Annotated in this window: 189 protein-coding genes and 6 tRNA genes (1 of these 195 only partly in view); 119 read left to right on the forward strand and 76 right to left on the reverse strand. The window is 65.3% G+C overall.

The window, feature by feature from the left end; translation table 11 throughout:
• The 3 genes from AB7F10_RS08465 to AB7F10_RS08475 form a co-directional block, all read right to left on the reverse strand.
• On the reverse strand, positions 1-299 hold the 5' portion of the coding sequence (locus AB7F10_RS08465; protein WP_428558633.1) for a cryptochrome/photolyase family protein. It extends 1,171 nt beyond the left edge of the window; the window shows 299 of its 1,470 coding nt (coding positions 1-299); it begins with the start codon at positions 297-299; the stop codon falls past the left edge of the window.
• 24 nt (positions 300-323) lie between these two features.
• Positions 324-725 carry a PaaI family thioesterase gene (locus AB7F10_RS08470; protein ID WP_428558630.1) on the reverse strand — a complete coding sequence of 134 codons (402 nt, stop codon included), beginning with the start codon at positions 723-725 and terminating at the stop codon, positions 324-326.
• Between the two features lie 242 nt (positions 726-967).
• The gene (locus tag AB7F10_RS08475) at positions 968-1,627 is read right to left on the reverse strand and encodes a peroxiredoxin (RefSeq protein WP_428558628.1); all 660 of its coding nucleotides are present in this window, start codon (positions 1,625-1,627) and stop codon (positions 968-970) included.
• 310 nt (positions 1,628-1,937) lie between these two features.
• On the opposite strand from AB7F10_RS08475, the gene AB7F10_RS08480 reads away from it, so the two are divergent.
• From AB7F10_RS08480 to AB7F10_RS08505, 6 genes are all read left to right on the forward strand, one after another.
• Complete coding sequence (locus AB7F10_RS08480) at positions 1,938-3,221, forward strand: MgtC/SapB family protein (protein ID WP_428558626.1); 1,284 nt, start codon at positions 1,938-1,940, stop codon at positions 3,219-3,221.
• A gap of 60 nt (positions 3,222-3,281) precedes the next feature.
• A complete protein-coding gene (locus tag AB7F10_RS08485) occupies positions 3,282-5,285 on the forward strand; it encodes an acetyl-CoA carboxylase biotin carboxylase subunit (RefSeq protein ID WP_428558624.1) in 2,004 nt (667 codons plus the stop codon).
• A gap of 128 nt (positions 5,286-5,413) precedes the next feature.
• On the forward strand, positions 5,414-6,343 hold the full coding sequence (locus tag AB7F10_RS08490) for an SDR family oxidoreductase (RefSeq protein WP_428558622.1): 930 nt from the start codon (positions 5,414-5,416) through the stop codon (positions 6,341-6,343).
• Positions 6,344-6,374: 31 nt separating this feature from the next.
• Entirely contained in the window at positions 6,375-6,701 is a 327-nt protein-coding gene (locus AB7F10_RS08495) for a hypothetical protein (protein WP_428558620.1), read from the forward strand.
• 32 nt (positions 6,702-6,733) lie between these two features.
• Positions 6,734-7,222, forward strand: a complete 489-nt coding sequence (locus tag AB7F10_RS08500; protein WP_428558618.1) for a gamma-glutamylcyclotransferase family protein — start codon at positions 6,734-6,736, stop codon at positions 7,220-7,222.
• Entirely contained in the window at positions 7,222-7,497 is a 276-nt protein-coding gene (locus AB7F10_RS08505) for an acylphosphatase (RefSeq protein WP_428559988.1), read from the forward strand. Before AB7F10_RS08500 ends, AB7F10_RS08505 begins: the two co-directional genes overlap by 1 nt.
• Positions 7,498-7,505: 8 nt before the next feature.
• Here AB7F10_RS08505 and AB7F10_RS08510 read toward each other — a convergent pair whose 3' ends face one another.
• Positions 7,506-8,360: a LysR family transcriptional regulator gene (locus tag AB7F10_RS08510; protein ID WP_428558615.1), complete on the reverse strand. Its 855-nt coding sequence runs from the start codon at positions 8,358-8,360 to the stop codon at positions 7,506-7,508.
• A gap of 106 nt (positions 8,361-8,466) precedes the next feature.
• Between AB7F10_RS08510 and AB7F10_RS08515 the strand changes: the two genes are divergently transcribed.
• Positions 8,467-8,880 (forward strand): tautomerase family protein, encoded by a 414-nt coding sequence (locus tag AB7F10_RS08515; protein WP_428558613.1) that lies wholly within the window; start codon positions 8,467-8,469, stop codon positions 8,878-8,880.
• Positions 8,881-8,884: 4 nt separating this feature from the next.
• On the opposite strand, the gene lipB is transcribed toward AB7F10_RS08515, so the two are convergent.
• A complete protein-coding gene (gene lipB / locus AB7F10_RS08520) occupies positions 8,885-9,589 on the reverse strand; it encodes a lipoyl(octanoyl) transferase LipB (RefSeq protein WP_428558611.1) in 705 nt (234 codons plus the stop codon).
• Positions 9,590-9,663: 74 nt separating this feature from the next.
• On the opposite strand from lipB, the gene AB7F10_RS08525 reads away from it, so the two are divergent.
• Positions 9,664-9,906 (forward strand): FliM/FliN family flagellar motor switch protein, encoded by a 243-nt coding sequence (locus AB7F10_RS08525; RefSeq protein ID WP_428558608.1) that lies wholly within the window; start codon positions 9,664-9,666, stop codon positions 9,904-9,906.
• A gap of 152 nt (positions 9,907-10,058) precedes the next feature.
• Positions 10,059-10,143: transfer RNA gene (locus tag AB7F10_RS08530), tRNA-Leu, on the forward strand.
• A 23-nt stretch (positions 10,144-10,166) separates the two neighbouring features.
• Here the strand turns inward: AB7F10_RS08530 and AB7F10_RS08535 are convergent.
• Together AB7F10_RS08535 and AB7F10_RS08540 are read right to left on the reverse strand one after the other, a co-directional pair.
• The gene (locus AB7F10_RS08535) at positions 10,167-11,165 is read right to left on the reverse strand and encodes a polysaccharide deacetylase family protein (protein ID WP_428558606.1); all 999 of its coding nucleotides are present in this window, start codon (positions 11,163-11,165) and stop codon (positions 10,167-10,169) included.
• A gap of 134 nt (positions 11,166-11,299) precedes the next feature.
• Positions 11,300-12,103, reverse strand: a complete 804-nt coding sequence (locus tag AB7F10_RS08540) for a polysaccharide deacetylase family protein (protein ID WP_428558603.1) — start codon at positions 12,101-12,103, stop codon at positions 11,300-11,302.
• Between the two features lie 192 nt (positions 12,104-12,295).
• On the opposite strand from AB7F10_RS08540, the gene AB7F10_RS08545 reads away from it, so the two are divergent.
• From AB7F10_RS08545 to AB7F10_RS08555, 3 genes are all read left to right on the forward strand, one after another.
• A complete protein-coding gene (locus AB7F10_RS08545) occupies positions 12,296-14,206 on the forward strand; it encodes a putative bifunctional diguanylate cyclase/phosphodiesterase (RefSeq protein WP_428558601.1) in 1,911 nt (636 codons plus the stop codon).
• A 157-nt stretch (positions 14,207-14,363) separates the two neighbouring features.
• On the forward strand, positions 14,364-15,536 hold the full coding sequence (locus tag AB7F10_RS08550) for an isovaleryl-CoA dehydrogenase (protein ID WP_428558599.1): 1,173 nt from the start codon (positions 14,364-14,366) through the stop codon (positions 15,534-15,536).
• A 100-nt stretch (positions 15,537-15,636) separates the two neighbouring features.
• Positions 15,637-15,924, forward strand: a complete 288-nt coding sequence (locus AB7F10_RS08555; protein WP_428558597.1) for a helix-turn-helix domain-containing protein — start codon at positions 15,637-15,639, stop codon at positions 15,922-15,924.
• Between the two features lie 129 nt (positions 15,925-16,053).
• Here AB7F10_RS08555 and AB7F10_RS08560 read toward each other — a convergent pair whose 3' ends face one another.
• The gene (locus AB7F10_RS08560; RefSeq protein WP_428558595.1) at positions 16,054-16,878 is read right to left on the reverse strand and encodes an FTR1 family iron permease; all 825 of its coding nucleotides are present in this window, start codon (positions 16,876-16,878) and stop codon (positions 16,054-16,056) included.
• A 28-nt stretch (positions 16,879-16,906) separates the two neighbouring features.
• Complete coding sequence (locus AB7F10_RS08565; RefSeq protein WP_428558593.1) at positions 16,907-17,245, reverse strand: cupredoxin domain-containing protein; 339 nt, start codon at positions 17,243-17,245, stop codon at positions 16,907-16,909.
• Between the two features lie 324 nt (positions 17,246-17,569).
• Here AB7F10_RS08565 and AB7F10_RS08570 point away from each other — a divergent pair, with 324 nt between their 5' ends.
• The 7 genes from AB7F10_RS08570 (at position 17,570) to AB7F10_RS08600 (ending at position 22,435) form a co-directional block, all read left to right on the forward strand.
• Entirely contained in the window at positions 17,570-18,394 is an 825-nt protein-coding gene (locus tag AB7F10_RS08570; protein WP_428558591.1) for an aldo/keto reductase, read from the forward strand.
• A 21-nt stretch (positions 18,395-18,415) separates the two neighbouring features.
• Positions 18,416-19,237, forward strand: coding sequence for an aldo/keto reductase (locus tag AB7F10_RS08575; protein ID WP_428558589.1), 822 nt, complete (start codon positions 18,416-18,418; stop codon positions 19,235-19,237).
• A 124-nt stretch (positions 19,238-19,361) separates the two neighbouring features.
• Positions 19,362-19,940: a VUT family protein gene (locus tag AB7F10_RS08580; protein WP_428558587.1), complete on the forward strand. Its 579-nt coding sequence runs from the start codon at positions 19,362-19,364 to the stop codon at positions 19,938-19,940.
• Between the two features lie 15 nt (positions 19,941-19,955).
• Entirely contained in the window at positions 19,956-20,654 is a 699-nt protein-coding gene (locus AB7F10_RS08585; RefSeq protein WP_428558585.1) for a ribonuclease activity regulator RraA, read from the forward strand.
• Between the two features lie 119 nt (positions 20,655-20,773).
• The gene (locus AB7F10_RS08590) at positions 20,774-21,577 is read left to right on the forward strand and encodes a YdcF family protein (RefSeq protein WP_428558582.1); all 804 of its coding nucleotides are present in this window, start codon (positions 20,774-20,776) and stop codon (positions 21,575-21,577) included.
• Between the two features lie 146 nt (positions 21,578-21,723).
• The gene (locus tag AB7F10_RS08595) at positions 21,724-21,933 is read left to right on the forward strand and encodes a hypothetical protein (RefSeq protein ID WP_428558580.1); all 210 of its coding nucleotides are present in this window, start codon (positions 21,724-21,726) and stop codon (positions 21,931-21,933) included.
• Between the two features lie 79 nt (positions 21,934-22,012).
• Positions 22,013-22,435: a rhodanese-like domain-containing protein gene (locus AB7F10_RS08600; protein WP_428558578.1), complete on the forward strand. Its 423-nt coding sequence runs from the start codon at positions 22,013-22,015 to the stop codon at positions 22,433-22,435.
• Between the two features lie 102 nt (positions 22,436-22,537).
• Here AB7F10_RS08600 and AB7F10_RS08605 read toward each other — a convergent pair whose 3' ends face one another.
• The gene (locus tag AB7F10_RS08605; RefSeq protein WP_428558576.1) at positions 22,538-22,888 is read right to left on the reverse strand and encodes a DUF3551 domain-containing protein; all 351 of its coding nucleotides are present in this window, start codon (positions 22,886-22,888) and stop codon (positions 22,538-22,540) included.
• A gap of 257 nt (positions 22,889-23,145) precedes the next feature.
• Here AB7F10_RS08605 and AB7F10_RS08610 point away from each other — a divergent pair, with 257 nt between their 5' ends.
• The 4 genes from AB7F10_RS08610 to AB7F10_RS08625 all read left to right on the forward strand — a co-directional run bounded on the left by AB7F10_RS08610 (position 23,146) and on the right by AB7F10_RS08625 (position 27,095).
• Entirely contained in the window at positions 23,146-23,832 is a 687-nt protein-coding gene (locus tag AB7F10_RS08610; protein WP_428558574.1) for a glutathione S-transferase family protein, read from the forward strand.
• A gap of 186 nt (positions 23,833-24,018) precedes the next feature.
• Positions 24,019-25,200, forward strand: coding sequence for an NEW3 domain-containing protein (locus AB7F10_RS08615; RefSeq protein WP_428558572.1), 1,182 nt, complete (start codon positions 24,019-24,021; stop codon positions 25,198-25,200).
• Between the two features lie 4 nt (positions 25,201-25,204).
• Complete coding sequence (locus AB7F10_RS08620; RefSeq protein WP_428558570.1) at positions 25,205-26,167, forward strand: ABC transporter ATP-binding protein; 963 nt, start codon at positions 25,205-25,207, stop codon at positions 26,165-26,167.
• On the forward strand, positions 26,157-27,095 hold the full coding sequence (locus AB7F10_RS08625) for an ABC transporter permease (protein WP_428558568.1): 939 nt from the start codon (positions 26,157-26,159) through the stop codon (positions 27,093-27,095). The genes AB7F10_RS08620 and AB7F10_RS08625 overlap by 11 nt, the downstream gene beginning before the upstream one ends.
• A 126-nt stretch (positions 27,096-27,221) precedes the next feature.
• Here AB7F10_RS08625 and AB7F10_RS08630 read toward each other — a convergent pair whose 3' ends face one another.
• From AB7F10_RS08630 to AB7F10_RS08640, 3 genes are read right to left on the reverse strand one after another with little or no spacing between them, the layout of a single operon-like run.
• Positions 27,222-27,692, reverse strand: coding sequence for a MaoC family dehydratase (locus AB7F10_RS08630; RefSeq protein ID WP_428558566.1), 471 nt, complete (start codon positions 27,690-27,692; stop codon positions 27,222-27,224).
• Between the two features lie 37 nt (positions 27,693-27,729).
• Complete coding sequence (locus AB7F10_RS08635; protein ID WP_428558564.1) at positions 27,730-28,158, reverse strand: cupin domain-containing protein; 429 nt, start codon at positions 28,156-28,158, stop codon at positions 27,730-27,732.
• A gap of 11 nt (positions 28,159-28,169) precedes the next feature.
• Positions 28,170-28,517 carry a RidA family protein gene (locus tag AB7F10_RS08640; protein ID WP_428558562.1) on the reverse strand — a complete coding sequence of 116 codons (348 nt, stop codon included), beginning with the start codon at positions 28,515-28,517 and terminating at the stop codon, positions 28,170-28,172.
• Between the two features lie 148 nt (positions 28,518-28,665).
• Here AB7F10_RS08640 and AB7F10_RS08645 point away from each other — a divergent pair, with 148 nt between their 5' ends.
• Positions 28,666-30,273 (forward strand): carboxyl transferase domain-containing protein, encoded by a 1,608-nt coding sequence (locus AB7F10_RS08645; RefSeq protein WP_428558560.1) that lies wholly within the window; start codon positions 28,666-28,668, stop codon positions 30,271-30,273.
• Here the strand turns inward: AB7F10_RS08645 and AB7F10_RS08650 are convergent.
• Positions 30,263-31,366 carry a tellurite resistance/C4-dicarboxylate transporter family protein gene (locus AB7F10_RS08650; protein WP_428558558.1) on the reverse strand — a complete coding sequence of 368 codons (1,104 nt, stop codon included), beginning with the start codon at positions 31,364-31,366 and terminating at the stop codon, positions 30,263-30,265. The two genes, AB7F10_RS08645 and AB7F10_RS08650, sit on opposite strands and share 11 nt — an antisense overlap.
• Before the next feature lie 167 nt (positions 31,367-31,533).
• Here AB7F10_RS08650 and AB7F10_RS08655 point away from each other — a divergent pair, with 167 nt between their 5' ends.
• Positions 31,534-32,007 carry a DUF3617 domain-containing protein gene (locus tag AB7F10_RS08655; RefSeq protein WP_428558556.1) on the forward strand — a complete coding sequence of 158 codons (474 nt, stop codon included), beginning with the start codon at positions 31,534-31,536 and terminating at the stop codon, positions 32,005-32,007.
• Positions 32,008-32,169: 162 nt separating this feature from the next.
• Positions 32,170-32,862, forward strand: a complete 693-nt coding sequence (locus AB7F10_RS08660; protein ID WP_428558554.1) for an SDR family NAD(P)-dependent oxidoreductase — start codon at positions 32,170-32,172, stop codon at positions 32,860-32,862.
• A gap of 579 nt (positions 32,863-33,441) precedes the next feature.
• Here AB7F10_RS08660 and AB7F10_RS08665 read toward each other — a convergent pair.
• Together AB7F10_RS08665 and AB7F10_RS08670 are read right to left on the reverse strand one after the other, a co-directional pair.
• Positions 33,442-33,579, reverse strand: coding sequence for a hypothetical protein (locus tag AB7F10_RS08665; RefSeq protein WP_428558552.1), 138 nt, complete (start codon positions 33,577-33,579; stop codon positions 33,442-33,444).
• 37 nt (positions 33,580-33,616) lie between these two features.
• Positions 33,617-33,805 carry a hypothetical protein gene (locus AB7F10_RS08670; RefSeq protein WP_428558550.1) on the reverse strand — a complete coding sequence of 63 codons (189 nt, stop codon included), beginning with the start codon at positions 33,803-33,805 and terminating at the stop codon, positions 33,617-33,619.
• A 237-nt stretch (positions 33,806-34,042) separates the two neighbouring features.
• Here AB7F10_RS08670 and AB7F10_RS08675 point away from each other — a divergent pair, with 237 nt between their 5' ends.
• Entirely contained in the window at positions 34,043-34,762 is a 720-nt protein-coding gene (locus tag AB7F10_RS08675) for a transporter substrate-binding domain-containing protein (protein ID WP_428558547.1), read from the forward strand.
• 39 nt (positions 34,763-34,801) lie between these two features.
• Here AB7F10_RS08675 and AB7F10_RS08680 read toward each other — a convergent pair whose 3' ends face one another.
• Positions 34,802-35,998 carry an MFS transporter gene (locus AB7F10_RS08680; RefSeq protein ID WP_428558544.1) on the reverse strand — a complete coding sequence of 399 codons (1,197 nt, stop codon included), beginning with the start codon at positions 35,996-35,998 and terminating at the stop codon, positions 34,802-34,804.
• 18 nt (positions 35,999-36,016) lie between these two features.
• A complete protein-coding gene (locus tag AB7F10_RS08685; protein ID WP_428558541.1) occupies positions 36,017-37,000 on the reverse strand; it encodes an NADPH:quinone reductase in 984 nt (327 codons plus the stop codon).
• A gap of 419 nt (positions 37,001-37,419) precedes the next feature.
• Here AB7F10_RS08685 and AB7F10_RS08690 point away from each other — a divergent pair, with 419 nt between their 5' ends.
• From AB7F10_RS08690 to AB7F10_RS08710, 5 genes are all read left to right on the forward strand, one after another.
• Positions 37,420-37,620, forward strand: a complete 201-nt coding sequence (locus AB7F10_RS08690) for a hypothetical protein (protein WP_428559985.1) — start codon at positions 37,420-37,422, stop codon at positions 37,618-37,620.
• Positions 37,621-37,892: 272 nt separating this feature from the next.
• Entirely contained in the window at positions 37,893-38,864 is a 972-nt protein-coding gene (locus AB7F10_RS08695) for a Bug family tripartite tricarboxylate transporter substrate binding protein (protein WP_428558539.1), read from the forward strand.
• An 18-nt stretch (positions 38,865-38,882) separates the two neighbouring features.
• Positions 38,883-39,821: a hypothetical protein gene (locus tag AB7F10_RS08700; RefSeq protein WP_428558537.1), complete on the forward strand. Its 939-nt coding sequence runs from the start codon at positions 38,883-38,885 to the stop codon at positions 39,819-39,821.
• An 18-nt stretch (positions 39,822-39,839) separates the two neighbouring features.
• On the forward strand, positions 39,840-41,795 hold the full coding sequence (locus AB7F10_RS08705) for an acetyl/propionyl/methylcrotonyl-CoA carboxylase subunit alpha (protein ID WP_428558535.1): 1,956 nt from the start codon (positions 39,840-39,842) through the stop codon (positions 41,793-41,795).
• 22 nt (positions 41,796-41,817) lie between these two features.
• The gene (locus AB7F10_RS08710; RefSeq protein ID WP_428558532.1) at positions 41,818-42,255 is read left to right on the forward strand and encodes a DUF1489 family protein; all 438 of its coding nucleotides are present in this window, start codon (positions 41,818-41,820) and stop codon (positions 42,253-42,255) included.
• Here the strand turns inward: AB7F10_RS08710 and panC are convergent.
• Positions 42,252-43,100 carry a pantoate--beta-alanine ligase gene (panC, locus tag AB7F10_RS08715; RefSeq protein WP_428558530.1) on the reverse strand — a complete coding sequence of 283 codons (849 nt, stop codon included), beginning with the start codon at positions 43,098-43,100 and terminating at the stop codon, positions 42,252-42,254. The genes AB7F10_RS08710 and panC overlap by 4 nt on opposite strands.
• 153 nt (positions 43,101-43,253) lie before the next feature.
• On the opposite strand from panC, the gene AB7F10_RS08720 reads away from it, so the two are divergent.
• The 3 genes from AB7F10_RS08720 to AB7F10_RS08730 all read left to right on the forward strand — a co-directional run bounded on the left by AB7F10_RS08720 (position 43,254) and on the right by AB7F10_RS08730 (position 45,701).
• Positions 43,254-44,174 (forward strand): division plane positioning ATPase MipZ, encoded by a 921-nt coding sequence (locus AB7F10_RS08720; RefSeq protein WP_428558528.1) that lies wholly within the window; start codon positions 43,254-43,256, stop codon positions 44,172-44,174.
• A gap of 91 nt (positions 44,175-44,265) precedes the next feature.
• Positions 44,266-44,997 carry a VWA domain-containing protein gene (locus AB7F10_RS08725; RefSeq protein ID WP_428558526.1) on the forward strand — a complete coding sequence of 244 codons (732 nt, stop codon included), beginning with the start codon at positions 44,266-44,268 and terminating at the stop codon, positions 44,995-44,997.
• 2 nt (positions 44,998-44,999) lie between these two features.
• A complete protein-coding gene (locus AB7F10_RS08730) occupies positions 45,000-45,701 on the forward strand; it encodes a DnaJ domain-containing protein (protein ID WP_428558523.1) in 702 nt (233 codons plus the stop codon).
• 58 nt (positions 45,702-45,759) lie between these two features.
• Here AB7F10_RS08730 and AB7F10_RS08735 read toward each other — a convergent pair whose 3' ends face one another.
• Positions 45,760-47,310 (reverse strand): serine hydrolase, encoded by a 1,551-nt coding sequence (locus AB7F10_RS08735; RefSeq protein WP_428558521.1) that lies wholly within the window; start codon positions 47,308-47,310, stop codon positions 45,760-45,762.
• A gap of 271 nt (positions 47,311-47,581) precedes the next feature.
• On the opposite strand from AB7F10_RS08735, the gene AB7F10_RS08740 reads away from it, so the two are divergent.
• Positions 47,582-47,911: a phasin family protein gene (locus AB7F10_RS08740; RefSeq protein WP_428558519.1), complete on the forward strand. Its 330-nt coding sequence runs from the start codon at positions 47,582-47,584 to the stop codon at positions 47,909-47,911.
• Between the two features lie 118 nt (positions 47,912-48,029).
• On the opposite strand, the gene AB7F10_RS08745 is transcribed toward AB7F10_RS08740, so the two are convergent.
• The 3 genes from AB7F10_RS08745 to AB7F10_RS08755 all read right to left on the reverse strand — a co-directional run bounded on the left by AB7F10_RS08745 (position 48,030) and on the right by AB7F10_RS08755 (position 52,552).
• Positions 48,030-49,400: a pilus assembly protein TadG-related protein gene (locus AB7F10_RS08745; protein WP_428558517.1), complete on the reverse strand. Its 1,371-nt coding sequence runs from the start codon at positions 49,398-49,400 to the stop codon at positions 48,030-48,032.
• Positions 49,401-49,651: 251 nt separating this feature from the next.
• Positions 49,652-50,998 (reverse strand): pilus assembly protein TadG-related protein, encoded by a 1,347-nt coding sequence (locus AB7F10_RS08750; RefSeq protein ID WP_428558515.1) that lies wholly within the window; start codon positions 50,996-50,998, stop codon positions 49,652-49,654.
• A 255-nt stretch (positions 50,999-51,253) separates the two neighbouring features.
• Positions 51,254-52,552: a VWA domain-containing protein gene (locus tag AB7F10_RS08755; RefSeq protein ID WP_428558513.1), complete on the reverse strand. Its 1,299-nt coding sequence runs from the start codon at positions 52,550-52,552 to the stop codon at positions 51,254-51,256.
• 357 nt (positions 52,553-52,909) lie between these two features.
• Between AB7F10_RS08755 and clpS the strand changes: the two genes are divergently transcribed.
• The 4 genes from clpS (at position 52,910) to AB7F10_RS08775 (ending at position 57,010) form a co-directional block, all read left to right on the forward strand.
• Complete coding sequence (gene clpS / locus AB7F10_RS08760; protein ID WP_428558511.1) at positions 52,910-53,293, forward strand: ATP-dependent Clp protease adapter ClpS; 384 nt, start codon at positions 52,910-52,912, stop codon at positions 53,291-53,293.
• Positions 53,294-53,332: 39 nt separating this feature from the next.
• Positions 53,333-55,804 carry an ATP-dependent Clp protease ATP-binding subunit ClpA gene (gene clpA, locus AB7F10_RS08765; RefSeq protein WP_428558509.1) on the forward strand — a complete coding sequence of 824 codons (2,472 nt, stop codon included), beginning with the start codon at positions 53,333-53,335 and terminating at the stop codon, positions 55,802-55,804.
• A gap of 133 nt (positions 55,805-55,937) precedes the next feature.
• Positions 55,938-56,666: an AzlC family ABC transporter permease gene (locus AB7F10_RS08770; protein WP_428558506.1), complete on the forward strand. Its 729-nt coding sequence runs from the start codon at positions 55,938-55,940 to the stop codon at positions 56,664-56,666.
• The gene (locus AB7F10_RS08775; protein WP_428558504.1) at positions 56,663-57,010 is read left to right on the forward strand and encodes an AzlD domain-containing protein; all 348 of its coding nucleotides are present in this window, start codon (positions 56,663-56,665) and stop codon (positions 57,008-57,010) included. The genes AB7F10_RS08770 and AB7F10_RS08775 overlap by 4 nt, the downstream gene beginning before the upstream one ends.
• A 4-nt stretch (positions 57,011-57,014) precedes the next feature.
• On the opposite strand, the gene AB7F10_RS08780 is transcribed toward AB7F10_RS08775, so the two are convergent.
• From AB7F10_RS08780 to AB7F10_RS08795, 4 genes are read right to left on the reverse strand one after another with little or no spacing between them, the layout of a single operon-like run.
• Positions 57,015-57,443, reverse strand: coding sequence for an HIT domain-containing protein (locus AB7F10_RS08780; protein ID WP_428559982.1), 429 nt, complete (start codon positions 57,441-57,443; stop codon positions 57,015-57,017).
• 38 nt (positions 57,444-57,481) lie between these two features.
• Positions 57,482-58,741: a GNAT family N-acetyltransferase gene (locus AB7F10_RS08785; protein WP_428558502.1), complete on the reverse strand. Its 1,260-nt coding sequence runs from the start codon at positions 58,739-58,741 to the stop codon at positions 57,482-57,484.
• A 23-nt stretch (positions 58,742-58,764) separates the two neighbouring features.
• The gene (locus tag AB7F10_RS08790; RefSeq protein ID WP_428558500.1) at positions 58,765-59,511 is read right to left on the reverse strand and encodes a glycerophosphodiester phosphodiesterase family protein; all 747 of its coding nucleotides are present in this window, start codon (positions 59,509-59,511) and stop codon (positions 58,765-58,767) included.
• 5 nt (positions 59,512-59,516) lie between these two features.
• On the reverse strand, positions 59,517-59,981 hold the full coding sequence (locus tag AB7F10_RS08795) for a RidA family protein (protein WP_428558497.1): 465 nt from the start codon (positions 59,979-59,981) through the stop codon (positions 59,517-59,519).
• A 194-nt stretch (positions 59,982-60,175) separates the two neighbouring features.
• Between AB7F10_RS08795 and AB7F10_RS08800 the strand changes: the two genes are divergently transcribed.
• The gene (locus AB7F10_RS08800; RefSeq protein WP_428558495.1) at positions 60,176-61,057 is read left to right on the forward strand and encodes a cell envelope integrity EipB family protein; all 882 of its coding nucleotides are present in this window, start codon (positions 60,176-60,178) and stop codon (positions 61,055-61,057) included.
• 22 nt (positions 61,058-61,079) lie between these two features.
• On the opposite strand, the gene AB7F10_RS08805 is transcribed toward AB7F10_RS08800, so the two are convergent.
• Positions 61,080-62,357, reverse strand: a complete 1,278-nt coding sequence (locus tag AB7F10_RS08805; protein ID WP_428558493.1) for a DNA polymerase IV — start codon at positions 62,355-62,357, stop codon at positions 61,080-61,082.
• Positions 62,357-62,662, reverse strand: coding sequence for a DUF3572 domain-containing protein (locus AB7F10_RS08810; protein WP_428558491.1), 306 nt, complete (start codon positions 62,660-62,662; stop codon positions 62,357-62,359). The genes AB7F10_RS08805 and AB7F10_RS08810 overlap by 1 nt, the downstream gene beginning before the upstream one ends.
• A 126-nt stretch (positions 62,663-62,788) precedes the next feature.
• On the opposite strand from AB7F10_RS08810, the gene AB7F10_RS08815 reads away from it, so the two are divergent.
• Positions 62,789-63,160 carry a response regulator gene (locus AB7F10_RS08815; protein ID WP_428559979.1) on the forward strand — a complete coding sequence of 124 codons (372 nt, stop codon included), beginning with the start codon at positions 62,789-62,791 and terminating at the stop codon, positions 63,158-63,160.
• A gap of 6 nt (positions 63,161-63,166) precedes the next feature.
• Positions 63,167-64,540, forward strand: coding sequence for a PleD family two-component system response regulator (locus AB7F10_RS08820; RefSeq protein ID WP_428558489.1), 1,374 nt, complete (start codon positions 63,167-63,169; stop codon positions 64,538-64,540).
• 329 nt (positions 64,541-64,869) lie between these two features.
• Here AB7F10_RS08820 and AB7F10_RS08825 read toward each other — a convergent pair whose 3' ends face one another.
• The 5 genes from AB7F10_RS08825 to topA all read right to left on the reverse strand — a co-directional run bounded on the left by AB7F10_RS08825 (position 64,870) and on the right by topA (position 71,567).
• Positions 64,870-65,316, reverse strand: coding sequence for a hypothetical protein (locus tag AB7F10_RS08825; RefSeq protein ID WP_428558488.1), 447 nt, complete (start codon positions 65,314-65,316; stop codon positions 64,870-64,872).
• 116 nt (positions 65,317-65,432) lie between these two features.
• Positions 65,433-65,600: a 50S ribosomal protein L33 gene (gene rpmG, locus AB7F10_RS08830; RefSeq protein WP_428558485.1), complete on the reverse strand. Its 168-nt coding sequence runs from the start codon at positions 65,598-65,600 to the stop codon at positions 65,433-65,435.
• 84 nt (positions 65,601-65,684) lie between these two features.
• Positions 65,685-66,434 carry an NUDIX hydrolase gene (locus AB7F10_RS08835; RefSeq protein ID WP_428558483.1) on the reverse strand — a complete coding sequence of 250 codons (750 nt, stop codon included), beginning with the start codon at positions 66,432-66,434 and terminating at the stop codon, positions 65,685-65,687.
• The gene (gene rnr, locus AB7F10_RS08840; protein ID WP_428558479.1) at positions 66,431-68,776 is read right to left on the reverse strand and encodes a ribonuclease R; all 2,346 of its coding nucleotides are present in this window, start codon (positions 68,774-68,776) and stop codon (positions 66,431-66,433) included. The genes AB7F10_RS08835 and rnr overlap by 4 nt, the downstream gene beginning before the upstream one ends.
• A gap of 97 nt (positions 68,777-68,873) precedes the next feature.
• Entirely contained in the window at positions 68,874-71,567 is a 2,694-nt protein-coding gene (gene topA, locus AB7F10_RS08845) for a type I DNA topoisomerase (protein WP_428558476.1), read from the reverse strand.
• Positions 71,568-71,852: 285 nt separating this feature from the next.
• Between topA and AB7F10_RS08850 the strand changes: the two genes are divergently transcribed.
• The gene (locus AB7F10_RS08850; protein WP_428558474.1) at positions 71,853-72,056 is read left to right on the forward strand and encodes a hypothetical protein; all 204 of its coding nucleotides are present in this window, start codon (positions 71,853-71,855) and stop codon (positions 72,054-72,056) included.
• A 58-nt stretch (positions 72,057-72,114) separates the two neighbouring features.
• Here the strand turns inward: AB7F10_RS08850 and AB7F10_RS08855 are convergent, their stop codons facing one another.
• The 5 genes from AB7F10_RS08855 to AB7F10_RS08875 all read right to left on the reverse strand — a co-directional run bounded on the left by AB7F10_RS08855 (position 72,115) and on the right by AB7F10_RS08875 (position 77,404).
• Complete coding sequence (locus tag AB7F10_RS08855) at positions 72,115-73,317, reverse strand: lytic murein transglycosylase (protein WP_428558472.1); 1,203 nt, start codon at positions 73,315-73,317, stop codon at positions 72,115-72,117.
• A 24-nt stretch (positions 73,318-73,341) separates the two neighbouring features.
• On the reverse strand, positions 73,342-74,457 hold the full coding sequence (gene dprA, locus AB7F10_RS08860) for a DNA-processing protein DprA (protein ID WP_428558470.1): 1,116 nt from the start codon (positions 74,455-74,457) through the stop codon (positions 73,342-73,344).
• Positions 74,458-74,535: 78 nt separating this feature from the next.
• The gene (gene plsY / locus AB7F10_RS08865) at positions 74,536-75,132 is read right to left on the reverse strand and encodes a glycerol-3-phosphate 1-O-acyltransferase PlsY (protein ID WP_428558468.1); all 597 of its coding nucleotides are present in this window, start codon (positions 75,130-75,132) and stop codon (positions 74,536-74,538) included.
• 14 nt (positions 75,133-75,146) lie between these two features.
• Positions 75,147-76,448 carry a dihydroorotase gene (locus tag AB7F10_RS08870; protein WP_428559977.1) on the reverse strand — a complete coding sequence of 434 codons (1,302 nt, stop codon included), beginning with the start codon at positions 76,446-76,448 and terminating at the stop codon, positions 75,147-75,149.
• A 2-nt stretch (positions 76,449-76,450) separates the two neighbouring features.
• Positions 76,451-77,404: an aspartate carbamoyltransferase catalytic subunit gene (locus AB7F10_RS08875; RefSeq protein WP_428558466.1), complete on the reverse strand. Its 954-nt coding sequence runs from the start codon at positions 77,402-77,404 to the stop codon at positions 76,451-76,453.
• Between the two features lie 139 nt (positions 77,405-77,543).
• On the opposite strand from AB7F10_RS08875, the gene AB7F10_RS08880 reads away from it, so the two are divergent.
• From AB7F10_RS08880 to AB7F10_RS08890, 3 genes are all read left to right on the forward strand, one after another.
• Positions 77,544-79,187, forward strand: a complete 1,644-nt coding sequence (locus AB7F10_RS08880; RefSeq protein ID WP_428558464.1) for an acyl-CoA dehydrogenase family protein — start codon at positions 77,544-77,546, stop codon at positions 79,185-79,187.
• A 139-nt stretch (positions 79,188-79,326) separates the two neighbouring features.
• Positions 79,327-79,749 carry a hypothetical protein gene (locus AB7F10_RS08885; protein WP_428558462.1) on the forward strand — a complete coding sequence of 141 codons (423 nt, stop codon included), beginning with the start codon at positions 79,327-79,329 and terminating at the stop codon, positions 79,747-79,749.
• Between the two features lie 228 nt (positions 79,750-79,977).
• Positions 79,978-80,322, forward strand: a complete 345-nt coding sequence (locus AB7F10_RS08890) for a hypothetical protein (protein ID WP_428558460.1) — start codon at positions 79,978-79,980, stop codon at positions 80,320-80,322.
• 59 nt (positions 80,323-80,381) lie between these two features.
• On the opposite strand, the gene ruvX is transcribed toward AB7F10_RS08890, so the two are convergent.
• Together ruvX and AB7F10_RS08900 are read right to left on the reverse strand one after the other, a co-directional pair.
• Positions 80,382-80,828 carry a Holliday junction resolvase RuvX gene (gene ruvX, locus AB7F10_RS08895; RefSeq protein ID WP_428559975.1) on the reverse strand — a complete coding sequence of 149 codons (447 nt, stop codon included), beginning with the start codon at positions 80,826-80,828 and terminating at the stop codon, positions 80,382-80,384.
• A 20-nt stretch (positions 80,829-80,848) separates the two neighbouring features.
• Complete coding sequence (locus AB7F10_RS08900; RefSeq protein ID WP_428558458.1) at positions 80,849-81,730, reverse strand: polysaccharide deacetylase family protein; 882 nt, start codon at positions 81,728-81,730, stop codon at positions 80,849-80,851.
• Positions 81,731-81,924: 194 nt separating this feature from the next.
• Between AB7F10_RS08900 and AB7F10_RS08905 the strand changes: the two genes are divergently transcribed.
• The 6 genes from AB7F10_RS08905 to gatB all read left to right on the forward strand — a co-directional run bounded on the left by AB7F10_RS08905 (position 81,925) and on the right by gatB (position 87,696).
• On the forward strand, positions 81,925-83,178 hold the full coding sequence (locus tag AB7F10_RS08905; protein ID WP_428558456.1) for a hypothetical protein: 1,254 nt from the start codon (positions 81,925-81,927) through the stop codon (positions 83,176-83,178).
• Positions 83,179-83,666: 488 nt separating this feature from the next.
• Positions 83,667-83,954, forward strand: a complete 288-nt coding sequence (gatC, locus tag AB7F10_RS08910) for an Asp-tRNA(Asn)/Glu-tRNA(Gln) amidotransferase subunit GatC (RefSeq protein ID WP_428558454.1) — start codon at positions 83,667-83,669, stop codon at positions 83,952-83,954.
• Positions 83,955-83,979: 25 nt separating this feature from the next.
• Entirely contained in the window at positions 83,980-84,162 is a 183-nt protein-coding gene (locus AB7F10_RS08915; protein ID WP_428558451.1) for a hypothetical protein, read from the forward strand.
• Positions 84,159-85,631, forward strand: coding sequence for an Asp-tRNA(Asn)/Glu-tRNA(Gln) amidotransferase subunit GatA (gatA, locus tag AB7F10_RS08920; RefSeq protein WP_428558449.1), 1,473 nt, complete (start codon positions 84,159-84,161; stop codon positions 85,629-85,631). Before AB7F10_RS08915 ends, gatA begins: the two co-directional genes overlap by 4 nt.
• A 110-nt stretch (positions 85,632-85,741) precedes the next feature.
• Positions 85,742-86,161, forward strand: a complete 420-nt coding sequence (locus AB7F10_RS08925; RefSeq protein WP_428558446.1) for a nuclear transport factor 2 family protein — start codon at positions 85,742-85,744, stop codon at positions 86,159-86,161.
• Between the two features lie 53 nt (positions 86,162-86,214).
• Entirely contained in the window at positions 86,215-87,696 is a 1,482-nt protein-coding gene (gatB, locus tag AB7F10_RS08930) for an Asp-tRNA(Asn)/Glu-tRNA(Gln) amidotransferase subunit GatB (RefSeq protein WP_428558444.1), read from the forward strand.
• 830 nt (positions 87,697-88,526) lie between these two features.
• Here the strand turns inward: gatB and AB7F10_RS08935 are convergent.
• Positions 88,527-88,802 (reverse strand): PsiF family protein, encoded by a 276-nt coding sequence (locus AB7F10_RS08935; RefSeq protein WP_428558441.1) that lies wholly within the window; start codon positions 88,800-88,802, stop codon positions 88,527-88,529.
• Between the two features lie 318 nt (positions 88,803-89,120).
• Between AB7F10_RS08935 and AB7F10_RS08940 the strand changes: the two genes are divergently transcribed.
• Positions 89,121-89,798: a glutathione S-transferase N-terminal domain-containing protein gene (locus AB7F10_RS08940; protein WP_428558439.1), complete on the forward strand. Its 678-nt coding sequence runs from the start codon at positions 89,121-89,123 to the stop codon at positions 89,796-89,798.
• An 11-nt stretch (positions 89,799-89,809) separates the two neighbouring features.
• Here the strand turns inward: AB7F10_RS08940 and AB7F10_RS08945 are convergent, their stop codons facing one another.
• Positions 89,810-90,256 carry a DUF2147 domain-containing protein gene (locus AB7F10_RS08945; protein WP_428558436.1) on the reverse strand — a complete coding sequence of 149 codons (447 nt, stop codon included), beginning with the start codon at positions 90,254-90,256 and terminating at the stop codon, positions 89,810-89,812.
• A gap of 320 nt (positions 90,257-90,576) precedes the next feature.
• On the opposite strand from AB7F10_RS08945, the gene AB7F10_RS08950 reads away from it, so the two are divergent.
• Complete coding sequence (locus tag AB7F10_RS08950) at positions 90,577-90,861, forward strand: hypothetical protein (protein WP_428558434.1); 285 nt, start codon at positions 90,577-90,579, stop codon at positions 90,859-90,861.
• A gap of 42 nt (positions 90,862-90,903) precedes the next feature.
• Here AB7F10_RS08950 and AB7F10_RS08955 read toward each other — a convergent pair whose 3' ends face one another.
• A complete protein-coding gene (locus AB7F10_RS08955) occupies positions 90,904-92,637 on the reverse strand; it encodes a methyltransferase domain-containing protein (protein WP_428558432.1) in 1,734 nt (577 codons plus the stop codon).
• Between the two features lie 136 nt (positions 92,638-92,773).
• Here AB7F10_RS08955 and AB7F10_RS08960 point away from each other — a divergent pair.
• The 3 genes from AB7F10_RS08960 (at position 92,774) to AB7F10_RS08970 (ending at position 95,569) form a co-directional block, all read left to right on the forward strand.
• A tRNA-Ser gene (locus AB7F10_RS08960) sits at positions 92,774-92,867 on the forward strand.
• 631 nt (positions 92,868-93,498) lie between these two features.
• Positions 93,499-95,049 carry a porin gene (locus tag AB7F10_RS08965; RefSeq protein ID WP_428564284.1) on the forward strand — a complete coding sequence of 517 codons (1,551 nt, stop codon included), beginning with the start codon at positions 93,499-93,501 and terminating at the stop codon, positions 95,047-95,049.
• Positions 95,050-95,188: 139 nt separating this feature from the next.
• Entirely contained in the window at positions 95,189-95,569 is a 381-nt protein-coding gene (locus tag AB7F10_RS08970; RefSeq protein WP_428564287.1) for a helix-turn-helix transcriptional regulator, read from the forward strand.
• Positions 95,570-95,637: 68 nt separating this feature from the next.
• Here AB7F10_RS08970 and AB7F10_RS08975 read toward each other — a convergent pair whose 3' ends face one another.
• A complete protein-coding gene (locus tag AB7F10_RS08975) occupies positions 95,638-96,525 on the reverse strand; it encodes an alpha/beta fold hydrolase (protein WP_428564290.1) in 888 nt (295 codons plus the stop codon).
• 16 nt (positions 96,526-96,541) lie between these two features.
• Positions 96,542-98,728: a transglycosylase SLT domain-containing protein gene (locus AB7F10_RS08980; RefSeq protein WP_428564293.1), complete on the reverse strand. Its 2,187-nt coding sequence runs from the start codon at positions 98,726-98,728 to the stop codon at positions 96,542-96,544.
• Positions 98,729-99,098: 370 nt separating this feature from the next.
• Here AB7F10_RS08980 and dapA point away from each other — a divergent pair, with 370 nt between their 5' ends.
• From dapA to smpB, 3 genes are all read left to right on the forward strand, one after another.
• The gene (dapA, locus tag AB7F10_RS08985) at positions 99,099-99,989 is read left to right on the forward strand and encodes a 4-hydroxy-tetrahydrodipicolinate synthase (RefSeq protein WP_428564296.1); all 891 of its coding nucleotides are present in this window, start codon (positions 99,099-99,101) and stop codon (positions 99,987-99,989) included.
• Positions 99,990-100,158: 169 nt separating this feature from the next.
• Positions 100,159-100,578 carry a large conductance mechanosensitive channel protein MscL gene (gene mscL, locus AB7F10_RS08990; protein ID WP_428564299.1) on the forward strand — a complete coding sequence of 140 codons (420 nt, stop codon included), beginning with the start codon at positions 100,159-100,161 and terminating at the stop codon, positions 100,576-100,578.
• Positions 100,579-100,601: 23 nt separating this feature from the next.
• A complete protein-coding gene (gene smpB, locus AB7F10_RS08995) occupies positions 100,602-101,075 on the forward strand; it encodes an SsrA-binding protein SmpB (RefSeq protein WP_428564302.1) in 474 nt (157 codons plus the stop codon).
• A gap of 55 nt (positions 101,076-101,130) precedes the next feature.
• On the opposite strand, the gene AB7F10_RS09000 is transcribed toward smpB, so the two are convergent.
• Complete coding sequence (locus tag AB7F10_RS09000; RefSeq protein WP_428564305.1) at positions 101,131-101,652, reverse strand: superoxide dismutase family protein; 522 nt, start codon at positions 101,650-101,652, stop codon at positions 101,131-101,133.
• A gap of 147 nt (positions 101,653-101,799) precedes the next feature.
• Between AB7F10_RS09000 and AB7F10_RS09005 the strand changes: the two genes are divergently transcribed.
• Positions 101,800-102,186 carry a VOC family protein gene (locus AB7F10_RS09005; protein ID WP_428564308.1) on the forward strand — a complete coding sequence of 129 codons (387 nt, stop codon included), beginning with the start codon at positions 101,800-101,802 and terminating at the stop codon, positions 102,184-102,186.
• Positions 102,187-102,198: 12 nt separating this feature from the next.
• Here AB7F10_RS09005 and AB7F10_RS09010 read toward each other — a convergent pair whose 3' ends face one another.
• Together AB7F10_RS09010 and AB7F10_RS09015 are read right to left on the reverse strand one after the other, a co-directional pair.
• Positions 102,199-102,840 (reverse strand): uracil-DNA glycosylase, encoded by a 642-nt coding sequence (locus tag AB7F10_RS09010; RefSeq protein WP_428564311.1) that lies wholly within the window; start codon positions 102,838-102,840, stop codon positions 102,199-102,201.
• A gap of 24 nt (positions 102,841-102,864) precedes the next feature.
• The gene (locus tag AB7F10_RS09015) at positions 102,865-103,539 is read right to left on the reverse strand and encodes an NYN domain-containing protein (protein ID WP_428564314.1); all 675 of its coding nucleotides are present in this window, start codon (positions 103,537-103,539) and stop codon (positions 102,865-102,867) included.
• 365 nt (positions 103,540-103,904) lie between these two features.
• On the opposite strand from AB7F10_RS09015, the gene rpoZ reads away from it, so the two are divergent.
• The 8 genes from rpoZ to recO all read left to right on the forward strand — a co-directional run bounded on the left by rpoZ (position 103,905) and on the right by recO (position 111,280).
• Positions 103,905-104,297 (forward strand): DNA-directed RNA polymerase subunit omega, encoded by a 393-nt coding sequence (gene rpoZ, locus AB7F10_RS09020; protein ID WP_428564317.1) that lies wholly within the window; start codon positions 103,905-103,907, stop codon positions 104,295-104,297.
• 302 nt (positions 104,298-104,599) lie between these two features.
• Positions 104,600-106,804, forward strand: coding sequence for a RelA/SpoT family protein (locus tag AB7F10_RS09025; protein ID WP_428564319.1), 2,205 nt, complete (start codon positions 104,600-104,602; stop codon positions 106,802-106,804).
• 13 nt (positions 106,805-106,817) lie between these two features.
• Positions 106,818-107,576 carry a pyridoxine 5'-phosphate synthase gene (locus AB7F10_RS09030; RefSeq protein WP_428564321.1) on the forward strand — a complete coding sequence of 253 codons (759 nt, stop codon included), beginning with the start codon at positions 106,818-106,820 and terminating at the stop codon, positions 107,574-107,576.
• Entirely contained in the window at positions 107,573-107,992 is a 420-nt protein-coding gene (gene acpS / locus AB7F10_RS09035; protein ID WP_428564324.1) for a holo-ACP synthase, read from the forward strand. The genes AB7F10_RS09030 and acpS overlap by 4 nt, the downstream gene beginning before the upstream one ends.
• Positions 107,993-108,121: 129 nt before the next feature.
• A complete protein-coding gene (gene lepB, locus AB7F10_RS09040) occupies positions 108,122-108,874 on the forward strand; it encodes a signal peptidase I (protein WP_428564327.1) in 753 nt (250 codons plus the stop codon).
• The gene (rnc, locus tag AB7F10_RS09045; protein ID WP_428564539.1) at positions 108,811-109,587 is read left to right on the forward strand and encodes a ribonuclease III; all 777 of its coding nucleotides are present in this window, start codon (positions 108,811-108,813) and stop codon (positions 109,585-109,587) included. The genes lepB and rnc overlap by 64 nt, the downstream gene beginning before the upstream one ends.
• On the forward strand, positions 109,580-110,497 hold the full coding sequence (gene era / locus AB7F10_RS09050) for a GTPase Era (RefSeq protein WP_428564330.1): 918 nt from the start codon (positions 109,580-109,582) through the stop codon (positions 110,495-110,497). Before rnc ends, era begins: the two co-directional genes overlap by 8 nt.
• 48 nt (positions 110,498-110,545) lie before the next feature.
• Entirely contained in the window at positions 110,546-111,280 is a 735-nt protein-coding gene (gene recO / locus AB7F10_RS09055) for a DNA repair protein RecO (RefSeq protein WP_428564333.1), read from the forward strand.
• Between the two features lie 119 nt (positions 111,281-111,399).
• Here recO and AB7F10_RS09060 read toward each other — a convergent pair whose 3' ends face one another.
• Both AB7F10_RS09060 and AB7F10_RS09065 read right to left on the reverse strand, forming a co-directional pair.
• Positions 111,400-111,636 (reverse strand): hypothetical protein, encoded by a 237-nt coding sequence (locus tag AB7F10_RS09060; RefSeq protein WP_428564336.1) that lies wholly within the window; start codon positions 111,634-111,636, stop codon positions 111,400-111,402.
• Between the two features lie 97 nt (positions 111,637-111,733).
• A complete protein-coding gene (locus AB7F10_RS09065) occupies positions 111,734-112,030 on the reverse strand; it encodes a hypothetical protein (protein WP_428564339.1) in 297 nt (98 codons plus the stop codon).
• Positions 112,031-112,167: 137 nt separating this feature from the next.
• Here AB7F10_RS09065 and parC point away from each other — a divergent pair, with 137 nt between their 5' ends.
• On the forward strand, positions 112,168-114,504 hold the full coding sequence (gene parC / locus AB7F10_RS09070; protein ID WP_428564342.1) for a DNA topoisomerase IV subunit A: 2,337 nt from the start codon (positions 112,168-112,170) through the stop codon (positions 114,502-114,504).
• A gap of 15 nt (positions 114,505-114,519) precedes the next feature.
• Here parC and AB7F10_RS09075 read toward each other — a convergent pair whose 3' ends face one another.
• From AB7F10_RS09075 to AB7F10_RS09090, 4 genes are all read right to left on the reverse strand, one after another.
• On the reverse strand, positions 114,520-116,982 hold the full coding sequence (locus tag AB7F10_RS09075) for a cation:proton antiporter (RefSeq protein WP_428564345.1): 2,463 nt from the start codon (positions 116,980-116,982) through the stop codon (positions 114,520-114,522).
• A 181-nt stretch (positions 116,983-117,163) separates the two neighbouring features.
• Complete coding sequence (locus AB7F10_RS09080) at positions 117,164-117,838, reverse strand: response regulator (RefSeq protein ID WP_428564348.1); 675 nt, start codon at positions 117,836-117,838, stop codon at positions 117,164-117,166.
• Positions 117,839-117,946: 108 nt separating this feature from the next.
• Positions 117,947-118,693 (reverse strand): arginyltransferase, encoded by a 747-nt coding sequence (locus tag AB7F10_RS09085; protein ID WP_428564351.1) that lies wholly within the window; start codon positions 118,691-118,693, stop codon positions 117,947-117,949.
• A 36-nt stretch (positions 118,694-118,729) separates the two neighbouring features.
• The gene (locus AB7F10_RS09090; protein WP_428564354.1) at positions 118,730-119,239 is read right to left on the reverse strand and encodes an RDD family protein; all 510 of its coding nucleotides are present in this window, start codon (positions 119,237-119,239) and stop codon (positions 118,730-118,732) included.
• Positions 119,240-119,392: 153 nt separating this feature from the next.
• On the opposite strand from AB7F10_RS09090, the gene AB7F10_RS09095 reads away from it, so the two are divergent.
• On the forward strand, positions 119,393-120,628 hold the full coding sequence (locus AB7F10_RS09095; RefSeq protein ID WP_428564357.1) for a threonine ammonia-lyase: 1,236 nt from the start codon (positions 119,393-119,395) through the stop codon (positions 120,626-120,628).
• A 169-nt stretch (positions 120,629-120,797) separates the two neighbouring features.
• On the opposite strand, the gene AB7F10_RS09100 is transcribed toward AB7F10_RS09095, so the two are convergent.
• The 3 genes from AB7F10_RS09100 to AB7F10_RS09110 all read right to left on the reverse strand — a co-directional run bounded on the left by AB7F10_RS09100 (position 120,798) and on the right by AB7F10_RS09110 (position 125,834).
• The gene (locus AB7F10_RS09100; protein WP_428564360.1) at positions 120,798-123,116 is read right to left on the reverse strand and encodes a xanthine dehydrogenase family protein molybdopterin-binding subunit; all 2,319 of its coding nucleotides are present in this window, start codon (positions 123,114-123,116) and stop codon (positions 120,798-120,800) included.
• Positions 123,117-123,142: 26 nt separating this feature from the next.
• Complete coding sequence (gene hemB, locus AB7F10_RS09105; RefSeq protein ID WP_428564363.1) at positions 123,143-124,219, reverse strand: porphobilinogen synthase; 1,077 nt, start codon at positions 124,217-124,219, stop codon at positions 123,143-123,145.
• A gap of 82 nt (positions 124,220-124,301) precedes the next feature.
• The gene (locus AB7F10_RS09110; RefSeq protein ID WP_428564366.1) at positions 124,302-125,834 is read right to left on the reverse strand and encodes an FAD-dependent oxidoreductase; all 1,533 of its coding nucleotides are present in this window, start codon (positions 125,832-125,834) and stop codon (positions 124,302-124,304) included.
• Positions 125,835-126,000: 166 nt separating this feature from the next.
• Between AB7F10_RS09110 and AB7F10_RS09115 the strand changes: the two genes are divergently transcribed.
• From AB7F10_RS09115 to AB7F10_RS09210, 20 genes are all read left to right on the forward strand, one after another.
• Entirely contained in the window at positions 126,001-127,140 is a 1,140-nt protein-coding gene (locus tag AB7F10_RS09115; protein WP_428564369.1) for an acyl-CoA dehydrogenase family protein, read from the forward strand.
• Positions 127,141-127,183: 43 nt separating this feature from the next.
• Positions 127,184-127,744 carry a hypothetical protein gene (locus AB7F10_RS09120; protein WP_428564372.1) on the forward strand — a complete coding sequence of 187 codons (561 nt, stop codon included), beginning with the start codon at positions 127,184-127,186 and terminating at the stop codon, positions 127,742-127,744.
• Positions 127,745-127,751: 7 nt separating this feature from the next.
• Complete coding sequence (locus tag AB7F10_RS09125; RefSeq protein WP_428564375.1) at positions 127,752-128,810, forward strand: enoyl-CoA hydratase/isomerase family protein; 1,059 nt, start codon at positions 127,752-127,754, stop codon at positions 128,808-128,810.
• On the forward strand, positions 128,807-129,262 hold the full coding sequence (locus AB7F10_RS09130) for a DUF6163 family protein (protein WP_428564378.1): 456 nt from the start codon (positions 128,807-128,809) through the stop codon (positions 129,260-129,262). The genes AB7F10_RS09125 and AB7F10_RS09130 overlap by 4 nt, the downstream gene beginning before the upstream one ends.
• 52 nt (positions 129,263-129,314) lie before the next feature.
• Entirely contained in the window at positions 129,315-130,208 is an 894-nt protein-coding gene (mmsB, locus tag AB7F10_RS09135) for a 3-hydroxyisobutyrate dehydrogenase (RefSeq protein ID WP_428564381.1), read from the forward strand.
• Positions 130,209-130,403: 195 nt separating this feature from the next.
• The gene (gene ldtR, locus AB7F10_RS09140) at positions 130,404-130,916 is read left to right on the forward strand and encodes a transcriptional regulator LdtR (protein WP_428564384.1); all 513 of its coding nucleotides are present in this window, start codon (positions 130,404-130,406) and stop codon (positions 130,914-130,916) included.
• Between the two features lie 242 nt (positions 130,917-131,158).
• Positions 131,159-132,013, forward strand: coding sequence for a helix-turn-helix domain-containing protein (locus tag AB7F10_RS09145; RefSeq protein ID WP_428564387.1), 855 nt, complete (start codon positions 131,159-131,161; stop codon positions 132,011-132,013).
• Positions 132,014-132,104: 91 nt separating this feature from the next.
• A complete protein-coding gene (locus tag AB7F10_RS09150) occupies positions 132,105-132,419 on the forward strand; it encodes a recombinase-like helix-turn-helix domain-containing protein (protein WP_428564390.1) in 315 nt (104 codons plus the stop codon).
• Between the two features lie 3 nt (positions 132,420-132,422).
• Positions 132,423-133,457 (forward strand): Rieske 2Fe-2S domain-containing protein, encoded by a 1,035-nt coding sequence (locus AB7F10_RS09155; protein WP_428564393.1) that lies wholly within the window; start codon positions 132,423-132,425, stop codon positions 133,455-133,457.
• Positions 133,458-133,469: 12 nt separating this feature from the next.
• Positions 133,470-134,459 (forward strand): ABC transporter substrate-binding protein, encoded by a 990-nt coding sequence (locus AB7F10_RS09160; protein WP_428564396.1) that lies wholly within the window; start codon positions 133,470-133,472, stop codon positions 134,457-134,459.
• Positions 134,460-134,756: 297 nt separating this feature from the next.
• Positions 134,757-136,064 (forward strand): serine hydroxymethyltransferase, encoded by a 1,308-nt coding sequence (gene glyA / locus AB7F10_RS09165; RefSeq protein ID WP_428564399.1) that lies wholly within the window; start codon positions 134,757-134,759, stop codon positions 136,062-136,064.
• 18 nt (positions 136,065-136,082) lie between these two features.
• Entirely contained in the window at positions 136,083-136,568 is a 486-nt protein-coding gene (nrdR, locus tag AB7F10_RS09170; RefSeq protein ID WP_428564402.1) for a transcriptional regulator NrdR, read from the forward strand.
• An 83-nt stretch (positions 136,569-136,651) separates the two neighbouring features.
• Positions 136,652-137,752: a bifunctional diaminohydroxyphosphoribosylaminopyrimidine deaminase/5-amino-6-(5-phosphoribosylamino)uracil reductase RibD gene (ribD, locus tag AB7F10_RS09175; RefSeq protein ID WP_428564542.1), complete on the forward strand. Its 1,101-nt coding sequence runs from the start codon at positions 136,652-136,654 to the stop codon at positions 137,750-137,752.
• A complete protein-coding gene (locus AB7F10_RS09180) occupies positions 137,752-138,357 on the forward strand; it encodes a riboflavin synthase (protein WP_428564405.1) in 606 nt (201 codons plus the stop codon). The genes ribD and AB7F10_RS09180 overlap by 1 nt, the downstream gene beginning before the upstream one ends.
• Positions 138,358-138,397: 40 nt before the next feature.
• Positions 138,398-138,895 (forward strand): 6,7-dimethyl-8-ribityllumazine synthase, encoded by a 498-nt coding sequence (gene ribH, locus AB7F10_RS09185; RefSeq protein WP_428564408.1) that lies wholly within the window; start codon positions 138,398-138,400, stop codon positions 138,893-138,895.
• Positions 138,892-139,389, forward strand: coding sequence for a transcription antitermination factor NusB (nusB, locus tag AB7F10_RS09190; protein ID WP_428564411.1), 498 nt, complete (start codon positions 138,892-138,894; stop codon positions 139,387-139,389). Before ribH ends, nusB begins: the two co-directional genes overlap by 4 nt.
• A gap of 4 nt (positions 139,390-139,393) precedes the next feature.
• Positions 139,394-140,386, forward strand: coding sequence for a thiamine-phosphate kinase (thiL, locus tag AB7F10_RS09195; RefSeq protein WP_428564414.1), 993 nt, complete (start codon positions 139,394-139,396; stop codon positions 140,384-140,386).
• A gap of 45 nt (positions 140,387-140,431) precedes the next feature.
• Positions 140,432-141,727: an alpha-hydroxy acid oxidase gene (locus AB7F10_RS09200; protein ID WP_428564417.1), complete on the forward strand. Its 1,296-nt coding sequence runs from the start codon at positions 140,432-140,434 to the stop codon at positions 141,725-141,727.
• 116 nt (positions 141,728-141,843) lie between these two features.
• Positions 141,844-143,064, forward strand: coding sequence for an MFS transporter (locus tag AB7F10_RS09205; protein ID WP_428564420.1), 1,221 nt, complete (start codon positions 141,844-141,846; stop codon positions 143,062-143,064).
• Between the two features lie 178 nt (positions 143,065-143,242).
• The gene (locus AB7F10_RS09210; protein WP_428564423.1) at positions 143,243-145,372 is read left to right on the forward strand and encodes a sodium-translocating pyrophosphatase; all 2,130 of its coding nucleotides are present in this window, start codon (positions 143,243-143,245) and stop codon (positions 145,370-145,372) included.
• A 161-nt stretch (positions 145,373-145,533) separates the two neighbouring features.
• Here the strand turns inward: AB7F10_RS09210 and AB7F10_RS09215 are convergent, their stop codons facing one another.
• On the reverse strand, positions 145,534-146,010 hold the full coding sequence (locus AB7F10_RS09215) for an outer membrane protein assembly factor BamE (RefSeq protein ID WP_428564426.1): 477 nt from the start codon (positions 146,008-146,010) through the stop codon (positions 145,534-145,536).
• Between AB7F10_RS09215 and AB7F10_RS09220 the strand changes: the two genes are divergently transcribed.
• From AB7F10_RS09220 to AB7F10_RS09260, 9 genes are all read left to right on the forward strand, one after another.
• Positions 145,943-146,716, forward strand: a complete 774-nt coding sequence (locus AB7F10_RS09220; protein ID WP_428564429.1) for a ubiquinol-cytochrome C chaperone family protein — start codon at positions 145,943-145,945, stop codon at positions 146,714-146,716. The two genes, AB7F10_RS09215 and AB7F10_RS09220, sit on opposite strands and share 68 nt — an antisense overlap.
• A complete protein-coding gene (locus tag AB7F10_RS09225) occupies positions 146,716-147,249 on the forward strand; it encodes a YceD family protein (RefSeq protein ID WP_428564432.1) in 534 nt (177 codons plus the stop codon). Before AB7F10_RS09220 ends, AB7F10_RS09225 begins: the two co-directional genes overlap by 1 nt.
• 165 nt (positions 147,250-147,414) lie before the next feature.
• Entirely contained in the window at positions 147,415-148,476 is a 1,062-nt protein-coding gene (gene plsX, locus AB7F10_RS09230; RefSeq protein WP_428564435.1) for a phosphate acyltransferase PlsX, read from the forward strand.
• A complete protein-coding gene (locus tag AB7F10_RS09235; RefSeq protein ID WP_428564438.1) occupies positions 148,473-149,450 on the forward strand; it encodes a beta-ketoacyl-ACP synthase III in 978 nt (325 codons plus the stop codon). The genes plsX and AB7F10_RS09235 overlap by 4 nt, the downstream gene beginning before the upstream one ends.
• 58 nt (positions 149,451-149,508) lie before the next feature.
• The gene (locus tag AB7F10_RS09240) at positions 149,509-149,880 is read left to right on the forward strand and encodes an integration host factor subunit alpha (RefSeq protein WP_428564545.1); all 372 of its coding nucleotides are present in this window, start codon (positions 149,509-149,511) and stop codon (positions 149,878-149,880) included.
• Between the two features lie 55 nt (positions 149,881-149,935).
• Complete coding sequence (locus tag AB7F10_RS09245) at positions 149,936-150,589, forward strand: MerR family transcriptional regulator (RefSeq protein ID WP_428564441.1); 654 nt, start codon at positions 149,936-149,938, stop codon at positions 150,587-150,589.
• Between the two features lie 39 nt (positions 150,590-150,628).
• Positions 150,629-152,161: a S8 family serine peptidase gene (locus tag AB7F10_RS09250; RefSeq protein WP_428587148.1), complete on the forward strand. Its 1,533-nt coding sequence runs from the start codon at positions 150,629-150,631 to the stop codon at positions 152,159-152,161.
• A gap of 116 nt (positions 152,162-152,277) precedes the next feature.
• Positions 152,278-153,048 (forward strand): TRAP transporter large permease subunit, encoded by a 771-nt coding sequence (locus tag AB7F10_RS09255; RefSeq protein ID WP_428564447.1) that lies wholly within the window; start codon positions 152,278-152,280, stop codon positions 153,046-153,048.
• A gap of 197 nt (positions 153,049-153,245) precedes the next feature.
• Entirely contained in the window at positions 153,246-154,073 is an 828-nt protein-coding gene (locus AB7F10_RS09260) for a hypothetical protein (protein WP_428564450.1), read from the forward strand.
• Between the two features lie 96 nt (positions 154,074-154,169).
• Here the strand turns inward: AB7F10_RS09260 and AB7F10_RS09265 are convergent.
• From AB7F10_RS09265 to AB7F10_RS09280, 4 genes are all read right to left on the reverse strand, one after another.
• Positions 154,170-154,247: transfer RNA gene (locus AB7F10_RS09265), tRNA-Pro, on the reverse strand.
• A gap of 25 nt (positions 154,248-154,272) precedes the next feature.
• Entirely contained in the window at positions 154,273-155,562 is a 1,290-nt protein-coding gene (locus AB7F10_RS09270) for an O-antigen ligase family protein (RefSeq protein ID WP_428564453.1), read from the reverse strand.
• The gene (locus AB7F10_RS09275; protein ID WP_428564456.1) at positions 155,559-157,109 is read right to left on the reverse strand and encodes an undecaprenyl-phosphate glucose phosphotransferase; all 1,551 of its coding nucleotides are present in this window, start codon (positions 157,107-157,109) and stop codon (positions 155,559-155,561) included. The genes AB7F10_RS09270 and AB7F10_RS09275 overlap by 4 nt, the downstream gene beginning before the upstream one ends.
• Positions 157,110-157,238: 129 nt before the next feature.
• The gene (locus AB7F10_RS09280) at positions 157,239-158,366 is read right to left on the reverse strand and encodes a glycosyltransferase family 4 protein (RefSeq protein WP_428564459.1); all 1,128 of its coding nucleotides are present in this window, start codon (positions 158,364-158,366) and stop codon (positions 157,239-157,241) included.
• A gap of 243 nt (positions 158,367-158,609) precedes the next feature.
• On the opposite strand from AB7F10_RS09280, the gene AB7F10_RS09285 reads away from it, so the two are divergent.
• Positions 158,610-160,682, forward strand: coding sequence for a GumC family protein (locus tag AB7F10_RS09285; RefSeq protein ID WP_428564462.1), 2,073 nt, complete (start codon positions 158,610-158,612; stop codon positions 160,680-160,682).
• Between the two features lie 124 nt (positions 160,683-160,806).
• On the opposite strand, the gene AB7F10_RS09290 is transcribed toward AB7F10_RS09285, so the two are convergent.
• Positions 160,807-162,018, reverse strand: a complete 1,212-nt coding sequence (locus tag AB7F10_RS09290) for a GNAT family N-acetyltransferase (RefSeq protein ID WP_428564465.1) — start codon at positions 162,016-162,018, stop codon at positions 160,807-160,809.
• Between the two features lie 121 nt (positions 162,019-162,139).
• Between AB7F10_RS09290 and AB7F10_RS09295 the strand changes: the two genes are divergently transcribed.
• The gene (locus tag AB7F10_RS09295; RefSeq protein WP_428564468.1) at positions 162,140-163,192 is read left to right on the forward strand and encodes a polysaccharide deacetylase family protein; all 1,053 of its coding nucleotides are present in this window, start codon (positions 162,140-162,142) and stop codon (positions 163,190-163,192) included.
• Positions 163,193-163,198: 6 nt separating this feature from the next.
• Here AB7F10_RS09295 and AB7F10_RS09300 read toward each other — a convergent pair whose 3' ends face one another.
• Complete coding sequence (locus AB7F10_RS09300; protein ID WP_428564471.1) at positions 163,199-163,399, reverse strand: DUF2842 domain-containing protein; 201 nt, start codon at positions 163,397-163,399, stop codon at positions 163,199-163,201.
• 120 nt (positions 163,400-163,519) lie between these two features.
• On the opposite strand from AB7F10_RS09300, the gene AB7F10_RS09305 reads away from it, so the two are divergent.
• Together AB7F10_RS09305 and AB7F10_RS09310 are read left to right on the forward strand one after the other, a co-directional pair.
• Positions 163,520-164,605, forward strand: coding sequence for a COX15/CtaA family protein (locus AB7F10_RS09305; RefSeq protein ID WP_428564474.1), 1,086 nt, complete (start codon positions 163,520-163,522; stop codon positions 164,603-164,605).
• A 20-nt stretch (positions 164,606-164,625) separates the two neighbouring features.
• Positions 164,626-165,381: an enoyl-CoA hydratase/isomerase family protein gene (locus AB7F10_RS09310; protein ID WP_428564477.1), complete on the forward strand. Its 756-nt coding sequence runs from the start codon at positions 164,626-164,628 to the stop codon at positions 165,379-165,381.
• A gap of 3 nt (positions 165,382-165,384) precedes the next feature.
• Here AB7F10_RS09310 and AB7F10_RS09315 read toward each other — a convergent pair whose 3' ends face one another.
• From AB7F10_RS09315 to AB7F10_RS09340, 6 genes are all read right to left on the reverse strand, one after another.
• Positions 165,385-166,146 carry a M15 family metallopeptidase gene (locus AB7F10_RS09315; protein ID WP_428564480.1) on the reverse strand — a complete coding sequence of 254 codons (762 nt, stop codon included), beginning with the start codon at positions 166,144-166,146 and terminating at the stop codon, positions 165,385-165,387.
• Positions 166,147-166,152: 6 nt separating this feature from the next.
• Positions 166,153-167,430 (reverse strand): O-acetylhomoserine aminocarboxypropyltransferase, encoded by a 1,278-nt coding sequence (locus AB7F10_RS09320; protein WP_428564483.1) that lies wholly within the window; start codon positions 167,428-167,430, stop codon positions 166,153-166,155.
• Positions 167,431-167,588: 158 nt separating this feature from the next.
• Entirely contained in the window at positions 167,589-168,155 is a 567-nt protein-coding gene (locus AB7F10_RS09325) for a CoA-binding protein (protein WP_428564486.1), read from the reverse strand.
• A 93-nt stretch (positions 168,156-168,248) separates the two neighbouring features.
• Entirely contained in the window at positions 168,249-168,473 is a 225-nt protein-coding gene (locus AB7F10_RS09330; protein WP_428564489.1) for a hypothetical protein, read from the reverse strand.
• 137 nt (positions 168,474-168,610) lie between these two features.
• Positions 168,611-169,246, reverse strand: coding sequence for a pyridoxamine 5'-phosphate oxidase family protein (locus AB7F10_RS09335; RefSeq protein WP_428564492.1), 636 nt, complete (start codon positions 169,244-169,246; stop codon positions 168,611-168,613).
• 99 nt (positions 169,247-169,345) lie between these two features.
• Positions 169,346-170,170: an enoyl-CoA hydratase gene (locus AB7F10_RS09340; RefSeq protein WP_428564495.1), complete on the reverse strand. Its 825-nt coding sequence runs from the start codon at positions 170,168-170,170 to the stop codon at positions 169,346-169,348.
• A gap of 46 nt (positions 170,171-170,216) precedes the next feature.
• Between AB7F10_RS09340 and AB7F10_RS09345 the strand changes: the two genes are divergently transcribed.
• From AB7F10_RS09345 to rpsI, 4 genes are all read left to right on the forward strand, one after another.
• Complete coding sequence (locus AB7F10_RS09345) at positions 170,217-170,570, forward strand: DUF3175 domain-containing protein (protein WP_428564498.1); 354 nt, start codon at positions 170,217-170,219, stop codon at positions 170,568-170,570.
• A gap of 49 nt (positions 170,571-170,619) precedes the next feature.
• Positions 170,620-171,048 carry a PaaI family thioesterase gene (locus tag AB7F10_RS09350; RefSeq protein ID WP_428564500.1) on the forward strand — a complete coding sequence of 143 codons (429 nt, stop codon included), beginning with the start codon at positions 170,620-170,622 and terminating at the stop codon, positions 171,046-171,048.
• Between the two features lie 153 nt (positions 171,049-171,201).
• The gene (rplM, locus tag AB7F10_RS09355; protein WP_428564503.1) at positions 171,202-171,666 is read left to right on the forward strand and encodes a 50S ribosomal protein L13; all 465 of its coding nucleotides are present in this window, start codon (positions 171,202-171,204) and stop codon (positions 171,664-171,666) included.
• 2 nt (positions 171,667-171,668) lie between these two features.
• Positions 171,669-172,145, forward strand: a complete 477-nt coding sequence (gene rpsI, locus AB7F10_RS09360) for a 30S ribosomal protein S9 (protein WP_428564506.1) — start codon at positions 171,669-171,671, stop codon at positions 172,143-172,145.
• A 90-nt stretch (positions 172,146-172,235) separates the two neighbouring features.
• Here the strand turns inward: rpsI and AB7F10_RS09365 are convergent, their stop codons facing one another.
• Positions 172,236-173,180 (reverse strand): DMT family transporter, encoded by a 945-nt coding sequence (locus AB7F10_RS09365; protein ID WP_428564509.1) that lies wholly within the window; start codon positions 173,178-173,180, stop codon positions 172,236-172,238.
• A 257-nt stretch (positions 173,181-173,437) separates the two neighbouring features.
• Between AB7F10_RS09365 and AB7F10_RS09370 the strand changes: the two genes are divergently transcribed.
• A complete protein-coding gene (locus AB7F10_RS09370; protein ID WP_428564512.1) occupies positions 173,438-174,688 on the forward strand; it encodes a diguanylate cyclase in 1,251 nt (416 codons plus the stop codon).
• Positions 174,689-174,732: 44 nt separating this feature from the next.
• Positions 174,733-174,966, forward strand: a complete 234-nt coding sequence (locus tag AB7F10_RS09375; protein WP_428564515.1) for a hypothetical protein — start codon at positions 174,733-174,735, stop codon at positions 174,964-174,966.
• 133 nt (positions 174,967-175,099) lie between these two features.
• On the opposite strand, the gene glnA is transcribed toward AB7F10_RS09375, so the two are convergent.
• Together glnA and AB7F10_RS09385 are read right to left on the reverse strand one after the other, a co-directional pair.
• Entirely contained in the window at positions 175,100-176,509 is a 1,410-nt protein-coding gene (glnA, locus tag AB7F10_RS09380; RefSeq protein WP_428564518.1) for a type I glutamate--ammonia ligase, read from the reverse strand.
• Between the two features lie 53 nt (positions 176,510-176,562).
• On the reverse strand, positions 176,563-176,901 hold the full coding sequence (locus tag AB7F10_RS09385) for a P-II family nitrogen regulator (protein ID WP_428564521.1): 339 nt from the start codon (positions 176,899-176,901) through the stop codon (positions 176,563-176,565).
• Between the two features lie 280 nt (positions 176,902-177,181).
• Here AB7F10_RS09385 and AB7F10_RS09390 point away from each other — a divergent pair, with 280 nt between their 5' ends.
• Positions 177,182-178,690 (forward strand): NAD(P)H-hydrate dehydratase, encoded by a 1,509-nt coding sequence (locus AB7F10_RS09390; protein WP_428564548.1) that lies wholly within the window; start codon positions 177,182-177,184, stop codon positions 178,688-178,690.
• Here AB7F10_RS09390 and AB7F10_RS09395 read toward each other — a convergent pair.
• Positions 178,683-180,149 (reverse strand): multicopper oxidase family protein, encoded by a 1,467-nt coding sequence (locus AB7F10_RS09395; RefSeq protein WP_428564524.1) that lies wholly within the window; start codon positions 180,147-180,149, stop codon positions 178,683-178,685. The two genes, AB7F10_RS09390 and AB7F10_RS09395, sit on opposite strands and share 8 nt — an antisense overlap.
• Before the next feature lie 238 nt (positions 180,150-180,387).
• Here AB7F10_RS09395 and AB7F10_RS09400 point away from each other — a divergent pair.
• The 6 genes from AB7F10_RS09400 (at position 180,388) to AB7F10_RS09425 (ending at position 187,363) form a co-directional block, all read left to right on the forward strand.
• Positions 180,388-180,472 (forward strand) — tRNA-Leu (locus tag AB7F10_RS09400).
• Between the two features lie 103 nt (positions 180,473-180,575).
• Positions 180,576-181,922, forward strand: coding sequence for a trigger factor (gene tig / locus AB7F10_RS09405; protein ID WP_428564527.1), 1,347 nt, complete (start codon positions 180,576-180,578; stop codon positions 181,920-181,922).
• Between the two features lie 219 nt (positions 181,923-182,141).
• On the forward strand, positions 182,142-182,777 hold the full coding sequence (gene clpP / locus AB7F10_RS09410; RefSeq protein WP_428564551.1) for an ATP-dependent Clp endopeptidase proteolytic subunit ClpP: 636 nt from the start codon (positions 182,142-182,144) through the stop codon (positions 182,775-182,777).
• A 302-nt stretch (positions 182,778-183,079) separates the two neighbouring features.
• Positions 183,080-184,360, forward strand: a complete 1,281-nt coding sequence (gene clpX, locus AB7F10_RS09415; RefSeq protein ID WP_428564530.1) for an ATP-dependent Clp protease ATP-binding subunit ClpX — start codon at positions 183,080-183,082, stop codon at positions 184,358-184,360.
• Positions 184,361-184,693: 333 nt separating this feature from the next.
• A complete protein-coding gene (gene lon, locus AB7F10_RS09420) occupies positions 184,694-187,126 on the forward strand; it encodes an endopeptidase La (RefSeq protein WP_428564533.1) in 2,433 nt (810 codons plus the stop codon).
• Between the two features lie 161 nt (positions 187,127-187,287).
• Positions 187,288-187,363, forward strand: a tRNA-Val gene (locus AB7F10_RS09425).
• A gap of 185 nt (positions 187,364-187,548) precedes the next feature.
• On the opposite strand, the gene AB7F10_RS09430 is transcribed toward AB7F10_RS09425, so the two are convergent.
• A complete protein-coding gene (locus AB7F10_RS09430; RefSeq protein ID WP_428564536.1) occupies positions 187,549-187,854 on the reverse strand; it encodes an HU family DNA-binding protein in 306 nt (101 codons plus the stop codon).
• Between the two features lie 187 nt (positions 187,855-188,041).
• On the opposite strand from AB7F10_RS09430, the gene AB7F10_RS09435 reads away from it, so the two are divergent.
• Positions 188,042-188,118 (forward strand) — tRNA-Asp (locus AB7F10_RS09435).
• The last annotated feature ends 23 nt before the right edge of the window (positions 188,119-188,141 follow it).

The raw sequence follows: 188,141 nt of genomic DNA on the forward strand, positions 1-188,141 counted from the left end.
TCGCGCGCGGTTGCGACGATGGTGGCGACGGGCTCGCCGCTGCGCAGCACGAGCCGCTGGCGATGCTCGCCGAGCGCGGCATCGAGCGCCCGCAACGACTGCGCCAGCCACCAGCGCGATGCGCTGCCAAGCGGCCGGCTATGCGGGCGGCCCGCCGGGCTTACGGCCGGGCCGGTCTCGCCGCGGACATAGAGGCAGACCAGCGGCGCGGCGCCGCGGACGGCGGCGGACAGCGCGGGATTGTCGTGAAGCCGCAAGTCGTCGCGGAACCAGTGCAGCACGGAGACACGTTCAGCCATTGCCCCGGTGCTACGTCCGGCCCGCTATTTTGGATCACGGGTCAGGACGATTTGCGTCTGCGTGACGATGGCGCAGAGCTTGCCGTCGCCGCGGGTGATCCTGGTCTGCCAGACCATCGTGGTGCGGCCGCGGTGCAGCGGCGTGCATTCCGCCTTTGCCACGTCGCCGATCGGGATCGCGGCGAAGAAATTGGTCTTGCTCTCGATCGTGGTGGTGCTCTGCCCCGGCTTGAGGTTGGCGGTGGTGGCGGTGCCGCCGAGATTGTCGGCCAGCGCCATGATGGCGCCGCCGTGCATGATGCCGAAGCGGTTGTTGAGTTCCTCGCGCACCGGCAGTTCCGCGGTCACCTTGTCCGGCGCGATGGAGATGATCCTGAGGCCCAGAAACTTGGCGAAAGCTGGCTGGTCGTGAGCGCGGTCGTCCATCGCGTCGGTCCGTATGCGGGGCGGGGAACCCAGCAATAGAGTGTTTTCGAGCGAAGTGGAAACCGGTTCGCGTGAAGAAAACGCGACAACACAAAAAGCTAGAGCCCGGCTTTGATCCAATCAAAGCCGGGCTCTAGCGCAACGGCAAAACCGGTCAACAAAGCCGGTCGTTTTCGCCAAAAGCGAAGGGCGCGGGGGAGGAAGCCCGCGCCCAACTCACACTTGCAAAGATTCGCGGCCGGTTACTTCGGCTGCGGGACGATCCGGATATACGGCTTCGGCGATTTCCAGCCCTGCGGCCAGATCTTCTTGGCGTCCTCGTCGGACAGGCCGCCGCCGATAATGACGTCGTCGCCCTGCTTCCACTGCGCCGGCGTCGAGACCTTGTGCTTGGCGGTGAGCTGCAGCGAGTCGATGACGCGCAGCACCTCATCGAAGTTGCGCCCCGTGGACATCGGGTAGACGAGGATCAGCTTGATCTTCTTGTCCGGGCCGATGACGAACACGTTGCGCACGGTCTGGTTGTCGTTGGCGGTGCGCTGCGAGGGATCGCCGGAGGCGGAGGCCGGCAGCATGCCGTAGGCCTTCGCGACTTTCAGCTCAGGGTCGCCGATCATCGGATAGTTCGGCGCGAAGCCCTGCGTCTCCTTGATGTCTTCTGCCCATTTGGCGTGACGGTCGACCGGATCGGCGGAGAGGCCGATGATCTTGACGCCGCGCTTGTCGAATTCCGGCTTGATGCGGGCCATGTAGCCAAGCTCGGTCGTGCAGACCGGGGTGAAATCCTTCGGGTGCGAAAACAGCACCGCCCATTTGTCGCCGATCCAGTCGTGGAAGCGGATCTTGCCTTCGGTGGTTTCCGTCTCGAAATCCGGCGCGATGTCGCCGATTGCCAGAGCCATGATGCAATACTCCTCGTCAGTCTGGGTGCGGTAGGCGACCGGCCTTCCGCATCCCGCGGCCTATCCATTGTCGTGAACGCATCGGCGGGATGATAGGTCGGCTCCGCGACGGCGTCATTCTGCAAGAATGCGGAGAATATAAAGACCGGCATTTCGCGCCGGAAGGCCCCGCGAGTTCCAAAGATGCCGGAAGCGTAAAAGATTTATACTGGCAATATTGCGGCAATTAGAATGAAGCGGTTTTCCGCAAGGTTCGGCTGCGGCATTCTGGCAACCGGAACGTGCCGCACCCGATGATAGAGCTTTTTCCGTGGACCTGACGGACATCGCCTCGCGCTTCGCGGTTGCACTCGGCATCGGCCTTCTGGTCGGCGTCGAGCGCGGCTGGCGTCAGCGCGAGGAGGGGGCGGGTTCGCGCACCGCCGGCGTCCGTACTTTCTCGCTGACCGGCATCCTCGGCGGCGCCTGCGGCACGCTGGCGCTCGGCCTCGGCGGCGGCGCGGCCGGCGCCATCGTCGTCTCGGCCGGCCTTGCCGTCTACGCGGCGGCGCTGGTCGCCTTCGCGCGCATCGAGGCGCAGGCGAAAAAGAACTTCTCCGCGACCACGGTGGTCGCCGGCATCGCGACCTTTGTGCTGGCCGCCTGCGCCATGCTCGGCGATCTGCGGATCGCCGCCGCGGCGGCCGTCGCCATGACGGGGCTGCTCGCGCTGCGCGAGCCGCTGCACGGCCTCGTGGCGGAGATCGCCTGGCCGGAACTGCGCTCGATGCTGGTGCTGCTCGCGATGACCTTCATCGTGCTGCCGCTGATGCCCGACCGGTCGTTGTCGGCCGCGCTCGACATCAACCCGCGCGAGGTGTGGCTGATCGCCATCGTACTCGCGGCGGTGTCGTTCGCGGGCTACGTTGCGGTCAAGTATTTCGGCGCGCGCCATGGCATCCTGCTCGCGGCGGCGGCGGGCGGCCTCGTCTCGTCGACGGCGGTGACGCTCGCCAATGCGCGCCACGCGGCGCAGAGCAAGGGGCCGCCGAACATTCTCGTCGCCGGCGTTGCGCTCGCGGCGGCGATTTCCTTCGTACGCGTGATTGCGATCGCCGCGGCGCTGAAGCCCGACATCCTGTGGCACGCCGGTCCGCCGCTCGTCGCCGCGACGCTCGCGGCGGTCGGCGTCGCCGGGCTGCTCGCTTTTCGCGGGCGGCGCGGCAAGGATACGCAGATCGTGCTGCGCAACCCGTTCCAGTTCTGGCCGGTTGTCGGCTTCGCGGTGTTTCTTGCCGCCATCGTGTTGCTTGGCCAGTTCATCAATCAGTGGTTCGGCGCGACCGGCGCCTTCGTCGGCGCGGCGGCGCTCGGCCTTGCCGATGTCGATGCCGTCACGGTGTCGCTGGCGCGGTTGGTGCCGGGCTCGCTCGGCGCGCGGGAGGCCGCCCTGGGGGTTCTCGCGGCGGTGGCGACCAACACCCTGAGCAAGCTCGTGATCGGCGCAGGGATCGGCGGTGCGGCCTTCGCGCGGCAAGTCGGCCTGCTGGCATTCGTCTGCTACGCCGCGGCCGGCATCATTCTTTGGTTGACCCTCGCTGCGCTGGGCCAATGAGGCCCGGACATTGACAATTTGCCTCCCACGCCGCAAAGCCATGCGGTCGGAGCATTGTCGATGTTCAAGCGCATCCTGATCGCCAATCGCGGCGAAATTGCCTGCCGAGTCATCAAGACCGCGCGTCGCATGGGGATCGAGACCGTCGCGGTCTATTCCGACGCCGACAAGGACGCGCTGCATGTCGCGATGGCCGACCAGGCCGTTCCGATCGGCGCAGCCCCGGCGGCGGAAAGCTATCTCGTCATCGAGAAGATCGTCGCCGCCTGCAAGCAAACCGGCGCGGAGGCGGTGCATCCCGGTTACGGCTTCCTGTCCGAGCGCGAGGCATTCCCGAAGGCATTGGCGGAGGCCGGCATCGTCTTCATCGGTCCGAACCCCAAGGCCATCGCGGCGATGGGCGACAAGATCGAGTCGAAGAAGGCGGCTGCCGCCGCGAAGGTTTCCACCGTGCCCGGCCATCTCGGCGTCATCGCCGACGAAAAGGAGGCGGTGAAGATCGCCGACGAGATCGGCTATCCGGTGATGATCAAGGCGTCGGCCGGCGGCGGCGGCAAGGGCATGCGCATCGCCTACAGCAGATCGGAAGTCGCGGAGGGCTACACGCGCGCGAAGTCGGAAGCGAAATCCTCGTTCGGCGACGACCGCGTCTTCATTGAGAAATTCATCGTCGATCCGCGCCACATCGAAATCCAGGTGCTCGGCGACAAGCACGGTAACGTCATCTATCTCGGCGAGCGTGAATGCTCGATCCAGCGCCGCAACCAGAAAGTCGTCGAGGAGGCCCCGAGCCCGCTGCTCGACGAGGCGACCCGCCGGAAGATGGGCGAGCAGGCCGTCGCGCTGGCGAAGGCGGTCGGCTACGACAGCGCGGGCACCGTCGAATTCGTCGCGGGGCAGGACAGGAGCTTCTACTTCCTCGAGATGAATACCCGCCTGCAGGTCGAGCATCCGGTGACCGAACTCGTCACCGGGATCGATCTCGTCGAGCAGATGATCCGCGTCGCGGCGGGCGAAAAACTCGCCCTCAAGCAGAGCGATGTGAAACTTACCGGCTGGTCGGTCGAAAGCCGCATCTATGCCGAGGACCCGTACCGCAACTTCCTGCCGTCGATCGGACGGCTGGTGAAGTACCGCCCGCCGGCGGAAAAGTCCGAGCACGGCGTCACCGTGCGCAACGACACCGGCGTCTATGAGGGCGGCGAGATTTCGCTCTACTACGATCCGATGATCGCCAAGCTGGTCACCCATGCGCCGACCCGCGAGCAGGCGATCGACGCGCAGGCCGGCGCGCTCGACGCCTTCGGCATCGACGGTATTCGCCACAACATTCCGTTTCTGGCGGCGCTGATGGCGCATCCGCGCTGGCGCTCCGGCAAGCTCTCGACCGGTTTCATCGCCGAGGAATTTCCCGAGGGCTTCCACGCCATCGCGCCGCAGGGCAACGTCGCGCGCGTGCTCGCCGCCGTCGCCGCGGCGATCGATCATGTGCTCGGCGAGCGCAAGCGGCAGATTTCCGGGCAGATGACCGGCCGCAGCGTCACTCGCGACAGCCAGCGCGCGGTCTGGCTCGGCGACGAGGAGCATCGCCTCGAGGTCATGCGCAACAACGGGTCGATCTCGGTGCGCTTTGCCGGCGACGAGCCGTGGATCCAACTGCGCTCGGACTGGAAGCCCGGCGAGACGATCTGGACCGGCGAGGTCGACGGCGAGGCGGTCGCGGTGCAGGTGCGCCCGCATCCGAACAGTTTCGCGCTGGCGTTCCGCGGCGCCGAGACGCGCGCCTATGTCTACACCGCGCGCGAGGCCGACTACGCGAAACTGATGCCGGTCAAGACCAGCGCGGACTCGGGCAAACAGGTGAGGTGCCCGATGCCGGGCCTCGTCGTTTCCATCGCGGTCAGCGAGGGGCAGGAGGTCAAGGCCGGCGAGCCGGTCGCCGTGGTCGAGGCGATGAAAATGGAAAACGTGCTGCGCGCCGAGATCGACGGCACGGTGAAGAAGGTCCACGCCAAAAAAGGCGACAGCCTTGCGGTGGACGCGGTGATCCTCGAATTCGCCTGAGTTTGCGCGCGCACCGAACGCGAAATCGCCGGATTGTTCGCTGATCCTTGAGACGGGCATGGGTGCGGCCGGACGGCTCGCGGCAGCGGGCGTCGTGGCCGATGCTCAGGGGGCATTGGAGAACGCCAATGACCCAGGCTCTTTCGAAGAAAGCCATTGCAAAAAAGGCGATTGCAAAACACGCGGCGTCGAAGACGGCGGCCAAAAAGTCCGGCGGCACGATGCCAGCGCAGGAGCAGGATCGTCAGCCCGGCCGCGAGCGCGAAATGCGGCCGCAACCCGATTACGAACCCAAGGTCGCCGGTTCCGGCCGGTTGCGCGGCAAGGTCGCGCTGATTACCGGCGGCGATAGCGGCATTGGCCGCGCCATTGCCGTCGCGATGGCGCGCGAGGGAGCGGACGTCGCCATCCTCTATCTTGAGGAAGAGAAGGACGCGGCGGACACCGCGAAGGCCGTGGAAGACGAAGGCCGCACGGTCCTGAAAGTCGCAGGCGATGTCGGCGACGAGACATTCTGCCGTGAGGCGGTTGAGAAAACGGTCGCGCGTTTCGGCAGGATCGACATCCTCGTCAACAATGCGGCCGAGCAGCACGAGACCGACGATATCCGCGAGATCGACGCGAAACAGATCGAGCGCACGTTCCGCACCAATATCTTCAGCTTCTTCTACATGACCAAGCATGCGCTGCGGCACATGAGCGCCGGGGGCGCGATCATCAACACCGCGTCGATCACCGCCTATCGCGGCCACAAGACGCTGCTCGACTATTCCGCGACCAAGGGCGCGATCGTCGCCTTCACGCGCTCGCTGTCTCAGGCGCTGATCGAGGACGGCATCCGCGTCAACGCGGTGGCGCCGGGTCCGATCTGGACGCCGCTCATTCCCGCCTCGTTCGACGCGGAGCACGTCGCCAACCACGGCAAGTCTGCGCCGATGCATCGGCCCGGCCAGCCCAACGAGGTCGCGCCCTGTTACGTTTTCCTCGCCAGCGAGGAGGCCTCCTACATCAGCGGCCAGGTGCTGCATCCCAACGGCGGCAGCATGGTCGCGTCGTGATCGCCTGAGAGAACGAGAAGGAGACAACGCGATGGCAACCACATCCGCCCGCAAGCATCGCCCGCAGACATCCGAACGGCGCAAGGAAACCGCCGCAGCCGCTGACGTGCCGGACCGGTTGCGCCGCCGCGATCAACCGCGCACGCCGCCGGACTCGCTGCCCCGCTCGGCGGGCGAGGAAACGCCGGTGTCCGGTCACAGCCCGGCGCCGGACGGCGGCGTCGAGCAGCATCCGATTCACGACGAGCCGGTCGAGGATTATGCGCCGGACGACTATGAGCGGCAGATCGAGGACGTCGCGCGCGATCGCCGGCGGACGCAATCCGGCGAGACGCCGGTGAAGGACCGCCGCGGCTGACGCAAACGGCGTGTCCTGCTATGGCGAGAGCCATGCTGTATTTCGCCTACGGTTCGAACATGGACCGCGCCGCGATGGCGGGGCGCTGCCGGGAGGCCCGGGCGGCGGGCACCGCGGCCCTGCCGGGCTGGCGTTTCTTCATCGGCGTCGATGGCTGGGGCTCGGTCGACCCCGCACCCGGCCATGTCGTGCACGGAGTGCTGTGGCGGCTCACCGCACGGGATTGTGCTGCACTGCACACTTACGAACTGCTGCACAAGGGCCTGTATGACGTGCGTACGCTGCCGGTGCGGTTCGGCAGCCGGCGGGTTGCCGCCATGACCTATGTGCTACGCCGTCGCATCCCCGGAACCCCGAAGCCGGGTTATATCGAACTGATTGTGCGTGCCGCGCGCGACTGGGACTTGCCGGAGCGTTACGTCGCTTCGGTCGCCCGGCGTGCGACATCCGGCTTCGCCGGCAAGCGCGGCGCGAAAACAGGGGGCGGCGCGTGGGAAGTGCGGGCATTGTCCGCCACGTGATGCTGCATGGGCGCGTGCAGGGCGTCGGCTTTCGCGCGTTCGTGGCCGAGTCCGCTTACCATCACGGCGCCGACGGCTGGGTGCGCAACCGTCGTGACGGCACCGTCGAAGCCGTCTTCGCCGCGACGCCGGCGATCGTCAACATGCTGATCGCGGCCTGCAAGGTCGGGCCGGCCGGCGCGCGCGTCGATGCCGTGCATCTGCGCGACGTGGATTTTTCCCTGCTCGACGAGCGCCGTGGCGGCGAAAGTTTCTCGGTGCTGCCGACCGCGTAAATCCCAGTTCATCGTGTTCGGCCGCGGAACGCCGCGGCGAGGGTGCGCAGCGCGGCGTGTTCGGCCGGATTGGATGCGCGGCCATACATCACGACACGGGATCGCCCGAGCGGGGGTAGTCCGAGCGCTGCGCCGACGTCGATCGTGCCGGACGGTGCGACGCGCTCCGCCATCGGCGCGACCGCGATGCCGGCGAGCGCGGCCGCCGCGATTGCGGTGACGCCGCCGCCGGTAAAGGCCTCGGTCCATTCGACGCGCGCCTTGTCGAGCGTTCGGATCGCGTGAGCGCGCACGCCGCACGGCGCGGTCAGCATGGCAAGCCGCAGCTTCGCGCCCGCCGCGTGCCGGAACGACGGCGTCGCGTACCAGCGCAGCGTGTCCTCGAACAGCATTTCGCCGCCGCGCTGATGCGGCTCGCGCCGCACCACCACGGCGTCGTAGCGGCCGGCGTCCGCCGCCTCGATCAGCCGGCTCGAGAAGTCGATCCGCACTTCGAGACGAAGCTGCGGGTCGCTCGCCGCGACCTGCGCCAGCAGCGCCGGCAGGTTCGGTCCGGCGACGTGATCGCCGATACCGAGCTTGAGACGCCGCTCGGCCTTGCCTTCGCCGCCGAGCGCGCGGTCATGCGCCTCGATCAGCGCACGGGCGCGGTCGAGAAAGCCGGCGCCGTCGGCGGTCAGCTGCACCATGCGCGGCGTGCGCGAGACGAGCTGGCGGCCAAGCCGCGCCTCGAGCCGTTTCAGTTGCAGGCTCACCGCCGATTGCGTGAGGCCGAGCGCCTGGGCGGCGCGGGTGAAGTTCTTCAGGTCGGCGACCAGCGTGAAGGCGCGGACTGCGTCGATGTCGAGGCTGTGGGCCTGCATGATTTGAAACCGTTATCTCAGCTATCATCAGTCATTGCATTTACTCATCAATATGGCGGTCCTAGATTGCGCTTGTCAATGAAGGACATTTGGAAGGAGATTTGTCATGCCGCTCATCACCGCCGCCGTCGCCACGCCGCATCTGAAGGTGCTGCCGCGCGCCGAGATCGCCGCCGAAATCAGCCGCCTGACCGCGACGATTCTCGGCAAGGATCCCAACGTCACCGCCGTGATCGTCGAGCGCGTCAACCCGGACAGCTGGTTCGTCGCTGGCCGCTCGCTGACCGACGCCTGGCTCGCGAGCTTCTGGATCGACGTTCACGTCACCGACGGCACCAATACCCGCGAGGAGAAGGCGGCCTTCGTCGCCGCGGTATTCGCCGCGATGGAAAAGCTGCTCGGGCCGCTGCACGAGGAAAGCTACGTCCATGTCGACGAGGTGCGCGGTGACGCTTACGGCTATGGCGGGCTGACGCAGGCCGCTCGGCACAGCGCCCGCAAGCTGGCGCTGGCGGGGTAACCGGTCAGGCGTTGGACGTCGCGCCGAACAGGTCCTCGAAGCTCTGCCGCAGCGCGACGTCGACGTCCGCCATCGTCGCGGTGATGCCGAGATCGGCGAGGCTGGTCACGCCGTAGCGCTGTTCCTTGACGCCGCACGGTACGATACCGGCGAAGTGGGACAGGTCGGGTTCGACATTGATGGCGATGCCGTGCAGCGTCACCCATTGCCGGATCCGGATGCCGAGCGCGGCGATCTTGTCCTCGTAGCCGTCGCCTTTCTCGGGGCGGCGGACCCAGACGCCGATGCGGTCCTCGCGCCGTTCGCCGCGCACGTTGAAGGCGGCGAGCGTCCGGATGATCCATTCCTCCAGCGTCGTCACGTAGCGGCGCAAATCCGGACCCCGCTGCCGCAGGTCCAGCATCGCATAGGCCACCCGCTGGCCGGGGCCGTGATAGGTGAACTGGCCGCCGCGCCCGGTCTCGTGGACCGGAAAGCGCGCCTCGATCAGGTCGGCCGCCTTGGCGCTGGTACCGGCGGTGTAGAGGGGCGGGTGCTCGACCAGCCAGACCAGCTCTGGGGCCTGCCCGGCCGCGATCGCTTCGGCGCGCGAATCCATCGCCGCGACCGCCTCGTCGTAATCGGTCAGGCCGTCCCCGATGCGCCAGGCGACCGGCGGAAAACCCGCCTGTGGCGGCGCAAAAGTGAGGGCGTCCCGGACGTTAACCATTGGCTAACCATACCATGATGACCTGACGGCTGCCGCGCCCCGCTGTCGCGGGCGGGCTGGGGGAGCTTTCGCAGGTGCCTAAACTCGACAGTGTTTCGCTGGATATCACGGTGGTGCTCGGGACGACCGACATGCCGGTCCATCAGGTGTTGCGGCTCGGCCGCGGCGCCATCATCGAACTGGATGCCGCCGAGGACGACGAGGTGAGCGTCCTCGCCAACGGGCTCGCGGTCGCCAAGGGCAATGTGGTCGTCAATGGCAGCCGCATCGCCGTCGAGGTCACGCAGCTCCTGCCGCGCCCGCCAGATATGCGCTGAGGCGCGATTCTGCGAGGGCGGCGGCCTTTTCGCGCCCGATCGCATGCCAAATCAAGGACAAATGGGGTTTTGCGGGCTTGTGGCTGCGGACCCTATTTGTTACATCGACGCCGCCGTGGGGCACGGGATTTCCTCCGCGGCGCATCCCCAATGCGGCCGTGGCGGAATTGGTAGACGCACTAGCTTGAGGTGCTAGCGGGTAACACCGTGGAGGTTCGAGTCCTCTCGGCCGCACCATTGGGGGTATTGCAGGCGGGCCGTCAGCGACGGTACGGGTCCCAGCGCCGGTCCGCATAGCGCGCCCGGCGGTTCATCTCGTCCCATTCCCGTTTGGTCAGATAGCGGACCCTGGGTGCGCGCCGGCCGCGCGCATCGTCGGCCCGGCGCGCCTGCTGCACGCGCGGCGAGGCCGTGCGCGGCCACGAGGTTGCGGCCGCGGTGCGTGCGGCGGGGGCCTTGCGGTGCTTGTCGTGGTGTTTGGCGACCGCGGGCCGGTGCGGCTGCGGCGGCACGGCATGGACGACGCGCCAGCCGCGCGCCTTCAACTCCTTGAGCAACGCGGGCAGCGCCAGCGCGGTCGCCGGCTGCACGTCGTGCAGCAGCAGAATGCCGCGTTTCTTTGCCTCGAGCCGCTGGATCGCCTTTGCCACGATGTCCTCGGGCGTCGCCGTCTTGTACCAGTCGTCGGCGTCGGCGTCGGTGCCCCACAGCACGATGTTGCGCGCAGCGAGTTGCTGCTCGACCTCGCGCGACCGCAGGAAGCCCGGAATGCGGAAGAACGGCGGCGGCGCTTCGCCGAGCGCGGCGGTCACCGAAGCGATGCCGTCGTCGATCTCGGCGCGCGCGCGTTCGAGCGGCATCTGGTCGAAGGTGAGCGGATGGTTCTGGCTGTGCGTGCCGATGCTGTGGCCGGCGGCGACGATCGCGCGCACGAGTTCAGGGTGTGCCTGCGCCTGCCGCCCGACCAGAAAGAACGTCGCTTTCACGCATTCGTCCGCGAGCGTCTTCAGCACGGACTCGGTGAACGGGCTGATCGGGCCGTCGTCGAAGGTCAGCACCACTTCGCGGTCGTCGAGCGGCAAGGTCTGCGAATATTGCGTCGTGCCGATGCGCTGGAAATCCCTGGCGTCGACCGCGATGGTCCGCGCCGTTCCCAAGGCGCCGCGCGCGCAGCCGGTCGCCGCCTGCGCGGCGGACAACGACACCGCGCCGGCAATCGCGCCGGCGACAAACGCACGCATGAAGACGACGCCACGCATCCGCTGCTCCGCCGCGCCGGACAATGAACGGGAAGGCGCGGGCTTTCGAGCGCAGACAAGCACGGCGGCAGGATTTTGTTAACCAAGAACGTTGCGCTGGCGCTGTCCCAAATTGAAACGCGCGCGCTTCGGAATCAGCGGATGGCGCCGCGGCTTCCCGCCGGCACGACATGAACGACGCGATAGCCGCGCCGTTTCATCTCGCGCAGGAAGTCCGGCAGCATGGCCGCAGTCTGCGCCTTGGTGTCGTGAAACAGCACGATGCCGCCGCGGTTTTTCTCGATCCGCCCGACGATGAGTTTCAGTTCGTCCTGCGGCGACATCGGATTCCAGTCGCTTGCCCAGACGTCGGCGCCGAACACCACGATGCCGCGGCGGTTCAGCAGGTCGAGCAACGCCGGCGTGCCGGCAAAGCCGGGGAAGCGGAAGAACGGCGTCGCCGGGTCTTTGCGGCGCTGGCCGTAGACCGCGTAGTCGTCTTCCTCGATGCCGCGGTTGATTTCGGCCTCCGCCACCGCGATCGGCAGCCTTGTCAGAATCTTGTGCGAATAGGTGTGGTGCGCGACCGTGTGGCCTTCCGCGAAAATGCGCCGCGCCAGCGCCGGGGTCTCCTCCGCATGCTGGCCGAGCAGGAAGAAGGTCGCGCGCACGCATTCGCGTTTCAGCGCGTCCAGCACCCGTGGCGTCGTCGTCGGCCAGGGGCCGTCGTCGAAGGTGAGCACGATCTCCTGCGGCGCGAGCGGCAGCGTGCCGGGGAAATGCTTGCGGCCGACGCGCGGCGTCGATTGCGCCTCGACCTCGATCACGCGCGCGGTGCCGAGCGCGTTTGGATTGCCGGCACAGGACGCGGCGGTAGGGGCACGCGTCTGGGCGCGCGTCTCGGCGACGGCCGGCAGGCCGGCAACGACGGCGAGAGCGAAGGCGAGGGGGCGGAACATGGTTTCGAAGCGATGCCGGCGAAACAGGGTGCCGCCACATGACGGCAGGCGGCAGCGCCCGGCAAGTGCGTGTTGGACCTATGCTTTATGCGGCGATTAACGGCCGGTTTACCGTGTTTCCGCACCCCGCATTAACTCTGGAAATTTAGCATGATGGGATCGTAACGCGCGCCCGAGCGCCGGAGTTTTGTTGTGACAGGCGACGCTGACCGCGCGGAGGACCACTCCGAGCAAATGCAGCAGGCGCGGCTCTCGCCGTTTGCCGAGGCGCAGCCTGGCGCGGCCTCGTCCGCGGATTCTGCGTCGGGCCGCGCGCCGCCGGTGGCGCGGCTCATCACCGTCATCGCGGTGGCCGGTGCGCTGGTGCTGCTCACCTTTGCAGTTCTGGGCTATGTCGCGGCCCGTCATCACGACAAGCATGACAGCGAGCGCATGCGCGCGGCGCTGCGCGCCGGCGTCGAGGACGTTCGTCCGCTGCTCAAGGGCGACGAGCAGGTCGACAGCCGGCTGATCGAGCTGCTCGAACGGTCGTCGGGCATTCCCGATCTCAAATTTGAATCCGATCCGGGCGCGCGCGCGGCGAACGCCCAGCCGGTGCTGAATGCCGACGGGCGGATCATCGGGTTTCTGACCTGGAATAAGGAACACGGGCTGTTCGATCTGGTGCGGCCGGTCGCGTTCGCCGCGATCGGTCTTGCGCTGGCGTTGCTGATCGGCGCGGGCGTTGCGGTGCGGCGGCTCCGTCGTCACGTCGCCGCGCTGCGCGAGCAGGAGCGGCGGGCGCGCGCCATTGCCGACACCGATCCCGTCACCGGCCTGCCGGCGGAACAGGCGATGCTGCATCGTCTCGGCGTCGCGCTGGCGAACCGGGAGATTCAGGAGGTCGTCACCTATGCGGTGATCGAGTTCGACGGCATCCACGAGACGCATCACGGCGACGGCGTCGCCAGCGCCGACGAAATCCTGGTCGCGATCTCGCATGAGCTGGCGCAGGCGCTGCCGGACAACGCGGTGCTTGGCCGCGGCCACGGCGACCAGTTCCGCATCATCATCACCGAGACCGCTGCCGTCGCGCCGATCCTGCGCCGCGCGCTGGAGGTGCTGTCGCGGCCGCAGTGGCTTGGCGGTCTCGTGCGCATCGGCGGCCACGCCGGCTACGCGCAGGCGCCGCGCGATGCGGTCGGCCGCGACGACATGGTGCGCGTCGCCGGTCGTGCGTTGAGCGCCGCCGCGCGCAAGGGGTCCGGCACCGTGCTCGGCTACGATCACGCGGTCGAGATGTCGTCGCAGGAGCTTCAGTTCATCCGCCGCGAACTGCCGCGTGCGCTTGCGGCCGGCGACCTCGATCTGCACTACCAGCCGATCGTCACGCCCGACGGCGCGCAGATCACCGGCGTCGAGGCGCTGTGCCGCTGGACGCATCCGGTGCGCGGCAACATTCCGCCGGGCAATTTCATCCCCGTCGCCGAGCAGATGGGCATCATGGACGCGCTCGGCGCATTCGTGCTGCGCCGCGCCCTGAGCGACGCCAAGCGCTGGCCGGACTTCTATGTCGGCGTCAATCTGTCGCCCGTGCAGGTCAAGGGACCGCAGATCGTCGAACTGGTGCGCGATCTGCTGGAGGAAACCCGGCTCGAGCCGTCGCGGCTGATGCTGGAAATCACCGAAGGCGTGCTGGTCGAGAACCCCGACGAGATGATCCGCCGCATCAACGATCTGCGCGCGCTCGGGGTGCGCATCGCGCTCGACGATTTCGGCTCCGGCTACTCCAATCTCGGCTACCTGCAGCGCTTCCCGATCGACAAGCTGAAGATCGACCGCGCCTTCGTGACGCCGCTCGGCCGCACCGCCAATGCCGGCGTCATCATCCAGGCGATCGTCGCGCTCGGCCGCGCGCTCGGCCTTAAAGTTCTCGTCGAGGGCGTCGAGACCGAGGAGCAGCGCGTGCTGCTGCGCATGGCCGGCTGCGACGAGATGCAGGGCTTCCTGTTCGCGCGTCCGGTTCCCGCCAAGGCGATCGACCGGCTGGCCGGCCAGCAATATGCCGCGCAGAACGGCCAGGCCGCCCCGCCGGCCGACACCGAGACCGTGCTGACAGCCTGAGGCATAGCGTTTTCAAGCGAAGTGGATACCGGTTCGCGTCAAGAAAACGCGTCAATTAACAAATGGATTTTTGGCTTTGATTTCATCAAAGCCGAAAACCCCTGTAATCTCGCCCCGTACCGCCATGCGAGAGCGCGGGTTTTACGGGAGCGGGTGGATGATCCCCAACAGCTGGAGCGGTTTCGATTTCGGTCTCGGCGAGGACGCCGACATGCTGCGGCAGTCGGTCAGCGCCTTCGCGGCCGACCGCATCGCGCCGCGCGCCGACGAGATCGACCGCACCAATACCTTTCCGCGCGAGCTGTGGCCGGAGATGGGCCAGCTCGGCCTGCACGGCATTACGGTGGAGGAAGACTACGGCGGCTCGGGTCTCGGCTATCTCGACCACTGCATCGCGATGGAGGAAGTCTCGCGCGCCTCGGCCTCGGTCGGCCTGTCCTATGGCGCGCATTCCAACCTCTGCGTCAACCAGATCCGCCGCAACGGCACCGAAGCGCAGAAACGCAAATATCTCGGCAAGCTGATTTCCGGCGAGCATCTCGGCGCGCTGGCGATGTCGGAGCCGGGCTCCGGCTCCGATGTCGTCTCGATGCGCACGCGCGCCGAGAAGAAGGGCGACCGTTACGTCCTCAACGGCTCGAAGATGTGGATCACCAACGGCCCCGGCGCGGATACGCTCGTCGTCTATGCCAAGACCGATCCGGACGCCGGCCCGCGCGGCATCACCGCGTTCCTGATCGAGAAGGGGATGAAGGGCTTCTCCACCGCGCAGAAGCTCGACAAGCTCGGCATGCGCGGCTCCGACACCTGCGAACTGGTGTTTCAGGATTGCGAGGTGCCGGCCGAGAACGTGCTCGGCAAGGTCGGCGGCGGCGTCAACGTGCTGATGTCGGGCCTCGACTACGAGCGGGTCGTGCTGGCCGCCGGTCCGCTCGGCATCATGCAGGCCTGCCTCGACGTGGTGCTGCCTTATGTCCACGACCGCAAGCAGTTCGGCCAGCCGATCGGCTCGTTCCAGATTATGCAGGCCAAGGTGGCCGACATGTATGTGACGATGAACGCCGCCAAGGCCTACGTCTATGCGGTGGCGCGCGCCTGCGACGCCGGGCGCACCACGCGCGAGGACGCCGCCGGCGCGATCCTCTATGCCGCCGAGGGCGCGACGAAGCTCGCGCTCGACGCCATCCAGTGCCTCGGCGGCAACGGTTACATCAACGAATTTCCCACCGGCCGCCTGCTGCGGGACGCCAAGCTGTATGAAATCGGCGCCGGCACCTCGGAAATCCGCCGCATGCTGATCGGCCGCGAGGTGTTCGAGAAGACGAAGTAGCCGCTCGGCCATTGGCCGATTAACCGCGCCTTAACCATGACTCGGCCAGTGTCTTCGCCCATTGGGCCATGCTGGCCAGACTTCATTTTGGGGGCGGGCGATGATGCGGGTGCGATTGAAGGCGGACGGGCGGATCGTCGAAATCCTGGCTGACGGCAGCGAGCAGGTGATCGACCACAGCGATCCGGCAGCCTTCGTGCGCCATGTGCGCGCGCGCACCGGCATGACGCAGAACGCTTTCGCCGAGCAGATCGAGGTGCCGGTCGAGACGCTGCGCAACTGGGAGCAGGGCAAGCGCAGCCCGCGCGGCCCGGCTCGCGCGCTGCTGAAACTGATCGATCAGGTGCCGTCGGTCGCCTTCGCGACGCTGGGCAAGAAGGCGGGCTAAAAACTTTCCTTTGTCGTTCCGGACGCCACGACAGTGGCGATCCGGAATCCAGAAACACGAAGGCGGTCAATGGTTCTGGATTCCGGGTTCACGCCTTTGGCGTGTCCCGGAATGACGGCTTTTAGTTGGTCACGCCGCCGCGCGTTCCTCGCGCGGCGCGGGCCGCGCGACCCGCATCAGGATCGCCATCGCCGCGAGCGTGGCGAGATAGACCACGATCTGCAATTGCGTCGGCTGTTCCATATAGCCGATCAGCGTGTGCAGCAGCCGGCCGACGAGGCTCTGCTCGGACAACAGCCACGACGTGTCCCAGGCCGTGTCGCCGAGGATCAGCAGATAGCCCGCGGCGTTGACGTATTGCACCGCCTGCGCCGCCATGCCGGCGGCCAGGAGCGCGATCAGCCAGCTCGTCGCGGTGAAGATGTGACGGGCCGGGATCGCGAGCAGGCCGAAATAGGTGAGGGCGGAGAACGCCGCGCCCGCCGCGATGCCGAGCACCGAGCCGGTGAAGGTCGACATGACGGAGGTGCCCGCCATCAGGATGCCGTAGAGGAACAGCACGACTTCCGATCCCTCGCGCAGCACCGCGAGGCCGACGACGATCGCGAGGGCGGCGAGCGAGCGGCTGCCGACGGCGACGTCGTGGCCGAGGCGGCGCATGTCGGCGGCGATCTCACGGCCGTGCCGCGCCATCCAGGCGTTGTGCCACATCAGCATCACGACGGCGATGCCGAGCACCGCGGCGTTGAACAGTTCCTGCCCCGAGCCTTCGAAGGCGCGCGAGATGGTGCCGGCGAAGGCCGCGACCACGCAGGCGCCGAGGACGCCGGCGATTACGCCATAGGCGACGAAACGGCCGCGCCCGGCGACGCCGCGCGTCGCGGCGAGCACGATGCCGACGATCAGGCCGGCTTCGATGACCTCGCGGAAGACGATGATGAGCGCGCCGAGCATGGCGTATCCTTTTGATCTGGGGGGCCGGTTACTCGGCGATCACCGCGCCCTGCGCGGTGGCTTCGTGGAATTCGCCGAAGAAGCCGTAGCGGCCTGGCTTCAGCGGGCCGATGCGTACTGCGCCCTGCGACTTGCCGGCGATGATCTTTTCCACCCGCAGCGACTTGCTTTCGAATTCTTCCGGCGTCGGATCGTCGTTGACGACGGTGACGATGAGCCGCTTGTTGGCGGGCACCTTCACCTCGGCGGGACTGAATTTGTGGTCCTTGATGGTGATGATGATCGCATCATCGTCGTCCGCGGCCACGGCGGGCGCGGCAAGCGTCAATCCTGCCGCGAGCGCCAGCAAAAGGAGCGATGTGCGCATGCGGATTTCTCCCTGTGAACGTCGGAGCGGGCCGCCCCCGGAACGTCGGCTTCCGGAATGTGAATGTGTGGGTCTGATAGAACGTTCGTGGGCAGGATGCAGCAATTTTAGTTTTGAATTGTTCCAGCCTATGCGCGATAGTTCCCAGTCTCGCCTCGAGGTTTCTTGCGATGAGCCAACGGTTATCGGCTCATTCAAACCGGATTGCGTCTTCGGCTGCGGTGCATGAATGGGCGGGCATCGCTGCGGTCATAGCTCACCGATTGGCATGGCTCAGGTGTGCGGGCATCCTTCCGCCGCCTCGTCCGAATTCAGGAGTTCCCGATGCAGAACGTAGACGTTTTTGGCGCAAGCATTCCGATGATCGGCCTCGGCACCATGACGCTCAAGGAAGACGTCTGCGTGCAGGCCGTGAAGAACGCGCTGCAGATGGGCTATCGCCATATCGATACCGCATGGTTCTACGGCAACGAGAAAGAGGTCGGGGAGGGCATCCGCCAGTCGGGCGTCAAGCGCGATGAGATCTTTCTCACCACCAAGGTGCGCGAGACGCATCTGATGGGCGACAAGTTCCGCCAGTCGCTCGACGAGAGCCTCGCCAATCTGAAAGTGCCGCAGGTCGATCTGCTGCTCATTCACTGGAATAACAAGGACGTGCCGTTGAAGGAGTCGATCGGCTCGCTCTGCAAGGCGAAGAAGGACGGCCTCGCCAAGCACGTCGGCGTCGCCAACTTCACCACCGCGCTCCTGAAGGAAGCCTGGGACGTCACCAGCGAGCCGCTGGTCTGCAACCAGATCGAGATGCATCCGCTGATCAATCAGGACAAGGTGATCGCCGCCTGCAAGGCGAAGGGCATGGCGTTGGTCGCCTATTGCCCTGCGGTGCGCGGCAAGGGCACCGGCAACGAGGTGCTGGAGCGGATCGGCAAGGCGCACGGCAAGAGCTGGGTGCAGGTCGCGCTGCGCTTCCTGGTGCAGCAGGGCTTCATCGCCATTCCGCGCACCGCGACGCCGGCGCACATGAAGGAGAACATGGAAGTGTTCGACTTCAAGCTCAGCGACGCCGAGATGACGGAATTGAAGGCGCTCAAGTCCAACCACATGCGTGTCGTCAATCCGCCGCATGCGCCGGTCTGGGACACGCCGTAACGCGGGAGGTTCTGACCCGACATGGCCACCCCCGTCGTCGAAGCCAATGGTGCCCGCATCCCGCTGGTCGGGCTCGGAACATGGACGCTGCGCGGTCGCGATTGCTCGCGCCTCGTCGAGCAGGCGATCCGCATCGGCTATCGTCACATCGACACCGCGCAGATGTACGACAATGAGCGCGAGGTTGGCGAGGGCGTGCGTGCCTCGGGCAAGCGCAGCGAGGTCTTCGTCACCACCAAGATCATTCCGCAAAATCTCGCGCCGGCCGATCTGATCCGCACTACCAAGGAAAGCCTCGCGCGGTTGCGGCTCACCGAGGTCGATCTGCTGCTGATCCACTGGCCGAACCCGCGCATTCCGCTCGCCGAAACCATCGGCGCGCTGTGCAAGATGAAAACCGACGGCTATGCCCGCCACATCGGCGTCTCGAACTTCACCGTCGCGCTGATGGACGAGGCGGTGGCGCTGTCGAGCGAGCCGCTGGTCTGCAACCAGATCGAATGCCACCCGTATCTCGATCAGTCCGTCGTCATCGCGGCCGCGAGCGGGCACGGCATGGCGGTGACCGCCTACAGCCCGATCGCCCGCGGCGACGCCAAGGGCGACGCGCTGCTCACCCGGATCGGCGGCAAATACAACAAGAGCGCGCCGCAGGTCTGCCTGCGCTGGCTGGTGCAGCAGGGCATCGTCGTCATCCCGCGCACCAGCAAGGTCGAGCGGCTCGAGGAAAACCTCGCCATCTTCGATTTCGCGTTGACCGAAGCCGAGATGAACGAGATCGCGGCGCTGGGCGGCCGCAAGCGCCGGCTGGTCGACTGGGCATTTTCGCCCAAATGGGACTGATCTGTCGTCTCATCCCGCGTCTCGTGGGGTTTGCCGCTCGCCGCCATCTGCCCGCTTGCAATCTGCCCGCGTGAGGCTATGCACAGGACCGCGCAAGGCAGGCCCGGGGATCATTGGGGGATTGATGACGCTCGAACGACAGCGGCTGATCGAAGGCTGGATTTTTCTCGTCCTGTTCTGCCTCACCATTCCGGCGGCGAACTGGATGATCGGCCATGTCGGGACCGTCTGCGTCGGCGGCGGCCCGTGCCTGATCCCGGTGCTGCCCAATCCGTTCGGCCCGACGCTGATGGCGCCGTCCGCGGTGGTGATGGTCGGCGTTGCGCTGGTGCTGCGCGACCTCGTGCAGCGCCGGCTCGGCGCCGCGATGGGCGCGCTTGCGATCCTCGCCGGCGCGGCGATCTCGGTCGCGCTCGCGCCGCTGTCGCTGGTGGTGGCGTCGGCCACCGCCTTCATCCTGTCGGAATTCGCCGACTTCGCCGTCTATACGCCGCTCGCGCGCCGGCGGCTGGTGCTCGCGGTCGTCGCGTCGAGCCTGGTCGGCCTTGTGGTCGACTCCATCGTCTTCCTGTCGCTGGCGTTCGGCTCGCTCGATTTTCTCGCCGGGCAGGTTGTCGGCAAGGCCTGGATGGTCCTGCTGTCGATCCCCTTCGTCGTCTGTCTTCGCCGCCGCGATGAGCGCATCGGCCTCACCGCGGCCTGACCGGGAGTTTCACGCATGACCGCCACCATCGAGGCGCTGCGCCATATCACGACGGGCACCATCACCACGATGCTGCTCAAGAAGGGCATCCGCCGCTGCTGGATCGCCGGCGCCATGCCGTTCGGCTTCTCCGGCAAGCGGATCGCCGGGCCGGCCTTCACGTTGCGCTTCGTGCCGGTGCGCGAGGATCTCGCGACGCCGGAAAGCTGGTCGAAGCCGATCTCGACGCGCGGCGCGATCGAAGAAATGCCGGAGGGCTGCGTCGCCATCGCCGACGCGATGGGCGTTTCGACCGCCGGCATCTTCGGCGACATCCTGTGCATGCGCATGGTCAAGCGCGGCGTCGCGGCGCTCGTCACCGACGGCGTGATGCGCGACAAGGAAGGCATCCTGAAAACCGGCATCCCGGTGTGGTGCAACGGCGTTGCGGCGCCGGCCTCCGTCAACCAACTCACCTTCGTCGGCTGGAACGAGCCGATCGCCTGCGGCGACTGCGCGATCTTCCCCGGCGACATCATCGTCGCCGACGACGACGGCGCGGTGGTGGTGCCGCAGGCGCTGGCCGACTTCGTCGCCTCGGAAGGCGCCGAGCACGAGCGGCTGGAGACCTGGCTGGTCGAGGAGGTCGAGAAGGGCGCGAAGCTCCCCGGCCTTTATCCGCCGAACGACGAGAACAAGAAGCGTTACGAGGACTGGAAGAAGCGGCAGGGCTAAGCATACTCCGCTCACCCCCGCGAAAGCGGGGGTCCAGTTTCAATCAATATGGATTCCCGCTTCCGCGGGAATGAGCGGGTTTCATCGACGCTGCAAACCGATCAACGAGCCGGTGCCCGATGTTCTTCATCCTTTCCAAGACCGTCGGCTTCTTCGCGTCGCCGTCCAATCTGCTGATCGTCGCGGCGCTCGCCGGCCTTGTGCTGCTGATGACGCGCTGGCGGCGGACCGGCATCTGGCTCGCCTTTACCGCGATCATGCTGCTCGCGGTCGCGGGCTTTTCCCCGGTCGGCAATCTCCTGATGTCGGCGCTGGAGGAGCGCTTTCCGGCCAACGATCCAGCCTGGGACGCCGCGCGCGGCGAACCGGTCGGCATTGTCGTGCTCGGCGGCGGCATCGCGCCCGAGGTCTCGGCGGCGCGCGGCACCGCGGAACTCACCGAAGCCGGCGAGCGGATGACGGCGGCGGTCGCGCTGGCGCGGCAATATCCGCGGGCGCGCATCGTCTTTTCCGGCGGCAATGGCGGCCTGACCGGCGGCGCGAAGGAGGCGGTGGCCGCGGAGCGGCTGTTCGTCTCGCTCGGTCTGCCGCGCGAACGGTTCGTTCTGGAAGACCGCTCGCGCAACACCGCCGAAAACGCCGCGTTCACGCAGGCGCTGGTGCAGCCCAAGGCCGGCGAGCGCTGGCTGCTCGTCACCTCGGCGAACCACATGCCGCGCTCGATCGGCTGCTTCCGCAAGGTCGGCTTTCCGGTCGAAGCCTATCCGGTCGACTGGCGCACCCGCGGTCCGCAGGACGGCGCCGTTCCGTTCAACCGGCTGTCGGCCGGACTTGCGCGGACCGATACTGCGGTGCGCGAGTGGGTCGGGCTCGTCGCCTACTGGATGACGGGCCGCAGCTCGGCGCTGCTGCCGTCGCCGTAACAAACGCGACCCCGAATCGCAGCGGCCGTCGCCGGCCGAGTCAATCCTGAGCGCGGCTGTGGCGCTCTGCTATCCTCTGGTTATTGAGTCGTGGCGGGTTCGCGTTTCCCGGCGTTTTCCAAATGCCGACGCATGGAGAAATTGCGATGGCCCTTCTGTCCTTGCGGCGCGTTGCCGCCTTCCTGCCCGCGCCTGACACCGGCGCGGACACACCCGACGTGATCCCGGCGCCTGCCAATTCCAACGCTGCGACCGACGCGCGCGCGGAACTCACCGAGCAGGTGACCACCGCGCTCGCCGTGGTGGTCGCGGTCGCGATCGTGCTCAGCATTGCGATGCTGCTCGGCATGACGTGAGCGAATAACCGCCACAATCGTGCGGACATCTGGCGCGCTTCTCCCCCTTCTGTCACGATAGGGAGCAAGGAGACACGCGATGCCGCAAAAGATTACCACCGGGTTCCGCGCGATGGTCGATGAGGCCGAGCGCGAGATCGAGACCATCCCGACCGCGCAGGCCGTCGAGCTTGCCGGCAACGACAATGTCGTGCTCGTGGACATTCGCGATATCCGCGAGCTGTCGCGCGACGGCCGTATCCCCGGCGCGTTTCATTGCCCGCGCGGGATGCTGGAATTCTGGATCGATCCGGCGAGCCCCTATCACAAGGCTGTCTTCGCGCAGGACAAGAAGTTCGTGTTTTTCTGCGCCGGCGGCTTGCGGTCGGCGCTTGCCGCTCACACCGCGCACAAGATGGGCCTGAAGCCGGTCGCTCACATCGCGGGCGGCTTCGGCGCCTGGAAGAAGGCCGGCGGCATCGTGCAGGCGCCTGACGCCATGCCGGGCGAGAACCGCGGCTAATAGCTGTAACGCGCGACACATGAAACGGGCCCGTACCGGATGCCGGCACGGGCCCGAATGATTGTCAAAGGGCCGCTCGGTGCGGCCGCAGGCTTAAGAGCCTTACTGCTTCTTGACCGAGTCCGACTCCTGCTTGATCGGGCTCGACTTCTTCATGTCGTTCTTCATGCCGCCGGATTTCGGCTCCATGGCGTTCGACTTCATGCCGTTGCTCTTGGCGGCGAAGTTCGGGTTCTTGTCGCACTTGCCGCCGCTGCCGCCGACGTCCTTCTGGCAGGCCGCGAGCGTCGGATACTTACAGTTCTTGGAGCCGTCGCGGTCCAGGCAATACTGCCCGTTGGTGGCGCTGGCGCCGCTCTTGGTCATCGTGCCGCTCTTGGTCGTCTGCGCACTGGCAATCGAAACACCGGCCATCAGGGCCGCGGCAGCGGCAAAGGTCACAATATGCTTCATGGGATATCCTCCACTGGGTCAATCGGCCCTCATCAATGACTGGGGCCTTGGCGGCAGAACGCCGTCAGACGTCAACGCATGTGACGCACTCGCGTTCCGTCGTTCGTGAAGAATGGAACCGGTTTGGCGGGGCGATTTGATAGCCCTGAGATGCCCCTGAGGGGATTTATTTGTGGCGGTGATGCCTTCATTCCCATAATTCGCTTGTCGCCGCCGCCGCGCCCCGGCAAATCTGGCGCCAACAGGGAGATGGGGCAGTGGGGCTGACACTCGTCATCGGCAACAAGAATTACTCGTCGTGGTCGCTGCGGCCGTGGATCGCGATGAAGGTCGCGGGCCTCGCCTTCGACGAGATCGTGATCCCGCTCTACGAGCCGGGCAGCGCCGAGAAAATCTTGCAGCATTCGCCGGCCGGCAAGGTTCCCGTGCTGCTCGATAACGGCGTCGCGGTGTGGGAATCGCTCGCGATCCTCGAACATCTCGCCGACCGGTTCCCCGACGCCGGGCTGTGGCCGAAGGATCGCGCCGCGCGCAGCCACGCCCGCGTCGTTTCCTCGGAAATGCATGCGGGCTTCCAGCCGCTGCGCAAGAACTGCCCGATGAATATGTGGCTGCCGCCGCGCCCGCGCGAATTTCCGCCCGAGGTCCATGACAACGTGGCGCGCATCGAGGCAATCTGGCGCGATTGCCGCAAACGGTTCGGCGAGCAGGCCGGCGGTCCCTTTTTGTTCGGCCCGTTCTGCGCGGCGGACGCGATGTATGCGCCGGTGGTCGCGCGCTTCTATAACTTCGCGCTGCCGGTCGCCGACGACACCAAAGCCTATATGGACGCCGTGCGCGCGCTGCCGGCGTGGCGCGAATGGCGTTCCGCCGCGCTCAAGGAGCCCTGGGTCATGTCCAACAATGAGCCGGACTGGCCGACGGTGAACAAGGCGAGCGAGTAGCGCAGGCACGCCCCGCGTCATCGCGCCGCCGCTGCGCGGTCACAGAGTCCCCATTTTCGTCAAATTGTTTCCGCATAGCCTGTCGTGCTCGTTCGCGCCTCGGTTTAAGAGGGGCTGGCGCGTTTCGGCATTCCATTGGGGGCGACATCACGCGGGCCATTTCCGGCCCGCATGGAGTTGCTCGCCATGCTGAACCGATTGATTGCATCCCTCGCTGTCCTTTCCGTCGTCTCCGCCACCGCGATTGCCGCGCACGCGGCCGACAGTCCGCCCGGCGTCAAAGGCATCTATCTCGTTACCGATTATCCGGCCGTCAGCGTGCAGGCGGGAACCACCGCCACCGTCGCGCTGCAACTGCGCAATTTCGACCATGCGCCCGAACGCTTTGCGCTCAGCGTCGACGGCGTGCCGAAAGGCTGGACCGCGACGCTGCTCGGTGGCGGCCAGCCGGTCGCGGCCGCGATGCCGTCGCCGGATTCGTCGGTGTCGTTCAGCCTCCGCCTCGATATTCCGAAGGACGCCACCGCGCCGTCCGCGCCGCTGACGGTGCGGGCGCAGGGGGCGGGTGGTACGGGTGAGACGATCGCGTTGCCGATCAATGTCACGCTCGCCAAGCAGCTGCCGGCCAAGCTCTCGCTCAATGCGCAATTGCCCGAGCTGCGCGGCACGGCGCGCTCGAGCTTCGACTATACGCTGAGCGTCAAGAACGACAGCGGCAAGAAGCTGCTGGTCGGTCTGGCCGCCGACGCGCCGCGCAACTTCGACGTCCAGTTCACCGAAGCCTACGGCACCCAGCAACTGACGGCGGTGCCGGTCGACGCCGGCCAGTCGAAAGACATCAAGCTGAAGGTCACGCCGCCGGATGACGCCAATGCCGGCAGCTACGCCATCACCGCCCATGTCGCCGCGGGCGACGCCAAGGCGCAGGCCGCGATGAAACTCGACCTGACCGGCGAGCCAAACCTCAGCCTTGCCGGCCGCAACGGCATCCTGAGCGCCCGCGCGGTCGCCGGGCGCGAAACCTCGATCCCGATCATCGTCAGCAACGGCGGCACCGCGCCGGCCGAGCATGTGAAACTGTCCGGCACCGCGCCGTCCGGCTGGAAGATCACCTTCGAGCCCGCGATGGTCGACCGCATCGCGCCGAACCAGCATCAGGAGGTACAGGCGTTGCTGACGCCGACCATCAAGACCATCGCCGGCGACTATGTGACGGCGATGCGCGCCGACGCGCGCGGCAATTCCGGCTCGGCCAATTTCCGCGTCACCGTCTCGACCTCGACGGTGTGGGGCGCGGTCGGCGCCGGCATCGTCGGCATCGCGCTGCTGTTGATGGTCGGCGCGGTCGCTCGCTTCGGCCGGCGGTGATGCGATGGAAGACATCGTCATTGCGGCGGAGAGCCTGACCAAGCGGTATGGCTCCGCCACCGTCGTCGACGGGGTGTCGTTCGACATCCGGCGCGGCGAAATCTTCGGCGTGCTCGGTCCCAACGGCGCAGGAAAGACCACCACCATCCTGATGCTGCTGGGCCTGAGCGAGATCACTGGGGGGAAGGCTCGCGTGCTGGGGAGGGATCCGGCACGCGAGCCGCTCTCGGTCAAGCGGCAGGTCGGCTATCTGCCCGACAATGTCGGCTTCTACGACAACCTCTCCGGCGTCGATAACCTGCATTACACCGCGCGGCTGATCGGCATCCCGCACGATCAGCGCTCGCGGCGGATCGCGCAGGCGCTCGAGCGGGTCGGGCTGTCGGACGCCGGGGCGAAGAAGGTCGGCGCCTATTCGCACGGCATGCGCCAGCGTCTCGGCCTCGCCGAGATCGTCATGAAGGACGCGCGCATTGCGATCCTCGACGAGCCGACCAACGGCCTCGATCCGCAGGCGAGCGTCGAGCTGCTGGCGCTGATCCGGTCGCTGAAGGAGAGCGGCGTCACGGTGATGCTCAGTTCCCATCTGCTCGACCGGGTACAGAGCGTGTGCGACCGCGTTGCCTTGTTCAATGCCGGCCGGATTGCGCTGATGGGTTCGGTCGCGCAACTCGGCCAGCAGGTGCTCGGCGGCGGCTTCGCCGTCGAGGTCGAAGCGGCCGGCGGTATCGACCTCAACCGCCGGCTCGCTTCGATCCCGGGCGTGCAGAATCTGACGGTGCGCGACGGCCGGTTCTACCGGCTGTTGTGCAACCGCGACCTGCGGCCGGAAGCGGCGACCGAAGTGCTGGCCGCCGGCGGCAGCCTGTTGCGGCTCGCGCTCGACAAACCGAGCCTCGAGCAGATCTACACCCGCTATTTCGAACAGGCCGCGAGAGAAACAGGGGAGGTGCGTCATGCCGCGTGAGGGAACGCCGTGGCAGGGCCTCGGCATCGTCTGGCTCAAGGAAATGGCGGACCACCTGTCGAGCGCGCGCATGCGCGTGCTCGAATGGCTGGTGGTGCTGACCGCGCTGGCCGCGCTTTACGGCGCGATCCAGAGCGTGCGCGCCACCACGGCGGAGGACCCGTTCGTCTTCCTCAAGCTGTTCACCACCGCGCAGGAACCGCTGCCGTCTTTCGTCGCCTTTCTCGGCTTTCTGGTGCCGCTGATGGCGATCGGGCTCGGCTTCGACGCCGTCAACGGCGAGCATAACCGCCGCACGCTGTCGCGCATCCTGTCGCAGCCGATCTATCGCGACGCGCTGCTGTTCGGCAAATTCCTCGCCGCGCTGGCGACGCTCGCCATCAGTCTCGTGACGCTGTGGCTGCTGGTGATCGGCATCGGCCTGTTCCTGCTCGGCGTGCCGCCGGGCGGAGAGGAGACGCTGCGCATCGTCGCCTTCCTCGGCGTCACCGTCGTCTATGCCGCGGTGTGGCTCGCCTTCGCCATGCTCGCCTCGATCCTGTTCCGCTCGGCGGCGACCGCCGCGCTGGTGACGCTCGGGTTCTGGCTGTTCATGACCGCGATCTGGCCGGCGCTCGCGCCGGCGGTAGCGCAGGCGGCGATGCCCTCCGGCGATCCGGCGGGCGTGCTGGTCGCCGGGCAGATGCTCGGGCGATTGTCTCCCGCCACGCTGTTCGGCGAGACGGTGCTCGCCATCCTGCATCCGGCGACGCGGACGCTCGGTCCCGTCTATATCAGCCAGTTGCAGGGCGCGGTGATGGGCGCGCCGCTGCCGCTCGGCGACAGCCTGCTGCTGGCCTGGCCGCAGATCGTCGGCCTGATCGCGGCGACGATCCTGCTGTTCGCCGCTGGCTACGTGGTGTTCCAGCGGCAGGAGGTGAGGGCGTAGCCCGCACCGTCTTCTAAATTGAGGTGAGAGCCTAAGCGCATCAATCGCGCCAAATTCCGCTCATTCCCGCGAAAGCGGGAATCCAGCTTGGACCCCCGCTTTCGCGGGGGTGAGCGGCTCATTAATTCACTTCGCCGGCCGCCGCCCGACGATGTTGACGGCCGTCATCGACATCACGACCTCGCCGTTCTGGTTGAGCACTTCCATGAAGGTCGTCACCGCGCCGCGGTCGGGCTTCGATTTCGACGGTGTCGCCTTCGTGATCGTCGCGCGGACCGACAGCACGTCGCCCGGCCGCACCGGCTTCAGCCAGCGCAACTCGTCGACGCCGGGCGAGGCCATGCTGGCGTTATGGGTGAGGTAGTGATCGACCAGCATCCGCATCATCAGGCTGCCGGTGTACCAGCCGCTGGCGATGATGCCGCCGAACGGGCCCTTGTCGGCCGCCGCCGGGTCGATGTGGATGCTCTGCGGGTCGTAGCGTTTGGAAAACGCCATCTGCTCGTCGGCATCGACCACGGCGGAGCCGAAGGTGTGGACGTCGCCCTCGACGTAATCCTCGAAATAGCGGGCGTTGATCGGGCTCTTGAACGTCATCCAGAATCCTTTGCGGTGCGTGTCGTAAGGCCGCCGGTCACTTCCACGGACAGGTCAGCGAATTGGTGACGTGCTCGCGGTCCGGCGGCGTGATGGCGATGCCGATGGTGTGATAGGCCAGTTCCGGGTGCGGATTGTGCCCGCGATGGAACTTGGCGATCGGCTCGGAATAACAGTCGCCCGCCTTGCCGCGGATCAGGATGCCTTCCTCGAAATGCGCTTCGAACTCGCCCTGCAGCACGACGAAGAAGGTCGCGCCGTTATGGCAGTGCCAGTTGGTGTAGCCGCCCGGCAGGATCTCGGCGTTGTAGATCTGCACCTTGGCCTGCGGGTCGCGCGGCAGCGAGGCGTAGAGATTGTCGAACAGCATGTTGCGGAAGAACTCCTTGCCGGGCGGCACGATGCCGCCGAGCTTGAGCTTCAGGTCCTTGTAGTTGTCGAGCGTGCCTTGCATGCGTTCCTGCATCGTTGTGTCCCTCACTGCTTTGTCGTCGCCGTCACCACGATCTCGACCATGTGCGGAGGTTCGAGATCGACGCCGAGGCAGGCCCGCATCGGCGGATGGGCGCGATCGACCCATTCGTCCCAGGCCTTGTTGAATTCCTCTTTGCACTTGATATCGCAGATATAGACGATCGCCTGGAGAATCCTGCTCTTGTCGGTGCCGGCCATCGCGAGGCTCTCGTCGATGCGCTGCAGCGCCTTGACCGCCTGCGCGTAGACGGTGGGGTCGGGGTCCGGCGACACCGCGACCGTAAACACCAGCCCGTCATGGACGACGGCGCGGCTGCGGGTCGGGGTCAGTCCCTCGAAACGGGCGATCATCGTGTCTCCTTGCGCGGCTCCGGCGGGCGCAGGATAGCCGATCCCGCGCCGGCGAATCCCGCATTCGGGCCATGTTCCATTGCCTTCCCCGGTGCTCCAAGGCACCCTCCGGACCAGAATCGAGAAGGGTTTCCGGGGGAGGTTTCAGGTGGCGCAAATCGGCACTCCGCTCGACGCCAACGCGGCCGACATCCGCGCCAATGCGGAGCGGATGGCGGCGCTCATCGCGGAGTTGAACGGCCGGCGCGGCGAGGCGGCGCAGGGTGGCCCGCCGCGCGCGCGGGAGCGTCACCTGTCGCGCGGCAAGCTGCTGCCCCGCGATCGCGTCATGACGCTCATCGATCCCGGCGCGCCGTTCCTCGAGCTGTCGCCGCTCGCCGCCGGCGGCCTATATGGCGAGGCGATCCACGGCGCGGGACTGATCACCGGCATCGGTCGCGTCGAGGGCCGTGAATGCGTGATCGTCTGCAACGACTCGACGATCAAGGGCGGCACCTATTTCCCGATGACGGTGAAGAAGCACCTGCGCGCGCAGGAGATCGCGCGCGAGAACAACATGCCGTGCCTTTACCTCGTCGACAGTGGCGGCGCGAACCTGCCGCACCAGACCGAAGTGTTCCCGGACCGCGAGCATTTCGGCCGCATCTTCTACAACCAGGCCACCATGTCGGCCGCCGGCATCCCGCAGATCGCCGTCGTCATGGGCTCCTGCACCGCGGGCGGCGCTTACGTCCCGGCGATGAGCGACGAGACCGTCATCGTCAAGGGGCAGGGCACTATCTTCCTTGGCGGCCCGCCGCTGGTGAAGGCCGCGACCGGCGAGGTCGTCAGCGCCGAAGACCTGGGCGGTGCCGACGTTCACACCCGCAAATCCGGCGTCGCCGATCATCTGGCGCAGGACGACCACCACGCGCTGCAGATCGCGCGCCGCATCGTCGCCAACCTTAATCGCCGCAAGCAGCCGGACATTCCGATGCATCCGGCGCGCGATCCGCTGTTCGACACTGCCGAGCTTGACGGCCTCGTGCCGGTCGATCTCAAGAAACAGTACGACATCCGCGAGGTGATCGCGCGGCTTGTCGACGGCTCGGAGTTCGACGAGTTCAAGGCGCTGTACGGCACCACGCTGGTCACGGGCTTTGCCCGCATCCACGGCATGCCGGTCGCGATCCTCGGCAACAACGGCATTCTCTTCTCGGAGAGCGCGCTCAAGGGCGCGCATTTCATCGAGCTGGCCTGCCAGCGCCGTATTCCGCTGTTGTTCCTGCAGAACATCGTCGGCTTCATGGTCGGCCGCGACTACGAGGCCGGCGGCATCGCCAAGGACGGCGCCAAGCTCGTCACCGCGGTCGCCTGCGCGCAGGTGCCGAAGATCACCGTTATCGTCGGCGGCAGCTACGGCGCGGGAAACTACGGCATGTGCGGGCGCGGTTACTCGCCGCGCTTCCTGTTCACCTGGCCGAATTCGCGCATCTCGGTGATGGGCGGCGAGCAGGCGGCCTCGGTGCTCGCGACCGTCCAGCGCGACAATCACGAGGCGGCGGGCCGCGAGTGGAGCGCCGAAGCTGAGGAAGCCTTCAAGGCGCCGATCCGCGAGCAGTATGAGGAAGAGGGCAATCCCTATTACGCCACCGCGCGGTTGTGGGATGACGGCATCATCGCGCCGTCGGAAACCCGCCGCGTTCTGGCGCTGGCCTTCTCCGCCGCGCTCAATGCGCCGGTGCCGGAGACGAAGTTCGGCGTGTTCAGGATGTGACGCGCGCGCTGGCGCGGAGGCTCTGCGCCACCGACCACGCCAATCCCATCGCCGTCGCGATCCACGCCGCGAGCGCGATCCACACCATGCCTTGCGACAGCACACGCAGCAGCGGCACGCCGGCGGCGAGTGAGAGCCGCAGGCTCGCCAGCGCGAACATGCCGAGCGGAAACACGAGGCTCCACAGCATCGGCGTGTAGCGCAGCGGCACCCGGCAGGCGCCGTGCTTCCACAGGCCGAACAGCACCAGCAGCGGAATCCAGAACGTCGCCCAAGCCCAGGCGATCAGCGTCACGCCGTCGATGAAGGGGCGCATCGCGTGGAGATAGGGCAGCCGGCTGTCGGTCAGGATCAGCATCGCGCCCGCATTGGTCGTGATCGCGGCCGCGCCCATCACCACCCACAACAGCGGCGTGATGTCGTCCGGCGCGACGTCGATGAAGAACACGCGCTGCGCGAACAGCACGATGAAAATGCCGTAGAGCGCAAGCCCGACGCCCCACAGCATGTGGATCAGCACGAAGATCGTCGGCGCCGCGCTGCCCGCGGCCGGCGCGACCTGCGTGCCGAGCACGACGAGGGACTGGGTGCCGACGATGGCGATCAGCCAGCCGCCATGCACGACATTGGCGCCGTGCGCGGTGTTGAGGAAGATCAGCACGCCGAAGCTGAGATAGATCAGCACGACCCACAGGCCGAGCGCGGCCGCCCACATTGACAGCGCAAGCCCCTCGTGCCCCCGCACCAGAATGCCGAAGCCGAGCACGTCGGTCGCCGCGACCAGCGTGAAGAAGGCAAAGGTCAGTTGCGGGCTGGTGAGGTCGGCCCACAGCGCTCGCGGCGCGCGCACCAGCCGCGCCGCGGTGGCGGCGATGAGCCAGGCATAGGCGGCGACGTTGATATCGAACAGCACCTCGGAGATGCCGTGCATGCCTTCGAAGTAAAAGGCGTTGGAGATGATGCCGGTCGCCATCACCAGCGCGAAGGAGCCCGGATAGAGCGTGTCGATCTGGCGGCCGAGCCAGCCATGATGCCGTCCTGCCGGCGCGGGCGGGCGAGGGTCTCCGGGAGGTCTGGCGGCAGATTGGCGCATGGCGGCGGCGAGACAGGCTGTCGAATCGGCCTTACCCTAACACCCGGAACGGGAGCCGCCTCCGCGATTGTGCGCGCGGACCCGTCCACTGACGTCGGGTACACCCGATGTCAGCCTTTTTAAATGCGCAAGTCGGCTGAGCCCGGCTTGCGATCGGGGGGCATCCGATGAACACGTTTTATCTTGCGGCGGCCGTCGCGGCCGCGATTTTTGCCGTGGCCTTGCCGGCGCGCGCGGCGATCGAGCTTTCGCCCGGCGAGTGGCAGGTGACGGAAACCGGCACCGAGAACGGCCAGCCGGTTGCACCGCAGGTCGAGAAGGAGTGCATGACGGCCGACGAGGCGCGGGATGCGGTCAACGTCGTCAACGAAATGAAGAAGCAGATCGCGGAGCAGGGCGGCGCCCAGTGCCAGAACGTTGACGCCAAGCAGACCGGCAACACCGTGACGTTCGTCATGAAGTGCGGCGACCCGAAGCAGTTCTCGTTCGACATCACCGGCGTATACACCTTCGTCTCCGCGACGCGCTACACCGGCACGCTGAAGTCCGATGTGCGCGTCATGGGCCAGCGCACCACCTCGGACAAAAAGATCGAGGCGGTGCGGGTGGGCGAATGTCCGGCGGGCAAGGGGAAGAAGTAACGCCAGCGTGACGCCCCTTTGTCATGCCCGCCCTTTGGCGGGCATCCACGTCTTGCTTTGATGCGGGGGAAGTAAGACGTGGATGGCCGGCACATAAGGGCGTTCACGCCCGTCTTCGACGTGCTATGGCCGGCCATGACGGTTGATGATTGTGGTGTCTCAATGAATTACAAAAATGCCCTCATCGTCGGCGCGGGAGCGGGGCTGTCGGCTTCGCTGGCGCGACTGTTCCTCAAAGAAGGCATGAGCGTCGCGCTGGCCGCGCGCTCGGCCGAGAAACTCGCGGAGTTCGTCGCAGCCACCGGCGCGAAGGCTTACAACTGCGACGTGGCGAAACGTGATGAGGTCGAGGCGCTGTTTGCCGCGCTCGACAAGGCCGGCGAAGCGCCGGACGTCGTCGTCTACAATCCGAGCTTTCGCGTGCGCGGCCCGCTCGTCGATCTCGATCCCGCCGAGGTCGAGAAGACGCTCGCCATCACGGCGTTCGGTGCCTTCCTCGTCGCGCAGCAGGCGGTCCGCCGCATGCTCAAGAAAGGGCAGGGCGTCATCGTTTTCACCGGCGCGTCGGCCGGCGTGAAGGGCTATGCGCAGTCCGCGCCCTTCGCGATGGGCAAGTTCGCACTGCGCGGCCTCGCGCAGAGCATGGCGCGTGAGCTGCACCCGCAGGGCATCCATGTCGGCCATGTCGTGATCGACGGCGGCATCCGCAACGCGCGCCGTCCGGCGGAGCCGGACAAGCCCGATGCGCTGCTCGATCCCGATGCCATCGCGCAGGATTATCTGCATCTCATCCGCCAGCCGCGCTCGTCGTGGTCCTGGGAGATCGAGGTGCGGCCCTGGGTGGAGAGGTTTTGATCCTCAGGGTCGTCCCCGCGAAGGCGGGGACCCATATCCGCAAGCGCATGGTGTGAAGTCACAGAGGCGGAGGCTATGGATCCCGGTCCTCGCGCAAACGCGCTCGACCGGGACGACGCAGAGTGAAATGCGCCTTGACAAATCCCACATCAGGATTTAAATCCTAGTCATCCTGCCCCGTTAAACGGGGGCGTTTCGCGAGCGTCACGAGGCGCGGGGCAGGCAGCGGTGGTCGCCGTTTCGCGCGAGACGTGACGCGGAGCGGAGCGGCGGCAAATAAGGGCGCAAGCCCTGCGATCCCCATCCGGCGGGCGGCCGGAACAGCGGCGCGTACAACGGACCCGCGCCGGGGCTTGCAGGGAAAAAGCTCTCAACACCGCGCGCGGGACGCTGGACGAATCCAGCGACTGCGGTGACTTCGCCTGTGTGTTCAAACTCAAACACACACAGGGCCGTGGACGCGGTGAAACGTCCGGCGTTCCGCGCGCCCCGTCTTTCACCGGGGCTGGAATGCGAGATCAGGAAGTCCGGCGTGCCCCGCGCCGTAAACAACAGGGGCGATGACGTGTGCCCGCGCGTCTACCGCCCGGCGCCCATCACCACGTCCCAATTGACGAAAGCCTGCTCCGGGCCGAACCGCAGCGTGCCGGTGTCGTGCAGCCAGGCCAGCGCGACGAGCAGGGCGGCGCCGACGACGATGCCGAACAGAAATCGCATGATCAGACTCTTATGATGTGGCCGTTACCAACTGCGCCTAGGCGCCCTTCACATGCGTCGCCCAGGCGTTGGAGAGTCCATTCTGCATCCGGCTCGCCAGTTCCTGCACCTGCGGCCAGTTGACGAACGACTGGTCCGGGCCGAAGCGCAGCGTACCGTTGTCGTGCATGTAGGCGGTCGCCATCAGCAGCGCCGCACCGGTGAACATCCCGAGAATGAAACGCATGACGACCTCCTGTGTTGTCCCGCGCCTTAAACGTGCGGGCGTGGAACCCGGTTCCCTTCGTATGCTTGGTCCCTCGTGTCCCTTGCAGCAGGCGCGGTCCGCGGGGCGCGAGCATGGCGGCTTGCGGCCTATTCTGTGGCGAAGCGCGGCCACGATGACGGCGGCGCAGGCCCTGTGGTATAGGCGGAGCCTTCGTTTTCCCTGCCGGAACAAGTCCCTGCCATGGCGTCCGCTCTCATGTCGTCCGTTTTCAAGGCTCTCGCTCCATCGGGCACGCTGCGTTGCGGCGTCGTCGCCGCGCCGGCGGCCTCGGCCTTCTTCGCCATCGAGCGGGACGGCGCGCCGCAGGGCGTCACCGTCGATCTGTTCGCCGCGCTCGGGCGGAATCTGGGTGCGCCGGTCGAGCTTGTGGTGTTCCCGAATTCCGGCGAGCTCACCGAAGCGGCCGCAAGCGGCGCGGTCGACGTCGCCTTCATGCCGCAGGACGCCGAGCGGGCGAAAAAAGTCGATTTCGGTCCGGCTTACATCCTGATCGAGAGCACCTTCCTGGTTCCGGCCGGCTCGACGCTCACGCAGTTGAAGGATGCGAACTTCCCCGGCGCCCGCGCGGTGGCGATCGCCGGCACGACCACCGGACGCAGCGCGCGGCGCTTCCTCACCAACGGCACCGTCGAGGACGTGCGCGGCGTCGGCGACATGGTACGCATGGCAAAAGCCGGCGCGGCGGACCTGTTCGCGCTGTCGCGTGACTCGTTCGCCACCTTGCTGCCGGATCTGCCGGGCGCCCTCGTGCTTGCGGGCAATTTCCAGGAGACCGGCGTTGCCGTTGCGGTGCCCAAGGGGCGGCCCGAGGCATTGAAGGCGGTGACGGACTTCGTCGAGGCGATGAAGCGCGACGGCACCGTGCGCGTTGCGCTCGACCGCGCCGGCTTCGCAGACTGCGCCGTGGCGCCTTAGAGCGTTTTCGGCTTTGATTTCATCGAAGCCGGAAAGGCTCTAGGCGGGCCGCGCGCGCATCGTCGCGGTCGCCGCGACGAACAATCCGACGCCGGCGAGCGTCCAGCATACGGTCGGCGCCCACGCGAGCAGGCTGTGCAGCGCCGCATTGCCGGGCAGGCCGGCCGCGACCGCGCCCATGCGGACGAAGGTCGCCAGCGCCAGCGTCGAGAACAGCAGGCCCGTCATTGCGCCCTCATGACCGTCCTTGCCGACCGCGAAGGCGAGTGTGAAGGCGGCCATCAGGATGCAGCCCCAGGCCGCGCCGGCGGCGAACTGCGCGGCCACCACCAGTTCGAGGCTGTTGGCAAGCGCGGTGATCGCAATCGCCACGGCGCCGATCAGCGCCGAGATGCCCATCACCGGGTAGTGCCCGATCCGGTTGACGAGGGCCCCGGCCGGAAACATCGCCAGATTGAAGCCGACCCAGAACACCGGCATCAGCCATGCGACGGCCTCGGGCGAGGCGAGGCGGCGGAACATCGGCGCGCTGTTGATCGCGAAATGGAGCTGGAAGCCGAGCGCCAGCACGATCAGCGCCAGCGCGAAGATGACGGCGTTGCGGGACAGGTCCGGTTTCGGCGGCACCGGCGCCGACGGTGTTGCGGCGGGGGCTTGCCGGGCCAGCATCCGCTCCACGCCGGCAAGGCCGAAGGTGGTCGCGACCAGCACCACGCTGGCGATGACAAAGGGAAGCCGTGGGTCCTGCTGGCGCAGCGCGATGGCGAGATAGGGCGCGATCGCACCGGCGACGCCGATGCCGAACAGCGCGAGGCTCGACAGATACGGGATCGCCGGCTTGGCGGCAAATTTGCCGAGCAGCATCAGCGGCGGCGCGCGCAGCGCCGATGACGTCACGGCCCAAACCACGGTAATCGCAATGAAGACGCCGGCGCCGGCCGGCGCGATATAGGGCAGTGCGACGAAGGCGAGGCACGAAAGCAGCGTCACGCCCGCGACCCAGAAGCCGACGCGGCCCAGCACGCGCGACACCTTGTCGGCGGCGATGCCGGTGGCGAAATCGGTGACCGTGAAAATCGCCTGGTCGAGCATCAGGAGCAGAATGATCGCGCCGGCTGCGATCCCCGCGCTCGCGGCGAGCTGAGGCAGATAGATCGCATAGACCGTCCAGCAGGTCGTGAACAGAAACTGGAGAACCGCGAGATAGAGACCGGCGCGATGCGGAACGGGTGTCATGGCCGTCGTCCTTTCAGCTCACAGGGTGACGATCACATTGCCGTCGGTGGTGTTCTGCTCGACGGCCTCGTGCGCCGCAACGATGTTGTCGAGCGTGAAGGGGGTGGCGTGGCGGTTGACCAGCGCGCCGCGCGCCAGCGCCTCGTTGATGATGCGGATCGCGTGCGCGCGGCGGGTCGGGTCAAGCTCGTAGACGAGGAAGAACTGGATGCGGATCGACTGGGTCAGGCAGAAGAAGGCCGGCAGCGTCGCCTCGGCCGCACCGGTGCCGTAGACGATCACGCTGCCCTTCGGCTTGAGCACCGAAGGGATCAGATGGGCGTTGGCGGCGAGGTCGAGTTCCAGCACCGCGTCGACGCCGTGCTTGCCGGTCAGTTCCATCACCCGCTCGCCGACATTCTCGCGCTTGTAATCGATGGTGTGGTCGGCGCCGAGGTCGCGGGCGAGCCTGGCTTTCTCCGGCGAGGAGATCGTGGTGATGACGGTGGCCCCGCGCATTTTCGCGAACTGGATGATGTATTGCGATACCGAGCCGGCCCCTCCGGCGACCAGCAGCGTGGTGTCCTTGGTCGCCCCGGTCAGTTCCAGCGCGTGGACCGCGGTCATCGCCGGAATGCCAAGGCAGGCGCCCTCCGCGAAGCTTACCTTGTCGGGCAGCGGCGCGGCCTGCGCGGCGGGGAGGACGATGTATTCGGCCGCGGTGCCGTTGGCGCGCTTCCACTGGCCGTTCCAGATCCAGACCCGCTCGCCGATGCGGGTCTTGTCGACGCCGTCGCCGACCCGATCGATGGTGCCGGCGCCGTCGCTGTGCGGGATCACGCGCGGCCAGGCAATCTTGCGGGTCGCGCCGAGCCGGGATTTGACGTCCGAGGGGTTCACGGCGGAGGTCGCGAGCTTCACGCGCACCTCGCCGGGTCCCGGAGGCGCGATCGCGACCTCGCCGACCGTCAGAACGTCCCGTGCGGTTCCGTTTTGCTCGTAATAGGCGGCGCGCATCGTCATTCTCCCGGCTCTCGGTGCTGTTTGGTGCGTTTTCGCGACCATAACACGCACAATTCGCCCGCCGCCGCCGCCGGTTCCAATCTGTTAACCGCAGCGGGCGGCAGGCATCCGCAAGGCCTAAGCAACTGAAAAAATTATATAATTTTCCAGAAAAAACGGCCCCGGAGGGGCGATTTAGTTGCTATAGTCATCCCATGAGCATGCAAACCGTCCGTTCCGCGAGCCGCCCGGCGAAAATCGCCAAGCGCGCGACCAAAAAAACCGCAAAGCCCTCCCGTCAGGTCTCCGGCAAAAGCGCCAAGAGCGCAAAAGCGGCGGAGAGCCGCCGGCCGGTGGCGTCGGTGAAGCAGGCCGTGCCTGCTGACGCCATCATCCGTCCGGTGAGCCTGCCGGTCGCGCCGCCGAGCGCGACGATCAGCCTGCCGCGGCGTCTGCACAAATACGAGGTCGGTGAGGCGGTCTATTTCACGTCGCCCTCATTCGGCCGCGCTGCGGCGACCGGCAGCTACACCGTCGTGAAGCTGTTGCCGTCGGAAGGCGACGACTACCAGTACCGGATCAAAAGCTCCGGCGAGGCCTTCGAGCGCGTGGCCAAGGAAAGCCAGCTCGAGCGGGTCTGAGGCTCGTTCCTTCTCCGAATTATCGCGGCGTGATCCGGGTGCCTGTCGTGCACGCCGGAACCGTTCGCCGTCGACTTTCGCCACCTTCAAATCGGTGGGCGGCGTGACGCCGGAATAATTCCGGTGGCGCGGTTTATAATAGTCGGGCAGGTATCGTGAGAGGCTGTCTCGCGATGCCGTTCCGGTCGGCGTTTTGATCGGAGCCCAACCGAGAGGCTGCGGGAGACAACCCGGAGCCATCATAACAACGCCCGTTTGGGAGGAGGTTTCGAATGAATGTCTTTGCTCGTTTGTCGGCCGCTGCTTTGGCCGGCGCGGTTCTGGTTGCCGCGCCCGCGCAGGCGCTCGATTATCCGAACCGCACCGTGAAGCTGATCGTGCCGTTCGGCGCCGGCGGACCCGCCGACGTCTTCGCGCGCGTGCTGGCCGACCATATGTCGAAGTCGATGAAGCAGTCCTTCGTCGTCGAGGATCGCCCCGGCGCGGGTTCTATCATCGGCACCGAGGCGGTGCATCAGTCGGCGCCCGACGGCTACACGCTGCTGGTGATGTCGAACACCCACACCACCAACGAGTCGCTCATCAAGAACAAGCCCTTCGTGCTGATGCGCGATTTCGTTCCGGTCGCGCCGATCAACTATTCGGACCTGCTGCTGGTCGTGCATCCCTCGACCGACGTGAAGGACGTCAAGGGCCTCATCGCGCTGGCGAAGGCGAAGCCGGGGACGCTGAACTACGCCTCGTCGGGTCCGGGCACGCCGTATCACATGGCCGGCGAGCTGTTTAAGTCGATGAGCGGCACCGATATCGTCCACGTCCCGCACAAGGCGTCGGGCGACGCGCGCAACAGCGTGCTGGGCGGCCACGTCCAGATGATGTTCGACGCCATTACCACGATGTCCAGCAACGCCAAGGCGGGCAAGGTGGTGGCGATTGCCACCACCGGCGCGAAGCGCTCGGAGCTGATGCCCGATGTGCCGACGGTCGCGGAAGCGGGCGTGCCGGGCTACGAAGCCGTGATCTGGCTCGGTATCATGGCGCCGAAGGGCACGCCGGACGAGATCGTCCAGTTGCTCAACAAGGAAATCAACAAGGTGATCGACGACCCGGCGGTGCGCGGGGCTTGGGCCAAGCAGGGCGCGGTTCCGATGCACATGACGACCGCCCAGTTCGATGCTTATCTTCGCAAGGACATCGAGAAGTGGGGCGCCGTCGTGAAGTCGGCGGGCATCACGCCGAGATAACCCGATAAGCGGAGGATCATGAGCCAGACCTCGTTCCCATGGCTGGCTGACTTCACGCAAGCGACCATGAGCGTTCCCGCCTTTGTGGCGGGAGCGCTCGCGGCGCTGCTTGTTCTGCTCTGCGTCGTCGAGGTCGCGCGGGCGCGCGCCGGAAACTGGACCGGCGGCCTGATCCGCGTCGTCCTCGGCGTCATCGTATCGGCCGGCGTCGTTGCGCTCTTGTTCCAGAACGGCGTTCGCGAGCTTGCCGACACGCGCCGCGCGCTCGAGGCGCGGGCGTCAGAAATTTCCGCGCGCGCGACGATGCCGGGCTCGCCGCTCGGCTGTCTGACGGTCGATGCCGGCGACGTCATCGACAATGCATGCGAGAAGGCGGTGTTCGCCAATGCGTCGGCGGTCGCGTCGGCCGTCGCCTATGTCGATGCGCGGCTCTCGCTGCTCGAGGACGCGCAACGCCTTGCGCCGGGCAAGGCGCTCGCCGGGATGAACGCGATGGTGGCGTTGCGCCGGTCGCTGGAGCGCGATCCGTTCGGCATCGCCGCGCATCTGCTGACAGTCCGCAACGGCTGCACCGCGGTGCGCTGCGACGCCCTCGCATTGTTCGCCGACGCCGGGATTCTTCAGGTCAACCTGAAAGGGCGGGTGTTCGAGGGTTACGTCCGCCGTCACGCCGACGACTGGAAGGAAAATGCGGCGGCGGTTGCCAAGGCGACCGAAAGCACTCCGGGTTCAAAGTCCGGCGATGAGGCGACTGCGCCTCAGGCCGGAACGCCGGGGCACATGCCGACCAAGTTCGACTTTCCCTCGGCGGCCTCGATCCCGCCGGTCAGCATCATGAACCCGGAGCCGAAGGCTGCGCCTGCGCCCAATGCCGGCGGCCCCGCGGGACCTGCACCGGACGATGCGACGCCGGTTCCGCCGAAACGTCCGCAGGCCGAGCCTGCGCCACGGCCATAGCGGACGAGGCGGCCGGGCATGTTCACGTCGGTTCTGATTGCCAATCGCGGAGAGATCGCCTGCCGCATCGCGCGCACCGCGCGGCGGATGGGGCTGCGCACCATTGCGGTCTACTCGGACGCTGACGCCCATGCGTTGCATGTGCGCGCCTGCGACGAGGCCTACGGAATCGGTCCCGCGCCGGCGGCGGAAAGCTATCTCGTCATCGACCAGCTCATCGGCGTTGCGCGCCGCGCCAAAGCCGATTGCATCCATCCGGGCTACGGCTTTCTGTCCGAGCGCGCCGAGTTCGTCGAGGCTTGTAACGCGGCGGGCATCGTCTTCGTCGGCCCGCCGGCCGACGCGATGCGGGCGATGGGCTTGAAGGACCGCGCCAAGGCGCTGATGGAGCAGGCCGGCGTCCCCGTCGTGCCGGGCTATCACGGCGAGCGGCAGGAGCCGAAGTTCCTCAAGGAGAAAGCCTACGAGATCGGCTATCCAGTGCTGATCAAGGCGGTGGCCGGTGGCGGCGGCAAGGGCATGCGCCGCGTCGAAAAGCACGCCGATTTCGATGCCGCGCTCGAAGGCGCGATGCGCGAGGCGCAGAACGCTTTCGGCGATGCGCGAGTGCTGATCGAGAAATATGTCGCGTCGCCGCGCCACGTCGAGCTTCAGGTGTTTGCCGACAACCACGGCAATGCCATCCATCTCGGCGAACGCGATTGCTCGTTGCAGCGCCGCCATCAGAAAGTGATCGAGGAGGCGCCGGCGCCCGGCATGACGGACGCCTTGCGCGCCGAGATGGGCGCAGCCGCGGTCGCGGCGGCGAAGGCGGTCGGTTATTCCGGCGCGGGGACGGTGGAGTTCATCGCCGACGGTTCGGGCGGCCTCAAGTCCGGCGGCTTCTGGTTCATGGAAATGAACACGCGGCTGCAGGTCGAGCATCCGGTGACGGAAGGCATCACCGGCCTCGATCTCGTTGAATGGCAGTTCCGTGTCGCATCGGGCGAAAAACTCTCGCTGCGGCAGAACGAGGTTCGCTTCGACGGCCATGCGATCGAAGCCCGGCTTTATGCGGAAGATCCCGCGCGGGGCTTCCTGCCGTCGACCGGGCGGCTTGCCGCGCTGTCGTTTCCGGAAGGCGCAGGGCTGCGTGTCGACACCGGCGTTGAAACCGGCAGCGTCGTGACGCCGTTCTACGATCCGATGATTGCGAAGGTGATCGCGCATGCGCCGACGCGCGAGGCGGCGCTCGAGCGGCTCGCTGCTGCGCTTGAAGGTAGCGTCGTTGCCGGGCCGCGCAGCAATGCCGGCTTTCTGGCGGCGCTGTGCCGGGCGCGGGATTTCCGCGCGGGGCATTTCGACACCGGCTTCATCGACTGCAACATGGCAGCGCTGGTGCCGCCTGCGGGCGATCTCGACAAGGCCGCGGTGGCCTGCGCCGCGCGGGCTCTGGTCGAACGCGAATGCGAGCGTATCGCTCTGCAGACGGTGGACGATCCGGTTGCGCCGGCCTCGCCGTGGGATGCTGCTGACGGTTTCCAGTTGTCCGGCACGCGGGCAACGACGCTGGCGTTGATGGCGGACGGCCGTGCCGTCACCGCCAGTGTGGAGCATCATGGCAACGGGATGTTCGTGACGGTCGACGGGCAGGCGCCGGCAAGCGACGCCATTGCGGTCGCCGACGGCAATGCGATCTATGTGCTGCGCGGCGGGCGGCAGACCCGTGTGATGCCGCGCGACTACGCGGCAGGCGATGCAGCGGCGGGTGGCGACGGCCTCGTGCGCGCGCCGATGCATGGCAAGGTGCTGGCGATTTTTGTGGAGAAGGGCGCGCAAGTGGTGCAGGGCCAACGTCTCGCCATTGTCGAGGCGATGAAAATGGAACACACGCTGGTCGCACCGGTCGCCGGCACGGTTGGCGATGTTGCGGCAGCCGCGGGCGATCAGGTCGCTGAAGGCGCGAAGATCATGGTGATTGACGCCGCCTCGTAGCCGGAAGTTGTAAAGTCTCGATATGTCGCTTCATCTCATCAAGCTCGCCGTCGGCGCGGAATCCGTTCAGGACATGACGGACTGGGTCAAGCAGCGGTTGAAAGAGAAGAAGCGCAAGGGCCAGAAGCCCGAGCACATCCACACCACGCGCATGGTGCCCAAGCGCGCCGACGAACTGAAAGAGGGCGGCTCGCTCTACTGGGTGATCAAAGGTCAGGTGTCGTGCCGCGAGCGCATTCTCGACATCCGCCCGTTCGTCGACAAGGAAGGCATCGGCCGTTGCCGTATCGTGCTCGACGGCAAGGTGGTGCCGGTCGAGCCGCGGCCTTATCGCGCCTTCCAGGGCTGGCGCTATTATCCGGAGAAAGACGCGCCGAAGGATCTGACCCGCGCCGCGCCCGGTGTCGCCAAGATGCCCGAACAGTTGCGCCGCGAACTGCGCGAACTGGGCCTTATCTAGACGCCGAGATTATCGATCAGCCGCGTGGTGCCGATCCTGGCCGCAACCAGCAGACGGATCGGGCCGTCCGCGCGGGAGGCGACCGGGGCAAGCGTCTTCGCGTGCCGCGCCTCGAGATAATCGATCGTGAAGCCGGCCATCGTGATGGCCTCACGGCCGGCGGCGAGACGATCGGCGATCGCCGCGCCCTTGCGGATCGCCGTGGCGCAATCCTTCAATGTCCGATGCAGCACCGGCGCGACCGCGCGCTCGGCAGTCGAGAGGTAGACATTGCGGGACGACAGCGCGAGGCCGTCCTTCTCGCGCACGGTCGGGCAGCCGACGATCTTCACCGGCTGGTCGAGGTCGCGGGCGAGCTGCGTGACGACCTGCAATTGCTGATAGTCTTTCTCGCCGAACATCGCGAAATCCGGCTGGCATTGCAGCAGCAGCTTCGCCACCACGGTGGCGACGCCGCCGAAGAAATGCGGACGGAAGGCATCCTCCAAACCGGCCTTGGCCGGACCCGCAGGCTCGATACGGGTGGCAAAGCCCTCCGGGTACATCGCCGTGGCGTTCGGCGCCCAAACCAGATCGACCTTTTCGGCGGCCAGCGCCTTGAGGTCGCCACCAAAGGTGCGTGGATAGCTGCCGAAATCCTCGTTGGCGGCAAACTGGGCGGGATTAACGAAGATCGAGACGACAACGCGGCGGGCGCGTTTGCGGGCCGCGCGCACCAGCGCGATGTGGCCGGCGTGCAACGCTCCCATGGTCGGAACCAGCGCAACGCCGGTGCGGCGGTAGGGTGCGAGCGCCTTGCGGAGCGCCGGAACCGTCCGGGCAACGGGCGGCCTGGATTGGGGCATGGCGGCGTTCCTGTCGGCGCACTGTCGTAAAGGCGCACTAGGTTCTAGCAAAGCCCATGGTGAACGGCCACCGGCGGATTAATGGTTAAATCAGCGCCAACTTGACGAAAAGCCTGCAAAAATTCGACACTCACCGAAGTCAAAGGGCGCGTCATGTTGGTCCAGCCGATCAAAGAAGGTACTCAGTCCGCGCACGTCGTCGTGCTCGGCAACGAAAAGGGCGGCTCCGGCAAATCGACCACCGCGCTTCACATCGCGGTCGCGCTCATGAAAGCCGGCCAGCGCGTTGCGACGATCGATCTCGACTCGCGCCAGAAAAGTTTCACGCATTACATCGAGAACCGCCGCGCCTGGGCGCAACGCGCCGGCGTCAAGCTCGAACAGCCGACGCATTTCTGCGTGGCGCGCGGCGAGAGCGCCTCGCTCGACGCCAACGAGGCGCAGGAGTTCGCCAGCTTCTCCGCCGCGATCTCCGCGATCGAGCGCAGCCATGATGTCGTCGTCATCGACACGCCCGGCAACGACACCTATCTGATGCGGCTCGCTCATTCGATGGCGGACACGCTGGTCACGCCGCTCAACGACAGCTTCGTCGACTTCGACGTGCTCGGCCAGATCGATCCCGCGACCTTCTCCGTGATGGGCGAAAGCCACTATGCCGAGATGGTGCGCGAGGCGCGCCGCCAGCGCCGTCTGGTCGACGGCAAGCTGATGGACTGGATCGTGGTGCGCAATCGCCTGTCCACGCTGTCGTCGCGCAACAAGCGGCTGGTCGGCGAGGGCATCGCGGAACTGTCGAAGCGGCTCGCCTTCCGCTCGGTCGACGGCTTCGCCGAGCGCGTGGTCTATCGCGAATTCTTCCCGCGCGGCCTGACCGCGCTCGACGATCTCGACGAGACGACGCTCGGCACCCGGCCGAGCCTGTCCCACGTCACCGCGCGTGAGGAGGTCATCACTCTCCTGAACGCGCTGCACCTGCCGCTGTCCGAAAACGGCAAGCGCCGGGCGGCCGCTCGCGCCGAATGGTATTCGGTCATGGACCAGCCGCTGCAGGTCCACGACGTCATCGCCTGACAATCTGACGCATTCCCGTTGTGAGGCGCCGGCCACAGGGGCCGGCGTTGCCGTCTCGTCTTGCGGCGCGGCTGTCCCTATATTGCCTGCAATGAGCAAGGACCGGCGCGAGCCCACCACCGCAAACACCAAGGCCCCCGCGCCGGGCTCGACCCGGCCGGAGGTCGAAAAGTTCCTCTCGCAGGTCAACGCGTTCGGCCCGGCCGTGAAGGCCGGCGCGCGGGGTCGGCTGGTCTTCGCGCTCGACGCCACGATGAGCCGGCAGCCGACCTGGGACAGTGCCTGCGTGCTGCAGGCCGACATGTTCCGTGAGGCGGCGAGCGTCGGCGGGCTCGACATTCAGCTTGTCTATTTCCGGGGCTTGAATGAATGCCGGGCGTCCGGCTGGGTGGCCGATAGCGACAAGCTCGCCGCGCTGATGTCGCGCATCACCTGCCAGGGCGGCCATACCCAGATCGGCCGCGTGCTGTCCCATGCGAAGCAGGAGAACGAGCGCCAGCGCGTGCAGGCTTTGGTTTATGTCGGGGATGCGATGGAAGAGGGCATCGACGACCTCTGCGCCGCGGCGGGTGAGCTTGGCCTGCGCGGGCTGCCGGTCTTCATGTTCCAGGAGGGCCATGACGGGATTGCCGAAAGCGCCTATCGCGAGATCGCGCGGCTGTCGGGCGGGGCATGGTGCCGCTTCGATACCGGCGCGGCCGAACAGTTGCGCGATTTGCTGCGGGCGGTCGCCGCCTATGCCGCGGGCGGCCGCAAGGCGCTGGCCGACCTTTCGGCAAAACACTCGCGCGGCGCGCAGCTTCTGCTGTCGCAGATGAAATAGCCATGCCGACGCTGATTATCGGCATTCTGGTGCTGGTACTCGCCCTCTGGGTGCTGAACGTCATTTCCAAGGTCGATCCGAAGGTCGCCGCGCGGGTGACGAAACTCGCAGGCGGGCTTTTGTCGCTCGGCGCTGCCGCGTTTCTCGGATTGCGCGGTGCGTTCGATATCGCGGTTCCGCTCGGCATATTCGGTCTTGGCCTGCTCGGCTGGGTCCCGTTCGGACCGGCGGGCTTCGAGCAGCGTACGAAAAAGACGAGCGGGCGCACCTCGCAGGTGCGCGCCGCTTCCATCGAAATGGAACTCGACCACGACAGCGGCACGATGCGCGGCCGCATCTTGGCCGGCAGCCACAAAGGGGCGTCGCTCGATAGTCTCGACGTGCCGACGCTCGCCGGCCTCGCCGCCGAATTCGACGACGATAGCCGCGCGCTGCTAGTTGCGTATCTTGACCGCCGGGATGCCGGTTGGCGTGAGCACGCGCAGGGTGACGCGGCAGCGGGGCGGCGTGCGGCGTCGGGCGGCAAAATGTCCGAAGAGGAGGCCTATCAGATCCTTGGCCTGGAGCACGGAGCGTCCGCCGACGAGATCGGGCGGGCTCACCGGACGCTCATGAAAAAGCTCCACCCCGACCAGGGCGGATCCACTTATCTCGCTGCTCGTATCAACGAGGCGAAGGAAATTCTTACGCGGCGACATCGCTGAGGACTCCGATACATCTCAGCGGCTCCCGGTTCGGCACGTCCCGTCATCGTTATCGCCCTCAGTTTTTCAGCAGCATGCAGGGAATTTCCCCGCTTCTGAGGTGCTTGCAGGCGACTTCCGCCTGGGTCTTTTCGGTGAAGCCCGCAAAGCGGGCGCGATAGAGCGTCTTGCTGCCCTTTTCGACTTTCTCGGTGAAAGGATCAGCGTCTTTCAGAATCTTGCCGGCCTTGTCCTGCGCGAGCGACAGCCGCTGCTTGGCGTCGGTCTCGGCATCGAAGGCGCCGATCTGGATCATCCACGCGCCCTTGGGCTTGGCGGAGAGCGACTGGCTGTCGGCGGCCAGCGCAAGCCGGGCGGTCGCCGTGGTTTCGTGGCTCGGCTGTGTGCTCGGCGCCGGCTCGGTCTTCACCGTCGTCACGGTGGTGATCTTGGCGCCCTTGGCCGGCGGCGACATCTTCGGAATGCCGAGCGCGCCGCCGCTTGCGGTCTGGGCCGGTCGCACCGTCACGGTCTTGACGGTGATTGCCTTGATCGGCGCAGTGGAGCCGGGGGGCGGCAGCGGCCGTACCGACGCGGTCGGCTCGCGGCTGGGTTCGGGCCGCGCGGCCGGCGCGGGTTCAGGCAGGACGACCGGTTTGGCGAGCGGCTTCGCGTCAACAACCGCGTCAGGCGCCGCGCTCGCGACCAGAGGCTCGGGGCGCTTCGGCGGAAGATCGGGACCGTCGCGGTCGATGACCGGCGGCGCGGTGTGTTTGGTCGAGGCCTTCGGCATGGTGCTCGCGATCAGCTCGCGCATGCGGGCGTCGCGCGAGGAACCGCTGCGGCCGCCGAACACGGCGGCGACGATGTGGCGCTCGCCGCGATGGACGGACGACACAAGGTTGAAGCCCGAGGCCCGGATATAGCCGGTCTTGATGCCGTCGACGCCGACGACCGACCCGAGGAGCTTGTTGTGGTTGCGCATCGTGCGACCACGGAAGGTGAAGCTGCGGGTCGAGAAGTAGCGGTAGTATTTCGGGAAGCGCTCCTGGATTGCGCGGCCGAGCAGAACCTGATCGCGCGCCGAGGTGACCTGGTCGTCGTCGGGCAGGCCGGAGGCGTTGACGTAGCGCGTGCTCTTCATGCCGATCGCATGCGCCTTGCGGGTCATCAGCCGGGCGAAGCTCGGCTCGTCGCCGCCGATCTTCTCGGCGATCATCACGGCGACGTCGTTGGCCGACTTCGTCACCACGGCGCGGATCGCGGTGTCCACGGAGATGGTCTCGCCCGGCTTCAGGCCGAGTTTCGACGGCGCCTGCGCCGCCGAATGGGAGGAGGCCTCAAGGTCGGTGGTGAGCTTGATCTTGCCGCTCTCGAGCTGCTCGAACAGCAGATAGAGGGTCATGATCTTGGTCAGCGAGGCCGGGTGACGCTGGGCGTCGGCGTTGCTGGCATGAAGAATAGCGCCGGTATTGGCGTCGACCACCAGGGCCGCATAGGGCGGGTTGTAGGCGGGAGCGCGATGGCGGCGGCGGCGTGCGTCGGCGGGATCGGTCGTCACGGCAACGGCCGCAACCATCACCGCCAGACCAACAGCCCCAAGACGCAGGTATCGACCTGCACGCAGCATTGCCTCTCCCCGTATACCGACTGGGTGGTCCCCAATAGCACCCGCTGCCGTCTTTGAGCGGCCGCACTTGCAATACGGTTTATGACGGTAGGGCCGCAGGGTTACCAATATCTTACCGTAATCCTCAGATTTTTCAGTGAATTTTGCGTTGCAAAAATTCGATTGACAATTTTGTGCAGTGCAGTATAAGCGTCATATTCGCCCGATCAAAAAGGGCACAGGAATTCAGCCAGGCGCTCCACTTGTGAGCCGGAACAAGGACGTAGCCACCATGATGAAGACGTTCGAAGACCTCCAGCAGACCAGCAAAGAGAACATGGACACCGCCATCAAGTCGTTCGGCGCGCTGTCGAAGACCGGCCAGGCCATTGCGGTCGAGATGGCCGACTACTCGAAGAAAGCCTTCGAAGACGGCACTGCCGCGATCGAGAAGCTGTTCGGCGCCAAGTCGTTCGACAAGGCGATCGAGGTCCAGACCGCCTACGCCAAGACCGCCTACGAGGGTTTCGTCGCCGAGGCGACCAAGATCAGCGAGCTTTACGCCGATTTCGCCAAGGAAGCCTTCAAGCCGTTCGAGACTGCTGTCGCGAAGGCGAAGTAACAAGTTCAAGTTACCGGTTTGTCGCGTCGTACGGTTCGCGTAACCGCGTAAGTTCAGTCTGAAATGCAAAAGCCCGGCCGCAGTGGCCGGGCTTTTCGTTTGTGCGGCGACCGCCGGATTATTTCGCGACGCGCAGCTTGGTCAGGTTGGTGCCGATCGTGCTGAACGTCGTGACGATCGCGCTCGCCGAGGTCAGCATAAAGAACTTGTCAGAGTTACTCGCGCAGTTCTGCATCACGGTCGAGGTCGGGTCGTTGCCGGTATTGACCTGGATTGAATAGATCTCGATCCCGGCCGCCTTGGCATTGGCGCAGGTGCCGATCCCGCCTTTGCTCGAGTCGTACATGCGCTTGTCGATCTGCGTCTGGCTGCCCGACCAGCGGTTTTCGGTGTTCATGCCGTCCGACAGCAGGATGATGATTTCCTTGTATTTGTAGTTGGAGTCCTTGGCGGGTGCGGTGAGAGGCCCGCCGCCGACCAGCGACTGCCAGCCCCAGACAAGGCCGATCGGCTGATTGGTGTTGCCGACGGGCTGAAGCGAGTCGACGAGGTTGTTCAGCGCGGTCCAGTCATAGGTCAGCCCCATCATCGCCTTCGGACAAGAGTCGAACTGCTCGGCTGGCCAATAGGGGCTCGGGTTTGCCGTCTTGCTGCCGCTCGGCGCGGTGACGTTCTGATCGTAGTTCTGGTCGCGGTCGGTGATGCAACCGTTCCAGGTATTGTGGTTATAGGGTACCCAGGTCGTCGACGTGGTGCACTTCTTGGTCGACTTGCCGTTCTTTCCGGTCTTCGTCGTCGTGCAAGTGGTCGTCGAGGAATCGTAGCCGTTGTCGTCGTCCCAGTCTTCCCAGTCGATCCAGCTCGCGTTGTAGTTGGACGAGCCGACGTTGACGTCCTTGTTGAATGGAACGATGGACACGTAAACGTCGCCGTTCACTGCAGCGGCGCCCTTGAGCTGGCTGATCAGGTTTTTGGTCGCCGTTTTCATGGCGGTCATTTTTCCGTCGCTCGACATCGAGCCGGTGACGTCGAGTACCAGCGCGACGCGCAGCCGCTCGGAGCCCCACTTCGAGGTCGCTGTGCCTTTGACGGTGATGTAGTCGTAGCCGACGGCGCTCATCAGCGCGGTCGGCACGTTGGCCTGACCGTCCACCGTGACCTGCGAGCCGCCGGTTGCCGAATAGGAGGCTGAGATCACGATGCTGTTGGCATCGGGCCGGTTGAACATAGCCAGGAAATAGTTCTTGGCCTTGGTCTGCAGCTGCGCGTCGGTCACGGTCGCGGCATCGCGCGACAGCATCAGGGCGGTGGAGTCGAGCGCGGCCTGCATCGCCGCCTTGACGGAGTTTGCCCGGCTGTAGTCGACCGCGGCGCCGACCGCACCGATCACCGGCAGCGTGGCAATTGCAAAAGTGATCGCGACATTGCCCGAGCGCGAGCAATTGAATGCGCGCAGCGAGGCGGTCAGCTTGTTCCAAAACGTCGACATGACGGTCACCGGTTCCATGTGGTCCGGTGATGTCTTATTCGCCGCTCTTAAAAGCCTAGTTTATCAGGACGCGCCTATAGTGACGCCGGCCGTAACGTTTCGGCGTAAAATTCCGGCCAATCGCTCGGCGCAACAAGGCCTTGAACGGTTAACGGCGTCTCAGGCAATTCGAGCAAATGCCGCATAGTTCTTCTGCAATGTCCTTAATGGTGCGTTAGGAACGCGGCAGTCGACCGGGCTGCCGGATCGCTTTACCTGGCCACGCGCAGCTTGGTCAGGTTGGTGCCGATCGCCGCGAAAGTGGTGACGATCTGGTCGGCGGAGGTCAGCACGAAGAATTTGTCGGACGAGCTGGCGCAATTCTGCATGACGGTCGATGTCGGGTCGCGACCGGTGTTCACCTGGATCGAATAGATCGTGATGCCATCCGCCTTGGCGTTGGGGCAGGTTCCCGTCCCATTGTCATACATGCGGTCGTCGATCGAACTCTGCCGGTTCGACCAGCGGTTTTCGGTGTTCATGCCGTCCGACAGCAGAATGATGATTTCCTTGTATTTGTAATCGGAGTCCTTGGCGGGTGCGGTGAGGGGGCCGCCGCCGACCAGCGACTGCCAGCCCCAGACCAGACCGATCGGCTGGTTGGTGTTGCCGACGGGCTCCAGCGAATCCACCAGATTGTTCAGCGCAGTCCAGTCATAGGTCAGCCCCATCATCGCCTTTGGGCAGGACCCGAACTGTTCGGCCGGCCAATAGCTGGTCGGGTTGTCGGTCGCCTTGCCGCTCGGCTGGGTGACGTTCTGGTCGTAGCTCTGGTCGCGATCAGTAATGCAGCCGTTCCAGGTTTTGGTTTTGGCCGATTTCCAGGTGCCGTCCTTGTCCTTGCAATCGTCCTTGTTGTTGGGCTCGCGGTAGCCATCGTAATTCTTGCAGGTGCCGTTCTGCTCTTTCCAGTCGGTCCAGTCGATCCAATCCTCTTTGTAATTGCTCGATCCGACATTGACGTCCTTGTTGAACGGCACGATCGAGACGTAGACATCGCCATTGACGGAGGCGGCGCCCTTGAGCTGGCTGATCAGGTTCTTGGTCGCCGTCTTCATGGCGTCCATTTTGCCGTCGCTCGACATCGAGCCGGTGACGTCAAGCACCAGCGCGACGCGCAGCCGCTCCGAGCCCCATTTCGATGTCGAGGAACCCTTGACGGTGATGTAGTCGTAGCCGACGGCGCTCATCAGCGCGGTCGGCACATTGGCCTGGCCGTTCACGACGACCTGCGAGCCGCCGCTTTCGGAATAGCTGGCCGAAATCACGATGCTTTTGGCGTCCGGCCGGTTGAACATGCCAAGGAAATAGTTCTTCGCCTCGGTCTGCAGCTGTGACTGGGTCAGCGTTGCGGCGTCGCGCGACAGCATCAGGGCGGTGGAATCGAGCGCGGCCTGCATTGCCGCCTTGACGGAGTTTGCCCGGCTGTAGTCGACCGCGGCGCCGACCGCACCGATCACCGGCAGCGTGGCAATTGCAAAAGTGATCGCGACATTGCCTGAGCGCGAGCAATTGAATGCGCGCAGCGAGGCGGTCAGTTTTTTCCAGAGGTTCGACATAGCGGTCACCTGAACTCGAGAACGTTTTCGTTTTCAGCGCCGTCTTATTACTTTCGTATAAAAAGCTGGTTTATGACGCTGCCGGCGGCGGGAGGCCGGCGGTAAGATTTGCGTTCGGGAATCCGGCCGATCGCTCGATGCGACAAGACGTTGGCTGGTTAACGCCGGCTGCGCAAAAAGCTGAAAATGCCGGGTGGTTCTTTTCTGCGTCGTTAATGCGGCATTGACCGCGGCGGGCCGCTGCGGCTGCGGGCGCTACATCGCAACCCTGAGATTGGAGAGCGCCGTGCCGATCTGTCCGAAGGTGGTGATGATCTGGTTTGCCGAGGTCAGCAGGAAGAATTTCTTGGAGTCGCTTGCGCAATATTGCAGGACCGATTGGGTCGGGTCGTTCCCGGTGTTGACCTGCACCGCGTAGATGGTGATGCCGGCTGCCTTGATGTTGTCGCAGGTTTTTTCTTGCCGGCTGTCGATCGAGGATTGTCGGCTGTACCAGCGGTTCTCGGTATTCAGGCCGTCGGTCAGTAGAATGATGACTTGCTTGTATTCGTAGTTGGAGTCGACGGGCGGAACGGTGAAGGGCGCGGCGGTTAAAGTTTGCCAGCCCCATTGCAGGCCGATCGCTTGGTTGGTGTTGCCGGCCGGGCTCATAGCGGTGACCTTGTCAGCAAGCACGGTCCAGTCGTTGGTCAGCCCGATCATCGGGACCGGACAGGAATCGAACTGCTCGGCGGGAAACAGGCTCGCGCCTTCCGTCGGCTCGGTGTTCTTGGTGTCGTAATTCTGGTCGCGGTCGGTGATGCAGCCGTTCCATGTGCTGTGCGCGGCCGGTGTCCAGACCTTGCCGTGCGACTCGCAACTCGATTTCCGCCTGTAGTCGGAGTTGCTGCAACTGCCGTTCTCGTTCTCCCAGAGATCCCAGCGGACCCACGGCTTGTCGTAATTCACCGGGTCGGCATTGACGTCCTTGCTGAACGGCACGACCGAGACATAGACGTCTTCCGGATCGACCGCTGCGTCCTTGAGCTGGTTGAGCAGGTTTTGTGTTGCCGTCTTCAGCGCGTCCATCTTGCCGCTCGACGACATCGAGCCGGTGTTGTCGAGGACCAGCGCGACGCGCAGCCGCGTGTTGCCCCAGGTAACGGTCGAGGATGCGTGAAGGTTGACCTGGCTCAGGCCGAGGATGCCGGAAAAATTCATCGCCGTGACGGCGGTGCCGTTGAGCGTGAGGCTCGATCCGGTGACGTTCGAGTAGGTAGCGGTGACGGCGACGCTGCTGGTGTCGGGACGGGAGAAAATGGCGTTGAGGTAGGAGGTGGCGGCGGTTTGCAGTTGCGCGCTGTTTTGTGTCGCCGCGTTTCGCGACAGCATCAGCGCCGTCGCGTCGAGCGCGTTCTGGAATGAGGTGCGCGCAGCGCTCGCGCGCGTGTAGTCGACCGCGGCGCCGACCGCGCCGATCAGCGGGATGGCGGAAATCGCGAGCATGGGTCCGACGCCGCCTCGCGTGCTTCGCGCAAATTGTGACAACGCCTGGAGAAAGCCCGAGCCCCGCATGGCAGACCACCGATTCGTTGGATGACCGAAAGACAGACTGGAACAAACTGTGGAAGGTGCGGGTTGAGATGAAATGAGCCGCGGCACCGCAATTTGCGGCAAAATTGGAGCGGTTTCAGTGTGGCGGCAGTTGCGAACGATTAAGGAATAGCTATCTGAGCCCTGCGGCGCTGCCGGTTGCGGTCGATGCTGTGCCGGAACGGGTCAGTTTGTCCCATCGAATGCGGTTTTCTTGCCGTTGGATCGGGTGCGGACTGGCTTGGCACGCCGCGCGCCCGGACTTTATGATGGCAGGCGTGGCCGCGGGGGAGCGGCCTGACCGGTCCGGCAGCCGGTCGGGAATACGCAGACGGGACGATGGTCGCGATTGTGACAGATTTGAATCGAACTCTTCGTCCGGTCCGCATGGCGGACGACGGCGGCAAGAAACGGCAGGGAGATACCGGGCCGGGAACTGCCGTGATCGCGCGCACCAAGCCGCAGACCAAGCGGCCGAGCATGTACCGCGTGCTGATCCTCAACGACGACTACACGCCGATGGAATTCGTTGTCCACGTTCTGGAGCGGTTCTTCGGCAAGGACCATGAGGCGGCGACCCGAATCATGTTGCATGTTCATCATCACGGCATCGGGGAATGCGGGATCTACACCTACGAAGTCGCGGAAACCAAAGTGACGCAGGTGATGGACTTCGCTCGCAAACACCAGCATCCTTTGCAATGCGTGATGGAAAAAAAGTGACGACGGGAAACGCCCAATACAAAGAACACTGGAAAGCTAATGCCGACATTCTCGCGTAGTCTCGAGCAATCGCTGCACCGGGCCTTGGCGCTCGCCAACGAGCGCCACCACGAATATGCGACACTCGAGCACCTGCTGCTGGCGCTGATCGACGACAGCGACGCCGCGGCGGTGATGCGCGCCTGCAATGTCGATCTCGACAAGCTGCGGCGCAGCGTCTCGACCTATCTCGAAACCGAGCTTGAAAATCTCATCACCGACGGCGCGGAAGATTCCAAGCCGACCGCCGGGTTCCAGCGCGTCATCCAGCGCGCGGTGATCCACGTGCAGTCCTCGGGCCGCGAGGAGGTGACCGGCGCCAATGTGCTGGTCGCGATCTTCGCCGAGCGCGAGAGCCATGCCGCCTATTTCCTGCAAGAGCAGGACATGACGCGCTATGACGCGGTCAATTACATCAGTCACGGCATCGCCAAGCGGCCGGGCATGACGGAATCGCGACCGGTACGCGGCGCGGCCGAGGAAGAGGCCGACGTCAAGGGTGGCGACGAGACCAAGAAGAAGGGCGACGCGCTCGAAGCCTATTGCGTCAACCTCAACAAGAAGGCGAAGGACGGCAAGATCGATCCGCTGATCGGCCGCGATTCCGAGATCAACCGCACTATCCAGGTGCTGTGCCGCCGTCAGAAGAACAACCCGCTGTTCGTCGGCGAGGCCGGTGTCGGCAAGACCGCGATCGCCGAAGGTCTCGCGCGCCGCATCGTCAATGGCGAGGTGCCGGACGTGCTCAAGGGCGCAACGGTGTTCGCGCTCGACATGGGCACGCTGCTCGCCGGCACGCGCTACCGCGGCGACTTCGAGGAGCGGCTCAAGCAGGTCGTCAAGGAGATCGAAGCCTATCCGGGCGCGATCATGTTCATTGACGAGATCCATACCGTGATCGGCGCCGGCGCAACCTCCGGCGGCGCGATGGACGCGTCGAACTTGCTGAAGCCCGCGCTCGCCTCAGGCACGATCCGTTGCATCGGCTCGACGACCTACAAGGAATACCGCCAGTATTTCGAGAAGGATCGCGCGCTGGTGCGCCGCTTCCAGAAGATCGACGTCAACGAGCCGTCGGTGCCGGACGCGATCGAGATCCTCAAGGGTCTCAAGCCGTATTTCGAGAGCTACCACAAGCTGAAATACACCAACGATGCCATCAAGGCGGCGGTGGAGCTTTCGGCGCGCTACATCCATGACCGCAAGCTGCCGGACAAGGCGATCGACGTGATCGACGAGTCGGGCGCGGCGCAGATGCTGCTGCCGGAAAGCCGGCGCAAGAAGACTATCGGCGTGAAGGAAATCGAGACCACGATCTCGACGATGGCGCGCATCCCGCCGAAGAGCGTCTCGAAGGACGATGCCGAGGTGCTTGAGCATCTGGAGTCGACGCTCAAGACGGTCGTGTACGGGCAGGACAAGGCGATTGAGTCGCTGTCGGCCTCGATCAAGCTCGCCCGTGCCGGCTTGCGTGAGCCGGAAAAGCCGATCGGCTGTTACCTGTTCTCCGGCCCGACCGGCGTCGGCAAGACTGAGGTCGCCAAGCAATTGGCTGCCTCGCTCGGCGTCGAGCTGATCCGCTTCGACATGTCGGAATACATGGAGCGGCACACGGTGTCGCGCCTGATCGGCGCGCCTCCGGGCTATGTCGGCTTCGACCAGGGCGGCTTGCTCACCGACGGCGTCGACCAGCATCCGCATTGCGTCCTGCTGCTCGACGAGATCGAGAAGGCGCATCCCGACCTGTTCAACGTGCTGCTGCAGGTGATGGACCACGGCAAGCTGACCGACCACAACGGCAAGCAGGTCGACTTCCGCAATGTCATCCTCATCATGACGACCAATGCCGGCGCTGCCGACATGGCGAAGTCGGCCTACGGCTTCACGCGAACCAAGCGGGAAGGCGACGACACCGAAGCCATCAACCGCATGTTCACGCCGGAATTCCGCAACCGGCTCGATGCGGTGGTGACGTTCTCGCATCTGCCGCTCGCGGTGATCACCAAGGTGGTCGAGAAGTTCGTCCTCCAGCTCGAGGCGCAACTCGCCGACCGCAACGTGACCATCGAGCTGTCCGAGGAGGCGAGCCGCTGGCTGGTGGCCAATGGTTACGACGAGCTGATGGGTGCGCGGCCGATGGCCCGCGTCATCCAGGAGCACATCAAGACGCCGCTCGCCGACGAGGTGCTTTTCGGCAAACTCAAGAGCGGCGGCCACGTCCGCGTTGTCGTCGAGCGCGACGACAAGGGCCGCGACAAGCTCGGCTTCGAGTTCCTCGAAGGGCCGGTCAAGCCGAAGGCCGACAAGGTGCCGGCCAAGTCGCCGAACAAGGCGCGCAGCCCGAAGCGCCGCAGCCCGCCGCGGCCGAAGCCGAAGGGTGACGGCGGCAAGGGTGATGGTGGCGACGATGGCGGCAAGGATAACGGCGGCGGCCGCGGTTCGGTGCCGAAGGTTCCGCTGGTCAAGGCCTGACGGCCGCCGGCAATCGATTTGAAATGGCGAGGGCCGGGCACATTGCCCGGCCTTCGTTTTTGCGCGGGGCCTATGCGCGCGGGACCGGCCGTCGCCGTTGCGCGGTGGGGACGCCTGTGGGACAGGTGAGCCGATGCCGTCCTCCCGTGATTTCCGCTCGAACGTGGGTGCTTTTGCCGCCGCGCTCCGCCACGCATGGACGTCGGTATTCTTCCTGGTCATCGGCGGCACCTATGTCGGCGTCGGCGCGCTGGCGCATGATTTCGGGTTTTCGGCGTGGTGGCTTACCGCATCGACCGTCATCGTCTGGGCCGGCCCCGCGCAAGTCATTCTCATTTCCTCGCTCGGCACCGGCACGACGCTGATCGAAGCCGCGGTCGCGGTTTGGCTGTCCGGCATCCGGCTGTTTCCGATGGTGGTGTCGCTGTTGCCGCTGTTGCGTGACGAAAAGCGCCGGACCGCGCCGCTGATCCTTCCGGCGCATTTCACCTCGGTCAGCATGTGGGTGGAGTCGATGCGCATGCTGCCGGAAATGCCGCGCGAGCGCCGGCTGGTGTATTGCAACGGCCTTGCCGTCGGCTACATGTTGACCGCGATTCTGGGCGGCTTCCTCGGCTTCTACCTTGCCGCGGGGCTGCCGCCGCTGCTTGCCGCGACCCTGCTGTTCCTGACGCCGATGTCGTTCCTGGTGACGACCGCGCGCAACAGTCAGGCTCTGATCGAGAAACTCGCTTTCGTGCTCGGGCTCGTGATCGGCCCGATCCTGTCCTACTACCACGTCGGTCTCGACCTGTTGTGGACCGGCCTGATCGGCGGCGTTGCGGCCTATGCGATCTGCCGCGTGCGGGCGGGCTTCACATGATCGGCACGCTGGCGGATTACTGGCCTTTCGCGATGCTGTTGCTGGTCGGCTTCCTGCCGAACGAGATGTGGCGCGTGCTTGGCCTCGTGCTGGCGCGCGGGCTCAACGAGGATTCTGAACTGGTCATCCTGTCGCGCGCGCTCGCGACCGCGACCATCGCCGGTGTCGTCGCCAAGCTGATCCTGTTTTCCGGCGGCGCTCTGGCGCTGGTTCCGATCGAGGGACGGGCCGCTGCCGCCGCGCTCGGCTTTGCCGCCTACCTGTTGGCGCGCCGGTCGGTGTTCATCGGCGTCGCGGTCGGCGAGGCGGCGTTCTTGATCGCCGGATATTGGCTCCAACGCTAAGGCGTCAGCCGCTCTGCAACGCCGCCGCGAGCGCCTTGGCCTGTTCGGCCAGAATCTCCGGCTTTTCTTTCTCGCTCGCCGGTGGCTTCATCGGCACGCCCGCCTTGCGCGGAATGACGTGGACATGGAGGTGAAACACCACCTGTCCGCCGGCCCCCTCGTTGAATTGCTGGACCGTGATGCCGTCTGAGTTGAAGGCCGTCATGGCCGCCTTGGCGACCTTCTGGGCCGCCGCTGCCACCGCGGCGAGATCACCGGGCGCGATGTCGAGCAGGTTGCGGGCGGGGGCCTTGGGCAGCACCAGCGTGTGACCGGGGGCGCGGGGCATGATGTCGAGAAAGGCGAAGACCTTGTCGTCCTCATAGACCTTGTAACAGGGCAACTCGCCGCGCAGGATCTTGGCGAAGATGTTGTTGGGATCGTAGGTCGGCATCGTCATCCCCCGGCAGGTTTTCGGCGCGATGATACGCGTTATTCGTGCTCGGCCAAATCCTTGCGGAACGGCGCATAGCTCGCAAGTTCTTCCTGCGTGCTCTCGATAAACCGGCGCTCGCGCGCGAGGTAGTCGGCAATTGCCCTGCGCAGCGCGGGATTGTCGATGTAGTGGGCCGAATAGGTGGTTCTCGGCATGTAGCCGCGGGCGAGCTTGTGTTCGCCCTGAGCGCCGGCCTCGACGCGGCGGAGCTTGTGGGCGATGGCGTAGTCGATCGCCTGATAGTAGCAGACCTCGAAATGCAGAAAGGGGTGATGCTCGATCGCGCCCCAGTTGCGGCCGAAGATGGTGCCGTCGCCGACGAAATTGATCGCGCCGGCGATCCAGCGGCCGGCGCGCTTCGCCATCATCAGCACGATCCGGTCGCGCATGGTGTCGCCGATCAGCGAGAAGAATTCCCGCGTGAGGTAGGGCCGGCCCCATTTGCGGGATCCGGTGTCCATGTAGAAGGCGAAGAAGGCGTCCCAGACGCCTTCCGTCAGGTCGGAGCCGGTCAGCCACTTCACCTCTATTCCGGGGGTGAGCGCGTCCTTGCGCTCGCGGCGGATGGTCTTGCGCTTGCGGGAGGACAGGGTGCCGAGGAAGTCCTCGAAAGTGGCGTAACCCTCGTTTTCCCAATGGAACTGCTGGTCGGTCCGCTGCAGGAAGCCGCGCTTGCCGAGCAGGGTCCATTCCGCCTCGGTCAGAAACGTCACATGGGCGGAAGACAGCTTGTTCTGCGCGGTGACGCTGGTGAGCGCGTCGGCCAGCGCCTCGCGGATTTCGCCGGCAAGGACGGAGGGGCGGGTGAGCAGGCGCGGCCCTGTGACGGGCGTGAAGGGCACCGCGACCTGAAGCTTGGGGTAATAGTCGCCGCCCGCGCGTTCGAAGGCGTCGGCCCAGCCGTGGTCGAAGACATATTCGCCGCGCGAGTGGCTCTTGATGTAGCAGGGCATCGCCCCCATTAGCTCGCCGTCGGTGGTTTCCGCGACGATGTGCCGGGGCATCCAGCCGGTGCGCGGCCCGGTCGAGCCAGACGCTTCGATGGCCGAAAGAAATTCGTGCGATATGAATGGATTAGGAGATTGTCCTCGTGTTGATAAGTCTGGGGACAATTTATCCCCGTTGTCCTCGTCCAAAACATGAGAATGTGAATCCAGTGCGCTGACGCTGCTGCCTGCCGCGCAGGCGTTCCATTGCTCGGCGGGAATGTCGGCGATGGCGGAGACGAGCCGGATCTGGATGGCGGTGGCGGTCATTGGAACTGCATTCTGGTCGGTCTTTATGGCCGAAATCCCTCGAAAATCATCTGATCGGTCCAGCGCGCAGCGGTTGCGCGATCCTGCGGCGTGCGGACCGTCCAGGTGAGCAGCGGGAGGCCGAACAGAAACCGCCCGACCAGTGGCGCGACTGCCGGCAGGTCGCGGACGCCAAAGGCGATGAACTGGGGCCGCGTCAGCGGCGCATGCAGCAGCCAGGCGAGCCGCCGCTTTTGCCCGGCCGTCAGCCGGTCCCATTCGTGATGGCTGTAACGATGTTCCGCGACGATCCCGCGTGGCCGGGCGGGCGCGACCATGCGTACGGTTTCGATCAATAGCGGATCGAACGACATCAGCGCGGCAGGCCCGTCATATCCGGCCAGCACGCCGGCGGCACGTTCCGCGACCCGCCGATCGCCGTCGAACCGGCTTTTGAGTTCAATCACGAGCGGCGTCCGCCCGGCGATCAGGTCGCATAACTCGCCCAGCGTCATCACGCGGTCGGAGGTCGCCTTGAACGGTGCCGCCTTGATCTGCGCGGCCGTGAGGCTGGCGAGCGGCGCGTGCCCTTCCGTCAGCCGGCCGAGCGTGTCGTCATGGTGGACCATCGCCTCGCCATCGGCGCTGATCTGGAGATCGGTTTCGATGGCGTAGCCGCCCTCGATCGCGGCTCGGAACGCCGAGGCCGTGTTCTCGATCGCGCCCTGTGCGGCGTCATGCAGGCCGCGGTGGGCGATCGGCCGGGCGCTCAGCCAGTCGAGGCGGGACATCAAGATCACGCGACTTCGAACAGACCTTCGACCTCGACCGCGGCGTCGAGCGGCAGGGCGGAGACGCCGACGGTGGTGCGGGCGTGGCGGCCCTTGTCGCCGAACACTTCCACCATCAGGTCCGACGCGCCGTTCATCACCTTTGGGCCTTCGGCAAAGCCGGGCGCCGAGCTGATGAAGCCGCCGAGCCGCACCACGCGCACGACTTTGTCGAGGTCGCCGATCGCGGCTTTGACCTGCGCGATCAGGTTGATGGCGCAGTCGCGGGCGGCGTTCTGGCCGTCAGCGATCGATACGCCGCCGCCGAGTTGTCCGGTGGCGCTCGGCTTGCCGTTGGCGCCGAGGCAAAGCTGCCCGGAGATTGTCAGCATATTGCCGATCCGCACGAACGGAACGTAGTTGGCGATCGGCGTGGCCGGCGTCGGCAGCGTGATGTCGAGGCCGGTCAGTTTCTGCTCGATGATCGCCATTGTTGTCTCCTGTCGCGGGTCTTCTGCGTCGATTGTTCGCTGATCGGCCAAACCGGCGCAAGGGAGGCCGGCGCAACGCAGGCCGGAGCCAAAAGCGGGCGGTTTCGTTGCGGCAGCGCCAGCCAGCCCCTATCTTGCCGGAATTGTGGGCGATTCCAGCGCCGGCGACGCAACGACGGCATTAGGAGAGCGCAATGATTTCAGTTCAGCAGGGGGCTCGCCTCGCGGCGTTTGCCGTGACGGTTGCCGGCAGCCTTGCGCTCTCGGGTGCGCCGTCGGCGGCGCCCGCCGCCAAGGGCGACGCGCTCAAGGGGGACGTGCTGGCGCCGCATCGCGCGGTCTATGACCTGAAGATGATCAAGACCCGCGGCACCGGCCGGGTCGAGGCGGTTCGTGGCCGCATCCTGTACGACTTTTCCGGCAGCGCCTGCGCAGGCTACGAGTTGCAGTTCCGCCAGGTCTCCGAACTGTCGTCGGGTGAGGGCAGCGTCGCCCTCAGCGACCTGCGCTCGACCACCTGGGAAGATACCGCGGCCAAAAAGTTCCGCTTCAACTCCGAGAACAGGCTGAACGACCGCACCCTCGAGTCCGTCAACGGACAGGCCGAGCGTCACAAGAGCGCGGTTGCCGTCAAGCTGAGCAAACCGAAGTCGAAATCGGTATCGCTGCCGGCCGGGCTCGTATTCCCGACCGAGCACATGCGTCGGATCATCGAGGCTGCGCAGGCGGGCAAGAGTGTGCTCGAACTGGTCGTTTATGACGGCTCGGAGACCGGCGAGAAGCTCTATGACACGCTGACCGTGATCGGGAAGAAGATCGAGCCTGGCGACAAGCCGCCGGACGACGCCGCGGCGAAGGAGCCGGCGCTCGCAAAGCTCGCGCGCTGGCCGGTGACGATCAGCTATTTCGAGAAGAAGAAGGACGGCAAGCACGAAGAGCAGCAGCCAGTCTACGCCATCTCTTTCGAACTTTACGAGAACGGCATTTCGCGGGCGCTGGTGCTGAGCTACGCCGACTTTACCATCGGCGGCACCATGACTGCGCTGGAGATGAAGACGCCAAAGCCGTGCAAGTAGGACGCCGCGCGCGAGCCGGCGCCTAGTTCTCGTCGAATTCCAGCCCTTTGACCACGGCATCGCGGCCGAACTTCTTGCGCAGCCGGTCGACCGCGTGCTCGGCGTCCGCCGAGCGGCGATCGAGAAAATCGGCCAAAGCGTCGCCGGCATGGTCTTCCAGGTTGCTGACGCCGATGCCGATCAGGCGGAATTTGGTGCGGTCGATTTCTTTCTCCAGCATGGCGCGGCCCTCCGCGAAAATACGGCTGGCCAGATGCGTCGGCTGCGCCAGCGAACGCGACCGGGTCCGGATCTTGAAGTCTGCGGTCTTGAGCTTGAGTGTGATCGTCGTTCCCGCGAGTTCGTTCGCCTTGAGGCGGAACGACACCTTCTCCGACAACTCCCACAGAATCTGCTCGAGCGGGCGAAAGTCGGAAATGTCGCGCATGAAGGTTGTTTCGGACGAAATGCTCTTGGTCTCGCGGTCCGGATTGACGCGGCGGCTGTCGATGCCGCGCGACAGGCGCGCGAGCCGCATGCCTTCTTCGCCGTAACGCGCGATCAGATCGGATTCGCCGGCACGCTGCAGGTCGGCGATGAGGCGGTAGCCGTCGGACGCAAGCCGCGCGGCGCTGGCGGCCCCGATGCCGTAGATGAAACCGACCGGCTTCGGCGCGAGGAATGCCGGCGCTTCGGCGGGCGACAACACCGCGAAGCCGCGCGGTTTGTCGAGATCGGAGGCGATCTTGGCAAGGAACTTGTTGCCGGAGAGGCCAACCGACACCGTGATGCCGAAGTCGCGTTCGACCTGCCGCGCGAAACGGGCGAGCACCTTCGCGGCGCTCATGCCGTGCAGGCGCTCGGTACCGGTGAGATCGAGGAAGGCCTCGTCAATCGACAGCGGTTCGACCAGTGGCGTCAGGTCGAACATCGCCTTGCGGACGTCGCGGCCGGTCTTGGCGTATTTCGCCATGTTCGGCTTGACGACGATGGCGTCCGGGCAGCGGCGCTTCGCCTCGAACATCGGCATTGCGGAGCGCACCCCGTAGGTGCGGGCGATGTAACAGGCCGCCGCGACCACGCCGCGCTGGCCGCCGCCGACGATCACCGGCTTGTCGGCGAGCGAGGGGTCGTCACGTTTCTCGATGGTCGCGTAGAACGCGTCGCAGTCGATATGCGCCACCGTCAGCGCCGCGATGTCGACGTGACGGAGGATGCGCGGAGAGCCGCAGGCTGCGCAGCGCTTCGGCGCGCCGGCGTCCGCGAGGCAGTCACGGCAAAAGCCGGGCAGGGCCGTGATGGGGCTGCCGGCAGCGGCCATCAGGGCACGTCCCGTTCCCAGTCTCCGCTGCCGAGCACCGCCCGCGCCGTTTCGACGAGTTCGGGCGGGAAATCGGCGGCGGCCGCAAAGGCCACCAGCAGGCTTTCGTCTGTTGAAAGGTAATCCAGCACGCCACTGAGGAAGGCGGGCTCACGCGCGGCGGTACGAATCTGGTCGGGGCCGATGCCGGTGGCCGCGAGGAAGCCGCCGAGCCGTTCCGCATCGCCGGCAATGAACGTAAGCGCCTGAATCGCCACGTGTTCTGCCACTTCCTGGGTCAGCGATCGGGGCCGGTTTTGATGCACCTATTTGCCTTTCCGTAATGAATCGGAACTACGGTGCCGATCATGCCCCACGGCGGCGCGCGAAGCGACGGGGCTCGCGAGCCGGGGAATGTCCGTGCGGCACCGCGTCCAGAAGGGGGCCACGGGGTGGGCAAAACCGTCCTGATTGTCGAGGACAACGAACTCAATATGAAGCTCTTCAACGACCTGTTGGAGGCTCATGGCTATGCGACAGTCGGCACCCGCAACGGAATCGAGGCGCTCGATCTCGCGCGCCAGCACCGGCCCGACCTGATCCTGATGGATATCCAGCTGCCGGAAGTGTCCGGGCTGGAGGTCACCAAATGGCTCAAGGACGATCCTGAGCTGAAATCCATTCCGGTCATCGCCGTCACCGCCTTCGCGATGAAGGGCGACGAGGAGCGGATCATACAGGGCGGCTGCGAAGCCTATCTGTCGAAGCCCATTTCGGTCGCCAAGTTCATCGAGACCGTCCGTCATTTTATTGGAAATGCGTGAGTACCCATGAGCGCCCGCGTTCTCGTCGTCGACGATATTCCGACCAATGTGAAGCTGCTCGAAGCGCGGCTGTCGGCGGAGTATTTCGACGTCGTCACCGCCTATAACGGGCCCGACGCGCTGGCGATCTGCGAGCGTGCCGAATGCGACATCGTGCTGCTCGACGTCATGATGCCGAACATGGACGGCTTCGAGGTGTGCCGGCGCATCAAGTCGAACCCGGCGACCCATCATATTCCGGTCGTCATAGTCACCGCGCTCGACCAGCCCTCCGACCGCATTCGCGGTCTCGAAGCGGGGGCGGATGACTTCCTGACCAAGCCGGTGTCCGAGGTGGCGTTGATTTCGCGGGTGCGCTCGCTGTCGCGCCTCAAGATGGTCACGGACGAACTGCGCATGCGCGCGGTGACCTCGAAGGAAATCGGCATCCAGAGCCCCGAGATCGAGGCGGTGGCCGATACCGGCCGCAAGGGCCGCATCCTGGTGGTCGACGACCGCGCCGGCTCCTATGAGCGCATCGTCGCCGCGCTCTCATCCGAGCACACCGTCGAGGTCGAACCCGACCCGAACGAGGCGTTGTTCCACGCCGCCGAAGGCAATTACGACGTCTTCATCGTGTCGCTCGGTTTCGAGAATTTCGACGGGTTGCGGCTGTGCAGCCAGATCCGTTCGCTGGAGCGCACGCGCAGCATTCCGGTGCTGGCGGTGACCGAAGCCGACAACAACGCCAAGCTCGTGCGCGGGCTCGAGATCGGTATCAACGACTACCTGATCCGCCCGATCGACAAGAACGAGATGCTGGCGCGGGTGCGCACCCAGATCAAGAAGAAGCGCTATACCGAACGGCTGCGCGACAACGTGCAAAGCTCGATCGAGGCGGCCGTCACCGACGTGCTGACCGGCCTTTATAACCGGCGTTACATGGAAACGCACTTGACGACGCTGGTCGAGCAATCGGCCGCGCGCGGCAAGCCGATCTCGGCGCTGGTACTCGACATCGACTTCTTCAAGTCGATCAACGACACCTACGGTCACGACGCCGGCGACGATGTGCTGCGCGAATTCGCGCTGCGCATGCGCAAGTCGATCCGCAACATCGACCTCGCTTGCCGCATCGGCGGCGAGGAGTTCGTCGTCGTGATGCCGGAGACCGACAAGGCGGTCGCGACGATGGTCGCCGAGCGCCTCCGCCGCAAGATCGCCGCCGATCCGTTCCCGATCGAGCAGGGCGCCCGCGCCATCGAAGTGACGATCTCGATCGGCATCGCCGCGCTCAACGGCGCGGAAGACAATGCTGCCGCGATCCTCAAGCGCGCCGACCAGGCGCTCTATCGCGCCAAACGGGACGGCCGTAACCGCGTGGTGCCGGACGCCGCCTGAACTGCGACTCAGCAGGCGGAAACGGCCGCGGTCGGCATCACGGCTCTTTCAAATAGCAGGCCAATTCCAAAGGCTTAGGCGGACGATTTATTCGCCCCAAGCCTTGGTCTAACCTTGTGTGACAGCGGCGCGGTCGCGGTCCCGCGCTATCGGATTGCTTTGCCAGTTTCGCCAGTACCCTACGGAGTGCTCAGGTCCGCCGCATCTCCTGGGTCCGTGGGGTTCGGCCGGCCCGGAAGCGGTGCGAGTGGCCTCCTCATGACGCCGCTTCCGGCCGGCCACCTTGGCGGCGGCCGGTTTTCAAAGTCGGAACGCGCTTCGGAGTCCGCTTACGGGCGGACGATGGTCCAGCCCTTTTCGGAAAGCTCGATCAGCCGTACCACGCCGGCCTCGACGTGCTGCACGTCGGGCACCAGCACCGGCTCCTTGCCTTCGTTGCGCGCCATCGAGTGAAGCGTGTTGTCGCAGGCGATGAAGCTGACATTCGGCATGCCTTCGCGGAACGACTTCAGCCGCGGCTTCACCGGCGAGGTGTCCTCGCGTAGCATGTGCATGCCGCCTTCGAAGGCGACGATCTGGATTTCAACCTCTTCGCCCTTGCCGGAATAATATTTGGAGACGTTGGCCGCGACGTTGAGCGCGGCGGTCATCTTGCCTGGATCGTTGTCGCTGACCTGTAGCGCGAGCTTGTGGCTCTCGGCCGCGGCGGCGGAGCCGGCGAGCGGCAGCACGAGCAAAGCGAGGGACGCGGCAACGGCGCGCAGCAAACTCATCATGACAATCTCCGGCAAAGCGAACGTGCCGGAATTCTATCAGATTTTGGGAAGAGGCCGGGCATCACGGCAGCGTGACGCCAGAAATGCGAAGGGCGCCGGAGGCGCCCTGCGTAGAATTATTTGATCTTCGATTCGCGATACTCGACATGCTTCTTCGCGATCGGATCGTACTTCTTCTTGACCATCTTGTCGGTCATGGTGCGCGAGTTCTTCTTGGTCACGTAGTAGTGGCCGGTGTCCGCGCTCGAGACCAGCTTGATTTTCAGACTGACGGCTTTGGCCATGGCTTTTTGAACCTCGACTTGAAATTTGGCCGGAAACTAGCGGCCAATCCCGAAATGTCAAGAAAGGCCCGGAATGCGCGGGTTTTACAGGGTTTCCCGCCGGAACTGGCCGTCCACCATGAAGTAATAGGGCACCGGCAGGTCGTGGCCCATGCCGGCTTTGACCCGCGCGTCGAGTTCCTCCAGCACCACGCCGGTAATGGTCGGCATGTCGAGGCGGGTAGCCTCGACGATCGGGATCCAGACCAGTTCGACGAGTTCGGAGTCCGGGCCGACCACGCCTTCGATCTTGTCCGCGACGGCGGTCGCATCCGCCGTGAAAAACCGGGTGTCGAACCGCTTCGGGCGGCGCGGCGGCGTTACCGCGCGGGCGACGAAGTGGATATGCGCGAGGTCGGGCATCACCGAGGCGGTCGCGAAGCCTTCCCATTCGGCGTGGGGCACCGCCGGCGCGGTGGCGCTTTTGACGCCGAGCAGGAGGCCGGTCTCCTCGAAGGTCTCGCGGATCGCGGCGAGCGCGAAGGCGCGGGGCGGTGGCACCGTCTCGTCGCGCGGGCGTAATGCGAGCTTTGCCTCCGTACGCGGATCGAGTTCGCTCGCCGCCTGCATCTTGCCGTCCTGCGCCTCGATGCGCCCGCCGGGGAATACAAACTTGCCCGGCATGAACTTGTGGCTGGCGTGGCGGCGGCCCAGCAGCACCTTCGGCTCCGGTCCGGAGCGGTCGATCAGCATCAGGGTAGCCGCGTCGCGCGGCACGCTGTCCGGGAACGACTGGTCACGCTCCACATTGCTCATGCGGTCGGTGAGTGTCTTGCCGCGATCCTGTTCCGTCATCGTGACTTCCGTTGACCCTTGAATTTCGACTTGTGCTTTTTCGACTTCCGGTTGGCCTTGTGTTTCGATTTGCGCGCCATCGCTTCGTGATGACCGCGCCGGGCGCGGTCGGCGTCGCGCTCGGTCCGGCCGGGCGCGCGTCGCCGCTCGCCGTCGAACCGGCCTTCCGATAGCAATTCGAACCGCAATGCGCCAGCGACGGGCGCGGCCTCGACCAGCTTCACGGTGACGGGATCGCCGAGCCGGTAGCTTTCGCCGCTGCGTCGGCCTCGCATGGCGCGGCCGGCCTCGTCGAACTGGAAATAGTCGTCGCCGATAAAGCGCGCCGGCACGAAGCCGTCCGCGCCGGTCTCGATCAGCTTGACGAACAGGCCGGCGCGGGTGACGCCGGAAATGCGGCCCTCGAAACTCGCGCCGATGCGGTCGGCGAGGAAATGCGCGATCAGCCGGTCGACGGTTTCGCGCTCGGCCACCATGGCGCGCCGCTCGGCCGCTGAAATCTGCGCGGCGATTTCGGTGAGTGCCTTGACGTCTGCGTCGTCCGGCAGCCCGTCGGGGCCGAGGCCGAGCGCGCGGATCAGCGCGCGGTGAACGATCAGGTCGGAATAGCGGCGGATCGGCGAGGTGAAGTGCGCATAGCGGCGCAGGTTCAGGCCGAAGTGGCCGTAGTTCTGCGCTGAGTATTCGGCCTGGGCCTGCGAGCGCAGCACGACCTCGTTGACGAGTTGCTCGTTGTCGCGATCCTTTACCGCGGCGAGGATGCGGTTGAACTGCTGCGGCCGCAGTGCGCCGGACTTTGCGAGCGGAATGTCGAGCGTCTGGAGGAACTCGCGCAGCGCGTGCAGTTTCTCCATCGAAGGCTCGTCATGCACGCGGTAGATCAGCGGCACGCGCGCCTTCTCCAGCGTCTCGGCGGCGGCGACATTGGCGAGGATCATGAATTCCTCGATCAGCCGATGGGCGTCGAGCCGCTCCGGCACGATGACGCGATCCACCGTGCCGTCGGCCTTGAGCACGATCTTGCGTTCCGGCAGATCGAGATCGAGCGGCGAGCGTTCGCCGCGCGTGCGTTTCAGAGCATCGTAGGCGTCGTAAAGCGGCTTCAGCACCGGCTCCAGAAGCGGACCCGTGGTGTCGTCGGTGCGCCCGTCGATGGCGTCCTGCGCCTGTGCATAGGCGAGCTTCGCTGCCGAGCGCATCATGATGCGGTGGAAGGTGTGCGAGAGCTTGCGGCCGTCGGCGGCGATCACCATGCGCACGGCAAGGGCAGGGCGATCTTCGTTGGGACGCAGCGAGCACAGGTCGTTGGAGATGCGCTCCGGCAGCATCGGCACCACGCGGTCCGGGAAATAGACCGAGTTGCCGCGCACCAGTGCCTCGCGGTCGAGCGCGCTGCCGGGCGTCACGTAATGCGCGACATCGGCAATGGCGACCGAAATGATGTAGCCGCCCGGATTGCCTTTGCCGGTGTCGGGTTCGGCATAAACGGCGTCATCATGGTCCTTGGCGTCCGGCGGGTCGATGGTGACCAGCGGCACTTTCCGCCAGTCCTCACGGCCCGCGAGCGTCGCAGGCTTCGCCGCGGCCGCCTCCGCCAGCGTATCGGGGCGGAACACGGACGGGATGCCATGCGCGGCAATCGCGATCATGCTGACCGCGCGCTCCGTCTTGAGCGAGCCGAGCCGCTCGACAACTTTGCCCGCCGGTGCGCCGAGCCGCGCCGCGCGCGCGACCTCGACAGAGACGAGATCGCCGTCGGCCGCGCCGCCTTCGGCGCCCTTGTGGACGACAAGCTGCTTGCCGATCATCTTCTTGTCGACCGGCTCGATGCGGCCGCCGCCGCCGTGAATGGCATGGAAGACGCCGATCACCCGCTGCTTCGGATGCTCGATGATCCGGATCAGGTGGCCACGGTGGCGGACACCGTCCTCGTCTTCGACAGCCTCGACGCGCAGCAGCACACGATCGCCCATGCCGGCTGCCTGGCCGGGGCGGGCGCGGCGCGAGGTGACGATGCGGATTTTCGGCGCGGCGCCGTGCGCCTCTTCGTCCCATTCGTCGGGAACGGCAATCAGGTCGCCCTCGCTGTCGCGCGCGGTGACGTCGGCCAGCACGGTTTCGGGCAGTGCGCCGGGCTTATGGAGTTTCCTGCGGCGCTTTTCGATGGCGCCTTCGTCAGCCATGTCGCGCAGCAGGCGTTTCAGTTCCGCGCGCAGGTTGTTTTTCAGGTTGAAGGCGCGGGCGATTTCGCGAGTGCCGATCTTGCCGGGCCGATTGCCGATGAACGCGAGAATGTCTGCTTTGGAGGGAAGGGACGTTGTTGTTTTGGGTTTCTTGCTCAAAGGAACGTTTTCGTTTCAGAAATGGAACATGGAATAGATCGCGGGCCGCCGCAGCGGCTCTGCCATCAAGGTAATGATCGCCGGGCGCGATTGCCAGCTATTCGGCCGCGTCGACCTTCGCCGCTTTCGGCTTGGCCGCCTTCTTGGGCGCGGCTTTCTTCTTGGCCGGGGCTTTTGTCTTCTTGGCCTTCGGCGCGTCGGCTTCGCTCGCTTCGCCCGGTTTCTTGCGGCCCGCTGCACGGCGCTTGGCCGGTTTGCCGCCGCCCTTTGCCGCACGCGCCTCGATCAGCGTCAGCGCCTGTTCGAGCGTCACGGTTTCGAGCGTGAGATCGCCGGTCAATGTCGCGTTGACGCCGTCGTGGCTGACATAGGGACCGTAGCGGCCGTTCTTGACGACCACGTTGCCGCCCTTGTCCGGATGCTCGCCGAGCACCTTGCCGGGATCGGCGCCGAAGCGGCGGCCCTTGCCGGGATTGGCCTTCTTCTCGGCGATCAGCGTGACCGCGCGGTTCAAGCCGACGGTGAGAACGTCGTCGCCCTGTTCGAGACTTGCATAGGTCTTGCCGTGCTTCACGTAAGGACCGAAGCGGCCGACGCCGGCGAGGATCGGTTCGCCGTCTTCCGGCGACAGGCCGACTTCGCGCGGCAGCGCGAGGAGGGCGAGCGCCTTTTCAAGATCGATGTCGTCCGGCGCGAGGCCTTTCGGCAAGCCGGCGCGTTTCGGCTTCTCCGGCTTGTCGCCCTTCTTCTCGGGCTTGGCCTGTTCGCCGAGCTGGATATAGGGACCGAAGCGGCCGGAGCGCAGCGACACTTCAAGGCCGGTGACCGGGTCTTCGCCGAGCACCTTGGTGCCGCCCATGCCGTCGGCCGAGGGCGTCATCTGTCGGGTGAAGCGGCATTCCGGATAGTTCGAGCAGCCGATAAAGGCGCCGAACCGTCCGACCTTGAGCGACAGCCGGCCATTGCCGCATTGCGGGCACTGGCGCGCATCGGCGCCGTCCTCGCGCGGCGGGAAGATGTGCGGCGCGAGCAGATCATTGAGCGCGTCGAGCACCTGCGTGATGCGCAGATCCTTGATCTCGTTCACCGCGCCGATGAAGTCGATCCAGAAGTCCTGCAGCACCTTTTTCCAGTCGACCTCGTTGTTGGAAACGCGGTCGAGCTGTTCTTCCAGATTGGCGGTGAAGTCGTATTCGACGTAGCGCGCAAAGAAGCTCTCGAGGAAGCCGACGACGACGCGGCCCTTGTCCTCGGGGATCATGCGCTTCTTGTCGATCCGCACATAGCCGCGGTCCTGTAGCACCTGCAATACGGAGGCGTAGGTGGAAGGCCGGCCGATGCCGAGTTCTTCCATGCGCTTGACCAGCGAGGCCTCCGAATAACGCGGCGGCGGCTCGGTGAAATGCTGAGTGGACTCGATCGCCTGCTTGGCGAGCGCCTCGCCCTGCGACATCGCGGGCAGGCGGCGCGACTCCTCGTCGTCGCTCTGCTCGTCCTGGCCTTCCTGATAAAGCGTCAGAAAGCCGTCGAACTTCACCACCTGGCCGGTGGCGCGCAGGTCGATGGTGCGCGCGCCGGCCTTTGCGGTGATGTCGACCGTGGTGCGCTCGAGTTCGGCGGATTCCATCTGGCTCGCCACCGCGCGGTTCCAGATCAGTTCGTAGAGACGGGCCTGATCGCGGTCGACATATTTGGCGACCTCGGCCGGCGTGCGGGCCGCGCCGGTCGGGCGCACCGCTTCGTGCGCCTCCTGCGCGTTCTTCGCCTTGTTCTGATACTGGCGCGGCGAGGCCGGCACGTAATTCTTGCCGTAATTGCTGCCGATCATCGTGCGTATGTCGGCGATTGCCTCCGGCGCCATGTCGATGCCGTCGGTCCGCATATAAGTAATGAGGCCGGTGGTCTCGCCGTCGATCTCGATGCCCTCATAGAGACGCTGCGCGAGCCGCATGGTGATGGCGGGCGCGAGGCCGAGCTTGCGGCTCGCTTCCTGCTGCATGGTCGACGTGGTGAAGGGCGGCGGCGGATTGCGCCGCGCGGGCTTGGCTTCGACCGAGTTGACCGTAAAGCTCGCATTTTCGAGATCGCGGGTGAAGGCTTCCGCTTCTGCGCCGGAGCCAATGTCGAGCCGCTGGATCTTCTGGCCGTCCGCGCCAACCAGACGCGCCTCGAACACCTCGTTGCGCGGCGTCGCAAGCTTGGCGACGATCGACCAGTATTCCTTGGCGACGAATTTCTCGATCTCGAGTTCGCGGTCGCAGACGAGCCGCAGCGCGACCGACTGCACGCGGCCGGCCGAGCGGGCGCCCGGCAGCTTGCGCCAGAGAACCGGGGAGAGGGTGAAGCCGACAAGATAGTCGAGCGCGCGGCGCGCGAGATAGGCATCGACCAGCGCGGTATCGATCTCGCGCGGATTCTTCATCGCCTCGGTCACCGCCTGCTTGGTAATGGCGTTGAAGACGACCCGCTCGATCTTCTTGGATTTCAGCGCGTCCTTTTCCCTGAGCACTTCGAGCACGTGCCAGGAGATCGCTTCGCCTTCGCGGTCCGGGTCGGTCGCGAGGATCAGTTTGTCGGCGCCTTTGAGCGCCTTGGCGATGTCGTTGACCCGCTTCTGCGACTGGGCATCGACCTCCCAGAGCATGCGGAAGTCCGCCTCGGGATCGACCGAGCCGTCCTTGGCTGGCAGATCGCGAATATGGCCGAAGGAGGCGAGGACCTCGTAGTCCGAACCCAGATACTTGTTGATCGTCTTCGCCTTGGAGGGCGATTCGACAACGACGATATTCATGTAATTCCAATGAGTTAGCCGCCAAGCGCCGCAATCAGACTGGCGGAATCGGCCTCAACTTGCGACCCGAACATGGGGAAGGACAAACCACCTGTCAAATCTCAAGAATTTGGCGGCAAATAAGGCATTGATATTACAAGATTAAATTCGGCGGTCCGAGGCACTGTATACAACCTATGAGAGATTATTGAAAATACACACGCAATTAGTTATGTTTCGCACTGTCGAAGCCCAACGCAACGACAAGCATAAGCGATCTGGCGTCAATTCGGACCTCGGGCCTGCATGCCGTCACCGCCGGAAGCCAGTTTCCCTGCCGATCCTCACGCGCTCGGGGTCTACATGGCGACGATGACCGCCAGCATGTCCCGGATCGCCCGGCAGAACGGCTTCGATGCGCTGGCCTACCTTCTCGAACTCGCCCACCTCGAGGCCGAGACGATCCGCCTGCAGTCGCGTCCGCACAAGGCAACCGGCACCGACGACTAGGAGCGTTTTCAAGCGGAGTGGGCACCGGTCCGCGTGAAGAAAACGCGACAAACAAAATTTAGCGGACGGGAATTCCAAGTTTCGCCAACAATTCGGCGGTCGGATGGCCGTCCGGCACCATGCCGAACTTCACCTGCTCGTCGCGGATATTGTCGCGAAGGTCGAAATCGATGTGGGCGTCGAATTCGTTCACCTTGTAGCCGAGCGAGGCGAGTTTTTTCTGCAGCGCGACGCGGGTATCGCGCGGCAGCTGCGGATCGTTCTTGGGCCACGCCGCCTTGATCGGCTCGCCGCCGTGGATGCGGTCGGCGAGGTGGCCGACCGCGATCGCATAGGCGTCGGAGTTGTTGTATTCCTTCAGCACGTCGAAATTCTTGGTAACGATGAAGCCGGGGCCTTCGGCGCCGCTCGGAAAAAACAGAATGCCGTTGCCTTCCGCAGGGAAGGGCTTGCCGTCGGCGCGCTTGACGCCGAGCGTCGTCCATTGCGCGAATGTCGCGCGGCTCTTGCGATAGTCGAAGCCCTTCGGCACGAACACCTCGAAGCCCCACGGCATGTCGCGGTTCCATTTCCACTTGGCGAGATAGTTGGCGGTCGAAGCCAGAATGTCGGGCACGTCGTTCCACAAGTCCGGAATTCCCTTGCCGTCGCTCGTCACCGCGTAGTCGACGACGTTCGACGGCATGAACTGGGTCTGCCCCATGGCGCCGGCCCAGGAGCTGACCATTTTCGGACGCGGGATCGAGCCGTCCTGCATCAGCTTCATCGCGACGAACAGCTCGTTGCGGAAATAGGGATGGCGGTATTTCACGTAAGCGAGCGAGGCGAGCGAGCGGAATACGTCCCAGCGGTCCTTGGCCGCGCCGAATGACGACTCCATTCCCCAGATCGAAAGCAACACCCAGCGTTCGACTCCATACTTCTTCTCGACAGCGTCGAATGTCTTTTCCCACTGCGTCGCTTTGCGCTTGCCTTCGGCGACCCGGTTGGCGCTGACGATGTCGTTGACATAGGCGCCGACCGGCTTGCCGTATTCCGGCTGACGTTTTGTCGCCTTGATGACGCGTTCATCCGGGGTGACGCCACGCATGGCGAGATCGAAATTGGCGCGGGTGATGCCCTTCGCCTTGGCGTCCGGCCACAGGTCTAGAACGAAGCGCTGGAAGTTCGCATCGGGCTTTGCCGGCGCGGTTCTCGTCTGCGCCCCCGCGGCAGGCGCGATCGTCAACAATGCAAGCGCAAGAATTGCGGTTCGCAACATGGAAAGCCTTTTGGTTTGACGCCGTCAGGACGAGAGTGAGACCAGTCCGCCGCCATGACGGTCGAGTCGGCCCGCCAATTCAAGTTCGAGCAGCACGGTGCGCACGATTGCCGCAGAGGTTTGCGACAGCCTTACCAGATCGTCGATAGCAACTGGCGTCGGGCCCAGCAGATCAACGATGCGATGGCGCTCGTCATGGCCGGGTTCCGAGGCCGGTGGAAGCAGTTCGTCGGGCGATGGTTCGCGTGCCGGTGTTTCGATACCGCGGCCGAGGATCGGCTCCAGTGCGTCGATGACGTCGCGTGCTTCGGTGATCAGCGTCGCCCCTTGTTTGATGAGGCCATTGGTGCCTTCGCTGCGCGGATCGAGCGGGGAGCCCGGCACCGCGAAGACCTCGCGGCCTTGTTCGCCGGCGAGCCGCGCGGTGATGAGCGATCCCGATCGCTTTGCCGCCTCGACAATGACGACGCCGGCCGACAGGCCGGAGATCAATCGGTTTCGGCGCGGAAAGTCGCGCGCGCGCGGTTCCCAGCCGAACGGCATTTCGGAAATCGCGGCACCGTGTTCGAGAATGCCGTCGAGCAGGTTGACGTGATCGGGCGGATAGATGCGGTCGTGGCCGCCGGCAAGGACTGCGACGGTGCCGCTTGCCAGACTGCCGCGATGGGCCGCCGCATCGATGCCCCGGGCGAGTCCCGAGACGGTAGCGAAGCCTGCCGCCCCCAGATCGCGCGCGATGCGTTCGGCGAATTTCAGTCCGACCGCGGATGCGTTGCGCGAGCCCACGATGGCGACCGGCGGGCGGGTGAAAACCTCTTCGTTCCCGCGGATGGCGATCACCGGCGGCGCGTCGTCGAGTGCCTGCAGCCACGGCGGATAGCTTGGCTCGCCGAGCGCGACGAAACTCGCGCCACATTGTCTTGCCGCCGCGACTTCACGCTCGGCGTCGGCCTGCGAATAAATGCGCGTGGTGCCGCCGCCGCGGCGGACGAGGCCTGGAAGGGCGTCGAGCGCAGGACGCGCGCCTCCATAATGATTGATGAGATCGCGGAACGTGCGCGGACCGACATTCGGCGTGCGGATCAGGCGCAGCCAGTCGATCCGTTGTTCGTCGCTCAGCCTGACGCCGCCTGTTGCCATCGCGCCCCCGCGGAGAGGGGCAGCATGTCAAAGCTCGCGTCCGGGGACAACGTTGCCGGTGGCGATCCGGCCAGCGGCTCAGGATTCGCGGCCGATCCGGCTTTCGGTGCCGGCCAGCAGGCGGGCGATGTTCTGCCTGTGCATGAACCACAGCAGTATCGTCAGCAGAAGAAACAGCAGCGCGCGCAGCGGTTCGCCGTCGAACCAGAAATAGGCCGGCGTCAGCGCGCTCGCGACCAGCGCCGACAGCGACGAATAGCGGAAGATGAAGGCGACGATCAGCCAGATCGCGCAGAACAGAAGCGCCGCCGGCCACGCGAGCCCGAGCAGAATCCCGATATAGGTCGCGACGCCCTTGCCGCCCTTGAAGCGCAGCCACACCGGAAACAGATGACCGAGGAAGGCGCCGACCGCGGCGAAGACCGCGGCGTCGGGGTCTATGAAATGCCGCGCGAGCAATACCGCCGCGGTGCCCTTGAGCATGTCGAGTGCGAGCGTCGCGGCCGCGAGTTTCTTGTTGCCGGTGCGCAGCACGTTGGTCGCGCCGATATTGCCCGAGCCGATGGCGCGCAGGTCCGGGCCACCGGCGAGTGTCGTCAGCAACAGGCCGAAGGGAATCGATCCGAGCAGATAGCCGAGGATCAGTGCGGCGGCGTGGGGAGCGAGATCCGCCATCGTTCAGCCCATGCTCAGACGAAGTCGTAGGCGGTGCGTCCGCCGACGATGGTGCGCACCACGCGGCCCTGCATCCGCGCCTCGTCGAACGGCGTGTTCTTGCACTTCGATTTCAGTTCGTTGGGGTCGAGCACCCACGGCACATCGAGATCGACCACGATCACGTCTGCCGGAGCACCGTTGCGCAGCGTCCCGCCGGGCAGGCCCAGCAGTTCGGCGGGCCGCGTCGACATCGCGCGCAACAGCGTTGTCAGCGACAATTCCTTGCGATGAACGAGCCGAAGACCGGCGACCAGCATGGTCTCGATGCCGATGGCGCCAGGCGCCGCTTCGGCAAACGGCAGGCGTTTGGTCTCGACGTCCTGCGGATTGTGGTCCGACATCACGACGTCGACGAGGCCGCTGGCGATCGCTTCGACGAGGAGCTTGCGATCGTCCTCGCCGCGCAGCGGCGGCGTCAACTTCAGGAAGGTGCGGTAGGAGCCGATGTCGTTTTCGTTGAGCGTGATGTGGTTGATCGAGGCCGACGCGGTCACGGGGTGGCCGGCGTCGCGGGCGCGTTTGAGAATGTCGAGCGATTCCGCGCAGGTGACGGAGGCGGCGTGATAGCGCCCGCCGGTCAACGCGACGAGCCGCAGATCGCGTTCGAGCACCACCGCCTCGGCGGCAGCCGGGATACCGATCAGTCCGAGTCGGGCGGCGAATTCACCTTCGTTCATGACGCCGTCGCCGACGAGGTTCGGGTCTTCGGCGTGGTGGACGATCAGCGCGTCGAAATCCCGCGCGTAGGTGAGGGCACGGCGGATTACCTGCGCGTTGGTGACGCTCTTGTCGCCGTCCGTGAAGGCGACCGCGCCGGCGGCTTTCAGGAGCCCGATCTCGGTCATTTCGTGACCTTCGAGGCCCTTGGTGAGCGCGGCCATCGGATGGACATGGACGACCGCGGTGTCGCGCGCGCGGCGCATCACATAGTCGACCGTCGCCGGGTCGTCGATCGCGGGCGAGGTGTCAGGCTGGCACACGATGGTGGTGACGCCACCGGCGGCCGCCGCCTGGCTCGCGGAGGCGAAGGTTTCGCGGTGACCGGCGCCCGGCTCGCCAATGAAGGCGCGCATGTCGACAAGGCCCGGCGCGACGAGCTTGCCGCGGCAGTTGTAAATCTCCGTGCCTTCCGGCACGCCGGCCGCGCCGATGCCGCGTTTGGCGTCGCGGATCACGCCGTCGGCGATCAGCAGGTCGCCGTTGAAATCGAGGTCGCGCGACGGATCGACGATCCGCGCATTGGCGAGCAGGATCGGGCGGCGGTCGGCGGACATCATCATGCGTTCGGCAGGTTGCGTGAGAGGGCTTCGAGCACCGCCATGCGCACGGCGACGCCCATCTCGACCTGTTCGCGGATCAGCGATTGCGCGCCGTCGGCGACGATGGAGTCGATCTCGACGCCGCGGTTCATCGGGCCGGGATGCATCACCAGCGCATCGGGGCGCGCATAGGCGAGCTTGCGCTGGTCGAGACCGTAGAAGTGGAAGTATTCGGACATCGACGGCACATAGGAGCCGTTCATGCGCTCCTTCTGCAGGCGCAGCATCATCACGATGTCGGCGTCGGCGAGACCCTCGCGCATGTCGCGCGCGACCTCGACGCCGAGCCGCTCGACGCCGACCGGCAGCAGCGTGGACGGTGCGACAACCCGCACCCGCGCGCCCATTGTGTTCAGCAAGGTGATGTTGGAGCGCGCGACGCGCGAATGGGTGATGTCACCGCAGATTGCGACGAGGAGGCCTTCGATACGGCCCTTGTTGCGTCGGATGGTGAGGCCGTCGAGCAGCGCCTGGGTCGGGTGCTCATGAGCGCCGTCGCCGGCGTTGACGACGGAGCAGTCGACCTTGTTTGCGAGCAGTTCGACCGCGCCGGAGGCGTGATGGCGCACCACCAGAATGTCAGGGTGCATGGCGTTGAGCGTCATCGCGGTGTCGACCAGCGTTTCGCCCTTGCGCATGGCCGAGGAAGAAACCGACATATTCATCACGTCAGCGCCGAGCCGCTTGCCGGCCAGTTCGAAGGAGGACTGGGTCCGGGTCGAGCTTTCGAAGAACAGGTTGATCTGGGTGCGGCCGCGCAGGGAGGCGGTCTTTTTCTCGATCTGGCGGTTGAGGGTGACGAATTCCTCGGACAGATCGAGGAGGCCGGTGATTTCGTCGCGGGAAAGACCTTCAATCCCCAACAGATGACGGTGGTTGAGGACGAACGACGATTTCGGCGCACTTGTCATTAAAGGCATGTCTATAGGGCCAGTTGCCTGACGCGGCAAGGCCGCACGCGGCCGGTGGAAAACCCGGTGGGGAAGCGGTCATGATACGGTTAACCCGCGTTGCCGCCGCTTACGCCCTAAGTCGTCCTCCGGAGGGATCATGGCCGCCTTCGAAACGCACGAGGTCTTCAACCAGTCGCCGCCCTATGAGGGCATCGATCTGTTCGCGAGCGATGCCGCTCTGCAGGAGGCAGTCCGGGCGAACGGGATGGCGGCGCCCGACGCCGTGCTCTCGGCCTTCGGCCGCCACTGGGGACGGCCCGACATATTCGAGCAGGCCCGGCTCGCCAACGAGGTCACGCCGCGGCTGAAGTCCTTCGACCGGCAGGGTCGCCGCAGCGACACGGTCGAATTCCATCCGGCCTACCATTTCTTCATGGCCGAGAGCATGAAGGCCGGACTGCATTGCATGACATGGCGCGCCGATGCGTCCCGCGCGCCGGCTCCGGCGGAGGTCGCCCGCGCCGCGCGCTACTACATGGTGGCGCAGGTCGAGAACGGCCACATGTGCCCGATCACCATGACGCGCGCGGCGGTCGCCGCGCTCGGCGTCGAGCCGGCGCTGGCGGACCTGCTGATGCCGAAGATCGTGTCGCACGAGTACGATCCGCGCTTCATCCCGTGGCCGAAGAAGACGGCGATGACGCTCGGCATGGGCATGACCGAGAAGCAGGGCGGCACCGACGTGCGCGCCAACACCACGGTCGCCGTGCGCGACGGCGAGGCCTACCGCATCACCGGGCACAAATGGTTCATGTCGGCGCCGATGTGCGATGCATTCCTCGTGCTCGCCCAGACGGGCGAGGGGCTCACCTGTTTCCTGATGCCGCGTTTTGCGCCGGACGGGCAGGTGAACGCGCTGCGTTTTCAGCGGCTGAAGGACAAGCTCGGCAACCGCTCCAACGCATCGTCGGAGGTCGAGTTCGCGCAAGCTTACGCCGTGCGCGTCGGCGCGGAAGGGGCGGGCATCCGCACCATTCTCGAGATGGCGCAACTGACGCGGCTCGACTGTGCGATCGCCTCCGCCGGGCTGATGCGCATGGCGGTGGCGCAGGCGGTGCACCACACCCGCCATCGTCTCGCATTCCAGAAGAAGCTGATCGACCAGCCGCTGATGCGAACCGTGCTTGCCGATATGACGCTCGACGTCGAGGGCGCGCTCGCAGCCGTCATGCGGCTTTGCCGCTCGTTCGATCACGCGGCCACCGATCCGCAGGAGGCGGCGCGCGCGCGGTTGCTGACGCCGGCGATCAAATACTGGGTCTGCAAGATCGCACCGGCGCTGACCTATGAGGCGATGGAGTGCCTTGGCGGCAATGGCTATGTCGAGGACGGCATCATGGCGCGGCTCTATCGCGAGGCGCCGGTCAATGCGATCTGGGAAGGCTCCGGCAACGTCATGTGCCTCGATGTGCTGCGTGCTCTGTCGAAGGACAGCGAGGCCGCGCTCGCCGTGCTCAAGCAGCTTGCCGCCGAGACGGCGGACCTGGCCGGCGCGCCCGAAACGGTGTCCTCGATCGCCGGCATTCTCGGCAGCGGCGGCGCGGAGGCCCATGCGCGCCTTGCGGTGGAGCGTATCGCGCTGCTCGCGGCAGCGGCCGCGCTGCGCGCCAGCGCGCCGGCCTTCGTCACGGAGGCTTTTGCCCGGGCACGGCTCGCCGGCCAGCGCGGCGCGACCTATGGCGCGGCCGCGGTGGCTGAGGATGCGGCGCGGAAAATCGTCGAGCGCGCGGTGCCGGCCTAGAGTTAGGAAGGATTTTCGCGCCGAACTGCTCCCATCGCCACGATTCAGTCACGATCCATTCAGATTGAGTTCAACCGCCGCGGCCAATATTCGACCGCAATTGCGCCGCTTGATGGCGCATCAGATTGAGGATTTGACCATGAACCATTCGATGAAGCGTTCGATGGCGTTGGGTCTGGCGGGCACGATTGCGCTCGCGTCTTTGACCCCTGCGCTTGCCGCGCCGGTGATGTCGAGCGCCGCCGTGCTCAAGCAGAGTGCGCCGGCCCAGATCATCGACGTGCGCTACCGCCATCGTCATCGCGGCTACTGGGGCGGCGCTGCCGCTGCCGGTCTCGCCGCGGGCCTGATCGCGGGCGCTGCCGTGGCGGGTCCGCGCTATTACTACGATGACGGCCCGTATTATTACGGCCCGCCGCCGCCGGTTTATTACGAGGCGCCGCCCGTCTATGTCGCGCCTGAGCCGGTCTATCGCGGCGCGGTCGATCCCAACGGCGCGGCGCGCAAATGCTGGGTCGCGACCGACCGGGACCGCGGTTACGGCTACTGGCGTGCGTGCTGACGCGCGCAGCCTAGCGCGAGCACACAGTCGTCAAGTCTGAGAGAGGCGGGCCGTCGGCCCGCCTTTTTCATGGCCGGACCTTGACGTGCTCACGCAATCGACACCGTCATGCCGCGACAGGCGCGGAACTTTTGTCGCCGGTCGTCGTTTCTTTCCCAGCGACCACGACGGTGGCCACACACCGTCAGCGCGTTTTTCCGCGCGGTCGATCAAACAGGAGAGATCGTCATGACCATGACCAAGATCACCAAGGGTATTGCCGCGCTCGGCGTCGCGGGTCTGGTGGCGCTGGCGGCGACGGCGCCTGCCGAGGCTCGCAAGGGCCGCAACGCGGCCGCGATCGGCGGCTTCGTCGCCGGCGCGGCGGTCGGTGCGGCCGTGGCTGGCAGCAGCCGCAGCTACTACGGCGGCCCGGGCGGCTATTACGGCCCGACCTACTACGAGCCGGCCCCGACTTATTACGGTGGCGGCTACGCCTATGAGCCGGCCCCGACCTATTACGCACCGGCGCCGCGCCGTTGCTGGGTCTCGACCGACAGCACGCGCGGCTACGGCTACTACGGCCGCTGCTAAACGATTCAATCGACGATAACAGGCGGGTCCGGGCGAAAGCCCGGGCCCGTTCGTTTACGTCAGGCTTTCGCCAGCCGGTCGAGCGCGCCTTGCAGGATGAAGGCCGCGGCGTGCTGGTCGATGACCTCGTCGCGCCTCGCGCGGCTCATGTCGGCGGCGATCAGTTCACGCTCGACCGCCGCGGTCGACAACCGTTCGTCCCACAGCGCGATTGGCAGTTCGGTCAGCTTGGAAAAATTGCGGGCGAAGGCGCGGGTCGATTGCGCCCGCGGTCCTTCGCTGCCGTCCATATTGAGCGGGAGGCCGAGCACGAAGCCGACGGCGTTGCGTTCGGCGGCGAGCGCGATCAGCCGCGCGGCGTCTTCGGAAAATTTCTTGCGGGCGACAGTCTCGACGCCGGTGGCGAGCCGCCGGTCCGGGTCGCTGGCGGCGACGCCGATGGTCTTGGTCCCGAGATCGAGGCCGATGAGAGCGCCGCGCGCCGGCAGGGTTGCGGCCAGTTCCATCAGCGGTGCAACGGTCGCGGTCACGGCACGGTGCCCTCGGGAAGCGCGGCGGTGTGCGCCGCGATGGCGCCGGCCGTCGTCAGCCAGACCTTGTCGTCCGCCTTGCGCGCGATGTGATCGAGCGCGCGGGCGAGATGGCGGAAGCGGTGCGGCCAGCCGACCAGATAGGGATGCAGCGCGATGCCCATGACCAGCGGCCGCGTCTCGCATTCGTTGCGCATCACCTCGTAAGCGTCGACGATCATGTCGGCGAAGTCGGTGCCCTCGCGCTTGCGGCCGATGATCTGCGGAATGTCGTTCAGCTCCTGCGGGTAGGGCACCGCGAGGATCCGGCCACTGCGAGTCTTCATCCACACCGGCTGGTCGTCGTGGCACCAGTCGAGCATGTAGGTGTAACCCGCCTCGTGCAGCAGGTCGGGCGTGCAGGGCGACTGCGAGATCCACGGACCGAGCCAGCCCTTCGGTGTGCGGCCAGCGTGCTTCACGATGGCCGCGGTCGCGTCCGCGATCAGCGCGCGTTCCTCGTTCTCCGACATCGTGCCCTGGCGCTCGGAATTGGTGCGGCCGTGGCCGACGATCTCGGCGTTCGGGAACGCGGCAACCGCCGCCGGCGCGTGGTCGTACATCGCGGAATTGACCAGCAGCGACACCGGCCAGTTCAGCGCCCTGAACAACTCCGCGAGACGGAACACGCCGACGCGGTTGCCATAGTCGCGCCACGCATAATTGAGAACGTCGGGCTGCGGGCCGCCGGGCGCGAGTTCCGCGCCGAGGCCTTCGCCGAACGAGAACCATTCGAGGTTCAGGCCGACATAGACGGCGAGACGACGGCCGCCGGGCCAGTCATAGACCGGCCGCGCAGTGATCGGCGAATAGGGATAGCGGTCGTGGCTGGTCGGCATGGTGCGGCGTCGATGGTCGGCGTCGGTGCTGTGGCGGGTCGGCTATTTTTGGGCCGATGTTAGCGATGGGTCGCTTTGCGTTCCAGCGCAAGCGAATCCCGTTATAGTTCCACAAGGGTGGCGACAATTTTCGGCTTGCGGCGTGGCGCAGACACTGTGCAACGAAAGCTGCGGGCTGACGGAACAGGACGATCATGACCGGATTGGCTGCCGCGCGCTTGAGCGCCGCCCTTGCTGTTTTGTCGCTGTCTGCGGCGGGTGCCGTGCAGGCGCAAGAGGGTGGGAAGGGCTTCGAGAAGCCGCCGTCTTTCAGCGCGGCGAAAATCTCCGGCATCAAGCAGACCGGAGCGAATTACACGATCGCCAATCCGGTAACGAGCGACGGCTTGCTGCGCATCTATGTGTTCAAGACAAGCTACGGCGACTATATCGCCCAGGGCGATGCGATGGCGGCGATGCGGATCAACGAGTTGCGGGCGCTCGCGGCGCTCGAGCAGGTGAGCCAGTCGAAGACTTATGCCGAGGCGCTGGCGAAAGCCGGCATCAGTCCGCTGAAATTCGCCGGAGAGCTCATCACCAAGCCGGTCGATACTGTGAAGAACACGCTGAGCGGCGTCGGTGCGGTGTTCGGGCGCATCGGGTCCGGCATTTCCAACGCCGGCAAGTCGCCCGACAATGCGGTGGCGAGCATTCTCGGCGTCACCAGTGAGCGGCGCGAACTTGCGACCGCCTATGGCGTCGATCCCTATACCGACTTCCCGCCGCTCGACGCCAAGCTCAAGCGACTGTCGCAGGCCGCCGCGCTCGGCGGGCTGACGGTGAGCGGCGCGCTGCTCGCCGTGCCCGGCGCGGCCGGCATCGTCGCCTCGAACATCTCGACGGTCACGAAGGTCAACAATGTCGGCATCGAGGAACTGGCGCGCAAATACACCGGATCGCAAATTCTCGACCTCAACCGCGAACTCCTGACCAAGATGCATGTGCCGCCTGAGTTGACCGAGCGGCTGCTGACGAACCGCAATTACACGCCCGTCGACATGCTGGCGCTGGTCGCGGCGCTCGACAGCATGAAGGGTGTCGGCGACGTCTGGGTGTTCGTGCAGCGCGCGGCGGCGGCCGACCAGCGTTTCGTTGCGCTGTTTACGCGCCGGCAGGCCGAGCTGATGGCGTCCGAGCATCGCCACCACGGCGCCTTCACACGCTTCGTATCGCTCGCCGGTTATCCGGTGCTGGAGACGCGGGACGGCCGGCTGGTTGCGCTCGCGCCGGCCGATATCGTCTCGTGGACCAGAACCACGGCGGACGGGTTTTCGGACCTCGCCAATGCGCGCAAGCAGATCGCGCCGAAGGCGAGGGCGGAGGTCCGCATCACCGGCCGCGCCACGCCACTCGCGAAGAAGCGGCTGAAGGCGATGGGCTGGGCGGTGGTGGAAGGAGTGAGGCTGTAGGCACGCATTATCTGCTTGCCGCATATCCGGTACACCGGACATCGTGTTTTTTGTTTGCCGCATATCCGGTACACCGGACATGCGGGTACGCCCTTGTTGTTGACGGCGCGGGGTACGCCGGGAGCCCGATTTGTTTTGATGGAGCCTCGGGAGGCGCCAGGGGCTTGCGAGACCCCATGTGGCGGGTTCCCTTGCGATCGGGCCCGCCCGCGTGTCTTTGCGAGAGACACGCGCCGGTTTGCGAGACCGGCTGCGCCTCCCGACGCTCCACCTCGGCCGTGCACGGCCGGAGATCGTTATAGGAAATAAATCCTTCGGCCGGAGTTGTCAAGGACGCCATTCGTGCCGGTGCATCGAGGCCGGCCCGGAATCGGGCGGCACCTGCATCGCTGCGGCTGATTATCTGCAATGTTGTGCGTTGCCGCCGGGAAAGCGGCTCTGGTATAGCGGGGCCTGCATTTCGGCCCGCTCCGACATAAGTATGTAGAATGTCCGTCGACACCGACACCGTCCGCCGCATCGCCCGTCTCGCCCGCATCGCGGTCGCCGAGGACGAGGTCGAGCATCTCAAGGGCGAGTTGAATGCGATCCTCGCCTTCGTCGAGCAGCTCGGCGAGGTGGATGTCGAGGGCGTCGAGCCGATGACCTCGGTGACGCCGATGGCGATGAAGAAACGCGCCGACGTGGTGACCGACGGCGGCGACGCAGCGGCCGTGTTGAAGAATGCGCCTGCGACGCAGGACGATTATTTCCTGGTCCCGAAAGTGGTGGAGTAGGGCGTCCGTCATGTGCATGGCTTGCATGGAGCAAGATGCGCTGTTCCGCGCTTACCTCTTGGAACGCCCCGAGGAGCGCGAAAAGCTCTCCGACGAGGAGGCGAAGTATTTCGGTTTCAAGCGCGACCCGCTGACCAAGAAGTGGGTCGATGCGTGGAACGACGTGTTCGTCGCCGAAGCGGTCGACAGCGAGCCGCCGCGGCAATGACCGATCTCACGACACTGACGCTTGCGGGCGCGCGCGACGCGCTGCGCAAGAAAGAGCTCTCCGCGCTCGATCTCGCGGATGCGCATCTCGCCGCGATCGAACAGGCGCGCGCGCTCAACGCCTATGTGCTCGAGACGCCGGAACTGGCGCGCAGGATGGCGAAAGAGTCCGACGCGCGCATTGCGGCGGGCAAGGCCGGCCCGCTCGAAGGCATTCCGCTCGCCATCAAGGATCTGTTCTGCGTGAAGGACGTGCGCACGACGGCGTGCAGCCACATCCTCGGCAATTTCGTGCCGCCTTATGAATCGACCGTCACCGCGAACCTCTGGCGCGACGGCGCGGTGATGCTCGGCAAGACCAACAACGACGAGTTCGCGATGGGCTCGTCGAACGAGACCTCGCATTACGGTCCGGTGACCTCGCCGTGGCGGCGCGAAGGTTCCAACACCGCGCTGGTGCCCGGCGGCTCGTCGGGCGGCTCGGCTGCCGCCGTTGCGGCAAACCTCTGCCTCGGTGCGACCGGCACCGACACCGGCGGCTCGATCCGCCAGCCGGCGGCCTTCACCGGCACGGTCGGCATCAAGCCGACCTATGGCCGCTGCTCGCGCTGGGGCGTCGTCGCCTTTGCGTCTTCGCTCGACCAGGCCGGACCGTTCACGCGCACGGTGCGCGACGCCGCGATCCTGCTGCGCTCGATGGCGGGGCCGGACGCCAAGGACACCACCTGCGTCGACATGGCGGTGCCGGATTACGAGGCGGCGATCGGCAAGTCCGTGAAGGGCATGAAGATCGGCATCCCGAAGGAATACCGGGTCGATGGCATGTCGCCGGACATCGATGCGCTGTGGCAGCAGGGCGCGGCATGGCTGAAGGATGCCGGCGCCGAGCTTGTCGAGGTGTCGCTGCCGCACACCAAATACGCGCTGCCGGCCTATTACATCGTCGCGCCGGCGGAAGCCTCCTCAAACCTCGCGCGCTATGACGGTGTGCGCTACGGGCTGCGCGAGGATGGCCGCGACATCATCGGCATGTATGAGGCGACCCGCGCCGCCGGTTTCGGCAAGGAAGTGCGCCGCCGGGTGATGATCGGCACTTACGTCCTCTCCGCGGGCTATTACGACGCCTATTACCTGCGGGCGCAGAAGGTGCGCACGTTGATCAAGCGCGACTTCGAGGAGTGCTTCGCCAAGGGCATCAGCGCGATCCTGACGCCGGCGACGCCGACGGCGGCCTTCGGCGTCGGCGAGAAGGGCGCCGACCCGATCGAAATGTATCTCAACGATATCTTCACGGTGACGGTGAACATGGCGGGCCTCCCGGGCATCGCGGTGCCGGCCGGGCGCGACGGACAGGGCCTGCCGCTCGGCCTTCAGCTGATCGGCAAGGCGTTCGACGAGGAAACGCTGTTCACGCTGGGCGAGGTCGTCGAGCAGGCCGCCGGCCGCTTCACGCCAACCCGCTGGTGGTGAGCCGGTCGATTTTTTCGGTCAAGATTTGATCCAAGATTTGATCGAGGATAACGCCCGGCAGGGCGTCCGACCCTTGCCCGCCGAACTATAGTTCGCGCGGGGATTGGGGCATGGACACGGAAGCGACCCGCGCGGTCGTCGGCGCGATCTACGATGCCTATGAGCGGCGCGATTTCGAAACGGTCGCCGCGCATATCGACGAGGATATCGACTGGATCATCTATGCGCCGGTCGATGTTTTCCCGTTTGCCGGGCCGCGGCGGGGGCGAAGGGACGTGCTCACGGCCCTGGCCGGCATCGCCGAACTCTACGCCATCGAAAGCTATCGCCCGGAGCAGATCGTGGTCGACGGTGACCGCGCCGCGGTCATGTCGGACGTGCGGATGGTGCAGCGGACGAGCGGGCGGACCATGCGGTTTCGCGTCGCCAATTTCCTGCGCCTCAAGGACGGCCGGGTCGTCGAATTTCGCGAATTCATGAACACGCTGGACGTCGCCGAACAGGCGCTCGGGCATTTCATCGTGCGGTAGGCCGGTTCCGGCCGATGCTTGCCCGATCCCGCGCGGCGTCCTAAGGGAGAGCCATGAGCGGCACCGCACAAAACAAGTATCTCAAGGGCGCGACCGGCGATTGGGAGGTTGTGATCGGCATGGAAATCCATGCCCAGGTCGCCTCGAACGCCAAGCTGTTTTCCGGCGCCTCGACCGCGTTCGGGGCTGCGCCGAACAGCCACGTCTCGCTGGTCGATGCCGCGATGCCGGGCATGCTGCCGGTCATCAACGAGGAATGTGTCAAACAGGCGATCCGTACCGGCCTCGGCCTCAAGGCGCAGATCAACAAGCGCTCGGTGTTCGACCGGAAGAACTATTTCTATCCCGATCTGCCGCAGGGCTATCAGATCAGCCAGTACAAATCTCCGGTGGTCGGCGAGGGCGAGGTCGAGGTCGATCTCCCCGAGGGGGCTACGTTCAAGGTCGGCATCGAGCGGCTGCATCTGGAACAGGACGCAGGAAAAAGCGTCCACGATCTGCACGCCACCATGACGGCGGTGGACCTCAACCGCTCCGGCGTCGCGCTGATGGAGATCGTGTCGAAGCCGGATCTGCGCTCGTCCGACGAGGCCAAGGCCTTCGTGTCCAAGCTGCGCTCGATCCTGCGCTATCTCGGCACCTGCGACGGCGACATGGAGAAGGGGAACCTGCGCGCCGACGTCAACGTGTCGGTGCGCAAGCCGGGCGGCCCGCTGGGAACGCGCTGCGAGATCAAGAACGTCAATTCGGTGCGTTTCATCGGCCAGGCGATCGATCACGAGGCGCGCCGGCAGATCGAGGTGATCGAGGACGGCGGCGCCATCGACCAGGAGACCCGGCTGTTCGACCCCAACAAGGGCGTGACGCGGCCGATGCGCTCCAAGGAAGAGGCGCACGACTACCGTTATTTCCCCGATCCCGACCTGCTGCCGCTCGAATTCGACGACGCCTATGTCGAGGCGCTCAAGCGCGACCTGCCGGAACTCCCCGACGAGAAGAAGCAACGCTTCACCTCGGCGTTCGGCCTGTCGGCTTACGATGCCGGCGTGCTGGTGGCGGAGCGCGAGACGGCCGACTTCTTCGAAGCCGTTGTCTCCGGTGGCGGTGCGAAGCCGCGCGACGCCAAGCTCGCCGCCAACTGGGTCATCAACGAGCTGTTCGGACGCCTCAACAAAGAGGGCAAGGACATCGGAACCTCGCCGGTGGCCGCCGCGCAGCTCGGCGCCGTGCTCGACCTGATCGGCGAGGGTACGATTTCCGGCAAGATCGCCAAGGATTTGTTCGAAATCCTGTGGGCGGAAGGTGGCGACCCGCGCGACATCGTCAAGACGCGCGGCATGACGCAGGTCACCGACCTTTCGGCAATCGAAAAGGCGGTCGACGAGGTGATTGCCGGAAACCCGGACAAGGTCGCCGACGCGAAGACGAACCCCAAGGCGATCGGCTGGTTCGTCGGCCAGGTGATGAAGCTGTCCGGCGGCAAGGCGAACCCGCAGGCCGTCAACGAACTCCTCAAGGCCAAGCTCGGTCTTTAGAGCGACCGTGACGACGGTCGTGGCCGCCGCCGCATGACGCGCGCGGCGAGTCGAATCCGTCTTTCGACGCACTGCAAACAGAACGGCCGCCGACCCGTTTCCGCGAATCACTTGTCGCTGATTCGCTCGTTTTGATCGTTCGAACGCCCGCGAAGGGGCAAAAACGGGTGGGCTGTGCAAAAAATTTTTTCGATGCTTAACGAACCGGTACGCGCATGCGCGACGAAAAAATTTCATCGCGCACAGAAAAATTTTTTGCACGGCTGCGTTTCACGCCGCAGCGGAGAAAATTCAAATTGTGCTTGATTTATCGATGCAAAACGCGTGGCGGAATTTTTGAGTCAACGTGCGTCGATGTTGCCGTTGTCGTGCGCGTGTCGAAGCGCATGCGTGCGAGACGATGCGCGATGCAACGCGCGGGACGGCGCGCGTACACCTCCCGTTAAGCGGAGTCGATGCTTTTTTCGTTGTGCTGTAGTAATCGGAGTGCAGTGCGGTTCGATTCCCGAGCGCACTGAAATGCGACACCCGCCATGTTACATGGCTAGGAGGGCAGCAATGGCCAAACGTAGGAAGAAGGCAGCGTCGAAGAAAGTGGCGAAGAAGGCTCGCAAGAAGAAGAAGCTGTAGCCTGATCGCTATGATCTGATCTTCGGCTGCAACACGTCGGAGATCGCGTCATACGGGCCGGTGTGCGTCGTGTACGGTGAGCGCTACGCAATCGTTCATAGGCGCCCCGGACCCGGTTGACGACAGAGGGCGTCGGCGAAACCGCAGGGTTTCACCGACGCCCTTGTTTTTTGCGCGCTGCCGCTTTGCGCCGCGGACGCTCAGCTCTTCAGGCAGGTGCTCATGAATTTATTATGAGCCGTCTTGCCGGACACCTTCTTGGCCTTCTTCTCGTCCTGCCACTTCGCCGAGCAGTCCTTCATCTTCTGCTGCTGCGGGGTGAGCTTTTTGGCGGTGGTCTTCTTCTCGCTCGACGACTTGGTGCTCTTGGTCTTGGCGGTGTCTTCCTTCTGGGTGCTCTGCGCTTGCGCGCTGGCGAGCGGGGCTGCGGTGACGAGCGCAGCCGAAATCAGAGCCGCCAACACAGACTTCAACATGACGTGATCCTCCGGGGGAATGACCTGACGTGCCGCCGTTTGTTCCTTAAGTATCGGGCGGCTCGCAAACGATAGGCCCGCCGCGCATGGCAGTCCATCGGGCGGGCGTGGCGCGACCGCCTTGAACCCGTCGGGTCATGCTGTAGTTTTTGCACCGCAAACGAGGGCGGGTTCACAGGGAGCAGGCATATGGCGCGGGCGCGGCGGAAGGCGGCGGCGAAGACATCATCCGGGAAGACATCCAGGACACGGGCAGCGAAGCGCCCGGCGGTTAGGACGGCGGCCAAAGCGGCGGCTGGAAAGCAGCGCCCCATCGAATTGCACTACTGGCCGACGCCGAACGGCTTCAAGGTCTCGATCATGCTCGAGGAGTGCCGGCTGCCTTACACGCTGGTTCCGGTGAACATCTCGACCGGGGAGCAGTTCAAGCCGGAGTTCCTGAAGATTGCGCCGAACAATCGCATGCCGGCGATCGTCGATCCGGACGGTCCCGGCGGTAAACCGATCTCGGTTTTCGAGTCCGGCGCGATCCTTCAGTACCTCGGCCGCAAGACCGGCAAGTTCTATCCCGACAACGAGCGCAGCCGTGTCGATGTCGAGCAGTGGCTGTTCTGGCAGATGGGCGGTCTCGGGCCGATGGCCGGCCAGCTCAACCACTTCAAGCACTATGCGCGCGAGACGCTGCCCTATGCGATCAAGCGCTATGAGGATGAGGTGAACCGGCTCTACGGCGTGATGAACAAGCAGCTCGACGGCCGCGATTTCCTCGCCGGCAAATATTCGATCGCCGACATGGCCTGCGTCGGCTGGGTCAATCTATGGGAGCGGCAGGGCCAGGACATCAACCAGTTCCCGAACCTGAAGCGCTGGCTCGCCGCGGTGAAGGCGCGTCCCGCCGTCCAGCGCGGCATGGCGCTCGGCAAGGAGCTGCGCAACAACGTCGACATGAAGGACGCCAAGGTGCAGTCGGTGCTGTTCGGCCAGCGCGCGCGCTAGCGCGGCTCGCGTCAGTCGACGCGGGTCCAGCGTTCCGACTTGCACACGACCTTGAGCACGCAACCGCGCATGGTTGCGTGCTTTTCATTTTCGACGACGAGGCTGACCTGAACGACCATGCCCTCGTCGGCATGGTAGATCGGGCCCGCCCACTTGTCCTCGCCGGTGGGGCGCAGGCCGTGCACGACCTGGAGGCCGAGCATCGGCCGGTCGCGCTTGCTCGCATCCGGATTGAGCTTGTCGGTGCGCGGCTTGCCGGTCTTGGGATCGATCGGTTCCTTCAGCCAGACGATGCGGCCGCACAGCGCGCCGCCGCAGTCGGTGACGCGCACTTTCGTGCGGCCGTCTTCCGACATCCAGACGCCGGTGACGTCGGCCGTGCGGGCGGCGTAGGCGATCGATGCGCCCGTGAGGGCGGTGGCGGCAAGCGCGGCGGCGGCGAACAGTCTGGCGATCATCGGACGCGGAGTTCCATGCGGTCTTGAGGAAGGGCCGCAACCGGCGGCGCTGGTTAGCAGGGGATAAAGCACAACGGTCAACGCTCTCTGAACGGATGATGGAAAGGCCCGTTTTACAGGTGTTTTCGACGTTTTTCGGGCAGGGCCGTTCATCTCCGATTCATCGCGTTGCTTAAACCGCTCTTCAAATTTTCCGGGAAATATCGCGGCGATCACGCGCATGGGGATGCGCGCGGTCGATGGGCGCGGACAAGGGACAAAACGGACCGCGCGGGACATTTGGGGAGGCCGTTATGGTCGACTTGAACTTGGCTGACACGATGAGCACGGACACCACGCCGGGCTCGGCGGAAGAGTGTTTCGAACTGGGCATGATCCATGCGTCGGGCCGCGATGGCTCGGTCGACATGGTGACCGCGCACAAGTGGTTCAACATCGCCGCTGCGCGCGGCCATCACGATGCTGCAGCGCAGCGCCGCGAGGTCGCCGCGCAGATGACGGATGCGGAGATCGGCACGGCGCAGCGCGCCGCGCGCGATTGGCTGAAGACGCATCCGCTCGCGACGATGGCCGCTCCGGCGCCGGCGCTGCAGATCGCGGCGTAACGGCGGGCAACGCGACCGGCGCGCCGGCAGAACGCCGGCGCGTCACGTCTTCTGCACGGCGAACTGGTACATGGTCCGGAACGTGTCCGGATGCTCCGTCTCGTAGGCGTGCCAGTGGTCGAGATTGTTGATCGAGCGGCCGGCCTTTGCGAAGGCGGCACGTAGTGCCTGCACCGTCTGCGGCGCGAATTCGAAGCCGATGAAGGCCAGTTTCTGTTCGGCCAGAAAATCCCGGATCTGCGGGATCGTGAGCCGGCATTCCTGCGTGTGGAACAAGAGGTCGCGGCAGTCGCTGGTGCTGTAGAAATCGCCGAGCCGCGCGAATTGCCGAAACTGCGGATGCGCCAGCATCGCCTGCCGGCAGCGGCGGATGCCGTCAGACGTCGGCGGAAAACCTTCCGCCGCGATAAAGGCGCGGGCTTCGACGACGTCGGCGCGCGCCAGTTCGCTATAGAGCCCAACATTCATGATGCCGCGCGGCTTCAGGAGCGGCAGCAGCGCGCGCCAGCCTTCGAACGGATCGCGCATGTGGTGCAGCACGCCGCGCGTCTCGATCAGATCGAAGCGGCGCTCCGGGCTCGCGAGCTTCAGGATGTCGGCCTGCGCGTAGTCGATGACGAAGCGTAAATCGTGCGGTGTCTTGCGCATCGCATAGGCGAGGCTGGTGGCGCTCAGGTCGACGGCGAGCATCCGCGGATTGCGATAGGTGCGTGCGAGCCCGATGGCATGGCGTCCTGTTCCGCAGCCGGCAACCAGAATGTCGAGCGGGTCGCGGTCGCCCAGCGGGCGGAACTGGGCGTGCGGATAAGTGGCGCGCAGATGGTCGTCGAGCGCTGCCGGCTGCAGATGCGGATCGGCCAAAACCCAGCGTGGATAGGGGCTTTCTTCGTATTGCGCCTGAACGCGCAGCGAGACGTCGTCGTCGATTGCGGTGAGCCGTTTGAGGGAGGATTTCAGCGCGCGTTCCTGCGCCGGTTCCTCGATCTGCTGACGGATGAGCGCGCGCACCGCCTCCGGCCATTTGCGCGCCGCAAGCGTCGCGGCGCCGGGGAGACTGTCGAGCGGACGATAGCAGGCAAGGGCGACAATCCAGGCGGCCGGCGCGGCCGTGTTGTTTGCGATCGCGTCGGCAACACGCGTGCGAAGATCGTCGAGGTCGGGGGCTTCGCCGGTCGAGACATCGAAGACGTATTCGTTGATGAAGCACTGACGCGCAAGCGAGCACCAGAACGCGACATGATCGAACGCGCGTGCATCGGCGGTTGTCGCGAGGGCAAGCCGCAGCAGATGGTGCCGCAGCATCGTCAGCAGACGTTCGAGTCCGACGGTCCGGACGGTGGTGGTTTGCAGGATCGTCTCGAACAGCGGATCGCTTGCCGCGGCGGCGAAACCGCCGCCGTCGAACAACCCATCGATCGGCAATCGCTCCGGCCAGGCTTGCTCGGCCCTGGTGGCCGCCGCGGCGAGTGGCGGACAGAGTTGGGCAAGCGCGCCGGCAAGCGCGGCAAAGTCGTCGAGCGCTGCCGGCTGCAGCAGGACAGCCTGGCGGAACCGTTCGGATGCCTCGGGCAATCGTCCAAGCGCCAGCAGCGCCGCGCCGAGATTGTTGAGGGCGGCCGGGTTGCCGGCATCGATGGCGAGACCGCGCTTGTAAAGCCGGACCGCGCCATCGAGGTCGCCGGCGTTCTGCGCGGCGGCGCCTTGCGCGAACAGCGCGCCGGCGTTTTCAGCCGTCGTACGGGTCTTCTGGGTGGCGCGTCGATCTTTGCGGTTCATACGAGGGTATTCGGTTGGGCGCGCGGGAGTGCTAGCGCGGCAGTTCCGGTGCGGCAATGTCACGACGGATATCGGTGCGCGTCGCTCCATCCTGCGCCTTGCCACCGCACAGTGCGTCGGGCATATCCGCCCTGACGGAGACGTGGCCGAGTGGCTGAAGGCGGCGGTTTGCTAAACCGTTATAGGGTTGCAAAGCCCTATCGAGGGTTCGAATCCCTCCGTCTCCGCCAGTCAAAAGCCCCCGCCTTGTGCGGGGGCTTTTGACTGGCGGAGGGGATATCGAACCCCCGATCTTTTGGCGTGCCGGGTAGAGCCGGTTTCGATCCCTCCACGGTGCTTGAATACCTGAACGTGCGAATCTTGCGGCCGGGCCGCTGGCCGAATCGCCGGGCTTCTCCGGGGTCAAATGTGGCTCGGCCAGCGGATGACCGCCGGTCAACCGCCTCGGCGCGCCCGAACGCGGTTTGGGGATAATTGGAGCACGCTTGAGTTGCGGTCTTGCAAGAATTCAATCGGAAAATAAAACTAAGCTATTGCAATTCCAAAGAAAAACAGCCGCCTTATCGGCGGAGAAAACACGGCGAAACCCCGTCAAATCGTGCGTGATTTTTGGGCAACAGTCGGCTGAAAAGCAGCGAAACGGCCTGTGGGAACGGGCTTTCTTGATTGCCTGTGCAAAGGCCATCGGTAATTCTGCACGGGCGACAGAGGGGGGCATCCCCAGGTCGCGCTATTTGTTTGTGGCGGCGGATTACCAAAGTCACGAATGGGTAGCGGGGAGCATGGGGACGTTCCAAAGGTGCCTTGTCGCACGCGGCGGATCCGACCCTCTCAAGAGCAACAATGTTTTGGAGGTTCAAGATGAAGATGGTGAAAAGCCTTCTCCTTGGCTCCGCAGCGGGTCTCGTTGCGATGGCTGGGGCTCAGGCGGCCGATCTTCCCGTTAAGGCCAAACCGGTCCAGTACGTGAAGATTTGCAGCCTGTACGGCGCGGGTTTCTATTACATCCCGGGCACGGATACCTGCCTGAAGGTCGGCGGCTGGGTTCGCTTCGAAACCGGCTACGGCTACAACGGCAGCTTCACGACCGAGTGGTTCAACAACAACCTGAACAACCGCTCGACCAATGAAAACAATTGGCGCGTGAAGGGCACCGTGACCTTCGACGCCCGTGAGCAGACCGCTTACGGCACCCTGCGCAGCTATGCCGCGCTCGGCGTCAGCAACAATAACAACGGCGACAACGCGATCGTCGCGAACTATGCCAACCGCTGGTTCATCCAGTGGGCCGGCTTCACGATCGGTCACGCCACGTCGTTCTTCGACTTCTACTCGATCGGCGGCAACCAGTACGGCTTCGCCACCGCTTCGTCCGACACCGGCGACGGCGGCTGGGACGTGTTCGGTTACACCGCGCAGTTCGGCAACGGCATGTCGGCCTCGCTGTCGGCTGAAGTTGGTCGTCGGACTAAGATCGTGAACGTGAACGCCAACTCCCTGACCGTTCTCGGTGCAGGTACTGTGATCGGCGCCAACAACACCACGATCAACGCGGCGACTGGCTCGACCACGGGTTCGAACTTGGGTGCTGTGATTCAACCGGCCAACACCGTGGGCGGTGGCTATGGCGGGCACGACATGCCCGACATCGTCGCCAACCTGCGCGTCGACCAGGCCTGGGGCTCGGCCCAGCTCATGGGCGCTCTGCATCAGGTGCGCGCGGCCTACTATTCGCCGGCAACAGGCGGCGAGCAGTCCGGGCATGCGGACGACAAGATCGGCTTCGCGATCGGCGCCGGCCTGAAGCTCAATGCGCCGATGATCGGTGCTGGCGACTATCTGCAGCTCGAGCTCGACTACACCAAGGGTGCGTCGCGGTACTCGAACAACACCGCGGCGACCTTCGACATGTCGAAGTACGACGGCACCACCTTTGGCTGGGGCTTCGAGACTGATGCAGTTGTTGGTGGCACGGTGGCCGGCGGCACCGCTTCGAGCCTCGAGTTGACCTCGACCTGGGCGATCAACGCCGCGTTCACGCACAACTGGACCCCGGCTTTGAAGTCCACGCTGTGGGGCTCGTATCGTGAGGTCAACTACGGCACTGCAGGCAACGCCATGCTGTGCTCGGGCCTCGGCCTCGGTACCGGTTCTGGTAACGGCGCGGCGGCTACCCCGGGCTGTGACATGGACTGGAGCACCTGGGGTCTGGGTCTCCGTACTGAGTGGAAGGCGACCAAGAACCTCGCCCTCGGCGTTGAAGTGCTCTACGCCGAGTTGAATTCGGCGTCGACCCCGACCGGTACGGCCGCTCTGGCCGCGAATGGTACCAAGCCGGCCGGCACCTACACGATTGCCGACCAGGACCAGGTTGCGATCCGCTTCCGCGCGACCCGCAGCTTCTATCCCTGATCGCCTGATCTCGGTTAGAGTGTGATCCTAAGATCCCCGGCGGGAGACCGCCGGGGATTTCTTTTGTCATAAATTTTTATTTTATATCCCTAAATGTTATGCTACGCAGGGTTGTAATTTCATTATTTGAATGATCCCGATGCACGATATTTCATCTGAACACATCGTGCTTTTTGCGCCGATGCTTCGTGTAGCACGGGCCATTCTCGGCATTAGCCAGGGGGAATTGGCAAAATGTTTGGGGCTAACTCAACGCGCAATTCACAAATTGGAGTCTGGCACAGTATCGCCGCGCCCAAAAACAACTGAGGCCATCAAGGTCTTTTTTTCAACAACGCGGCTGTCGTTCGAAGCGAAGGACGGCGTGGTTAATCTATTGTGTCCACTAGAGATTTTTGCGGGTCTGGACCGTAAACCTGCGTTGGCCGGACAAACGAGGCGCAAATTCAAACAGCGATTCAACAAGAACAGAAAAACTGTTGATGCTAAGCCGTCCCGCAGGCGTGCTTTAGGCCATTAATCGGCAGGCTATTGCTTATTGCTGGACCGGCGTCCTGCTTGCGCGCTTCCTAGGCGTCCTGAGGCCGTTTAAAGTCCGCCTCGCAGCGGGGCAACGAAGGCCGCGATCGCACCGATGGTGGCAGTGTCCGCCAGCAGCGGCGCATGACCCTGGTCCTCGACCACGCGGACCTCGATCTCCGGTTGCCGCGTCTTCATCTGCTCGACCGTCGCCGGCAGGAGGATGTCGGACAGCCCGCCGCGAATGACCATCAGCGGCTGCTGCGCGAGCGCCGCGAATTGCGGCCACATTGTCGGCAGGGCTGCGTCCGGCGTGACCGCCTTCAGCGTTTCCGACAGGCGCACGTCATAGGCCGGCACCAGGCGGCCGCCGTCCTGCCGGAAGGTGCCGCGCGCGTAAGTGAGCCATTCCTGATCCGAGAGGTTGGGGAACTGGGCGCTCATCAGCCGCCGCAGGATTGCGACGGCGTCGGGATAGTCCTTCGGCTGCGGCAACTTGCCGGCATAGCCCTTGATGCGCATCAGGCCCTTGGCCTCGATCGCCGGGCCGATGTCGTTGAGCACGGCGCCGGCGATCGCCGCCGGCCGCACCGCGGCCATCAGCATGGCGATCAGCCCGCCGCGCGAGGTCCCGACGATGACGGCGGGGCTCGCATCGAGCGCCGCCATGACGGCGAGCACGTCGGCAAGTTCGGTCTGCAGATTGTAATTCGCCGGGTCGCGGTCGTATTCGGAGAGCCCGCGGCCGCGCAGATCGACGGCGATCACGCGGCGCGGCTGCGTGGCGTCTGACGCCAGCGCCGTGGCGAGCGCCTCGAAGTCCGAGCCGTTGCGGGTGAGGCCGGGCAGGCAGACCACCGGCGTTGCCCGGTCCGCTCCTCCGCCATAGACGCGGGCATGCAGCCGCAGTCCGTCCGGCGCGCTGATGAGATGGCTGACGGGACCGGAGCGCGTCATCGCGGCGGCGCTGCGCTCAGTTGCCGCCGGTGTCGCGCTTGAGATCCGCCTCGATGAACAGCCGGTTGCTGCCGCCGAAGCGGTAGCGGTAGACCTGCAGGTTCTCAAGGATGCGCTGAACGTAGTTGCGCGTCTCGGCAAGCGGGATGCGTTCCGCCCAGTCGATCGGGTCGATCTTGGGGTCGCGCGGGTCGCCATAGGCCACGAGCCACTGGCGAACGCGGCCGCGGCCCGCGTTATAGCCGGCAAATGTCATGATGTAGGAGCCGCGATACTGGGCAAGCAGGGCGGCGAGTTCCGCGGCGCCCATCTGCATGTTGTAGACGGGATCGCTCAGCAACCGGCCTTTGTCGTACTTCACCTTGTAGCGCCGCGAGGTGTCGAGCGCGGCGATCGGCGTCACCTGCATGAAGCCCATCGCATTGGCCGAGGACACCACCTTCTGATTGAAGTGACTTTCCTGCCGCGCGATCGAATAGACCACCGCGTCCTCGACCGGCGGAGCCACCGCCTTGTAGTCCGGCAGGCCGTTGACCGGGTAGGCGCAGTATTCGAGCGGCATGCCCCGGCCGTAGGCATATTTGCCGATCAGCACCATCGCGCGGCCGTCGCGGTGCTTCTCGGCGACCTCGCACAGCATCGCGATGCCGGCGATGTCGGTCGCGCTCTCGCCAAGCTCGGCGAACATCGAGGCGATGAAGTCGCGTTCGTCGAGCTTGTAGAGAATTTCGACGGCGCGCACGATTTCGAGATTGCCGAGGACGGCACGCTCCTGCGGCGTGAACTGCGGCAGGCGGCGCAGGCCGAGATCGTGCAGGCCGAGTTTGGCGCGGGCGAGCTGACCGTAATACGTGGCGCCGTACCGCGCGGCGAGGGCGTAGTGCTTGCGCGCTTCGTCATGGCGGCCGAGCGCGTCGGCAGCGCGGCCCTGCCAATAGCCGGCGCGGCCGAGCGCATAGGGGTTCTCGGTGCCGTCGTCGATCTTCGCGAAATGCTGTGCGGCGGTCGCCGGGTCGTGAAGGTAGCGCAGCGCGATCCAGCCGGCGGTGAAATGCTGGTCGGAGCGGTAATTGTCCTTCGGCGGCGAGGGGGTGTCCCGCGCGACCTGATAGGCGGCGCGCAGGTCGCCGTCGTCGAGCAGGCTGCGAACCAGCACCCGGCGCTCCTTCCACCATTGGTCGACATCGACCAGTTTGGCGGGGTCCATCGGCGCGGAGCGCAATAGCGCCGCTGCTTCCTTGTCGTGGTTGTGGCTGCGCAGCCATTCGGCGCGGCTGAAGATGTAGCCGGCGTCGTGGCGTCCGGCCGCCGGCACGGCATCGAGCAACGCCTTGGCGTTCTTGGCGCGCTGGATCACCGCGACGCGCGCCTTGGCAATGGCAAGATCGGTGCCGCCGAGACGCTCCGCCGCGCGCATCGCGGAACCGACATCGTCGACATAAAGGCGCTTGTCCATCCGCCATTTGGTGTCGTCGCGCGTGATGAACTCGCCGAACAACTGATAGGCGACGCTCTCGACGTCGGCGGAGAAGTCGTCGTTGCGCCAGGCCTCGCGGGCATATTGCGCGGCGCCGGCCTTGTCGCCGCTGGCAAGCAGCGCGCGGGCATAGACGAAGCGCCCCTTCGCCGTCGTCGGTTTGCGGCGCGCGAAGAAGCTGCGGATCGTGGCGTCGTCGACCCGGTCGTTCCACAGTGCGTTTTCGGCACGGCGGCCGAACAGCGGCACATGCGGCCAGCTTTCGTTCTCGACGATGAACTTCGCGTAGCGGGAAAAGCCCGGCTGCGTGTTGTCGACGCGCAGGATCGCCCATTCGGCAAGTTTGCGCGCGGCCGGATCCTTGATCGTCTTCTGCGCGGCGTCGGCCTCGTTGTCCTTGCCCTTGCGGGCAAAGGCGATGACCTGTTTGACGGCGTCAACGTCGGCCTGCGAGACGGGCGTGGTGTCCGACAGCGCGAAGGGACCGGCGACCGGCCGCACCAGCGGTTTGAACGTGCCCTTGGTGAAAGTGAGGTTGCCATGCAGGCCGGCGGCTGCCTGCGCGTAGGAGGCGGCGGCCTCCTTGCTGATGCCGGGGCGTTTGCGCGGCAGCGGCACCTTGGCGGTCTGCGGGGCCGGCTTCGGCTTGCCGGCGGTCTTCTCGATCAGGCTTTCGATCGACTTGCCCGCTTGTTTGACGCCGGTCTTGCTGGCTTGGGGCGCCACAAAAGGACGCGGTTTCGGCGCAGGCGTTGCGCGCGCGGAGGCGAGCGGACTCAGCGCCAGCCCGATGGCGGTGGCGGTCCACAGTGCCCCTTCGCGATATCCTCGCATCACGTCAGATCGACCTTTCGTGGCCGGTTTAGTGCCTGATTCGGCCCAGTAAACCGTCCAAATCCGAATATGGCGTTGACGACGACTGCCCCTCGCGGGCAGCTCACATCATACTTCCGCGGCGAAATGGCGGCAAAACGCCAGATCGAGGGGCTTCAAACCGCGCGGCCGACCCTATATTGATGGGGTTCCCAGCTGCCAAGCCGATGCCGGATCGAGAACGGCTGTGGCGTCAATTGGGCGCACCGAGGAGCGTTAAGTCATGGCCGCCAAGACCAGTTTCCGGGGTTCATTCACCGCCCTGGTGACACCCTTCAAAAACGGCTCGCTCGACGAAGGCGCCTTCCGTGGCCTTGTAAACTGGCAGATCGACGAAGGCACCAACGGTCTGGTGCCGGTCGGCACCACCGGCGAGAGCCCGACGCTGTCGCATGACGAGCACAAGAAAGTCGTCGAGTGGTGCATCGCCGAGGCCAAGGGCCGGGTGCCGGTGATTGCCGGCGCGGGCTCGAATTCGACCAAGGAAGCAATCGAGCTCGCCCAGCATGCCGACAAGGCCGGCGCGGACGCGGTGCTGGTGGTCACGCCCTATTACAACAAGCCGACGCAAGAAGGCATGTATCAGCACTTCAAGGCGGTGAACGACGCGATCGGCATTCCGATCATCATCTATAACATCCCGCCGCGTTCGGTGATCGACATGTCGGTCGAGACCATGCAGCGGCTGTTCGAGTTGAAGAATATCGCCGGCGTGAAGGATGCCACCGCGAACGTCGCGCGGGCCTCGCAGCAGCGCGCCGTGCTCGGCGAGGGCTTCAACCAGCTGTCGGGCGAGGACATCACCGCGCTCGGCTTCATGGCGCATGGCGGCCACGGCTGCATCTCGGTGACCTCGAACGTCGCGCCGCGGCTCTGCGCCGAATTCCAGAGCGCCTGCCTGAAGAACGACTTTGCCGCGGCGGTCAAGATCCAGGACAAGCTGCTGCCGCTGCACCAGCATCTCTTCATCGAGACCAATCCGTCGCCGGCGAAATATGCGCTGTCGCTGCTCGGGAAGTGCGCCGACACCGTCCGCCTGCCGATGGTGCCGCTGTCGGACAGGTCCAAGGCGGTGGTGCGTGATGCTATGGTGCATGCCGGACTCGTCAATTAGCGGGCATGATCTTGTCCGAAAACCGCTATCCACTTTTCGGGATCATGCCGTAGTATTCGTCAGCGGCTATCCGAGCGCCGGTGGCCGGATCGGGCGCGGCGTTGCCGTGCGCGGTCGTCTCAAGCCGTTGTCCTTTTGAACCGTCGTTTTTGCAGAATTGGGGTGCGACATGTTCGATGAATTCAAAAAATTCGCCCTGCGCGGCAATGTGGTCGATCTTGCGGTCGGCGTCATCATCGGCGCGGCGTTCGGCGGCATCGTGCAGTCGCTGGTCAACGACGTCATCATGCCGGTGATCGGCGCAGTGACCGGCGGCCTCGATTTCTCGAACTACTTCATCCCGCTGTCGGACAAAGTCACCGCCGCCTCGCTGGTCGAAGCCAAGAAGCAGGGCGCGGTGCTCGCGTGGGGCAGTTTCATCACGCTCGTCATCAATTTCGCCATCGTCGCCTGGGTGCTGTTCATCGTCATTCGCGCCATGAACCGGCTGATGAAGAAGGAAGCCGCCAAGCCTGAGGCGCCGCCGGCGCCGACCAAGGATCAGGTGTTGCTGGAAGAAATCCGCGACCTCCTGAAAGCCAAGGCCTGAAGATCAAGTGACCCGGAGCGTCGATGGCCGCAAAACCTGAGCGCAAGCTCAAGATCGTCGCCGATAACCGCCGCGCGCGGTTCAATTACGAGATCGGCGAGGTCTACGAAGCGGGCATCGCGCTGACCGGCACCGAGGTGAAGTCGCTGCGCGCCGGAAAGGCCACCATCGCGGAGGCCTATGCCGACGCGCGCGACGGCGAGGTCTGGCTGATTAATTGCAACATTCCGGAATATCTGCAGGGCGGCCGCTTCAACCATGCGCCGAAGCGCGCGCGCAAGCTGCTGCTGCACCATAACCAGATCAACAAACTGCTGGGCGCGGTCGAGCGCGACGGCATGACCATCGTGCCGCTGAAGATGTATTTCAACGAGCGTGGCCGCGCCAAGATCGAGATCGCGCTCGGGCGCGGCAAGAAGCTGTTCGACAAGCGGCAGACCGAGAAGAAGCGCGACTGGAACCGCGAGCGCGGCCGGCTGCTGCGGCAGCGGGGCTGACGAAAAAACGCCCGGCGATCGGGCCGGGCGTTTGTCTGTCAGATGGCCGCGGCAATCATTCGATGACACCGCAGGCGATGCGGCCGCCGGCGTCCCCGGTCGGGTCGCTCTTGTAGTCGTCCTTGCCGGCATGCACGACGACGGCTGAGCCGTCATTGTCGAACACCGAATTCGGCTTGCCCTTGTCGAGCGTGATCGATGCGTTCAGCACCTCGACATTGAGCGCGCCGCCGGACGGCACATGCAGGTTCGGCATGTCGCCGGCGTGATGGCCGTCCGACGCCATCAGCCCGTGCTTCTTGTTGCCGGGATTGAAGTGGCCGCCGGCGCTGGTGAAGGGCGGTTCGCATTTGCCCACCGCATGAACATGAAAAGCGTGTTCGCCCGCCGGAATGTTCTTGAGGCTGAGGGCGATCAGTACGCCGGTCGGCGTTTGCGTCAGCGTCGCGCTGCCGGCGTCCGCGCCCTTGGCATCCTTCAGGGCGGCCTTGGCGGTTTGCGCGGAGGCGGGCGAAACCGCCACGAGCGCAAGCGTCATCGCGGCGAATGTCAGGGAGAGTTTCGTCGTCGGTGTCATCGTTCGTCCTCCTTGTGCGGCCTGCGCCATTGTCTTGCTGCGGGGCCGCCATGCTTCGAGGCTATATCTTTTCGCCGGCGCGGTTGCGTAAATTCGGGATATCGCCCGGCGCGCCGGCCGCCACATCACCGTTGAAAGGCAATCGTCATGCTCCCGACGAAACTCGATCATTGCGTCATCCACGTGACCGACTGGGAGCGCTCGAACAGGTTCTATGTCGAGGTGATGGGTGCGGAACTCGTCAGCCGGCCCAAGGGGTTCGCCTATCGGTTCGGCGACCGACAGCTCAACGTGCACGGTCCGGGGGTAAAGCCGGCGGAGGTCGCGCGGCTTCCGGTGCAGCCCGGCAACAGCGATCTGTGCTTCGAATGGGACGGTCCGATCGAGGATGCGGTCGCGCATCTGGCTGCGCGCGGCGTGCCGGTGGAGGCCGGGCCGATGCAGCGCTTCGGCGCCAAAGGGCCGGGCACCAGCGTCTATTTCCGCGACCCCGACGGGTCGCTGATGGAATTCATGTCGTACCGCAAGGCGTGACCGCGGCGCCGATCAGCGATCGAGGAACTTGCGGACATCCGCGAACACCGCGCGAAACATTTCGGTCGTCAGGACGCCGGTGTTGGTGTTGTAGCGCGAGCAATGGTAGCTCGAAAACAATCTGTAATCCCCGACATCGTGCGCGCCGCCGTGCTTGAAGGGCACCGCCGAACGCTTGGCGCCCAGCGCGCTAACCGTACTCTCATGCGCGATGCGGCCGAGCACCACGATCGCCGTGAGCTTCGGCATGGCGGCGAGCGTTGCATTGAGGAAGTCGCGGCAGGTTTTGATTTCGGCGGTGGTCGGCTTGTTCTCCGGCGGCACGCAGCGCACCGCATTGGTGATGCGGCAGTCGAGCAAGGTGAGCCCGTCGTCCGGCCTCGCTTCGTAGTGGCCGCGCGCAAACTTGAACCGGAGGAGGGTGTCGTAGAGCAGGTCGCCGGCATAGTCGCCGGTGAAAGGGCGGCCGGTGCGGTTCGCGCCTTGCAGGCCCGGCGCAAGGCCGACGATCAGCAGGCGTGCGCTGTCGCCGCCGAATGACGGGACCGGCGCGTTGAACCAGTCCGGCTCACGCTTGCGCCAGCTATTACGAAACTCGACGAGACGCGGACAGCGCGGACAATTGCGCGCCGGCGCCTCCGGTGTAGCCCCCATGATCGCCCCCGGATGGGCCGTGCGTTAGTCTTCGTCGTCGAAATTGTCGAGCGGCGGCCCGCCGGCGCCGACATTGGCGCTCTGACGCGGCGCGGTGCTGCGCTGGAGAAACTGCGGTGTGTGCTGGCGCGGATCGGCGCGGCCTTCGCGCGGCTCGCGTTGCGGGCGCTCGGACGGGTCGCGGCCGATCTTGCCCTGCAGTTCGACGATGTCGGTGAAGTTGTCGGCCTGGCGGCGCAGCTCGTCGGCGACCATCGGCGGCTGGGTCGATACGGTGGAGACGACGGTGACGCGCACGCCGCGTCGCTGCACGGCTTCGACCAGCGAGCGGAAGTCGCCGTCGCCGGAGAACAGCACCATGTGATCGATGCGGTCGGCGAGCTCCATCGCGTCGACCGCCAGCTCGATGTCCATGTTGCCCTTGACCTTGCGGCGGCCGGCCTGGTCGACGAATTCCTTGGTCGCCTTGGTGACGACGCTGTAGCCGTTGTAGTCGAGCCAGTCGATCAGCGGACGGATCGAGGAATATTCCTGATCCTCGATCACCGCGGTGTAATAGAAGGCACGCAGAAGATTGCCGCGCGACTGGAATTCGCGAAGCAGCCGCTTGTAGTCGATGTCGAAACCGAGCGTCTTGGCTGTCGCGTAAAGATTTGCACCATCAATGAACAATGCGATCTTTTCGTTTTGGGCCGTCATGTCGTCACGCAGTCCTGTTCGTCGTTCAAAATGTCCGGACGGTCTGGCGTCCGGCGGATGACCATTGGCGGCCGGGCGCGCGGTGGAGGCGTCCCTGGCCAGTTTCGGCGTTTGTTGAATCATGCTGGGCGCCGCCGTCTGCAATTCGGTTGTTCGCCCCACATGCCCGGCTGCAACGCCAAAACCCTTGCGAACCAGTCGGACATGCACCGAAGCGGTAGCTAACAGACGGATGTGGCCAAACCAAGCCCATTCCGGGCGTCTCAATCCGGCCAACCCGTAAAAATGCCTTGAATTTTGGCCGGGGGCGGGATACCTACCGCCCGAATTCACGTCACAATTTCTGGTAGAGGAGCGCAACCGCAATGGCCCGCGTGACCGTCGAGGATTGCATCGACAAGGTAGAGAACCGGTTCGATCTCGTGCTGGTGGCAAGCCATCGTGCGCGCATGATCTCGTCCGGTTCGTCGATCACGGTCGACCGCGACAACGACAAGAACCCGGTGGTGTCGCTGCGCGAGATCGCGGAAACCACGGTGTCGCCTGCCGATCTCAAGGAAGACCTGATCCACAGCCTGCAGAAATACGTCGAGGTCGACGAGCCGGAGCCGGAGGTGCCGCTGGTCGGCGCTGCGGCGGGTGCGGGCGTCGATTCCGACGACACCGAGGTCACCGCCGACCGTATGACCGAGGAAGAGCTGCTGAAGGGCCTGGAAGGCCTCGCACCGCCGGAAGAGCAGCCGGAAGAAGAAGAATAAAATTTGCCGCAATTCCGGCCGTCGGGCCGGTTACTGCATCAACGGCCCGGCCATGCGCCGGGCCGTTGCCGTTTGGCAATGATATTGGGCGAAACCTTGCGGTTTGCCGCACGCGACGTGATATCTTGAGTTGAAAGCGGGGATTCTGCGTTCCCGCGCGCGCCCGAAGGACAGCGATGCCGCAAACGCGCATCGAAACGCCGCGCCCGAAGCGGCCACCCCGATCACCGGCACAACCGTCGGCGGACGCGCTCGTCCCGCTGCAACCTCAAGACGGTGCGCCGGTCGCCGCCCGGCGGCCCATGATGATGCGGCAGTACGAACTGATCGAACGGGTGCGCGCCTACAACCCGAACACGGACGAAGGTTTGCTCAACCGCGCCTATGTCTACGCCATGAAGGCGCATGGCGAGCAGAAGCGCGCCTCCGGCGATCCTTATTTCTCGCACCCGATCGAAGTCGCCGCGATCCTGACTGCGCTGAAGCTCGATGACGCGACGATTGCCGCCGCGCTGCTGCACGACACTATCGAGGACACCGAGACGACGCGCGCGGAAATCGACTCGCTGTTCGGTCCCGACATCGGCACGCTGGTCGACGGCCTCACCAAGCTGAAGAAACTCGATCTCGTCACCAAGGAAGCAAAGCAAGCGGAAAACCTGCGCAAGCTGTTGCTGGCCATCGTCAACGATGTGCGCGTGCTGCTGATCAAGCTCGCCGACCGGCTGCACAACATGCGCACGCTGCATTTCGTGCCGGCCGAGTCGCGACGCCGGACCGCGGAAGAGACGATTGAAATCTATGCGCCGCTCGCGGGCCGTATGGGCATGCAGGAGATGCGCGAGGAGCTCGAGGACCTCGCGTTCCGCGAGCTTTATCCCGAGGCTTATGCGGTGGTGAGCGAGCGGCTGAACGCGCTCGAGGAGCGAAGCCGCAATGTCATTTCCGAAATCGAACGTCAGTTGACGCGGAAGCTCGCCGACCAGGGCATCGCGGCGCAAGTGAGAGGGCGCCGCAAGCGCGCCTATTCGATCTGGCGCAAGATGGAACGCAAATCGGTCGGCTTCGAGCAGTTGTCCGATGTGTTCGGGTTCCGCGTGATCCTGAAGACGGTCGCGGACTGCTACCAGTCGCTCGGCATCGTCCATACGACATGGCCGATGGTGCCGGGACGCTTCAAGGATTACGTCTCGACGCCGAAGGCGAACGACTATCGCTCGATCCATACAACGGTGATCGGCCCCGGCAACCAGCGCGTCGAACTGCAGATCCGCACCCGCGAGATGCACGAGCTTGCCGAATACGGCATCGCGGCTCACGCTCTCTATAAAGACGACGGCAGTTCGCCGACCGAAATGCTGTCGCGCGAGTCCGGGGCCTATGCCTGGCTGCGCCGCACCATCGAGTTGCTGGCGGAGGGGTCGAACCCGGAAGAATTCCTTGAGCACACCAAGCTCGAACTGTTCCACGACCAGGTGTTCTGCTTCACGCCGAAGGGTAAGCTGATCGCATTGCCGCGCCGCGCGACGCCAATCGACTTTGCCTTTGCCGTTCACACAGATGTCGGCAGCAGCGCGATCGGTTGCCGCATCAACGGCAAGGTGGCGCCGCTGACGTCGGAACTGAACAACGGCGACGAGGTGACGATCGTGACCTCGAAATCGCAGACCGCGCCGCCGGCGGCGTGGGAATCGATCGTCGTCACCGGCAAGGCGCGGGCTGCGATCCGCCGCGCGACGCGCTCGGCGGTACGCCAGCAATATTCCGGCCTCGGCCGGCGCATGGTGGAGCGGCTGTTCCAGCGCGCCAAGATCGTCTATGCCGACGACAAATTGTCGGGTGCGCTGTCGCGCCTGGCGCGCGCGTCGATCGAGGACGTCATGGCCGCGGTCGGCCGCAGCGAATTGAAGGCGTCGGACGTCGCCCGCGCGATGTATCCCGACTACAAGGAAGAGCGGGCCGCAGCGGCGAAACTGGTGCGCGCCAAAACCGAAAGCGGCTGGTTCGGCCTGCGCAAGTTCAAGTCGGTCAAGTTCAAGGTGCCGGACGCACAGGGACCGGCGATCCCGATCCGCGGCATCAACGGCGACCTGCCGGTGCGGTTCTCGCCGCGCGGCGGGGCGGTGCCGGGCGACCGCATCGTCGGCATTCTGACGCCGGGCGAGGGCATCACCATCTATCCGATCCAGTCGCCGTCGCTGAAGGACTTCGAGGACGAACCGGAACGCTGGCTCGACGTGCGCTGGGACGACGACGAGGCGCCGCGGCGGTTCCCGGCGCAGATTTCAGTGCAGTCGCTGAACGAGCCGGGCTCGCTCGCGCAGATCGCGCAGGTGATCGCGGAGCATGACGGCAATATCGACAATATCCGCATGACCCGGCGCGCCCCGGATTTCACCGACGTTCTGATCGATCTTTCGGTCTACGATCTCAAGCATCTGACCGCGATCATCTCGCAGCTGCAGGCAAAGCCGATGGTTGCGACGGTCGAGCGGGTCAACGGCTAGGCACGGCGGCACCATGCAAGCGCGTCCGCTGCGGCTCGGCATCAATGTCGATCACATTGCCACCATCCGCAATGCGAGGGGCGGCCGGCATCCCGATCCGGTGCGGGCGGCGCAGCTTGCGATCGCCGCGGGCGCCGACGGCATCACCGCGCATCTGCGTGAGGATCGCCGCCATATCCGCGACGACGACGTCGCGCGGCTGATGGCTGAGATCGACAAGCCGCTCAACCTCGAAATGGCGGCGACCGAAGAGATGCTGAAGATCGCGCTGGCGACGAAGCCGCACGCCGCCTGCATCGTGCCGGAGAAACGCACCGAACGCACCACCGAAGGCGGGCTCGACGCCGCCGGCCAGCACGATCATCTCGCGCCGTTCGTAGCCCGGCTGAACGAGGCCGGCATTCGCGTGTCGCTGTTCATCGCCGCCGAGCCGGCGCAGTTCGAGGCGGCCGCGCGGCTGCGCGCGCCGGTGATCGAAATCCACACCGGCGCTTGGTGTGACGCATTGCTTGGGGGCCATCGCGGTCAGGCCGACGCCGAATGGCGGCGCATCTGCGACGGCGCGCAAATGGCGAGCGATCTGGGCCTCGAAGTCCACGCCGGACACGGCCTTGATTACGCATCCGCCGAGACGATCGCGGCGCTGCCGCAGATCGTCGAACTGAACATCGGGCATTTCCTCGTCGGGGAGGCGGTGTTCAACGGCTTCGGCACCGTGATCCGCACCATGCGTACGGCGATGGATCGCGGCCGCCTGCGGGCCAGTTCATGATTATCGGGCTCGGCTCCGACATCACCGATGTGCGCCGGATCGCCAAGGTGATCGAACGGCACGGCGACCGGTTTCTGGAGCGCGTCTTTACCGACGTCGAGCGGGCCAAGGCCGACCGCCGCAAGAACCGCGTCGAAACCTACGCCAAGCGCTTTGCCGCCAAGGAGGCCTGCAGCAAGGCGCTCGGCACCGGCATCCGGCAGGGCGTGTGGTGGCGCGACATGGGCGTGGTCAACCTGCCGGGTGGCCGCCCGACCATGAAGCTGACGGGCGGGGCGCTCGCCCGGCTTCAGCAGTTGACGCCGCCGGGCTGCGAGGCGCGCATCGACCTCACCATTACCGACGAGGGGCCGATGGCGCAGGCCCTCGTCATCATCAGCGCGGTCGGCGCGTCCCCGGCGACCGAGAATCGTTAATTTGTTCAAGGATTTGCTGCGGATTTCCGGCGGCCTTGATTGCGCCATCGGGGTCCACCAGCTATGAAGGACTCAAGGGGCGCGCACGCACGCATGTACGGGAATGCGGGCGATCAGGACAACGGAAGAATGAGTGTGTCATCCGGAGCAAAACGGAAAGAGGGCGGCATTGGGGAAACCGGCCGCGTCATTTTTCATGCCTTGATCATCGCGGTGCTGATCCGCACCCTGCTGGTCCAGCCCTTCAACATCCCTTCCGGCTCGATGAAGGCGACGCTGCTGGTCGGCGATTACCTGTTCGTGTCGAAATATTCCTACGGTTATACGCATTTCTCGATTCCGTTCTCGCCGCCCTTGTTCTCCGGCCGCATCTTCGGATCGCAGCCAGAGCGTGGCGACGTCGTCGTGTTCCGCCTGCCGAGCGACACCACGACCGATTACATCAAGCGTGTGATCGGTCTGCCGGGCGACAAGATTCAGGTGATCGACGGCGTCGTGAACATCAACGGCCAGCCGATCAAGCGCGAGAAGGTCGACGACTTCGTCGAGGTCGAGGAGGGCGTGCGCGGCCAGCCTGTCAAGCGGTGGAAGGAAACGCTGCCGAACGGCGTGAGCTACTACACGCTCGATCTCGTCGATAACGGACCCGCCGACAATACGCAGGTCTACACCGTCCCGCCGGGCGAATACTTCATGATGGGCGACAACCGCGACAACTCGACCGACAGCCGTTTCTCGCAGGTCGGCCCGGTGCCGTTCGAGAACCTGATCGGCAAGGCGCAACTGATCTTCTTCTCGGTCTATGAAGGCGAGCGCGCCTGGGAAATCTGGCGCTGGCCGTTCTCTGTCCGCTGGAGCCGTCTGTTCACAGTCGTCAGATGAGCCGCAAGGCGAAGGACAGATCGGCCCTCGAAGAGCGCATCGGCTATGAATTCGCCGACAAGGCGCTGCTCGAGCGCGCGCTGACGCATATTTCCGCGCTGTCGGGCGGACCGCAGAACCGCGTCGCCAGCTATCAGCGGCTCGAATTTCTCGGCGACCATGTGCTCGGTCTCGTCATTTCCGAGATGCTGTTTCGGGCTTTCGGCCGGGCGAACGAGGGCGAACTGTCGCGCCGGCTCGCCGATCTGGTGCGCAAGGACGCCTGCGCCGACGTCGCCCGCGCGATGGATCTCGGGCCGGAGTTGAAGCTCGGCAATTCGGAATCGCAGGCCGGTGGTCGCAAGCGCGCAACCATTCTGGCCGATGTCTGCGAGGCGTTGCTGGGCGCAGTGTTCGTCGACGGCGGCTATCAGGCGGCAGCGCAAGTGATCGAGAAGTTCTGGAAGCCGCGCATGTTGCGTCCGGTGCGCTCGCTGCGCGATCCCAAGACAATGTTACAGGAATGGGCGCAGGCGCGCGGCCTGCCGACCCCGGCCTACAAGGAAGTGTCGCGCACCGGCCCGCATCACGATCCGAAATTCCGCGTCGCGGTCTCGCTCCCGGAACGCGCCGTTGCGGAAGGCACCGGCAGCTCCAAGCGGGCGGCCGAGCAGGCTGCCGCGGCCGCGATGCTGGCGCGCGAAGGCGTCGCGACGGAGGCGGTCGATGCCTGACGAGAGCATGCCGGAGAACCCGCGCTGCGGCTTCGTCGCGCTGATCGGCGCCACCAATGCCGGCAAGTCGACGCTGCTGAATGCGCTGGTCGGCTCCAAGGTGACCATCGTCTCGCACAAGGTGCAGACGACGCGCAGTCTGATCCGCGGCATCACGCTTGAGGGCGACGCCCAGCTTATCTTTGTCGATACGCCGGGCATTTTCGCGCCGCGCCGCCGGCTCGACCGCGCCATGGTGACGACCGCCTGGGGCGGCGCGCATGACGCCGACCTCGTCGGCCTGCTGATCGACGTACAGAAAGGCATCGGCGAGGACGAAGAGGCGATCCTCGAACGGCTCGCCGAGCTGCGGATGCCGAAGGTGCTGATCCTCAACAAGATCGATCTGGTGGCGAAGGAAAAGCTGCTGGCGCTGGCGAAAACCGCCAACGACAAGATGACGTTCGAAATCACCTTCATGATCGCGGCGATTTCCGGCGACGGCGTTGACGACCTCAAGCGCTGGCTTGCGGACCGCATGCCGCCGGGCCCATGGCTTTATCCGGCCGACCAGATGTCGGATGCGCCGATGCGGCAACTCGCGGCGGAAATCACCCGCGAAAAGCTGTTCGCGCGGCTGCATCAGGAACTGCCCTATCAGTCGACCGTCGAGACCGATTCCTGGAAGGAGCTGCGCGACGGTACGGTGCGCGTCGAGCAGACGATTTTTGTCGAGCGTGAAAGCCAGCGCAAGATCGTGATCGGCCAGGGCGGCCAGACCATCAAGGCGATCGGCGCCGCCTCGCGCAAGGACATTGTCGAGATCCTCGAGCACAACGTGCATTTGTTCCTGCACGTCAAGGTGCGTGAGGGCTGGACCGACGACCCGGAACGCTATCGGGCGATGGGTCTGGAGTTTCCGAAAGAGTAGACTGCGAATCGCGGCGAGCCTGTTGCCGGGCGCGGATCTGGTCACGAGATGCAATGGACCGATGAGGGCATCGTTCTGGGCGTGCGGCGGCATGGCGAGGCAAATGCCATCGCCGAGCTGCTGACACGCGAGCACGGTCGCCATCTCGGCATGGTGCGCGGCGGCTCCGGCTCGCGGCAGAAGCCGGTGCTGCAGGCCGGCAATACCGTGAGCGCGGTATGGCGCGCGCGCCTCGACGATCATCTCGGCAACTATACCGTCGAGCCGGTGCGGGTGCGCACGGCCGCGGTGCTGGCGACGCCGCATGCCTTGTTTGGCGTGACGCATCTGGCCGCGCTGGTCCGGTTGCTGCCGGAGCGCGATCCGCATCCGGCGATCTATGCGGCGCTGGAGACGATCCTTGACCGGATCGACGATGTCGGGGCGCTCGCGCCGATGGCGGCGCGGTTCGAGTTGCAGATGCTGTCCGAACTCGGCTTCGGACTCGATCTGGAGAACTGCGCGGCGACCGGCGCGGCCGACGATCTCGTTTACGTCTCGCCGAAGAGCGGTCGCGCGGTGTCGCGCGGGGCGGGCGAGCCGTGGCGCGACCGGCTGTTTCGTCTGCCGGCTTTTTTCGCGGGCGAGGAGATCGCGGCGAGCGACAGCGACATCGCCGACGGCTTCGCACTGACCGGATATTTTCTGACGCGGCATGTGCTGGAGCCGCGCGGCCTTGCGCTCGCGCAGGAGCGCTCGCATTTCATCGCCGCCATCACGCGGCATTTCGCCGAAGCCGGCTAGACTCTTTTTGTAGGGGGCATGATCTTGTCCGAAAACCGGTTCCCACTTTTCGGGATCATGCCTAATAAAAAACCGGCCCGGTTTGCACCGGACCGGCTTGTTCATGCTCGCGTGAGCAATCAGCGCCAGTAGCGCTTGCAGACGCGGTTGACGTGGCAACGGCGGCCATAGGGGCCGACGCGGCAGACGCGCACGTTGCGGCAGTTACGATACCAGCGAACGTCCTGGACATTCGAGGTCTGCTCGGCGGCGCTGCCGAGCGCAAGCCCGTTGACGGTCGCGGCGCTCGCCCCGGTGGAGGCGGCAAGGCCGAGGCCGGTCGCGACGACGGCGGACAGCAAGAGTGTTTTGATCATTGTTCTCTTTCCTTTTTGCTTGACGACGACGTTAGAACTCAAAACCGGTCCGGCTTGTCACCGGACCGGTTGTCGAACACGGACGTGGGTCACCGGCTCAGTAGCGATAGTAGCGATAGGGCCGGTGCCGATAGTGATGGCGATAGGGGCGGTAGTACGGCCGATAAGCCGGACGCGTGTGGTAGCAGCTGCGCCGCCAGGTGCAGCCATAGGGGCCGCAGACGCGGACGCGCCGGCAGACATAAGCCACGTTCTCGGCGAGGCTGGTGTCGTCGATGGCGGCGGCGACGCCGGCGGGGCTGGACACGGTCATCGCGCTGGCGGTGCCGGTCGTCAGGGCACCGGCCGCGAAAACGGCAGCTGCGGCGCAGAGAGCGAGCAGGGTCTTACGCATCGTTTCCTCCGAGGCTGAAAAATAGGTAACACGGAATCGTCATTCTGGTTGCCGATCCTAGGATGGAAATTAGGAAAATCCGATGGCCAAGCCGTTCATCGCTTGTTCATCGCAGAATCACGCATTAGTCAGGGGCCATGGGAAAACGTCTGATTCCCCCGGAACCTAGTCACGTCCAGGAAGTCGCCCTGCGGGAGGCGCTCGAGGAGCGCTATCTCGCTTATGCGCTGTCCACCATCATGCACCGGGCGTTGCCCGATGCGCGCGATGGCTTGAAGCCCGTGCACCGCCGCATTCTTTACGGGATGCGGCTCCTGAGGCTCGACCCCGGAGCGGCGTTCAAGAAATCCGCCAAGGTCGTCGGCGACGTGATGGGCAACTTCCATCCGCACGGCGACCAAGCGATTTACGACGCCCTGGTGCGGCTCGCGCAGGAGTTCGCCCAGCGCTATCCGCTGGTCGACGGGCAGGGCAATTTCGGCAATATCGACGGCGATAACGCCGCGGCGATGCGCTACACCGAGGCGCGGCTGACAGACGTCGCGCGCCTCCTGATCGACGGCATCGACGAGGACGCGGTCGACTTCAAGGCGACCTATGACGGCGGCTCCGACGAGCCGGTCGTGATGCCGGCGGCGTTCCCGAACCTGTTGGCGAACGGCTCGCAGGGCATCGCGGTCGGCATGGCGACCTCGATCCCGCCGCACAACGCGGCCGAGCTGTGCGACGCCGCGCTGTTCCTGATCGATAACCCGAACGCGCGCAGCCGCACGCTGCTGAAATACGTTCAGGGACCGGATTTCCCGACCGGCGGCGTCGTGGTCGACGGCAGCGCGGCAATTGCGGAAGCCTACACGACGGGACGCGGCTCCTTCCGTGTGCGCGCGAAATGGCGCACGGAAGACGCCGGGCGCGGCACCTATCAGATCGTCGTCACGGAAATCCCCTGGCTCGTCCAGAAGTCGCGGCTGATCGAGAAGATCGCTGACCTCATCAACGAGAAGAAGCTGCCGATGGTCGCCGACCTGCGCGACGAGTCGGCCGAGGATGTGCGGCTCGTCATCGAGCCGCGCTCGCGCACGGTGAATGCCGAGCTTCTGATGGAGTCGCTGTTCAAGCTGACCGATCTTGAATCGCGCATTCCGCTCAACATGAACGTGCTGGTGAAGGGGCGGGTGCCGAAGGTGCTCGGTCTCGCCGAGGCGCTGCGCGAATGGCTCGATCACCGCCGCGACGTGCTGGTGCGGCGCTCCAAGCACCGGCTTGCCAAGATCGAGCACCGGCTCGAAGTGCTCGGCGGCTATCTGGTCGCCTATCTCAACCTCGACAAGGTCATCAAGATCATCCGCACCCAGGACGAGCCCAAGCCCGTCCTGATGAAGACCTTCAAGCTGACCGATGTGCAGGCGGACGCCATTCTCAACATGCGGCTGCGCAACCTGCGCAAGCTCGAGGAGATGGAGATCCGCGGCGAGGATAAGGCGCTGCGCAACGAGCGCACCGAGATCAAGGCGCTGCTCGGCTCGGTGCCGAAGCAATGGAAGACCATCGCCGGCCAGATCAAGGAGCTGAAGACCGTTTACGGCCCGAAGACGCAGATCGGCAAGCGCCGCACCACCTTCGCCGAGGCGCCGGAGCACGACGAGGCCGCGATCGAAGAGGCGATGCAGGTGCGCGAGCCGGTGACCGTGGTGGTCTCCGAAAAGGGCTGGATCCGCGCGCTGCGCGGCCACGTCAGCGACCTGTCGGGCGTCACCTTCAAGACCGGCGACAGTCTGCAATTCGCATTCCCGACCGAGTCGACGGCCAAGGCGCTGCTGTTTGCGTCGAACGGCCGGTTCTACACCATCGAGGTGTCCAAGCTGCCGGGCGGACGCGGCCACGGCGAGCCGGTGCGGCTTTACATCGACCTCGAACAGGATGCCGAGATCGTCTCCGCGTTCGCCTATCAGGGTGGCCGCAAATTCCTGGTGGCGAGCCACGGCGGCAACGGCTTCGTGGTGCCCGAGGACGAGTGCCTGGCCAACACCCGCAAGGGTAAGCAGGTGCTCAACCTGAAGGACGACAAGGCGGTGGCGGTTGCGCCGGTGACCGGCGAGTTGGTCGCCGCGATCGGCGAAAACCGAAAGATGGTCGTGTTCGAGCTCAAGGACGTGCCGGAGATGGGCCGCGGCCGCGGCGTGCGCTTGCAGCGCTACAAGGACGGCGGCCTGTCGGACATCGCCACCTTCAAGGCGGCCGAAGGACTGAGCTGGACCGACAGCGCGGGGCGCAGCTTCACGCAGTCGATCAAGGATCTGCGGGCCTGGCGCGGCAACCGCAGCGATGCGGGCCGCATCAAGCCGGACCGGTTTCTGACCGATCTGAAATTCCGCAGCGGCGTCGAGGCGGCCAAGGGCGGCAACGGCAAGGCTGGAAACGACAAGGCCGGCAGCGACAAGAGCGGGAAGGGCGGCGACGAGGCCGACGAATAATCCGGGCGTGCCCGGTCAGGTCGCGACGAACACCACCGTGCAATCGGCTTTTTCGAGCAGGCCGGCGGCGGTGTCGCCGAAATAAAGCTTCTCGCCCGTGCGTCGGGTCACGCCGCTGACGATCAGGTTGTGTTTGCGACGGGTGGCCTCCGCGAGGATAGCGGACGAGGTCTCGCTGCCGCCCATCGCGGCGGTCTTGGCTTTGACGCCGTAACTGCGGGCGATGTCTGAGACATCCTTCAGGAATGCGCGTTCCTGTTCCGTGAGGCGGTGGCGCTTTGCGCCTTTCTTGGCGGCATCGCCGCTGCTCGTCACGTAAAGGAACGTGATCGTCGCTTTGGTCGCGCGCGACATTACGATCGCGACTTCGGCGGCGCGTCGCGATGCGCCGGTGCCGTTGATCGGGACCAGCATGCTGAACTTGCTGTCCGGATCGTCATGAACGGTTCCGCGCGTGGTGACGATGGCGAGCGGTCCCTCAAAACCCTTGGCCATCGCGACGACGTCGGAATGAAACTCCTTGTCGTCGACCGTCATTTTCTCCAGACCGGCGATCAGGATGTCGTAACCCTTCTCGGCTTCTTCCGCGATCAGCTCGGTCGTCGGCACCTCGCGCACCAATGTGGTGAGGTTGGGCGCCGTATCGGTTTTTTCGTCCTTTTTCAGCGATTTTTGAACTTGCCGCGCGGCGTTGCTGACGATGACGGTCGCGCTGTCGGGCTTCTTCTCCTCCGGTTCGTCGCCGGATTTGGCGGCCTGGTTGGCGGTTCCGCCGTTCTCGGCCGCGACCTTCTCTTCGGCGGCCGCGGCGGCGTCGCGCGCCGCCTTGCCGCTGGTCGACGTGTCGGCGCCGGATGTATCGGCCGTTTTTGTGTCGGTCGCGGGCGCTTCGTCTCCGGCGGCTTTTGCGTCGGCTGTCCCGTCCTCGGCTTTCTTGTCGGTGCTCGCTTTGGTTTCGGTTTTGAGGCCGGTGAAATGCAGCACCGTTGCAGGCTTGCCGCGCAGACCCGCCAGCATGCCGCCGAGGCGGGCGGCGAACCGCGCATTGGCGCTGTCGTCGACGGCGATCAGCAGGCGGTCGATATTCGGCACGAAGCCCTTTTCTTCGAGCGCCTCCCGCTCGAGCCGGCGTTTCTCCTCCTTGCGCAAGGGGATGCGCGACAGCGCCCAGCGCAGCGTCGGCGGCATCGCCATGGTGGTGATGACGGCCATCGCGACGATCATGGTGAAGAGGTTCTGCGTCAGCGCGCCCATCGACAGGCCGACTGTGGCGATGATGACCTCGGTGGAGCCGCGGGCATTCATGCCGCAGGCGAGCGCAAAGCCCTCGCGGCGGGTAAGGCCGCCAAGTTCGGCGCCGGTGAAGGCGCCGCCGAACTTGCCGAGGCTTGCAATCAGCACGAGACCGATGGTCAGCAGCGCAATCTGCGGGTCCGCGAGCACGGTGAGGTCGGCGCTCAAGCCCGCGATTCCGAAGAACACCGGGGCAAAGAAGGCGGTCGTCAGGCCGCGCAATTCGTCATCGATGTGCCGCGTCAGGATCGGCGACTGCCCGACCAGAATGCCGGCGATGAAGGCGCCGAGCACGGTGTGAACGCCGATCAGATGCGTGATCAGCGCCATGATCGCCATGATGCAGAGGATGGCGGTGATGACCGGGAATTCGCTTTCGAAATTGTCGTTGACCCAGCGGATCACGAAGAACACCGCGCGGCGGCCGACCGTGAAACTCGCGACGAGGAAAATCGCGGTGCCGATCACGCTTTGAGCGATCGACACGGGATCGATCTGTCCCTGCAGCGCAATCGAAAAGATGATTGAGACGATGATCCAGCCGATGCTGTCGTCGATGATGGCGGAGGCGATGATGACCTGGCCGACGACGCGGCGCATGAAGTTCATCTCGCGCACCACCATCGCCACGATCTTCACCGAGGCAATCGACAGCGCGGTGCCGAGAAACAGCGCGGTGATGAGGCGCTTGTCCGGCGCGGGCAGCATGTGCTCGGGCAGGAACATGCCGAGCGTGACGCCGCAGACGAACGGCACCACGATCCCCATCGCGGATGCGTAGAAGGAGGCCCTTCCGGTCTGGCGGACCAGCTTGAGGTCGGTTTCCATGCCGGTGAGCAGAAGCAGCAGCAGGATGCCGAATTGCGAAATGGCGTCGATCATCGCCTTCTGTTCCGGCGTGCGCGGGAACAGCATGTGCTGAAGGTCGGGCAGCACCGCGCCGAACAGCGAAGGGCCGAGGATCAGGCCGGCGATCAGTTGTCCCATCACGGCCGGCTGGCCGAGCCGCAGCATGAACTCGCCGAGCAGACGGCCGACGATCATCAGCACGACGATCTGGACGATGAAGACGACTTCCGAAGGACCGCTGCCGCCGGAGCCGGCGGCGCCCGCGCTTGCCGGCCACATCAGGACCGACAGCGCGAGGAGGGCGAGCAGTACGGCACGGCGGCCAGGCAATGTCATTAACGTCACTTTTCCCGAACGAGCCGGACAGTTGAGCAGAACCCGGAACGGTCATGCCTGGTTCCGTTCACGAATAACATGGGTGGCGTGCGCAAGACACCGCCAAGACCATGGCCCGTCCGGCCAATGCGGCGTTGCGCCGCGCTGCGGGAAAAAAAATAGGAGGGAAGCGGCGCGAAAGTCAGATCGCGACGGCGTTGATGGCGGGTTGCCGATTGCCGGGCCCGCGCCAGGGCAGCGGACGGCCGTAGCGGTCGGTCCGCTGCACGGGGAGTTCATCGTCGAGCCAGAGCATGTCGATCATCGCCTTGAGCGCGGCCTTCGGGCTCGGCGTTTCGCCGCCGCTGTGCAGAATGGCGGCCAGCAGCGAGGGATCGGAACTCAAGGCGCGCGCTTCCATGGTGTCGAGGATTTCCGCCAGGATATAGCGTCCGTCCTTCAGCACCAGCTTGTCGCGGTCCGCCAGCACGCGCTCGATTCGCTGCTTCAGCATCATCGGCGAGTAGGGCTTCGCCAGCACGGAATTGGCGCCGTGGCGGATCGCTTCCTCGACAAAGGTTTTGGTCGGATCGGTGACGGTGACGACGATCGGCGTGAAGCACAGGGGCACGATCGCCGGGTCGCGCAGCCCATAGATCAGACGCAGACAGGAGATGTTCAGCGGCAGATCGGCATCGACCAGTATGAGGCCGCTCGGTTCCGCCATCATGTCGCTCAACGCCTCGATCGGATGATCGTAGGCGCGGGTGCGCCGCACGCCGATCTGCGACAGCATCGTGCGCGTCAGCGAGAGCTGGAATTTCGACGCGTCGATGACGACGACTTCCAGCGATCCGGTGTTCGCGAAATTCCACATGACGGGTGCATTGGACACCAGTCGCGTAAACAACAACTGAAGGTTGTATTTTGATAAAATACGCGTTTTGCCCGGTTTGGCAATCCGGATTGCATGCGCGCCGGAGTGTTATTCGAACCGCGTCCAGCCGGCGGACAGCAGCCGCTCTTGCGGACGGAAGCGCCCCTTGTAATCCATCTTGCGCGAGCCGGAGACCCAATAGCCGAGATAGACGTAGGGCAGTCCCATGTTTTGCGCGCGCGCGATGTGGTCGAGGATCATGAAGGTGCCGAGCGAACGCTCGCGCTCGCCGGGCTCGAAGAACGAATAGACCATCGAGAGGCCGTCGCTCAGCACATCGGTCAAAGCGACGCCGAGAACGTCGCCGGAGCCGCGGCCATTGAGCCGTGAGTCCGGGCCGCGCAGCCGGTATTCGATCAGCCGCGTGTCGACGTGGCTGTCCTCGATCATCATGGCGTAGTCGAGCACGGTCATGTCGGCCATGCCGCCGTCGCGATGGCGGGCGTCGAGATAGGCGCGGAACACCGAATACTGTTCGGAGGTCGGCGTGGCGGACCGCATCTCGCCGAGCACGTCGCCGTTGAGATCGAGCACCCGGCGCATGTTGCGCGTCGGCTTGAAGTCGTCGACCACGACGCGCACGGAAATGCAGGCCCGGCAGGTTTCGCAGGCGGGGCGGTAGGCGATCGACTGGCTGCGGCGGAAGCCGCCGTGAGTCAGCAGATCGTTTAACTCGCCGGCACGCTCACCGACCAGATGAGTGAATACCTTCCGCTCTTCCTGGCCCGGCAGATAGGGGCAGGAGGTCGGCGCCGTGAGATAGAATTGCGGGGTATTGCGGGAGTGCTGTGTCACGGTGCCGCGTCCGCTGCCGTCAAGTGGTGACTTCGCTCATGCATGAACGCCGGCCATCCGCAACGACTGCGCCCGCGCCGCGTTGTTGATGACAACGGTGCCGAGGATGATGTCGTGCAACAGCCGCCGCCGCTGATTGAAAAAGCAGACCAGCAGGATGAACGGCGTGAAAAACGACACCGTCAGCCAGAACGCGATGGCGTGCATGGCGCCGAGCACGAAATAGGCCGGCTCGCCGTACCAGGTGCGCATTTCGAGATCCATCATTCGCATGCCGATCGTGGCGGACCGTGGCCCGCCGAGCGTCGCGCCGAAATAGCAGATCGCCCAGATCACGGAGGCCGGCGACAGGATCCAGTATAGCGCCCAGCCGATCCCCAGCGTCACCACGCCGAAGGCAAAAATGAACATCGCCGCGAGCACGATCGGGATCGCGATGACGACAAAATCGATGGCGAAGGCGAGAACGCGGCGCGCCAATACGCCCTCGAACAGTTCGGGGCTGGTGCCGGGGTCGTAGGCGTGGGGTTTGACGTCGATGGGCAAGGCTTCAAGTCCTCTCAGGTTCCGTCGCGCGCGCCAGCGCCAGCCGGCGGCCCATCCCGACAGGTGGAGATTAGACGATTCCAGTGCAAGATGGGTATCGGGCCGGCCGCCGCGGCCGGCCCGTGCGACAAAATCGCCGGTTTGGAGGGAGTTTTGAGCGCCAGTCTGGCCGTAACCCTATCGGACGTCGAGGCGGCCCGTCGCGTGCTGGCGGGCCAGGTGTTGCGCACGCCCATGCTGCCGGCCCCGAAACTCTCGGCGCTGACCGGCGCGGAGGTTTTCGTCAAATACGAGAACCTGCAGGTCACCAATTCGTTCAAGGACCGCGGCGCGCTGGTGAAGCTCACCGCGCTCGGCGAGGCGGAACGCCGCCGCGGCGTCATTGCCATGTCGGCGGGAAACCACGCCCAGGCGGTCGCCTATCATGCGGCGCGGCTTGGCATCCCGGCGACCATCGTGATGCCGGTGACGACCCCGTTCGTGAAGGTGGCGGCGACGCGCTCGCACGGCGCGGAAGTCGTGCTCGAGGGCGAGACGGTTGCCGAGGCGCAGACGCGCTGCGAGGCGCTGTGCCGCGAGCGCGGCCTGACGATGGTTCACCCTTACGACGATCCGCACATCATGGCCGGGCAGGGCACGGTCGCGCTCGAGATGCTGGAGGACCGGCCGGACCTCGACATGCTGGTGATCCCGATCGGCGGCGGCGGGCTGATCGCCGGCAACGCGATCGCTGCACGCGGCGTCAAGCCGGATATCGCCATCGTCGGCGCGGAGGCCGCGCTCTACCCGTCGGTGTGGAATGCGCTGACCGGCGACCGGCGCGCGATCGGCGGGCCGACGCTTGCGGAAGGCATCGCAGTCAAGAATGTCGGCACGCTGACGCTGCCCGTGATCCGCGCGCTGGTCTCCGAAATCGTGCTGGTCGACGAGGCGCAGCTCGAGCGTGCGGTGAACGCCTATCTGACGTTACAGAAGACGATGGCGGAGGGCGCGGGCGCCGCGGGCCTCGCCGCCTTGCTGGCGAAGCCCGACCTGTTCAAGGGCAAGCGCGTCGGCCTGATCCTGTGCGGCGGCAATATCGATCCGCGTATCGCCGCCTCCATCATGGTGCGCGAACTCGAACGCGACAGCCGCATCGTCTCGTTCCGCCTGTCGATCCCCGACCGGCCGGGCGTGCTCGGCCAGATCGCGACGCGGCTCGGCGAACTCGGCGCCAACATCCTCGCCGTCGAGCATCACCGTCGGTTTCTCGACATGCCGGCCAAGGGCGCCAAGCTCGATGTCACCATCGAGACGCGCGATCGCGCGCACGCCGATGAAGTGACGCGCGATTTCGAACGGGCGGGCTATCAGCCGGTCGCGATCGATACCGGCGGGGTGGTGGAATAACCCCGTCTTACCGGTTGGAATGCTCACCGTCATTCCGGGGCGCGCTGAAGGCGCGAACCCGGAATCCAGTTCCGCTGATTGTCTTCGTGTTGCTGGATTCCGGATCGCCACTTCGTGGCGTCCGGAATGACGGCGATGGCTTCAACAACCCGCTAGAGCATTTTCCGCTTTAAGCGCGCTTCTGCATCAGCTTCCAGAGCCGCTCCGGTGTCGCCGGCATCTCGACATGCGTCACGCCGAATTCCGCCAGCGCATTGACCAGCGCATTCGCGGTCGCCGGCATCGCGCCGACGCAGCCCGCTTCGCCCGCGCCCTTGACGCCGAGCGGGTTGGTCTTGGTCGGAACCGGATTGGCGTCGACGGTGATGGCGCAGAGATTGTGAGCGTGCGGGATCGCGTAATCCATGAACGAAGCGGTGACGAGCTGGCCGCTGTCGTCGAAATGGATGTCTTCCATCAGGATCTGCCCGACGCCCTGCGCGACGCCGCCGTGGATCTGCCCCTTGAGCAGCAGCGGATTGAGCACGGTGCCGACATCGTCGATCACGCTGTAGCGCGTGACCTGGGCGGCGCCGGTCTCGATATCGATCTCCACCTCGCAGATGTGGCAGCCGTTCGGGAAGTTGGCGAGATCGGCGCGGTGAACGGAGGTCGAGAACAGGCCGGGCTCCATGTCCTTCGGCAGCTTGGCCATCACGAAGGCGTCGCGCGCGACCTCCTTGATGGTCAGCGTCTGATTGGTCTTCGTCGACGAAAACACGCCTTCACGGAACGTCACGTCGCTCGGATCGACCTTGAGGTTGTGCGCGGCGATTTTGGTCGCCTTCTCTATGATCCGGTTGCTGGCGAGGAACAGCGCCGAGCCGGCCATCGCCGAGGAGCGCGAGCCGTTGGTGCCTTCGCCGTGCACCACCTTGTCGGTGTCGCCCTGCACATAGCGCACGTCGTCGGGATGCAGGCCGAGCCTGTCGCAGACAAGCTGCTTGAACACCGTTTCGTGACCCTGACCCTGCGCGGCGGCGCCGGAAAAGATCGTCGCGGTGCCGCTGCGGTCGAAGCGGACTTCGCCGGCCTCGATCGACGGGGCGGCGGCGCGCTCGATGGTGTTGGACAGGCCGAGGCCGAGCAGCTTGCCGCGCTTGCGGGCCTCCTTGCGGCGCGCCTCGAAGCCTTTGACGTCGGCCAGCTTCAGCGCGAGGTCCATGTTCTTTTCGAATTCGCCGGAGTCGTAGGTGAACGTCAGTCCGGTCTTGAACGGCATCTGGCTCGGCGCGATGTAGTTGCGCCGGCGCAGCTCGACCGGATCGATGCCGATTTCGGCCGCCGCGAGATTGACCATGCGCTCGATGACATAGGCCGACTCCGGCCGGCCATTGCCGCGATAGGGCCGCACCGGGTTGGTGTTGGTATAGACCGCCGAGACGTCGACGAAAATCGCCGGCGTGCGGTAGGTGCCGGCGAGCGTGCCGCAGTTGAAGACGAAAGCCGGCATCGACACCTGCAGATAGGCGCCGATCGCGGCCACGCTCTTCACGCGCAGCGCGAGGAAATGCCCGTCCTTGTCGAGCGCGAGTTCGGCCTCGGTGACGTTGTCGCGGGCCTGCGCGTCGGACAGGAAGGATTCCGTGCGGGTCGCGAGCCATTTCACCGGCCGGCCGGCGAGGCGTTTCGAGGCGAGCAGGACCAGCGGCACTTCGTTGGTGACCGGCGTTTTCATGCCGAAGGCGCCGCCGACATCGCCGGTGATGACGTGGACGGCGCTTTCGGGAACCTTCAGGACGATGCCGGCCAGCGCGGCGCGGAAGTTATGCGGCTGCTGGGTGCCGTTGTAGATGGTGTAGCGGCCGTCCGCCGGATTGTAGACGCCGATCGCGCCACGCGGCTCCATGCAGACGGCCGTGACGCGGTTGATGACGAAGCGGTGCCTGGTGACGTGATGGGCCTTGGCGAAGGCGGCATCGACCGCGGCCTTGTCGCCGATCAGTTCGCCGAAGCCGACATTGTTCGGTGCGTTGTCCCACACAAGCGGCGCGCCGGGCTTTGTCGCCTCCGCCGTCGAGGTGACGGACGGCAGCGGCTCGTAGTCGATCTCAACCAGTTCGGCGGCGTCATGCGCCTGCGCGGCGGTTTCGGCGACGACAAAGACAACGCAGTCGCCGACCCAGCGCACGCGGTCCGCGGCAAGGATCGGATAGCCGGTCTTCGGCATCGGCGAGCCGTCGGGCAATTTCAGTCCGCCGTGGCCGGGCAGGTCGCCCCAGCCTTCAGCCGCGAAATCGCCGGCGGTGAGGACGCAGAGCACGCCGGGCGCGGATTTCGCAGCTTCGACATCGACCGACTTGATCTTCGCATGGGCATGCGGCGAGCGCACCACGACGCCGTGGGCCATGCCGGGCATCTGGAAGTCGTCGATATAGCGGCCGCCGCCGCGGATCAGCCGCGGATCTTCGAAACGCGGCACGCCCTGGCCGATTGCGAAATCACCCATGCTTCGTGTCTTCCCGAATTGTTGTTTTAGGAATTGGCGGCCGAGCGGATCAGTTCGGCGGCGCGCGGTGCGAAATATGTCAGGACGCCGTCGCAGCCGGCGCGCTTGAAGGCGGTGAGCGCCTCCATGATGGTGCGGTCGGCGTCGAGCCAGCCGTTGTTGATGGCGGCCATCAGCATCGCGTATTCGCCGGACACCTGATAGGCGAAGGTCGGCATGCCGAACGCGTCTTTCACGCGGCGCGCGATGTCGAGGTAGGGCATGCCCGGCTTGACCATGATCATGTCGGCGCCTTCCGCGATGTCGAGTTCGACTTCGCGAAGCGCCTCGTCGGAATTGCCGGGGTCCATCTGATAGGTGCGCTTGTCGCCGGTCAGCGTTTTCGCGGAGCCAACGGCGTCGCGGAACGGGCCGTAAAAGGCGGAGGCATATTTCGCCGCGTAAGCCATGATCGAGACGTCGGTGAAGTTCGCGCCGTCGAGCGCCTTGCGGATCGCGCCGACGCGACCGTCCATCATGTCGGACGGCGCGATGATGTCGCAGCCGGCTTCCGCCTGCACCAGCGCCTGCTTCACCAGCACGGCCACGGTGTCGTCGTTGACGATGATGCCCTCGCGCAGCAGGCCGTCATGGCCGTGGCTGGTGTAGGGGTCGAGCGCGACATCGGCGAGAATGCCGACCTCCGGCACTTCCTTCTTGATCGCGCGGATGGCGCAGCACACCAGATTGTCGGGGTTGAGCGCCTCGGCGCCGTCCTCGTCGCGGAGCGACGGGTCCGTGTAGGGGAACAGGGCGATGCAGGGGATTGTCAGCTTGGCGGCGCGCTCGGCCTCGCGCACCGCCTGATCGACCGAGAGCCGCTCGACGCCGGGCATCGAGGCGATCGCGGCGCGCGCATTGTTGCCGTCCATCACAAATAGCGGCCAGATCAGATCGTTGGTGGTGAGAACGTGCTCCTGCACCATGCGGCGCGCCCAGGGCGCACGGCGGTTGCGGCGCATCCGGGTCGCGAGATCGAGCGCGGTCGTTTCCGCCGCGGCATCGTCGCCGGCGGGCGTGAAGCGGACGCGGCTTTCGATCGGGCGGCCGAATTTGATCGCCATGGGCAAGTCTCCCATCTTCGGGACGTCTCGGTCCCGAAGGATGGGCCGGTTTTAGCGGGTCCGCCCCGCATGCGCCAGCGGTTCAGGCCGCGGCCTGTTTTTCCATCGCCAGCGCGGCGTCGAGGCTCGCGTGGTCGCGATCAATCGAAGCAACCGCCAGAACGCGGCCGTTTTGGACATATCGCACCACGCAGTCACGCCCGGCGATGTCGCCGTCGATTTCGATCGAGTCCCACTTTTCTGCATGGCCGACATAATTAATCGGCACATCGTAGTGCTGGCTCCAGAAGAACGGCACGGCGCGGAATGGCGTCGGCTCGCCAAGGATGTTCAGCGCGGCGGTCTGACCCTGCCGCTCCGCGACGACCCAGTGTTCGACACGGATGGCCTGACCGGAAATCGGGTCCGGCCAGCGGGCGATATCGCCGGCGGCGTAGATGCCCGGCGTGCTCGTTTCAAGATATTCGTTGACGGTGACGCCGCGGTCGATAGAGAGGCCGGCCTGCTCGGCGAGCGCGAGGCGGGGACGCACGCCGACGCCGACCACGACGAGGCCCGCTTCGAGCGTGCCGCCGCTCTTGAGCGTGACGTGACTGTTGGCGATGGCCGTCACGCTGTCCTCAAGATGGAAGTGGACGCCGTGGTCCTCATGCAGGGCGCGAATGAAATCGCCGAGTTGCGGACCGAACACGCGCTCGAGCGGACGCTTCTCGGGCGCCACGACATGGACCTCAATTTTGCGGGCGCGCAGGGCTGCGGCGGCTTCGAGACCGATGAAGCTGGCGCCAATCACCACGGCGCGGCTCGTCTCGCCCGCACCGGCGATGATGGCGCGGCAGTCGTCGAACGAGCGCAGGGTATGAACATGCGGCAGGTCGGCGCCGGGCACGGGGAGCCGCACCGGCTCCGCGCCGGTCGCGAGCAGCAGCTTGTCGAACGGGACCGTGCCGCCGTCGTGCAACGTGAGCTTGCGGCCGGCGGGATCGAGCACCGTGACGTCGCAGCCGAGCTTCAGCGTGATGTCGTTGTCGGCGTACCATAGGGTATCGCGCAGCGGCACCCAGTCGTCCGGCGCGCTGCCGGCGAGATAGTCCTTGGAGAGATTGGGGCGATCGACCGGCGCGGCGGAGTCGTTGCTCAACATCGTGATGCTGCCGGCAAAGCCGCGCCGCCGCAGCATCTCGGCCGCGGCAAAGCCCGCGGCGCCGCCGCCGACGATGACGACGCGGCCGGACCACGGCCTGGCGATCTTGCGCGGTGAGGTTTCGCGCTTGTTGCCGACGACGATCTTGCCGTCGCGCTCGGTCACGTCCCAGCAGGTGAGCGGGCTGAGGGCCGGCGCGGCGAGCGGCTCGCCGTTGCGCAGGTCAAAGCAGGCGTGATGCCACGGGCAGCGGACCGTGTCGCCGACCAGAAGCCCCTCGGCAAGCGGCCCATGATAGTGGGTGCAGTGCGCGGCGACCGCTGACACGCGCCCGCCGTGGCGGACCAGCAGAACTTCCTCGTCACCGACGTGACCGGCAAGCATCGCGCTTTCGGCGAGCGCGGCGGCGGGAATGCCCTTGGTGAGATCCGGGCCTTTCGGGTCGGCGTCGCTGGTGGAATGATCGGACATGGAGGCTCCTCCGGGTTCAGGGCCATCCGCCGGTTGCGCCGGGTGGCATTCTACCGCATGAGATGCGCAAAAGGCCGGAAAGGTTCCGAAACGGACGAAGTTTCCACGCGCGGTTGCAGCCGGCCGCGTGTGCTGGATAATCGGAGCGGGGACGCGGGCAGCCATCATGGATTTCGATCTCACCGACGATCAGCGGGCCTTCCAGTCGACCGCGCGTGCTTTCGCGCATGATGAAATGATGCCGCATGCGAAGGACTGGGACGAGGGTGAGATCTTTCCGGTCGCGGCGCTGCGCAAGGCGGCGGAGCTTGGGTTCGGCGGCATCTATGTGAAGGACGACGTCGGCGGGTCGGCGCTGACGCGGCTGGACGCCGCGATCATCTTCGAGGAACTGGCGCAGGGCTGCACCTCCACCGCCGCCTATATCTCGATCCACAACATGGCGGCGTGGATGATCGACGCCTTCGGCAACGACGACCAGCGCAGGCGCTTCCTGCCGAAGCTCTGCACGATGGAGCACTTCGCGAGCTATTGCCTGACCGAACCGGGCGCGGGCTCCGACGCCGCGAGCCTCGCGACCAAGGCGCGGCGCGACGGCGACACTTACGTGCTCGACGGCGCCAAGGCTTTCATCTCCGGCGGCGGGCGCTCCGACATCTATGTCGTGATGGCGCGCACGGGCGAGGGCGGCCCGCGCGGCATTTCCTGCATCGTGGTCGAGAACGGCACGCCGGGCCTTTCGTTCGGCGCGCAGGAGAAAAAACTCGGCTGGAAGTCGCAGCCGACCGCGATGGTGATGTTCGAGAATTGCCGGGTGCCTGTCGCGAACCGCATCGGTGCGGAGGGGCAGGGCTTCAAGATCGCGATGGCCGGCCTCGACGGCGGCCGGCTCAATATCGGCGCCTGCTCGCTGGGCGGCGCGCAGTTCTGCCTCGACCGCACCATCGACTACATGAAAGAGCGCAAGCAGTTCGGCACCCGGCTCGCCGATTTCCAGGCATTGCAATTCCGTGTCGCGGATTATGCGACGGAACTCGACGCCGCGCGGTTGCTGCTGCATCGCGCCGCACATGCGGTGACGAACGGGGAGTGCCACGGCACGCGGCTCGCCGCGCAGGCGAAACGCCTCGCCACCGATGTCGGCTTTGAGGTGGTCAATGGCTGCCTGCAACTGCACGGCGGCTACGGCTATTTGCGCGATCATCCGATCGAACGGGTGTTGCGCGATGTCCGCGTTCATCAAATACTGGAGGGCACCAACGAGGTGATGCGGCTGATCGTCAGCCGCGCCATGCTTGCGAACTGACGGCGTAACCAGAAAACGTGATCCGGAAATACGGGAGAACGACATGGAGCAGCTTCCGCGAAAATACCTGACGCGCGACGAGATGATGAAGCGCGTGGCGCGCTTCAAGGACCTCAAGGGCTCGGACGGCGGCCTGCCGGATTCGAAGATGCCGGGCTGCGAGCGCATGCTGTTCAACGTCATCGGCTTCCAGCCGCCGCAAGGCATCGGAGAAAATGCGACCTCGCCGGTCGGCGACGACGCAGCGCGCATGGCGGCGATCAAGATCCGCGAAGGATTCAATCTCGGCTATTGCAAGGCGAAGCCCGGCCACGGACCGGAGATGCACAACCACGACACCAACGAGACCTTCATCTGCATGACCGGCAAGTGGCGCGCGAGCTGGGAAGACGAGCAGGGCAAGGTCGATCACGTCGATCTCGACCCGCTCGATGTCATTTCGTTTCCGCCCGGCATGATCCGCCGCTTCGAGAACGTGACCGGCGGCGACCCGAACACGGACTCGATCCTGATGTTCGTGATCGGCGGCGATGCGCCGCAAGCCGAGTTCACCGACGAAGCGATGGATCGGCTGGTCAAGGCCGGCGCCTGGAAGCCGAACTGACGCCCGCGTGAGCGCCCCCGCCGAAATCCTGTTCGAGCGCCGGGGCGCGGCCGGCATCGTCACGCTGAACCGGCCGCAGGCGCTCGGCGCGGTAACGCACGGCATGGTGCTTGCGCTGCGTGCGCAGCTCGACGCCTGGGCGGATGACGCCGCGGTGACGCGCGTCATCGTCACCTCGGCACCGGGGCGGGCGTTCTCGGCGGGCGGCGATATCCGCGCGCTCTATGACCTCGGCCGTGCCGGACAGCATGACAAAGCCTTGCAGTTCTGGCGCGACGAGTATCCGCTCAACACGGTCATCAAGACCTACCGCAAGCCCTATGTGGCGTTGATCGACGGCATCGTGATGGGCGGCGGTGTTGGCGTTTCGGTGCACGGCTCGCATCGCGTCGCCGGCGACAAATATGCGTTTGCGATGCCGGAGGTCGGTATCGGGTTTTTCCCCGATGTTGGCGCGACCTGGTTCCTGCCGCGGCTGCCGGGCCGGCTCGGCACCTATTGCGCGCTGACGGGCGACCGCCTCAATGCGGCGGATGCCTGCGCTGCGGGACTCGCGACCCACCGCGTTGCGTCGTCGCGTTTTGCGGAATTGCTCGATGCGCTTTGCGGCAATGTGTCGGTCGATGCGGTGCTCGCCGCCTTTGCCGAAGCCGCGGAGGAGGGGCCGGTTGCGCCGCATCGCGCCACGATCGAACGCCTGTTCGATGGCGAGAGCGTCGAGGCTATTCTGGCGAAGCTCGACAGGGAGGCAGCGGGCGGTGCCGCGGCGGACTGGGCGGGGAAGGTTGTGGCGAACATCCGCACAAAATCACCGACCAGCCTCAAGGTCGCGCTCGCGCAGATGCGGCACGGCGCAGGATGGACCTTTGCGCAGTGCATGCAGGCCGAATTTCGCATCGTGTCGCGAATCGTCCGGGAGCATGATTTCTACGAGGGCGTGCGCGCCGCGATCATCGACAAGGACAACGCGCCGCGCTGGCAACCCGCCACGCTCGATGCGGTGACGCCGGTCGAGATCGAGCGGCATTTTGCGGCGCTCGATGCCGGAGACCTCGATTTGTCATGACCGACCGTCTGGACGATCACGATCAGGACGCTCACGGCCTCGAGCCGGTGCACACCGAGGAAGAGCATCTCGGCGTCGGCATCTGGACGTTGCGGCTGATCCTGTTCTTGCGCGTGATGGCCGGCGTCTCGATGATCAAGGGGCTGTTCCACTGGTCGGCCTTGCTGGGTATCGGCGCCGGCCCGCAGGGCGGCTTCGAGACACATTCGGTGTCATGGCAATCGGCGACGATCTTCTTTGCGGTGCTCGATCTGATCGCGGCGGTCGGCCTCTGGCTCGCCGCGACCTGGGGCGCGGTGGTCTGGCTCGCCTCCGTCGCGTCGATGCTCGTGCTCGATCTGTTTTTCCCGCAGATTTTCGATGGTGGCATTCTTCTCAATGTCTTCGAGATGGCGTTGCTCTTTATCTATGTCTGGCTTGCGATAAGGTCGGCACAGGAACAAACGAAATAGCGGCGCTGCCTTGCGCGCGTCATGGTGAGAGTAGAGCTGGGGAGGAACGGCAATGGCGCATGTCGCATTCATCGGTCTCGGCAATATGGGCTTGCCGATGGCGCAAAATCTCATCAAGGCCGGTCATCAGGTCACCGGCGTCGATCTGTCGACGGCAGCCAAGGACAAGCTCAAGGCGTCGGGCGGCGCGCTGGCGGACAATGCGGGCGCTGCCGCGCGCGAGGCTGACGTCATCGTCACCATGCTGCCCTCCGGCAAGGAGGTGAGGGCGCTTTATCTCGATGCCGGTGGCATCGTCGCGAGCGCGAAGAAGGGTGCGTTGCTGATCGACTCCTCGACCATCGATGTCGAGTCGGCGCGCGCCGTCGCGAAGGCGGCGACGGAAAAAGGACTGTTGATGGTCGATGCTCCGGTGTCCGGCGGCGTCGGCGGTGCGAGCGCCGGGACGCTCACCTTCATGGTCGGCGGTAGCGATGCGGCCTTTGCAAAAGCGAAGCCGTTTCTCGATGCGATGGGCAAGACCATCGTTCATGCCGGCGGCGACGGCAACGGGCAGGCGGCCAAGATCTGCAACAACATGATCCTCGGCATCTCAATGATCGCGGTGTCGGAGGCTTTCGTGCTCGCCGAGAAGCTCGGCCTCGACCCGCAAAAGCTGTTCGACATCTCCTCGAAGTCGTCCGGCCAGTGCTGGTCGATGACGAGCTATTGCCCGGTGCCCGGGCCGGTGCCGGCTTCGCCCGCGAACCGCGACTATCAGGCGGGATTCACTGCGGCGATGATGTTGAAGGATCTGAAACTGTCCCAGGATGCGGCAAAGGCGGCGGGTGCTGTGACACCGCTCGGCGCCGACGCATCAAGCCTCTATTCACGTTATGTCGAGAGCGGGGAGGCGGGGCGCGATTTTTCGGGCATCATCCGCTTCATTCGCGGCGGCGCGGCGTGACAGGGTGAACGCGAGGTAACGACGTTTCGCGCAAGTTGAAGCGTCAACACACCGTTCACCCTTGCAAATAAACCCAATCTTTATGGTGTTGTTTAAGCGGATTTTAGATTGCCGCCCTTAATGTCGGCGCATGGTGCGGGGAAAACAGGGCCTCGCACACGACAAAGTACGACAAAAAGACAAGGGGCGTTGGACATGAAAGCCGTAGCAAAGGCGGTGGAGACTTCGGAACGCGATCAACGTTTCGATCACATCCGCCCGCAATATCTCGAAGCCTTGACGCTGGTGGAGCGGCTGCATCGCCGCCTGCTCGACGTCATCAAGGACGAATTCGACCGTCGCGGCCGCGCGGACATCAACTCCGTGCAGGCGCTGTTGCTCTACAATATCGGGGACAAGGAATTGACGGCCGGTGAGCTGCGCACGCGCGGCTATTATCTCGGCTCGAACGTTTCCTACAATCTCAAGAAGCTGGTCGAGATGGGCTTCCTCGATCACCAGCGCTCGCGCGTCGACCGCCGCTCGGTGCGCATCAAGCTGACCGACAAGGGGCGCGACGTGCGCGACATCGTCGAGACGCTTTACCAGAAGCATGTGCGTACCGTGGAACAGGTCGGCGGCATCAGCTCCGACGAGTTCGCCACGCTCAACAAAACGCTCCACCGCCTCGAGCGGTTCTGGACCGACCAGATCCTCTATCGCTTGTAGTTCGTTCTCGTGGGCATGATCTTGTCCGAAAACCGGTAGCCGCTTTCCGGGATCATGCCCTAGCGTCGTTAAACGTCGTACTGGCGGAAGAACTTGCCCCGGCTTCGCGAGCCGGGGCTTTTTATTGTATTTCCCGGCGATACCGCCGCTATGGGCCGCAGTCGCCGCCCGCGGCAGGCGCGGCCGCTGCTGGTCAGGGCCTCTCTCAGACGGTAGTCTTCGATCCGATCGGAAACGAAGCGATGGATCGATTTACGTCGAGTTGGCAGGTGCGCTCGCGTTCGGCCGCCTGGCCCGGACTGCGCGTCGAACACGTCGAGGCGGTGGGCCTCGATCCGCACGAATTCGAATTTCGCGGCGACTGCTACTTCGTGGCGTTCGGCTACGACGGCACGCGGGCCGACGGCGAGACCGCGATCGATGGCGGCGTGCGCTCCCGGCGCTGCGATTTCGCGCGATCGGTCGTCTTCGTGCCGCAGGGTTTGAAGATCAGCGGCTGGAGCGTCCCGCGCAAGCCGTCGCGCTGGCTGAACCTCTACATCGATCCGACCGCGCGGTTTATCGACCCCGGCTTCGGACTGCATATGTTGCGCCTCGAACCGCAATTGCATGTCGCGGCGGAAGCGGCCTGGCGCAGCGGCGAGAAGATCGCCGCGCTGCTCGGCCGCCAGTCCCCGCATTCGGCGATGGAAGCGGAGACGCTGTGCAGTCTTCTGCTGCTCGAACTGGCAGGCGGGGAGGCTGTCGTCGCGCGGCAACCGGTGCGCGGCGGCCTTGGCAATCGGCGTGCGGCCATCGCGGAATCCTATATCCGCGATCATCTTCATCAGGATATCAGCCTTGCCACGCTCGCAGCCGCGGTTGAGCTGACGCCCAATCATTTCCTGCGCGCGTTCCGCGACACATTCGGGATGCCGCCGCATGCCTATGTGCTGCATCGCCGGCTGGAAAAGGCCAAGGATCTGCTGGCCGACCGGTCGGTGCCGATCACGACCATTGCGCTCGCAACGGGCTTTGGCGGGTCGAGCCACTTCGCCACCGCGTTCAAGAAGGGCGTCGGCATGACGCCGTCGCGCTATCGCGCCGGGCTTCTTTGAGATCGTTCGTATTTCATCTTCATTTTTTGAAAGCCGCGCCGAATTTTTGAAATCGGCATGCGGCAGGCCGGCCTAGTTTGGAGCCTCTCGAATGAAGAGGCTCGATATGGACGACTTCAACGCCAGGCTGACGGCATGGGATCGCCAGCAACCCGACGGTCGCGCCGGCATGGGCGGCTACGAAACCTACGACGCCATCAGTAACGTGCCGTGGCAGAGCAGGGAGCGCGTTCCGACGGCCTATGAACATGCGCTCGCCGGCGCATTGGAGCGCGCCTACATCGACGGCGCGAAGGATCTCGACGGCCTCGCGGAGCGGTTGAACGCCATGAACGTCCTGCGCAACGACGGCCAGACGTGGACGGCCGGCTCGCTGGCGGCTGAACTCGAAGCATTGGGGCGCTGATCCATGACCGCGCATTCCGCCATTCCTCAAGCCGATCCGGTCGAAATCGCCGTCGAGAACGGCATTCGCAATCTCTGGTATCCGGTTCTCGCGAGCTGGCAGCTGGGGCCGACGCCGCTCGGCGTCACGCGCCTCGGCGACCGCATCGTGCTGTGGCGCGACAAGGACGGCGAAGTCCGTGCCGTCGAGGATCGCTGCCCGCACCGCGGCGCGCGGCTGTCGCTCGGCTGTAATCTGGGGGATCGGGTCGCCTGCTGGTATCACGGTGTCGAGGTCGATGCGGGCGGGCGTGTCGCGGCGGTGCCGGCGGTCGAATCCGCGCCCATGACCGGCCGCAAGATGCTGCGCTCCTATTCTGCCGTCGAAGCGCATGGCGCGATCTATCTGTGGTTCGGCGAGGCCGAGCCGGTGCCGCTGCAAGTACCGGAGCAACTGACCTCGGAAGCGTTCTCGGGCTTTCTGTGTACCGCGATCTGGCGCTGCAACTATCGCTACGCCCATGACAACCTGATGGACCTGATGCACGGCGCCTATCTGCATGCCGTCTCGCATTCGATGTCGGGCGGCAACAAGAAGGCGAAGATGCAGTTGCGCGAAACCGATGCCGGTTTCGTCTACGAGAAGGTCGACCAGGCGGGACAGAATTTCGACTGGGTCGAGTTCGGCGATACCGGCGTCCACTGGATGCGCACCACGGTGCCGTATGGGCCGGGAGCGGGGCCGGGCGGGCCGTTCTGGATCGTCGGCATGGTGGCGCCCATCACGCCCGACCTCTGCCAGGTGTTCTTCTGGCGCCTGCGCAATGTGCAAGGCTGGCAGCGCGACAGCTGGCGGTTCCTCTATCGCAACAGGCTCGAAGGACGTCACTGGGCCGTGCTGGAGCAGGATCGCCGCATCCTCGAAGCGCTGGTGCCCAACGCGCGAGCGCAGGAGACCTTGTACGAGCACGATCTCGGCGTCGTCCGGCTGCGGCGCGCGCTTGCCGCCAGTGCAAGACATCAAATGCCGGCCCGCAACTCGTCGCCCGTTACGGCTTAAGGAGACAGGATCATGCAATCATCTCGTGCATCTCATCTGACCCGGGCCTTTGCGTTTGCCCTCTGCCTTGGCGCTGGGCTGACGGCTTCGCCTGCGGTGGCGTTGGAAAAGATCACTTATCTGTTGCCCGCGCCGCCGAGCCTGCCGGCCTTTGCGCCGTGGGTCATCGCCAAGAAACTCGGCTACTACGCCGCCGCCGGTTACGACGTGGAATTCGCGACGGCCAAAGGCGGCGTCGATGTCGCCAAGCAGGTCGGCGTCGGCAATGCGCCGATCGGCGGCGCGATCGGCGACACGCCGATCATCGTCCGCGCCAACGGCGTGCCGGTGAAAGCGGTCGCCGTGCTCGGCGGCGGTTCGCTCACCGTGCTGGTTGCCCGCGGCGACAGCGGGGTCAAATCGATCGAGGATCTCAAGGGAAAAAACATCTCGGTCATGTCGTTTCAGGACACGACCTATTTCGCCTTGCTCGGCACGCTCGCATCGAAAGGCCTGACCAAGAACGACGTGCAGGCAAAGGCTGTCGGTCCGGGCTGGGTCGCCAATTTCGTGACGACCGGCAAGGCCGATGCCTGCGCCTGTTCCCCCGACATGGAGGTCGACGCGCGCTCCAAGATGCCGGATGCCGTCTCGCTGCCGACGCGCGATGCCTTCCCGTCGATGGCGCAGGCCATCCTCGCGTCCGACGAGATGATCGCCAAGCGGCCTGAGCTGGTGCGTGCGATCGTGCAAGCGACGCTGAAGGGAATGAAATACGTGATGGACGACCCCGACGCTGCCGCCAAGGTCTATGTCGAAGCGACGCCTTCGTTCGCCGGAAAAGAGGAACTGATCAAGGCCACGCTGAAGAACTTCGTCAAACGCACCTACGGCGGCCAGGAGGTTCTTGGTGAAGTCGACAGTGGCCGGCTCAAGACGCTGGAGGCGTTTTATCTGAAGGAAGGCATTATCCGGACCGCGGTGCCGATCAACGATCTCTACACCAACGCGTTCATCAAATAAGCGAACGCGAGGCGACGCGGCATCGTCGCCGGTCGAAGGCGCGGCCTCGCGCGGCGAGGCGTGTGGGCCGGTCCGGCCGGTGCCGGTGCCGGAGCGCGGGGGGCGGGGCCTTGGGCGCCGCCCCCGTCTCCCATTGCACGGCGCGCGCGTCCCCAGCCTTGCATCCCCATATCTTGCGGTTTCCACCCGTCGGCCCGCCAATGCTTGGCGCTGCGCCGACGGTGTGCTATGGCCGGCTCCATTCCTGAATCAGCGAACGAGAGCGCCGTCGGCGACAAGGCGCCAGGAGCAATTGCAATGGCCAGTCCCGTTTCCGATACCGCATCCCGGCCGGACACATTCTTCTCAGCGAAAGTGCGCGAAACCGATCCCGCCGTGGCCGAGGTCATCGCCAGGGAGCTTGGCCGGCAGCGCGACGAAATCGAGCTGATCGCCTCGGAGAATATCGTCAGCAAGGCGGTGCTGGAGGCCCAAGGCTCGGTCCTCACCAACAAGTACGCGGAAGGCCTGCCGGGCAAGCGCTATTACGGCGGCTGCCAGCACGTCGACACGGTCGAGCGGCTCGCCATCGAGCGCGTGACCAGGCTGTTCGGTTGCAAATTCGCCAATGTGCAGCCGCATTCCGGCGCCTCCGCCAATGCCGAGGTGTTCTTCGCGCTGATGCAGCCCGGCGACACCTTCATGGGCCTCAACCTCGCGGCGGGCGGTCACCTGACGCATGGCTCGCCGGTCAACATGTCCGGCAAGTGGTTCAAGCCAGTGCCTTATGGCGTGCGCCGCGACGACCACCGCCTCGACATGGACGAGGTCGAGCGGCTCGCCAAGGAGCACCGGCCGAAGCTGATCATCGCCGGCGGCTCGGCCTATCCGCGCATCATCGACTTCCGCCGCTTCCGCGAGATCTGCGACGAAGTCGGCGCGATCTTCATGGTCGACATGGCGCATTTTGCCGGGCTCGTCGCCGGCGGCGCGCATCCCTCGCCGTTCCCGCACGCGCATGTCGTCACCACCACGACGCACAAGACGCTGCGCGGCCCGCGCGGCGGCGTGATCCTGTCCGACGACGAGGAGATCGCCAAGAAACTCAATTCGGCGGTGTTCCCCGGCATGCAGGGCGGGCCGCTGATGCATGTGATCGCCGCCAAGGCGGTGGCGTTCGGCGAGGCGTTGCAGCCGTCGTTCCGTACCTACGCGCAGAACGTCGTCGCCAACGCCAAGGCGCTCGCCGAGACGCTGAAGTCGCGCGGTCTCGACATCGTGTCCGGCGGCACCGACACCCATCTGATGCTGGTCGATCTGCGGCCCAAGCGGCTGACCGGCAAGGTCGCCGAATTGGCGCTCGGCCGCGCGCACATCACCTGCAACAAGAACGGCATTCCGTTCGATCCGGAGAAGCCGATGGTGACCTCGGGCATCCGGCTCGGCTCGCCGGCCTGCACCACGCGCGGCTTCGGCGTCAAAGAATTCCAGCAGGTCGGCGATATGATCGTCGAGGTGCTGGACGTGCTGTCGCAGAAGGGCGCCGAGGAAGACGCGCTGATCGAGGCGACGGTGCGCGACAAGGTGAAGGCGCTGCTCGGGCGCTTTCCGATCTATCAGAGCTGAGAAGAAACGGGGGCGGGGATGCGCTGTCCAAGCTGCGGAAGTCTCGACACCCAGGTCAAGGATTCGCGGCCGACCGAGGACTCCGCCGCGATCCGCCGCCGTCGGGTCTGCATCTCCTGCAACTTCCGCTTCACAACCTTCGAGCGGGTGCAACTGCGCGAACTGACCGTCATCAAGCGCAACGGCCGCCGCGTGCCGTTCGACCGCGACAAGCTGATGCGCTCGGTGCAGATCGCGCTGCGCAAGCGGCCGGTCGATCCGGAGCGCATCGAGAAGATGGTGTCGAAGATCGTGCGGGAACTCGAAAGCCTCGGCGAGAACGAAGTCTCGTCGGAGACGATCGGCGAGATGCTGATCGATCACCTGCGCGAGCTCGATCAGGTCGCCTATGTGCGCTTTGCCTCGGTCTACCGCAATTTCCGCGAGGCGAAGGACTTCCAGGCCGCGCTCGATGAATTGTCCGGCGAAGACGAGCCGCGCCCGCCGCAGGGCGTTAAAAAATGAACGATAGTCCGGCCCCCGAACCTGCCGCCGATCTCGTCGCGGCCGAGGCACCTGCCGTTCCGCCCGCCGCGCCGCCGCGCGCGATGACGCCGGGGGAAGATGCCCGCTTCATGGCGCTTGCGCTGGCGCTCGGCCGGCGCGGCCTCGGCAATACCTGGCCCAATCCGGCGGTCGGCGCGGTGATCGTGAAGAACGGCGTCATTATCGGCCGCGGCTGGACGCAGCCGGGCGGCCGTCCGCATGCCGAGACGCAGGCCCTGAAGCGCGCCGGCAAGGCCGCCGAAGGCGCGACGATGTATGTAACGCTCGAGCCGTGCTCGCATCAGGGCAAGACGCCGCCCTGCGCCGACGCCGTCGCGCGCGCGAAGATCGCGCGGGTTGTCTCGTCGATTGAAGATCCCAATCCGGAGGTCGGGGGGCAAGGCCACAAGAAGCTGACCGACCGCAAGATCGCGGTCGAGGTCGGGCTGGGCGCCGACGACGCGCGCCGCGATCACGCCGGCCACATTCGCCGCATTGCCGACGGCCGGCCGCATGTGATGCTCAAGCTTGCGGTATCGGCTGACGGCAAGGTTGCGGCGGCGGGCCGCAAGCCGGTCGCCATCACCGGCGAAGCGGCCCGGCATCGCGTCTACCAGATGCGCGCCGACTACGACGCCATCCTGGTCGGCATCGGCACCGTGCTGGCCGATAATCCGGCGCTGACCTGCCGGCTGCCGGGCATGTATGAGCGTTCGCCGGTTCGCATCCTGCTCGACTCGCAGCTGCGCGCGCCGCTCGCCTGTCATCTCGTCGCCACGGTGCGTGAGACGCCGACCTGGATTTTTACATCGAAGACGGCGTCGGAAATTGCCGAGCAGATCCTGCAGGAGCGCGGCGCGAAGGTGTTCCGCGTCGGTTCGCAGAACGGCCGGCTCGATCTCGACGAAATCCTCAAGACACTCTCGGCCGAGGGCATCACCCGGCTGATGGTCGAAGGCGGGCCGACGGTGGCGGCAAGCTTCGTCGACGCCGATCTCGTCGATGCGGTCGCGCTGTTTCATGCCGAGAAGACCATCGGGGAGGACGGCATCGACGCGCTCGAGGGCATGTCTCTCGACGCCTTGACCGCGTCAGACAAACTCAAGAAGACCGGCGAGGCGGAATTCGGTCCCGACCGCGTCGAGACTTACGAGCGCGTCTGATGTTTACCGGCATCGTCACCGACGTTGGCACGGTGCAGGCGGTGGAGCCGCGCGCCAACAATCTGCGCCGCATCAAGATCGCGTGCGGCTATCCGCGCGCCTCGATCGTCGACGGCGCTTCGATTGCCTGTTCCGGCGTCTGCCTCACCGTCACCGGCGCGGGGGAGGACGACAACGGGACATGGTTCTCGGCCGATGCTGCGGCGGAAACGCTCGCCGTGACGACGGTCGGCGCCTGGAAGCACGGCACGCGGATCAACCTGGAGCGTCCGCTGAAGGTGGGCGACGAACTCGGCGGGCACATGGTGGCCGGACATGTGGACGGTATCGCCCGGCTGGTGACGCGCCACACCATGACCGACATGGCGGAACTGACCTTCCGCGCGCCCGCCGGACTGATGCGCTTCATCGCGCCAAAAGGCTCTGTCGCGCTCGACGGCGTCTCGCTGACCGTCAACACGGTTAAGGACGATACGTTTTCGGTGCTGATCATCCCGCATACCCTGCAGGTGACGACATTCGGCGGGCTTGCCGAGGGCGATGGCGTCAATCTCGAGGTCGACACCATGGCGCGCTACGCGGCGCGGCTCGTGGAAACGCGCTAGTGCCTTGTGGCGGCCACGGCCGCTTGCTACGACCACGGCCATGCGAAGACAAACCGCCAGCAAAAGCAAAAGCGCGACCCGGAAGCAGAAGCCGGCCCGGATTCTCGTCGTCGAGGCGCGCTACTACACCGAGATCGCTGACGCGCTGCTCGGCGGCGCCAGGCGTGCGCTCGATGCGGCGGGCGCCGACTACGATGTGGTGACCGTTCCCGGCGCGCTGGAAATTCCGGCCGCCGTCGCCATCGTGATGGCCGACGCTGAGAAGAAGCGGAAGGCTTACGACGGCGCAGTAGCGCTCGGCTGCGTGATCCGCGGCGAGACGCTGCATTTCGAGATCGTGTCGACGCAGTCGGCGCGCGGCCTGATGAATCTCGGATTTCAGAAAGGCATGGCGATCGGCAACGGCATCCTGACCGTCGATACCGAGGCGCAGGCGCATGCCCGCGCCGGTAAGGGCGACGACAACAAAGGTGCGGAAGCTGCGCGCGCCGCGCTGGTGCTGGTGGACCTGAAGCGCAACGGAGTGCGCGCGCGATGAGCGCGACCGGCTCAGCGCAGGCGCCGGAGCCGCGCAAGGCGAACAAGCGCGGCGCGGCCCGGCTTGCCGTCGTGCAGGCGCTCTATCAGATGGACATGGCCGGCACCGGCATCAACGACATCATGGCGGAGTTCGAGAGCCATTGGCTCGGCCGCGAGGTGGAAGGCGAACAATATCTTCCGGCGGAGGCCGCGTTCTTCCGCGAGATCGTCAACGGGGTGGTGCGCGAGCAGCGCGTGATCGATCCGATGGTCGACGAGGCGCTGGAAAAGGGCTGGCCGCTGAAGCGCGTCGAGGCGGTGATCCGCGCGGCGCTGCGCGCCGGCGCCTATGAACTGGCGCATCGCAAGGATATTCCGGCGCGCGTCGTCATTACCGAATATGCCGACGTCGCCGCCGCCTTTGTCGAGCGCGACGAGACCGGCATGGTCAATGCGGTGCTGGACCAGATCGCACGGCAGTTGCGCGGCGCCGAGTTCGAGAGCCGGGGATAAGGCGATGGTCGGTCCCGACGATGCAGGTTCGGGCGAAGACCGGCTGATCGCGCGTTTCTTCAAACCGTTGGCGAGTGCGCCCGGTGCGCTCGCGCTGACCGACGATGCGGCCTTCGTTGCGCCGCCGCCGGGCTGCGATCTCGTGCTGACAGCGGATATGATCGTCGGCGGCGTGCATTTCCTTGCTGACGATCCCGCAGAGCTGATCGCGAAGAAGGCGATGCGGGTGAACCTTTCGGACCTCGCGGCGAAGGGCGCGGCGCCGTTCGGCTTTCTCGTTTCGATTGCCCTGCCGCAGGGCGTCGATGAGGCGTGGCTTGCGAGTTTCGCCAGCGGCCTGAAAGCGGACGCGGACGCCTATCGCTGTCCGCTCTACGGCGGCGACACGACGCGGACGCCGGGACCGGTGACAATTTCCGTGACCATGGCGGGAACGGTGCCGCATGGCACGATGGTGAAGCGCGCCGGCGCGAAGGCGGGCGACAAGATTTATGTCTCCGGCACCATCGGCGACGCGGCGCTCGGCCTCGCCGTGCAGCGGGATGACGGCCGCAGGATTTCCGCGGGCGCGCGCGATTATCTGGTTGGCCGTTATCGCCTGCCGCAGCCGCGCAATGCGCTGGCCGAAGCCGTGCGCACCCATGCCTCGGCGGCGATGGATGTGTCCGACGGCCTTGCCGGCGATCTCGCCAAGCTCTGCCGGGTGTCCGGCGTTGCCGCGCGGATCGAGACGGAGCGGGTGCCGCTCTCAGACGCCGCGCGCGAATTGATCGCGACCGATGCAGCGTTGCTCGAAGCGGCGATCACCGGTGGCGACGATTACGAGATCGTCTGCGCCGTGCCTCCGGAAAAGATTTCGTCCTTCGAAAGCGAGGCGGCCGCGGCGCGCGTGCCGGTCGCCGCGATCGGCGAGGTGGCGGGCGGACAGGGCCTCGATGTGCGCGGCCCGGATGGCGCGCCGATGGCGCTGCGCCGAACCTCATTCAGTCATTTCTGAGCGCAGGCTGTCGCGATATAGTCGCGCCCTCAATCGGGGTGCGGCATGGACGATGTCACGAAGCGGAGCGGCAAAGGTGCGGCGGCGGAAGCGGCCGCCAAATCCGCCGTCGCGCCACCGCCGCAAGCGGCCTCCTACCGGCCGGCGCAGAAATACGAGGCGCTGCACCGCAAGTTCCCAACCACGCATTATCTGCGCGCGGCGGCGCCGAAGCGCGTGCCGCTGTTCGCCTTCGATTATTGCGACACGGGCGCGGGCGCGGATGTCGGCATCGCGCACAACTGGGCGGCGTTCGACAGCATCAAGGTCGTGCCGCGCTACGGCGTGACCAATACGCTGCCGGGCGTCGAAGTTGACCTGTTCGGCACGCGCTACGCTGCGCCGATCGGCATCGCGCCGATGGGCGGGCCGGCGCTGGTGTGGCCGGGCGCGGATCATCTGATGGCGAAGGCGGCTCAGGCCGCGCGCATTCCCTATACGCTCGGCGTCGCCGGCGGCGCGAGCATCGAGGAGATCGCAGCGATCGCGCCGGATGTGTTCTGGCTGCAGCTTTATCGTTTCGCCAAGGACGATCACCGCATCGGTTTCGATCTGGTGCGCCGTGCGCAGGCGGCAAACGTCAAGGTGCTGACGCTGACGCTCGATGTGCCGGTGCGCACCACGCGCTCGCGCGAAACGCGTGCCGGCCTTGGCGGCGAGTTCAAGCCGACGGTTCAGATGATGCGCGAGATGATCGCGAAGCCGCGTTGGCTCGCGGCGCTGTGGCGCAACGGCATTCCGCGCTTCGCGACGATCCGTCACTACGCCGGCGAGAACGCGGGCACCAACGAGGTGATCCGTTTCGCGCGCAGCGAGATGGGCGGCGCGTTTTCATGGGATGAGGTCGCGCGTTACCGCGACAGATGGAAGGGTGCGATGGCGGTGAAGGGCGTCCTGCATCCGGCGGACGCCGAAAAGGCGGTGGCGCTCGGCATCGACGGCATCTGGGTGTCGAACCACGGCGGCCGGCAGATCGAGGCGTTGACGCCATCCATCGATTGCCTGCCGGCGGTTGTCGCGGCGGTCGGCAACAGGGCGACGGTGCTGCTCGACAGCGGCATCCGCAGCGGTCAGGACGTCATGCGCGCGCTGGCGCTCGGCGCCCAGGCGGGCTTTGCCGGCAAGAGTTTCCTGTGGGCGGTTGCGGCGCTCGGCGATCGCGGACCGGACTATCTGATCGACCTCTATATCGGCGAATTGCGCGCTGCTCTCGGCCAGATCGGCGCCTTGTCGCCGGCGGCGGCACGGACCGCCACGGTTCGTCATCCCGGCGCCTTCGATTTTGGGCAACCGGGCAAATGATCGGCAAAGGCGCGGGCAGGGCAGGCCTGCGCTGCCATGAGTAGCGGGCGGGCCGGCTCCCCTGTAAAAGATGCCGTTTCGGGAATATGTCCCGGCAACAGGTGTTGGCAATCTGCATGACGGCGCTGGCTGAACCGGCTGTCTTTTCGGGCGTGGACGACAATCTGGCGCGGCGCAACGCGCGGATTCTCGCGCTCGCGCAGGCGCTCGCCGGCGCCAACAACACCGTCATTGTCGCAACCGGCGGCATCGTCGGATCGATGTATGCCCCCGACAAGGGGCTGGCGACCCTGCCGATCACCATGATGGTGCTCGGCATGTGGATCGGCACCGTGCCGGTCGGCATGCTGTCGAAAAGGTTCGGCCGGCGCTTTGCGCTGCAGACCGGGTCGGTGTTCGGCGTCCTGTCCGGGCTCGTGTCCTGCTACGCCGTGGTCCACGGCTCGTTCCTCGGCTTTCTTGCAGGCACGTTTTGTGGCGGTCTCTACGCGGCGGCGCACCTGGCCTACCGCTTTGCCGCGACCGACACCGCAAGCGAGGCGTTTCGTCCCAAGGCCGTGTCGTGGGTGCTGGCGGGCGGGGTGCTCGCCGGCGTGATCGGCCCGCAGCTCGTCATCTTCACCAAGGACCTGTGGCAGCCCTATCTGTTCGCGGCGACCTATGTCGCGCAGGCCTGCGCGGCTCTGCTCGCGGCTTTCGTGCTGTCCTTCGTGCGTATTCCGCGCCTGCCGCCGCAGGAGCACGATGCGCCGGCGCGACCGCTTACGGAAATCGCGCGCACCCCGGCCTTCGTTGTCGCGGTCATCCTCGGCGTTGTCGCCTATTCGATGATGAACATGGTGATGACCTCGGCGCCGCTTGCGATGGTCGGCTGCGGTCATTCGGTGTCGGATGCGAGTCTGGGTATCCAGTGGCACGTGCTGGCGATGTATGGACCGAGCTTCGTCACGGGCACCTTGATCGTCCGCTATGGCGCCGAGCGGGTCGCGGCCGTAGGGCTTGCGCTGCTGTTCGCCGCGGGGGGCGTCGCCATCGCGGGGATCACGGTGGCGCATTTCTGGGGCGCGCTGGTGCTGCTCGGCGTCGGCTGGAACTTTGCCTTTATCGGGGCGACGACCATGATCGGAGCGAGCCACCTGCCGTCCGAACGCAACAAGGTGCAGTCGCTCAACGATTTCCTGATCTTCGGGTCGATGGCGGTGGCCTCGTTTTCGTCCGGCAAGCTGCTGGAGGTGATCGGCTGGGCCGCCGTCAATGAAATGCTGTTCCCGGTGGTGGCGATCGCGGGGGCGCTGCTGCTCTGGCAGATGACGCGGCGGCGGCCGGCGGCGGTCTGAGGGACGACTAAAGTCCTTGCACAGGGGCGGTGTCCGGCGTTGCGTCTTTGCCCCGTTTTTGGCAATGTCCGCCCGATTTCAAGGTCGGGATAGCTAAGTTATTGCGATTCCTGACATTCCGGGCGACGAAGCAGGGCAATTCCCTGCGAGTCTCTTACCAACCGAGGTTGATTCCACCATGACAGCTTTGTGGGTGATCGTCGGCTGCGGCGTGCTCGCGATTCTCTACGGGATCTGGGCCACCGCATCGGTGCTCCGTTCCGACGCGGGCAATGCCCGCATGCAGGAAATCGCCGCCGCCGTCCGCGAGGGCGCGCAGGCCTATCTCCGCCGCCAGTACACCACCATCGGTGTCGTTGGCATCGTCATCTTCATTCTCATCGGCGTGACGCTTGGCTGGCTGGTCGCGGTCGGCTTCGCGGTCGGCGCGGTCCTGTCGGGCGCGGCCGGCTTCATCGGCATGAACGTGTCGGTGCGCGCGAACGTGCGCACGGCGCAGGCGGCGACCAGTTCGCTTGCCGGCGGCCTCGACATCGCCTTCAAGGCCGGCGCGATCACCGGCATGCTGGTGGCGGGCCTCGCGCTGCTCGGCGTGACGCTCTATTTCGGCATGCTGACCGGCAGCCTGAAACTGGCGCCGAACGACCGCATCGTGATCGACGCGATCGTCGCGCTCGGCTTCGGCGCGTCGCTGATCTCGATCTTCGCCCGTCTCGGCGGCGGCATCTTCACCAAGGGTGCGGACGTCGGCGGCGATCTCGTCGGCAAGGTCGAAGCGGGTATCCCGGAAGATGATCCACGCAACCCGGCCACCATCGCGGACAACGTGGGCGACAACGTCGGCGATTGCGCCGGCATGGCCGCCGACCTGTTCGAAACCTATGCGGTGACCATCGTTGCAACCATGGTGCTGGCGGCGATCTTCTTCGCCAACTCGCCGCTGTTGCTGTCGATGATGACGCTGCCGCTCGCGATCGGCGGCGTCTGCATCATCACCTCGATTGTCGGCACCTTCTTCGTCAAGCTCGGCTCGTCGCAGTCGATCATGGGCGCGCTGTACAAGGGGCTGATCGTCACCGGCATCCTGTCGCTCGTCGGCATCGCCGCGGTCATTCACTGGGCGCTGCCGCAGGGCTTCGCCACCACGCTGGTGACCGAAGGCAAGAACTACACCGGCATGACGCTGTTTGCTTGCGGCATCGTCGGCCTCGTGGTCACCGGCCTGATCATCTGGATCACCGAGTACTACACCGGCACCGACTATCGTCCGGTGAAGTCGATTGCCCAGTCCTCGGTGACCGGCCACGGCACCAACGTGATTCAGGGTCTGGCGATTTCGATGGAGTCGACTGCGATGCCTGCGATCGTCATCATCGCCGGCATCCTGATCACCCACAGCCTCGCGGGCCTGTTCGGAATCGCCATCGCGGTGACGACGATGCTGGCGCTGGCCGGCATGATCGTCGCGCTCGATGCCTTCGGTCCCGTCACCGACAATGCCGGCGGCATTGCCGAAATGGCGGGCCTGCCGAAGGAAGTGCGCAAGTCGACCGACGCGCTCGACGCGGTCGGCAACACCACCAAGGCGATCACCAAGGGCTATGCCATCGGTTCGGCGGGCCTCGGCGCGCTGGTGCTGTTCGCGGCCTATAACCAGGACCTCGATTACTTCACCAAGGCCGGTGCGGGCTACTTTCAGGGCGTTCAGCTCGATTTCTCGCTGAAGAACCCCTACGTCGTCGTCGGCCTGCTGTTCGGCGGCCTGCTGCCGTATCTGTTCGCGGCGATGGGCATGACCGCGGTCGGACGTGCGGCCGGCTCGATCGTCGAGGAAGTGCGCAAGCAGTTCCGTGAAGACGCCGGCATCATGAAGGGCACCTCGAAGCCGAACTACGGCCGCGCGGTGGACATCCTGACCAAGGCGGCGATCAAGGAAATGATCATTCCGTCGCTGCTGCCGGTGCTGTCGCCGATCGTCTGCTACTTCGCGATCTACGTGATCGCGGGCGGCGGCGCGGCCGGCAAGTCGGCAGGCTTCTCGGCGCTGGGCGCGATGCTGCTCGGCGTGATCGTGACGGGCCTGTTCGTCGCGATCTCGATGACCTCGGGCGGCGGCGCCTGGGACAACGCCAAGAAGTACATCGAGGACGGTCACTTCGGCGGCAAGGGCTCGGACGCCCATAAGGCGGCCGTGACCGGCGACACCGTCGGCGATCCCTACAAGGACACCGCGGGTCCCGCGGTCAATCCGATGATCAAGATCACCAACATCGTCGCGCTGCTGCTGCTCGCCATCCTGGCGCACTAGTGTCTTGAGGGCATGATCTTGCCCGAAAACCGGATGCCACTTTTCGGGATCATGCCCTAAGCAGCCGACATCGAAAGACGAAGCCCCGCGGTTTTCCGCGGGGCTTTTCTTTTGTCTCGGGTGTGCTGCCGATCTCTCGTGCCGCCGGCGCTGCCGATGCGTCAGCCGAAGATCTTGAACAGGTAGCTGAGGACGTGCATTTCCTCGCCGCCCGCCGGCGTGGTGCGCGACACGAAGTCGAAAATCTTGCCGTCCTTCATGCCGTAATTGGCGAGCCGGCGCACCTTGCGGTCCTTGTCGAAATAGACCGCGATGACCCGCTGGTCGGTGACCTCGCGCGGCATGAAGGCGGCGTCCCGCTCGGTCCGCTGCGAGATGTAATAGAAGACCTCGCCGCTGACGGTGGCGACGGTGGAGGGCGTGCCGAGCACGATCAGCACCTGCTCCTGCGGGGCGCCCATCGGGATTTGCTCGAGCGCGCCTTCCGGCAGCACGTAGCCGCGCTGATAGGTTTCGCCGAGCCCGCCGCAGCCGCCCAAGGCGAGGGCGCCTGCCAGCATGAGCCCGAATGTGGCCCGCCGCACGGTCCTGCGCGAATCCTTGCGGGACCGGGAAAAGTCAGTGTTCCGAATTGCCATACTGTCGACCGACCTTGCGCCGTCCGTCCGGATGCCTTACGCGGCCACCCTGAGCAGCCTCAAGCTGCGCCCCAAACACCCCATCGCGGCCCCACCTTGCGACCCTTGGGGGCTGCGCCCGTCCGGGACCGATGCGATGATTATATCCCTGTTCCGCCGCAACCGGCAGCCGGAGACCATTTCCACTCTCTATGGCATGATCGTGGCGCAGGCGCGATTGCCGGTTTTCTACCGGGATTTTCACGTTCCCGACACGGTTAACGGCCGTTTCGACATGATCGTGCTGCATCTCGCCCTGGTGCTGCGGCGGCTCTCGGGCGGCCAGCCGGTCTATCCGGAGGCCGGCCAGCAGTTGTTCGACCGGTTCTGCGAGGACATGGACGGCAATCTGCGGGAAATCGGGATTGCCGATCTCAAGGTGCCGAAGGAGATGCGGCAGATGGGCGAGGCTTTTTACGGCCGCGCGCAGGCCTATGACGCGGCGCTGGACCGGTCCGGCGACGACGCGCTGGCGGAGGTGCTGATCCGCAATATCTTCGAGGGTGCGGGCGACAGCGCGATCCGGGCGACGCAGCTTGCGCGCTATGTCCGCTCCGCCGATCGCATGCTGGCGCAGCAGGAGCCGGCGGCACTGGTCGCGGGCGAGGTCCGGTTTCCGCAACCGGTCGCCGGTGGCGGTGATGGCCACGAGGGAGGACCGGAGTGATGGTGCGCGATTCCGACAAGACCGCTCAACCGCCCGGTCCGCCGCTCTGGAGCGCGCCGCTGGCGGTCGATGACATCGCGGACACCGGAAGCCATGTCGAGCTTGAAGCCGACGAGGCCGTCCGGGTGGCCGTCGGCAAAGCGGCGGGGCTCAACGGCTTGCCGACGCTCAAGGCGGCGTTCGACGTCGCGAAACGCGCCCGCGGTATCGAGGTGAAAGGCCGGATCGAGGCAACGGTCGGCCAAACCTGCGTCGTGACGCTCGAGCCGATCGAGAACCGCGTGGCCGAGACGGTCGACCTGCTGTTCGCTCCGCCGTCCGATCCGGCCTTTGCGGGGGAGGACGCGCCTGAGCCGCTTACCGGCGACAGCATCGATCTGGGCGCCATCGCGGTCGAGTTCCTGATGCTCGGCATCGATCCGTACCCGCGGAAAAAGGGCGTCGAATTTGTCAGCCCAGCTTCGCCGGACGGTGGAACCAGCCCGTTTTCCGCACTCGAAAGCCTGAAAAAAGGCCCTTCGAGAGAGTCCTGAAGTTAAAGTAGAACTTGAAGACTCTGGTTTCGCTCTCCACAGTTGTTGCTTGTTTCGCCGGGGCGAGCCGTTATGGTCGTCACACGGCCGTAACCCATGAGAGCCGAGCCCGGTCGTAGGGCGAACGTCTTGCGCCATAGCATCCGCCGCCCAGGTCCGTAACTCATGCCCGACATCATCCGAATAGCGCTCGATGCTATGGGCGGCGATCACGGCCCGCCCGTGACGATTCCGGGCGCCGATCTGGCGCTGCAACGCCATACCGACATCGAGTTCATCATTTTCGGCGACCAGGCGCAGGTCGGCCCGCTGCTCGACGCCCATCCACGGCTGAAAGCGAAGTCGCGGCTGGTGCATACCGACGTCGCGATCCGCATGGACGACAAGCCAAGCCAGGCGCTCCGCTATGGGCGCTGGAAGTCCTCGATGTGGCTTGCCCTCGACGCCGTCAAGAAGGGCGAGGCGGCCGTGGCTGTCTCAGCCGGCAATACCGGCGCGCTGATGGCCATGTCGCGTTTCAACCTGAAGATGATCGAGGGCATCGAGCGGCCCGCGATCGCCGCGCTGTGGCCGACGCTGCGGGGCGAGTCGATCGTGCTCGACCTCGGCGCTTCGATCGGCGCCGACGCCCGCCATCTCATCAATCTGGCGGTGATGGGCAGCGCGATGGCGCGGGTACTGTTCGATCTCGAACGCCCGACGGTCGGCCTGCTCAATATCGGGGTCGAGGAGGTGAAGGGGCTTGAGGAGGTCCGCGAGGCCGGCGCGATCCTGCGAGCCAGCCGGTTGCCGCATTTCGACTATGTCGGATTTGTCGAAGGCGACGACATCGGCAAGGGAACCACGGACGTCATCGTCACCGAGGGCTTCGCCGGCAATATCGCGCTCAAGACGGCGGAGGGCACCGCCCGCCAGATCGCGCAATATCTGCGCAGCGCGATCAGCCGGAGCTGGATGTCCAAGCTCGGCTATCTGCTCGCCCGCCCGGCGTTTCAGGCCTTGCGCGACAAGATGGATCCGCGCAATTCCAACGGCGGGGTCTTTCTCGGGCTCAAGGGTATCGTTATCAAGAGCCACGGCGGCGCCGATCCGGAAGGGTTCGCGGCCGCCGTCGACATTGGATACGACATGGTACGTTACGACCTTCAGGAAAAAATCGTTCAGTCGCTCGCCCGCGATCAGGACACCGACATTCAACCGCTCGCCGCCGGGGGGGCCGGTTCGTGACCGTTACCCGTTCTGTCGTGCTTGGTTGCGGAAGTTATCTGCCAGCCCGGACTGTCACCAACGCCGAACTCGCGGCGAAAGTCGAAACCTCGGACGAATGGATCGTTCAGCGCACCGGCATCCGTGAGCGCCACATCGCCGCCGACGGCGAACTGACCTCCGACCTCGCTCTCAAGGCGGCGCAGGCGGCGCTGGCCGATGCCAAGGTCGATGCCCAGTCGATCGACCTCATCGTGCTCGCGACCTCGACGCCGGACCAGACCTTTCCCGCGACTGCGGTGACGGTGCAGGCGGCGCTCGGCATCCACCACGGCGCGGCCTTCGACCTGCAGGCGGTATGCTCGGGTTTCGTCTTTGCGATGACGACCGCGGACGCCTTGCTGCGCAGCGGCAACCACAAGCGGGCGCTGGTGATCGGCGCCGAGACGTTTTCCCGGATTCTCGACTGGGAGGATCGCACCACCTGTGTCCTGTTCGGCGACGGCGCCGGCGCGGTGGTGCTCGAGGCCCAGGCACAACCGGGTACACGCGATGATCGTGGCGTCCTGACCACGCATTTGCGGTCCGACGGCCGGTACAAGGACAAGCTTTATGTCGATGGCGGACCGTCCTCGACCATGACCGTCGGTCATCTGCGCATGGAAGGCCGCGAGGTCTTCAAGCACGCGGTGGCCATGGTCACCGACGTGATCGAGGACGCCTTCAAGGCGACCGGTTATGGCGCAAACGACGTCCAGTGGTTCGTCCCGCACCAGGCCAACAAGCGGATTATCGACGGGTCGGCCCATAAGCTTGGAATTACACCGGACAAGGTCGTCATCACCGTCGACCGCCACGGCAATACCTCGGCGGCCTCGATCCCATTGGCCCTCGATACCGCCCGCAAGGACGGCCGGATCAAGTCCGGCGACCTCGTCCTGCTGGAGGCGATGGGGGGCGGATTCACCTGGGGCTCGGTTTTGCTGCGCTGGTAGGGGTCCGCCATGCCGACAAAGGCGTCTTTTCCCCCGTTGACCGCCCCGTTCCAAGTGAATATCGTCGAAATATCAGCAAGATACTTCGCCGTTAGTGGGGCAGGCGATGGCCGGTAAAACAGTAACGCGGGCGGACTTGTGCGAGGCGGTCTACCAGAAGGTAGGTCTGTCCCGCACGGAATCTGCCGCGCTTGTCGAGTTGGTGCTCAAGGAAATCACCGATTGCCTCGAGCGCGGCGAGACCGTGAAATTGTCCTCGTTCGGCTCCTTTGTCGTGCGCAAAAAGGGACAGCGGATCGGACGTAATCCGAAGACCGGCAAGGAAGTTCCAATTTCGCCGCGCCGCGTGATGGTGTTCAAGCCATCGGCGATCCTCAAGCAGCGCATCAATGGCGAGGACGAAGGCAACGGCGCTGACGAGGAAGCCTGAGTTTCGCTGCGCCGCGTTCCAGTATTAACGTCGAGCCTGGAAGGAGCCTGTCGCTTTGGATAACAAGGCGCCGGACGCATTTCGGACCATCAGCGAAGTTGCGGACGAGCTCGATCTTCCGCAACACGTCCTGCGTTTCTGGGAAAGCCGGTTTCACGAAATCCGGCCGATGAAGCGCGGCGGCGGACGCCGCTATTACCGGCCCGACGATATCGATCTGCTGCGCGGCATCCGCCATCTGCTGTACAGCGAAGGCTATACCATTCGCGGCGTGCAGCGCATCCTGCGCGAGCAGGGCATCAAATTCGTCCACGCGGTCTGGCAGGACGGCGCACCACAGCCGCCGCACGGCGCGAACGGCGACGACGAGGAATACGTCGACGAGGTCGAGACGCAGGACGCCGAGACTGACAGCGACGAGCGCGGCGGCGTGCTTGGCCGCATCCCCTCGTTGCTGGGGCGTGATCTCGGCGAGCGAAACGATGCGCCGGCAGCGCGCCGCGATCCTCCAATGACGGCAGCGCCGATACCGCGCATCGATCCGGCCGACCGGCCCGGTCAGCAGGCGCCGCCGGCGGCAGCACCGCAACCGGTGTCGGCGCAGATGTCGCGCGACGATCTCGGCCGGCTGCACGCTGCGCTCCATGAACTCGGCGAGTGCCGCAAGCTGCTCGATGCCGTGCTGACGACGGCTGGCGCGGACGGCTAGCGGGAAGGTCGCGCCATGTTGTTGCATCGCGGGCGTGGCGTGAAGAGAGTCTCTGGCATCGCGAGCCTGGTTGCGTTCGCGCTCGCCGTGCTGCTGATGCCGTCGCGCGGACTCGCACAAGGCGTTGGCGGCGGCGGGCCGCCCAACAACACCGTTACGGTTGTCACCGGCAGCGCCGGATCGCATATCACGCCGCTCGCCGCCTATGGCGTGTTCGGTTTTGTCTGCACGGTCGGCTCGACGATCGTGCATGCCGCGATCATGCCGCGCGAACTGACCAGCGCCGAGGTCATGCGTAACGGCATGACCTGTTTTCTCGGCCCTGCCGGATGGCTGCTCGCAGGCGCGCTGTTTCCCGAACTCAGCGCACCGCCGCCGCCGAAATCTCCGCCGCCGCGCGGCGGACCGCGAAGCGGTGGCCAGGGTGGCGGCGGGCGAAGCGGATTTACCGCGCCGCCGGCCGGAGCCTTCGGCTTCGTGCCGAACGAGGTGCTGCTGCGGCTGCGCGCCGGCACCGGGCAGGCTTATGTCCGGCGCATGGCGCAACGCCTCGGCATGACGCTGATCGAGACGCAGGATTTCGCACTGACCGGCGAGAGCATTCAGCGCTGGCGGATCGACAGCGGCCGCTCGGTTGCAAGCGTCGTCCGTGCGCTGGCGCGTTACGGTCGCGTCGCTGCCGCGCAATCGAACAATTATTACCGTTTGATGCAGCAACAGGCGGTGGTCGCTCCGCCGCAACCGAACACCGCGCAGTATGTCGTCGAGAAGCTGCACCTCGTCGCGGCGCATCGCGTCACCAATGGCGACGATATCCCGGTCGCAGTGATCGACTCGCAGATCGACGACAGTCATCCCGATCTGGCCGGCGCGGTCGCCGAGCGCTTCGACGTGACCGGCGATCCGCCGGCGCCGCATACGCACGGCACCGGCATGGCCGGTGCGGTGGCGGCGCGCGGCCGGCTGATCGGCGTCGCACCGCGCGCGCGGCTGCTTGCGGTCCGCGCCTTCGGCAGCCGGGCGGCAAGCGCCGACGGTACGACCTTCAATGTGCTCAAGGGTATCGACTGGGCCGCAGGCGAGGGCGCGCGCGTCATCAACATGAGCTTTGCAGGACCGCGCGACCCCATGATGGCGCAGATGCTAAAGGCGGCGTCGGCGCGCGGCATCGTGCTGATCGCGGCGGTCGGCAATGCGGGGCCGACATCGCCGCCGCTTTATCCGGGCGCGTATGCCGAGGTGATCGGCGTGACGGCGACCGACGCCAACGACAAACTGCTGGCCGTCGCCAACCGCGGACCGCAGATCGCGGTGTCGGCCCCGGGCGTCGATATCCTGCTGCCGTCGCCGGGCGGCGGCTTGCAGGTGACGTCGGGGACGTCGGCGGCGGCCGCGCATGTCAGCGGCGTTGCCGCGCTGCTACTCGCGCGCAATCCGCAACTCAAGCCGGCCGACATTCGCCGCCTGCTGGTGTCGACGGCGAGCCGGCTCGGCGCCGGCGTGGCGGCCCGCGACTTCGGCGCCGGTCTTGTCGATCCCTCGAAGGCCATCGAGGCTGCCGCGGCGCGTTGACCGGCCCGGCGCGATAGGCCGATCAATCGCATACGATGACGTTTCGGTATCGAGCCGGAAAAATTGATATCTGGAATGAATACCTGCGTTGCGTTACTCCGCATCATGCGCGCCGGATGACGATCGCGAAGCGGAGCCTCCGGCGTTGCCAAGAATACGTTTCGGGTCACCCGTGCGCGGAGGAAGCCTTCGATGTCGATTGTGAGCCTCAAGCCGGCTCATGGGCCGGGCGCTGGCGCGATCTCCTGGCGATCTGGGACGTCGTTCTGTTGTTCGGTGTTTCCATCGGCGGCTTGTATGTCGGCTGGTTTTCCTCGACCGAGGCGGCCGCGGTCGGCGCTTTCGGCGCGCTGCTGCTCGGGATCGTGAGCGGCGGACTGGACTGGCGGGGCGTTCTCGACAGCTTCAGGGCGGCGGTGACGACGACCTGCATGCTGTTCGTGATCGTGATCTGCGCCGTGGTCTTTTCCTACTTCGTGGTGCAGGCGCAAATTCCGACGCTGCTGGTCGAAGCCGCCAAGGGCGTTCATCTCAGCCCGATCGCGCTCATTCTCATCCTGATCGCGTTCTATATCGTGTTCGGCTGCTTCATGGACGGCCTCGGGATGATCCTGATCACGGGGCCGGTATTTCTGCCGCTGGTCGTGGCGGCCGGGTTCGATCCTGTCTGGTTTGGCGTGGTCCTCGTCGTGCTGATCGAACTCGGCCTTATTCATCCGCCGGTGGGAATGAACATCTTTATCATCCAGGGGCAGCTGCCGGACGTGCCGGTGTTCAAGATTTATCAGGGCATTGTGCCGTTTCTGGTCGCGCCGTTCTTGCTGCTGGCGGCGCTGATCGCCATGCCGTCGATCGCGCTCTGGCTGCCGAATTACCTTTTCAAGTAACGTGGGCCCGCAAGCCGGAGACGCCAGCATGCCGCAGAACGCTGCCTCGATTGTCGAACGACTGAACGCCGATCTGGCGTCGCGGCGGCCGCCGTCGCTGGTGGGCGAGAGCGCGACGACGCCCCGATATGTTCTCTACAACGCGCCGAATTCGATTTGCTCGCAGAAGGTCAGAGTGGTGCTGGCTGCGAAGGGGGATGCCTTACGAATCCCGGTCGCTGAATTTGTTCGAGGGCGAAACCTATCTCCCCGACTATGTCAGGTTGCGTGTGAAGGGTTGCGACGATGCCGGTCTCGCGCTCGCCGCGCACCACAGCGGGAGCACCTCGGCGGGCGGCGAAGGGTGCGATGCGTGCGTCGTGCCGACGCTTTACGACCGTGAGGCGGGCGAGGTGATGGTCGACTCGCTGCGCATTTGCCGTTTCATCGACGAGCAGGACGGCTCCGACCGGCTGGTGCCCGAGGCGCTCGACGATGCCATCCGGATGGAGATCGGTATCGTCGACAACCTGCCGAATTATCAGATGCTGGCGGCAAAGCCGCCCGGTGAAGATCGTCGCCCGCCGTCGCAGCGCGGCAAGAACGGCATCGACTTCGCGACCGCGAAGGTGGCGCGGTGCGACAAATATCTCGAGCAGTTTCGCGACGACCCCGATCTGGTTCGCGCCTACCGGGCGAAACGGGACAAGGAGTTCAACGCCAAGCAGACGCTGTTCGATCCCGCAAGCATGACGCGGGCCTATGGGATCATGGAAGCCGCGCTCGGTGCGTTTGACGGCGGCTTGCCAAGGCCTCGCAACCCTGGCTGTTCGGCGAGACGCCGACGATGGCCGATTTGTTCTGGATCATTAATCTCGCGCGCGTCGATAATCTCGGCGCCGGGCATTTCTGGGCAGACGGCCGGTTGCCCACCGTCGAGGCGTTTTATCGGCGCGGACAGCAGTTGCCGGCGATCAGGAGCGCGGTTCTCGAGTGGCCCGGCGCCGTGTTCCGCTAGGCGCCGGCCGATTTCTGCACCCGCCTAGCGCTGCTGAAGAAGGGCCGCAACTTTGGTTGCGATCAAGGAACAGAAACGGCGCGCCATCGAGATGCGGCGTGGCCGTCCATCGCTGTGAAGGAAATGGTCGGAGCGGCGGGATTCGAACCCACGACCCCCAGTCCCCCAGACTGGTGCGCTAACCGGGCTGCGCTACGCTCCGAACGGCGCGGACTATAGGGAGGCGCTCACGCGCGCGCAACAACCGCCTGAGCCGAATTCGGCAGGCCTTTTTGCTGGCGAATCGTGGCGGCGGCGAGCCCCCAGACGAGGCCGAGCAGCAGGAAAAAGTGCCGCCAGTGGTCGGTGTCGATGATCGCGCCCTCACCGGCGAGGCCGGCAAACGTGGCGAGCGACACGATCAGGGCGTTCTGCCACGGTGCGCGCACCAGCACGGCGCGCAGCCCGACCACCAGCGTGGCGACGATGAGCAGGATATAGGAAATCCCGCCGATCCAGCCGTACACCACGAAGGCCTGCAGGTAGACGTTGTGTTGCTGCAGGCCGTAGATGCGGGCGAATTCATGCGGTCCCATGCCGAGCGGGTAGTCGAGCAGGGAACTCAGCGCATATTCCTGCAACTGGAACCGGCCGCCCTGTCCGACGTCATAACTCTGCACCGCCTGCGCGCGTTGCAGGAACATCTCACGCACCGAATCGATTGACATCAGCGCGACGACGCCGATGGCCAGCAGGAATATGCCGGCAAACATGAACAAGGTGAGCCGCATGCGCGCGCGCGGTGTCGGAGCGGTCAGCATCAGCAGCAGCATCATTATGAGGCCGGAGGCGGCGAGATGCGCCCAGGCGCCGCGCGAAAAACTCAGCAGGAAGCCCGGAACCATGATGCCGAGAATGAGAAGGTCGATAAATTTGATCCGCTCCGTCATCGACCGGCAGATGACGATCAGCATCGGCCAGATCAGATAGGGCGCATAGACGTTGGGATCCTTGAACGGACCCATGGCGCGGCCATAAAGCTCGAAACGATCGGAGCCCGGCCCGATATGGAAATAACCCATGATGCCGAGGAACGCCGCGAGCGTTGCGCTCGCGACGTAGCCCGCGCGCATCGCGGCGATGCGGCCCATGCTGTCGCGCGCGAAGACGCAGGCATAAACGATCGCCGTGCCGCCGAGGTAAACCGAGGTGATCGCGTATTGCACCGACTTGTCGTTGCCGAGTGCGTTCATCAGCGCGACGAGGCCGGCTGCATTCCAGAACACCAGCAGCAACAGCAGAAGCGCGACGACCCGGTCGAAGCGAACGCCGGCAATCAGGCAGGCGACGGCCAGCACGCCGATCATGGCGTCGTGCGGCGACGGCTCGATAAAGGCAATCGAGCTGATCAGCATCGCCACGTAGAGAACGACCAGCAGAATGCGCTCACGCAACGACGGCGAGCCGGCGGCGGCCGAAATGTCAGGCGCGCGGCGGAACGCGGTCGCGCCGGGCGCCATATCGTGCGCCGTGATCAATAGGCATTCTCGGTCTTGAGCAGCGCGAAGGGCGTGCGCAGGAAGATGGAGAGATCGAGCAGCACCGACCAGTTCTCGATGTAATAGAGGTCGTGCTCGACGCGCTTCTGGATCTTCTCATGCGTGTCGGTTTCGCCGCGCCAGCCGTTGATCTGAGCCCAGCCGGTGATGCCCGGCTTGACGCGATGCCGGGCGAAATAGCCGTCCACCGCCTCGTCATAGCGGCGCGTTTCGGCCTTGGCGTTGACCGCGTGCGGGCGCGGGCCGACCAGCGAGAGGTTGCCCTTGAAGACGACATTGAAGAGCTGCGGCAGTTCGTCGAGGCTGGTCTTGCGAATGAAGCGGCCGACGCGGGTGACGCGCGGATCGCCTTTCGTCACGAGCTTCGCGGCTGTCGCGTCGCTCTGGTCGACATACATCGAGCGGAACTTGTAGACCTCGATCAGGTCGTTATTGAAGCCGTAGCGCTTCTGCTTGAACAGGACGGGGCCGCGGCTGTCGAGTTTCACCGCGAGCGCGGTGAGCAGCAAGAGCGGCGACAGCAGCAGCAGCGCGAGGCCACCGACGGTCTTGTCGAACAGCCATTTCATCACGACGTCCCAGTCCGCGATCGGCCGGTCGGCGACGTCGATCACCGGCACGCCGGACAGGAACGAATAGGAGCGCGGCCGGAACTGCAGCTTGTTGGTGTGGGCGGCAAGGCGAATGTCGACCGGCAGCACCCACAGCTTCTTCAGCATCTGGAGGATGCGGCCCTCCGCCGAGATCGGCAGCGAAAAGACGACGAGATCGACGCGGGTGCGGCGGCCGAACTCGACCAGTTCGTCCACCGAACCGAGCTTGCGCAGCGCGCCGAACTCCGTGCCGGTGCGATCGTCGCCGCGGTCGTCGAACAGGCCGATCAGTTCGACGTCGGAATCCTTCTGGTGACGCAGGTTAAAGGCCAGCTCCTCGCCGGGCTTGCCGCCACCGACGATGACGGTGCGCCGCGACAGCCGGCCCTCGCGGGTCCACTTTCGCACCAGCAGGAACAGTGCGCGCCGCCATGCGACCAGCGCAAGAAGACCCGCGATGTAGTAGCTGCCGAGCCAGACGCGCGAGAACTGCTCGCCGGCCTTGAGGAAAAACGAGGCGGCGATGACGATGCAGAACACCACCGACCAGGCGGAGGCGAGCCGCATATATTGCTTCTCGTGCCCGCGGAATGCCTGCACCTGGTAAATGTCGGCGACCTGGAACGCGAGCATCGACAGCGCGGCGATGGCGGCGATGGCGACGCCGTAGTGCCAGGCAAAGCCGTCGCCGAAGAGATAGGCGGCGTAGACCGCGAGGCCGACGGCGACGATCAGCGCCGTTTCGATGATGCGCACGAAGCCTGCCAGCACGATCGGCGACATCGCCGGCGCGGCGCGCTCGCTGACGACTTCCATCGCGGCCGGCGACAGCGGCGGGCTTTCGACGTGGCGGTCAGGTCGGCGTTGCGGTGCGGAACTGGCGCCCGGGGCGGCGGCATCGGGAGCGGGCGAGCGGATCTCGGACTCGATCATGACACAACCACACACAACAAAACACGGCCGCGGACCCAGACATGAGCGGCCGCGCGGCGGTTAACGTCCCGGTAATGTCTAGGCGAAGAGTCTCAAGAAAATCTTATCGAAACCGCATAAACACGGGGCTTATCGCCGCTTTGCGCGAACTTCCGCATAGCCCGACAATACGCCCTCGACCATCGTGCCGATCGAAAACCCGGCAGCGACACGCTGGCGCAAGGTTTCGGCGCGAGACCCTGCAATATCGGGATTGTCGAGTGTGACGACGACTTTCTTGACCAGGGTTTCGACGTCGTTCGGCGGCACCAGCGCATCCGTCAGTGGGCCGTAGATTTCCGGAATGCCGCCGACCTCCGTGGCGATCAGCGGCTTGCCGCAGGCGGCGGCCTCCAGCACCACATAGGGCAGCGATTCCGCCCGCGACGGCACCACCATGATGCGGCCGAGTGCGAAGGCCTCGCGGGCGGGCATTGGCTGTCGTACGCGAATGGCGGTGCCGAGATTGGCCGCCGCGATTTGTTCGCGCACCGCCGCAGCGTCCGGGCCGTCGCCGACCAGTGTTGCGGAAATCTTGTGTCCGCGCGCATGCAGCCTGACGACCGCCTCGACCAGGACGTCGATGCCTTTCAGCGTCCGGAATTCGCCGAGATAGAGAAGGTCGGTGGCATCGTCCGCCGGCGGCACCGGTTCGAATTCGGCCGGCGACACGCCGTTGTGGACGATGCGCACGAGTCCGCGCGGTGCGCCGATCTTGTCGTGGAACAGATCGCGCGCGTAACGGCTTTCGAACAGGTAGAGATCGCCGAACGGCATCAGCAGCCGCTCGGTCGTCAGAACGATCCAGCCGCCGAGACTATCCCGGCCGAAATGCAGGCTGCCGCCATGCGGTGTCATGGCCCGCACGATCGGCCGCCCGGGACGGGCGAGTCGCGCATAGAGCCCGCCTTTGGCGCCGTGGCCGTGGACAACGTCGACATGCGTTGCGCGAAGAAACTGCGATACCTTGATGAGAGCATTGAAGTCTTTCGGCCCGGGCTGGCGCGGCATCGGGATCCGGAGGAGGCCAAGCGGAAGCTGCGGTTCGATTGCGGCGAGAGCCTGCGCGGCGCGCTCGCTGCCGGTGAGGCTGTCGGCGATCAGTCCGACGCGATGGCCGCGGGCGGCCTGTGCGCGCGCAAGATCAAGGACGTGCCGAAACAGCCCGCCGACCGGCGAACGGAACACGTGGACGATGTTGAGCGATCGATCGGTCACGGCGAGCCCGGCGCGGAGTAGGCGGCTGACGTGGTTAAGAAAGCGTTATCCGGCGCGTGACGGTTTATCCGCCGGTTACGGGACTTAACGCGGTGGCAACCATAATGAGGTTGATTGCATCTCGTGCAAAAGGCGTCGGCGTTGGAGTCGTGAATGTTCTTCCGGAAGAAAAAACCGGCTGTGTCCCCGCAAGTTGCAGTTGTTCCGGCGCCTGTTGCGCCGCCGCGGTCCGGCGATCCCGATATGCAGGGTCTGGGGCGCGCGCTGTGGCGCAACAAGACGCGAATCGTCGCCTTCACCATCATCGCCGCGGCCGGCGCCTTCGTCGTCGTCAATGCGATGACGCCGCGTTACCGCTCGGAAGCACGTATCCTGCTCGAAGCCCGAGAGAACGTGTTCCTGCGCGCGGAGGCCGACAAGGCGAACGACCGTCCGGCGATGGACCCGGAAGGCGTGACCAGCCAGCTTCAGCTCGTGTTGTCGCGCGATCTCGCCCGTCAGGTCATCAAGAAGAACAAGCTTGCCGAGAATCCGGAGTTCGATCCTTTGCTCGGCGGCATGTCGCTCAGCCGCATGATTCTCGGCGCGCTCGGCCTCGCGCGCGATCCCAATACGATGTCGGCCGAGGAGCGCACGCTCGAGTCCTATTACAGCCATCTCAACGCCTTCGCCGTCGAGCGCTCGCGCGTGATCGCGATCAGCTTCTATTCGGCTTCACCTGAACTGGCCGCGCAGGTCGCCAACAGCATCGCCGAGGTCTATCTCGACATGCAGCAGCAGGCCAAGCAGCAGCAGACTCGCGCCGCGAGCGCCTGGCTCGCCGGCGAGATCGAGAAGATGCGCGGCAAGGTCGCCGACAGCGAAAGCAAGATCGCCGATTATCGCGCCAAGGCCAACCTGTATGTCGGCAGCAACAATGCCTCGCTGTCGAGCCAGCAGCTCAGTGAGATCAGCTCGCAGGTGTCGGCCGCGCGCGGTCAGAAGGCCGATCTTGAGGCGAGGGCGCAACAGCTGCGCGCGCTCCTGCGCTCGGGCGCCTCGATCGACTCCTCCGACATCGCCAATTCGGAATCGATGCGCCGCCTGTCCGAACAACGTGTCGCATTGCGCGCACAACTGGCCGAGCAGTCCTCGACGCTGCTCGACCAGCATCCGCGCATCAAGGAGCTAAAAGCACAGATCGGCGAGATCGACCGCCAGATTCGCGCGGAGGGCGAGCGGCTGGTCCGCCAGCTTGAAAGCGACGCCAAGGTTGCCGGCAACCGGATCGAAACGCTGACGGCCAGTCTCGACCATGCCAAGACCGTCGTCTCGCAGACCAACGAACAGGATGTGCATCTGCGCGAGCTCGAACGCGAGAGCAAGGCGCAGCGCGACCTGCTGGAATCCTACCTTGCGAAATACCGCGAGGCGTCGGCGCGCGACAACATCAACGCGGCGCCGCCCGAGGCGCGGATCATTTCGCGCGCCAGCCCGGCGATCAAGCCCGATTTCCCGAAGAAGGTGCCGATGATCCTGATCGCGGCTTTTGCCGCTTTCGCGCTGTCGTCGGGCTTCGTGGTCACCGGCGAACTTCTGGCGCCAGCGAACGACTATTCCTATGCGGCCTACGCCGCATCAGCCGCCTATGCGGCGCCGGTCGCGCCCGCCTTCCGCCGGCCGGAGCCGCATGTGACGGCGCCGCCGATTCAGCCTGCCGCACCGGCTTTTGCCGCTGCCGCGCAGCCTGCGGGTCCGGGCTTCAGCTCGATCGACCAGATCGCCGACCAGGTTCGCGCGGCGGGTGATTGGGGCCGCTGCGTGTCCGTCATCGGCTGCGACCGCGACGTCGGCACCACCTATGCCGCGATCACGCTGGCGCGCGGGCTCGCGGAAAGCGCCAATGTCGTACTGGTCGATCTCGCCTTCGGTGCGCCAAACCTGTCGGTGATTTCAACCGATCCGCACGCGCCGGGACTGGTCGAACTGCTGAACGGCGAGGTGGGCTTCGGCGACATCATTACGACGGACCAGTATTCTACCGTGCATGTGGTGGCGACCGGTCAGGCGGGTCCCAACAGCATCAATCTGCTCGCGTCATCCGAACTCGTATCGGTGATCGAGGCGCTGGCGCGCAGCTACGAGCATGTTGTGATCGATGCGGGCTCGGCCACCGAAACGCCGCTCGAATATCTGCTGCCGCTGTCGACCCAGGTTGTGGTGGTGGCTGCCGATCCGATATCGCCGGCAACGCGCGCGTTGCAGGAGCGCGCGACGTCGGCCGGCTTCGCCCATGTCACGATGATGCTCGGTGGCGCGCGCGCCGAGGCGGCTTAAAGCCGAGAACCAAACTCCGCTCATTCCCGCGAAAGCGGGAATCCATGCAGTGCTGAAACAAGACTAATTCCAGAACTGGACCCCCGCTTTCGCGGGGGTGAGCGGAATACAATCCGATTGCGCTTTAGTTTTTGCGTGACAGTGCCGCGCGCCACTGGCGCGCGCGCACGACCGCCGACCATAGCGACTTGTTCTGCTTGACGGTGCGCTTGACCGCCGATTTTGCCCGTTCGATCGCGACCAGCGCATGGCCGCGCGTCGAGAGCGGCAGGCAGGTGTCGAACAGCGGTTCTTCGTCGGGGCAGAACATGTCCTTGTAGGACGCCTCGCCGACGCCGAGGTCGAATGTGGTCAGGCCGCGTTCGCAGCAGGTGCGGATCATGTTGACCAGCAGCTGCTCGCCGGGGCTTTCGGAGCGGAATTTGTCCGCCGGAATTGAATTGAACATCGCCGAGAAACGGCCGTCGCGCACCATGCCGCCCATGGTTGCGACCACCTCGCCGCCGGCGGTCAGCTCGTAAATTTCGATGACGGGCTTGCCGTCGGGCAAGCTGGCGCAGACGCCCGCCTCGATGAAGGCGCGAACGTCGGCCGCGCCGAAGACGTCCTCCATGCCCATCGCCTGCATGCGCGCGCTTTTCTGCGCGAAAAATTCGTGGACGACGCGGCGCGTGGCGTCCGCTCCTTCGGCCTGACTGAAGGCGACCGGGCCGGCCTTGTTGGTGAGCGACTTCACCTTCTTGCGCATCTTGTAGCGGGTCGAATTGCTCGTGCGCTCCTTCAGCAATTCCTCGAAGTCGGGCCGCAGCGGTCCGCGATAGGCCATGCTGGGCGAGACATGGTGCGGCAGCAGGGCGAGCGGATTGGCGGTGTCGCGCCAGCGCATCGGCTGGTTGTAGAGGATCAGGGCGTCGCCCCGGCCTTCCAGCGCAGCGAGGAAGCGGCGGAGGTCGGCTTCCGTCACTACAGCGGCAACGTCGCGCCGCCAGATGCCGAGATTGAAGTTGCTGTGCTTGCCGCCGAGAAAGCCAAGCACTTTGAGGCCGTGGCTGGAATGCCGGCCAAGCGGCAGCAGCGCGGCGGGCGCGCCGCCGGCGTCGAAGGCCACCGCGATGCAGGGCGCGATGACGTCCGGCGTGCCGATATGGCGCTGCCACAATGCGAGGAAATCCAGCCGCTGGTAGGCGGTCGCCAGGACGTCACCGGTTTCGAGCGTTCGCCAGGCCGGCGCGGCGGCCTCGAGGCTGTCGAAAACCTCAATTCGGGCCAGCAGCGGGCGGTTATTCGTCGAAGCGGCATGAAAAGCGCCTTCTGCGGGGCGCGTAGTGGCGGTCATCGGCAAGAGGCCTGTATTGGCAATGGTAAGATCGAGCCTGAGGTTCGCAAAGATTTGTCAATAAAGGGTTGGAATAGTGCCAACCTTTCGGGGGCAGGCGGGTCGAAGGGCGGCGTCAGGCGTGAAGCACACGGTCATCCGTACCGGAATGGAAACGCTGTATTTCAGCGGCATGCATCGCATCCTGCGGCCGCTGTTCGGCGGCGTCGGCTCGATCCTGACGATGCACCATGTCCGGCCGCCGCGCGCCGGCGGCTTCCAGCCGAACCGGCTGCTCGAGGTAAGCCCGATCTTTCTCGAAGGCATGCTGCGCCGGCTGCGGCGCTCCGGCATCGACATCATTTCGCTTGATGAAATGCACCAGCGGATGGTGAGCGGGAATTTCGGCCGCCGCTTCGTGTGCCTGACCTTCGACGACGGCTACAAGGATATCCAGCGCTGGGCCTATCCGCTGCTGAAGAAATACGAGGTGCCGTTCGCGCTTTATATCCCGACCAGCTTTCCGGACCGGCTGGGCGACCTGTGGTGGGTCGCGCTGGAACAGGTGGTGGCACAGAATTCGCGGATCGGGCTGTCGGTCGAGGGCAAGGACCAGTTTTTCGATTGCGCGAGCGTGCGTGAAAAGCGCGAGCTTTATGCCGCCATCTACGAATGGCTGCGTAGCATGAAAAGCTACGACCAGATCGTGCGCACGGTGCGCGATCTCGCCGCCTGTCATCGCGTCGATGTCGCGGCGATCTGCCGTGACCTCTGCATGACCTGGGAAGAGCTTGCGCAGATGGCCGCCGACCCGCTGGTGACGATCGGCGCACACACGGTCAATCACGCGATTCTGAAAAAGCTGCCGAACGACGCCGCAGTGCGTAATGAAATCGACATGAGCCGCACCGTGATCGAGGCGGCGCTCGGGGTGCGGCCGCAGCATCTTGCCTATCCGGTCGGCGATCCGACCTCGGCGGGCCAGCGGGAATTCCGCATCGCCGGCGAACTTGGCTTCAAGACCGCGGTGACGACGCGGCCGGGCGTGCTGTTCAGAAAGCATCGCGAGCATCTGACCGCGCTGCCGCGTCTCTCGGTCAACGGCGAATATCAGAGCCAGCGTTATGTGAAGGTGCTGATGTCGGGCAGCGCGACCGCGCTGTGGAACCGGTTCCGCCGCGTCAACGCGGCGTGAGCGTTATCATGCCCGCTGCATCCATTTGATGATCGGCATCGCCGGCAGCACCCAGCCGAGCCCCGCGACGACATAATAGACGCCTGCGAGCAGGCCATTGGTCGAGGTCAGCGCCGATTGCGCGAGCGCCATCGCCAGCAGCGCCCATACCGTCACCAGCACCAGCAGCGCGATGGCGCCGATGAATTTCCGCAGTCTTGCCGGCATATCAAATCTCTGAAAGGCACGCCCTAATTGCGGCGCAGTGGCCGGCACTATATGGTCCGCAGCGCCGCGGGCAAGTAGCTGGTGTTGCGCGGCGGTGTCGCAGGATCGCGGATAACGGACATGTCTGACGGGGTTTCAGTGCCGGGGCAATTGCGCGCCGTGCGGGTGTGGCTCTATGCGGTCGCGGCGATGATCTTCCTGACGCTGGTGGTCGGCGGCGCGACGCGGCTGACCGAGTCCGGTCTCTCGATCACCGAATGGAAGCCGGTGACCGGCGTGCTGCCGCCGCTGACGGAAACGGCCTGGCAGGACGAGTTCACCAAATACCGGGCGATCCCGCAGTATCAGCAGATCAATCGCGGCATGTCGCTCGACGAGTTCAAGACGATCTACTGGTGGGAGTGGTCGCACCGGCTGCTCGCGCGCTCGACCGGCGCGGTGTTCCTGCTGCCGTTCCTGTTCTTCCTCTGGCGCGGCTGGATACCGCCCGCGTTGAAGATGAGACTGTGGCTGATTTTCGCCGGCGGCGCGGCGCTCGGCGCCGTCGGATGGTGGATGGTGTCGTCCGGACTTGTCGGCCGCACCAGCGTCTCGCAATACCGGCTGGCGTTTCACCTGACGCTTGCCTGCCTGATCTACGCCGCGGTGGTGTGGACGGCACGGCGGACCTTCGGCCGTCACGTCGGCGACGTTCCGCCGCTGGTTCGGCGTGGCGGCGTGCTGCTGATGGCGCTCGTGCTGTTCCAGATCTATCTCGGCGCGCTGGTCGCGGGGCTGCGGGCCGGCCTTGCCTACAATACCTGGCCGCTGATCGACGGCACGATCGTTCCCGATGCCGCACGGCTCTGGAGTGAAACGCCGGCCTGGCGGAACCTGTTCGAGAACGTGCTGACCGTTCAGTTCAACCACCGGATGATCGCCTATGCGGTGTGGGTTCTCGCGGTGGCGCATCTGTGGAGCGCCTATGCCTTGCCGGCCGACCGTGTGACGCGCCGCAACGCGCTCGCGCTCGCATTGCTGGTGACGGTGCAGGCAATTCTCGGTATCTTGACGCTGGTTCATGTGGTTCCGCTCGGGCTTGCCATCGTGCATCAGGGCTTTGCGGTCGTCGTGCTGACGGCGGCGGTGGTGCATGCGGAGCGGCTTAGCGGCGGTGAACGCCGGTCCGTCGTGTCGGGCCATGCGACGCTCGGACAAGGTATCTGAAGACATTGGGGCATGACGGCATGATTGCGGTGACTCAGCAGGGCGGGGTGGCGATCCTCACGCTGGCGCATGGCAAGGCCAATGCGCTCGACATCGAATTCTGTCGCGCGCTGACCGGTCAGTTCGTCAAGCTGCAGAAGTCGTCGTCCGTGCAGGCGGTGGTCATCACTGCGGAGGGATCGATCTTCTCGGCCGGCGTCAATCTGTTGCGCGCGGAGCAGGGCGGCTCGAAATATCTGCGCTCGTTCCTGCCGGTGTTGAACAAGATGTACGACACCATTTTCAATTTCCCGAAGCCGCTGGTGGCGGCGGTCAACGGCCATGCCATTGCCGGCGGCTGCATTCTCGCGTGCTGCGCCGACTTTCGCGTGATGGCGCGCGGTCCCGGCCGCATCGGCGTCACCGAGTTGCTGGTCGGCCTGCCGTTTCCCGCGCTCGCCTTCGAGATCATGCGCTTTGTGACCGGCCCGCGCTATCTCGCGGAGACGATCTATACCGGTGCGACCTATCCGCCGGAGGATGCGGCGGAACGCGGACTGGTGCATGAGGTGGTCGACGCCGCCGATGTCACGGCGCGCGCTGTAGCCGCGGCGCAGATGCTGGCGCAGATCGGGCCGGTGACCTTCCCGCAAACCAAGAAGCAGATCCGTCTGCCGGTGACCGAGCGCATGAAACGCGACGGCAAGAAGGTCGACGCCGAGACGACCAAAATCTGGACGTCGCCCAAGGCGACCGCGTCGATCCGCGCCTATGTCGAGCGGACGCTCAAAAAGTAACCGCTACGGTTTTCTGTCGATCGGCACGTCGAAGGCAACGCCGGGGTCGGCCGCCGGATAGGAATAGTGCCACCACTCGCGAAAATAGTTCTTGAAGCCGTGACGCGTCATCGCCGTGCGCAGCCGCTCGCGCGCGGCGCGCTGGCCGGCGCTGAGTCCGGGGCTGCGGGTGTGGCTCCTGACGTCGAAGCAATCGAAGCCGGTGCCCATGTCGAGGCTGTCGTCCGGCGCGCGCTGCGCGGCAGGCGCGATGCATGAGCCGTAATGCGCCGCCGGATCGAAGCGCGCCGGGCTTGGCGCATGGCGCGGCACCAGCGTGAGATCGACCGCGACCCCGCGCGAGTGCGCGGAGGACGACGAAATGTAGCCGTGGAACAACTCACTCTTGCGGAGCGAAGGATAGAAACGCCTGGTGTCGGGCGTCGTGGAAGGATTGCGCGCCCAGCGCGCCATGCCGACGGTCGCGCGGGCGGGGCGGTAGCAGTCGTAGACTTTCAGCGAGAGATTGTCGCGGGCAAGGTCGGCCTGCACGCGGGCGAGCGCCAGTGCGACCGGCCGGCGCAGCAGGCATTCCGCTGCGCGGTAACCCGGCAGCGGATGGCCGGTGAAATTGTCCGGGCCAGCATAACGGATGTCCTGCCGGACGCTCGGATCGACATCGCGCAGATAGACGAGATCGGGAGCGACGCGGCCACGACCGTGCTGTTGCGCCTGCGCCGCGAGCGGCAGCAGGATGAGGACGGAAACGAGCGCGGCCGCGCGCACGGCTGGTTATTTCAACGCCTGTTCGAGATCGGCGATGATGTCGTCCTTGTCCTCGATGCCGATCGACAGTCGCACCACGTCCGGCCCGGCGCCGGCCTGCACTTTCTGCTCGTCGGAGAGTTGGCGGTGCGTGGTCGAAGCCGGGTGAATGATCAGCGAGCGGGTGTCGCCGATATTGGCGAGATGCGAGAACAGTTTGACGTTGGAGACGAGCTTGACGCCGGCGTCGTAGCCGCCCTTGAGGCCGAAGGTGAACACCGCGCCGGCGCCTTTCGGCGCGTATTTCTTGGCGAGCGCGTTGTACTTGTCGCCGGTAAGCCCCGGGTAGACGACCCATGACACCGCCGGATGCTTCGACAGATATTCGGCGACGGCGAGCGTGTTGTCGCTGTGACGCTGCATGCGCAGCGGCAGCGTCTCGATGCCGTTGAGGATGAGGAACGCATTGAACGGCGACAGCGCCGGTCCGAGATCGCGCAGGCCGAGCACGCGGCAGGCGATGGCGAAGGCGAAGTTGCCGAACGTCTCGTGCAGCACGATGCCCTGATATTCCGGGCGCGGCTCCGACAGCATCGGATAGCGCTTGTCTCGCGACCAGTTGAAGGTGCCGCCATCGACGATGATGCCGCCGATCGAGTTGCCGTGGCCGCCGAGGAATTTGGTCAGCGAATGCACGACGATATCGGCGCCGAAGTCGAACGGTTTGCAGAGATACGGCGTCGCCAGCGTGTTGTCGACGACGAGCGGCACGCCGGCCTTGCGGGCAATCTTCGAGATCCCTTCGATGTCGGTGATGATGCCGCCGGGGTTGGCGATCGACTCAATGAAGATCGCCTTGGTCTTGTCGGAGATGCCTTTCTCGACGGTCGAGAGGTCGTCCGGGTCGGCCCAGACCACGTTCCAGCCGAAGTTCTTGTAGGAATGATTGAACTGGTTGATCGAGCCGCCATAGAGCTTCTTGGAGGCGATGAACTCGTCGCCTGGCGTCATCAGCGCGTGCATGACCAGCACCTGCGCGGCGTGGCCGGAGGCGACGCCGAGCGCCGCCGTGCCGCCCTCGAGCGCGGCGACACGCTCCTCGAGCACGGCCGTGGTCGGGTTGGTGATGCGGGTGTAGATGTTGCCGAAAGCCTGCAGGCCGAACAGCGACGCCGCGTGCTCGACGTCGTCGAACACGAAGGACGTCGTCTGGTAGATCGGCGTCGCCCGCGCGCCGGTGGTCGGGTCGGGCTGCGCGCCGGCATGGACGGCCAGCGTTGCAAATCCAGGCTCACGGTCGGTCATGGTCGGCTCCGGTGGCTTGTTGTGGTTCTATCGTCGCTGCAATTTAAACCAGCCGCGCCGCGACAGCGTCAAGCGATTGCGCATTGTGCGGCGCGGTTTGAAACGAACGCATCGTGTGCTGGCCGGTGAGGAGAATGAATGCGGCGCCGGCCGCGCGGTCATTGGCCGCGGTCTTCGTCGTCGGTCGCGCGGCCCTGGAAGGTCTGCCGGTCGAGCGACATGCGCTGTGCACCCTTGCCGAGAATTTTTGCGCGCTTTGAGGTCAGTGTCCGCGAGTTGACGCCGAGCCAGCCGATCTCCGAGGAGAGGCGGCCATACTCGATCTTCGGGCAGCGGTTCATCACGACCTTGAGGCCGGCGGCCTCGGCGCGGGCGGCGGCTTCATCGTTGCGGACCGTCAGTTGCATCCAGATCACCTGCGGCCTGGGGTCGAGCGCCAGCGCCTCCTCGACGATCGGCAGCGCATGTTGCGAGCCGCGGAAAATATCGATCATGTCGATCGGCTCCGGCACATCGGCCAGCGTCGCGTAGACTGTCTGTCCGTTGATCTCTTTGCCGGCATGGCCGGGATTGATCGGGATCACGCGGTAGCCGCGCTCAAACAAATATTTGAAGACGAAATAGCTCGGCCGGCTGGTGTTCGGCGAAAAGCCGACCATCGCGACGGTCTTCACGGTGTTGAGGATGCCGCGGATATAGCTGTCCGGATAGTGGTCGTGATTCATTGCGCCTAATATGGAGGAGTGCGCCTCCCACAAGCAAGACGCCCCGCCGGAACGGCGGGGCGCTGTATTTCGCTCGGCGCGTAAGCGGTTGACTTACTTCTTGCGGGCGTCGACGACCTTGCGGCAGGCCGGCGAAAGCTTGGCGCCCTGCTGGTCGAGGCAGACGAGGATCTTGCCGCCGCCGCGCGGGGTGCCGTTGCAGAATTTCTGGTAGTCGCCCATGCAGGCGCTGCGTTCGGCCGAGGTCATGTCCTGCGCCAGCGCCGCCGGCACGAAGCCGAGGCAGAGAACGGTGGCGAGAAGCGCCGCTTTCGTCATTGGGAATCCCCCTGTGTGTTCCAAGATTCGTGATCCGGGTATCGCGTTCAAAGAATCGAGCGCATCCAGAGCGCTCGCGCGGGTTCCCTATATCAGCTTGGAATTTCGCCGGGCCGACGATTTTTAGGAGGATTCGGTCAGCGCGACGGCTCGTCGGCGGGTTGGCCCTGCGCCTTCAGCCGGGCGTTCTCTGCTTCCAGTTCGGCGATGCGGGCTTTCATCTTCGCCATTTCGGGGCCGAGCGCCTGTTCGATGTCGGCTTCGGAGAAGCGCGTGACGATGTGCTGCGAGCAGTTCACGTCCCACGCCTCGATGGTGAACAGGATCGCCCGTTCGGGCTTCGCCTTGTAGCCCGTGTCGAACAGCCGTTCGATCAGCGCCGGATCGTCCTCGACGATGCGGGCGCGGCCCCACAGCTTGACGCGCTGCCGCCGCGCCGGATCGAGCAGGAACAGATAGGCGCGGTCGTTCTCCGACAGGTTCGCGACGGTGATGTATTGCCGGTTGCCGCGATAGTCGGCGAAGCCGAGGGTGCGCTCGTCGATCACCTTGATGAAGCCCTTCGGTCCGCCGCGGTGCTGGATGTAAGGCGCCCCGTCCGCCGTCGCGGTTGCCAGAAACGCCATGTCCTGTTCGGCAATGAAGGAGGCAAGCTCGGGCGTGACCGTATTCGGAAAACCTTCCGTCAGGCGGCGCTCATAGGCTTTGAGCGAGCCGCGCGCTTCCATGGCGCGGCGGGCGGCAGGTGTGAAAACGATGTCGGCGTTTGTCATGGGATGCCCCAAAGCTTCGCGCCTGATGTAAGCCCGCAGAGCAGGCATGGGAAGCGGGGAGGCGTGAGGTGGCGATCAAGCCGGCGTGAAAGCGATCGATCAACGATCGTCGAATTTCGGATCGCGTTTGTCGATGAATGCGCCGATGCCCTCTTTGGCGTCGGCTTCCAGCATGTTTTCGACCATGACCTCGCTGGTGTAGCGATAGGCCTCGGCGAGCGGCATTTCGATCTGCTTGTAGAAGGCGCGCTTGCCGAGCTGGATGCCGGTGCGCGACTTGGCCGCGATCGTGTTGGCGAGCGCCAGCGCCTCGGCGCGCGCCGCGCCCGCCGCGACCACGCGATTGACGAGGCCGAAGCGGTGGGCCTCCTCGGCTGCGATCAGTTCGCCGGTCAGCAGCATTTCCATCGCGTGCTTGCGCAACACTTTTCGCGAGAGCGCAACCATCGGCGTCGAGCAGAACAGGCCCACATTGATGCCGGAGGTGCCGAACTTCGCCGACGTGGCGGCAATGGCGAGATCGCAGGCGGCGACCAACTGGCAACCGGCGGCGGTGGCGGTGCCCTCGACCGCGGCGATCACCGGCTGCGGCAGGTTGACGATCTGCTGCATCATGCCGCTGCAGGTGTCCATGATGAGCTTGAAATAGGCTTTGCCGCCGTCGGCATCGCCGCGCCGCGCGGTCATCTCCTTGAGGTCGTGGCCGGCGGAGAACACCGGGCCTTCCGACGCGATGACGACGGCGCGCGTCGCGCGATCCTTCGCGATGTCCACGAAGGTCTCGCTCAGGGTTTTCAGCATCGACTCCGTGAGCGTGTTGCGCGAGCGCGGCCGGTTGAAGGTCAGCACCGTGACGCGGCCTTGCTGCTCGCGCTTGAGCGCGGGGTCTTGCGTCGTGTCGGGAACCGGAGTGTGCCTTGTCATGTTGTGAGTGTGGCTGCCGGGGGCTTGCGTTGCAAGAGAGCGGACCATGGCAAAGAAGAGCAGAACGAAAAAGCGGGAGCGGCAGGGCAGGCGCTGGTCACAGCGAGTCACGGACGAGAGCGACGCGCTGACGCTCGAAAAGGGCGTTTTTACCAAGCCAAGCGCCAGGGCGATCGCACGTTCGCTCAAGCGGTCGGCGGAGCGCAGCCGCCGGCGGAAATCGGGCGCCTATCGCTCGGCGATGTCGATGCTGACCTTCTATATCAACCGGGCCGGCAAGGATCTCCCGACGTTGCGAAAGGCCAAGCTGGAAAACGCCAAGGACGAGTTGCGTGCGCTCTACGGCAAGGAGCGCAAAACCAAAACAACCAAGGTGGCGAAGCGTAAAAAGAGGAATTGACGTCAAGTGCTGCCGCCCGCAGAAATTGCACCTCAAACGGGGGGCGGGAATGAAGACGCCAGCACTGTCGGCGGACGAGATCGAGAAGCTTCTCCTGAAGGAATTTCCGCAGGCGTTTTTTCCGGGCAGCGGTCTGAGCATCGCGCAGGTCGAATTCGGAGCATGCCGGGTCCGGCAGGCCTATCTGCCGCAGCACCTGCGCCCCGGCGGCACGATCTCCGGGCCGACCATGATGGCGCTCGCGGATTTCGCGATGTATGTGGCGGTGTTTTCGGCGGCAGGCCGGGTGCCGCTGGCGGTGACGACCAACCTCAACATCAATTTCCTGCGCAAGCCCGCCCAGGCTGACCTGCTGGCCGACGCGCGGCTTCTCAAGCATGGCAAGCGGCTGGTGGTGGGCGAGGTGACGATCCGTTCGGAGGGGCAGGACGAGCCGGTGGCTCATGTGACCTCCACCTATTCCATTCCGCCGGCGTGAGATAGAAACAGGTATTAAAATACCAAAATTGTAAGCCATTGTTTTAATTATATAAATATTCTCTTTGAGCCGTTGACGGTATCGAAGTCCCCACGCTACATAGCCGCGACTTTGGCGGACCCGGCGGTCCGCTGTCTTGTTTCAGGATCCATCATGAAAACCTTCTCGGCCAAAGCCGCCGACATCGAGAAGAAGTGGGTGATGATCGACGCTACGGGTCTCGTGGTCGGTCGTCTCGCCTCTCTCGTCGCGATGCGTCTGCGCGGCAAGCACAAGCCGTCCTACACGCCGCATGTCGATGACGGCGACAATGTCATCATCATCAACGCCGCCAAGATCGTGCTGACCGGCCGCAAGCGCGAGCAGAAGGTCTATTACCACCACACCGGCTATATCGGCGGCATCAAGGAGCGTAGCGCCAAGGCGATTCTCGCCGGCCGCTTCCCCGAGCGCATCGTCGAGAAGGCGGTGGAGCGCATGCTGCCGCGCGGTCCGCTCGGCCGGGTGCAGCTCGGCAATCTCCGCGTCTATCCGGGCCCCGACCATCCGCACGAGGCCCAGAAGCCCGAAGCGCTCGATGTCGGCAAGATGAACCGCAAGAACAAGAGGAGTGCGTGATCGTGGCCGACACCGTTTCGTCTCTCGAAGGCCTCTCCGCGCTGAAGCCGGCCGCTCCTGAAGCGGTCAAGCACGAGAAGAAGGTCGACAAGCAGGGTCGCGCCTACGCGACCGGCAAGCGCAAGAACGCGGTCGCCCGCGTGTGGATCAAGCCGGGCTCCGGCAAGATCACGATCAACACCAAGGCGGTCGAGGTGTTCTTCGCGCGTCCGGTGCTGCGCATGATGATCCAGCAGCCGCTGGTCGCCACCAACCGCAACGGCCAGTACGACGTCATCTGCACGGTGTCGGGCGGCGGCCTGTCGGGACAGGCGGGCGCGGTGCGTCACGGCCTCTCCAAGGCGCTGACCTATTTCGAGCCGGATCTGCGCACGACGCTCAAGCGCGGCGGCTTCCTCACCCGCGACTCCCGCGTGGTCGAGCGCAAGAAATACGGCCGCGCCAAGGCCCGCCGTTCGTTCCAGTTCTCGAAGCGCTGATTGCGCAACGGACGAACGCGACAACGACATCGGAAAGCGCGCCTCACGGCGCGCTTTTTGCTTTTGGATGCTGGCTTATTGGATGCTGGCTTATTCGGCCGCGGCCGATCGCCGGCCGCGCAGGCGCTGCCAGACGCGGCCGTCGATGGCGGACAGCCCGAGCGCGATCAGCGCCATGCCGGCGAGATGCCGCGGCTCGAGATGTTCGCCGAGCCATGTGACGCCGAGAAGAATGGCTGTGACCGGCAGCAGGAAGGTCACCAGCATGATGTTGGTCGAACCGGCGCTCGCCAGCACGCGGAAGAAGATCAGATAGCCGAGCGCGGTGCTCGGGAGCGCGATCGCGAGCAGGCAGAGCCAGGCCTCCATGCTCGGTGGCGCGAGCCCCCACGGCCGATCGACGATGAGCGCGACCGGCAGCAGGATGACGGTCGACATGGTCAGCATGCCGGTCGCCGTGGCGATCGGTGCAATGCCGCGCGCCCCGGCGCGGCGGCCGTAAATCCCGGCGATGGTGTAGGACACCGCTGCGCCGACGATGGCGAGTTCGCCGAGCACGTCGATGTTGAACCGGCTCAAGGCCGACGGACCGATGATCGTCGCGACGCCGGCCATGCCGAGCAGAACGCCGGACACGCGCAGCGGCGTCATCTTTTCATCGCTTGTGAAGTAGTGCGCGGCGATCACCGTGAAGAAGGGCGTGCTGGCGACCAGAACGGAAGTGATCCCGCCCGGAATATATTGCTGACCCCAGCTGATCAGCCAGAACGGGATGATGTTGTTGAGGAAGGCCTGACCGACGAACATCCTCCAGCTCGCCCGGTCGGTCGGTATCGCGATGCCTGCGGCGCGAATGACGATATGCAGCATTGCGGCGGCGAGGGCGACGCGCAGGAAGGTCAAGGTCAACGGCGGAAATTCTCGCACCGCAACGGCGAGGAGCGGGTAGCCCGCGCCCCACAGGATCGCGAGCGCAACCAGCAGCATCCATTCGCGGGCGGTCATCGCCCGGTTGATCACGGTCCCGGCAGCCATGTCGTGAAAGTCACCCCACCTGAGCGGGCTTTTTACCGTGACCGGAGGCGATGCGGCAGCCGTTTCCCGCCATTGCAGCCATGCGATGGCGGCCGCGGACGGCCGGCCGCGCCGTCAGCGTTGCCGCATTGGACGGCATTTTAGGCATTGTTATCGCGAAGCGGACCGTTTCGGACAATTTTTCAGCGACGTGCTGCGGCTAGGTTGCCGCTGCGCGCCGGACATCGCCGGGGCTGCGCGAGGCAACAGTCACGTCGATGCAGTCTCTTGGCCAATCTGTTGGCGCGGTGGACATCTCCGCCATCGTGGTGACCTCCTCTGCGGTGGGCGCGCTGCTCGGCCTGTTCCTCATCATCATCTGGCTGCAGGAGCGCGACACCCGCGCCTTCGCGTGGTGGGGCGCCGCCTACATGATCGGCGCATCGGCGATCGCTCTGGCGAACGCGCCGCGGCCGCTCATCGCCATGCCGGCCGCGCTGTCCGGCGTGCTGATCTTTATCGCATGCGGCATGGTGTGGAACGGCGTGCGCCTGTTTCACGGCCGGCCGATTCTGCTGTCCGCGACATTCGGCGGCGCGTTCGTCTGGCTGATGTGCCTGCAATTTCCGCAACTGGCCGCGGACGCAGGACAGGATCGTGTGATAGGCGCCGGCATCGTCGGCGCCTATACGTTTTGCATCGCCTGGGAACTCTGGCGCGAACGTCGCAAGTCGCTGTTCTCGCGCGCGGGCGCATTCGCGGTGCCGCTGATGCATGCGGCCATGTTCATCGCGCCGATCAGCCTGCGCAACTACAACCTGTTCGGCTCGCATGACGGCTGGCTGGTCGTGTTCGCGCTCGAGACGATGATCTATTCGGTCGGCGCGGCCTTCATCGTCCTCCTGATGGTGAAGGATCATCATGTGCAGGTGCAGCGCACCGCCGCCTCGACCGATCCGCTGACCGGCCTGCTCAACCGCCGTGCGTTCTTTTCCTGCACCGCAGCGCTCTATATGCGCCAGCGCCGCGCGGCCAAGCCGGTGACGCTGATGATGTTCGACCTCGACAAGTTCAAGCGCATCAACGACACCTTCGGCCACGCGATGGGCGACGAGATCCTGCGGCTGTTCTCGGCAACCTTGCGCGGCTCGATGCGCGCCGACGATATCATTGCGCGGCTCGGTGGCGAGGAGATCGCGGCGATCGTGCCGGCCGACGAAGACACGACCCTCAAGATTGCCGAGCGCGTGCGGGCCAATTTCCAGAAAGCCGGCACCCTGGTCGGCGACATCGCGGTCAATTCGACCGTGAGCATCGGCGTCGCCTCGACGGCCGATGCCAGCGAGGCGATCGAGGCGTTGATGGCCCGCGGCGACGCCGCGCTTTATCGCGCCAAGTCCGGCGGCCGCAATCGCGTCTGCGCGGCGGCGCCCGACGAGGTCGCTCATGGCGCCGGCGAAACGCCGGCTGCGGCGCAGGCAGCGGTCCCGCCACTGGCGCCGGACCTCGCATTTAGCGGGCATGCCTGAGGCCGGCAACCAAGCGTTTACCAAACCGGCCCTACCATGCCGGCATGAATCAGCATTCTGCCGCTTCCGCCGTCGATCTTGCGGTTCTCGAGGCTTGCGCCGACGGCGCGGGGCGGGCGCTTGCCTGTTCCTATTCGTCGTCGGCCGAATTCGACGCCGCGCTGATCCGCGCCCGGCGCGCCGAGGGCGTTTACGGTCCGCGGCGGCATCGCCGCACGATCGCGACCGTGGCCGGCGTGCTGTGCGGCCTCGCGGTCCTGACGCTCATCCTGATCTGACGCTCATTCGGAAAGAAAAGAAAAAGGGGCGTCCTGCGGGACGCCCCTCGATGCATTGTGTCGCTGACGCGGCGATATTTTTTCAACGCATGATCTTGCCCGAAAACCGGTTCCCACTTTTCGGGATCAAGCGTTACGCCGAGTAGTACATCTCGAATTCGACCGGATGCGGGGTGTGCTCGAATTTGATCACTTCCTGCATCTTGAGTTCGATGTAGCTGTCGATGAAGTCGTCATCGAACACGCCGCCGGCCTTGAGGAACTCGCGGTCCTTGTCGAGCGACTGGAGCGCCTCGCGCAAGCTGCCGCAAACCGTCGGGATCTTCTTCAGTTCCTGCGGCGGCAGGTCGTAGAGATCCTTGTCGGCCGGGCCGCCCGGGTCGAGCTTGTTCTTGACGCCATCGAGACCGGCCATCAGCAGCGCCGCGAAAGCGAGATACGGATTGGCGAGCGGATCCGGGAAGCGCACTTCGACGCGCTTGGCCTTCGGGTTGGTCGTGTACGGGATGCGGCACGACGCCGAACGGTTGCGCGAGGAGTAGGCGAGCAGCACCGGCGCCTCGAAGCCCGGCACCAGACGCTTGTAGGAGTTGGTGGTCGGGTTGGTGAAGGCGTTGATGGCCTTGGCATGCTTGAGCACGCCGGCGATGTAGTGCAGGCAGGTGTCCGACAGGTCGGCGTATTTGTTGCCGGCGAAGATCGGCTTGCCGCTCTTCCAGATCGACTGATGGCAGTGCATGCCTGAGCCGTTGTCGCCGTAGACCGGCTTCGGCATGAACGTCGCCGTCTTGCCGTAGATCTGCGCCACCTGATGGATGCAGTACTTGTAGATGATGAGCTGATCGGCCATCGGCGTCAGCGGCTGGAACTTCAGGCCGAGTTCGTGCTGGGCCGAAGCCACTTCGTGATGGTGCTTTTCGACCTTGCAGCCCATGCGCGCCATGGCGCCGAGCATTTCCGAACGCATGTCCTGCGCGGAGTCGAGCGGCGGGACCGGGAAGTAGCCCTTCTTGATGCCGATATGATGGCCGAGATTGCCGCCTTCATAATCGGTGTCGGAGTTGGTTGGCAGTTCGACCGAGTCCACCTTGAAGCCGGTGTTGTAGGGCGTCGCGGAATACTTGACGTCGTCGAACACGAAGAATTCGGCTTCCGGGCCGAAATAGATCACGTCGCCGATGCCCATCGACTTCACCATGCCCTCGGCCTTCTTGGCGATGCCGCGCGGGTCGCGGTTGTAGGGCTCACCGGTGGTCGGTTCGAGCACGTCGCAGATGAGGACGAGCGTGGTCTCGGCGAAGAAGGGGTCGATGCAGGCGGAAGAGGGGTCCGGCATCAGGCACATGTCGGACTCGTTGATCGCCTTCCAGCCGGCGATCGAAGAGCCGTCGAACATCTGACCTTCCGCGAAGGTGTCTTCCTCGATCATGGAGACGTCGAAGGTGACATGCTGCCATTTCCCGCGCGGGTCGGTGAAACGGAAGTCGACGTATTTCACGTCGTTGTCCTTGATCATCTTCATGACGGTCTTGGCGTTACTCATCGAAAGCATTCCCCTTTATGTGGAAATTGTGCGCGGCTGTTCGCCCCGCATTGTCAGATGGCGTCGAGGCCGGACTCTCCGGTTCTGATCCGGATCGCTTCCTCGATGTTGGAAACAAAAATCTTGCCGTCGCCGATGCGGCCAGTCTGGGCTGCGCGGCGAATGGCATCAACGGCCTTCTCGACGGCCTCGTCGCCGAGCACGATCTCGATCTTCACCTTGGGAAGAAAGTCGACGACGTATTCGGCGCCCCGGTAAAGTTCGGTGTGGCCCTTCTGGCGGCCGAAGCCCTTGGCTTCCGTCACCGTGATGCCCTGGAGGCCGACCTCCTGAAGCGCTTCCTTCACCTCATCGAGTTTGAACGGCTTGATGATGGCCTCGATCTTCTTCATCGCGCAGTGACCCTTCCTGTGGTCCGCCTCGAATGCTGGCAGGCCGACCTCTGCGTTAGCAGGTCTCGTGCCAATCTGCCGGCGCGATGAAATCGCTGTTAAGTCAAATGCCTGCGTGATCTCTCGACCGCTGCCCGATGCGAGGCCTGTCGGTCTGTGGCGCGAAAAGAAGCAATATGCCTATAAAATAATCAGGCCATGAAGCGGAATTGCCGCCGGAAAGAGCGGCACGTTCCGCGAATTGTCGTCGCCGGGTGTGCCGACTACGGTGCCCACGATGATCGAACTGCTCACCACCGCCGAAATGGCAGAGGCCGATCGGCTGACGATCGCCGGCGGCGTGCCGGGCATTGACTTGTTGGAGCGTGCCGGCGCGGCCGTGGCCGATGCGGTGGCGGCGCTGGCGGCGGGCAAGACCGTGACGGTCGTCGCCGGACCGGGCAACAATGGCGGCGACGGCTTTGTGGCGGCGCGCCGGCTGATGGAGCGCGGCTATGCGGTTCGCCTGGCGCTGGTCGGCGACCGCGGGCGGCTCGAGGGGGATGCCGCGCTTGCGGCGGCTCGCTGGAGCGGGCCGGTCGAGGGTGCCGATCCGGCCGCGCTCGCCGCTGCCGACATCGCGGTCGATGCGTTGTTCGGGGCAGGGTTGGCGCGCGAGGTTGAAGGCCTGCCACGCGCGATGATCGAAGCGATCAACGCACTCGGGAAGCCCGTTATTGCCGTCGATCTGCCGAGCGGTATCAACGGCGATAGCGGTGCGGTGATGGGCGCGGCGGTCCGGGCGACGGGGACGGTGACTTTCTTCCGCCGCAAGCCCGGGCACCTGCTGTTGCCGGGCCGGCTGCATTGCGGGCGGCTTCAGGTCACGGACATCGGCATCCCGTCGCGGGTCCTGGAAACGGTCCGTCCGCAGACGTTCGCCAACGAGCCGTCGCTGTGGTGGCCGTCGTTCCCGCAACCGACGGCGGAGGGACATAAATACGGGCGCGGCCATGCCGTGGTGGTGTCGGGCGGCCTCGCCTCGACCGGAGCCGGGCGGCTCGCTGCGCGCGGGGCGCTGCGGATCGGGGCGGGGCTGGTCACCATTGCCTCGCCGCGCGAGGCGCTGTCGGCGCAGGCGGCTGAAAACCTGGCGGTGATGGTCAAGCCGGTCGATGGCGCGGCCGAGCTTGGCGCGTTCATGGCCGACCGGCGGCGCAACGCATTGGTGCTCGGGCCGGGCGGCGGCGTCGGCCCCGCGATGCGGGAGCAGGTCGCGGCGGGACTTGCCAGCGGAGCGGCGGTGGTTCTCGACGCTGACGCGCTGACAAGCTTTGCCGACGAGGCCGAGGCGCTTGCCGCCGCAATTGCCGCGTTGCCGCAGCGTTCCGTCGTCCTGACGCCGCACGAAGGAGAATTTTCTAGATTATTCAATAGTATAAATAAAAATCCGATACTTAATTCAAAACTTGAAAAAGCACGTTCAGCGGCCCGAGTTATCAGGGCCGTTCTGTTGCTGAAGGGCGCCGATACTGTCGTTGCGGCCCCGGACGGCCGCGCCTCCATCAGCGCCCATGCGCCGCCGACGCTTGCGACAGCCGGCTCCGGCGACGTGCTGGCCGGCATGATTGCCGGGCTGCTGGCGCAAGGCGCACCGGCCTTCGAGGCGGCTTCCGCGGCGGTCTGGATGCACGGCGATGCCGCGCTACGGTTCGGCCCGGGATTGATCTCGGAAGACCTGCCCGACCAGTTGCCGGCGGTGCTACGCGGGTTGACGGAACAGACGTGGGGTCCGTCAAACCTCAACTGACCTCGAACCACGCCGCCATGCCGGCCGCCATATGTTCCAGCATGTGGCAGTGAACCATCCACTTGCCCCGATTGTCGGCCACGAAGGCGATGCGTCCGGTCTCGCGCACGTCGACCAATGTCGTATCGAGCCAAAAGTCGCCGTGGCGGTCATTGTCACGGTTGAGACGGCGGAAGTGATGCCCGTGAATGTGCATGGCATGGGCAAAGGCCGTCCGGTTGGCAAAGTCCAGTACGACGGTTCGTCCACGCGAAACCGTGAACAGCGGGGGACCATCGTGGCCGGTTGCTGAAATTTCCGCGAGTGCCCAGACACGCTGATCGGGCGGGAGGCCCTGGCCGCGGAATCCGTCGCCACCCATCGGTCCCCGACCGATGCCGCGTCCCATCATGCCGCCGCCTCCCATCATCGCCATCGCACCACCATCAAGCGGTACGTCAACGCGAAGGGCGGTCGCGAGATCGAGTTTGCCGGGTAACGGATTTGCAGGGAGGACAAGCGCCTCCGACTGCGGTTCGGGCCGGATCGGCGGATCGCCTGCATAGACGAACCGGCCAAGCTCAAGCTCGCCACCGCGCAGGTCGTCGACCAAGATCGATGTCGTCGTGCCCGGCGCCTGCGTGGCATCGAGGATGAGATCAACGCGATTGCCGGGCCCGAGCGTCACCGCACCATTGTTTGCGGCGAATGGCGTCGCCGGCTGGCCATCGAGCGCGATGATCGTCGGTGCGTGCCTGTGGAATCGCAGCGTGAAAATCCGCGAATTGGCGGTGTTGATGATGCGCAATCGCACACGCTCGTTGGTCCTGAGCGGTACGTCGAGCAGATCTTCGCTGTTGAGCGTGATGTACTGGCCGAGCCGCCCGGCCATCATTGCATCGTGGACATTACCAAAACCGCCGGCAATGTCGCCGTTTTCGGTCAATCGCCAGTCATCGACCACCAGCACGATTTCGCGGTCGACCGCGACCGGTTCGCGCTCGTCGACGATCAGGATGCCGTAAAGCCCACGCGCCATCTGTTCGGAGGAGCGTTCATGCGTGTGGTACCAGAACGTGCCGGCATCGGGCGCCGTGAAGCGATAGTCGAACGTCGCGCCGGATTCGACCGGCATCTGGGTCAGATGCGGTACGCCGTCCATCGCGTTTGGCAGCCGCAGGCCGTGCCAGTGAATGACAGTCGGCTGCGGCAGGTCGTTGACGAGCCGCACCTTCAGTTCGTCGCTCTGGCGGACGCGCAGCGTCGGACCCGGCACGACGCCGTCATAGCCCCAGACGGGCGTTGGTGGGGATTTGGGGCCACGCAGTTTTGCGCCGCCTGTCGGACGAGCGTGGAGGAGGCGGAAGCCTGCGTCGGAATCCTGGGATCGGGAAGCGCTAGGGAGCACAAAGACGGTCGCGCAGGTGCCGATGCCGGTAAGGACCTGGCGGCGGGTCACCTGGGGTGGCAGCAAGGCCATCGGGAAGTCTCCAGAACTCAGCGTCTCCCCCTATATTCAGAATAGCGAATATAAAAGCGGCGGTCTTGCGCTGGATCAATTCCGGCACAAAAGCCCGCAAAAAGTGGTGCGGCGCGAGTTTCGCGTGATATAAGCCCGCCGCCCCGGGACTTTAAGCGCCTTGTCCGCAAGGCGCGCGGCGTCTAAGTCGTGACGTCGAAGTACCCGCCGGCAATCGAGCAAACCGGCGTTGCCCGTTGCGGGCGTGGCGGAATTGGTAGACGCGCTGGATTTAGGTTCCAGTGACGCAAGTCGTGGGGGTTCAAATCCCTCCGCCCGCACCACGCCAATGGGCGCGGATATTGGGGCGCGGCGTTGCCGTCCGCCTGCTGGAAGAAACCGCCGGACATCGGCACGAACGAAGATACGAACGAGAAAAGTGTGGTCATGCAAGTCACGGAAACATTGTCGGAAGGCCTCAAGCGTGAGTTCAAGGTGGTGGTGCCTGCCGCCGAACTCGACACCAAGGTCAATGCGCGCCTCAACGAGTTGAAGGATCGCGTGCGGATCGACGGTTTCCGTCCCGGCAAGGTGCCGGTGGCGCACCTGAAGCGCCTCTACGGCAAGAGCGCGATGGCCGAGGTGATCGAGGCCGCCGTGCGCGACGCCAATTCGCAGATCGTGACCGAGCGCGGCCTGAAACTCGCCGGCGAGCCGAAGGTGGATTTTCCCTCCGATCAGGCCGAGGTCGAGAATCTGATGGAGGGCAAGTCCGACCTTGCCTACACCGTCGCGCTGGAAATCCTCCCCGCCATCACGCTCGCGGATTTCAAGACCATCAAGCTCGAGAAGCCGGTCGCCGAGGTTGCCGACAGCGAAGTCGATGAGGCCCTGCAGACCATCGCGACCCAGAACCGGCCTTATGCGGCCAAGGACGGCAAGTCCGAGAAGGACGATCGCGTCGTCATCGACTTCGTCGGCTCGATCGACGGCAAGCCGTTCGAGGGCGGCACCGGCGAGGGCATCAGCGTCCAGATCGGCTCGAACACCTTCATTCCGGGCTTCGAGGACCAGTTGATCGGTGTCGCGGCGGGCGACAAGAAAGAGGTCAAGGCGACCTTCCCGGCGAATTACATGAACGCGGAACTCGCCGGCAAGGACGCTTCGTTCGACGTCACCGTGAAGTCGGTCGAGGCGCCGCAGTCGGTCACCATCGACGAGGAATTCGCCAAGTCGCTCGGACTTGAATCGCTCGACAAGCTGCGCACCGCGGTCAAGGAGCGCATTGAGGCCGAGCATGGTGGCATGACGCGGCAGAAAGTGAAACGGGCGCTGCTCGACGCGCTCGACAAGCTGCACAAGTTCGACCCGCCGCCGTCGCTGGTCGAGGACGAGTTCAATCGCGTCTGGCAGTCGGTCAACACCGAGCTGCAGCAGCAGAACAAGACCTTCGCCGACGAGAACACCACCGAGGAGAAGGCGCGCGAGGATTACGGCAAGATCGCCGAGCGCCGCGTGCGGCTCGGCCTTGTGCTTGCCGAGATCGGCGACAAGAACAAGATCGAGGTATCCGAAGACGAACTGAACCGGGCGCTGGTCGAACAGGCTCGCCGTTTCCCGGGGCAGGAAAAGCAGGTGTGGGATTACTACCGCAACAATCCCGGCGCCATCGCCGGCCTGCGGGCGCCGCTCTACGAGGAAAAGGTCGTCGACTTCCTCATGGAACTCGCCGACGTGAGCGAGAAGAAGGTGTCGCGCGAGGATCTCTACAAGGACGACGCGCCGGCCGCCTGATCGTCCGGCGGGCTGTTCCTGCGCGCGCCCTAACGGTCGATCAACCCTCCCGCCCGAAAGCCCTGTAAAACAGGGCCTCGCGGTTGGTTGCCGGACGCCGATCCGGGTATATATGTGATTCCAGTTTTCCGGGTGCGCGCGGGTGTAAGGCGTTGCCGGGCCTGTATGGCCGGGTGAAGTGCCGCGCGTCTCTCATGTTCCACCACAACCGGGTGAATGATGCGCGATCCTGTCGATACCTACATGAACTACCTTGTTCCCATGGTGGTCGAGCAGACCAACCGTGGCGAACGCGCCTATGACATCTACTCGCGGCTCCTGAAGGAGCGGATCATCTTCCTGACCGGACCAGTCGAGGACGGCATGGCGACGGTGGCGGTGGCGCAGCTTCTGTTCCTCGAAGCCGAGAATCCGAAAAAAGAAATTTCGATGTACATCAACTCGCCCGGCGGCGTGGTCACCTCCGGCATGGCGATCTACGACACCATGCAGTTCATCCGCCCCGCAGTGTCGACGCTGTGCATCGGGCAGGCGGCCTCGATGGGCTCGCTGCTGCTGACGGCCGGCGAAAAGGACATGCGCTTTGCGCTCACCAATGCGCGGATCATGGTCCACCAGCCGTCCGGCGGCTTCCAGGGCCAGGCCACCGACATCATGCTGCACGCTCAGGAAATCCTGAACCTGAAGAAGCGGCTGAACGAGATCTACGTGAAGCACACCGGCCAGTCGCTGAAGAAGATCGAAGACGCGCTCGAGCGCGATTACTTCCTGACGGCGGACGCGGCGAAGGATTTCGGACTTGTCGACAAGGTTATCGAAAAGCGTCCGGAGGAACTGACGCCTAAACCGGCGTAAAAGCGCCTTATTGCCGCAGGTCTGCGGTGCGCGGCGCAGGTTCCGGAGCCGTCAAAACGCCTTAAATAAGCGAGGGAGTGACGGGAGTATTATCGTTAATCGAATCTTGATTATCCTCCCGTTAGCATGCTTCGCTTATGCTGGTCGGATAACGCGAGGGTGAGGCCGCTGGCCGGGCCTCACCGACACAAGCGGCCGAATGAACCCGAACCGGCGGTTCCGGCGCGGGATTTGCCTGGAAAGTGCTTGAGTAAGCGGGATTTGGCCCTCTCGGCCTCGAACCGCCGAAGACGGAGAGCGGAATGAGCAAAGTTGGCGGCAGCGATTCCAAGAACACTCTGTACTGCTCGTTCTGCGGAAAGAGCCAGCACGAGGTCCGCAAGCTGATCGCCGGTCCGACCGTTTTCATCTGCGATGAATGCGTCGAACTGTGCATGGACATCATCCGTGAGGAGAACAAGTCCTCGCTGGTGAAGTCGCGCGACGGCATTCCGACGCCGAAGGAGATCCGCAAGGTTCTCGATGACTACGTGATCGGCCAGGACCACGCCAAGAAGGTGCTCTCGGTCGCCGTTCACAACCATTACAAGCGGCTCAACCATCAGACCAAGCACAACGACGTCGAACTCGCGAAGTCGAACATCCTGCTGATCGGCCCGACCGGCTCCGGCAAGACGCTGCTGGCGCAGACGCTGGCGCGCATCCTCGATGTGCCGTTCACGATGGCCGACGCGACGACGCTGACCGAAGCCGGTTATGTCGGCGAGGACGTCGAGAACATCATTCTGAAGTTGCTGCAGGCCGCCGACTACAATGTCGAGCGCGCCCAGCGCGGCATCGTCTATATCGACGAGATCGACAAGATCAGCCGCAAGTCGGACAATCCCTCGATCACCCGCGATGTGTCGGGCGAGGGCGTGCAGCAGGCGCTGCTGAAGATCATGGAAGGCACCGTTGCGTCGGTGCCGCCGCAAGGCGGCCGCAAGCATCCGCAACAGGAATTCCTGCAGGTCGACACCACCAACATCCTGTTCGTGTGCGGCGGCGCGTTCGCCGGCCTCGACAAGATCATTTCGGCGCGCGGCCGTTCGACCTCGATCGGCTTTGCCGCGCGGGTGCTGGCGCCGGAAGACCGCAAGACCGGCGAAATCTTCCGCGAGGTCGAGCCGGAGGATCTGCTCAAGTATGGCCTGATCCCGGAATTCGTCGGCCGTCTGCCGGTGGTCGCGACGCTCGAGGATCTCGATGAGGAGTCGCTGAAGAAAATCCTGGTCGAGCCGAAGAACGCGCTGGTCAAGCAGTACCAGCGGCTGTTCGAGATGGAGCAGATCGACCTCACCTTCGCCGAGGAAGCGCTTGGCGCGATCTCCCGCAAGGCGATCGAGCGCAAGACCGGCGCCCGTGGGCTGCGGTCGATCATGGAGGGCATCCTGCTCGACACCATGTTCGACCTGCCGAGCCTCGAAGGCGTGGAAGAGGTCGTGATCTCGCGCGAGGTCGTCGAAGGCACCGCGCGTCCGCTCTACATCTACGCGGATCGCAGCGACCGCTCGAACGAGGCGGCGGGCAGCGCCAGCGCCTGACGGAACCGTCGGCATCCGGCGCCGCTTCCGCACCGCAGCCCGATTCCCGGCCGGTCAAGCCGGCTACGATCCCGTTTTAACTGGGAAATCGGGCGCAACTTGCGCCGGATCGGTCCTCATCTTAGCTATACTGTGCGAAGCACAAAACGTACGTAGATTCGTTTCGCGACTTTGGTGTCAGGGATTCGTACCCGCTGTGAAGCGCGCGGGAGGCCCGCCCGGGCCGTCGACCGCGTTGCCCTGAGCCGGAACTTGCTGGTGACTTGCACTTGGCCTGTGCTGCCGCAAAAGCGGGGCGAGGGCGCAAGGGGCACAACATAGGGAATGAAAGCAATGACCACGGCGAAACCCCGTCCTCCGCTGCAGGCTGGCGATACCAAGTCCTATCCGGTGCTGCCCTTGCGCGACATCGTGGTGTTTCCGCACATGATCGTTCCGCTGTTCGTCGGGCGCGAGAAGTCGATCCGCGCGCTTGAGGAAGTCATGCGGTCCGACACCTATATTCTGCTGGCGACGCAGAAGAACGCCTCCGACGACGAGCCGCAGCCGGACGCGATCTTCACGACCGGCACGCTCGCCAGCGTTCTCCAGCTGTTGAAGCTGCCCGACGGCACCGTGAAGGTGCTGGTCGAGGGCGCGTCGCGCGCCGAGGTCGTCAAATACAGCGATCGCAGCGAATATTTCGAAGCGGAAGCGACCGTCATTGCCGATGACATCGGCAACGAAGTCGAGGCGGAAGCCTTGGCGCGTTCGGTCGTGTCCGAATTCGAAGGCTATGTGAAGCTCAACAAGAAAGTGTCGCCGGAAGTCGTCGGCGTCGTCCAGCAGATCGAGGACTACGCCAAGCTCGCCGACACGGTGGCTTCGCATCTCGCCGTCAAGATTTCCGACAAGCAGGAAATCCTCGAGACGCCGGCCGTCACCCAGCGTCTGGAGAAAGTGCTCGGCTTCATGGAAAGCGAAATCTCGGTCTTGCAGGTCGAGAAGCGCATCCGCACGCGCGTCAAGCGCCAGATGGAGAAGACGCAGCGCGAGTACTATCTCAATGAGCAGATGAAGGCGATCCAGAAGGAGCTGGGCGACGAGGACGGCAAGGACGAACTCGCCGAACTCGAGGACAAGATCAAGAAGACCAAGCTCTCGAAGGAAGCTCGCGAGAAAGCCAATCACGAACTCAAGAAGCTGCGGCAGATGTCTCCGATGTCCGCCGAGGCGACGGTTGTGCGCAACTATCTCGACTGGCTGCTCGCGATCCCGTGGAGCAAGAAGTCCAAGGTCAAGAAGGACCTCAAGCTCGCCGAGGACGTGCTCGACAGCGATCACTATGGCCTGGAGAAGGTCAAGGAACGCATCGTCGAATACCTCGCGGTGCAGCAGCGCGCGAACAAGCTGACCGGCCCGATCCTGTGCCTGGTCGGCCCTCCGGGCGTCGGCAAGACCTCGCTCGGCAAGTCGATCGCGAAGGCGACCGGCCGCGAATTCGTGCGCGTGTCGCTCGGCGGCGTGCGCGACGAAGCCGAGATCCGCGGTCACCGCCGCACCTATATCGGCTCGATGCCCGGCAAGGTCATCCAGTCGATGCGCAAGGCCAAGACCTCGAACCCGCTGTTCCTGCTCGACGAGATCGACAAGATGGGCGCTGACTTCCGCGGCGATCCGTCCTCGGCTCTGCTCGAGGTGCTCGATCCGGAGCAGAACGCGACGTTCAACGACCACTATCTCGAGGTCGACTACGATCTCTCCAACGTGATGTTCATCACGACGGCGAATACGCTCAATATTCCGCCGCCCTTGATGGACCGCATGGAGATCATCCGGATTGCCGGTTACACCGAGGACGAGAAAGTCGAGATCGCGCGCAAGCATCTGATCCCGCACGCGGTCGGCAAACACGGCCTCGACGCCAAGGAATGGTCGATCGACGACGCGGCACTCCTCACGCTGATCCGCCGTTACACGCGGGAAGCGGGTGTCCGTAATCTCGAACGCGAGATTTCGACGCTGGTCCGCAAGGCGGTCAAGGACCTGATGACTTCTAAGAAGAAGTCGATCGCCGTGACCGAAAAGATTCTCGAAGACTATCTCGGCGTGCCGAAGTTCCGGTACGGCGAGGTCGAGACCGAGGATCAGGTCGGCGTCGTCACCGGACTGGCCTGGACCGATGTGGGCGGCGAGCTGCTCACGATCGAGGCGACGCAGATGCCGGGCAAGGGCCGCATGACGGTGACCGGCAACCTGCGTGACGTGATGAAGGAGTCGATCTCGGCGGCGGCGTCTTACGTCCGCTCGCGCGCGGTTGCCTTCGGCATCGAGCCGCCGGCCTTCGACAAGCGCGACATCCACGTTCACGTTCCGGAGGGGGCGACCCCGAAGGACGGCCCGTCGGCCGGCGTTGCGATGGTGACCGCCATCGTGTCGGTGATGACCGGCATCCCGGTGCGCCGCGATGTCGCCATGACCGGCGAGATCACGCTGCGCGGCCGTGTGCTGCCGATCGGCGGCCTGAAGGAGAAACTGCTTGCGGCCGCCCGCGGCGGCATCAAGATCGTGATGATCCCGGACGAGAACGCCAAGGATCTCACGGAAATCTCCGACAGCATCAAGAAGGGCCTGGAGATCATCCCGGTCTCGCGGATGGACGAGGTGCTGGCGCGTGCGCTGGTGCGCAAGCCCGAGCCGATCCAGTGGGATGAGGAGAGTGCCAAGGCGGCTGCCGCGTCCGACAAGCCCGCCGACGACGACGGCCCCGGCCTGACCGCGCACTGATCGCCGCGCAGAAGGCTGCATACGATACAAGGCGGCGCCTCCGGGCGCCGCTTTTGCTTTGCCGGAAGTTCCGCGGCGGTGCGCCCGGCTTTACAGCGCGGCCCGCGGGGCGATAAAGGGCAGGGAGCCGGCAGGCGACGTTGCGCTTCGCGGCGAGTTTCGGGCGGTTAGCTCAGCTGGTAGAGCGCCTGCTTTACACGCAGGATGTCGGCGGTTCGATCCCGTCACCGCCCACCAGCCTTCGCTCGCAAAGCGCGTGAAGGCTGCCGCGCCATAGCCCGGAGGGCGAAGGCGGGCGATCATTCGCGAGCTTCGGCTCGGCAGGCTGTGTTTTGCGAAACGCAATTCGACGTGCTGAAAAAGAAACGGCAGGCGCGGTTTCCCGCACCTGCCGTCGGCCCGTGAGGGTCCGGCCTTCGCCGTCAGATCGCTTCTTTCAATTCCTTCGACGCGCGGAAGGCGACCTTCTTGCTCGCCTTGATCTGGATCGCTTCGCCGGTCGCGGGGTTGCGGCCCATGCGGGCGGCGCGCTTGCGAACCTGGAGAATGCCGAGCCCGCCAATGCGGATGCGCTCGCCCTTCTTCAGATGTTTGACGATATTGCCGACGAGATCGCCGAGAACAGTCTCGGCCTGTTTCTTCGACATCTCGTGCTGTTCGGCGAGCGCCGCAGCGAGATGCTTCAGGGTGACGGTCGTCGGGGTAGACTTACCTGGTGCAGTAGCCATTGAGTGGACCCTCCTCGTTGAGACCGGCGCGTTGGCAAACCGCCAGTACCAAGCCCGATAGACGATTCGGGGCCGGTCTGCCTATCGATTCTTCCCATGAAATAAGGCTTTCCGGAGCCTCCTGTGCGGCGGTGCCGCATTTGCTTGACTTGGCGAGGGGGCACCTTTAACTCCGCACGGCGTCCGCGGGGGCGTAGCTCAGTTGGTTAGAGCGCCGGCCTGTCACGCCGGAGGTCGCGGGTTCGAGCCCCGTCGCTCCCGCCATATTTTCAAGCACTTAGCACCCC

It is taken from the genome of Pseudolabrys sp. (assembly GCF_050250095.1).
In the GTDB taxonomy this organism is placed as follows: domain Bacteria; phylum Pseudomonadota; class Alphaproteobacteria; order Rhizobiales; family Xanthobacteraceae; genus Pseudolabrys.

Coding starts and splice junctions, on each gene's coding strand:
- gatB (WP_428558444.1), top strand. CDS start 86,215: ATGAGCGGCACCGCACAAAACAAGTATCTCAAGGGCGCGACCGGCGAT.
- AB7F10_RS08945 (WP_428558436.1), bottom strand. CDS start 90,256: ATGATCGCCAGACTGTTCGCCGCCGCCGCGCTTGCCGCCACCGCCCTC.
- AB7F10_RS09150 (WP_428564390.1), top strand. CDS start 132,105: ATGAAGAGGCTCGATATGGACGACTTCAACGCCAGGCTGACGGCATGG.
- plsX (WP_428564435.1), top strand. CDS start 147,415: ATGCCCGACATCATCCGAATAGCGCTCGATGCTATGGGCGGCGATCAC.
- AB7F10_RS08665 (WP_428558552.1), bottom strand. CDS start 33,579: ATGCGATTTCTGTTCGGCATCGTCGTCGGCGCCGCCCTGCTCGTCGCG.
- AB7F10_RS08630 (WP_428558566.1), bottom strand. CDS start 27,692: ATGACGTTCAAGAGCCCGATCAACGCCCGCTATTTCGAGGATTACGTC.
- AB7F10_RS08570 (WP_428558591.1), top strand. CDS start 17,570: ATGCAGAACGTAGACGTTTTTGGCGCAAGCATTCCGATGATCGGCCTC.
- AB7F10_RS08655 (WP_428558556.1), top strand. CDS start 31,534: ATGAACACGTTTTATCTTGCGGCGGCCGTCGCGGCCGCGATTTTTGCC.
- AB7F10_RS08970 (WP_428564287.1), top strand. CDS start 95,189: ATGCACGATATTTCATCTGAACACATCGTGCTTTTTGCGCCGATGCTT.
- AB7F10_RS08685 (WP_428558541.1), bottom strand. CDS start 37,000: ATGACGATGCGCGCCGCCTATTACGAGCAAAACGGAACCGCACGGGAC.
- AB7F10_RS09155 (WP_428564393.1), top strand. CDS start 132,423: ATGACCGCGCATTCCGCCATTCCTCAAGCCGATCCGGTCGAAATCGCC.
- AB7F10_RS08575 (WP_428558589.1), top strand. CDS start 18,416: ATGGCCACCCCCGTCGTCGAAGCCAATGGTGCCCGCATCCCGCTGGTC.
- AB7F10_RS09210 (WP_428564423.1), top strand. CDS start 143,243: ATGACAGCTTTGTGGGTGATCGTCGGCTGCGGCGTGCTCGCGATTCTC.
- AB7F10_RS09100 (WP_428564360.1), bottom strand. CDS start 123,116: ATGGGTGATTTCGCAATCGGCCAGGGCGTGCCGCGTTTCGAAGATCCG.
- AB7F10_RS09060 (WP_428564336.1), bottom strand. CDS start 111,636: ATGATCAAAACACTCTTGCTGTCCGCCGTCGTCGCGACCGGCCTCGGC.
- AB7F10_RS09065 (WP_428564339.1), bottom strand. CDS start 112,030: ATGCGTAAGACCCTGCTCGCTCTCTGCGCCGCAGCTGCCGTTTTCGCG.
- AB7F10_RS08535 (WP_428558606.1), bottom strand. CDS start 11,165: ATGCGTGGCGTCGTCTTCATGCGTGCGTTTGTCGCCGGCGCGATTGCC.
- AB7F10_RS08905 (WP_428558456.1), top strand. CDS start 81,925: ATGACCGGATTGGCTGCCGCGCGCTTGAGCGCCGCCCTTGCTGTTTTG.
- AB7F10_RS08500 (WP_428558618.1), top strand. CDS start 6,734: ATGCTGTATTTCGCCTACGGTTCGAACATGGACCGCGCCGCGATGGCG.
- AB7F10_RS09010 (WP_428564311.1), bottom strand. CDS start 102,840: ATGGGGGCTACACCGGAGGCGCCGGCGCGCAATTGTCCGCGCTGTCCG.
- AB7F10_RS08590 (WP_428558582.1), top strand. CDS start 20,774: ATGTTCTTCATCCTTTCCAAGACCGTCGGCTTCTTCGCGTCGCCGTCC.
- AB7F10_RS09430 (WP_428564536.1), bottom strand. CDS start 187,854: ATGGCTACTGCACCAGGTAAGTCTACCCCGACGACCGTCACCCTGAAG.
- AB7F10_RS09320 (WP_428564483.1), bottom strand. CDS start 167,430: ATGACCGACCGTGAGCCTGGATTTGCAACGCTGGCCGTCCATGCCGGC.
- smpB (WP_428564302.1), top strand. CDS start 100,602: ATGGCCGCAAAACCTGAGCGCAAGCTCAAGATCGTCGCCGATAACCGC.
- AB7F10_RS09365 (WP_428564509.1), bottom strand. CDS start 173,180: ATGGCTGCCGGGACCGTGATCAACCGGGCGATGACCGCCCGCGAATGG.
- AB7F10_RS08555 (WP_428558597.1), top strand. CDS start 15,637: ATGATGCGGGTGCGATTGAAGGCGGACGGGCGGATCGTCGAAATCCTG.
- AB7F10_RS08775 (WP_428558504.1), top strand. CDS start 56,663: ATGATCGGCACGCTGGCGGATTACTGGCCTTTCGCGATGCTGTTGCTG.
- AB7F10_RS09110 (WP_428564366.1), bottom strand. CDS start 125,834: ATGTCCGATCATTCCACCAGCGACGCCGACCCGAAAGGCCCGGATCTC.
- AB7F10_RS09340 (WP_428564495.1), bottom strand. CDS start 170,170: ATGACAAGGCACACTCCGGTTCCCGACACGACGCAAGACCCCGCGCTC.
- AB7F10_RS08885 (WP_428558462.1), top strand. CDS start 79,327: ATGAACCATTCGATGAAGCGTTCGATGGCGTTGGGTCTGGCGGGCACG.
- AB7F10_RS08600 (WP_428558578.1), top strand. CDS start 22,013: ATGCCGCAAAAGATTACCACCGGGTTCCGCGCGATGGTCGATGAGGCC.
- mscL (WP_428564299.1), top strand. CDS start 100,159: ATGTTCGATGAATTCAAAAAATTCGCCCTGCGCGGCAATGTGGTCGAT.
- ruvX (WP_428559975.1), bottom strand. CDS start 80,828: ATGGAACTGGCCGCAACCCTGCCGGCGCGCGGCGCTCTCATCGGCCTC.
- AB7F10_RS08770 (WP_428558506.1), top strand. CDS start 55,938: ATGCCGTCCTCCCGTGATTTCCGCTCGAACGTGGGTGCTTTTGCCGCC.
- AB7F10_RS09160 (WP_428564396.1), top strand. CDS start 133,470: ATGCAATCATCTCGTGCATCTCATCTGACCCGGGCCTTTGCGTTTGCC.
- lepB (WP_428564327.1), top strand. CDS start 108,122: ATGAGTGTGTCATCCGGAGCAAAACGGAAAGAGGGCGGCATTGGGGAA.
- AB7F10_RS08820 (WP_428558489.1), top strand. CDS start 63,167: ATGAGCGCCCGCGTTCTCGTCGTCGACGATATTCCGACCAATGTGAAG.
- AB7F10_RS08780 (WP_428559982.1), bottom strand. CDS start 57,443: ATGCCGACCTACGATCCCAACAACATCTTCGCCAAGATCCTGCGCGGC.
- clpX (WP_428564530.1), top strand. CDS start 183,080: ATGAGCAAAGTTGGCGGCAGCGATTCCAAGAACACTCTGTACTGCTCG.
- dprA (WP_428558470.1), bottom strand. CDS start 74,457: ATGGCAACAGGCGGCGTCAGGCTGAGCGACGAACAACGGATCGACTGG.
- AB7F10_RS08490 (WP_428558622.1), top strand. CDS start 5,414: ATGACCCAGGCTCTTTCGAAGAAAGCCATTGCAAAAAAGGCGATTGCA.
- AB7F10_RS09275 (WP_428564456.1), bottom strand. CDS start 157,109: ATGATCGAGTCCGAGATCCGCTCGCCCGCTCCCGATGCCGCCGCCCCG.
- AB7F10_RS08900 (WP_428558458.1), bottom strand. CDS start 81,730: ATGCCGACCAGCCACGACCGCTATCCCTATTCGCCGATCACTGCGCGG.
- AB7F10_RS09305 (WP_428564474.1), top strand. CDS start 163,520: ATGTCTGACGGGGTTTCAGTGCCGGGGCAATTGCGCGCCGTGCGGGTG.
- AB7F10_RS08560 (WP_428558595.1), bottom strand. CDS start 16,878: ATGCTCGGCGCGCTCATCATCGTCTTCCGCGAGGTCATCGAAGCCGGC.
- AB7F10_RS08955 (WP_428558432.1), bottom strand. CDS start 92,637: ATGAACCGCAAAGATCGACGCGCCACCCAGAAGACCCGTACGACGGCT.
- gatA (WP_428558449.1), top strand. CDS start 84,159: ATGACCGATCTCACGACACTGACGCTTGCGGGCGCGCGCGACGCGCTG.
- AB7F10_RS08710 (WP_428558532.1), top strand. CDS start 41,818: ATGTCGCTTCATCTCATCAAGCTCGCCGTCGGCGCGGAATCCGTTCAG.
- hemB (WP_428564363.1), bottom strand. CDS start 124,219: ATGGCGATCAAATTCGGCCGCCCGATCGAAAGCCGCGTCCGCTTCACG.
- AB7F10_RS08850 (WP_428558474.1), top strand. CDS start 71,853: ATGCCGTCACCGCCGGAAGCCAGTTTCCCTGCCGATCCTCACGCGCTC.
- AB7F10_RS08625 (WP_428558568.1), top strand. CDS start 26,157: ATGCCGCGTGAGGGAACGCCGTGGCAGGGCCTCGGCATCGTCTGGCTC.
- AB7F10_RS09255 (WP_428564447.1), top strand. CDS start 152,278: ATGACGATCGCGAAGCGGAGCCTCCGGCGTTGCCAAGAATACGTTTCG.
- AB7F10_RS09205 (WP_428564420.1), top strand. CDS start 141,844: ATGACGGCGCTGGCTGAACCGGCTGTCTTTTCGGGCGTGGACGACAAT.
- parC (WP_428564342.1), top strand. CDS start 112,168: ATGGGAAAACGTCTGATTCCCCCGGAACCTAGTCACGTCCAGGAAGTC.
- AB7F10_RS08725 (WP_428558526.1), top strand. CDS start 44,266: ATGAGCAAGGACCGGCGCGAGCCCACCACCGCAAACACCAAGGCCCCC.
- AB7F10_RS08785 (WP_428558502.1), bottom strand. CDS start 58,741: ATGACCGCCACCGCCATCCAGATCCGGCTCGTCTCCGCCATCGCCGAC.
- AB7F10_RS08695 (WP_428558539.1), top strand. CDS start 37,893: ATGAATGTCTTTGCTCGTTTGTCGGCCGCTGCTTTGGCCGGCGCGGTT.
- ribH (WP_428564408.1), top strand. CDS start 138,398: ATGCGAAGACAAACCGCCAGCAAAAGCAAAAGCGCGACCCGGAAGCAG.
- AB7F10_RS08750 (WP_428558515.1), bottom strand. CDS start 50,998: ATGTCGAACCTCTGGAAAAAACTGACCGCCTCGCTGCGCGCATTCAAT.
- AB7F10_RS09225 (WP_428564432.1), top strand. CDS start 146,716: ATGGTGCGCGATTCCGACAAGACCGCTCAACCGCCCGGTCCGCCGCTC.
- ribD (WP_428564542.1), top strand. CDS start 136,652: ATGACGCCGGGGGAAGATGCCCGCTTCATGGCGCTTGCGCTGGCGCTC.
- tig (WP_428564527.1), top strand. CDS start 180,576: ATGCAAGTCACGGAAACATTGTCGGAAGGCCTCAAGCGTGAGTTCAAG.
- AB7F10_RS08670 (WP_428558550.1), bottom strand. CDS start 33,805: ATGCGTTTCATTCTCGGGATGTTCACCGGTGCGGCGCTGCTGATGGCG.
- AB7F10_RS08660 (WP_428558554.1), top strand. CDS start 32,170: ATGAATTACAAAAATGCCCTCATCGTCGGCGCGGGAGCGGGGCTGTCG.
- AB7F10_RS09300 (WP_428564471.1), bottom strand. CDS start 163,399: ATGCCGGCAAGACTGCGGAAATTCATCGGCGCCATCGCGCTGCTGGTG.
- AB7F10_RS08730 (WP_428558523.1), top strand. CDS start 45,000: ATGCCGACGCTGATTATCGGCATTCTGGTGCTGGTACTCGCCCTCTGG.
- AB7F10_RS08890 (WP_428558460.1), top strand. CDS start 79,978: ATGACCATGACCAAGATCACCAAGGGTATTGCCGCGCTCGGCGTCGCG.
- AB7F10_RS09000 (WP_428564305.1), bottom strand. CDS start 101,652: ATGACACCGACGACGAAACTCTCCCTGACATTCGCCGCGATGACGCTT.
- AB7F10_RS09385 (WP_428564521.1), bottom strand. CDS start 176,901: ATGAAGAAGATCGAGGCCATCATCAAGCCGTTCAAACTCGATGAGGTG.
- AB7F10_RS09345 (WP_428564498.1), top strand. CDS start 170,217: ATGGCAAAGAAGAGCAGAACGAAAAAGCGGGAGCGGCAGGGCAGGCGC.
- plsY (WP_428558468.1), bottom strand. CDS start 75,132: ATGGCGGATCTCGCTCCCCACGCCGCCGCACTGATCCTCGGCTATCTG.
- AB7F10_RS08615 (WP_428558572.1), top strand. CDS start 24,019: ATGCTGAACCGATTGATTGCATCCCTCGCTGTCCTTTCCGTCGTCTCC.
- AB7F10_RS09330 (WP_428564489.1), bottom strand. CDS start 168,473: ATGACGAAAGCGGCGCTTCTCGCCACCGTTCTCTGCCTCGGCTTCGTG.
- AB7F10_RS09005 (WP_428564308.1), top strand. CDS start 101,800: ATGCTCCCGACGAAACTCGATCATTGCGTCATCCACGTGACCGACTGG.
- recO (WP_428564333.1), top strand. CDS start 110,546: ATGCAATGGACCGATGAGGGCATCGTTCTGGGCGTGCGGCGGCATGGC.
- lipB (WP_428558611.1), bottom strand. CDS start 9,589: ATGGTTAACGTCCGGGACGCCCTCACTTTTGCGCCGCCACAGGCGGGT.
- glyA (WP_428564399.1), top strand. CDS start 134,757: ATGGCCAGTCCCGTTTCCGATACCGCATCCCGGCCGGACACATTCTTC.
- AB7F10_RS08705 (WP_428558535.1), top strand. CDS start 39,840: ATGTTCACGTCGGTTCTGATTGCCAATCGCGGAGAGATCGCCTGCCGC.
- mmsB (WP_428564381.1), top strand. CDS start 129,315: ATGGCGCATGTCGCATTCATCGGTCTCGGCAATATGGGCTTGCCGATG.
- AB7F10_RS08605 (WP_428558576.1), bottom strand. CDS start 22,888: ATGAAGCATATTGTGACCTTTGCCGCTGCCGCGGCCCTGATGGCCGGT.
- AB7F10_RS08635 (WP_428558564.1), bottom strand. CDS start 28,158: ATGCAGGAACGCATGCAAGGCACGCTCGACAACTACAAGGACCTGAAG.
- AB7F10_RS08825 (WP_428558488.1), bottom strand. CDS start 65,316: ATGATGAGTTTGCTGCGCGCCGTTGCCGCGTCCCTCGCTTTGCTCGTG.
- AB7F10_RS09025 (WP_428564319.1), top strand. CDS start 104,600: ATGATGATGCGGCAGTACGAACTGATCGAACGGGTGCGCGCCTACAAC.
- AB7F10_RS08975 (WP_428564290.1), bottom strand. CDS start 96,525: ATGACGCGCTCCGGTCCCGTCAGCCATCTCATCAGCGCGCCGGACGGA.
- AB7F10_RS08925 (WP_428558446.1), top strand. CDS start 85,742: ATGGACACGGAAGCGACCCGCGCGGTCGTCGGCGCGATCTACGATGCC.
- AB7F10_RS08915 (WP_428558451.1), top strand. CDS start 83,980: ATGGAGCAAGATGCGCTGTTCCGCGCTTACCTCTTGGAACGCCCCGAG.
- AB7F10_RS08935 (WP_428558441.1), bottom strand. CDS start 88,802: ATGTTGAAGTCTGTGTTGGCGGCTCTGATTTCGGCTGCGCTCGTCACC.
- AB7F10_RS08700 (WP_428558537.1), top strand. CDS start 38,883: ATGAGCCAGACCTCGTTCCCATGGCTGGCTGACTTCACGCAAGCGACC.
- AB7F10_RS08745 (WP_428558517.1), bottom strand. CDS start 49,400: ATGTCGACGTTTTGGAACAAGCTGACCGCCTCGCTGCGCGCATTCAAT.
- AB7F10_RS08505 (WP_428559988.1), top strand. CDS start 7,222: ATGCTGCATGGGCGCGTGCAGGGCGTCGGCTTTCGCGCGTTCGTGGCC.
- thiL (WP_428564414.1), top strand. CDS start 139,394: ATGGTCGGTCCCGACGATGCAGGTTCGGGCGAAGACCGGCTGATCGCG.
- AB7F10_RS09075 (WP_428564345.1), bottom strand. CDS start 116,982: ATGACATTGCCTGGCCGCCGTGCCGTACTGCTCGCCCTCCTCGCGCTG.
- AB7F10_RS09260 (WP_428564450.1), top strand. CDS start 153,246: ATGCCTTACGAATCCCGGTCGCTGAATTTGTTCGAGGGCGAAACCTAT.
- AB7F10_RS08650 (WP_428558558.1), bottom strand. CDS start 31,366: ATGCGCCAATCTGCCGCCAGACCTCCCGGAGACCCTCGCCCGCCCGCG.
- AB7F10_RS08495 (WP_428558620.1), top strand. CDS start 6,375: ATGGCAACCACATCCGCCCGCAAGCATCGCCCGCAGACATCCGAACGG.
- ldtR (WP_428564384.1), top strand. CDS start 130,404: ATGAAAGCCGTAGCAAAGGCGGTGGAGACTTCGGAACGCGATCAACGT.
- AB7F10_RS08475 (WP_428558628.1), bottom strand. CDS start 1,627: ATGGCTCTGGCAATCGGCGACATCGCGCCGGATTTCGAGACGGAAACC.
- AB7F10_RS08680 (WP_428558544.1), bottom strand. CDS start 35,998: ATGACACCCGTTCCGCATCGCGCCGGTCTCTATCTCGCGGTTCTCCAG.
- AB7F10_RS09015 (WP_428564314.1), bottom strand. CDS start 103,539: ATGACGGCCCAAAACGAAAAGATCGCATTGTTCATTGATGGTGCAAAT.
- AB7F10_RS09030 (WP_428564321.1), top strand. CDS start 106,818: ATGCAAGCGCGTCCGCTGCGGCTCGGCATCAATGTCGATCACATTGCC.
- AB7F10_RS08515 (WP_428558613.1), top strand. CDS start 8,467: ATGCCGCTCATCACCGCCGCCGTCGCCACGCCGCATCTGAAGGTGCTG.
- rplM (WP_428564503.1), top strand. CDS start 171,202: ATGAAAACCTTCTCGGCCAAAGCCGCCGACATCGAGAAGAAGTGGGTG.
- AB7F10_RS08510 (WP_428558615.1), bottom strand. CDS start 8,360: ATGCAGGCCCACAGCCTCGACATCGACGCAGTCCGCGCCTTCACGCTG.
- AB7F10_RS09200 (WP_428564417.1), top strand. CDS start 140,432: ATGGACGATGTCACGAAGCGGAGCGGCAAAGGTGCGGCGGCGGAAGCG.
- topA (WP_428558476.1), bottom strand. CDS start 71,567: ATGAATATCGTCGTTGTCGAATCGCCCTCCAAGGCGAAGACGATCAAC.
- clpP (WP_428564551.1), top strand. CDS start 182,142: ATGCGCGATCCTGTCGATACCTACATGAACTACCTTGTTCCCATGGTG.
- AB7F10_RS09370 (WP_428564512.1), top strand. CDS start 173,438: ATGCAGTCTCTTGGCCAATCTGTTGGCGCGGTGGACATCTCCGCCATC.
- AB7F10_RS09290 (WP_428564465.1), bottom strand. CDS start 162,018: ATGACCGCCACTACGCGCCCCGCAGAAGGCGCTTTTCATGCCGCTTCG.
- AB7F10_RS09120 (WP_428564372.1), top strand. CDS start 127,184: ATGGAGCAGCTTCCGCGAAAATACCTGACGCGCGACGAGATGATGAAG.
- AB7F10_RS08965 (WP_428564284.1), top strand. CDS start 93,499: ATGAAGATGGTGAAAAGCCTTCTCCTTGGCTCCGCAGCGGGTCTCGTT.
- AB7F10_RS09215 (WP_428564426.1), bottom strand. CDS start 146,010: ATGGCAATTCGGAACACTGACTTTTCCCGGTCCCGCAAGGATTCGCGC.
- AB7F10_RS09350 (WP_428564500.1), top strand. CDS start 170,620: ATGAAGACGCCAGCACTGTCGGCGGACGAGATCGAGAAGCTTCTCCTG.
- AB7F10_RS08720 (WP_428558528.1), top strand. CDS start 43,254: ATGTTGGTCCAGCCGATCAAAGAAGGTACTCAGTCCGCGCACGTCGTC.
- AB7F10_RS08875 (WP_428558466.1), bottom strand. CDS start 77,404: ATGACAAGTGCGCCGAAATCGTCGTTCGTCCTCAACCACCGTCATCTG.
- AB7F10_RS08540 (WP_428558603.1), bottom strand. CDS start 12,103: ATGTTCCGCCCCCTCGCCTTCGCTCTCGCCGTCGTTGCCGGCCTGCCG.
- AB7F10_RS09375 (WP_428564515.1), top strand. CDS start 174,733: ATGAATCAGCATTCTGCCGCTTCCGCCGTCGATCTTGCGGTTCTCGAG.
- AB7F10_RS08580 (WP_428558587.1), top strand. CDS start 19,362: ATGACGCTCGAACGACAGCGGCTGATCGAAGGCTGGATTTTTCTCGTC.
- clpS (WP_428558511.1), top strand. CDS start 52,910: ATGGTCGCGATTGTGACAGATTTGAATCGAACTCTTCGTCCGGTCCGC.
- AB7F10_RS08735 (WP_428558521.1), bottom strand. CDS start 47,310: ATGCTGCGTGCAGGTCGATACCTGCGTCTTGGGGCTGTTGGTCTGGCG.
- AB7F10_RS09145 (WP_428564387.1), top strand. CDS start 131,159: ATGGATCGATTTACGTCGAGTTGGCAGGTGCGCTCGCGTTCGGCCGCC.
- AB7F10_RS08565 (WP_428558593.1), bottom strand. CDS start 17,245: ATGCGCACATCGCTCCTTTTGCTGGCGCTCGCGGCAGGATTGACGCTT.
- AB7F10_RS08855 (WP_428558472.1), bottom strand. CDS start 73,317: ATGTTGCGAACCGCAATTCTTGCGCTTGCATTGTTGACGATCGCGCCT.
- AB7F10_RS09080 (WP_428564348.1), bottom strand. CDS start 117,838: ATGTGGAATTTCGCGAACACCGGATCGCTGGAAGTCGTCGTCATCGAC.
- nrdR (WP_428564402.1), top strand. CDS start 136,083: ATGCGCTGTCCAAGCTGCGGAAGTCTCGACACCCAGGTCAAGGATTCG.
- AB7F10_RS08550 (WP_428558599.1), top strand. CDS start 14,364: ATGATCCCCAACAGCTGGAGCGGTTTCGATTTCGGTCTCGGCGAGGAC.
- AB7F10_RS08620 (WP_428558570.1), top strand. CDS start 25,205: ATGGAAGACATCGTCATTGCGGCGGAGAGCCTGACCAAGCGGTATGGC.
- AB7F10_RS09115 (WP_428564369.1), top strand. CDS start 126,001: ATGGATTTCGATCTCACCGACGATCAGCGGGCCTTCCAGTCGACCGCG.
- AB7F10_RS08800 (WP_428558495.1), top strand. CDS start 60,176: ATGATTTCAGTTCAGCAGGGGGCTCGCCTCGCGGCGTTTGCCGTGACG.
- panC (WP_428558530.1), bottom strand. CDS start 43,100: ATGCCCCAATCCAGGCCGCCCGTTGCCCGGACGGTTCCGGCGCTCCGC.
- AB7F10_RS08805 (WP_428558493.1), bottom strand. CDS start 62,357: ATGGCCGCTGCCGGCAGCCCCATCACGGCCCTGCCCGGCTTTTGCCGT.
- AB7F10_RS08795 (WP_428558497.1), bottom strand. CDS start 59,981: ATGGCGATCATCGAGCAGAAACTGACCGGCCTCGACATCACGCTGCCG.
- AB7F10_RS08870 (WP_428559977.1), bottom strand. CDS start 76,448: ATGTCCGCCGACCGCCGCCCGATCCTGCTCGCCAATGCGCGGATCGTC.
- rpoZ (WP_428564317.1), top strand. CDS start 103,905: ATGGCCCGCGTGACCGTCGAGGATTGCATCGACAAGGTAGAGAACCGG.
- AB7F10_RS08950 (WP_428558434.1), top strand. CDS start 90,577: ATGAGCACGGACACCACGCCGGGCTCGGCGGAAGAGTGTTTCGAACTG.
- AB7F10_RS09325 (WP_428564486.1), bottom strand. CDS start 168,155: ATGAATCACGACCACTATCCGGACAGCTATATCCGCGGCATCCTCAAC.
- clpA (WP_428558509.1), top strand. CDS start 53,333: ATGCCGACATTCTCGCGTAGTCTCGAGCAATCGCTGCACCGGGCCTTG.
- lon (WP_428564533.1), top strand. CDS start 184,694: ATGACCACGGCGAAACCCCGTCCTCCGCTGCAGGCTGGCGATACCAAG.
- AB7F10_RS08790 (WP_428558500.1), bottom strand. CDS start 59,511: ATGTCCCGCCTCGACTGGCTGAGCGCCCGGCCGATCGCCCACCGCGGC.
- AB7F10_RS08470 (WP_428558630.1), bottom strand. CDS start 725: ATGGACGACCGCGCTCACGACCAGCCAGCTTTCGCCAAGTTTCTGGGC.
- AB7F10_RS09335 (WP_428564492.1), bottom strand. CDS start 169,246: ATGACAAACGCCGACATCGTTTTCACACCTGCCGCCCGCCGCGCCATG.
- AB7F10_RS08485 (WP_428558624.1), top strand. CDS start 3,282: ATGTTCAAGCGCATCCTGATCGCCAATCGCGGCGAAATTGCCTGCCGA.
- AB7F10_RS09310 (WP_428564477.1), top strand. CDS start 164,626: ATGATTGCGGTGACTCAGCAGGGCGGGGTGGCGATCCTCACGCTGGCG.
- era (WP_428564330.1), top strand. CDS start 109,580: ATGCCTGACGAGAGCATGCCGGAGAACCCGCGCTGCGGCTTCGTCGCG.
- AB7F10_RS08585 (WP_428558585.1), top strand. CDS start 19,956: ATGACCGCCACCATCGAGGCGCTGCGCCATATCACGACGGGCACCATC.
- AB7F10_RS09285 (WP_428564462.1), top strand. CDS start 158,610: ATGCAGGGTCTGGGGCGCGCGCTGTGGCGCAACAAGACGCGAATCGTC.
- AB7F10_RS08880 (WP_428558464.1), top strand. CDS start 77,544: ATGGCCGCCTTCGAAACGCACGAGGTCTTCAACCAGTCGCCGCCCTAT.
- glnA (WP_428564518.1), bottom strand. CDS start 176,509: ATGAGTAACGCCAAGACCGTCATGAAGATGATCAAGGACAACGACGTG.
- AB7F10_RS08640 (WP_428558562.1), bottom strand. CDS start 28,517: ATGATCGCCCGTTTCGAGGGACTGACCCCGACCCGCAGCCGCGCCGTC.
- AB7F10_RS08595 (WP_428558580.1), top strand. CDS start 21,724: ATGGCCCTTCTGTCCTTGCGGCGCGTTGCCGCCTTCCTGCCCGCGCCT.
- dapA (WP_428564296.1), top strand. CDS start 99,099: ATGGCCGCCAAGACCAGTTTCCGGGGTTCATTCACCGCCCTGGTGACA.
- nusB (WP_428564411.1), top strand. CDS start 138,892: ATGAGCGCGACCGGCTCAGCGCAGGCGCCGGAGCCGCGCAAGGCGAAC.
- gatC (WP_428558454.1), top strand. CDS start 83,667: ATGTCCGTCGACACCGACACCGTCCGCCGCATCGCCCGTCTCGCCCGC.
- AB7F10_RS08755 (WP_428558513.1), bottom strand. CDS start 52,552: ATGCGGGGCTCGGGCTTTCTCCAGGCGTTGTCACAATTTGCGCGAAGC.
- AB7F10_RS09130 (WP_428564378.1), top strand. CDS start 128,807: ATGACCGACCGTCTGGACGATCACGATCAGGACGCTCACGGCCTCGAG.
- AB7F10_RS09395 (WP_428564524.1), bottom strand. CDS start 180,149: ATGGCCTTGCTGCCACCCCAGGTGACCCGCCGCCAGGTCCTTACCGGC.
- AB7F10_RS08835 (WP_428558483.1), bottom strand. CDS start 66,434: ATGACGGAACAGGATCGCGGCAAGACACTCACCGACCGCATGAGCAAT.
- AB7F10_RS09180 (WP_428564405.1), top strand. CDS start 137,752: ATGTTTACCGGCATCGTCACCGACGTTGGCACGGTGCAGGCGGTGGAG.
- AB7F10_RS08675 (WP_428558547.1), top strand. CDS start 34,043: ATGTCGTCCGTTTTCAAGGCTCTCGCTCCATCGGGCACGCTGCGTTGC.
- rpmG (WP_428558485.1), bottom strand. CDS start 65,600: ATGGCCAAAGCCGTCAGTCTGAAAATCAAGCTGGTCTCGAGCGCGGAC.
- acpS (WP_428564324.1), top strand. CDS start 107,573: ATGATTATCGGGCTCGGCTCCGACATCACCGATGTGCGCCGGATCGCC.
- AB7F10_RS08740 (WP_428558519.1), top strand. CDS start 47,582: ATGATGAAGACGTTCGAAGACCTCCAGCAGACCAGCAAAGAGAACATG.